Raw genomic sequence first — 230,686 nt, 5'->3', positions numbered from 1 at the left:
ACGGCGCCGGTAACTTCGAAGCCGAGTTGTTCGGCTAACGCGGATTCCAACGCATGCTTGACCTCGTCCGCATAACTGCAGACGACGATCACTTTACGATTCCTCAGCATGTCGTAGAATTTTCGCTGCTGGGACAACATGATCACCCGTCGGGTGTAGGCTTCGAATATCAAGGTCGGTTTATAACCATAGGCTTCGAATACTTGCCTGGTTAATTCCCCCGGAACGGGTAACCCTGATGGAGATCCCTACGATATCCGCCTTCCGTACAGCCTCCATGGCGGCATCGCGAGCTTCAATGTTAGGGAAACGAATCCCGCGATGCGTATGCCCCCTGGTGACCGTGGACCGATTCTCCACGTCGGCCTCCGGATGATTCATGAATAGCGCCTCGGAATAGACGGTATACTGGGCCAACACATGAGCTTCCGTCACCCCAACGGATATGACGGACAGCGGCAAGCGATGCGCTAACGCATGCAGGATTTTATCCATTAATTGTCCGGTATTCAATTCGATATATGTCAATCAAATCCCCTCTTTTCGACCAAGTCCGTCTCCTTTACCCTATGAAAAATGAACGGATGAGGAAACGGCAAATGCCATTCCCCAATTCTGGACGAATTCACCGATTCGGTTACGATGCGTAACCGTTCGATTCGACATGAATACAATGCGCTAAACGATGGATGTAAAGGAGCGTTCGGTTCATGTCCATTTTACTTACCGGAGGAGCGGGCTTTATCGGGAGCCATACGTGCCTGGAGCTGCTTCAAGAAGGTTACGACATCGTCGTGGCCGATAACTTATCGAACAGCAAGCCGGAAGCCTTGAAGCGCGTTCAGGAGTTATCAGGGAAAAGCCTTCGGTTCTATCAAGCGGATCTGTTGGACCGCGAAGCCATGGACCGTATTTTCACGGCGCATAAGATCGAGGCCGTCATTCATTTCGCCGGGTTGAAGTCCGTGGAACAATCGGTCAAACACCCGCTCGAGTATTACCGTACCAATATTACCGGGACGCTGATCCTATGCGAACTGATGCAAAAGCATAACGTTAAAAATATGGTTTTCAGCTCTTCCGCGACCATCTACGGGAATGCGAAGCGGGTTCCGATTCGGGAGAATGAGCCGCTTCAGGCGACCAACCCTTACGGCCGGACGAAGCTGATCGTTGAAGAGATTTTGCGGGATCTATCCGCTGCCGATCCGGAATGGAGCATCTCTTTATTACGCTATTTCAATCCCACCGGCGCCCATCCGAGCGGCCGGATCGGAGAAGACCCGACGGGTCTGAGAACCAATATCATGCCTTACCTAACGCAAGTTGCTGCGGGCCACATTGACATTCTGAACGTCTTCGGCGACGACTATCCGACGGCTGACGGCACCGGCGTCCGAGATTACATTCATGTGGTCGATCTCGCACGAGGCCATGTCAAGGCATTGCAGAAAGTTATACGCACCACAGGAGCAGACGCGTATAATCTGGGGACCGGAAGAGGATACAGCGTGCTCGAGCTTATCGATACGTTCGAGCGCATGTCGGGCAGGTCCGTGCCTTATCAAGTGGTGAACCGGCGCCCTGGCGACGTTGCCGTGAGCTATGCAGATCCGCAGAAAGCGTCGGCGGAACTTGACTGGCGCGCAGAAAAGACGCTGGAGGACATGTGCGCAGACGCATGGCGTTGGCAATCCGGGAACCCTCAAGGCTATTCGGATTAATGCTTCTTCCGCATCATGGCTATTGAAACGCTGGCGCCTGGCGCCGAGCGTTTTTTTCATTGCCGTGAAATGATCGATCCCTGCCGTCAAGCATTGTAAATAAGCAGGAAGCATCAAGCGCGGCGCTCCTGCTTATTCACGGCGAACGTATTTATTTGCGAATGACATCTACGATTTTAATCCATCCGTTTTGATCGACCGTAAAGACCGGATCGAACTCGTCGCCCCACCGTTTAAGCGCGTCGCGAATGTTCCATTCGGTAATTTGCCGGTAGATGTCGACCAAGTTCGTTTGGTTGCGCTCATGACGCCGATGGATGTACAGCGGCACGTCGATCCAATGGAAATGAGCGACCTCGATAAGACGCATAAGAACACGCTTATCCTCCATGTATCTGCCTTCGAACGGATCGTCCGTCGGCCAGCCGCCGATGGCCTTCAGCGTGGAGGTCCGGTAAAACCGAGGCCATTGCGACATGTTGGAGAGAAGAAAATCGTATTTATCCTGAAAGGAGCGATTCTTAGTCAAAATATTGAAATAAAAGTTCCCGTTCGCATCGAATGAAACCGAATTGATATTGCCGCTGATAAGCCCCACGTGCTCCGGCTGCTTCCGGGCTTCGGCCACCAGCACTTCAAGCGTATAAGGAAACAGCAAATCGTCCGCATCCAGCTGGATCACGTAAGGCGTCGTCGTTACCGCCAATCCGAGATTCATGCTTTTGGATTGGCCTAGATTTTGTCCATTGCGAATATAGGTAACGCGGTTGTCCGACAACAAAGGGCGGAGCTGCGAAATACTCGTATCCGTGGAGGCATCGTCGACGATAATGAGCTTCCAATTGGCGTAGGTTTGACTATATACGCTGTTTAGCGCTTCTTGGAGGAAGCTTCCGCTGTTATAGGTCGGGATCAGAACGGTTACTTCGGCATTCATCCCATGCCTCCCAGCTTTTTGACCAACGCTTCGAAATCGAACCGTTCGCCGTCCAGGATCAAATCGAGCGCATGGCCAAAGTCGATCGCGACTTTGCCCGTCGTGGCTGCCAGTCGAGGGGCGAGGATCGTAGCGGGAACGCCCGCGGATATAATCGCAATCTGCCAGTCATCGTTGCCGGCGATCTGCTCGTAAGCGGACTCCAGCTGCGCATATCCTTCCAGATCGACCGCGCCCGCGACATGCACGCCGTTCCTGCCGAATACCGGCGCCGCTTCCTCCGCTCTCCTGCCTACAAGCATGACCCGATACTGCTTCATCCAATTCCAGAAGTTCGGCAGCTCGGCGATTCGGTGCGTAATCCAAGCGGAACAAATCGTATGAAAGCCGAGGCCTAGCTTGACGAAAGTTTGTCTGGATTGCGCTGCGCCCGACATGTCCGCAAAGGTGGGCAGAACGCCTACCGTCGTCGCGGACAGGAACGCCTTGATCAGTTCGACGCGAACGTCCTGGTTTTCTAATCCGTTATAGTGGCGGTAATAGGTCATGTTCTGATACAAATCGGGAATTTCCCGCAGCTCGGCAATCTCCGCGTGGCCGAATCTCGCGAGCGAATAAGGCTTGCGCTGCTGGACAGCCGTATCGATGCATTCAATGACCTCATCGATCGTCAGCATATACTTTTCATAGGAGAAATCTTTCGTAAAATACCGATAATCGATATATTCCATATAACCCTCTCCCTTAATCTACGATATCAAACGGTATGTTCGGAAAGCTTTTGGCGAGATATGGTCTCAAATAATGCCCTTGCCGGGAACTTAGCAGGAAAACGCGTTCGATGCCGCGAGAGACGATCAGTTTTGAAATCATCCTCTCCATCATGTCGAGCTTAAGCTCGATTTTAGGCACATATAACGATAGGTGAAAAATATCGTCGGTCAGCCAGTCGAATTCCTCCATGTTCGAACCGGTTAAAAATTGAGTCGCGACCATCGTGACCGCATGGTGGTCCGCATGTAAGCCGTCAATGAAATTCAGGCTCGCCGGTTGGAGCTGCGCTCTGCGAATAAGAGGCATGATCAGCAGCCAACGCTTTCGGTTGTGGTGCATCGGTTTGATCGGGTAGCTGTGCCAAGGGCTGTTTTTCGCTAGCAGCGGCGTCAATTGCAGCACCGGCGAATCGTTCCACGTTTGTCTCAGCTTTTCTAAATTATTCAGGTGGTAAAGCGCCGGGTGACGGCCTTGGATTTGTTTGACCAGCTCGTCATGGTGCTCGATCGCTTGATGAATCATCGATCGGCCATGCCTTCGATAGTAAAAGAGCCTTTCGAAGATTTGAAAGCCATACCAACCCTTCTCGCCAAGCGAAATCCAAAAATCCCAATCCTCGTAGCCCATGACCACAAAACCGCTTTTGTACCCTCCGGCTTGAATAAAGGCCTCTTTCCGGAAAACCGACGTTCCGCAAACGTGATTATGGAACAGCTGGTTATAAAAGTTATATTGCGGCGAGTCGTTCGTCCACTTCTCGGTGCCGAAGGCTTGGACCCAACTGGAGACAAAACCGACTTGGGGATAAAATTCCATGATCCAGAACGCCTTCTCGATGAAGGTGGGATGAATCAAATCTTCTGCGTCGAGCGGTAAAATGTATTTTCCTTTCGCGGCTGCGATGCCGTTATTCCTGGCCGCAGCCACCCCTTTATTAGATTGCCTAATGATGCGCGTCTTCGGTTTATCCTTTAGCGACTTGATGACTTCGACGGTCGCCGAATCGTTCGAGCCATCGTCCACGACAATAATCTCAAAGTCCTGAAAGGTCGAATACAATACACTATCGATCGTCGCATTCAAGTACTTGCCGTAGTTGTAGCATGGAATAACGACACTAACCAGCGGACTACTTGTCATGCTTCAGCCGAGCCTCCCTTCGGACAGGCGGTTTACGTCTTATGCTTCCTGGACCAGGCGATCGTCCTGGCCAATCCTTCCTCCAAAGCGACCTGCGGGTCGAAGCCAAGGATACCGTTCGATCGCGTTAAGTCCGGAATTCGCGCTCTCATGTCCTCGTAGCCTTTGCCGTATGCTTTTTCATAGGGGACCAACTGAACGGAAGAGGTCGACCCGGTCATGGCGATGATCATGCGAGCGAGCGCCAGCACCTGAATCGGGCGATTCGAACCGATATTGAACGCAAGTCCGTTCGCTTCGGGCTTCAGCGCGCTGACGGTGCCTCTGATCATGTCGTCAATATAAGTAAAGCAGCGGGATTGCGTGCCGTCGCCATATACCTGGAGTTCTTCGCCCGCCAGCGCCGCTTGAATAAACCGGGGGAACGACCATGCCGTAACGCGAATTCGTCTGGCCGGGACCGTAGGCATTGAAATAACGAAGGACGGTAACCGGCAGCCCCGTCTCCGCATAGGCGAAGCAAAGATGTTCGTCGATGGATTTGGCCGTGGCATAACACCAGCGATGTATCGAAGGCGCGCCGTATACGCGATCCGAAGTTTCCGAGAATGGCAGCTCCGTATTTTTGCCATAGATTTCAGAAGTCGAGGCGAAGACGACCTTGATCCCCCCGTTCATAGGCAAGCTCAAGGACGTTCCTCGTTCCGTCCAGATTTCCTTCGATCACTTTTTTGGGCGATTCCACCGTGTTCTTCACGCCTAGAATGGCGGCAAGGTGAAACACGGCGTCGACTTGATCGATGCACAGCTTCAATACGTCCCGATCCAAGATCGAGCCTTTAATGAAGATATGATTTTTGTTGTGCTCCCAACCCGGCGGCAGCTCTCTCCTCCCAGCCGAGAGGTCATCCAACGTCCAGACCGTATGGCCCTGCTGCAGCAGCGCGCTTACCAGATGGGATCCGATGAACCCCGCTCCTCCGGTTACAAGCAGCTTCATGATGAACGATGCCCTCCTCCTGTCCGATATTAGAGCAGGACGATATTCTTTTTGTCCCGTACGCCTGCCGTGGCGTTCCGCGTGTCGAAGATCAGCTTGGCGTGCTTGGCGAGAACCTCGTACTGAATGGAAGAATGATCCGTAAGAATGAGCAGGCAGTCTTTCTGCTTGATCGTTCTCAGCGTTAACGGGCTTCGCTTCAGCGTCGTGCCCGCGACAGTAATCTCGTTAATATAGGGGTCGTAGAAGCTGACTTTCGCCCCTTGCGCCAGCAACGATTCAACCACCTTCAAGGCCATGGACTCCCTTAGATCGTTCACGTCCCGCTTGTACGTGACCCCGATGGCAAAAATATTCGATTCATCCAGCTTCAACGGGGATAAGCTCTTGGCCATTCGGCCTGCGATATACCCGGGCATCTCCACGTTAACGCGATGACTTAACGAGATAAAAGGCAATTCGATGTCATGCTGCTTGGCCTTCCAGAGGAGATACATCGGATCGACGGGGATGCAGTGTCCGCCGATTCCCGGACCGGGATAATATTTCATGAAGCCGTAGGGTTTCGTTCCGGCCGCTTCGATGACCTCCCAGAGGTTGATGCCCAGCGCTTCGCTTATTTTGAGCAGTTCGTTCATTAGCGAAATGTTTACGAATCGTTGGCAATTCTCGACCAGTTTCGTCATTTCCGCCGTTTTGGCGTTCGAGACGGTGACGACTTGATCGAATAGGGTCCCATAGATCCGTTCCGCGTATCGCGTGCAGGCTGCGGTAACCCCGCCGATCACTTTAGGGATTGATTGCAATGTCAGTTGGCTGCGTCCGGGATCGATCCGCTCCGGAGAATAAGCCAGGAATATATCTTCGCCTACCCGAAATCCCCGTTGTTCGATGATCGGCTTAAGCTCCCCATCCGTCGTGCCTGGATAGGTCGAACTCTCCAACACGATCAATTGGCCTAGCCGCAAAAACGGCAATGCCTGTCTCATGGCGCTAAAAACAAAACGCAGGTCGGGCTGGTAGTCCTCGTTCGTCGGCGTCGGGACGCAAAGAACGATGCAGTCGGCCTCGGAAATGGTGTCGTACGCGGTGCCGACATGAAACCGGTGACTTGCGAACATCGTTTTCAGGTCATTACGAGACATATCCGACAAGTAAGGCTGCATCGTCTGAAGCTTGCGGATTTTAGATTCATCTTTGTCGATTCCGAAGACGGTGTGACCCTTCTCGATAAATAGCCGTGCTAGCGGGAGCCCGACATATCCGAGTCCGATGACGGCGACTTTGTAGGATTCATTCAGCTTCATCCCTTGACCTCCCCCCCTTAAATCTCCTAACACATCGTACTCACCTCGCAAGAACAAAGCGCTGGTTAGCAGCCTGACTTTAGGGAAAATAGGATATTGTCCTCCGGCGCGCGGCTTCCAAATGAGGCATCTATCCCTTTCGAAACAGAGCATTTGAACATACACATAGAAAGACGATAGACCAGAAAGGAAAATCACGATGCGCATTTTGCTTGCGACCTATTGGGGGCTTCCTTCCGTAGGCGGATTGGAAAAGTATATGCATCAATTGAAACGCGGGTTGGAAGCGCTGGGGCATGAGGTCGATTTATTCGCGAAAGCGCCTGACGATTCGGGTTTTCATATGCCGAATAAGGGCTGGTATCTAAGCAAAAGCAGCCTGCTGCCGTTCATTTCAGCAAAAACGAATGCTTATTTTGCGAGACATCTCCCTGGCATAGATGCAACGATAAGGAATATGGAAATCGATCGATATGGCTATGAGGCTGCCGCCGCTTTTTTCGGTGCCGCGACCTATGACATCGTTCACGCGCAAGACGTAATCGCCGCTAGGGCATTCGCCCGCGTGGCGCATCCCCGCACGAAACGAATTGCTACCATTCACGGCTGTCTCTCCACCGAGAATCTCGCCCGGCTTCAAGCGGATGGTCTGCTGGACGGGAATTACGTGCGTACGCCTCTCTGGCAGTACTATTTATTCATTGAACACCTCGGCATAATGGGGAGCCAGGAGACGATCATGCCGACGGAATGGCTGAAGCAAATCATGATTAGGGATTTCTACGTTCCAGGCAACCGAATGACCGTTGTGCCGAACGCGATGGACATGGAGGAGTTCTTGGGCAAATTGAATGCGTCCGCCGATCTGTCCCGCCCGGAAGGAAAGCTGATTATTTTATGCTGCGCTCGATTTGACCCGGTAAAAGGACATGAGGTCTTATTAAAGGCGCTTGCCCGTTTAAAGAACGTCAGAAAAGATTGGGTTTGCTGGTTGGCCGGGGACGGACAGCTGGATGCTCATTTAAGGACAAAGACGGCAGAATACGGCCTTCAGAACGATGTCCTTTTCTTGGGTCATCGAGAAGACGTTCCTGCATTACTGAAAAAGGCCGACATTTTCGTGCTTCCGAGCCTCCAGGACAATTTTCCTTATTCCATCATGGAAGCCCATGCCGCAGGCAAGCCGGTCATCGTATCGAATGCGGGCGGCATTCCGGAAATGGTCAAAGACGGAGAAACCGGATTGATCTTCGCTTCCGGAGACGACGGGCAGTTATGCGACAAATTGGCCGACGTGCTGAGTAACGAAGCGCTTCGGACGCGGCTGGGAGAGCAGGCTCAGGCAAGCGGATTACGTCATTGGTCGCTTCATGCGATGACGGATCGGGTCGTCGCCGTATACGATCGCGCACTTAACCAATAGACGGAGGTATGGGATATGGCCAAACAAAAACGAAGAAGAGCAAACCCGCTCAAAGGGAAAAGGATCAGACGAATCGGTAAAAAGGTTTCCGTCAGGCGGAAAAATCGGGTTGTGCCGAGGCGAAAATCCCGCAGAACGTCAAGGAAGAGATCGAGAACGCCTCGAAATTCGCGAACGAAGTCTGTCGGCAAAAAACGAACGCGAAGAGTACGGCTGACGCCTGACCATCTTGTCTCCGGTAACCAGTATAACGGAATATTTCTTCATCCCGGGCAAACCGAACACTTGCAGGTAGACAGCGCGGTATGGGATCGCATCGTTGCAGGGCTGCCTCCTGGCTATAAGGCCCCCGATATTGACGTTATCAACCATATGAGACAATTCCATTAACGAAGTTCCGCCCCCCTTTGGCGACAAAGGGGGGGCTTTTCAAACGGCATATGCCTTTTATTTTTTCGTTTTTTGCCTTAGGCGATGCTGGGACTTTCGACGCCGTTTTTGTCTCGGTAATCCCTTTAAGGGTAATTTTTTTCTTTTTCGCGATTTGTAAGCTTTAGCCCTGCTTTTCGCGCTTTTTCTTTTCGCTCGGCGCTTGGATACCGAACGCGCGGATTCGTACTGAATGTCTTCGCCCGAAGGGTACGCGTATAACCGGGATTCCGGAACGACGAGCACGCGGCGTTGGCGAACGCCGTTCGACTGCGAGGCGACCCGCAGCTTCATCCCTCTTCGCAGCACGTATCTCACCTGCGTCCGATCTCCCATGTAGACTCGGTGCTGCTTTAAAGGCCGAAAGGCAGCCTTTCTGCGTTCGTTCGCCTCGAGATCGAGCATGCGCAACGTATTGTGAAAGGCTGCCAATCTGGATTTGTAGGCATCGATCCCGAACGCTTGGGTGACGCGTCGGATGTCGACGGCGTCGGATGGCTGCTCAAGTACGGATTTTACCTTGCCGTACAAGCCGTCGATGTCTCCCTTTTCTACGAGCCAATGCTCTTGGCCCGCTGCCGTCAAAATCTCGCTAAGCCCTCCGGAACGATAGGCGATTGTACGCGTGCCATGCAGCAGCGCCTCCAGCGCGACCATCCCGAATCCTTCGTCGACTAAGCTTGGGATCACGACCGCGCTTAGGCTCGGATAGAGGCTGCTTAAGTCAGACTGAAAGCCCGCAAATCGGAAACGATCGTGAAAGGCCGACTGCTCTACCATCGACTGGCATTGACGTTCGTATTCGTAATCGCCAACCGATCCGGCGACGCAAAGGAAGCACAGATCCTTGCGCACTTCGCATAACCTAAGTGCCATAGCTAGAAAGTGGTGCAGCCCCTTCGAACGTTGAATGCCCGCCGAAATATAGCCGATCAGAAAACGATGAGGAGGCATCCCTTCTGTCCATGCCCTATATTCATGCAGCTGCGGACTCGAAGCCCGACCCGGCTCGCTCTCCGGCGAAGCGGGCGGCAGCAGCAACAGTTTATCGTCGGGGACGATCGGTCTGAAGCAAGATCGCGAATGGTCGGATACATGTACGATGAGATCGGAATACCGATGGATCAATTGAACGGACTGCATCGTATATTCATTCCGATCAATGTTCTCCATCACCATCCAAACGACCGGAATGCCAAGCTCCTTGGCGGCGATCGCGGGGAGCGCGTTCACGCAGGTATTCACAATGACCGCATCGGGCCGATACTGTTGAAGCAGCAGGATGAGCCCGGCGTGCTTGTTTTCGGCCAGAATCGCAGCCTCTTCAAGGGCGATTCGTTCGTCTGGAACGTAGAGATTCCACATCAGCGGGATGGATTCGATCCGGGTCGGGATGCCTGCCCGGTCCGCGTTCGCCTTCAAGATGCCTTCTTGGGGAACGAACAACGTGCATTCCGCTGCCGAAGAAAGCTCCTGCGCGAAGAGAAATAAATATTTTTCGGCGCCGGTAATATAGCTTGCCCCGCTGAGATGGGAGAACAGCAAGATTTTCACACACGAACTCCCCCTCTATTCCGGGACAGCGCCGTTTCGTAAATACCTCGCATTCGCTCCATCATCAGATCTAACGACCAGTGTGCGTGGCCGAACGATTTGGCTTCTTCCGCTACATAATGGCGGAACGGCTCGTCGCTCATGTAGGTCCGCAAATGTTGGTATAGCTGTTCGTCATTGCCTTTCTCGAATACCAGACCCGTCACGCCGTGATTAACCATTTCAGGCATCCCGCCGGCATCGGACACGATGACCGCGTTCCCTGCGACTTGCGCCTCCATGACGGCATACGGATGATTGTCTTGCAGGCTGGGAAGTACAAAAATATGCGAATGGCCCAGCAGCGCGGGCACGTCTCCCCCTCAACCCCATAAACATCACGTTCTCCTCGATGCCGTGGACCTTCACCAACTCGCGAAGATTAAATTCCAATCCTCCGTTTCCGACCAGCAAGCATACCCAATCGTCCCGGTCTTGCTTTAACCGGGCCAGCGCGCGAATGAGGTACTTATGGCCTTTGATCGTATCAAGTCTCGCCGAACAGATAATCGCTTTTTTTATCGTGCGGGCACCGGAAAGTCGTTCCGGCATTCATCCGCTTCATAAAATCTCCAATATCGATGCCGTTTGGCACGACGGTTAGCTTCTCGAGCGGTACCGCAAAATCATTGCTCATAATATCTCTCATCCAGTTCGTGGGCAGCGTAGCGGCATCGGCAGGAATCAGGCCGCTTTGCTCGCGAAAGCCGGCATACTGCCAAAGCCTTTCTCTTCGAGCGGGGTCATCCAGCATCCGCTGTTCGCGGAGGGTAAGAAACCACTCGCCGGCCCAATAGCCATGGATGGTCGTGACCAGCGCGGTATCCGGCTTCTTGATGCGGGATAATGCCTTGGCCGAGATAATATCCTGCGCATGAATGAGATCATAGGAGCCGACGTCAAAGTAAGCCGCTCCTAATTCATAAGCGTACCGCTCGATTTCCAATTCTTGAATAAGGGGATCCAAATCGGGAATATGATCTTCAAAATAGCCCTTCGCATTCGCTTCGACGAGCGGGTGAATCGCGCTTCTGAGCACCGCTGCGCCCTTATTCAGAAGGGAATAACCACTTCCATCCGGAAGACGGCTCAATATATCGACCTTGTGCCCTCTTCGCTCAAGTCCGTTTTTTAGCTGCCGAACGTAGAGATCCACGCCCCCGATATGCGGCAACCCCCCAGTAAGTAGCCAGGAGTATTTTCATGGATTTCGTTCCCTCCTTCTATAAAAAAGGATCATCTTCGGCATTCGCGGTCTATAAGCCCATTTGCTTGCAAACCGCGATCAACTCGGAAGTGGATACCGTAATATCGTCCAGGCCGTACCAATACCAAGGGATTCCTTCATACTTCGGCGGCCGGCTTCCGACGCCCATGAGCGAATGATGCTCCAATCCGCCGTATCCGCATATGCGCTTAATATCGTGCACGATAAAGTTAGGCGAAAATAGCTCCAGCACCTTGGTTTGGTGGCTGCTGAACGTCAAGTTGGTCAATGCGCTGCCGGTCGGAGCGATGACGTAGGCGGCTTCCGAGAAGAGCTTAGCTTGTTCGCTTACGGAATGCTGCTCCGGATAGACGGTTTCGAATCCGAGCGATTGCAATATCGCCACGACCTCGGCTTCGTTCGTCAATGTTCGTCCGATGGATTGCGTACGGCTAACGTATAATTTTCGCGTAGGCCGAGGCTCGACGGATAGAAATTCGCTTCTTAAAAAATGGTAAACCCACTTCTGGCCGAATCCGATCGAAGGCACGATCAGACGCTCGGCTTCCATATGAAAATCGTTGCCGCTGTGAATCAGTTGGTCCTCGCTAATCCCCATCGCCCTTAACGTCTCGAACTGAAAGGGTTGCAGGTCTTTGCTAACGACGTACTTATCGACGGGCAGCCTGCTGCAGGCGAGCAAATAAATACGCGGCAGCACATCGTACATCCAGTGATAAAAATTGGAGGCGCCCACTTTGGTAAGAACGACGATATTGCCCGGCACATAGGCGGGGGGCGGCAGGTTATTCTGGAGAAAAATCGGATGTTTCTTCGGATCGTTGCCCCAGTCGTAGGAAACTTCCCAAATGAGACAATTATCAGGCGAAATGACGGTTCCGTCGTCTCCGTAGACCCTGCCGCCAGGTATGGCAGCTACAAAAGCGTTAAACTGAGCATCCAGCGCAATCGGGCAATATACATCCGAGAGGGCATATCCGGAGTTTGCCGCCCAATCTTTCATCCAGAAGTAGTAGTCCAATGGCCTTGAGACGCCAGCTCCGATCAATATGAGTCCTCCTAGCCGTTTTTTGATGAAGTCATCATATGCACAGGGGATAAATTCCTAGTGGACGTCTATCATCCCTCGTCTAAAATTGGCTGATGTCCATTCGGAGAGAACGCTCCGTTGCGGCAAATCGTGTATGGATGAACTCAGCTTTTTGAAAGAAATTGTTCTTACGCGCAAAAAAGGTTGCAAAACCCGCTAGGAATTGTTGTGAACACGGGTTTATAATAGAGCCTATGTCTGCTTGATACGGACTGGAATTCAACGAGAACAACAACACGCAGGAGGCATAAAGAAGTGCAATTGGCAAAACGAATTTTGAATCTGGCTTTACCGTCCATCGCAACGTTCTCGTCCATGACCTTTACGGGCTTGCTCATTTTGATGATTGTCGGAAAACTGAGCGCGGCCGCGATCGCGGTCGTCGGCGTGACGAACATTCTCATCTACAACATGTGGGCGTTGTGCGCCGGCATACAGAACGCGATCAACTATCTGGTCGCTCAAAATTACGGCTCAGGCGAAATGCGCCTCGCCAATCAGCGGATGCAAATCGCGCTGGCGCTTACCGGCGCGCTCGCCGTCATTCTGCTGGCGGGCAGTCTGCTCGCGCCCGAGCTCATCCTCCGTGCGATGGGGCTGAACGACGAGATCGTCTCGCTGGGTACCGATTATGTCTTGCTCCGGATGATCGCGCTGGCGTTCGGCATCTTCAGCGGCGCGTTCTTCGCTTATCTTCGCGCCATAGGCGACACCAAGACGCCGATGACGCTCGCGCTCATCAACAGCGGCCTGGTGGTCGTGCTGACTTACGTACTGGCTTACGGGAAATACGGATTCCCGGACATGGGGCTGCAAGGCGCCGCATGGAGCGTATTGATCGCGGAGATCGTCACGTTCGGCTTGTGTCTGTGGGTCCATTATGGCTACTTAAACGCTACGCTGCTGACGCGCAACTTCGAACGAATCGAACGGAAGCAGGTTAAGCTGATGGTCTTCGAAAGCGCGAAGCTCAGCATGATGGAATTGTCCTATAGTCTCGGCATGCTCGTATTCACTATGTGCATTTCGCGCCTGGGGACGGTCGCCATCGCGGCGAACGAGATCGCCTTGAACATCCTGTCGTTCGGGTTCATGCCGTCGAACGGCTTCGGGGCGGCAGCGACGATCGGCACGGGACAAGAGATCGGAAAAGGACGGCACGCGGAGGCGAAACGCTTCGGATTCATGACGGTCGTACTGGGCGTCCTGCTCATGGTGATTATCTCGATCCTGATGTTCATCTTCGCGCTTCCGATCGCGAAGCTGTATACGCCGGAGCGAGCCGTATACATGGCCGTCATTCCGCTCATTCATCTGGCGGCGTTCATCCAGTTGTTCAATACGACGGGCATTATTTTCGGGGGGAGGGCTGCGCGGCATCGGCGACACGAACTATCTGTCCCGCATCGCGTTCGTCCTGAACTGGATCATCTTCATTCCGGGCACGCTGTTGCTCACGGTCGTGTTCGATTACGGCCAAGTCGGCGCCTGGATCGCGCTGTGCAGCAACATGGTGCTGTCCGCGCTGGCCAACGGCTGGCGGTACGTCAAGCTGGATTGGAGCAAAGCCCGCGTCAAGTCTGGGAAAGCGCCGGCAGCGACCATCGTTTCGCACTGAATGAATAGAAAGAGGACGGCGCCCTAAGGCTAAGGCGCCGTCCTCTTTCGTTTATTCCTCGGGCTTTCCGAGCGTGAACCCGCTCAGCTTGCTCAGGTTGGCTTTGGAGCTGCCCATTTTAACTGGCGTGGCAGCCGGCGCTCTTAAGACAGCTCTACGTAGCTCGTGATCGTGATCTCCTTCGGCGTCTTCGGCACCTCCTCTCTCCCATTTGTCACCGTCAGCACTTCCTTCAGCTTGATCGCCGGCCGCTTGGTTCCCTTGGGCAGCTTGCTCTTGGCTAGCAAATCCAGCATCGTCTGCAGGCAGGCGAGCGGCTCCAGCTTCTTGATCAACTTCAAGTACATGTATAGTCCCTGCAGATACCCGTCGTGATGGCCGCCGATCAGGCCATGCGTATAAATGCCGCGCTGCCGGATATCGACGGCATAGTGGAACAACTTTTCCTTCTCGTTCCCCTCGTACCCGTGCTGGAAAACGAACACCTTTTTCTTGTCGCTCGTCACGACGGACCGGTGCTGCTCCGCGGCATCGATGTCGAGCCCGGGGAATCCGCCCTTGTTCTGCAATAGCCGCATCAGGCTCGCCAGATGCTCGAACTTGTCGGACTTGACGAATCGCAGCGTCACGACCCCGTCCTTCTCCGTCGCCGCCTTCGTCTTGGCCGCGCCGACCTCGATCGACTTCAGCGCGTCCCAGTTAAGCAGATCCGTCTTGTTCACGGTCAACGTCCGGTCGGTCATCGATTCGTCGAACTCCAGCGGGATGTGAAGCTTCGGATATTTGTCCAAGACGGTATTCAGGAAAATCCCTCGCTTGCTGTTCTTCAGATCCGCATGGTCCTTTTCCTGAATCGGCTCGTTGACGAATTCGATGCCGACGGCTCGATCGTTCAGCAGCTCCCCCGTGATACGTCTTCTCGGCGATATCGACGAACTGCAGCACGTGCCCGCTGCCGCTCTTGTCGATCTCGTTGACGCAGAAATGAGGGATCGGATAATAAGTTTTCTCCTTGCGCACGCCCGAAATATTCAGGTTGCCGAACGTTGCCGTTTCATGAAGCAGAATCTGCGTCGGCATGCCAGACTCCCGAATGAACCGGCTCGTCTTGTAATGCGAAGTCTTCTCGCCCTTCCAGTTCTTGTAGACGAGCGTCGACGGGAATCCGGGATCGAATTCCCTCGTACAGGAGACGAAGGCCTTCTCGTCGAGCGGTGCGTAATCGGCGTAGTTGCGCGTCGTCACGCCGTTTGACGCCTGCGTCCATAGCAGCGCGTACCGGCTGAACGCCGACAAGCTGTCCTGCGCTGTCGCGCTCACGATGGCCGTATCCTGAATCGGAAAATCTTCGATGGCGTCGCGCCTCGGCACCTGGTTCATATAGGTCCATGCGATCGTGCCGTGCACCTCGAATACCCCGCCGGATTTCTTGTTCGTGAAGTAGAGGTAATATTGCCGATCCGCCGTATTGCCCTGATTGTCGAACTTCACGACGCGGAAATACCCGTAAGGCGACAGCAGCACGACCGTTGCGTCCTTCGCCGGATTGACGATACCGGGAACGGAGGCTTCGATCGCAGCCTCCCGCTCCTTTAACGCCTCGAGCGATTCCGCGGGCATGTCGTCCATGCTGCGTTTGGCAACGGGGGCGATCGGCGCCGCCTTCGGTTTGGCCGGCTTCTTGGGCTTGGCGCCTTTGGCTGGTTTCGCCGTCTTGGGCTTCGGCGGACCGCTCGGCTTGCCCATTAGATTTGTCTCCCCGTCTTCGGGTCGTATTTCACTTCGACCGCGACCACTTGATCCGTCGGCAGCACCTCGATCCATTGATCGAACACTTCAAAGTCGTCGCCCATCTGGGCCCGGAAGCCGCCCTGCAGCGGGTAGAAGCCATGCTCGTAAACCTTGTCGACCGGCGTCGCGCTGACCGTGCTGGCGGCATCTCCAGGCTGATCGGGATCGGGATAATCCGTCGTCCGGATCGACTTGTCGTGCTTCGCCTTGACCTTCTCGGACAGCAGGTCCAGCACCTCCAGCATCGTCTTGCCCTGCAGATCCTGCTCATTTCCGCCGTACATATCGGTCGGGCCGATGCCGTTCATGCCTTCCACCTGCTTCAGCCAGTTCATCGCCGCCTTCTCCTTGCCGGGGCGGATCGGTATGACCGCCTTGACCCATGGCGCGTTCAGGAACGCGTTGCGGAGGTTATCGCCGTCCAGCTGCAGCAGCCAGCCGAGCGAGCTCCCGAGCTTCGCGGGATCCGACTCGTCCGTGATGTAGTAATTATCGTCGCGATACTCATTCATCCCGCCCCAACCTGTCAGGCTGTCTGCCGGAATGCTCGATGCGACGTCCGGCACCATGACCGGCTGTCCGTCGGGGCCGATCTGACCGTTCGGCACCAGCGTCCCGAAGGTCTGGCCGGAATGGTCGCGCGGCTTCCACCACTCGGGCGCGACGAAGTAGAGCATTTTGTCCACGTCGAAAATGGAATTGAGCAATTCGGCCGCGGCATGGCGGGAGCGGTTGTCCGGGAACCGAATGCCCTTCGTAAGCAGCTCCTGGATCAGCACGCGGTAAACGACGATGCGCTCTTCCTCGCGAAGATCCTCAAAGGGGCGGGGGCGAATCCGGCTCGCCTGCTTGATCCGCTCCCTTGCCGCCTCGACGAAATCCTTGCGATACTCCTGCTCCAGTCTCGCCGTGAATGCGCTGACGTTGGCCTCGTTCTGGTCTTCGATCTGCTTGGCGATCGTCTCGTCCGGCATCCAGGTCAGCTTCGCCATGACGCGGATCGGCGAGCTCCCCCCGGAAATTCACGTGGTTGACGTGCACGGTGAATTTGGCCTCCGTACTGTTCGGCGCCTGCGCCAGATCCTTGACCGATAGCTGGATATCCGAGCCGGACGTATCGAAGCTCACCTTCTGCAGCCGGTAGCCGGCCTGCTGGGCCAAGACCGTCTGCGGGAAGTCCGCCTGTATCGTCTCGATGTCGCCTTCGTTGAAGTCCGTGTCCTCTTCCTTGCCGTCCGTGTATCCTTCATCCTTGTCGCCTTCGTCCTCGGAAGTCTGCACGAACGAGATGTCGATCGGATAATCCGTCACGACCATGCCCGGCGGCACGATCGCTTCGGGATGCGGGATATTGGCGACGTCCGGCGACGCCGCGATATGCATCAGCTCCGCCACGCCTAGCTGCTTGCCGGGTTCGTCCACGTACGTCTGCCAGCACAGGTACGTACCGATATCCTGCACCTGCACGGCGACCTGGCGCATTTTGCGGCGGAATTCGTAATTGATGAGCTGATCCGTTTCATTCGCGAGCACGTATCGCTTGCTGGACGTCTCGGTCGTCTCGGTCACCGTCTTGAAGGCGGACTTAAAGTTTTTGCGTATTTCCGTCGACAGCTTTTCCGTTTGTTGGCGCATATGCTTGTGCGACTGCTCGCGCGCCTTCTGCTGCGTCGTGCCCATATCGAAGCTCGCCGACTGTTCGGCGCTGCCCCAGATCCAGCTTTCCTTCGCGTTGGCGTTCGCCCCGAACTTCGTGTCCGTCCGGTTGTCCTCCTTCACGCTGTCGGACAACTCGTCCTGATCCGTGGTGGACAGCTCGCTGCGGTAGACGCCCTCCGTCGACTGCTCGATCGACCGCTCTACCGTCGTCTTGCGCGTGCTGACCTCGATCAGCTCGGCGGAGGCGCCGGGACTGAGCCAGACATGACCGACCGGCGCGCCAAGGAACGTATCGAATTCAAAGAAATATTGCCGGAACAAATGCACGATGCCGATCGGGGACAATCCGACGCGGTCCAGATCCTTTTTTAGGGTCCAGCGTTTCGAACGGATCGCTGGCGTAAAGCGCCTGCAGGAGCGATTCCAAGTCGGCTTCGGTTTTGTAGAACAGCTGTCGGAGTTGGTCGTAAAGCTTGTGTTCGGCCAAGTAGAGCAGCATGCCCGCGATGACGGATTCCTCGTTTACCTTTTTCTCGAGCGCTTCCGAAGCCGCGGCAGCCGAGAGACGAACGAGCCTCTGCACGCTGGCGCCCTGCTGCAGCAGCTGGGCGTACCAGTTCATGCAAGCCTCGCGGACGACGGTATTGAGCAGTTTGTCGAGTCTATCCCGGTCGATGAATTCCTGCCACACGTCGGGCTTGTAGCGCTCAAGCGGCGGCAGCTCGGCCGCGATCGCCTGGAGCAGAAAGCTGCCGAAGCCCTTGACCGCGCCGGGCTGCTCCCCGGGATGAATATATTCGATCTCGCGAATATGCCCTTCGACGCCGCTCAGCTTATAAATGCCGCGGTAACGGCTTTGCAGCAGCGAGATCAGCTTGCGCCGGTCGAGCGCGTGGCCTCTGCGGAACCGCTTCAGCGTGCGCTCCGACTTCCATCCGAGCAGCGGCTGGTATACGCCGAAGAGCTCGCTGTCGAACGGCAGGACGTTTTTGAAGTCGATCAGATTGACTGACTTTTTGAGCATGGACAACAATCACCTCTTCAATTGGATGATGTAGAACGGGAACGGATGCCGCTATTCTTCGCCGATATAACGATGAACCTCCTTTCCCGCTAAAAGTTGCTAATATATTCCATGTAATATTGTATGTTGGCCGCTGTTCATCTACATGAGCAGTCGGGATCATGTTTAGGCGATGCGTGAAGTCCTAATGATGTCGAGCAGTGTCGGGGAATCTTGGAAAAGCGAAACAAAAAAAGAACCCGACGTCCGGTCGGATTCTTAATTCCATTCCTATTAAAATTTTCGAGCTAGCGCGCTTGCCTCATCTCGTACAGCTTGACGGCCAGCTGCAGCTGCAGCCGGTCGTTTACCTTTTCCGGGTCGAGCCCGAGCAGATCGTACACGCGCTCGATCCGGTAAGCGACCGTGTTGTAGTGCGAGAATAGTGACTCTGCCGTCAGCTTGCCGTTCTCGTTGTGCTGCAGGTAGCACTGGAACGTTTTGAGCAGCTGCGTGTTGTGCTTGCCGTCGTATTCCACGATGGGCTTAACGATGCGGTCGAGGAACTCCTTGACCTGCTCGGACTCGGGCAGCAAATAAAGCAGCTGGTAAACGCCGAGCTGGTTGTATCGGATAAAGGCGTCGCGAACGCCGCATATCGAGCTGATCAAATGGATTTTGCGCGCTTGCTCGCAGCTGCGCCTAACCTCGTCGGCTGCGTCGACGGGGTCGCCGACGCAAAACGAAACGTCCGCTTTGGATTCCAATCCCAGTAGTTGCGACAGTCTGTAAAGACATTTCGCCAGCTGTTGGTTCAGATGATCGGCCGTCTCGTGCGAGACGAGAAGCACCATATGTCCGTCGAGCTGCGTTCCCCAGATGCCTTCGCGCTCCGTAGTGAACCGCCTGAATTGCTTGGTCGCCTTGGACAGCAGCTTCGGGTTCGCGTGCTTGTCGGACAGTCTGAGGTAAATCGCGCTGTACGCGCCGTCGCGGGCGATATGGCATCCACAGGCATCCGCTCTCGCTTGAATGTCCTGCCGGGTGACGATGCGTCCGGTCAGCCAGTCCTGCAAAAACTGGTCGACGTACTTGGATTCGACCTCGCGTCTTGCGTGAAGATTGGCCAATTCCAGGCTGACCAGCACGCCGATGCGGTCCAGCGTCAGCTTGTCCGCGTCATCCAGCTCCCGGTTCCACTCGAGCAGCAGCATGCTGCATTCGTTGTCCTTGCCGTCCTCGTTCGATATGTACACCCGGATCCGCCGATCGCGGACCGTCATAAAGCTGACGCCAAGCTCGATGTCGTGGCAAAGCCGAGACCACGCTTGCGAATCCTCGGCGCCCGGGAACAGCGCCTTGGCCATCGGCGAAAAGTAAAGCTGGTTGGAGCCGTCCATCAGGACGACGGGGTTCAGCAGCGTCTCGTCCAGCTCGCCCAGAAAGTCGTCGATCCCCCCCGCCGTGCAGCAGCTTTTTCGATAGCTTCTGATATCTGAACTGAAGCAGCGACAGCTGCCTCGCTTCCTGGACCAGCACCCGCTCCATGACCTCGCGAACGACGTCGGAGAAGGAAGTCGGAAGCGGCAGCTCGATGAGCGGAATGTCGTATTGGTTCGCCATCTCCAGCACGGCCGGCGGGATTTCCTCGATATATCTTTTCGTTTTAATACCGAGCGCCGCCACGCCCCGTTCCGCGAGCTGGGGGGATCATCCCGGCGATCCGATCCGGATCGTCGCGAAAAGGAAAGCCGCTGGTCACGAGAAACTCGCCGGGCCGTACCCAATCGATCACGTCCGGCACTTCCATGACGTTGACCCGATTGACCGCCCGATCCATTCCCTTTTGACCCGCGAGTACGATAGCGCCTTGCAGATTCGGAATCAGCAGCAGATCGCGGCAGGTAAAGGCCAACGTGTCGTTAATCATCGGCCAAGCTTGTCGGTGTAGACATCTTCGACGAGATGCGTATTAAAGTATGAATTGCTAGGCACATCGGTTTCTACGGGCAGGAAAATGCTGATTTGCTCGCTCGGGCAATCTCCGACGCAAGCGACGGAATGCACGACCCCGGCCGGTACATGGAAGGTATCTCCGGCTTGGTACAGCGTCCAAGTCCCGTCTCGCAGCAGCTTGACCTGGCCGGCCGTGATATGAATAATTTCCGCAACGTCGTGATAGTGCGGGAGAACGGCGCCGCCAACCCCGATTTTCTCCCATAGCACCGAACTTACGCGTACGCCGAGTTCGTCCGCTTGCGAGGCGTTCACGATTTCCCGGTGATACAAATGCCAGTGGTCGGGCATGAGGCCCCATTCCATTTCGGCTCCGACGACGACTTTGGTTTCCTCCGCTTTGATCATATAGACGCGCTCCTTCACGGTTTCTTATTATTCTTCGGTCAAACATTCCGCCAGCTTCCGGCAACCGTAACGTCCTCAGCGCTAGCGGATGCGTATCCTTCGCACACGAACCCGGACACCTCGGTGCCGTCGGCCAGCTCGATCTTGCCGATCCCGAGCGGCGCCGGAATGAGCGCGGCGAACCGGCCGAACTTGTCCAGCGGCATCTCCCAAATTTCCAGTTCGATCGCGGAGCCGCCTATCTCCTGCTTGATGAGTCCCGGCTTCGCGGGGGTTGTCGGCAGCTTGAACAGCTTGTATCTGGAAGCTGTCTTTTCTTCCCGGACGAACGCGGCGCCATGGTCTTTCATTTGCCGCTCAAGCGAGAAGCCTCTCATGTGAAGCCCGCATACGGCCACGGGTATGGTGACAGCCTGATTTTCAGGGCGACCGGACAAACGTTGCTCCGCTTCCTCCGTTGGGTTGGCCCAACGATCGGCGAACTTGGCCAGCATCTCTTCTCCGCCAGACACCGCGAACAGCGTAATGCCGAACGGCACGTCACGAGCGGCTTCTCCCGCGGGAACCGCGACCGCGCACAGGTCGAGCAGATTGCAGTGATTCGTCCACCGCCCCATATCGCTATTCGTTCGAATCGGGTCGTTCCTAACCTCGTCGCGTGACCAAGTTCCGCCGGCCGTCGGCAACAGGAGCACGGCGTGCTCGAGCAGCTTGGCCGCTTCGAGTTTCAATGCCCCGATCCGATGGATGGCCGTAAAAACCGAAGCTGCTTCGTGCCGATCGCCCGAACCGGAGCGCAGCACCTGCTCCGTTACGGGGAACGTAACGCCGGGATGCGTCTCGACGAACGCGCCCAATGCCGCCCAACGTTCGGCGACCCAAGGCCCGTCATAAAGCACGGCTGCGGCTTCCGCGAACAAAGCGTAATCGATCGTCCGCACCTCGATGCCGAGCCGTGCCGCCTTCTTTTCCGCTTGCCGCCAGGCTGCTTCGTACTGCGAAGCATAAGGTCCGAAAAACGGCCAGTCTCCGCCGGGCAGCAAAATGCGCCGCGGCAGCTCGGGCGACCGCCGAACGATCGTGCGGGACCATGGATCCGAAGCGTCCGGTCCTCGCGCAACGCGATCCACCAGCATCGCGTCATCCAGCTCGTGCGCGAATGCCGTGACGCAATCCAGGCTCCGGCATGCCGGCACGACGCCTCTCGTCGGCCAAGCTCCGAGGCTCGGCTTTAAGCCGATCAAGCCGTTAAGCGCGGCGGGCACGCGCCCCGATCCCGCGGTATCGGTGCCGAGCGCGAACGCGGCATGTCCGCGCGCAACGGCGACGGCCGATCCGGAGCTGGAGCCGCCGCTGATGAGCTCGGGCTTCAACGCGTTATGCGTCTCGCCGTAAGGGCTTCTCGTCCCAACGAGTCCGGTCGCGAATTGATCCAGGTTAGTCTTGCCGAGCGGGATCGCTCCCGCTTCGACCAGCCTTTCTACGACGGTAGCGTGCGCGCCCGGCGTATAGGCATACTCGGGACATCCCGCCGTCGTAGGGACGTTCGCGAGGTCGATATTATCCTTAATGGCAAAAGGGATGCCCCACAGGGGCGCCGATTTGTCCAACGTATCCAGTCTTTTCAAATAAGGCTCGAGCGCCTCCGGCTCCGGGGGGAACGATCCAAATGTTCATGTCCCGGTCGGCGCGAGCGCGGCGGACGATCTCTGCCGCGACGTCTCTCGGCGTAAGCCTCGACGCCGCGTATTGTTCACGCAGCCAGGCTGCGGTCATTCGCAGGGGAAATTGTGCGGCAGTCATCGTCGGCTTCTCCTCCTCGTCTCTAGTCTTGCTTCTATGCGCTTCTGGTCTTAGCGCTATGCATTCGTACGCCGGAAAATGACGGCGACCGGTCCTCCGCCTGCCGGTCCCTGATGTTCGGCTCCGCCGGAGACATAGATCATCGGATCGCCGACGATCGATGCCAGCACGGCGCCGACGGCAGCCCGCGCATGACGCGTATGGTTAATGTCCGAATCGTTGAGCATGGTATGCCTTCGGCCGCGGACGAGTCCCGTCGGATCTGCCTCGGCTTTCGCGAGTACTTGCACGACCTCAGCGCCGTGATTGTCCGCCAGCATCGCGAGCAGCGGCTTCCCGTCGATGGCGTCGGCCATGACGCCGTGGCTCATGTACAGCTCGCCGCTTGCCTGCGCCGAGTTGCCGAAGACGATCACTTCGCAATAGGCGAGCTCGCTTCCCGCCGACGTGGACGCAACTTCGCTGAACTTGTCCCAAGACTGGCAAACGTCTTCGTCGCCGATGTCCTCGCGACGAATCTCGCCGAGCGCGACGGCCGCGCCAAGCGCGGAAGCTCCGCGGGAATAGCCCATCGACTTATATGTATCGTCGACCGCGACATCGGCTCCGCGAGCCCGCGCGTCCGCCATATCCGCGTCCGCCAGCAGCGGGCACTTGATCTGGACGAAGTGCACGTCGGAAGCCGCTTCGATACGCGCCTCCGCCATGGCGCGGGCGACGGCCGCCGATACTTCGGCGATTTGTGCGGAACGCCCGAGCTCCTCCGGGAGGAAGCGACGGGTATGCGCGACGCCGACCGCAAGCGCCTTCGATCCGGCGGCGGCCGGCACGCCCACGGCTTCGGAACGGCTAATGACCGTGAAGTGCGGAGCGAGCACGCCCTCGGTGCCGCCCGACATGATAAAAGAAATGCGATCCGCGGCCTCTACTCCGATCAGCCCGGCGAAAAAGCCGCGAAGCGTCTGCACCGCGTAGCCTCTCGTGAAATCGTTGACGCAGCCGTTGCCTTCCGTTTTCCCCAATACCGCGATCACCTGAGACGGATGAATCGTTCCTTCTTCGATATGCGCCCGCAGCGATGCCGTATCGCTCGGAGACGCTGCCGGAACGCGGACGACCGAGATCTTCATGCCTCATCCACCTTTTGCCAGAATATGACTCTTTTTTCGACCGAAGCGATAATCCCGAACAAGATGAGGCCCGCGACCGCAGCCGCGGCGATCGCCGAGAACATGACCGGCGTGTCTAAATGATAGGAAGACAACAGTACCAAATACCCTAGACCTTTGTTCGAACCGACGAATTCGCCGACGATGGCGCCTACGATGGCGAGCGAGCTGGAGATTTTCAGGGCGGACAGCACATAGGGAAGGCTAGTCGGCAGCCGCAGCTTCCAGAAGATCTCCGCCTTCGTTCCTTTATAGGCCGAAAACAGCTCCCATGCCTCATGCTCGACGGCTTTCAAACCTTTAACGCTGTTAACGAGTATGGGGAAAAAGCAAATGATCATGGAGGCGGCCACTTTGGACCAATAACCGGTTCCCAGCCAGATGACGAGCAAAGGAGCAAGCGCCACGACCGGCGTCGTCTTGAGCGCGATGGCCAGCGGGAAAATCCCTTTCTCCGCCGGCCGGGAATGGACGAACAGAACGGCCGTCAGGAATCCCAGCACGTTCGCGAGCAGGAAGCCGAGCACCGCTTCGTACAAGGTCACGCCCATGTTGCGAAGCAGCTCGCCGTCGATCACTTGGGCGATGTCCGTGGGCGCCGGAAGCAGATAAAGCGGAATTTCGAACAGACGGACGACGGCCTCCCAGATCAAAATCAGGCCGACGGCGAAAGCGATGGGGTACAGCATATCCTTGAATTTGGTCGTCATAGCGCCTTCACCTGCTTTCGAATTTCCCTGACCGTGCTTAAAAATTCCGGATGCTCTTGCATCTCCGCCTGCCGCGGGTGGGACAGCGGCACGCTCACGATGTCTTGGACCTTGGCCGGACGCGGCGACATCATCACGATCCGGTCCGACATGAGCACGGATTCTTGAATCGAGTGCGTGACCATGACGACCGTGTTCAACCCCGTGTCCGGGTTGGCCCATAGGCGGAGAAGTTCGATGTTGAGCTTCTCCCGCGTGAATTCGTCCAGCGCGCCGAAAGGTTCGTCCATCAGTAGAATCGACGGGTTCGCCGCGAGCGCTCTGGCGATCGCGATCCGCTGCTGCATCCCCCCCGCTCAGCTGCTGCGGGAAGTGGTTGCGGAAGTCCGTCAGTCCTACAAGCTCCAGCGACCACTCGGCTTTCTCGCGGCGCTCGGCTTTCGATTGTTTGGCGCGCTGGGGTCCGATGCTAAGCGGCAGCTCGATGTTTTGGATCGCGGTTTGCCAGGGCATGAGCACCGGTTTTTGAAAGACGATGCCGATCTCTTCCCGAGGCACGTGATGGACGATAGCGCCGCCCCGATCCGGCGAGAGCAGGCCGAGGATGAGCCGGAGAAGCGTCGACTTCCCGCAGCCGCTCGGTCCGAGAATGGACATGAACTCTCCGCTCCGGATATCGAGAGATACTTGATTCAATACGCGCACGCTGCCGAACGTCAGGGAGCAATCCTGAAGCGTAATGGCGTTCGAATGGAGGTTGGGATTGGCGTTGGATCTGGAGCTGGAGTCGGAGCCTGCGGCGCGATCTCTGGCAGGCTCGGCTAGGCTACGTATGGCCGCCATCGGCTATCTCTCCTTTATGGTTGAATGAATTCGTTCGTAAAGGCCGCGGTCAGGTCCTGCTTCTTCTTCAGGAAGCCGACGTCGATCAGGCTGTCCTGCAGCGTGCGCCATTCCGATTCTTCCATCGTGCCAAGCGGGCCTTTATCCGCTTCGAGCAGCGGAATGCTGGCGTTCATCATTTTCGTCTCGTGACCGATATCGAGCTGATCGCCGTACTGGACCGTCACTTGCGCCGCTACGTCCGGGTGGTTGATCGCGTAATCCCACCCTTTCATCGTCGCTTGGACGAAGCTTTTGACTGTCTCGGGGTCCTTCTGGATCATTTTTTCAGTCGTGAACAGCGTATCCGCGTAAAAATTAATGCCATAGTCGCTGGGATAAATGACGTTCACTTCCTGTCCTTGCTCCTGAGCCGCGATGACTTCGTTAATCACGTAGCCCGGCCAAGCTTTGACTTGCCCCGTCAACAGCGGGCTGAGATCGAATTTGACGGGCATCTCGCTGATCGATTTGGCCTTAACGCCAGCTTTGTTGACCATCGCCCGATACGTGAGCTCCTCGTTGCCGCCGAGCTTGACGCCAACCTTTTGGCCTTCGAGATCCTTCATCGAGGTAATTCCGGAACTCTTAAGCGTAAAAAGCACGAACGGCGTCGAGCGGTAAATGACGGACAAGGCGACGACCGGCGCCCCCCTTCTCGCGTGACATCAGGATTTGGTCGGCACCCGTGACACCGAAGTCCTCGCTTCCCGAGGACACCATCTGCACCGACGGGAAGTCAGAGCCGCCCGGACGAATATCCACGTCGAGACCGGCGTCTTTGTAGTAGCCTTTCTCCTTGGCTATGTAGAACCCGGCAAACTGCGCCTGATTAATCCATTTCAGACGAACGACGACCTTTTTCAGTTTTTGCGTGCCCAAGTCCGAGCTTGCCGCAGTCGAAGCGGCCGCCGTCGTTGCGGACGGAGAGGCATCGTTGGCCGGCGACGGATTGACGTTGCCGCTTTTAGTATTCGTATTGCTGCCGCAGCCGGCAATGGCAACGATAGAAGATAACAGAACCACTGACATCCATTTTCCGTTCATTTTGCGCATTTGCGATTCCCCCCATTTTCCTTTTTATAAAGATTCCAAAGCTTTAAGCAATTTGCCCGAATCGGATACGCTGCCGAATACGCCGCCTTGCATTTGCACCATGAGAAGCGCCGCTTCGTGGTTGGAAGGATCGGTCGCTCCCGTGCAATCCTCTAAGATTAGGCATTCATAGCCGCGATCGTTCGCTTCCCGCATCGTCGTATGGACGCAAACATCCGTCGTTATCCCTGTTAGAATCAGGTGCGTGATTCCGAGCGTCTTCAGGATCAAATCCAGGTCGGTGGCATAAAAGCTGCCTTTGCCCGGCTTGTCGACGATCGGTTCTCCCGACAGCGGCGCAAGCTCGGGGATGATCTCCCAGCCCGGCTCTCCCCGTACCAGAATCCGTCCCATGGGTCCTGCGGAGCCGATCTCCGCTCCCGCCCGTCGGCTTCTCCAGCGCTTGTTCGCCGGCAGATCGGAAAGATCGGGCCGGTGGCCCTCTCTCGTATGGATGACCGTAAAGCCCGGTATTTCCCTAACTCGCTTAAGCAGCCGCGTGATGGGGCCGATCGCCCTTGCAGTTAAAGACAGATCGTAGCCCATTTGCTCGACGTAGCCGCCTTTGCCGCAAAAATCGGTTTGCATATCGATAATCAATAGCGCCGTTTTGTTTGGCTCGATCTTTTCGTCGTAAGGCCAATCATAAGGTTTGGCTTCAACGCTCATGTCAGGTCCTCCTATTCAAAAAGCTGTTTTCTTTGTAATGTGTCACATTATATCACGCTTAAATTTCGAATGGCTTGTAATTATTCCAAGATTATTTGCATTATGCTTGTTAAATTTCCGATTTAAAGTTCTAATATTACATTATATGATATGTATGTGGAATGTTATTGTTCAAGTAGCCGCCGACCAATAAAAAAAAGCCCGCGATTTACGCGGGCTTTAATGGCACCTCGGTCGTTATTCCAATAAACCTAATTTTTCGTACACCGTCGGCGTGACGACGCCATTCGGGACGAGACCGTTTTGGCGCTGGAATTTTTTTTAGCGCGATTGTCGTGGAATACCTGAACCTGCCGTCACAGGGTCCGTTGAAATATCCTGCGCTTTGCAACCGGTTTTGAACGAGCTGAACGACAGCGCCGGCATCCCCCTCGCTTATCGATCTCAGCTCTTGATTCGCTTCGCCGAGCACATGGCCGAATATGGTTACTTTTGTCCCGACAGGAATGATCTCGTATAACTCTTCGACATCCCGATTTCGCATTCGAATACAGCCGTGGCTGGCATGTTGGCCGATGGAGAACGGCTTGTTGGTGCCGTGTATTCCGTATGCCCCCCAGGGCACGTTCAAGCCGATCCAACGCGACCCGAACGAAGGACCCCAATTTTTCCCCTTATAGGCGACGACGTACTCTCCTACCGGCGTTGGCGTAGAAGGATTGCCAACCGCAACCGGGAAGCTTTTGTATGGAATATGATCCATGAAAACCATTAACCGATGCCGCTGAGGGAACACCTCGATCGTAATAAGGCCGGTATCTTTGACGATCGGAATCGCCGGGTTCGCATGCGTATGTATCGGCGCTAAAGTCGGGAACAAAAAACAGAGGATCATGGTGCCCCAAAGCTTAAATCGATATCGGCTCATTTTCCATACCCCGTTTAATTTTCCCTTATCATGACCAGATGCGCGGATTTCATTCGAACAATTGAAGTATATAGCGAGCTGTCGATTGGTCCGCCGCGCAAACTGCGGAAAATCGGCTGGCCGCCAGGCACTTCGCATTCATGCGCATGCAGCACCCTCTAATCCGGTCCAGCCGATCCGCGAGCTCTTCATGAATCATGTCCCTACCCTGCATCAGGGGGGAATTTCGTTCATGACCTTTTAAAACGTGTTGTAAACATTTTCGCATTCTTCTACGGTCGGTTGATAAAAACAATGCTTCTTCCATCGTCCTACGAGCGGCTGATCATACCAAGTTGACGGACAGGGCCCGGGATTTTCGAACGAACCTGGGCGGAAATACCATAGCGAGAATTCGGCCGGCCAATTCCGCTCCCCGTTCACCGCACGTTGCGCCAGACGGCGTTCCCGATCTCTAGCGCTTTGATAGTACAAACCATGCTGCAACGCTTCGAACGCATGCGGTTGGTTGATCATTTGGGGAATGGTACGGATTCCTTTAAAGTCGGAACAGTTCGCTCGAATCCGGTTGATGCCCACGTTTCCAACGAGGAGCATGCCCATCTCGCCTTCGGTCTCGGCTTCTGCGCGAAGCAGCCTTGCCAACATGTCGATATCCTGTTGCCTGGCTTTTACGACTGCCATGAGCTCACCTCTTTAGCTTTCTAGGCTCATCATATTGGAGGCGGAGCGGATATGTGACTGTGCCGGCAGCGATATTCGATTGGCGCGCTTCGTCACGCGTCCAAGCATACGCCCATATACTGAGCATTACCGGGACGGCTTATCGCTCAAGTGCTTCGCGTACTGCAGCGGACGCTCGTTTAATTAATTAATGCAATTAAATAAACGGCCTTCAGGAATCGGCCGCTAATGCATTGAAATAGTCGATTACGCCTCCCATCTGGAATGAAGCACATGATGACAAAAGTACGGACGCTTATATCCTGGACTGCGATAAACAGGCGTCAGCCCGAGATCCCCTGCTCCGTTTCTTCCCGCAGCCTTTTAATATCGCTGATCGGCGGCAGGCCGAACAGTCTTGCGTATTCGCGGCTGAATTGCGACGGGCTCTCGTAGCCGACGCGGTAGGCGGCATCGGCGGCATCCACGGATTCGGACAAGAGCATCCGGCGCGCTTCTTGAAGTCGTATCCGTTTCTGGTACTGCAGCGGGCTGAGCGCCGTCAATTCCTTAAAGTAGCGGTGCAGAGACGACGGCCCCATGTGGGCCATCCTCGCCAGCTCGCCGATATGAAGCGGCTGGGCATAGTCCTGCTTGATGCGGGCGATGACGCCTGCGATGCGGCTCGTGCCGCTTCCTGCCAAGGCAATCTGCCTAAACGCGCCCCCTTGGCTTCCGTTTAATAATCGGAAGTACATTTCGCGGATGACGAGCGGCGCCAAATAAGAAATTTCGCGCGGCGAATCCAGCAATCGAACGAGCCGGACCGCAGCGTCCAGCAGCGCGGGACTTGTCCGTTCGACGAACGCGCCCCGCTTCGATTCCCTTGCGTCCTCTCCCTCCAGCTCCGCGCCTTTCATCACTTCGAGCACTTGGGCCGGATCCAGTCCAAGCCGCAGACAGAGGTATGGCGACTCTGGGGAAGCCTGCAGCAGCCGCGAGGTGACCGGCAGGTCGACCGATACGACAAAGTGCGCAGAAGGTCCGTAAGTGTAGCTGTCGCCGCCAAGCATGACGACCTTCGTGCCTCTGGCGACGATTACGACGGCAGGCTCGTAAATCGTGTGGACCGGCATCGTCGCCTTCGAGCTTCGAATCAAATGAAGCGAGGGGACGGCCGTTTGGAAAACGCCGTCTTTGCCCGTATGTTTTTCGATCAGACCGGCCAATTCGGCAAGCGTGTCGACGATCGGTCGATCGTATACCGGCGAAGGCGCGTCATGGTCGCCTTGAGACAGCGGAGCTGCGACCTGCGAATGCGGCATCCTTTTCCCTCCATGGCTTATCTTTGGTTAAGGATAGTATATCACCGAACGATGGCGCCATCCGCCCGGTTGGAGGATTAGGCAACAAGTTGGTACGATCCGGCTACCCGATCCGGAGCCTATCGTCGCATAATAAGGGTGTAGCTGAACGAGCTTTAACAGGAGAGGCGGTATGGCGGATGAAAAGAAGAAGATTGGGAAAGAGCGGCCTTGAAGTATCGTCGCTCGGACTTGGATGCATGGGCATGTCCGACTTCTACGGCGGCAGGGACGATGCGGAGTCCCTGCGCACGATCGACCGCGCGCTGGAGCTCGGCATCGACCTGCTGGATACGGCGGATATGTACGGCGTAGGCAAAAATGAAGAACTCGTCGGCAGAGCGCTCAAAGGACGCCGCGACAAAGTCGTGGTAGCGACCAAGTTCGGCAATATGCGAAGCGAAGACGGCAAGTACCTCGGCATCAATGGTCGCCCGGAATACGTCAGAGCCGCCTGCGAATCGAGTCTGCGCCGTCTCGGCGTCGACTATATCGATCTGTACTACCAGCATCGCGTCGATCCGAATACGCCGATCGAAGAGACGATCGGCGCGATGGCCGAGCTGGTGCGCGAAGGCAAGGTTCGTTATCTCGGCATGTCCGAGGCGGCGCCGGCCACGCTACGCCGTGCGGCCGCCGTGCATCCGATCGCTGCGCTTCAGACGGAGTATTCGCTATGGAGCCGCGACGTCGAGGACGGCATCCTGGCCGCGTGCCGGGAGCTCGGCATCGGCTTCGTGCCCTACAGCCCGCTTGGCCGCGGCTTTCTGACCGGACAAATTCGCAAATTCGAGGATCTGGCGGAGGACGATTACCGCCGCTTCTCTCCTCGCTTTCAGGGCGACAACTTCCAGCGCAATCTGGATCTCGTCGATCGGGTCGCCGAGCTCGCCGCGGAAAAAGGCTGCGAGCCGTCCCAGCTGGCGCTGGCCTGGCTGCTTGCGCAAGGCGACGACATCGTGCCGATTCCCGGCACGAAGCGGATCGAATATCTGGAAGAGAACGCGGGCGCGCTTGAGGTCGAGCTGACCTACGCGGATCTTGCGCGGATCGACGATGCCGCGCCGCGCGGCGCGACCTTCGGCATGCGATATCCGGAAGCTTCGATGAGCAGCGTCAACCTATAGAATGCGACGCAGGCCAATGAAAAACGCTTTGTTCGGCATTTGCCCGAACAAAGCGTTTTTTGCATAAAGCCCTTCTTTACGATAAGGAAGACTTCCGTTCAACGAATTCTATGAGCCCCCCAGAATACGCAGATGCTTAATCCCGCGACGATGGCCGAGCCTCCTGCATGAATGAACGCGGCTGCGCCAAAAGCGGTTGCCAGGCCAAAATGGATTTTGCGCGTATATTTGCTCTTCAGCCGTCTGATCAAGTAGCCGTAAACCGCTAAGGACAGCAACAAAACAAATGCCGCTAATCCTGTATACGTATCGTCCTTAAGGACTGATTGCGTCAGAAAATATATGCCGTGAGCGGCAATGAGGATCAGTGCCGCATAAGCGGCCGGTTGGTGAAGCCGGTTGAACAGAGGCACGAGCTTCTTCACCAACGACGATGGCGATTTGCGTTTCTTTTTCAGTCGCAGCCATGCATAGCTGACGGCCGCGCACCATACGGCGATCGTACCCAGCGTCTTGAAAATGCCCTCGCTTCCGTGCTCTCCGCCACTCGCGCGGGAAGGAAGCTTGCCTGGGACCGGTCCGCCGTGCCCGATTCCTTGATGGGCAACTCCGAAAAAGGCGTATAAAATCAATGCTAGACCGGCTAGAAGCGCGATGGCCGCAGGTATGAATAGCTTTCGGTTATGCTTCATGCCGCAGCCTTCTTTCGGGATCGAATTTTATTGCAGACTCCAGCATACGCGTTCATTCTTAAAATTCGTCATGAATTTTATTAATAAATGATTAACTTAACCAAGTCGTACCAGACGCCGCCGCCATGCTGCGATTCGGATCTGCCGCGATTCACGAACCCCTGCTTCTCGTAAAAGGCTGCCAACTCTTCTTTGCACGTAAGCGTGATGCCTTCCCTTTCATTTTGTTGCGCCAGCTCCTCCCACTTCTTCATTAAAAGCTTCGCGATTCCCCGGCCTCTGACTTTCTTGGACACGGCCAGACCGAGTATGCTTTGGTAGCCGCCGTTCTTCGGGTTTGTCTTGATTTCTTTGAATAGATCGTCCGTTATGTACGGCGTCCCAATGACCGGACCGTTGATATAGCCGAGTATTTCTCCTTCTCGTTCCGCCACGATAAACGTATCGGGGATCAGCCGGATTCTCTCCGCAAAGGCTTCTTTTGAGGCCGCCTCCGCTTGCGAAAATCCTTCATTTTCAATCCGCGCGAGTTGTTCTAAATCTGTGGCGGTTGCGTTTCGCAACGTGATCATTCGAATCGTCCTCGTTTCCTGAATCATTTCGATCGGTTGATGAATCTCGATCCCATCCGCGGCCTTTACGCCTTGAACGTCCGGCCCGGCGACCTTTAGCGGATCGCCGGGCTGAACCGCAACGATGTCATCGTCCAGTTCAAACGCCCCGATGAACCTCAATCATCCGCCATGCTTCTGCCTTAGTTCGGTTGGGAAAGCGGGTTGCTCGGATTGTCGACGATGACGCCGATCTCGCAAAAGTCGATGCTGCCGCCCGAGGCTTCAAGCTCTACCCGCAAATGATAAAAGCCGTTGTGGAAAGAAAGCGTATCGAGATAGAGCGGCTTGGGTATTTTATCGCCTTCGTAAAGGATCTTGCTGCCGAATCGGAAGGTGAACCGCTTGATCGATTCCCCGGCCGGCACGCCGGCTTCCACGTCGATCTTGAGCACATGATTCACCTTCTGACGGTCCCTAATCCCCCGCATATTCACGGCAGCCTTGGGAGCCGGCGCCACATAGACGCCGTCGATCCACAGCTGTCCGTTTTTGCGTTCCTGGCGTCCTCCCGCGGGAACGACGACCAGGATGACCGCGTCCTCGGCCGGCACGGAGAACGTCGCCGTGCTAGTCGCCGCCTTCGCCAGGAATCGTCCGCTCACCGTGTCGTAGAGGTCGACCGAATTCTGGCCGAGCCCATTGATCTCGACCTTCTGTTCCGAGCCGAACGGATTGTAGTACAAGTAAGTCGGATATGCCTTTTTTATGATAATAGTCCGTTTTCAGGCAATCGATCTTCAAAATCCCTTCGACGTTCGTCTTCTCGATCAGCGCGCCCATGAACCCGACATGGCTGCCGCTGTAGATCGAAAAGTCGAGCGGCCCCCACCCGATGACGGTAGCGTCGCCGCTGGCATAAGGCGTCTTTCCCTCATATTCTTTGCGCATGCCTTCGTAGGGAAGCACATGCTCCGGATCGCCGTCCCAGTCCGCACCGGACTGCTTGTCCGCCGGGAGGCCGTCCCCATAGAACAAGCGGGACTGGTTGGCGACGTTCAGCATCCACTTGCCGATCGTGCGCGCATAGCGCGAATCGTATCGCAGGAAGGGCGCCAGCGTGCCGAACAGGAAAAATCCGTTCATGACGAAAATATAGCCGCCGAAATCCTTCAGATTGCCGACCAGGCCGTGCATGTCGTAATTTCCCCAGCGTTCCGTGCACATGCCCCACTCCGGACGCGTCTCCACGCCGCCGTCGAAAATCCAATTGATGTATTTGGTGACGTCGTGGCTTGTCCCGTGTTCGACTTCCATGCGGGCGGCGAGATAAGGCGAATAGTACATGAGAAGCTCGTAGTAAGGACTGTCCTCTTGATCGTCGAGGAAGTCCAAACATGCGTCTGCCGTATCCAGATACACTTGGTCGCTGAAACGGAGATAAGCAAGAAACATCAGCATGGCTACCCCGGAAGCGGCATCCGGCTCCTTCCATTTGCCGTTGTCGACGGGCTCCATGTTTTTGAAGTCGAACGAGGTGTAGTTGAAATTGAGCCGCTCGTCTTTGTCCGTCATGATCTTCACCGCTTCGACCCAACGGTCTGCCGACGATCGCACCAGCGCCTCCATCTCCGGTTCGTTCGGATAAAAGTAGGACAGGATGGCGTACAAAATATTGGCCTGGATCTCATACCAGAACGAATCGCCGCTCGGGATGGACGGGTACCAGACGAATACGCCTTCCTCTTTACGGAAAAAGGTTTGCAGCATCTTCACGTAGTTGGTGCCTTCCTGATCGCTCTTGTCGATGCCGACCAGCGTGGCGCCGAGCACGGCCGCCATGACCGTGATCGCTTCCTGCGATCCGTTGCTGCCTTGCTCCGATTTGCCGACGTAGGACATGAGGCCGAATGTATCTTCGTCCATATTATAATGCGTTTTGTCCCTCCAGATGACGGGGAGATATTCGCCTTTGCGGTTGAAGTCGAACACGAACCGGTCGAACGCTTTCGCCCGTTCCCTCCAGTCCCGGATTTCAAACGGATTGGGAACCGTCGGCATGGATTGAACCAGATGGAGATTTTTCTGAGGTGCAGGCGTAGCGGTTTCAATTTGCGCTTTTTTTTGGCGCTGGCAGTTGGGTAGCCATCCTAGTTCGCCTCCTGAGGAAAGTGGTTTCCGCAAGAAACTATTACCCCGAAGATTCGATAGGTACAACGAAAAAGGCAGCCTAAGATTGGGAAGCTGCCGTCGCATGTTTTTTGAAAGGCCCAAGTCATTCCCCCTACTTATGCTTCAAATGCTCTAACGTCACCTGAATGATCTCTTCGATATGCGAATCGTCTAAGGCGTAATAAACGGTTTTTCCGACCTTTCGTCGTTTGACCATTCGCATATTCCTTAGATATCTCAGCTGATGCGACACGGCGGACTGTCCCATCTCCAGCAGCTTCGACAAATCGTGCACGCATAGCTCGCGTCTCATCAGCGCGCTTATGATTTTAACCCGGGTCGGATCGCTGAGCACTTTGAACCATTCCGCAATATCATGAATGAGCGGCTCGTCGATCATTTCCGCTTTGATTCGGACCAGGTCGGCTTCCGAACCGCCGCAGGTCACTTCGCAGTCTTCCGCGATCGGCTGCTGCATCCAAGGCACCTCTTTTCATCCTTAAGCGATGATTTATTATAACAGACAGCGATTTAATTAGAAAAGATTACGGTTAACGTGCCAGGCCGCCGCGCATTGACATCTCAAACCCTTAGAAATATCATATGAGCATATACTCATTTGTAACATTTAGGAATGGAGCGGGATGACGATGACATTGGAGCTTCGGGTGGATGGATTGTCCTGTCCGAACTGCGCGAATGAGCTCGAGCTGGAGATCAGACGCCTCGAACACGGGCAGTCGGCGAAATTGAGCTATAATACCGGCAAATTGACCGTCGATGAGAAGGTCGATCTGGATAAGGTCAAACGGATCTTGCGTTCGGACGGAGCGACACCCCGCCAACTATATCGTCTATAGACGGAAATCGCTGTCATGATGGACAATAGATTTGATGCGAATAAGCGATGCAATGGTTGCAGCATGAATCAGGTTGGAGGAGGAATGACGGCAAGTGAACACGGATGAATTCGCGTCGTCGAAGGATTCGAAGTCGAAACGGCGGGCGCTGCGCGAAGTTCTCGTCGTATCGACGAAGCTCGGACTTACTTCATTTGGAGGGCCGGTCGCCCACCTCGGTTATTTTCACAACGAATATGTACGCAAGCGCCGATGGCTGGACGAGAGAAGCTACGCGGACCTGGTCGCGCTCTGTCAGTTTTTGCCCGGTCCCGCCAGCAGCCAGGTCGGCATCGGCATCGGCGTCATTCGCGCAGGTCTGTTAGGAGGGTTCGCGGCTTGGTGCGGTTTTACGCTTCCTTCCGTGGTCGCTTTGATCGCATTCGCGCTCGTATTGAAAGGCATGGATATCAGCCAAGCGGGATGGATTCATGGTCTCAAGATCGTCGCAGTCGCCATCGTCGCGCAAGCCGTCCTTGGCATGGGCCAGAAATTGACGCCGGACAAAAAAAAGGGCCACCCTTGCCGTTCTCGCGGCATCGGCAGCGTTATTATGGCAGTCCGTCGCGAGCCAAGTGCTCATCATTGCGGCCGCCGCGCTTGCAGGTTTATGGATGTACAGAAAAAAAGGCCGCCGCGGAAGCGCCGGTACTTGACATCCCGATTCGCCGCGGCGTCGCTTATTTTTGTTTGATTTTATTTTTCGCTCTTTTGATCGTTTTGCCGCTGCTGCAAAGGCTCTATCCTTCGGGCGGGCTTGCCTTATTCGATAGCTTTTATCGGTCAGGCTCCCTTGTGTTCGGCGGCGGACACGTCGTCTTGCCTTTGTTGGAGCACGAGGTCGTTCCCTCCGGCTGGGTGGGCAAAGAAGACTTTCTGGCAGGCTATGGCGCCGCGCAAGCCGTTCCGGGCCCGCTGTTTACGTTCGCTTCGTACCTGGGCGCGATGGCGAAGGGCGCATGGGGAGCGATGATCGCTACCTTCGCCATCTTTTTGCCGGCCTTCCTGCTCGTCGTCGGCACGCTGCCCTTCTGGACTTCGCTTCGAAAAAGCGCATGGGTTCAAGGGGCGCTGGTCGGTATTAACGCGGCGGTCGTCGGCATTTTGCTGGCCGCGCTTTATAACCCGCTTTGGACGACTGCGATTATGGGTCCGCGCGATTTCGCGCTCGCAACCCTCTTGTTCGTGCTGCTCGTTTTCTGGAAGGCGCCGCCCTGGATGGTAGTCGCGATCGGCGCCGCCGGCGGGATTCTGATTCATTGAAGTTCGTTAATAAGCCGACTGATACCGACGAATCTTTTTGAAGATCGACCGATCCGGATGTTTACGGAAAATATGAGGGTCAGGCTTTGTATTAACCTCGAGGATCCACGGCTTCAGCGTTTTGTCCATCGCGATATCAAGCCCGATCTCCGCTATGCCGGGAAATGATTTTCTGAGCGAGCGACCGGTCTGAACGCCAAGCCGAGCCAGCGCCCCCAGTTTGGCGTTCAAATTCGCTACGTGCGGCCGCAGCAGCGTTTCCGCTGTATATATAGTGCCGCCGTTGTGATAGTTGGTGACGATTTTGCCCTTGGCGGCCGCCCTGCCGATGATCCCGGTCGTTTCCCACCGCTTGCTCGGCGAATACTGGGACATGACGCGCAGATCGAAGCGGTTGCCCCGGTATCGTAGCAGATGTATCCCTCTTTGAACCAGATACGTCTTTCCTCGCGTTAACCGGCGCAATGCTCCGTACAAGGCTTCATACCGGCGATATTGGACGATTTTGCGGCCTGATTGGTAGCGGTAGCCTTCTCCGGTCTTTTCAACGCGCATTACGCCATTGCCGAAGGAGCCGCGATCGGGTTTCACATAAACCATCCCGTAGCGATCAAGCAGCCGCTTCAAGCTTTCGGCCGTCATTTTCGAGGTGGCCGGCAAAAATCGCGCTACTTTCGGATTGCGCCTCAGCGCCATCGTTTTCGCCCACTTGCTGGTTATGCGTCTTACCATCGCTAGCATCCCCTCCGTTTAAACTGGTGTCCTCTCTATCCTATTCGGCTGCCGGTTAGCCGTGTTGGCCTGATATACCGGTAAGCTGTGGATCTTCGGGCGCCTAGCGGCGGCGAAGCTTCGATACCGTCCAGGACATCGCGATACCTAGCGAGTACGTCAGCAGCGCCAGGAAGAGGCAGCCGCCGACGAAAGGAACGTTCATCGCGGAGACGATCATAATCGCGCCGGCCCCCGCGCGCATCCACTCCGGCTTGTCTGCCGTCCCGCGTATCTGATCCCCGAGCGTTTGGCTGACAATCGTCAGTCCGATCGATAACGCCGCCAAGGCAAGCAGGACGACGAGCAGGATAAAGGGAATGCCGACGATCGACAGCAGCAGCAAGACGCTGACGGCAGCGAGCATGAGGCCCGTGAAAAAACCGGCGGCGAACAATTTGCCCCGCGGCGTATGGCGGTACCGGTCGAGAAAAGCGTCGGCTTTCCGTTTCCCGATCAGAACGATCAGCACTGGCAGGATAAGCATGAGCAGGCTCGCCGCAAGTTTAACCGCGCCGTACCCGATCATCAGCCCGGAGCCTAAGACAAGGCTATTCACCGTCGCGCTGTCGAACGAGACGTTCACCACGTCGTTCGTGACATCCGCCCCGTCCTCTAGGATCAAGTCACCGCCGATGATGACGACCGCACCCTTGATATGGGCGGATGAGCGTACGCGTACGTCGCCGCCCACGATCACGACGGTATTGGTCACGGTGCCGGCGATGGAAGCGTCTCCGCCGATGACGACGACATCCTCCACCGTCTGCGTGGCGGAGACCGTCGTATTCTGATGCTCGTACAAGCTGGCCGCTTCCGTCGCCTTGGGGAACGACGCGAAGCACAGCAACATGAGAATCGCAAGCGTTCGTATGAGCTTCAGCATGGTTCTCCCCTTCATGGCGCGGTGCTTCGAAGAATGCGCCGCAGCGATAGGCCCGACAAGACGAAGATCGCTGCGCACAGCGGCAGGACGGCTCCCCATACCGCCGGTATCGAGGAAGCGACGTTGGATAAGACATAAGCGGCCGTCAACGAAAATTGCAGGGCGATCGAGAACAGTTTGAAAAAAGTAGCTCCATACATGACGATCAACACGATTAAAGCTGCCAGCGCGACGAGCGATACGGCGGTCAATCCGGTTGACGTACCGGCCGACTTCGCTAGCCGGCCGTCCAAAGCCGACAGCACCTTGAACTCCAAATCAGGCGGAGCTGTCAGCTGGCTATAAAAACCTGCGATCTCGCTTCGCATATCAATGAGTTCGTCGACCAGGCTTGCGCAAGACGCGCAATGAAGCAAATGCGCTTCGATCCGACGCCGCTCCTCCGCTTCCAGCTCTTGATCTACATAAGCCGACAACGACTCGGTCGGATGCTCGTTCATCAGGGCTCACCTCTTTTCATCACTTGGCGGAGCGCGAGTCTCGCTGCGTTCAGACGGGACTTCACGGTCCCGATGGGGATATCCAGCATTTGCGCGATCTCTTCATAACGGTAACCTTGCGCATCATGGAGCAAGACGATCTGCCGATGATCGGGCGACAATTGCGCCATCGCTTCTTCGATCGACCATTTCAGCTGTTGGGCCCGATACTGCTCCCGAGCCTCCTTCTGCTCCATGCCTGCCAACGCCGAAGCCGACGCCGCGGACGTTTTTTCCCGGTTCCTTTTTTTTAAGACGATCCGCGCACAGATTGAATACGATCCGATTGAGCCAAGACGCGAAGGCGAATTCGCTCTCTAAGCGGGATAGCGATGCGTAGCATTTGACAAAGGCTTCCTGCGTAACGTCTTCTGCCTCCATTGTATCCCCTAGCATACCGTACGCATAGCGATAAACTTGATTTTTGAAGCGTCGCACGAGCGCGGCGAAAACGTCCGGGTCGCCTCGCTTGGCGTCCCGAATCAGACGGTGAAGTTCCTCATCCACACGAGATCAACGCCTCCCGAACTCGAATACGCTCGCAAACAGGGGTATCGCGGATTTCACGCGGTTTCTAAGCCGATCCCGGAAATCCTCCCCCGGTACAAGCATATACAACGAACTGTCGAAAGGGCAAGCATGCGGTTCCGTCGGAGTCGATATCGAACATGCCTGTCCCTGCCTTTCTATGAGCGTGGACGCAGCCTCGCCGAATGCGTAGAGGGGGGAATCGTTTTTTTTTAGATCTTAATCAGTGGCCGCTTCCGCTTGAATAAGCGTATTCGCTTTTTTTGCCCTGCATCCATTCGTACAAGATCGGAATGACCAGAAGACTGTTCAAGGTGGAGGTGATCATCCCCCCCGATCACGACGATGCCGAGCGTCTGGGAGACGACGGCGTCTCCGCTCTGCGTGACCGCCAGCGGGATCAAGGTCAGGACGGTCGTGCCGGCCGTCATCAAGATCGGACGAATCCGCGACAAGCTGCCATTCAAGACCGCATCCCGAACTGCCATGCCTTCTTTGCGGTTGCGCTCGATCTTGTCGATCAGCACGATGCCGTTGGTCACGACGATGCCGGTCAGCATGAGCACGCCGACGAGCGCGGGCAGATTCCATTCGCCGTGAATCAGATACAGCGCCAGTACGACGCCGCTAAGAGCGAGCGGGATGCTGACGAGGACGGCAAGCGGCGCTTTAAGGCCTTTGAATACGAAGCTGACGATGAGGAGAACAAGCAGGATCGATACGGATACGGCGATAATCATCTCTTCGATCATCTGGTTGACCTGCGTAGAAATGCCATTCATAGAGTAGATTACCCCCTGCGGCAGATCGGTATGCGCCAGCGTCTTGTTCACTTCCTTCGCGATCTTGCTCATAGGACTGCCTACGATCTCGGTCGTGACGACCGCGAAGGGCTTGCCGTCGAGCGCTTGAATCGTGGAAGGCCCGGTATCGGTCTTGATCGTGGCCAGCTGATCCAGCCGTACCGGATTCCCGTCCTTGCCCGCGAACGTCTCCGCAGCGAGCGCTTTAAGCACGTCGGCCGTGCTTTCGGAGCCTTTGGATGCGCCGGTCGCGATCGGATCGAGATAGACGTCGACCGGGATGGCGCCTTTGGACGAGGGAACGGTAAAGTCCTTGCCTTTGCTCCTATAGCGCCCCACGACCTGATTGATGTCGTCTGCGTTCACGCCGTATTTCTCGATTTGAGCAGCGTTCAAGGCGATCGCGTACTTGACGGCGCCATTGGACAGATCGGCCTTGCCGTCTACGCTCAGGCCGTCGATGGCGGCGAGCTTTTCCCGAATCGTCTGCGCGGCCTGATCGAGCGTCCGCTGATCGCCGCCGGTTAACGTAATTTTCATTTGCGCGTCGTCGCCTGCGATGTTTTGGTTCGAAACGGTGATGACCGCGCTGCCGGCGACCGGATCGAGCGTATGTTGAAGCGATTGGATATAGGCGTTCAGATGGCGTTTGTCATGCAGCGCAAGCGATAGATTGGCGACGTTCGGCTGCTGAATGAAGCCGCCGCCTTGGTCGAAGACGTCGTCCGCTTCCGGCGTGCCCGTGGACCCCAATTTGGCGGCGTAGGAAGCGACATTCGAATCTTGGCTCAGGACGGACTCCACCTTTTGTACCTCCGCGTCGACTTGCGGCAAGGTGCTGCCCTTCGGCAATTCCACCTTCACGGCGACCTGCCCGGTCGTCGCGCTCGGCAGCAGGCTGAACGGAAGCTGCGATCCACCAGCGGCTGCGAGGACCAGCAGCGCCAGCGTGATGCCTACCACCGTCTTTTTGCGTTTCATGGCACCCAAAATGACGGGCTTCATCAAGGGCTCTAGCGAGACGGACTTCGCTTCGATGCCTTTCCCGCCCATGAAGGCCAGCGCGGGAAGGACAAGCATCGCGACGAAGAAGGAGACCGCGATCGCAATGACGACCGACCAGGCGAAGCCCGAATACGAGGCGCCCACGATGCCGCCGACGAACGCGATCGGGATATAAACCGCGACCGTCGTAGCCGTTGAAGCAAAGATGGCGGGCAGCATCTCGACGACAGCGGAAGCGAGCGATTGAAGCGCCGGCCTTCCTTTGTGCTCCTGCGTTTTACGGTACATGTTGTCCAAAATAACGATGGCGTCGTCTACGATGCGTCCCATGGCCACGATAAGGCCGGAGACGGTCAAAATGTTGAGCGTGATGCCCATCGACCTCAGGATCGCCGTCGTCGCGAGCAACGAGATCGGCAAGGAAACCGCGATGACGAGCGTCGAACGGACGTTGCGGAAAAAGAAGAGCACGCACAGCATCGAAAACAAGCAGCCTAGCAGTCCTTCCCCGCAGCAGGCCCTTCAGCGAATCGTTCAAGTCATGGGCGCGGTCCAGCGTCAATTCGAGCGAAGCGTCGCCGCTCTTCAGGACCGGCAGGCTGACAACGCGTGCCTTCACCTGCTTGGCTACGTCGATGATGTTGGAGGACGGCGTCTTGATAACGTCGATCAGCACGCTTGCTTGACCGTTCGTCCGGGAGACGGTCTTCACGTCGGTGAGCGAATGGGAAATATCCGCGACAGCGGATAGCGGAACGGAAACCCCGTTCTTATTGTGAATGCGGAGGCTCGCGAACGCTTGATCGCTCAGGTCCCAGCTTTCGATCCTGACCGGGATCGCAGCCCGAACGTTGGCGATATTGCCTTCCGACCAATTCGGCAGTCCCTTCGATACCGAATCGTTGAAGTCGTCGATCGTCAGCCCGTTTTTGGCGAGGTCCTTCATGCGGACGTAGATGACATAACCCTCGTTCGCGGCGCCGGTCGTATTCACGGCCGCTACGCCAGGCACGGATTTTAAAGAATTGACGATGTCGGACTGAACGCTTGAACGCAGCGCGTTGTCGTCGATCTTGCCGCTTGCTGCCGTCAGGCTGTAGCTCAGGATCGGGAACGTGCTCGTCGTCAATCGGGATACCGTCGGCGCTTTGACGCCGTCCGGCAATACCGCCGAGGACAGCGCCTGTTTGGTGTCCGTCTCGGCTTTCTTCATATTGTAGTCCATCGGAAAATACAAGTTCATCAGCAAGCCGCCGTCGTAGGACGTCGTCTCGATATTCGATAAACCGTCGACGCCCTTTAACGCATCGTCGATCTTGGAGGTCATATCGGACTGAATTTGATTCGCTTGGTAGGAAGAGGCCCGCAAGGAGACCATCAACGTCGTATTGTTGATGCCCGGCATATAGTCCCGCTGCATATGGAACGCGGCCACGCCTCCCCAAGCGATGATCAGTACGACGATAACGAGGATGATGACCGACCTTTGCATGGCGGTTTGGAGGATTCGGTTCATGATAAAGCCCCTTTCGGTTGGATATCTCAAAGGACTTTATGTCGAACCGAATTGTTCGGGAGGTCGAAAAAAATTTAGAAATGGGGCTCCGCCACGGAATATCGCTCGTCGAGGTAAGATTATTGCGCCGTATATCCCCCGTCGATCAGCAGCGCTTGCCCCGTAATGCCTCTCGCGGCTTCGCCCGTCAGATACAGCGCGAGCTCCGCAATCTCGTTCACGTCGATCAGCCTCCGCTGCGGAACCAGCGGCAGAATCACCTTCTCCAACGCTTCCTCGTCCGTGACGCCGTGCAGCGCGGCGAGGTCCGCGAGCTGATTGCGAACCAGCGCCGTGTCCACGTATCCCGGGCACAGCGCGTTGACGGTGATGCCGTCCGTCGCCGTCTCGAGCGCCACCGCTTTGGTCAAGCCGATGACGCCGTGCTTGGCGCTATTATAGGCGGATTTGCCGGCAAATCCGACAACGCCGTTAATCGAAGCGATATTGACGATTCTGCCGAAGCTTCTTGCCCGCATGCCGGGGACGACATGTTTGATGAGCATAAAAGGCGCGGTAAGCATGATTCGGATCATCCGTTCGAACGTCTCCGTCGGGAAGGACTCGACCGGGGAGACGAACTGCATGCCCGCATTGTTGATCAGCACGTCGATGCCTCCCCACCGGTCTTCGGCGATTCGCACCGCTCCCGCGATCTCGTCCTCGCTGGTGACGTCCAAACGTGTGCCGTGAACGTCGAGCCCCGACTGCCTTAGCTCCTCTGCGGACCGAATCGCGGACGCCTCGTTCACGTCCGTCAGCAAGACGGTCGCGCCGGCTACCGCGAATCGCCGTCCGATCTCGAAGCCGATGCCCTGCGCCGCGCCCGTAATGAATACCACTCGGTTATTGGCCATCGCGCTTTCCTCCTCTTAATACGTATGGATAAGCAATCGCTCCGATATGCGAAGCCGAGCCCCGGTCGATGCCGCGATCTCTTCGGGCGAGAAGCCGTTCGCTGTCTCTGCCAGCAATAGTCCTTCGGGTGTGACGTCGATGACGGCCCGGTCGGTGATGATTCGGTGGACGACCGATTTGCCCGTCAGCGGCAGCGAGCATTTCTCGACGATTTTCGGATTGCCGTCCTTGCTCACGTGCTCCATAACGACCACGATCCGCTTGGCGCCGTGGACCAGGTCCATCGCGCCGCCCATGCCTTTGATCATCTTGCCCGGTATCGTCCAGTTGGCCAAGTCGCCCAAAGCAGATACCTCCATGCCCCCAAGAATGGCCAGGTCGATATGGCCGCCGCGGATCATCGCGAAGGAAGCGGCGCTGTCGAAATAAGCGGCGCCTGTCACGGCCGTAACGGTTTCTTTGCCTGCGTTGATCAAGTCGGGATCGACTTGCGAAGAGGCGGGATAAGGGCCGATGCCGAGCAAACCGTTTTCGGATTGCAGCCATACCCGCTTATCTTGCGGAATATAATTGGCCACCAACGTCGGCATGCCGATGCCCAAATTGACATAATAGCCGTCCGCGATCTCTTTCTCGGCTCTCAAGGCGATTCTCTCGCGCGCTGTCGCTGCTGTCATCGTATCGCACCTCCGATTTCGGCTGGACTCGCGACCGTCAGTTTCTCGATGCGTTTTTGCTGCTCGCCGACAACCAGCGAATGAACGAAAATACCAGGCGTATGGATCCGATCCGCATCGATCCTGCCGGCCTCGACCAGCCTTTCGGTCTCCGCGATCGTGATACTTCCCGCGGTCGCCATGATCGGATTAAAGTTTCTGGCTGTTTTGTTATAGACGAGATTCCCGTAGACGTCCGCTTCGCAAGCGCGTATCAGCGCGAAGTCCGCCGTCAGCGAAGTTTCGAGCACATACGTTTTGCCGCCGAACGCGCGGGACTCCTTCCCTTCCTCTAACGGCGTTCCTACGCCGGCCGGCGTATAAAAGGCGGGGATGCCGGCGCCGCCTGCCCTGATTTTCTCCGCCAGCGTGCCTTGCGGCAGCAGTTCGACTTCAATCTCGCCGGACAGCGCCTGACGTTCGAATTCCTTGTTTTCGCCTACATAGGAAGCGACGATCTTTTTTGATCTGTTTGTTGCGAAGCAGCAGTCCGAGTCCCCAGTCGTCGACGCCGCAGTTGTTGGAGATGACCGTCAGATCCTTTACGCAGGTCTTGGACAGCGCGACGATCAGGTTTTCCGGAATGCCCACGAGCCCGAAGCCGCCGACCATGATTGAAGCGCCGTCTTGAATGCTCGCAACCGCTTCAGCGAACGATGAATGAATGATTTTCAATGCAACTCGCCTCCTCTGTCCGATCTAGCCGCAGCGTTCCACGATCGCCGCAATTCCTTGCCCGCCGCCGATGCAGAGCGCGGCCAAGCCGAAGCGGGATCGTCTGCGATTCATCTCGTGCAGCAAGGTGACCAGCACTCTCGCCCCGCTCGCCCCGATCGGGTGGCCGAGCGCGATCGCGCCTCCGTTGACGTTGACTTTCCCTTCGTCCAATCCGAAGTGCCGGATGAACGGAATGACCTGCGCGGCGAAGGCTTCGTTCACTTCGATCAGGTCGATGTCGGATATAGGCAGTTGCGCCTTCCGAAGCGCCTTCTCGACGGCCGGAATCGGACCCATGCCCATATACGCCGGATCCACGCCCGCGACCGCAAAGGAACGAATGACGCCGAGCGGCCGGAGGCCTTTTTCCGAAGCGGTCTTCCCGCTCATGAGGACCAAGGCGGCTGCGCCGTCATTGATGCCGGAGGCGTTGCCGGCCGTAACGATGCCGTCCGGCTTGAACGCTGGCCGCAGCTTGGCGAGCGTATCCGGCGTCGTATCCGGACGGGGATGTTCGTCTTGTTCCGCGATCGGGAACGGCTGCTTTTTGCCGGGCAACGAGACGCCGACGAGCTCATCGGCAAAGACGCCTTGATCGGCGGCCGCCGCGGCTTTTCGCTGGCTGGCGAACGCGATCTCGTCCAGCTGATCGCGCGTAAGCGCGAATTTCGCGCATAAATTTTCCGCGGTGATGCCCATGTGATAATCGTTGGCCGCGCACCAAAGTCCGTCCTTGATCATGCTGTCGGTCAGCGTTCGATCGCCCATGGCATAGCCGGTGCGCGCGCCCTGAAGCAAATATGGCGCCTGGCTCATGCTTTCCATTCCGCCTGCGACCGCGGCATCGCAATCGCCCGCCTGTATGGCTCTGCTCGCCAAGTAGACGGACATCAAGCCGGACCCGCACACCTGATTGACGGTCGTCGCCGGCGCTTCCACAGGAACGCCTGCCTCCAGCGCCGCTTGCCTGGCGGGATTTTGCCCGAGACCGGCTTGAAGCACGTTGCCCATATACACTTCTTCGATGATCGATGCGGGGATCCCCGCCCGGTCGATGGCCGATCGAATCGCGGCAGCGCCCAGACTTACGGCAGGCAAATCCTTGAACATGCCGTTCAATCGCCCGATCGGCGTTCGGACAGCGCTTACAATGACAACGTCATGGTCGCTCATGCGAGGTCGACTCCTTTATCCCGTTTAGTTTGAGCTTCTTATCCATTATTGTAGGCCGCTCTTATTTATGTGTAAAATATAGATTACGGATATGATTTATTCATTAATAGAATAAATTCGGGAGGAATTCGGTTGGAGTATATACAGCTGCGTTATTTCGCCGAGGTGGCCAGATTGCAAAGCTTCTCAAAAGCGGCGGAGACGCTGCATATCTCCCAGCCTTCGCTGAGCAGAGCGATCAAGGGTATGGAAGACGAACTTGGCGTCGTGCTGTTCGATCGTACGACCCGATATCTGCGGCTCACCGACGATGGCGAGATCGTGCTGCGGCACGCGGCGGCGGCGCTGTCCATGTCTCGGGATCTGCTGTCAACGCTGAACGAGGGGAGAGAGCTTCAGCGCGGAGAATTGTTGCTGGGCTTGCCGCCAGTCATCGGCGCCAGCTTTTTTTGCGGGGATTATCGCAGGCTTTCGGTCCGAATACCCCGGAATCCGGCTGCGGCTGGTCGAGGAAGGCGGCAAGATCGTGGAACGGCTGCTGAGCGAATCCAAGCTTGACCTTGGCTTCGTCGTACTGCCCGTGGACGAACAGGCATTCGAGACGCTGACGCTCGCCGAACGGCGGCTTTTTTTTGGTGGTGAAGGCGGATCATCCGCTCGCAGCGAGCGAATCCGTGCGGCTGTCGGATTTAAAAGAGGAGCCGTTTATTATGTTCAAAAAAAGGCTTCTCCCTCTACGATCGCGTGAGAGAAGCCTGCATTTTGGAAGGATTCGAGCCCAAGATCGCTTACGAGAGCTCCCAATGGGACTTTATGACCGAGATGGTTGGCGCAGGGCTCGGCATTGCCTTGCTCCCGGATACTGCCGCGCGCAAGATCCAGTCCCGAGCGGTCTCGGTTATACCGGTCACCGTGCCGGCGATCCGCTGGGATATCGCCGCCATCTGGCCGCGCGGCCGTTATATGTCCCATGCGGCCAGAGGATGGATTGAATTCTTGAAGCATTGGAAAAAGGATGCGGACTTGTACCGCGATTCGCTGTCGGGCAAAGGCTAGAATGTCTTCGACTGCGCTTCTTTGCGCTTGGCGGCGAGCGCTTTCCTGCCTTCCTTGATTTGCGCGATCGCACTCGGATTGTCCGCGAACATTTTCGCCAATTGATTCAGACGCTTCGAGAGATTGCCTAGCGTACCGTTGGGTTCGTTAATGAACTCGTTCATGGCGAATGCATGATCCGGCAACTTTGTATTTCGTATGGTTCGGACCAGCTTTCGCACCGTGTCCGTCTGCTGCGCCTGTTTCTCCTTTTTCAGCCGTTCCTTCTCTTTGTCGTCCATCGCTTTCAGCTCGGGCGCCGAACCGGAGCTCACGGCGTTCAGCAGCGTTTTAAACGCTTTTTTGTTGTCCGGCGTATGGCGCATCTGACGTTCAAGGTTATCCCCGTAGGCTAGCGGATCGCGAAGTACGGTAGCGCCGCCGAGCTGGTTGCCGCTGTGCTCGGCGCTCGGCGCGCCTAGGAACAGGCTGTCCATACCGCCTTTGCCTTCGTAGAAGACCGCCTGCAAGGATGCCACCTTGCCGTCCATCACGAGCCTCAGCATCATCTTCACGAGCGTTTCCGCCGAATAGCCGCCGGAGACGCTCTCCTTCTCGTTCTTTTCCGATTTTTTCTCGGAGGTCTCGCCTTTGCCGCCGCCGGCCTCGAAGCTGCGCGACAGCTCGGAGATGCCGACGACGCTGACGAATTTTTGCAGATGCTCGGTCAGGTTGCTTCTGACGGAATGCGAATTCGATACGTTGTGATTGAGACTGTACAGCATGATCGCCGCCAGCTCGCGGTCCTCGAATGCCTCTTTGTCGTCCAGATCGGCGCCCGTTGCCAGCTTGTACAGGGATGCCGCGCTTGGATCTTTGGCCATTTTCAGCATGGCTTCGATCATTTTATTGTATTCGGCGGGCGGTTCCTTGATCGTCTTGCCTCGCTCTGCATTGCCGCCCGCTTGAATGAAATGGCCTCTGCCCTTGCCCAGCCTCAGCTTCTGTTCGCCGATCGAATAGTAATCCTGCGTCGTCAAATCGGCGATTTTCGGTTCCGGGAGACTGCGGTCGGCCGCATAAATTTTGCGGTGGAGCGGCTCGTCGAAGCGGTGCTCGGCTTTTTTCGTATCGAGCCCGGACGAGCGAAGAATCCCCATATTGGAGGCCGTGAGATTGATCAGGATATTGAGCTTCTGCTTGGCATCCAGCTCCGTCGTTTCGTCGTCGCTGCTGTCCTCGACCTCAGAAGAGTACTTGGTCTTTGCTTTCGTTTCAAGCTTACGTTTTTTCTTGTTCTGCCGTTGTTCGCTTTGTTCGGGTTTGCGCTTCTGAGGCGCGTCTTTGGCGTCGTCTTCAATCTCCATGCCGACCTGGAGGCTGTCCGCGCTTCGCATGCGGAGCATTTCTTCCGCAGCCGTGAGCGCTCCGCTATGATTGGCCGTCCAACCGGCCAGCGAGACTGGATCGTCGCTCGTTTGATTGGCTTCGAAGTCCTTGAGGACCGGTTCGTACAGCGCCATCATATCCGTATCGTCGCGCTTCCACGCCATGAACGTTCGGAGCAGTTGCCCGATCCGCTCTTCTTCTTTCTTGTCTTCGCCGCCGGTCTCCGTCACGAATTTCCCCTGCACGACCGGTTCCGTCCCGACTTGCCCGCTTGACTCGGATGAAGCCATGGCGCCGGCGTCCCGCAGCATGCCGAGCAATCCGCGGTTCCCGACCGCCTGCTGCAGCAAGGGACGGGCGGACTTCATGCCGGCGGATTCGCTTCGGACGGACCGGGATTGGGCTTCGCGCTGCGGCGGCGTCTGCGTGGACGATTTGCTCAGACGATCGAAATTCATCGATTACCTCCAATAACGGATCAGCGCCCTTCCGCTTGCCGGAGACCCGTAATGTCGCGTCCGATGCAGATCGTCTGGACGATCTCCCCGGATTCGTCGCGAACGTATTCGGACGTCGTCTCGTACAAGCGGTACTCGCCGTTCTTGTGACGGACGCGCCCGATAAACCGGACCGAATCGCGCTCGATATACGAGAGGCCGCGGAATTCAACCAGCTGCATGATTTCGTCCGGATGATTAAAGGCCGCGCTAGGCTTCCCTATGACCTCTTCGGGAAGATAACCGAGCAAGGGCGTGACCGTCGGCGATATGTACGTGAACACGCCGTCCGTCGAAAAGACGGAAATGATGTGCATCGGTCGTTCGAGTCTCTCTAAGGTGACCAGCCCGCCGATCGTCTGTTCGCCGCTTCGAAGCGGTACGCAGGTAAGCTTGATGTCGACCAAGTGACCTTGCCGGTGGCGAGCGCCGCATTCGAGCTTCGCTGCAAAAAAAGCCGCCGACGCCAGTCAGGTCGAAGTCCGCCGCTTCTAAGAATTGATTCAGCGGGGCTTGAATCAGCGCTTCAGGCGAATACCCGAGCATGGACGATGCGGCTGCGTTGACGCGCTGAATGCGCCCGCGAAGATCGACCATCGCCAGTCCGTCCGGATGATCGTCGAAATAGTGTTGAAACCAGCCTTGCGTAGAAAACATATCGTTATGCAGCATGAATGTCCGCCTTCTGATCATTTACGTAGGCTAATTATATACTGTCTATTTCCGGTTCTCAAAAGACAAATGTACCAAGTTTCTCTTTTTGTATTCCTCATAGGCCGGCGCTTCCCGGAATATAGCTGTGGAGATGAGTCATACGACTGGGAGGTGTCGCGGAAAACGTGGCTAATGTATTCGTAGCGCGTTCGCTTGACGAGATTCGATTTTGGTCTCGTATTATGAAGGAGCATTCCCTGTTCTTGAGGCTGGGGTTCAGAGCGGAAGATACGACATTAATCAATGAAGCGAATCAATTTTACGCGTTGTTCGAAGCGATCGAAAACCGGGCCCATCAGCTGCCCGTCGATTCGGATCCCCAGGTGATTCTGAGATTCAATACAGAGGTTCATACCGCGGTATCTCTCATCTGGGCGTTCAAAAGAAAAGTGCTTGGGCTGATCTTAACCTGCCAGCTTCCGGGGGCCAATAATTATCCGCTATTGGTGGACCATACGAGCCGGGAAGCCAACTATTTCAGAAACCGGCTGGAAGAACTAAATGCCGGCAAGCTCGAGCCTTTGCCGGACGCCATCATCGACGAAAACGTATTTTTCCTGCGCACTATGGCCGACCACGCCAAATTCATCAGCCATCTGCTCGACCCGTCCGAACGAAAACTGATCGATATGGCGAATGATTTCAGCCATGACTTCGATACTTTGCTTTTCCAGGCGCGGGATATCGATTCGATGCGCCCGCAATCCCAAACCGCGCCGATCCTCGGGCAATTATTGGACCAGAACCGGGTTTCCGTCGCCTCCCTCCGCGATTTCAAGCGGACTGCCCGCGACCTGATCAACGCATGCAAGATCAAAAGCATCATTCATCCCCTGCTTGCGGATCACGTCTTCCGGGAAGCGGAAAGATTTTTGCACATCATCGACATGTTCGAGCAGCATCTGACCGGCACGCCGGTATCGGTGCGCGACTTGGAGGCGCATTAGAAAAAGCGAAAGGGTCCCGGGAGTCGACCCCCCGGGCTTCCGAACCCAGGATGCCTGATATCACGATGGGTTACGAACGATCGGCTTATAAAAAAAACCAAGCCAAGCTATTCGCTCTGGATTGGTTTTTTGCGTATGCTCGTTAGCTCGAAGGCTTCCTTCGGTTTGCCGATCGCTTCGGCTCTCTTCTTCTTAATGACCATTGCCTGCCGCAGGCTCGTCGCTTGAAATTCCATCGTCGTGCCGAAGGGATCCTCGAATGCATAATACATTTTTTTATCCGCCATTAAGCGACAGCGCCTCCCGATGCTTCTCGAATGCATTGCGTCGACCATACGGGCCCGGAGTATGATGTCCTTACAGCCTGTTCGTTATTTTGGCATCCGATGCGTTTCGGTATTCAAAAAAGGTAATGCCCGCCTCCCGCCTCGATCGTTTCCTTTAGGTTTCTTCGCCGACGCGCAGCTGCTTCGTAAACGCAAAATGATCGTTCGGGTACATCAAATGAATCGTGATCGTATAATCCCCTGCGGATGGAAACGTATAGTCGGAAGTATAGCCGTTTCCTTCTTTGACGGCGTCGATCAGGCCGGGCAGATCGTTTTTGGAGTTGATTTGAAACTGAACCTTGGCTTCCTCTGCGGCAAATTTATCGTTAGCGATGGCGACGATCAGCTTGGACGCCTGGCCTGCCGCCGGCGGCGACGGTTCGCTGTTCAACGATACCTCCGAAAACTTCAGCGATTGCTGTTTCCCCGACGCCCCGCATCCGGCCAGCATAAGCATAAAAGCAATTGCAGCCATAACGCTCAGCGTGCGCATTGTACAGACATAAAATTTCATTTTGCCATTCCCCTTTGCATGGGTCCTAAGAACCTCCATCATACGCCGTTCATCCGGCATAAACAAATAACCTTGCGTCATAAGACGCAAGGTTGGTCAATCATGTTTATGCAACCGTGTCGCTGATGATCGTTAGAAACCCGTTCATTGAAGCCGTATTGATGAGCTGCTCGATGGATTCCTGCGCCGAACGGTTAAATTCGTACCATTGATTTTCATCATATTCGTGGACCACGATTTGCGGATATTCGGACAACGTTCCTTCGGGTGCGGCGCTTTGTAAGGAATAAATGTCAAATCGCTTGAGGCTAGTTCCCTTTTCGTCCAAAAATTCAAATTGTCCGTTTTTATAATAGGCGCCCGGATCATCCAAATTAAGGCGCCAAGCGTAATTCGCCGGCTCGTCGATTTTTTTCCCTTTGTTTTGTTCGAATACGCGATAGAGCGCTTCATGATACGCATTCCCTTTGATTTGCTGCACGACGCCGCCCATGATCATATGGTATTCCTGCTGAAAGGCTTTAACGGCTATGCCGTCGATCAAAAGCGGCGCGGTATCAATACGAACAGTCGCGTTGCTATAACTGACTTTGCATTCGAACGTTTCTGCAATAAAGCGGAGCGGAACGTAAATCCGATTGTTTTTGATATATGGTTTGACGTCGATCTGTACCTTTTTTGCCATTCTTCCACGCAGTACTGCTGTTTGTGTTTAAAATGACTTCCATCCTGTTTTTCGTTATATTTACCTCCGTTTTTTTCCATTCGACCTTAGCCCCCCAAGTTCTCGCTAATCATGCGCAATGGAACCATCGTTCGATTGTTCTTTACTTCGGATTTGACGTCGGAAACGATCGCTACGCCGTCAATCATGACTGATTGGTTCGAGGCATATACCGGCGACGATAACAAAAGGAAACCGAGTGCGAAGATCAAATTTGAGCAAAGTTTTTTCATGACGACCAACTCCTATTTCGGTTAATATCTTCCAAATATAGACGCATTAGATTTGATTTAGTTTCTCGATCCTTCCATACCTGAAAATAAACAAAAGAAAAAGCATCAGCCCTTTATGCTGATGCTCTTTAAAGACGCCTGTTGTTCGATCCTAATCGTCCAATCCCTTGCCCTCAAGAATTTTTGGCTTGTACTTCTCGACTCGGGCCTCTCTCGTTTTCGCCTGTTTGGGCTGAGAAAAGTGAAGCAAGTATCCTCTTTGCCGTCCCGGCGTCAATGCTTCGAAAGCCGCCTTCAAAGCAGGGTTCGCGTCGAATTCGCGTTGAAGCTCCTCCGCGACGGCGAATTCGGCGTTCTTTTTAAAAGTAACTTCCAGACCCGACTTTTCTACGTTGATCGCATCGTGGATGTACGCTTTTAAAATGGCTTCCTGATCGATGATTTCTTGGACGTTCGTGAACCGGATCTGACGACCGGCTTGCACGTTCTCCGTCTGTTGGATAAGTATCCCGTTCGGATCCTTCAGCAAGGCGCCTTTGTGGAACAACAGCGCGCAGTATTCTTTGAAGCCATGGATCAGCACGACATTTTTAGTTTGATACGTATAACATGGATGCATCCACTTGAAATCCTCGGTCAACCCGCAGTCCATGACGATTTCTCGTAAATGCTCGTATTCGACCTTCCATCGTCTGGACTTGTTGAAAAATTCGTCGGCCTTCGGATGCGTTTGGCGATTGATCATGAACCAAGCCTCTTTTCTGCGTTAAGTCAAATATTTCCCCGTAATCGACCGCGCCTCACGGACGATCTGCTCCGGCGTGCCCTCGAAGACGACCTGTCCGCCCCGGCTGCCGCCGTCCGGTCCCATGTCGATGATCCAATCCGCCTGACTGATCACGTCGAGATTGTGCTCGATGACGATGACGGTGTTGCCGGCGTCGACGAGCCGGTTCATGATCTCGAGCAGATGGCCGATGTCCGACATATGCAGGCCCGTCGTCGGCTCGTCCATCACGTAAATGCTGCCCTGCTTATGCAACTCGCTGGCCAGCTTGATGCGCTGGCATTCCCCGCCCGACAGCGTGCTGAGCGGCTGCCCGAGCGTAATGTAGTTCAGTCCTACGTCGCTCATCGCTTGGAGCTTGCGCACGACCTCTTTGAGCTGGAAAAAGGCCAGCGCCTGCTCCACCGTCATCTCCAGCACTTCCGCGATCGACTTGCCGTCCAGCTTGTAAGCGAGCACTTCTTCCTTGAACCGTTTGCCGCCGCAAACCTCGCAGGGCAGTTTTACGCTGTCGAGGAAGGCAAGGTCCGTGTATACGACGCCCAGCCCCTGGCAGTTTTCGCAAGCGCCTTTGGAGTTGAAGCTGAACAAGCCTTGGTTGACCTTGTTCGCGGAAGCGAACGCCTTGCGCACGTCGTCCATGATACCCGTATACGTCGCGGGATTCGAACGGGTCGACACGCCGATCGCCGACTGGTCGATGACGATCGCATCCGGATGCTGCCCGAGGAATACTTCGTTGATGAGCGTGCTCTTGCCCGAGCCCGCTACGCCCGTCACGACGGTCAGCACGCCGGTCGGAATGTCGACGCTTACGTCCTGCAGGTTGTGCAGCGACGCGTTTTGAACGGATAGCTTGCCTGTCGCCTGTCTGCAGTCTCGCTTGAGCTGCAGCGGCCGCTTCATGAAGTTACCCGTCAGGGTGCCTGCGTCCAAAAGGCCGTCGAAGCTTCCTTCGAATACGATATTCCCGCCTCGTCTGCCGGCATGCGGACCGACGTCGACGATATGATCGGCCACCTTGATCACGTCCGGATCGTGCTCGACGACGATCACGGTGTTGCCTTTGTCTCTTAGCTTTTGCAGCAGTTCGTTCAACCGGTGCACGTCGCGCGGATGCAAGCCGACGCTCGGCTCGTCGAAGATGTAGGTGACGTCCACCAGGCTGCCGCTCAGGTGCTTCACCATCTTGACGCGCTGCGACTCGCCGCCGGACAACGTGTCCGTCTCGCGGTCGAGCGTCAGGTAGTCGAGTCCGATGTCCACCAGATGCTGCAGCCGCTCCGTCAACGACTGGACGATCGGCGCGGCTGCGGGGTCTTCGATCTCCCGGATCACGCGGACGAGCTGTCCGACCTCCATCGCGGACAGCTCCGCAATATTGTGTCCTTGGACCTTACAGCTCAACGCGGCTTGACTGAGTCTCGCGCCGCGGCAGCTGGGACAAGTGCCTTCGGTGATGAATGGCGCGACCGTCTTCTGCGTTCGCTCGGACTTCGCCTTCAGATCCTGTCTGATATATTTATTGGTAAATTTCTCGAGCGCGCCTTCGACCGTAATATTCATCGCCTTGCCTGCGAAGTCCATCTTCACCTTCCTCGCCTTGCCGTACAGCAGCTGATCCAGCTCATCCGCCGCATAGTCGGACAGCTTCTTGTCGGGATCGAAGTCTCCGGATTGCAGGATCATGTTCAACTCCCAGCCGCCCGCGCCATAATCCGGCAGCATGATCGCTCCTTCGTTCAGCGACTTGGACATGTCCACCGCTTTGTTCATGTCGACGCCGAGACTGCGCCCGATGCCGTTGCACGCGGGACACATGCCTTGCGGATCATTGAAGGAGAATAAGTTGACGGATCCGACGCGAGGCTTGCCGATGCGGGAGAAAAGCAGGCGCACGATGGGCGAAATATCCGTGATCGTCCCCATTGTAGAATGAGAGCCGCCGCCGAGGCGTTTCTGGTCCACGATGACGGCCATGCTCAGATTTTCGATCGCATCCGCTTCCGGCTGCGGATATTTGGGCAGAAACGTCCGCACGAACATGCTGAAATTCTCGTTGAGCAGCCTCGTAGACTCCGCGGCGATCGTATCGAAGACGATCGAGGACTTGCCGGATCCGGATACGCCGGTGAAAATCGTAATCTTCCGCTTGGGAATGCGAAGCGATACGTTATTTAGATTGTTCTCCCTCGCTCCGGTGATAACGATATACTCCTGGTTCGGTGCGCTCATGATCTACGTCCTTCCGTATGTATTCGTTGCGGCGAGGATCAAGGCAGAGCCCGTCCCCGGCAGACGCAAACCGGCTGCAAGCGACATGCAGCCGGTCCATGAAGATTCGGGTCTCATGCTTTAATTCGTCTCCTCTTCTTCTTCCTTTAACAGTTGGTCCAGACGCATGAGGTTCATGGTCCAGAACTTGTCGTAGAACGATACCCAATCCTGAACTTCTCTTAGCGGAGCCGCGTGAAGCCTGAACCGCGTCTCCCTGCCGACTTTGCGGTCCCGTATGAGTCCGGCTTCTTTGAGAATCGTCAAATGCTTGGATACCGCCGTACGCCCCATATCGAATCGCGGCGTCAATTCATGAAGCGGCAGCTCCGGCGTGTCCGCGAGCAGACGGATCAACTCGCGCCTGGTAGGATCGGCGATCGCGTCGAATACGTCCCGCACCGCAAGGTTTTGGCTCACAACACCCTCTCCTATATATTCCGGCCTCGCCTCAGGCCCCGTTGATAGGGAACCCGTTGGTGTCGGAGTCATTGTATGACACCGTTCGGTGTCGTGTCAATCCCGGTGCAGGCAACCGAAAAACGGGACGAAGCGAAGGTGAAACTCGCTTCGTCCCGTGCGGCAATTAAAGTCGGCGGATCCCGCCGATGCGTCATAGTGGGTTAATATTATAATTAACAATTAACATCGAACATGCTTCCTTTTAAAGCCAATCTGGTTTTTCTCGATCGCCTTGCGAAGGGTCTCGGCTGCATTCAAAAACTTGCTCTTGCCCTTGGGGCCGCTCACCTCGACCGGGCCGACGGATAGCGCCTTTTCCATCGCTTTGGCGTGTAGCGGATAATAGGATATGCCAACCGTATAAATAAATTGATTCATCGCGTATTTCGTCCGTTCCGGCGCGCAGTGAATCGATGCTGCCGCTTGATCGAGCATGCTCGCCAGCTTATCCTCCGAAAAAGCGCTGTCCGGCCGATTCCCGATTTGCCAGCAATAGCAGTTCCAGCCGGCCGACATCTTGAGCTCGTCGCCGCTAGCGATCCAAGCGTCGGAGACGTCTTGCGCGATCGGCGCCTCCGCCAAGGTGACGGCGACGACGAAGTCGGACAGCATGTAGAAATAAGCGGAATCGATCCAGCGGTCAAAGTCGGCAGCCGTCATCGCGTTCGGATCGGCGATGATGCCGGCGAAGTACATGGCGTCGTAGTTGCCCGTCGCATAGAGTTGCTCGGCCAGCGGCTGGTTGATTTTGATTTTCCGGAAAAGAGGCTTCATCTCCCCTGTCGCGACGCCGAAAACCGGCTCGTGCGCCCCGTTTGAGATATACCTTTTTTTCAGCCTTTCCTTGCCTAGCGCTTCCAGCTCCTGCATGACCGTATCCAGGTCCATTCGCCGGCTCCTCTCCTTCGCGAGACGCGTATAATGGGTTATCTCCTATTATACAAGCTTCGCGCGAATGGCTAAACCAGCTCACACCTGCTTGAGATACGGCCTGTAAGCCGGCAGCGTCACGTTTGCGGCGGACAATGGAATCTCCAGCGTCTTGCCGGCTTGAACGGCATGATCGGCGGACAAGCGGTTCGCCTTGATTAAGTCTTCCAGACGGATGCGGTAATGATCGGCGACCGTCTGCAGCGTATCCTCCATCGTCAACGTATGGGAATGCCTGATCTTCTCGACGCTGCAGGCCGACTGCTTGAACGTCGGCTGCTTGGACAGCGGATCGACGAAGTCCGTCGTCAGCTCGTTCGCCGCCTGATGACCGTCCCAGCTGCCGTAGTGGAACGGCACGAAGATCAGCCCTTTTTGCACGGTTTTGCCGATATTCGCCGGTACCTCGATCCACCCGCGGGGCGATACGATCCGCACCAGCTCGCCGGGGACCAGAGACAGCGCTTCGGCGTCTTCTTCATGGATCTCGACGTAGGCGTTCGGCGCGATCGCTTGAAGATAAGGCGACCTTGCCGTTTTGGTTCGCGTGTGCCAATGCCACACGAGCCGGCCGGTCGTCAGCCAGAACGGATAGGAAGCCGTAGGCATCTCGGGCGGCGGCGAATACCGCGTCGGATGAAGGATGGCCCGTCCGTCCGGCTTCAGCTCGGCATACTCGGACTCGGTCAGCGGTCTCCCCGTGAACTGATCTTTCGTATAGCTTTGCGCGTCTTCCGATTTCGTATGAAATTTGAGATCCGCGTACAGCCTCGGCGTGCCGAGAGGCGTCTCCTCCGTCACCGGCCAACGAAGGCCGTTATGCCGCTCCAATTTGTCGTAGGTGATGCCGCTCATATCGCAGGGCCTGCCGCGGGACACCGTCTTCCACTCCTCGAAGCATTGCTCCGGCGTGCCGTAGCCGACCAGCGGCCGGCCGTCCTTGTCCCGGAAGTCCATGCGGCGCGCGAAGTCCAGCAAAATATCAAAATCCGGCTTCACGCCCTCAGGCGGATCGACGGCCTTCCGCAGCAGGTTGATGGTCCGGTCGGCGTTTTCCATCGTGCCTTCCTTCTCACCCCATAGCGCGGCCGGCAGAATCACGTCCGCTACCGCCGCCGTCTCCGTCAGGAACGGATCCTGGACCACGACGAAGACGCTTTCCAGTGCTTTCTTAACCCTGGGCCGGTTCGGCAGCGACACGAGCGGATTCGTTCCGATATTCCAGAATAGGCCGACCTTTCCCTGCTCGATCAACGAGATTTGATCCTCGATGCCCTTTTCCGGACCTGCCGGCAGCCCCCGTTCTTCCACGTTCCATAGCTTCGCCATTTCCTGCAGATGCCGCGGGTTTTGCGGATTCCGCTGCGCGGGATAAGTGCCGACGCCGCCGACGGTCCGGTTCGCCGACGAACTCGGTTGACCGGCCATATGAAGCGGCCCGCAGCCCGGCTTCCCGATCAATCCCGAATCAGATGCAAATTGTTGATGGCCACGCAGGCCGTCGTCGCATCCGCGCTCTGGAACGTGCCTTGCAGCGTCGTCGTCACGAGCCGCGATGTCTGCCCCAAGGCAGCGGCCGCCGATTCCAGCCGCTCCAGCGGAATACCCGTGGCCTCGGCACATTTTTCCGGCGTCCATTCCTCTACGGAGGCCAGCATTTTGCCGAAGCCGATCGTATAGTTCGCTATAAATCGATCATCGATCCGCCCCGCCTTCACGATCAGGCGAATGAGCCCGTTCAACAAGGGGACGTTCGTGCCCGGATACAGCTGCAGATGAAGGTCGGCTTCTTTTGCGGTAGGCGTTAGCCGCGGATCGACAACGATGAGATAAGGCTTGCCCGTTCTCTTCTTGCGCTGCATGACTCGTTCGAACAGCACTGTGCCCGTCTCCGCCAGATTGTGGCCGAACAGCATGAGCACGTCCGTTTCGTCCACGTCGTCATAGGAGGCCGGCGTCCCGTCCGCTCCGAACGATTGCAGCAGGCAAAATTCCGTCGTGGCCGTGCACAGCCGCGTATTTGCGTCGAGCAGGTGCGTATGGAGGCCCGCGCGTCCGATTTTGCCGATCGTATAATAGTCCTCCAGGTGGCCCTGACCGGTCGAATAGATAGCGACGCTGTTCGGCCCCTTTTCCTGGATCGTCTCCTTCGTTTTCCGCACGATCAGCGACATGGCCTCGTCCCAGGTGGCCGGCTCGAGTCCGCCCGACGCATTTCGGATCAGCGGCGTCAGCAGCCGGTCCGTGCTGTTGTTCGCGTACCATTGGTTCTCGCCCTTCGGCCCTAACCTGCCGCGATTGATCGGATGATTGGCGTTTCCGCGAATGCCGACGATCTTGTTGTCCTTCACGGCGATTTGGCAGCCGCATCCGACGGAGCAGATGTTGCAGGTGCTGTACACCCAGCGTTCGACTTCACCCTGCGTATAAACTTTCATGTCTACCCGTTCGTCTATCCAAGACAAGTCGATCCCTCCTTAACGAAGTATGGGCAAGTAAAAGGACGGGATGACGTATTTGACCGCGTCATACCCGTTGAGTTCTTCGAGCAAACCGGCGGCCTGCTTCAGCCGGCTCTTCATGTCCGCCAGTACGGCCAGCAGCCGCTCCGCTTCGGCTTGGAACGGGTCGTCCGACCACTTCAAGTGGCGCAGCCACGAACGGAAATAGCTGTCGATCAGCTCGTCGTCGTGATAGACGATCGAGATCTCCTGTTTGAATTCGCTCAGGGCGGCCTTCTCGTCCGCAAGCTTCGGCAGCATCCGTTCGATCTGCTGCTTCTGCTCGCGCAACACGGTCAAACACAGCTGGGCCAGCGGATTTTCGGCCTCGCCCACCGCGCGCTCGATCTTGATCCCGCTTGCCCACACGGCTTCGAAAATGATCGTCAGCTCGGTCATAAATAATCTCCTTCTCGAATCGGATTGACCTTAAATGCGTGCGCTTTCGTACTATTAACGCTTTCCCGAATATACGAACCAGGCCTCGGCAAAGTCCTGACGAATGTCAGAATTTGCCGAGGCCTGGCATTGGGATGCCGTCTACGATTTATCGGAAATCGCGTCAAAACCAGCACGCCTAGCAGAAAAGTCAGAGAAGCGAGATGCGTAAGTTGCTGTGCGACAAAATGGCGGCAACGGAAAAGAGAACCGCTCTCTCCATTGACGTCCGGATGGCGGATATCATAGCTGCGCGCCCGCTTTCCTTACTCAATCTCTTCTCTGAAAGAGATCGCGATCCCCCGGTTCCCCAGCGCTTGCACGAAAGGATCGAAGTGCCGGCCGATGATGACGTCCTCGATTGCCTTCACGCCGCGAATGTCCAGTTTGTCCTCCGCCATCCACTCCGCGAGCAAAATGGCCGGGAACCCCGTCGTTTTCGCCATCGAGGTGATCCGCCGGTCCGCGTCGTAGGCGTCGACCATTTCCCATTCGAGTTTCGTGCGTTTTCCGCCGCGGGTTCCCGTCACGGTGACGCGGAGCACGGTTATGTCCTCGTTCGACCCGCCCTTCATCTTCCGCTCCAGCAAGGGTATCGCTACCCGCTGCGGCGAGACGAGCGTGCCGTCGACCTCGATCGGGGTCTCGTCCAGGAAGCCGAGCTCGGCGAGCACGCTCATTTTTTCCCAATGGCCTTTGTAGCGCACGGTTTTTTCGTACAGCCGCTTCACCTTAGCGCGAAGCGTATAGGCCGTGCTGTGGGCATCCGTGACGACGGCCTCGCATTCGCCCACCGGCTCGGGGAACGTCAGTCGCTCCAATCGCGTCAGCGGCGGCAGCTTGACCAGCTCTCCATCCTCAACGGCCAATGCCGGCTTCGTGCAAAGTCCAAGCAAGCTTTCCAGCCGGAAGACGACCTGGTACCAGAGCGGCGGCAGCGGATGCCGCGGCAGTCCGCCGCACAGCATGACCGCTTCGTCCGCTTCGTCGAGCAGCTCGATGCCGCGCGCCGCCAGGAAGTTCGCGATGCCGGGCGCTACGCCGGCGCCGGGCACGATGAGCACGCCGGCTTCGAGCGCCTGCTCATTTAATTCCGCTTTTTCTTCGTATTTCGAACCTACGAGATCGATCAAGTGACATCGCGCGGCGATCGCCGCCTTGATCGCGAGCAGGCTGAGGCCGTGCGGCAAACATGAGACCGCGATGTCCGCTTCGCTCAGAAGCGCGGCCACGCGATCGTAATCGTCCAGCGCGGCCGTCCTGCCGGTTACCTTGGACGAATTCGCCCCCGCCACGCATCGCTCCACGCTCGCGGATACGGCATCCACGGCGATGACTTCATCGATCGAAGCGACGCCGCCCAGCTCGTGGACGATGACGCTGCCGATCATTCCCGTTCCCAATACGACGACTCGCACCGTTTTTCCTCCTTCAGGTCTTGCGCCTTATATCGTGCGCCAAGCCTATCTGCTCCCCAACACTTCCGGATTGGCAATGAATTCGGGCGTCTCTCCCCGCAGCACGCGAATGACATTGCGGGCGACGGTCGTCGACGTGATCCAATTGCATTCGACGGTCGTCCCCCCCGACATGCGGCGTGACGATCACGTTCGGCAGCGACAGCAGCGGCAGGTCCGGACTTGGCGGCTCCGGCTCGAACACGTCGAGCCCCGCGCCCGCCAGTCTTCCTTCCTGCAAAGCCGCACGCAAATCCGTTTGGTTGACGACCGCGCCGCGGGCCGTATTAATGAAATAAGCGGTCGGCTTCATGCTCGCCAACAGCCGATAATCGATGAAATGCCTGGTTTGCTCGGTGAGCGGCACATGCACGGATACATAGTCGCCCGATTCGAAAATGTCCTCGATCCGCGTCGTAAGCGAGACGCCAAGCTCGCGGGCGATACGGGCTTTCTCTTGATCCTCTTGTCTGACCCACGCGATAACGTCCATCTCGAAGCCGAACCGCAGTCTCTTGGCCGCTTCCCTCGCGATTTGGCCGAAGCCGATCAAGCCCGCCCTTTTCCCTTTCATTTCAAAGGTCGGGATGACGCTGCGCGACGCGAAGTTGCCCCTGCTCATCTCCCCATGCAGCCGAACGACGGATTTGCCGAGCGCCAGCATGAGCGCGATGGCATGCTCGGCGGTCGAGACGCGGTTGACGGACGGCGCGTGAAGGACGGGAATGCCATGCGCAGTCGCGTAGCCGACGTCGATATTGTCCAGGCCGACGCCGGCGCCGGATATGACGCGCAAGTTCGGATTCGCGTCGATCACCTCCCGGGTGATCCGAGCCGGCGCGCGCAGCACGATGCCGTCCACGCCTTTGACCACCTCGCATAGATGCGGAATGTCGTACCGGTCCGTCCGAACGACTTCCGCCCCTTCGCGGAGGACGATTTGTCCCTGCTCGTGATACATCGATAAAATTTGCAACACTTTCGGTTTTTCCATTCCTTGGCTCCCTTCCCGCCCTGCACCTGCCTCAATCATGCTATAATGGGCTCCAAACAAGCCTTCCGCCAGGAGCGAGTTCAAGCATGATCCTAGACCAAATCGCGCAGACGATCGTCGATCACACGAGCGAGATCATCGACTATCCCATCATCATCACGGACGAAAAAGGCACCATCATCGGCTCGACCGACCGCGGCCGCTTAGGCAGCCTGCACATCGCCTCCATCGACGTCCTGCGCAAAAACCGAACGATCTCGTACGAGACCGGCGACGTCAAAGCGCTCGATAACGTGCTGCCGGGCATCGCTATGCCGATTTTGCTGAACGATGCGGTCATCGGCGTGCTCGGCATCGCCGGCGAGCCGGATTCGATCAAGAAATACGTCCAGCTGGTCAAGAGCCATGTCGAGCTGATGTTTCACGAATCGTTCAAAAAGGAGACGTCGGCGCTGGAAACGAAGGCGCTCGATACGCTGGTCCAATATCTGCTGTTCTCGAGCCCCGCCGACGAGTCCGGTACGATGATCGAATACGGCAGGTTGCTTGGCTACCGCTTCGATCTCGATCGCGTATGTATCGTGATTGAGCTGGATTTGCTCTCGCTGCGACTGCCGGTAAGGGACGGAAGCTCGGACAAGACCGCTTTTCCCTATTTTCAAAAAGATCTGATCGAGCAGGTCAAGCGTCTGTTCGTCGACCACCGGCAGGACATCTTTTCTCTGCTTAACCTCGAACAGCTGATCGTGCTGAAAACCGTTCTGCCGCGCGAGCGGGACTCCCTCGCCGAGAAGACAGAGCAGCGGATGCGAAAACTCAATCAATATTTACGGGACAAGAATCATGCTGGCGCTTCCGTCGCGTTAGGCAACGTCTCTTCCGGAGCCGCAGGTATGAAGCAATCCTACGAGAACGCCATCCGGACCTTAAAAATCGGGAAACGAATCCCGTCATCCTATCCATTCTATCATTACAACGATTGGGAGATCACCTTGGAGCTGTTAACGCAGGAATTGACGCCGGCAGTCTCTGATAAGTTCGCAGGCATGCTGCTCGCGCTGCGCGATTATCCCAATTACGAGACGTTATCGGCGACGTTCCTAGCCTATTGCAGATGCAATATGAATCTCAGCGAGACCGCGCGGACGTTGTTCATCCACCGGAATTCGCTGAACTACCGCTTGGACAAGCTATCGGAGCTGACGGGTCTCGACCTTTCCGCGTTCGAGCATTGTCTTCTGCTGTATGTGGCGCTCCGCCACGCGCGGGATTAATAGTTGTCGATCTGTGCGCGCTGCAGCTTCCCGCTGTAGTCGACATAGATGGACTTCCACTCCGTGTACACGTCGAGCGAGGCGACGCCGGAGTCGCGATGTCCGTTGCCCGTCCCTTTGGTGCCGCCGAAGGGCAGGTGAATCTCGGCGCCGGACGTGCCTGCGTTCACGTAGACGATCCCCGTGTCCAGATCGCGCATCGCTTGATAGGCGAGGTTGATGTCGCGGGTGAAAATCGAGCTGGAAAGTCCGAATTCGACGCGGTTGTTCACTTCGATCGCCTCTTCGAGCTTCCGACAGGAATGATCGATACGACGGGCCCGAAGATCTCCTCCATGGCGATTCGCATGTCCGGCCTCACGTCCGTAAATAGCGTCGGCTCGTAAAAGCTGCCTTCCGCCACGCCGCCCGCCGTAGCCGGCTTGCCTCCGCCGAGCAGCCTTGCGCCTTCATCCTGGCCGATTCGCACGTACGAATCGATGCGATCCAGCGAAGCGCGGTTGATGACCGGCCCGACCTGCACCGCTGGGTCAAGACCGTTGCCTAGCTTCAATTGCCCCATGCGCGACAGCAGCTTGGTCTCCAGCTCGGCTTTGACCGATTCGTGCGCGATGACCCGGCTGCAAGCCGTGCACCGCTGTCCGCTCGTCCCGAAGGCGCTCCACAAGATGCCGTCCACAGCCAGATCTAAATCCGCATCATCCATTACGATGACCGCGTTTTTACCGCCCATCTCCAGCGACGTTCTTTTTAGCAGCGCGCCGGCTTGCGCATTGATCCGCTTGCCGACTTCATTGGACCCCGTGAAGGAGATCAGATCGATGCCCGGATGCAGGACCATGGCATCGCCCACGACGCTGCCGGACCCGTTGACGAGATTCACCAAGCCTGCCGGCAGACCGGCCGCTTCATATACCTTGACGAATTCGGCGGCGATCATCGGCGTCTCGGAAGCCGGCTTCCAGACAACGGCATTGCCCGCGACGAGCGCGGGCAGCGACTTCCAGGACGCGATCGCGATCGGGAAGTTCCAGGGCGTGATCAGCCCCGCAACGCCGAGGGGCACGCGGACGCTCATCGCGAACTTGTTGCGAAGCTCGGACGGCACCGTATCGCCGAACAGGCGGCGGCCCTCGCCGGCCATATAATAGGCCATATCGATCGCTTCCTGAACCTCGCCTCTTCCTTCGTCGATGACTTTGCCCATTTCGCTCGTCAGGATCTGCGCCAGCTCTTCCTTGCGCGCCTTCAACAGATGCGCGACCTTGTACAACACTTCAGCTCGCTCCGGCCCCGGTACGAGCCGCCAGGATTTTTGCGCCAAGACGGCCGCCTTTACGGCCAGATCGACTTCTTCCGCCGTGGATTGCGTCACTTCGGCGAGCGTTTCCCCCGTCGCGGGATTGAGGACCGCCAGAAATTTTCCCGTCGCCGATTCCGTACATTTGCCGTTTATATAGTTCAGCACTTTTTTTCATGGTTGACCTCCATCGCATTTGAATTGGTGCCGGTTCCGGCTCATCGCCTCCTCCAGCCGCTCGCCCGGCACGGAGACCGATGCCATGTTCCCGTTCATAGAAATCCGCCAACGCCTTGCGGAATTCCGCGCATCCGATGAAGCTTGGATATTTCAGATTAGCCGGGTCCTGCATCTCCGCGATCAGCTCGCCGACGATCGGCCGGGGCGTCGGAAGAACGGTATCGCCGATGCCAAGATCAATGACATCGACGCCCGCCTTGATCATCCAGGCCTTTTTCTTGTTCATTTCCGCGAACACGTACGGCGGGATTTGCGCGACCCGCCGGGATGAATACTGCATGCCCTACCTTCGCCTCTTTTCAGCGCTGCTTCGTTTCGCGATGCCGTTCTCAATTAAACCATAGCTTTTTTTCCGGCTTTGCGGCTATGGCCGATTTGCACGAAAATCATAGACTGATCAAGGAGAAGTTCCGTGCAATTCGCACAAATGTGGCCGGCACGATGTTATGGATGCGCCGGATGTGATAAAAATAAAGGAATCGGATTCATTTCGTCGGGGAGTTATCGGACATGGATAAGGAAATGGACAAGGAAGTAGACAAAGAAGTAGAAAAAGAGCCGTTCGAGCGAAGCTTCGACAGCTTGGAAGCATTGGCCGACGCGATCAGCGAGCATCTGCAATGCTCGGTCACGATCGAGGACGCCAGCCACAAATTGATCGCCTACAGCTCGCACGACGGAGAGACCGATCCGGCGCGCATCTCGACCATTATTGGTAAAAGAGTGCCCGAGAAGGTCGTCCAAGCTTTGTGGAGGGAAGGCGCGATTCCGAAATTGATGAAAAGCGAAGCGCCGCTCAAAATCGCGTCGATCGACGAGATCGGTCTTGGAGACCGCGTCGCGGTCGCGATTCGGAAGGAAAGCCAAGTGCTGGGCTATATCTGGTTGGTCGCTGCCGAGAACGGCTTGCAGCCTGATTATGTTAGCGAAGAACTGGCCAAGGCGGCCAAAGCCGCCAAAACCAAGCTGCTGCAGCTTCATCTGTCGCATCGAAAAGCGGAAATCGGCCAGCAGGAATTTTTTCGGCAGCTGTTGTCCGGGGATTTGAAGACGGATTCGGAGGTCAGGCGGCGGGCGGAGGCGCAAGGTCTCACTCTTCCTCCTGTTTTCTGCGTGGGGATCCTTCCTTTTTTTGTCGAGATCGCCGACAGACAGCAGCAGCAGATCCAATATTTGATCACGACGGCGCTTCAAAAGCGTATCGTTCTTCATGCGATCGACCGCGACCGGCTCATCGTGCTCGAAGCCGTCCCTGCGCGATTGACGCCGGCTGATACGCCTTCGGCGCTGACGCTGCTGGCCGACCAATTGACGCAGCGTTTCGATTGCGCTACGCTGCCGGGGGGCTGCGGCGCGGTCTACGACGATTATGCGCGCGTGACCGCCAGCTGCGAAGAAGCCTTGTCCGTCATCAGGCTTCGCGAATCCTTTCCGGATGCGCTGAAGACCGTCCAGCGTTATGCCGAGCTTGGCTTTTACCGCTTGCTGCCCGACTTACGGCGGCACCGGCAGGAACATTTTTACGAAAACGAATGCTTGCAGCGCTTGGGCGCCTACGATGCCGAGCACAACGGCGATCTGCTGCGGACGCTGGAGGTTTATCTGGACCATGACAGCAATATGAAAGAGTCGGCGGAGGCGCTTCACGTTCACGAAAATACGCTTAGCTACCGGTTGAAACGGATCGCGCAAATCGGCGGCATCGATCTGTCCCGCATGGACCAAAAAGGTCACCTGTTACTTGGAATTCAAGTCCAGGCGGCTTCGTTAAAAACCACAAATCCCCTCTCTCCGATTCTCTTTTTCAGACAAACCGTCCCAGGCCGCGCTCCCTTATACTGTTCATAAAAAGAGCGATAAGGGAGCAGTCGACATGATCATCGGCGTACCGAAAGAAATCAAAAACAACGAAAATCGCATCGCCCTCACGCCCGGGGGCGTCTCCTCGTTCAAGCTGGCCGGTCACGTGGTCGTCGTCGAACAAGACGCGGGCGCCGGAAGCGGCTTCAGCGACGACGATTATGCGGCTGCGGGCGCGCGCATCGCGTCGCAAGCATCCGAGGTCTGGCAAGGGTCGGATATGATCTTGAAAGTAAAAGAGCCGATTCCGGAAGAGTACGCTTATTTTCGCAAAGGACTCATCCTGTTCACGTACCTCCATCTCGCAGCGAATCCCGAATTGGTCCAAGCCCTCACGCAAGCCGGGGTGACGGCCGTCGCCTACGAGACGGTATCGCTGAACCGGACGCTGCCCCTGCTCACGCCCATGAGCGAGATCGCGGGACGAATGTCCGTGCAGGTCGGCGCGCATCACCTGGAGAAAGCGCACGGCGGCAAAGGCATTCTGTTAGGCGGCGTGCCCGGCGTCAGGCGCGGCAAGGTCACGATCATCGGCGGCGGCGTCGTCGGCACGAACGCGGCCAAGATCGCGGCGGGGCTCGGCGGCCAAGTAACCATATTGGATAAAGACGCCGAACGGCTGCGCCAGCTAGACGATCTGTTCGGCGCGAGCGTCACGACGCTGATGTCCAATCCAACCAATCTTGCGGAAGCGGTCGCCGAGTCGGATCTGTGCATCGGCGCCGTATTGATTCCGGGGTCGAAGGCGCCGAAGCTGGTGAGCGAGGATATGATCCGGGCGATGCAAGCCGGCTCGGTCGTCGTCGATGTCGCGGTCGACCAGGGCGGCGTCTTCGCGACGATCGACCGCGTCACCACCCACGACCGTCCGACGTTCGAAAAGAACGGCGTCGTTCATTATGCCGTAGCGAATATGCCCGGCGCGGTTCCGCGGACGTCGACGATCGCGCTGACGAACGTCACCGTTCCTTATGCGCTGCAAATCGCCAACCAGGGGATCGCAACGGCAGTCGAACAAAATCCTGCGTTGAAGCTCGGTATGAATACGGCAGGCGGATACGTCACGTACGAGGCCGTCGCCCTAGATCTCGGCTTCGAATACGTTCCCGTGGAGCTAGCGATGCGCGACGGGAATCCCGTATGACGGCAACCGGCTGCAGGGATACGCGGGCGGAGGTGTCGCTCGATGCCATCGCCCGCAACGTGGGCCTGTTCAGGGCGAATCTGAAGGAAAAAGTGCGGCTCATGGCCGTCGTCAAGGCGGATGCTTACGGCCATGGCGCGGAGGAGACGGCCAGAGCGGCTATACGGGCCGGCGCCGATCATTTGGGGGTCGCGTTCGCGGATGAAGCCGTCGCGCTTAGGTACGCCGGCATCGAGGCGCCGATCCTGATCCTGGGGCATTCGACGCCGCGGGCGATCGAAGCCGCCCTCCGTCATCGGGTCGCGATTACGGTGTCATCCCGCGAAATGTGGGATGACGTTGTCTCCGTCGCGGCCAGGCTTGGCAAGCAGGCTATCGTTCATCTGAAGGTCGATACCGGCATGGCCCGCTTGGGCTTTCAGCCGGAGGAGGTGCTGCCTTTTTGCGCGGGGCGTACGCATCCGCTCATGACGATCGAGGGCGTTTTTACGCATTTTGCCGATGCGGACAACCCTGATCCGTCGTTTACCCGAGGGCAATTCGAACGGTTCGTCTCCTTGACCGACCGGTTGACGGATCACGGCATCCATATACCGATCAAGCACTGCTGCAACAGCGCCGCCGCCATGCGATTTCCGGAGATGCACATGGACATGGCGAGGATCGGCATCGCGATGTACGGCTTGTCTCCGCTGGCGGGGATCTCGCTCCCATCCTTTCCGTTGCTGGAAGCGATGCAGCTGAAAACGAAAATCTCTTACATCAAGCAAGTGGATGCAAATCGGCCTGTCGGCTATGGGTTATCCTATACGACCCCAAGAGAGATCCGGATCGCGACGCTCCCCCCTCGGTTATGCCGATGGTTTGTCGCGCCAGCTATCGAACAACGGCTTTGCGCTCGTTCGTGGCGCGCGCGTCCCGATCGTCGGTCGCGTATGCATGGACCAGACGATGATCGACGTGACCTCGCTGCCGGACGTCAAGACCGGAGACGAGGTCGCCTTTTTCGGCCGTTCGGGAGACGAACGGATTTCCCTCCATGAGGTCGCTTCCCGCATGGGCAGCATTTCCTATGAAGTCGTCTGCCTGATCGGCAAAAGAGTGCCGCGATTTTACACGTCGAGCGATACGATCGTTACAAGTCCGACGCATAGAGATCCGTCGATAAATACTTCAGCCCCGAATCGTTGATCGTGATCAAAATTCGGCTGCCCCTTTCCCTCCCCTTGAGCAGTTGAAGCGCGGCAGCCGCGTTCGCACCCGAAGAGAAGCCCGCGAATATCCCTTCCTTGGACGCTAAATCCCGCGCGGCTGCAATGGCTTGCTCGTCCGAAACCTGTATGTAATCGTCAACAAGCGTCTCCTCTACAAAATCTAATGCCATGCCGTAGCCCCCCGCCTTGAATGCGATGGTTGGGGTTCGTCACCTCAAGTCCCGCCAGGAACGGCGCCGTCCGAGGCTCTACGACATAGCAGCGTATATCCGTATTCAGCGCCTTGAATGCGCGGGCGCACCCGCCGAAGGTGCCGCCGCTTCCGACGAAATCGACGAACGCATCGATTTGCCCGTCCGTTTGTTCCCATGCTTCCTGCGCCGTGCTGTATTGATGCGCGTGCACGCTGCCCTGCCGGTTGAATTGATCGGCGCGAAAAGCCTGGCGCTCGATCGTGATCCGCTCGGTCACCAACTCGACCAGACGAAGATCCTCGCCCGACACCTGGCCTTCCTGCGAGCCCGGCGCTTGATCAACCAGCACCACTTCCGCGCCCAGCGCCTTCATCATGCGCGCGCGTTCGACCGAATTGCCCTTGGACATGACGGCCACGAACGGGTAGCCTTTGGCTGCGCATACGATGGCCAGGCCCGTTCCCATGTTGCCGCTGGTCAGTTCAACGACGGTCTGACCCGGCGAGAGCTGGCCGTCCGCCTCCGCTTCTTCGATGATTGCGCGCGCCGCCCGGTCTTTTTTGCTGAAGCCCGGATTGAGATATTCCAGCTTCGCGTAGATCTCTCCCTCCAACGCTTGCGTCAGATGGCTCAGCCGTACGATCGGCGTGTCCCCGATCGCTTCATAGACATGATCCAAGACTTTTCCTTTCATATCCGCTTTCGCTCCCATCCACAAAATTGTGCAATATATTGTCCTTTTGGTCCATTATAATACATCAAAGCAATCGCTTAAACCTTATTCCTTATAGGAGGTGATGCGTACTCGCCGGCGGAACGGAGCTGATCAAGTGCGGCGTCATCGCGACGGCCGTTGGCGCGCGGCGTTCACCGGACTGCGTCGGGCAGCCACGGCGACGCTTAAAGTTTTGAATAAAGCAAAAAGGGGGCGACGAGGTCGCTCCCCTTTTTGCTTTATTTCATCACGCAGCACTGAGCCTAAAATAATCGATATTGCCGATTTCATCGCCGGCCGCGTTTTCGAACGTCAGGTACAAGTTTTGAACGCCTGCTGTCGGCGTAATGGCGATCTGCGACGTTTTCCACGTCTGCAGCCCGCCCGTCGAGGCGACATTCAGCGTGCCGATGACGGTGCCGGACGGACCGCCAAGCCGTAGACGAACCGTACCCGTCTTGTCCGAAGCGTATTTAAACTCCGCTTTGGTCATCCCCGTCAGGTTCACGTTGGCGTAGGCTGTCCAATCGCCGGGCTTCAAAGATCCGACGTACTGTCCGCCGGTCGAAATAGAAGCGATCGCGGCTCCCATCTGCTGGCTGTATTTCTCGGCTTCGATCACGACCGGCGCGGGCGCCGATGCGGCCGGCGCGGGGGCACCGGCATGGAGACTGTCCAGTCCTGCGTGCGCTTCCTTCATGATGCTTACCATTTCTGCATAAGGTTGATCCTGTTGATTCACAAGACCCGTGTTGTAGCTCTCGCCATCGGGCCGTCCCGTCACCGGTTGATCGTAATAAGAGTACCAGCCCGAGCCGACGAAAAGCGGGTTGGAGGCTTGGCTTTCGACGAAAGTTTTAAAGGCGTTGCCCCTCCCTGCGATACTGTCGGTTTTCGTCGGCGCGCTAATATAGGTCAGTCCCCTGGTCGCGGTGCCGAACGAATACTCTTGGTTCAAGAGCGGTTTGTCGTAGGCCGCGTATTTGGCGATCCAATCGGCGTTTTGCGTATAGCTGTCCACGGAGAAGGCGTCGACGTAAGCCATGGCTCCTTGATCCCAATCGAGGCTCGTTCGCCAGGTCGGGACGATGGAGCTCCCAAGGAACAAATGGTTACCGTCGTATTTCTTGATAATGTTGCGAATCGTGGAAAAGTAGGTTTTGGACGCCAGCCGGATATATTCGGATACGTCGACGGCAGGTACCTTGGCGATGTCGATCGGCATGTCCTTCAACGCGGCGAATGACGCGGCGCTCGTCCCAAACTGCCGATTGATCGTCCCCAGATCGTTGTTGTATCGGGCCGCCATAAAATCGACGAACGCGCTTTTTGCGGGGAAGCTCGCGTTGTAAAGCAAGATTTGCTTCACGATCTCGCTGTCCCAGCCGGCTTCGTTGTCGTACGTATAGCCGATCAGCCACGGGCTGCTCTTCGCGGATTGCAGCTGCGATTTGAGCGCGTTATCGATGATCGCTTCGCTCTCAGGATCGAAGACGTCGTACGTCCACGAAATTCTTCTCAGATTCGCCGGATCCTGAAGCACTTGAACGTAAGGAAACGCGATGCTCTTCGGCTTCGTCCATTTGGCGAAAGCGTTGAAGCCCCAGTCGATCAACCGCTTCTTGGTGATGTCCTCCCATTTCGCCTCAAAGTCGGTTCCGTATTTTTTCATGACGTTGGCGACGACGAAGCTGACATACTGTCCGTTCGCATCGTTGGTATAGGCCGGCGAATAAACCGTCTTGTCCGGCAGCTCGTCGAAGATCGCTCTCGGGCTTCCGTCAGGTTTGTTAACGGGCGTCTTATAGCCGGCCTCCCACAAGCTTGTCGCATCGACGCCCTTCATGATAAAGGGGTATCCTTCAGGCGTGATGAACCACCATTTGCCGTTTATTTTTTGTAGCCGGAAAAATCCGGTTGCGGCTTGCTTCCCTTCGCTTTTAATCCCGCCGTACGTATCGTACTTCAAGAGATTCAACGAAGTCGTCGCCAGCTGCGCAGCCTCATTGGTATATTCGAGCTGCATCTGAACGTCGTAGGCGACTTTGCCCGGCCAAGTCTCGCTCATCCATTGACCGTATTTATCGACCATCAATGCGTCCTTGGAGAACTCCGCTTTGAGATCCGTCGCGGTAAGCGCTGCAGCCGGATCCAGACCTGCGTCGCCCGTCCCTTTGTAAAATTCGACTTCCGTGAGCGGGATATGCTGATAAAGTTGCGTTCGCCGAATTTCCAAGATGACATATCTGGCCGTTGCATTGGCCATAGGCACGTTTACGGTATAGTTTAAATTCGTGCCGGACCGAACGTGCCTCGCCGCGATGTAATAGCCGAGCTTCGCTTCCGGACGGTATTTGACGGTAATATCTTTGAAGCCCCAATAGACGTTTTGAGAATTCATCACGATATTAATCTGATCCAACGGGTAATCCTTCAACAGGTCGAACACGACCCTTACGGTCGTCAAGGCGGTCGCGCTTCCCATCCAACCGGCATAATTGCTCAAACTGTCGAAAAGCACGCCGTTGGTGGATGAAACCAAGCTGCTTGTCACGCGATCGGGCGAGCTGCCGGCGTCGGGCTGCGGGCTGTACAAATAATTGCCCGCTTTGATCAGCGTACCTTCGGCATGAGCGCTTTTGTTCGAGAGAGCGGGTACTGAGAGGATGAAGGCCAACATCGCTGAAATAATAATCTTTAATTTCCTATTATATGAAGATTTCATCATAAACCCCCTTTATACCCTTATATATCGGATGTCAAACAGCGAATATTAATTTATATATATTATTTTATTTTCCTTTTTTGTGGTTTTTCAGAATATTCTCGTATGAAAATTGCGTCCGATGACCTGGTAAACGATATACTTTTGCAGGATGGCATATGATCCATTTTCGCTTCGATAGGCCGAACCGCACAAAAAAAAGGAGCCGGAAGGCTCCTTTCGAGTAAGCGATAGGCCATTTTTAACTTAGTCGTGGAAATTGGTGCCGTCGGTCGTCGCCGCGATGACGCCGGCGCGGATGACGAAGTCGCCGAAGTGCTCTCCGCTCTCTCTTTCCTTCGCATAACGCGGGAGCAGCGTGCCTAGCTCGCGCAAGATCTCTTCCTCGCCGATATTTTCCCTGTACATCTTGCTCAATCGGCTGCCGTCGAACGCGGCGCCCAAGTACATGTTGTACTTGCCCGGCGCCTTGCCGATGAATCCGATCTCGGAGAGCGCGTGGCGCGCGCAGCCGTTCGGACAGCCGGTCATGCGGATCGTGATCTCTTCGTTTCGCAGCCCGTTTTCGTCGAGGATGCCTTCGATCTTGTCGATCAGCACCGGCAGGTAGCGCTCTGCTTCGGCCATGGCCAGTCCGCAGGTCGGCAGCGCTACGCAGGCCATCGAGCTGCGGCGCAGGCCGGAGTATTGCTGCACGTCGATCAGCCCGTAGCGACCGAGCAGCTCGGTGATCTCTTCTTTTTTCTGAGGCGTGACGTCGGCGACGATCAGGTTCTGGTTGGCGGTCAGTCGGAAGTCGCCGGTGTGAACCTTGGCGATCTCGCGCAAGCCCGTCATCAGTTGGAATCCGTCATAATCCGCGATGCGGCCGCCCTGGATGAACATCGTGAAATGCCATTTGTCCCCTACGCCCTGTACCCAACCGTAGCGATCGCCGTTGTCGTTGAAATGATACGGCTTGGCTGTCTCGAGGGACCAGCCGAGACGGCTCTCCAGCTCCGCTTTGACGTTGTCCAGGCCGAGTCGGTCAACGGTATATTTGAAACGCGCGTTTTTGCGCTGCGAACGGTTGCCGTAGTCGCGCTGGATCGTGATGATCTTCTCCGCGACATCGTAGATTTGGTCCGGCTTGCAGTAGCCGATGACCTTCGCCACTTGCGGATAGGTCTCCTTGTCGCCGTGCGACATGCCCATGCCGCCGCCGATCGCGACGTTGAAGCCGGCGAGCTTGCCGTCCTCCACGATCGCGATGAAGCCCAGGTCCTGGGAGAAAACGTCGATATCGTTCGAAGGCGGGACCGCGATCCCGATCTTGAACTTGCGCGGCAAGTAAAGCGGTCCGTACATCGGCTCGTATGCATCCTGCTCCGGCGTCGAGGCGACCATCTCCTCGTCCAGCCACAGCTCGTGATACGCTCTCGTCCGCGGCAGCAGGTCGTTGCTGAGCCGCTTGGACCATTCGTATACTTCGGCGTGAATGTCCGATTGGTACGGGTTCGGGTTGCACATGACGTTCCGGTTGACGTCGCCGCAGGCGGCGATCGTGTCGAGCAGCGACTGGTGGATCGACTGGATCGTCTTTTTCATGTTCCACTTCAGGATGCCGTGCATCTGGAACGTCTGACGGGTCGTGAGCTTGAGCGTGCCGTTCCCGTACTTCTGGGCCAGCTCGTCCATGACGAGCCACTGTCCCGGCTGGGCGACGCCGCCCGGCATGCGGACGCGCAGCATGAACTGATAAGCGGGCTCCAGCTTCTGCTTTTGCCGCTCGTTGCGAAGATCCCGGTCGTCCTGCAGGTAGCTGCCGTGGAACTTCATCAGCCGGTTGTCGTCGTCCGAAATGCCTGCGCTGATCGGCTCCAGCATCGAAGCGGCCAGCGTACCGCGCAAATAGTTGCTCTCGCGTTTAATGCGCTCGACGTCGCTGGGATTGCCTCCCGGCGCGCTTAGTTTCGTGTTTGCCATGCTGAACGGTACTCCTCTCTATCTGCGATCAATATACGTCCCGTTGGTAACGGTGGCTCTTCTTCATCTCGGCGAGGTAAGCTTCCGCTTCCTCGAGGCTCTTGCCGCCCTCCGCGGAAATAATCTCCGCCAGCGTCTGGTGGACGTCCTTCGCCATGTTTTTCATGTCGCCGCACACGTAGAAGACCGCGCCCTGGTCCAGCCACTCGTACAGCTCTTTGGCATGCTGGCGCATGCGGTGCTGCACGTACACTTTCTCGTCCGTGTCGCGCGAGAACGCGACGTCCATGCGCGTCAGCACGCCGTCCTTGATCCAGCGCTGCCATTCGGTCTGGTACAGGAAGTCGGTCACGAAGTGCTGGTCGCCGAAGAACAGCCACGACGGTCCGGAAGCGCCGGTCTCCTCGCGCTCCTGCATGAAGGAGCGGAACGGCGCGATGCCCGTGCCGGGTCCTACCATGATGATCGGCGTGTTCGAGTCTTCGGGCAGCTTGAAGTGATTATTAGGCTGCACGTAAACCGAGACCTTGTCGCCGACTTCCAGACGCTCGGCGGTCTGCGTGGAGCATACGCCTTTGCGAGCCCGCCCGAATGCGTCGTAGCGTACCGCGCCGATCGTCAGGTGCACCTCGTCGGGATTCGCCGTCTGGGAGCTCGCGATCGAGTACAGCCGTACCGGAATTTTGCGAAGATGCGAGACGACGTCCTGCGCGCTTCCTTCCAGCGGGCCGTAGTCGCGGACGAAGTCGAGCAGGTCCCGGCCTTTGACGTAAGCCTTAAGCGCAGCCTCGTTCCCCGCTGCGGTCAGCTGGGCCAGATCCGGATTCGTCGCCAGCGGCGCCAGCTTCTCGAGCAGCGCCTTCGTCAGGACCGTGATCTCCAGATGTTCGATGAGCGCTTCGCGCAGCGGGCGCTTGTCGCCTTGTTTGCCTACGGCCACTTCGGCCTGCGGATCCCACTTCGTCTCCGCGAGCAGGAGGTCGACGAGCTCCGGATCGTTGTGCGGGTAGATCCCCAGCGCGTCTCCGGCCTTGTACGTAAGGCCGGAGCCCTCGAGCGAAAGCTCGAGATGGCGCGTCTCTTTGTTCGAGCCGCGACCATTCAGGTTGATGTTCGCGAGCACTTCGGCCTCGAACGGATTGGTGCGGGAATAAGCGGACTCCGCTGCCGGCGCGCTCGGAGCGCTCGGAGATTCGACCGCCGGCGCGGCAGCCGTGCCGGCGCCTTCCTGCTCTTCCGTTAGGCGCTTCAACACGCCCTCGAGCCAAGCCTTCGTCGGCTCCTCGAAGTCGACGTCGCAGTCGACGCGATCGTGGAAGCGCGTCGCGCCGAGCGCTTCGAGACGCGCGTCGAATTCCTTGCCCGTCTGGCAATATTGCTCGTACGAGCTGTCGCCTAGCGACAGCACCGAGAACTTCATGCCTTCGAGGCGAGGCGCGCGCTTGCTATGCATGAATTCGTGGAACGAAATCGCATTGTCCGGCGGCTCGCCTTCCCCGTGCGTGCTCACTACGACGAGCAGCTGCTGCACTTTTTTGAGCTGATTCGTCTTGAAGTCGTTCATCGAGGATAAGGTGACCTGAAATCCTTTTTCCTCGAACATTTTAGCCGCTTTTTTTGGAGATGCCGTGACCGTTGCCGCTTTGCGAGCCGTACAAAATCGTAATTTCCTTGCTCGCGGGAGCCGCGGCCGGCGATGCGGCCGGAACGGCGGCGGCAGGCGCCGACGCTTGCGCCGAAACGGATGCGGATGCGACCAGATAGCCGCTGAGCCAAATTTTTTGCGAATCGGTCAGCCCGGGCAGCAGCTTATTCAGAAGATCGGCCTGCTCCTGGCTGAACGGACTGTTGGTTGCCTGCAATTGCAACGTTCTCCACCTCACGATAGTTCGAATAACGTTGACGGCTTCGGCCTCGCCGAATCCGCGCCGCGCGATTCATGATCCTTTTGAAAACTATACCACATGTGCAGCGCCAAGAGGATAGATCCGAATATAAGGATTTTTGATAGTCGTTATAAAATTCGAACGAGCGCCTTCGGATTTCGGTTGTCCGTGGTTGATCTCAGCGTTACCGACTATAATATAATCATTTACTTATATAATTGATCCCATATATAATGATTACGAATGCGCGGCGCATGAACGATCGTCGGAAAGGAGGAATCGCCATGCCGTCTATCGAGGAAATATCCGATACGCTGAAGCTCCTCTCGGATAAAAGCCGGCTTACCATTCTCGCCTTGCTCAAGCATAAAGAGATGTGCGTCTGCGATATCGTCGGGATTCTCGCCACCACGCAGCCTAACGTGAGCCAGCATTTGAGAAAATTGAAAAGCGGCGGCCTGGTCCGCGAGACGCGCAAAAGCCAATGGATTTATTATGCGCTTGACGTTGAAGACAAGCCTTATTTAAAGCCGGTAATCGAGCAATTGCCTTCCATGCAAATGCAAATCGACGCCGCTAAACCGCAAGTTTGTACATAATCGAGGAGGATCTATGCTGGCGCTCGCTTCTATCGTTTTTTTTAATTACGCTCGTGTTCGTAATTTGGCAGCCAAGGGGGGCTCGGCATCGGCTGGTCCGCCTGCGGCGGCGCGCTGATCGCCTTGGCTTGCGGCGTCGTCGACTTCGCCGACGTAGGCGACGTCACTCGAATCGTATGGAACGCGACGCTGACCTTTGTCGCGATCATCCTCATCTCGCTCGTTCTCGACGAGATCGGCTTCTTCGAATGGGCCGCGCTTCACGTAGCCAGGGCGGCCAGAGGCAACGGCAACCTGATGTTCGTTTATGTCGTTCTGTTGGGCGCCGCGGTCTCCTTTTTTTTCGCGAACGACGGAGCCGCGCTTATCCTGACCCCGATCGTCCTTGCCATGGTCAGGGCGCTCAAGTTCGACGAACGCATGATATTGCCTTTCGTGATGGCGAGCGGCTTTATATCCGATACGGCCTCCCTGCCGCTTGTCATCAGCAATCTGGTGAACATCGTATCCTCCGATTTTTTCGGCATCGGGTTCGCGGAGTACGCAGGACGAATGCTCGTGCCTACCCTGTTCTCCGTCTGCGCCAGTTTGCTCGTTCTCTATCTGTACTATAGAAGAGGAATTCCGAAGACGTACGATTGGACACAGGCGAGACCGCCTGCGGAAGCCATCAAGGATCTGCGTATGTTCAAGGTTTCTTGGGTCGTCCTGGCCGTTCTCCTCGTCGTTTACTTGCTCAGCGAGTATATCGCCATGCCCGTCTCGGTTGTCGCGGGAGCCGCGGCCGTCATCTTCCTGCTTATGGCCAGGCGAAGCCGGGCGGTTCATACCGGCAAGCTCGTCAAGGAAGCGCCATGGGCCATCGTCTTCTTCTCCGTCGGCATGTATGTCGTCGTATACGGCCTACGCAACGTCGGCTTGACCGACGAATTGGGCAACGTATTCACGTGGGTTAGCGAGCAAGGCTTGTTCATGTCCGCGGTCGGCGCCGGCTTCATCTCCGCCCTCCTGTCCTCCGTCATGAATAACTTGCCGACGGTCATGATCAATGCGCTTGCCATTCAAGAAGCGCATGCGGAGGGCATCGTCCGCGAAGCACTCATTTACGCCAATGTCATCGGCTCGGACCTCGGCCCTAAGATTACGCCGATCGGATCTCTCGCTACGCTCCTCTGGCTTCACGTGCTGTCAGGCAAAGGCGTAAAAATCACCTGGGGCGCCTACTTCAAGACCGGCATCGTACTTACCGTCCCCGTCTTGTTCATCACGCTCGCAGGGCTTTATCTCTGGCTCCGCATCATCGGATAGCATACCCGAATATATCGTAAAAGGAGTTTTTGAAAATGACCGACAAACCGCTTGTCTACTTCCTTTGCACCGGCAATTCCTGCCGAAGCCAGATTGCCGACGGCTATCTGAAGGCGCTGGGCGGCGACCGCTACGAAGTCAAAAGCGCCGGCCTTGAAGCGCATGGCCTGAATCCGCGCGCCGTCCGGATCATGAAGGAAGACGGCATCGACATCAGCGGCAACCAGTCCGACGTCATCGATCCGGAACTGCTTAACCGTTCGACCTACGTCATCACGTTGTGCGGTCATGCGGACGAGCACTGCCCCGTTATCGGTAACAAGGACGTCGTCAAATGGCACTGGGGCTTCGAAGATCCGGCCAAGGCGACCGGCACGGAAGAACAAATCATGGCGCAATTCCGCGCCGTGCGGGATGCGATCAAGGCCCGAATCGAGACGTTCGTCCGGACAGGGTCATGAAACGGAGACCGATATTCAAGCACGCATGATCGCGAATGCCGGGATTCGCTCTTTTGAGCGCTTCCCGGCATTTTCCAGCTGATCGCAAGCGGCCGCCTATGGCGGCTTTTTTCCGTTTGCCGGGTGATGATTAGATCATTCGATCCGTAGGTTGAATATTCCGGATTTAATCCGTTTATGGCGCAATTTCCAACTCATAAACGAGAGGCGGCCGGCCGTATTTGTTGACCAGTACATAAGCGCGGGCATTCCCGCTTGCAAGCGGAATGCGGTAAATCCCCCGATCCTTGCGCGGTGGCGTTCACCCATTCCCAGCCGCCGTTTTTCACCAAGTACACGCCGCCGATATACGTGTCGGAAAGATCGGCGACCGGCGTCAGCAAGACCTCGGTCGATCCGGCAGGCGCCTGGCCATGCAACAGCGTAGTTCGGGAGGCATCCGGCGCAAACGCGATCGCCGTGTCGCTCGGGATCGCCGTCCCCGACAAGCCGAGCGAGTAGCCGTCCGCCACGTCGTCTCCCTGATAGACGTCGATCGTATAGACATCGATGACTGCGCCGAGATCCAAGCGGTTCAGGCGAACGGTAATGCGGTTCCAGCCGTCGGACAGGCCGACGAGGTAGCCGCTGCCGTCATCGACGATCGGCGCGCCGTTCGATTCGACCTCGCGCGTGCTGTACGGATCGGCGGCTTGGAGCTGCAGCCGGATCTGGTCGGTAGCTGCCGGTACGGACGCCGTGTATGCCTTTATCCCTGCCGTGAACATCGGAACCGTCGCTCCGTTGGCGACTCCGTTCGGCGTATACAGGGACAAGGTATTGATATACAACATGAATTGAAGCGTATAGCTCGTCGTCGTTCCATCGCCATTATCCCGAACGTAAACGATACGAATCTGATTTTCGCCATACTTGAGATTCGTCAAAGCGGCAGTGCCCGCGGCGGCAAGCATGTCGACGTCGTGGGCGCTCCCCTGCCTGTCGCTATAAGTCAAGCTCGCCGCATTCACGGAATGATCGAAGCGATACGTGAGCGTGATATCGTTCGGCATGACGTCAAGATATTTCGCATAGATGAACGTATTGGACGCCTGCGCCGTTTCTCCTAAGAAATAAGGGTCGACGGACGTACCGTTCGTCGCCAGGTTCCATTGCTCCAATCCGGCCAGCGTCGGCGCCGGAAGCTTGACGAATATCGTCACGGTGGCGGGCGCCGAAATATCCATGCCGTTGGAGACGGTATAGTCGAAGGTGACGGCGCCCAGCGCGTCGGCTGCAGCTTCATACTGGAACGATCCGTCTGGGTTCAGCGTCAGCGAACCGAACGCGGGACCGCTTCCCGGGACAAGCGAGTAGATGAGCGGCAAGCTCGCAGGATCGCTCCCTTCAAGCTGTCCGTTCAATGCCTGACCCGCTATCGCGTCGAAATGAGCGGCCTCGGCCATAATCGTCTTCCTTACGATCCACGTATACGTATTCGTGACGCTCTTATCCGCGGATTGGATAACGATCTCGATGGCCGTGTCCCCGGTCGCATGTAACGGAATCGTATAATTGCTCGTCTGCAGGTCGGGATAAAAATCTTGAACCGTGCCTGCTAGCCGCACCTTGATATACCGCCAATACCGTTCGCCTTCCGGGAACGTCGGCTGAAACTCGACATGGGTCCGCGTAACCGGAACGTCCAAAGACAAACGCAGATCGGAATCCGGCATCACCTGACCCGTCTGCTGGCTGCCGTTCATCAATCTGACGCTGCCTAGCGTCGCGTCCACGCCGCTTCCGACCGGAAAGCGGTCCAGCGCGAGAATGTAATCGGCAGCCGTGCCGCTCTCCGACCGGACCGTCAGCGCGATCTCGACGATATCGGATGCCAGCGAGATCGGCGCGGACTGACCGAAGCCAGACGAGATTCCGTTGAATTCTACCTTGGATCGGCTGTCTGCTGGCCAGAAGACGAGCAGCCCCTCCGTCATCGCGGCGGGAATGGTCGTTCTGAATTTACCGTCCTGCCCGGGAAATGCGCTGAAGTCGCGCTGGCCGTCGGCGCTTTTAACGGTCACGCTTGAAAGGCCGTTATTTTGAGACTGACGGTTGGCGTACAGCGTGTACGTTTTGCTCTTGCCGCCCGCCTTGGCCGTAATGGCAATCGCGTTAGAGCCCGTCTGCATCGGCAAACTGAAGCGCCAGGAGATATCCGCCGAACCCGTCGTCGCAGACACTGCGGGGACGGCGGCGCCGTTGACCAGGATAACGGGAGCCTCCGCCGCGTTTAGCGTCAGGTCCACCGAAGCGGTATCGCCGGGCACGCTGATCGGCGCGGACAGGCTGGCGCTTCCGAAGTCGACCTGCAGATGAGCCGGGCCTACGGCAAGGTCAGCAACGTCCAGGAGCTCCCTCGTGATCGTGACGCTATAATGGCGCGCCAGCGACCGGTCCGGGGACAACACCTGAACGTCGACGGCATTCTCCCCATAGTCCAGCGCTACCGATCTGCCTCCGCCTGACGGCGTTTCCCCATTCACCGTGATCGCGGCCGCCGAATCCATCGCGAAGGGCCGAATCTCGACGCTGGCTGCGCTGGCGTTTACGACAGCCGCGTAGCTTAATCGATTTGGCGAAAAGGCCGGGCTTAACGCCGCGCCGGATATTTCCAATGAAGCAAGCCTCGACTCGGAAGACAGCACCGGTACCGGCGTTGCCGTAGGGGCGGCGTACGACGCCTGATTCGCCGTCTTGTCCGTCTGGTATTGCCGCTTCTCTGCATCCGTCATTTTCGACAGCAGCGCGGCCTCGGCCTTCGCTTGGGCCTCCGCCGCCGCTGCCTTGTTCGCGGACAGCTGCGCCTGCTTCGCTTGCTCGATCGCCGGCAGTCGATTCGCGAGTCGATCCCGAAGCGTCTTCAGCTTGGCAGCAGCCTCGTCGGCCAGCTTCTTGACGGCTTCGGCTTCTCGCTGCTTGACGCTTTCCTGTTTCCGTATGTCCGCTTCCGTCAGCTGAAGGTCAGCCTTTTCCAGGTTGAAAGCCGTCCCCTTTTCCCGCTCGATCTGCCTGATCTGCGAGAGATCGAGCTTCTTTTGCTCGATCGCTTGCACGGCGAAGACGCCCGTCAGATCGAGCGCGTTCTGCATGAACCGGGCCAGATCCTCAGCGGTATCGCCAAGCGACGACGGAAGCTTGTCCTGCGCGAAACGGGCCGACATCTCCCGATTTTCATCGTCGATCTTGGACTTGCTGCGGAGCAGCGAAGCGACGACTGCGGGCGGCATCCCTTGTACAAGATCGGGGATGTTCATGAGCGTCACCTGGTCTCCGTCGGATGGACCGCCGTAAGGGAGCGCCAGAATCTCTTGCGTCGGATACAGGTTCAGCGTCTTGTCTCTCGCGGCGGCGCCTCCATTCTTCGCGAATTGAACGACGCCCGACAGCACGGCCGTCGTCGTCGCGCCCGAATCGGGATGGACCGCAGCGTAAAAAGCCGTCCCGCGCACGCCCATCACTGCCGTCGGCGTCTCCAGACGGAAGTCGTCGTCTTTGCTCTTGATCGACTTCACGTCCACCCATGCCGTCCCCTTCAGCATGCTCACCCGGGTGACCGTTCCCTTTTTGTCCGACAGCTTCGAAAAGGAGAGCGTCGTATTGTCGCCCACGCTGAGCAGGTCGTCCTGCGACGTACCGTTGGCGAATTGAAGCTCGGCGGCCCCGTCGCTCCCGGTCATCAGCTTGTCCCCCCTGGTTCAGGCTCAGCTTCGCGAACGCCTTGAACGTCTTGGTCCCTCCCGCCTTCTGCATTTGCACGTCTCCGCTCAATGTCCTGATCACCGCGATTCGCGACGCCCCGGCCGCGTTCGCTTCCTTGCCGATCGTCAACGATACGGGTACGCCGACCAACAAAAATACGAGCACGAAAATCCCCCCAGCTGCGAATCATGGTTCCACTCCCTCTATGTACGCACAACGAAGCTCAATATCCATGCCTCAGCGCTTGAAAAACTTGTCATAATTACTCGATTATAATCGAATAACTGGAAATTCAGCTACCCTCATTTATCGTCTTCATTGTTCATAGCCGCAAGTAAAGTCGCGCCAAAAAAAGCACGCCGCGTTCGCGGCGTGCTTCCTTTCTGTTAAGCGCCTTGCCTTATTGCTGGCCGCCGATCCATTGGAAATGGAAGCTGCCTTCGCGGTCGAGCCGCTCGAACGTGTGCGCGCCGAAGTAATCGCGCTGCGCTTGGAGCAGGTTAGCCGGCAGGCGCTCGGTACGGTAGCTGTCGTAGTATGCCAGCGCCGAGGCGAAGGCAGGCACCGGAATGCCTCTTGTCACGGCCGCGGCGACGACTTTTCGCCAAGCGCCTTGGTAGTCGCGCACGACGCCGCCGAAGTACTCGTCGAGCAGCAGGTTTTGCAGCGCCGGATTGCGGTCGTACGCATCCTTGATGTTCTGCAGGAAGCCGGCGCGAATAATGCAGCCGCCCCTGAAGATCATCGCGATGCCGCCGTAGTTCAGGTCCCAGCCGTAGGCGTCCGAAGCGGCGCGCATTTGCGCGAAGCCCTGGGCGTACGAAGCGATCTTGCTGGCGAACAGCGCCTGGCGTACGGCTTCGATGAATTCCTTAGGGTCGCCGTCGTAGCTCGAAGCTTCCGGTCCTGTCAGCTTGCGGCTGGCAATGGCGCGCTCGTCCTTCATCGCCGACAGAAAGCGAGCAAAGACGGATTCGGTGATAATGGACAGCGGCACGCCCAGATCGAGCGCGCTTTGGCTCGTCCATTTGCCCGTTCCCTTTTTGACCCGCCGAATCGAGGATGACGTCCACCATCGGCTTGCCCGTTTCCGGATCGGTCTTGGAGAAAATATCGGCCGTAATCTCGATCAGGTAGCTGTCCAGCTCGCCTTGGTTCCACTCGGTGAAAATCTCGTGCAGCTCGCTGGCGCCCAGTCCGAGCACGTTCTTCAGCAGGTGGTACGCTTCGCCGATCAGCTGCATGTCGCCGTACTCGATGCCGTTGTGGACCATCTTGACGTAGTGACCGGCGCCGTCGGCGCCGATATACGTCGAGCAAGGATCCCCGTTAACTTTGGCGGAGATTGCCGTCAAGATCGGCTCGACGAGCGCGTAAGCGTCCTTTTGACCGCCTGGCATGATCGCGGGACCGTGCAGCGCGCCTTCTTCCCCGCCGGATACGCCAGCGCCGATGAAACGAAAGCCTTTTTCTTGCAAGGCTTTATTTCTGCGCTGCGTGTCCGGGAAGTAAGCATTGCCGCCGTCGATCAGAATATCGCCTTGATCAAGATACGGTACCAGCTGCTCGATCGTATCGTCCGTCGGCTTGCCGGCTTTTACCATGATCAAAATCTTGCGCGGCGTCTCCAGCGATTGAACGAATTCTTCGACGGTGTAAGCGCCGACGAAGTTTTTCCCCTTCGCCTCTTCCAGCAGTTCCTTCGTCTTCTCCGGCGAACGGTTGTATACCGCGACCGAGAATCCTTTGCTTTCAATATTCAAGGCCAGGTTTTTGCCCATGACCGCAAGACCGACGACGCCGATTTGCTGCTTGCTCATTTTTCTCCATCCTCCCGTGCTTCATGCTCTCTCTATTTAAGGAACCTGTTTATATTGAAATTACGTTGAAGGCCATGCGCGAAACAAAATGCGATTATTGAACCGCCTTTTTCCAGTCCGCGGCGAACTTCTCCATGCCCTGCTCGGTAAGCGGGTGCTTGGTGAGCTGTTCGATGACCGAGAACGGAATCGTGGCGATATGCGCGCCGGCCATGGCGACCCGGGTGACGTGATCCGGATGGCGGACGGAAGCCGCGATGATCTGCGCGTCCAGGTTATGGATGCGGAACAGCTCCGCGATCTTCGCGACGAGCAGGACGCCGTCTTCGGAGATGTCGTCCAGGCGGCCGAGGAACGGCGACACGTAGGTGGCGCCAGCGCGGGCGGCGAGCAGCGCCTGGTTGACCGTGAAGATCAGCGTAACGTTCGTCTTGACGCCCTTCTTGGTCAGGTAGCGGCAAGCTTCGAGGCCGGCCAGCGTCATCGGCAGCTTGATCGTGATGTTTTTGTCATTGTCGTTGATCTTGATCAGCTCGTTCGCTTGTGCGATCATCTCTTCCGCCGTGAGGGCGTCCGGCGTGACTTCGGCGGATACCGATTCGACCTCCGGCACTTCCTTCAGGATCTCTTCGATGCGGTCCTCGAACTTGACGCCTTCCTTGGCGACCAGGGAAGGGTTCGTCGTGACGCCGGACAGGACGCCGATCTTGTACGCTTTTTTTGATGTCGGCCAGGTTCGCGGTATCGATGAAAAACTTCATGGTTCAAAAACCTCCGTTTATTTTCATTTTGGTTTGAAGTCGTTCCGAATACAAATTATAGCAGTTCTTTAGCGATGCTGACGACATTAGGGACGGAAAAGCCGAAGTATTCCAGCACCGCGCCGCCGGCGCCGGATGCGCCGAACGTATCGATGGACATTACTTTGCCATCCTTGCCGACATAGCGATCCCATCCGAGCGAAATGCCCGCTTCGATCGACACGCGCTTCGAGACCGCGTCGGGAAGCACGGCTTGCTTGTAGGCTTCCGGCTGCCGGTCGAACAGCTCGCGGCTCGGCATCGCCACGACGCGGACGGAGACGTTTTCCTTCTCGAGCTCTGCCTTCGCGTTAACCGCAAGGGAAACCTCGGAGCCGGTCGCGATCAGAACGAGGTCCGGCTGCGCGTTCGTCTCGGTCAGCACATAAGCGCCCTTGGCCACTTGCTCGCGGTTCGCCTTCGTCTGCTCGTACGTCGGCAGATTTTGGCGGCTAAGAATCAGCGCGACAGGTCCTTCCTGCTGGGTCAGCGCATAAGCCCAGGCGTTCGCCGTCTCGTTGGCATCCGACGGGCGGATGACCGTCAGGCCGGGAATCGTGCGCAGCGCGGCCAGATGCTCGACCGGCTCGTGCGTAGGTCCGTCTTCTCCGACCGCGATCGAGTCGTGCGTGAAGACGTAGACGACCGGCAGCTTCTGCAGCGCGGCAAGCCGGATCGACGGGCGCAGATAGTCGCTGAAGACGAAGAACGTGCTGACGAAGGCGTTGATGCCGCCGTGCAGCGCCATGCCGTTGCCCGCCGCGCCCATCGCATGCTCGCGGACGCCGAAGTACACGTTCCGGCCGGCATACGAGTCGACCGCGAACTTCTGCTCGCCTTTGATGTCGGTCATCGTCGAATGCGACAGGTCGGCGCTGCCGCCGAAGATCGACGGCACTTTTTTCACGTAGTGGTTGATGGCTTCGCCGCTCGCTACGCGCGTCGAGATCGACTTCGCCGCGTCGAACGTCAGGATATCGCCGACTTCGAGCGTAACCTTACCGCTAATCGCGCCGGCAAGCTCTTGACCGAGCGCCGGATGCGCTTCGCCATACGCCGAGAGCAGCTTCTGCCAAGCTTCTTCTTTGGCCGCGCCTTGGCGCTTCAACAGCTCGAAGTGCGCGCGCACTTCGTCAGGCACCGTGAATTCTTCTTCGTATGCCCAGCCGTACGTTTGCTTGGTCGCCTTCGCTTCTTCGAGACCGAGCGGGTTGCCGTGCACCTTGTGCGTGCCGGCCCCCTTGCTCCCGTATCCGATAATCGTGCGGATCTCGATGATCGTCGGCTGATCGCCGTGCGCCTTCGCCGCAGCGATAGCTGCCGAGATCGCCGCCAGATCGTTGCCGTCTTCGACGCGCAAATATTGCCAGTTCGCGGATTCTGCGCGTTTTTGCATATTTTCGCCGAAGCTGAGGTTCAGATCGCCGTCGAGCGAGATGTCGTTGGAATCGTACAGCACGATTAGCTTGCCCAGCTTCATGTGTCCGGCCATCGACATCGCTTCGTACGAGATGCCTTCCATGAGACAGCCGTCGCCGACGAGCGCGTACGTATGGTGGTCGACGACCGGGAAGCCGGTCTGATTGAACTTCGCGGCCAAGTGCGCTTCGGCCATCGCCATGCCGACCGCCATCGCGATTCCCTGCCCGAGCGGCCCCGTCGTCGCGTCGACGCCGTCCGTGTGACCGAACTCGGGGTGGCCCGGCGTTTTGCTGTTGAGCTTGCGGAACTGCTTCAGGTCCTCGATCGTTACCCCGTAGCCGAACAGATGAAGCAAGCTGTAAAGCAAGGCGGAGCCGTGTCCGGCCGACAGCACGAAGCGGTCGCGGTTGAACCACTTGGCGTTCGAGGGGTTATGCTTCAGATGTTCGGACCAGAGGGCGTAAGCCATCGGGGCCGCCCCCATCGGCAGGCCGGGATGGCCGGAGTTGGCCGCGTTGATGGCGTCGATCGACAGCGTGCGGATCGTATCGACGGACAATTGTTCAATGGTTTGCGTGATAGGCATAGTTTGCTCCCTCTTTGCTTTCGTTTTTCGGCAAGGCTTCGGATTCTTCGTCAAACCACCAGTGATAACCGTCCTCGGCGAGCAGGGCGTCCGATTCCGCCGGTCCGCGGCTGCCCGCGGCGTAGCTGCGCAGCGGCACCGCGTTTTCGGCGAACGCGTCCAGCATCGGCTGTACGTACTGCCAGGACAGCTCGACTTCGTCCCAATGCGCGAAGAACGTCGGATCGCCCTTCAAGGCGTCGCCGATCAGGTTTTCGTAAGCTTCGGGAGAATCGGCCGGCGTCGAGTGCAGGTCGATATGGATCGGCTTGAAGCCGCCCTGCGCGCCCGCTTCCTTCGTGTTCAGCCGAAGCGCGATGCTCTCTCCGGGTCCGATCTCGATGACGAGCAGGTTCGGCGCGACGCCGTCTTCGGATTGCGACCAAGCCTGCTTCAACGGTTCCTTGAACTCGACGACGATGCGCGTCGATTTCTTGTTCATGCGCTTGCCGGTGCGAATGTAGAAAGGCACGCCGCGCCAATCGTTATTATCGATTAGCAATCGAGCCGCGATGAAGGTGTCGTTCATGGAGTCCGCCGCGATGCCCGGCTCGGACTTGTAGCCTTCGACCGGTTGTCCGCCGATGCTGCCCGCCGTGTATTGACCGCGCACCACCTGCTGGCCGACATCCTCCTGCGCGACGGGAACCAACGCTTCCATGATCTTCTTTTTCTTAAATCTAACCTTCTCGGAACTGCTGTCGTACGGCAGGTGGATAGCCGCCATCATCAGCAGCTGAAGCAGATGGTTCTGGAACATGTCGCGGATCGCGCCGACGTGATCGTAGTAGCCCGCCCGCTCCTCGACGCCGACCGACTCGCTGGCCGTGATTTGCACGTTGGCGATATACCGGTTGGTCCACAGCGCCTGAATGACCGGATTGGCCTGCTGCAGCGATTCGAGGCGCTGAACGACCGGCTTGCCGAGATAGTGGTCGATGCGGAAGATTTCTTCTTCGGCGAACGATTCCGACAGCTTCGCGTTCAGCGCGCGAGCCGATGCGAGGTCGTGGCCGAACGGCTTCTCGATGACGAGACGCTTCCAGCCGTCGGCGGAGCCGAGCCCGCTTGCGCGGATGTTGTCCGCGATCGGCTCGAAGTGCTCGGGACCGACCGACAGGTAGAACAGCCGGTTTGGCGGCATCTTGAGCGCTTGTTCCCGCGCTTCGACGAGCGCGAGCAGCTTGCGGTAGTCCTCTTCGCGGCCGATATCGAGCACGCTGTAGCGGAAGGCTTCCAAGAAGGCATTCAGCTTCTCCTTGTCGGCCGGCTCCGTTCTGGAAAATTGATATAGCGACCGCTCCACGGCGGCTTGGAATACTTCGTCGGTCCATTCTCTTCTTCCGAGTCCGACGACGGAGAAGGCTTGCGGCAGTTTGCCGCGGACGAACAAGTTAAAGAGGGCGGGATAAATTTTGCGTTTGGCTAAATCTCCGGTCGCCCCGAACAGAATAAAAGTGGTCGGTTCCATCTTCCTTCTCCTTCCCCGAGCGAGGAGCCGCTCTGGTTTCTTTTTTTGTATTTTCACTATAATACGAATCGAAGCCATACAAGTAATTAATATATTTCACAGGAGATATAGACCATGTCTATGGGTAACAATTACGAGCTGTACAAGGTGTTCTATTGGGCGGCGAAAACGGGGAGTTTGACGCAGGCGGCAAAGGCGCTATATTTGACGCAGCCTAGCGTGAGCCATGCGATCAAGCAGCTGGAGGAAAGCTTCGGCGTCTCGCTGTTTTACCGCAACTCCAAGGGCGTCGAGCTGACACAGGAAGGCATGGTGCTCTACTCGTACATCGAGCAGTCGCAGATTTTGATCACTTTGGCGGAAGAAAAAATGGCCGCGCTCAAAAATCTGGACAGCGGCGAGCTTCGAATCGGCGGCAGCGACTCGTTGTTCAAGCATTACGTGCTGCCGTATTTGGAGCAATTCCACAAGCTTCATCCGGGCGTAAAGCTTCATCTAAACCATGGTACGACGCCCGAAGTCATCACGTTTCTGAAGGAAGGCCGAATCGATCTCGGCGTCGTGCGCATGCCGATCGTCGATCCGCAGCTCCAGGTGACGGAGAGCTTCCAGCTGCAGGACTGCTTCGTCGCAGGCGCGAGATACGCGGAATTGAAAAACGAAGTACTGACGCTCGATGCGCTCCTGCAGTATCCGATCATTCTGTTCTCCCGTAACAGCCGCGCCCGGATGACGATTACCGAGCTGTTCCACAACTACGGCTATTCCATCAAGCCCGAGATCGAAGTCGGCAGCGTCGACCTGCTCATCGAATTCGCGCGGCGGGGCCTCGGCATTTCCTACGTGACCAGAGAGTTCGTATCCAAGGAGCTTGAGGAGGGCTCGCTGTTTGAGGTATCGCTCGACATTCCGCTGCCGCCGTCCCACGTCGGATTGTTAACGATGCGAAATATGCCGCTATCCAGCGCGGCGAAGACGTTTATCGGGTTAGTGAAATAGCTTGCGAGGTGAGATTGGGGCGACTTTGTCGGCGGCAGCGATGGCGCAGGTTGGAAGAATTCGCGAATGAGGGAATGAGTGGACCGATAGGCGAGGCATAGGGTACCGCTTTTATTTGAAACAACGGCCCTCCTGTCCGCCGAGCTTCGAAATTTGCTTAATAATCGTATATAGCGGCTCCAAAGTGCATTTCAATCCATCCATAAAAAAAAGCAAGCAGAAAAAATATCCGCATGCTCGTTTGATTAATAGGATTAAATACCTTGATTCAACTCGATCACATTGCCCGCAGGATCTCGGAGATAAGCGACGCGGTGCCCCCATTCCGGCGTATCGCGAGGCGGCTGCACGAACGGAACGCCTTTCGCTCTCAACGCCTCGTAAACCGAATCGACGTTTTCTACGCGGAATACGAGCGCCACTTGATCTCGACCGCTGAACGGCTGCGTCCTCGGTCTGGCTTCTGCGGAATCTTCGGCCATCGGCGGTTCAAGCGCGAAGCTGACGTCCCCCCGTCGCGAATTCGGCGAAAGGCGTCGTCTCGTCGCCATAACGGACTTCAAGTCCGATCGCATCGCGGTAAAACAAAAAGCATTCATGAATATTCGGCGCCAGTAGTCGAACATGCGCTAGCTTCATGCGAAATCCTCCGCCCTTCTTTTCGGATGGAATCAGTGTACCATGCGGCGGAGGACGGCGTTTCTTTTTCGATTGCTGAATTTGAACCCAATCCGGCCAGGTGTATTAAAATGTATCGCGGCCCGGTCTAGGACGCATGCCCCAACTATCTCCGCCAAAAGACGGTCGACGCTGGCGTCCGCCAACCGGATCAAAGCCATGACCTCCATGATCCGGATGACCGCCGCGCCCCCTGCCGCGGGAATCGAATCCGCGAGGCCCGAAACCGTGACCTTTATGGTGTCCCCGTCCGCCATGCTGATCGCCGTCAAAGCTATCCACACCTTCCTCCGCCCCGACCAATTGCCGCTCTAGCTCCCCGATCAACCGGTCCAAGTATTCTCCCATCGTCCGCTGCTCCTCATCGCTGAGACATTCGAACAGCTTATTGTGATTCTCCTGCTGCTTTTCCATCTCTTCCGCTGCCTGGGAGCCGGCTTCCGTCAGCTTTACGTTCATTACCCGACGATCTTGCTCGGACGGCATACGCGTAATGTAGCCGCTCCGCTCCAGCTTTCCAAGTAGTTCGCCGAGCGACTGATTACGCATATCGAGTAAGTACGACAGCTCCTTTTGCGTAATTTCAGGCTTCAGTTTGAGCAGCGACAGCACGCGTCCTTGTCCGCGAAGCGGGTCGCCGCGCCCTGCTCTTTCTCTTAGCAGATGATGCTGATAACGACGCAGCAAGATGACGATACGGAACAGTTGCTCCATTAAGTTCGATTGATTATTTTCCATGGGGATAACCTCCGATCGGTTATTCAGGTGCCTGTATATCAGGTACCTTGTTATTATCATACAGGTACCTTTCTATTTAGTCAAATCTTTTCCATGAAAAAAAAAGCCTTTCGCCATTTACGGTAAGGCTTTGGTTATCATGCATCTACTACGAATAAGTTACCCCTAACCAAACCGCTATCTCCGGCACAACGACGAAGAAGTCTCAGCTAGAAACAAATCAAGCCGCTCGCTCCGTGGCACCGACGAAGAAGTCTCAGTTAGAAACAAATCAAGCCGCTCGCTCCGTCGCACCGACGAAGAAGTCTCAGTTAGAAACAAACCAAGCCGCTTGCTCCACCACAACGACGAAAAAGTCTCAGTTAGAAACAAACCAAGCTGCTCGATCCACCGCACCGGTCATAAAGTCTCAGCTAGAAACAAATGAAGCCGCTCGCACCGTGGCACCCACCATAAAGTCTCAGCTAGAAACAAATCAAGACGCTCCATCTACCGCACCATCGATACAGTCTCAGCCAAGAGCCATTAAGCGTCTGCGCCTCATACGATCCGATTGGCGGTCTTCCCCGCCAAATACGCCTCCAGGTTGCCGACCGCGGTCGCCATCAGCCGCTCCCTGGCTTCCCGCGTCGCCCACGCCTGATGCGGCGTGACGATGCAGTTGGCGGCCGACAGCAGCGGATGTCCGGCCGGCGGCGGTTCCGCGGACAAAACGTCCAGCCCGGCGCCGGCGATGCCCCCGGCGTTCAGGCAGTCCGCGAGATCCTGCTCCGCGATCAAGCGGCCGCGGGCCGTGTTGATCAGAAAGGCGGATCGCTTCATCCGAGCGAGGCTGTCGCGGTTGATCATTTCTTCCGTCTCCGTCGTGAGCGGGCAATGCAAGCTGACCGCGTCCGAGCTTTCCAACAGCTCGGGCAAGGACGCCCATTCGAAGCCTTCGAACGGCGGAGGCCCGCCGGGATGGCGTTTGTACGCCAACACCTTCATGCCGAATGCATGCGCGATGCGCGCGACCGCTTCGCCGATGCGACCGTAGCCGACGATTCCCATCGTCTTGCCGCTTAGCTCGGTGAGCGGCGTTTTCCAATAGCTGAAGTCCGGACTGCTTGCCCATTCCCCCGCCTTCACGGAGCGATCGTGCAGCCCCGCTTGCCGGCATAGCTCGAGGAGCAGCGCGAACACGGATTGAGCCACGGAATCGGTTCCGTAACCCGGCACGTTCGTCACGGCGATGCCACGCTCGCCGGCCGCCCGGACGTCCACGATATCGTACCCGGTCGCCAGCACGCCGATATATTCGAGCGATGGCAGCTTCGCGAGCAGCTCTGCGCGGATAGGCGTTTTATTGGTCAGCACGATTCGCGCTTCGCGCGCCCGTTCCTCCGCCAATTCAGGAGCAGTCCGTTCGTAGACCTCCACTTGGCCCAGACGTTCGAATCCGCTCCAAGACTGGTCGCCCGGATTCAGCGTGTAGCCGTCAAGCACGACGATTTTCATAGCGTTTGCCTCCTCTAATAGCGTTTCGCACGATCTTAGTCCATTCGGCGCTACCTGGCAATCGTAACTTGTCGCCCGCATCGCACGTCTTATTTACGACGCAATATCCGAATATGAAGCTCAACAGAACCGAGGTGCTGCCAAATGAACCCTATTCCTTGTCTCGTCGTCGTTCGCGGATATCCCTACGACGAGGGCGCCGTGCTCACGCTGAAGCAGCCGAACGCCATTCTGGGCCGCAGAGATGCCGAATGGAACCCGGATATCGGCTTTGACAATGCCTATGTATCGAGAAAGCATGCCGAGATCGCATGCGAAAACGGCATCTGCAAACTGACGGACTTCGGCAGCAAGCACGGCACCGAGGTGAACGGACTCCGACTGACGCCGTTTCAGCCCGCCGTCCTCCGCGCCTCGGACATCGTCACTTTTTCCAAAGGCACGGTATGCCTGGCCTTTTCCGACCGCGGCTGGGAAGAAACGATGGAACTCGAACTCGAACTCGGGCTCGAAGCCTCGATATCGTCCGCCGACCTCGCCGACGTCGCGCTGGATCCGATCAGGCAGGTGCTCACCGTCCGCGATTCGACGTTTCCCTTCACGGACAAGGAGTTCAAATGCGTCGAGCTGCTCCTGCGGAGAGAACGGAGATTCGTCGCCAAAGAGGAAATCGCCCGGTACGTATGGCCCGAACGAACCGGCGAGGACGGGAGCCCTGCGGCCGGCGCCGAAGAGATCAACTCTCTTCTGTACCGCATCCGCAAAAAAACGGGTCCCGTCCTCGCCATCGAAAACATCCGCGGTAAAGGCTTCGTGCTCAGCCTTTCATCGCTTGCTGAAAAATTCGTTTAACCTTCGGCGTCACATAAGTGCTGCCTCCGCGTCCGCTGACGTCTTCAACCATGACGGCCAGCAGCAGCTTGGGATCGTTCGCGTCAAACCCGACGAACCAGCCGTTCTCTTCGCCCTGCGTGCCTTTGCTTGCCTTGAGCTCGGCGGTGCCCGTCTTGCCTGCGATCGACGACCCTTGAATATAAGCGCCGTGACCGACGCCTTCCGGACTTGCCACCGCCTGGACGAGATCCTTCTTCAAGATGTCCGCCGATTCGGGCGTCATCGCGGCCGCTTTCCACACCTGCGGCGAATCCGGATCGTCCGCCAGCGTCAGCCGCGGATAAGCGATATTGCCTCCGTTCACGATCGCCGAGAAAGCCAGCGCCACGTGCAGCGAAGTCATCGTCACCTCGCCTTGCCCATAGCCAGAGTCCGCTAGTTGAATCTCGCTTTTGAGGCCTTTGTTCGACAGCTGCGACTTGGCAAGCGGATAGACGATCGGGATCGCTTCGCCGATGCCGAACTTGGCCGCGTCTTCCGCGAATTTGTCCTTGCCCAGCGCGAGCGCCGCCTGCGCGAAGTAGATATTGTCCGAATAGGTGAGCGCCTTGGACAAGTCGACCGGATTGACGGCGTGAACCCGCTTCACGTAATAGCTGCCCCACGAGCCGTCCTTCGTCCACTTCAAGCCCGATATCTCGACCGCTTTGTCCGGATCGAGCGTACCCGCGTCCAGCCCCAGCGCGGCGGTAACGATCTTGAACGATGAGCCTGGCGCGTATCCTTTGGAAAACCGGTTCAGGAACGGATGGCGCGGATCGTCGTTCCACGCTGCGTACTGCTTGGCGGACAAGCCGCGCGCGAAGGCGTTCGGATCGTAGGACGGACTGCTGAGCAGCGCCAGCACTTCGCCGGTCCGGGGCTCAATCGCCGCAGCCGACGAGGCATCCGCCTTAATCTCCTCGTAAATGGTTTTTTGCAAGCCCGCGTCCACGGTCAGTTGAAACGACGTTCCCGGCACGGCCGCTTTTTCGGCGAGTACCGATTTACGCTGGCCGCTCGCGTCTTCAATCGCCACGACGACGCCGTCCGTTCCCCTTAACTGGTCCTCCAGCACCTGCTCCAGCCCCGCTTTGCCGATGACGTCCCCGGCCTTGTAGCCCTTGTCCTTAAGACGTTCGAGCTGCTCGGCGTTGATCTCACCGACATACCCGGTCAAATGGGCCGCGGCTTCGCCGAGCGGATAGACGCGAAGCTTCTTCTGCTGAAAAAGAACGCCGGGGACGTTGTCGAACGCGTCCATATCGGCCTCGTCCACGATGCCGATCGGCACGAACAGCTCCGGCTTGACCCAAGAAGCGCCGAGCTTGCGATCGATATCCGCTGCGGTAATGCCGAGTTTGGCGGCGACCTTGGCTTTGACGGCCGCCGGATCTTCTCCGAGCTTCCCCGGGACGATGCCAAGCTGCGGCGCCGTTCCGTTCACGGCGAGCCCTTCGCCCGTTCGGTCGACGATCTCGCCACGCTCGGAGGCGAGCGTCTGCACGCGAACCTTGTCCCCGTCCTTCATCTCGGGGAATATCATCGACGAATCCCAGTCGATCCGCCATTTCTGTTCCTCGCCGTCCGGCGTTTTCCTCGCCGTGCCCTCGTGCTTGAACTTCACGGGACCTGCGATCGTATCCATGCTGACGGAAAATTGGAATTTTTGAACGACCGGTCCGGCCGAAGCGGTCGATGCCGGCGACGCCGAAGACGGGCTCGCCGGCGGCGGGGAGACGTCCTCGACCGCCAGCTTATCCGCCTTGATGCCCTCGTATATTTTGCCGTAGCGCTCGGCGAATTGCTCCGCGGTCAGCTTGGCTCTGGCATCGGGCGTCAGCATAGCGTACATGCCCGCATAATCGAGCCGCTGCCAATCCTTCAGATAGGCGCCGATCGCGTCTTCGGCCGTCGGCTCCGGCGTCGGTTCAGGCGTCAGGTCGTTTCCGCCGCTTTTGCATCCGCTTAGCACCGTCAATAACAGCAGGGCTGGAATCGCCCATTTGCGTAATTTCATTTTTCCGCCTCCCGGCTCGAGTTGTCCGCTATCGAAGCAGCTTCGACCGATTCGAACGAGACCGGTTCGAATGCGATCGTATCTACTGCTATCATAGAGCGGCGACTCTTTCCATTCAATAGAAGAAAAATGATAGACGGCTCATAAGCGAAAAGGAGCGGCGGAGAAAACGAGTCCGCGCGATTATCGGACGGCGTCCCGGATCGCTTGGTTTTAAAATCCTTTGCCACCGAGCGGCTTGACCTTGATGCCGCCCGCCTCCGCGATCAGCGGCCTGCAGCGGCCGATCAGCTCGCGCACTTGTTCGTTTTGCAGGCTGGCGGCATGCGCTTCCTTGCTCTCCCACAGCTCCGTGACCCACAGCACGTCGGGCTCTTCCTCAGCCTCGTGAATGATGTAGTAAATGCACCCTTCCATGCCGCTCAGCGTATCGCTAGACGCCAGCATCATGCCGCCGAGCTCCTCCCGCTTACCGGGTACGGCCGTCAATTTACCGAACATCGCGAATTTGCTCATCGTCCAAAACTCCCTCTCCTGTATCGTTCGAATGCTGCATATCATCATAGTGCGCGAGCAACCGCGCGCTGGCCTCGCGCATTCGCCGGACCAGCAGCGCCGATTCGATCCGCAAGGACGTGCCGTACGGCATCAGAAAATAAGGCACGTAAGTCGTCAGCGTCGATCGTTCAAGTTGAAAAGTCGCCGTTTCCGGCTGGCGCTCGACCAGTGCATGTCCGAACAGCCAATGCCGGGATAGTTCGTTCAGCACCTGCTCCCGGCTATGGATCCGGACCGTCTCCCATTCCGCCCGGTCTTTCGAATCCCGCAGCAGACGACCGAGCAAGTAGTCCTTGGCTGAAAAAGATGCCGGTCGCTCAAAACGTCTGTCCGTCTGCCGCAGTCCGCGTATTCGGTCCACCCGGAAGCTCCTGATTTCCTCCCGGTATCCGCAATGTCCGACCGCGTACCAACTGCCTTTCCAATAAACGATGCCGTACGGATCGAATAGTCGCGCGGGCGAAGCTTCTCCTCTGCCCTTGTCGTAATTCAGTTCGAGCGTGCGTCCTTGGCCGGCAGCCTCCTCCAATGTTTGCAGGTGCGACTGATAGGCGCCGTCCAGCGGCGGCTCGATTACCGATAGCCCGAGACCGTGTCGTTCCAGCGCATCCAATTGTTCGTCGTTTGCATATCGCTTCAGCTTGTCCGTCGCTCTGTCCAGCGCGTCCGAATGCGGATAACCCGCTTCCTTGGCGAATATCGAGGCGTGGATCAGCCCCTTCTGCTCCTCGGCATCGAAGACGAGCGGCGAATCCGCGAATCGGCTCAAGATCGTATAACCGCCGTTCGGTCCCGAATCCGCGACGATCGGCACGCCGCTGGCGCATAGCGAATCGATGCACCGGTAAACGGTCCTCACGTGAATATCCAGCGCTTCCGCCAATTGCTTCGCGGTCTTGCGCTTGCCCGATCGCAGCATCCATAAAATCGATAGCATGTTATCCGCTTTGGTCATGGCCTACCCGCTTCCGATCGTCTTCGTCGTTAACCCTTCCGTCTTATTGTAAGTCAATCATGCCCGAGGCGCCATTCCCTGCTCGATCCAAGTCTCGTACGTCGGTCCGTACAAGCCGGGCGGCCGTAATCCGGCTTGCCTCATCAGCACGGTCATTTGTCCGCGGTGGTGCGCTTGATGCATGAGAGCAAAACGGAGCGAATCTCCGTTTTTCCACGCCTCGCCTGCGATCTCTACCCGGTCCGACAGATTCGCCTCGTTCCACTGTCTTTGGATCGCGTCGATAAAGCGGTCGCTGACCGTCCTGTAATCCCGCGCGAGCGCCGAGGCCGGGCGATTCGCGCCGTCCCTCTCATCGGCGCCTTCGAACGCCAGGCCAAGCGCGTTCATGTACTGGATCGACGTGATCAAATGCCATGCCAAATCGCCCAACGTACGCCTGTCTTCGGCGATTCGGCGCTTCAAGGATTCATCCGTCAACGAATCCAGCAAGCCTGCCGTCATTTCAGCTTCGCGTTTCCATTCTTCCACGAAATTTGAGATCGATGCGATCATCCCTATACCTCCATGAACGTAGTCTTTACGATCAGAAGTATAAGCCTATATCGCTGACAGAAACGGTCAGTAATTTTAAAAATCGAGTAGGAGGAGGCGGCTAGCCTCCGTCCTCTCACACCACCGTACATGCGGGTCCGCATACGGCGGTTCCAAAAGGTTAACAAGGCTCCTTGTAACGAGTAAGCAGACTTTTCAGCCCTTTTGCCTCCCAGTAGGAGGTCGAAAGGGCGTTGTTTATGTTCCGGGACATTTCCCAAGGGCCGCGCCGGGAGTTGGCCATGACATAACAGGCCCACTCCCGTACATTCAGCGCTCTTAGTTCGCGGATGCGCGTTCGCACTCGCTTCCATTGCTTCCACAGGCACATGCGTAGCCGTCTACGAATCCAGCCATCGAATTGCTCGAGGTGTTTCTTCGCAGCAGCCATCCGGAAGTAGCCCAGCCACCCCATCGTATAGCGGTTTAGCCGGTTTATCCGTTCCTCCATTGGCATAGACTTCGTACGGTTCGTCAGTTCCCGGACCTTGTCCTTGAACCGAGAAATCGTCTTTGGTGCCAATCGAATCGTCGCTTGCCGGTTGTTCATGAAGCTAAATCCTAGAAACTTTCGCTCCCGCGGTCTGGCTACCGCACTCTTTTCCCGGTTCACTTTCAGTCTTAGCTTTCCTTCTACAAAGCGAACCACCGACCCCATGACGCGTTCTCCGGCGCGTTTGCTGGCTACGAAGATGTTGCAATCGTCCGCATAGCGGACGAAGTGCAGTCCTCTGCGCGTTAACTCCTTGTCCAGGTCGTCCAACAGGATGTTTGCCAGTAGTGGACTAAGCGGTCCGCCTTGCGGCGTCCCTTCCTCCGTTCGCTGGCAAACCCCGTTCTCCATGACGCCGGCATTCAGATAGGCGCGAACCAGCTTCAGGACGCGTTGGTCCGTCACCTTACGTGCCACTCTGGCCATGAGCATGTCGTGGTTCACCCGGTCAAAGAACTTCTCCAGGTCCATGTCTACGACCCAGCGCAGTCCGCTCTGGATGTAGGATTGAGCCTGCCGCACCGCATCGTGCGCACGCTTGCCCGGCCGAAAGCCGTAGCTGCTTGGAGAGAATTCAGCATCGAAAATCGGATTCATCACTTGCAGAAGCGCTTGCTGTAGCAGTCGGTCCATCACGGTCGGGATGCCAAGCAGCCGTACGCCGCCTCCGGGTTTGGGGATTTCCACCCGTCTGACGGGCGCAGGTCTGTAGGTTCCCGCGAGGAGTTCGGTCTTCACCGACTCCCAGTGCGTTTTCAGGTAAGCTTGTAGCTGCGCTACCGTTACACCGTCCACACCGGGCGCTCCTCCGTTTTGGACCACTCGCTTGTACGCGTCCCTCAGGTTTGCGCCCTCGAGCATCCGCTCCAGCAAGTCGTTACTGGCTTTGCGAGAGGAAGGGGCGACTTGTGCCGGCGATGAACTCGGCGCTCCTGCATACCCTTGCGGCTTCACCGCTTCTCTTTGCAGCAAGCTCCCTTGCGGGATATTCGGCTGTCGTTGCTCATCGCGCGAACGCATCGGTTTCCTCTCTCCTTTCGGTTCGGCCCTTCCGCAGCTGTTGCAACAGTCTGCGTACTATGGCCTCTGCTGACTCCTGCGGGTTCAGCGCAACCTCCCGGTTGCGGTTACGAAATGACTTCGCATTTTTTTTTTCATCCCGCAGGCCTCCCCAGATAAGAACGCCATCTGTCTGCCCGCGACCACTGGAGTTTACAGGGTTAGCCCTTGGCGGCTTTGGATTTCGTTGTGTGTTGACAACTCATCCGGCTAACCCTGCCTCGAATCCAGTTCGTATACCTTGGCCCGTGCATTTGCCTCCGGCTTCCTTCAGATTCCGCCTCGCGACGGACACCCTTGCCCTTGGCTACGGTAGGCGCTCGCCAGCCCCCGTTCGGGACTTTCACCCTAAAGATGACGCCCATGCTGGGCGTACAACAAATAACCCCGCGTCGAGGCGCGGGGTTTTAGGCAATGAGCGGTCAGGACGGCTTGCGTTCAGAAGCATCCGTTTAAGCGCGTTGGCGTTGGTAAGACGTTCGGGTCTGGAACACATACCGGTGAATGAAAAATTCGGCGATGGCGGTAATCAGCGCGATGATGAGCATTTCCCCCGGGCTGATCGTCCAATTCATCGCGGATGCCGCGATCCAAAGCACCAGATATGCCAGGATGCCGTCGGATACGGTCGCGATTCCGTTGTTGGTGGAACGCAAAATAATCTGGTCGCCCAAAATGTACGCGACTATGGTAAGAATCGTCGCTGTCGTCGCGGCGCCAAGGAACGAGGCGTTGGAATAATACATGAGCATAGTCGTCACGATGACGCCGTTCACGAACCATTTCAGTACGAACTTCATGGATGGGCCTCCATCGTCAGGCATGAACCGCTTCAGGGCGCTGAATTTGAAGCGGCGGCGGCATGAGCCATCCTTTTTCTTTGTTCATTCGAAGCAGGCTCAGTCCGATCGCGGCCTTGGCGACATGATATTTGCCGAAAAGCGCGGCGACGTCCTCGCGGATCGCCTTGCCCATTACCTGGCTGCAGGCCACCAATCCAACCGCCGTGTCCGCCGTGACGGTCGCGGCGATCTCCATGTCCGAAAATCGCGCGCCGGGCGGAATTTCTTCGAGCTTCGCTTCCGGGCGCTGCGGAAGCTCCGGCGGTGGCACGAGTCCGTTGCTTTTCAGCAGCTTGTCGCATTCGCTGGCTTCGAGTTCCGCCTGGTCGATGAGCTGATCGATGATCTTTTTTAAGATCGCGATCTCCGGCATGCTGCTTCAGCGTCCGATAGCCGGAAATGAAGCCCTTGGCTGCCGCCGACGCCGTCCAAATGTCGAATACTTCGCCATAGTGCAATGGCTCATCCTTCGGATTGCCGCTTAAGATTCCCATTTCGACGCTCCCTCCCGGAGTATGATTGAGTTCTGGCCTCGCTTAATTTGCCCCGACCGAACACCGGGCATCCGAAAAAATCCCCCATCGTTCGCCGGATGGCGAAGAACGGGGGATTGCGCTAGCGATGGGACGGCAATGCCGCGCCGTTACAGTCTGATCTCATGACCGCGTTCGGCGGATTCATAAATGGCGGACAAAATTTTGATCATGTCCACGCCATGTTCCGGGAGGAAGATCGGCGACTCGTGCCCGAGCACGCATTCGACGAAATGGCGAATGTTGGCCGTATGCTGCGGGACGGCGGCTTCGGGAAAACGCGGCTGTTCGTCGATCAATACGCCTTCTTTTTCCGTATAGAGCTTCAGCTTGTCGTTGATGAGGCTGAAGCCGCCTTCCGTGCCGCGCCACTCGAGAAACTTCTGTTCGTCTTCGATATTCGAAGCCCAGCTGAATTCGATCTGAAGCGAGGCGCCGCTATCGAAGCGGATGAAGCCCGCGGCCAGGTCCTCGACGTCGAACGTTCCTTCGGGAACATTGCCGGAGGCGTCCGGACGGTCCGCGAACTTGCGGTAGGTCGAACCGGATACGGTGACCGGCTTCGGATTGCCCGCGGTCCACATCGCCATGTCGATCATGTGGACGCCCAGGTCGATGAGCGGTCCGCCGCCAGACAGCCCCTTCGTCGTGAACCAGCCGCCGCGCCCCGGAATGCCTCGGCGGCGGATCCAGCCGCACCGGCCCATATACATCTCTCCGAGTTTGCCTTGCGAGATTAGCCGTTTGATGAACTTGGCCTCTTCGCTGAAGCGGTTGTTGCGCATCGTCATCAGCAACCTTCCCGACTCGCGCGCGGCGTCCGCCATCTTTTGCGCTTCATCGGCGTTTACGGCATCCGGCTTTTCGCAAAATACGTGCTTGCCCTTGCGCAGCGCCGCGATCGCGATCTCGGAATGGTACAGGTTCGGCGTGCTGATGCCGACGATATCGATCGACGGATCCGCGATCAGCTCGCGGTAATCTTCATACACCTTCGCTCCCGGAAAAGCGAGCGCGGCGGACTCGGCGGAAGCGCGAAAAGCGTCGCAAAAAGCAACGAGCTCCACTTCCTTGTGGGACAGCCAGCCCGGCAAATGCGCGAATTTAAAAATACCGCCCGTACCGATAACGCCTACCTTCAACATGATTAAAGATTCCCCTTTATGTATCGAATGCGATGCGCATGCTTGACAACTTCCTCTATATTTTAGTTTGCGAAGTCAATGTTTTCGATTGCAAATTCGGTTCATTTTATACGGTATTCTATCATTCGGGTCCTGTTTGACTTTGAAACGAGCGAGATGTTATTGAACGCATTGATTCTCGATAGCGAAGGCGGTCTGTTGCCGCGGCGGGTGAGATCAAGGCGATGCGAAGTCGCGCTTGGCGAGCTGGCGGAAGTCAATCCGTCTTAAAAACCGGAGAGGCCGCTTGCCGTCACTTCAACCCTTGGGGTTTGAATGGACGGACATGCGGCCTCGCTTATTTTTATACGATTTCTTTTAAGCCTCTCCCAAGCGCTTCAGCAGCTCGGCTTTTTTTCGCTTCGAACCCAGGTTTGCCCAGCAGCGCGAACATATTGACCTTGTAGGCTTCGACGCCCGGCTGGTCGAACGGGTTGACGCCGAGCAGTAAGCCGCTGATGCCGCACGCTTTTTCGAAGAAGTAAACCATTTCCCCGTACGTATATTCGTTCAGCTCGTCCAGCTCGACGATCAGGTTGGGAACGCCGCCGTCCACGTGCGCCAGGCGCGTGCCTTCCGCAGCCTTGCGGTTGACTTCGTCCATCGTCATGCCCGCGAGGAAGTTCAAGCCGTCCAGATTGCCCTCGTCCGTCTCGATCGTCCATTCCACGCGCGCCTTCTTCACGGCCAGTACGGTCTCGAACAGATCCCTGCGCCCCTCTTGCACGTATTGCCCCATCGAGTGAAGGTCGGTCGAGAAGTCGACCGATGCCGGATACAAGCCCTTCTGATCCTTCCCTTCGCTCTCGCCGAACAGCTGCTTCCACCATTCGGAAACGTAGTGCAAGGACGGCTCGAAATTCGCCAGCAGTTCGATCGTTTTTCCCTTGCGATAGAGCGCGTTGCGGACAGCCGCGTATTGGTAGCTTTCGTTTGCGGCAAGGTTCGGTTCGGCATACTTCTTCGCCGCCGCGGCGGCGCCTTCCATGATCCGGTCGATATCCAGGCCCGCGGTCGCGATCGGCAGCAAGCCGACGGATGTCAATGCGGAATAGCGGCCGCCGACATCGTCCGGGATTACGAACGTTTCGTAACCTTCCTCGTCCGCCAGCTTCTTAAGCGCCCCTTTTTCGGCGTCCGTCGTCGCATAGATGCGTTTGCGGGCTTCTTCTTTGCCGTATTTTTTCTCCATGTAGTCGCGCAGCACGCGGAAGGCGATCGCCGGCTCGGTCGTCGTGCCCGATTTGGAAATGACGTTCAGCGACAGATCCTTGCCCTCCAGCAGTTCAAGCAGGTGGGACAAGTACGTGGAGCTGATGTTTTGACCGGCAAAATAAACCTGTGTATGGCCCGCCATCTGGTTGTGGAACGTATGGGAGAGCGCTTCGATCGCGGATCTGGCGCCCAGGTAGGAGCCGCCGATGCCGATGACGATCAAAGCGTCCGAATCGCCGCGGATTGTGGCGGCCGCTTCCTTGATGCGGGCGAACTCTTCCCGGTCGTATTGGAGCGGCAGCTCCACCCAGCCCAGATAGTCCGAGCCAGGGCCTCGCTTTTCGTGAAGCATGCCGTGCGCGGCGGCTACGAAATCTGCCGCATAGTCGACTTCGTGCTGCTGCATAAATGATAGGGCATGGCTGTAATCGAAACGGATGGTCAAAGGTTTCTCCTCCTCTTGTCGCTTGCTCTGGATTCAATATAAATCAAAAATTCTCTATAAAGGTAATTCATAGTTCCGACAAGTGACATAGACTGTATCTATGGCTAGAGTGAAGGACTGAATAAATTCAGCCCCTCCTCATCAAACCGTACGTGAGGTTTTCCCTCATACGGCTTTCCGATGTTCGTCATTCATGCGCGTGCGACTTTCAAGAGTGTTTTGAGTCCATGTACTTGGCTTAGAATCTTAATTTCGTTTCCGGAACCGCGCCAGCGCCTTCGTTGGCGCTTCTTTGCGTACCACTTCGTCAGCCTTTGCCGGATGTACCAATCGAGCTTAGCCATCCACTTCGTGCTGTAAGGCGTTGTGTAGTAATTCTTCCAGCCTTGGATTTTCGGATTGAGCCATTTCACGTGTTCTTCAAACGATGCGCTCCGCATACTTGGCGGTGCCAGTCGCTCTTTCACCACTTCCCGGATGTGCATCTCTGCTTTCTTGCAGAGCCATTGCCGGGTCGTGTAGTACACTTGGCTTCGTCCCGTTTCGGCTTTCGTTTTCCGGTGGTGCATGCCGAGGAAGTCAAATCCTTCTTCTCCCGTCCATAGCCCCACAATCCGCGTCTTCTCCGGGTGCAACGTTAATTCCAGACGCGCCATAATCGCCTGAATAAGCTTATGCGCATGAAGGGCATCCTTCCTTGTCTTGCACACCACGACGAAGTCGTCGGCATACCGCGTTAACGCTCCAACCGCTTTCCCATGCTTTTCCCATAGCCCGTCGAAGTAATTCAGATAGATGTTGGCGAGCAGAGGCGAGATCACGCCGCCTTGCGGCGTTCCCAGATCGCTTCTTCTCACCTTGCCTTCCTCCATGACTCCGGCTCCGAGCCATTGCCGGATCAGCTTGAGTACGCGTCTGTCGCTGATTCGCATTTCCACCAGCTTCATCAACTTCTCCTGGCCCAGGTTGTCGAAGAACCCTTGAATGTCGACGTCGACCACCCAATTGCCCTTGCGGTTGCACGCTTTGCGGATTCGCTCCAGCGCCTGTTTCGCGCTGCGCTTCGGCCGAAAGCCGAAGGAACAATCCTGAAAATCCGCTTCGAAGATCGGTTCCATCACCAGTTTTAACGCCATCTGTACGACCCGGTCCTGAATCGTCGGAATGCCGAGCGGGCGCTTACGCCCGTCTTTCTTCGGGATATAGTGGCGTCGTACGGGCTGAGGACGGTATCGTTTCTGGAGTAGACGTTCTCGGCATTCCTCGACGAAAAGGGACTCGCCCTTTTTCTCGATATCCGCCAGCGTTTCACCATTCACGCCTGCTGCCCCCTTATTGGCTCGTACGCTTCTCCACGCTTCCCACAGCACGTCCAGCCGACATACCTTGTCGTACAGCGCATGGAATCTTCTCCTCTTGTTTGTCTCGGCCGCATGACCTAGCTTTTCTCGGAGTTGTTGAACTTTTTCTTTGGGTGTCGTTAGCCGGTTGGCATTCACTCACTCGTACCTCCTCCAAAAACTTGAACAAAGCAGGGCTCCTTCCCTCCCGCAGGTTGTGTTGTCCTGCGTTCTCAGGTACTATGAACCCCTCGGACTCCCTTCCTGCAGATGGCTCGCTTCGCCTTTTGACTTATAGAGCATCTCGCTACGAAAAAAAAACTTCGTGCAGGGGAGGGTCTCCCCAGTTCACTGCATCTTCTTTCAGACCATGCCGCTCCCTCTACGCCGGAGGATTCTTCGCTGCCGCTCCAAGTTCTAAGCAGCTTCCTTGGCCTTCGTCCAGCTATGCAAGACTCGGCTTCCTCTTTTCCCTCTTGCGAGGCCTTTTTTGACGACGCGGCAGGATTCACTTCATGTTACGGCCTGGCCTGTTGCTCGCACCGTCTCTGACGGTTACTTTCGTCGATGCGCTTCTGCGCACAGATTTCGCCGTACGCAGGCATCCTAGCTACGCGGGGGGCTTGGCCCCTCCCGCGACCGGACTTTCACCGGCAAGAAAATACGTGCTTACCTGGGCACGCCAAAGCAAAATAGCCCCTCCCGATATCGGGAGGGACCTAAGCGATTAGGCGCTAATGTTGTTGTCGTCAAGTACCGCAAAACGTCCTGTACCTGCCGCACGACGCGTCCGGCGGCGAGGCATACGCGGCTTGCACTGGCGCGTAGGCGAACGGATCGCGAAGCGCTTCGACCAATCGATTCAGAACCTCATAATCGCCTCGCTCGACGGCCGCCTCCAGCGCTTCCTCTACGCGGTGGTTGCGCGCGATCGCAGCGGGGTTGCTCCGCCGCATCAGCCGCTGCGAGGCGGCGACCGCATCGTCCGTATCGCCGATTCTGGCCTTCCATCTGCCGCGCCAGCTCGCGAACGCTTCCGATTCGAACAAAAGGCCTTCGCCGGTCCCGCCTGAAGACAAGCTCGCGAACGTATTCGTAAAGTCGGCACTGTGCGTTTCCATCAGCGCAAGCAAGTCCTGGGCGAGGGATTCGTCGTCCGGCGCTTCGTCCGCCAATCCAAGCTTGGCTCGCATGCCGGTTAGCCATTCGGCTTCGAACAGACCGGGAAACGCCGATATCGCTTGCTCCGCCAAGGCGACGGCACGTTCCTCGTCCCCGTCGAGGAGCGGCAGCAGCGTCTCGGCGAATCGCGCCAGATTCCAGGCGGCGATTCGCGGCTGCTGATTATAGGCGTAGCGGCCGTTGGCGTCGATCGAGCTGAATACCGTAGACGGATCGTAGACGTCGAGGAACGCGCAGGGGCCGTAATCGATCGTCTCGCCGCTGATCGCCATATTGTCGGTGTTCATGACGCCGTGCACGAAGCCGACCAGCTGCCATTTGGCGATCACCGAAGCTTGCCGGCGGACGACCGCTTTGAGGAACGATAAGTAATCGCCGGCCTCGACATCGGGATCGTGTCTTCGCATCGCGTAATCGGCGAGCTCGCGAACTTGATCTGCGCCGCCGGCGCCGGCAGCGTACTGAAACGTTCCTACGCGAATATGGCTCGCGGCCACGCGGGTCAGCACGGCGCCCGGCAGCTCGTCCTCGCGAAATACGGGCTCGCCTGTCGCCGCGACGGCCAAGCTACGCGTCGTCGGAATGCCCAGTCCGTGCATCGCCTCGCTGACGATATACTCCCGCAGCATCGGTCCGAGCGCCGCCCGGCCGTCTCCGCCGCGCGAATACGGCGTACGCCCCGAGCCTTTCAGCTGGATGTCGCGGCGGCTTCCGTCCGGGGAGATCTGTTCGCCCAGCAGCAGCGCGCGACCGTCCCCGAGCATCGTCAAGTGACCGAACTGATGCCCCGCGTACGCTTGCGCGAGCGGCTCGGCGCCCTCAGGCGCCGCGCTGCCGGCCAGGACGGCCAAGCCGGCTTCGCTGCGCAGCGCTTCTTCGTTCAGGCCGAGCGACTCGGCCAAACGAGCGTTCAACACGGCCAGCTTTGGCGCGCCGACCGGATGCAGCGGTATTTTCGAATAAAAAAAAGGACGGGAGACGCGCATAGCTGTTGTCGAAGCGCCAGCCTGCCGCCGTCGTGTGAGAAGAATGGGTCATAACGTCTCCTTTCGCGAGCGATTATAGTCGGGGCTTAGCCTTTGTCCGGGTAAAAGACATGTCTTGCGCTTAGCTTGCCGTCGACGGCTTCCATGATGCCGAACGAAAATTGCGCTTGCCTCCGTTTGTCGGTCGGCGAGCCCGGGTTAAAAATCAGCATGCCGCTCTTGGCGTCTCGCCGCAGCACGGGGATATGCGAATGTCCGTAGACGATCGCATCCGGCCGTTCCTCCTTGAAGGCCGCTACCGCGTGCGCTTCCGTCTTGGTTCGGAGCGCGGCCCCGTGCCCGTGAACGATGCCGATCCGGCAGCCGCCCAGCGTCAACAGCTTGCGCATGCCGAACTTGGCCGCGATCTCCGGTCCGTCGTTGTTCCCGATGACGCCGTAAACCGGGGCATACGCGGCCAACGCTTCGTATACGGCAAGGCGAGTCCAGTCGCCGGCATGAATGATCGCCTCTGCGTCCGCCAGCTCATGCCGCAGCACCGTCGGCAGCCGCTTGCTCATTCTGGGCATATGGGTATCCGACACGACCACGATCTTCATGCGCGATTCCTCGCTTTGCCTAATAGTCGGTTCAATTAATCTTACCCTAGCCGGCGCCGTTCATGAAAGATGATTTAGATTTCGGATGCGGCCTTCAGTTCCCGCTCCAACTCTTCCGCGTATTCGGCCCGCTGCGCTTCGGTATATTGAAGGGCGTCCGCCATGCAGGCGATGACCGCCGCATGATTCCGCCTGACCCAGCCGATGTCGAAAAACAGCGCGCCCGTCCGCCTGATCAGAAAATCGGCGGGCTTCGCCGCCATCTCCTCTTCGATCGCATACATGAGCATGCCGTAGTCCTCGTCGGATAGATCGGCGCCGCCGCCTGCGGCCGGCCGCTTGGCGATGCGCTCGAACACGGCTTTCGCGTTCGATCCGTACCGGCTCGCGATCCGCTGCGCCGCCGCGGTCGTCAGACCGGCCGCTTCGCCGGCTGCCGCAGCTCTTTTCGCGTACTGCGCGAAACTTTCGGAGCCGCCGACGTCGCCGCCGGAGATCGGCAGCTCTCTTGTCGCGCAAGGACCGAAAGTTCCGCGGCCGTCGGCGCGAAGCAATGCCGCCAAGCGGTCGACGACCGTCTCGGCCATTTTGCGGTAGCCGGTGAGCTTCCCTCCGGCGATCGTGATCAAGCCGGACGGCGACACGAAGATCTCGTCGCGGCGCGATACTTCCGAGGGCGACTTCCCCTCCTCGTAGATGAGCGGCCGCAGGCCGGCCCAGCTCGATTCGATGTCCCGTTCGCCGAGGCGCAAGTACGGGAACATGCCGTTGCAAGCGTTTAGCAGGTAATCCCGATCTTCCCGCGTCGCTCTCGGCTGCGCCGTATCCCCGGAATAATCGGTATCCGTCGTTCCGACGTACGTCTTGCCGTCGCGCGGGATCGCGAACACCATCCGTCCGTCCGGCGTGTCGAAGTAGATCGCCTGACGAAGCGGGAAGCGGCTGCCGTCGAAGACGAGATGGACCCCTTTGGTCAGCCGAAGGGTCTTGCCTTTCTTGGACCGGTCCAGCTCACGCAGCGTGTCGACCCATGGGCCTGTCGCATTGACGATCTGGCGTGCCCGGATTCGATACTCGCCTCCGCCGATCAGGTCGCGGGCAGCCACCCCTGTCGCCTTGCCTTTTTCGTCGTAAAGAAACTGTTCGGCTTTCGCGTAGTTGACGGCAATCGCCCCGGATTCGACCGCCCTCTTCAGCACCTCGATCGTAAGTCGCGCATCGTCCGTCCGGTATTCTACGTATGAACCGCCGCCGCGCATGCCTTCCTTTTTCAACAGCGGCTCGAGCGCCAGCGTGTCCGCCGGGCTCAGCATCCGGCGCCGTTCGTCTCGCTTTACGCCGGCCAGGAAATCGTAGAGGCGCAGTCCAAACGACGTGCTCAGCCTGCCGAACGTACCGCCCTTATAGAAAGGCAGCAGCATCCGTTCCGGCGTCGTGACGTGCGGGCCGTTCTCGTAGACGATGGCCCGTTCTTTGCCTACCTCTGCGACCATTTTGACCTCGAACTGCTTGAGGTATCGCAGGCCGCCGTGCACCAATTTCGTCGAACGGCTCGAAGTCCCTGCCGCGAAATCCTGCATTTCGATGAGCGCGGCCTTCATCCCTCTCCGCTGCGCGTCCAACGCGATGCCGGCCCCCCGTAATTCCGCCGCCGACGACCAACACGTCGAACACGTCTTTTTCCATCTCCTCCAGCTTGGCCAGCCGGCTCGTCGCCGCAAATTCGTTTGTCATGTGTATGCCCTTCTTTCGTTTGTCTCGAATGCAATAAAACCACGATGATGCAGACCGCGCCTGGTGGCGCGACCGATATCGTGGTTTCTCCTGATCTCCGACCGGATATGAACTTGTCGTTTTATTTGAAAGCCATGGCGGCCCGAACCGCCTTCTGCCAGCCCGCGTACAGCCGCTCCCGCTCCTCGTCCCGCATGACGGGCTTGAACGAACGGTCGAGCCTCCAGCTGTCCGCGATGTCCTGTTTGCTCTGCCAGTAGCCGACCGCAAGCCCCGCCAGATAAGCCGCCCCGAGCGCCGTCGTCTCGCCGACGGACGGGCGCTCGACCTCCGCGCCGAGCAGGTCGCTTTGGAACTGCATGAGCAGGCCGTTGGCGACCGCCCCGCCGTCGACCCGCAGCCGCCGCAGCGGGAGGCCCGAATCCTCGATCATCGCGTCCAGCACGTCCTTGCTCTGATAGGCGAGCGACTCGAGCGTCGCGCGGATAAAGTGTTCCTTGGTCGTCCCCCGCGTCAAGCCGAAGATCGCGCCCCGGACGTCGCTGTCCCAATACGGCGTCCCCATGCCGACGAACGCCGGGACGACGTAGACGCCCTCGGACGAATCGATCCGCGCGGCATAAGTCTCGCTGTCCGCCGAAGACTTCAGCATGCGAAGGCCGTCCCGCAGCCATTGAAGCGCCGAGCCCGCGACGAAAACGCTGCCTTCGAGCGCGTATTCCACCTTGCCCTCAAGTCCCCAAGCGATCGTGGTCAGCAGCCCGTGCTTGGACGCGACCGCATCCGCGCCCGTATTCATGAGCATGAAGCACCCGGTGCCGTACGTATTTTTGACCATGCCCTTTTCGAAGCAAGCTTGCCCGAACAAAGCGGCCTGCTGGTCGCCCGCGATCCCCGCGATCGGAATGTTGCGGCCGAAGAAGTGATGGTCCACCGTATGCGCGTATACTTCGGAGGACGATCGCACCTCGGGCAGCATCGATCGCGGCACCTCCAGAATCTCCAGCAGCTCGTCGTCCCATTCGAGCGAATGGATATTGAAGAGCAGCGTGCGTGAAGCGTTGGAGTAATCGGTGACGTGCGTCTTGCCGCCGCTCATTTTCCAGACGAGCCACGTGTCGATCGTGCCGAACAGCAGGTCGCCGCGCGCCGCCATCTCCCTTGCGCCCTCCACGTGATCGAGCAACCACTTCGCCTTCGTTCCGGAAAAGTACGCATCGACGAGCAGGCCCGTCTTTTGCCGGAACAGGCCATCAAGCCCTCGTTGTCTCAGCGCCTCGCAAATATCGTTGGTCTGTCTGGACTGCCACACGATCGCGCGATGAATCGGACGCCCCGAATGGCGGTCCCATATGACCGTCGTCTCGCGCTGATTGGTGATGCCGATCGCATCGATCTGCTCCGGCCGGATGTCCGCGTCAGTCAGCACGCGCGCGATGACGCCCAGCACGGACAGCCAGATCTCGTTGGCGTCGTGCTCGACCCAACCGGGCTTGGGGAAGTACTGCTTGATCTCCTGCTGCGCCGCGGCGACGGCATGGCCCGCTTTGTCGAAAATAATCGCGCGGGAGCTCGTCGTCCCTTGATCAAGCGCTAAAATATAGCGATTTTCCATATACGCGCCCCCCTATCGTAATCCGTTTTCGTAATGCTTCCATAGTTCGATGTTAGACGTCGTGACCGCGGATGCGCCCGCCGCTAGCGCCTGCTCCACATCGTTCACGGTGCGGATGAGGCCGCCGGCAAAAACGGGAATGCCCGTGCGTTCGTGCACCTCGGCGATCATATGCGGGATCACGCCGGGCAGCACCTCGATATAGTCGGGCTTCGTCCGTTCGAACATCGCATAGCTCTTCTCGAGCGCGTTGGTGTCGAGCAGGAACAGCCGCTGGATCGCCAGAAGCTTGTTCTGCTTGGTCTTGGCGATGACGCTCGCCCGGGTCGAGACGATGCCGGCGGGCCTAGCGATCTGGCAGATGAATTCGGCCGCGTATTCGTCGTTTTTGAGCCCTTCGATCAGATCCGCGTGCACGATCGGCTTCTTGCCGTTCGACTTCGCGAGCTGAACGATCGGCTGCAGCTGCGCGACGTGCATGTCGAGCAGCACGATGTACTCGTACGGCAGCCGGATCAGCTTCTCCAGATCCTTCACCTTGCGCGCAGCGGGAAGTATGCGCTGACGGCTGAATGGCATGGACTGCCCCTCCGTTCTGTATTTGTATGCAAAGAAAAAGGAGATCGCGAACTCGTCCCGTGAGGGACCTGAGTCGCGTGCTCTCCTTTTCTCCGCCGCGCTTATGAACTTGACACGATTATATTACAGGATGCATGCGGCGTCTACCCCGATGTTTGAAGTGGCGGACGGCGCTGCGCGCGCGTTCGGCGATCGCGCTGCGTTCATGCTTGCGACTGCGGCCCGAGCCGCGTCGCGCGCACGAGCCGGCGGCCGAGCGACGGCATGCAGCGCGCCGCGGTCAGCGCGATACGCCCGAGAAGCGGCCTGCCGGCCGCGCGCTGAAGCAGGTTCCCCCAGCGCAGCGGGCCGCTGAACGCGCCGCGAATCGCCCGGGCATAGTCTTCCTCCCATTCGGAGAGGGACAGCTCTCCGCAAAGGTAGCGCTCGGCGGACGTCGCGCACAGCTGCGCGGCGCGAAGCGCCATCGACATGCCGTCCCCGCACAGCGGCGGGATCGTCGCGCACGCGTCGCCGACGAGCGGGATGCCGTCCCAAGGGACCGGCCTCGCATAAAGCCGTACGGGCGCGACTGCGGCTTGCGTGCCCGGTACGGGCGTCGCGCCGGCCAACCGCCTGTCGAGCGCAGGGCTGCGAGCCCGCGCAAGCTCGAGCCAACCCGGCACGGCGGTCGGCGCAGCCCGGACCGCGCGCCTGTCGAGCAGCGCGGCGGCGTTCATGATGCCGTTGCCTGCGGGCGATAAGCCCAGATAGCCCCCTTCGAAAAAGTAGAGCTCCACTTCGTCAGCGGCTTCGATGCCGGCATAGTGCATTTTGACGCCTAAGTAAGGCGAGATTGCAGGCTTAGACGTCCGCTTCGCGCCGATCATGCCGGGCGCGCGGCCGCCGCCGCCCCATGCGCCGACGACGGCGCGCGCTTGCACGGTATGCGCGCAGCCGCCGCGCACGATGTCCAGCGCGTAACCGTCCGATTCGCGCCTTATCGATGCGACGGTCGTCCCCGTCGCGATCTCGGCGCCGGCAAGGCGGGCTTCGCGGTGAAGCGCCTCGTCGAGGACATCGCGGCCGATCCCCCAGGCCAAACCGGGCAGCGGGATGCGCAGCGGACCGCTGCCGAAGGCATGGATCCGCGTCGCGCGGATTTCAGCCGGTCCGAGCGTCCGGATCGCCGGCGCGAAGCCGAGATCGGTCAACATGCCGATCGACTCCGGCGACAGAAATTCCCCCGCACGCCTTGTGCCGGGGAAAACGCTTCCTGTCGATCAGCAGCACCTTCCGCCCGCGGTCCGCGAGCGACTTGGCGAGTCCGCTTCCGGCAATGCCCGCGCCGATAATCGCCACGTCCGTCGCTTCGTAAGATAAGGAGGCGCTATCTTTGATCTCGCTCAAACGAACCCGCCTCCTTTCCGTCCGGGCCCGTCCATAAACCGTCCGCCTTCGGCACCGTAACGACGTACCGGAACAAAGGCCGCCAGCTATAGGAGAACCCGCTCTCGTCCAACTGTACGCGCAGCCGTTCCCAGTCCGCGGCCCGAAAGCCCTTCGCGACCGACAGCGGCCCGTCGTTCACGACGTACCGGTTGCCCGATACGAGTCTCGCCGCCAGCCATACTGCGGTCCAAGCGAGCCAGTGGCGGTGGATATCCTGAATGACGATGCCCCATTTGGATGCCCGCAGCATAGCTCTCGCGACGCCGGGCAGCTCCTCTTCTCCAAAATGATGAACGAACTGGGACGCCGTCACGATGTCCGCAGCCGCTTCCTCCAGCGCGAACAAGTCGCGGCGCATGACGGTTATGCGAGGCTCGCCGGCGTAGAAAGCCCGCGCTTCGGCGCACGCTTCTTCGGTCCGGTCGACGAGCGTGATGCCGATCGCGACGCCTCGCGCGTCGGCCCACCGAAGCAGCGCCGCGTTGACGTCTCCGGCGCCGGCGCCGACGTCGAGTACCGTCAGGCGCTTCGGCCGCCCCGCCTGCTCCCAGAGCCGCGCGACGCCGTACAGCGTCCGGCCGGATGCGGCGAACAGGCGGTTCAGCCTGCGCAAATGCCGGAGCGCTTCGCGCAAATCGGCCCCGCCCTGCGCGAGGTCGTCCATCAGCTCTGGCGCCTTCGCGCGAGCTTCGAACGGCCTAAACATGCGAGGCCAGTCGCGCTTCATCCCTCGGCTCGGATTCGCGCCCGGCGGCGTCGCGCTCCGCCTTCCAATGCATGGCGCTCCGCTCGTCCGGCCGATAGGCGATCGGCAGCAATTCGCAGGACAAGCCCGGCCCGAACGCAAGGCAGACGCCTTCCGTACGCGGGGCGCCTTCCTCGCGTTTGGCTTTCCGGATCGCGTCGAGCACGAACAACAGCGTCGCGGAAGATATGTTGCCGAAGTCGCGCAGCACGCCTCTGCTGTAACGGGTATGCTCGTCCGCCAATCCCAGCTCCGCTTCGAGCGCGTCGATGATGCCTTTTCCGCCAGGATGAATCGCCCAAATGCCCGGCAATGACTCTCGCTCGCCAAGCAAAGCGGCCAGGCGGTTCGGCAAGTAGCGGCCGATCAACGCGGGGATGCGCGAGGACAGATAGAGGTCGAAGCCGTGATCGCCGACCTCCCAGACCATCTCTCCTTCGCCTTCCGGCAGCAGCGCGCTGACCGGCCTTCCAAGTTCGAATGCTTCGCGGCCGCCGACTGTCGAGGCGCCGATCACGCAGGCGGACGCCCCGTCTCCGAAAAAAGACGCGCCGAAGAGCGCCTCCTTCTCGGCGGAAGGCTGAATGTGAAGCGTGCACAGCTCGACGCAGACGACAAGCACGGATGCTTCCGGCTGCCCGCTCACGATATCGCGCGCCATGCCGATCGCTTTGAGTCCGGCAGCGCAGCCGAGGAAGGTCAGCGGAATCCGATTGACCGTATCCCTTAATCCGAGCTGCTTCGCGATCACGGTATCAAGCCCCGGCAGAAACTGACCGGTGCAGCTGACCGTCACCAGATGCGTCAGCTCCGAAGGCGATACGCGCGCGTCGGCGAGCGCCGCCGATGCCGCGCGGAGCGCGATCGGTACGGACGCCTCCTTATAGGTCGCCATGCGATGCGAGGTCGCTGGCACAGGGAGTCCCGACAGCTGGGCGAAATATCGGTTGCTTGCCGCCGACTCCAGCAGCGCAGGCTCGCAGGTATAGCGGGTTTGCACGCCGCATTGCTTGAACAGGCGTCTGGCCCACCGGGCCGCGTCGGGCGTCTCTTGCAGGGCTTCGGCCAAGCGTTGAGCCGTGTCCAACTGGTCCAGCTTGTGCGGCGGCACTGCGGTTCCGATGCCGAGCATCGCGATCGTCGGCGCTATAGTTTCCATCTTACGTTCCAACCCCTTTGCGTTCGGATTTCGCGAGACAAGCCGCTATCCTTCACTTTATTCCGGGAGGCATCCGAATATGTGAACGCGCCGCCGCAGCGCAAAAAAAAAGCCGCGCAACGCGCGGCCCGCTAAACAAAGGCTATCGGTTCAACGCATAAATCAGCACGGCGACGATCACGACCGTACAGACGACGTAAATCCAGCTCAGGTTCGCCCATTTCTTGCCCGTCTGGCGGAAATAGTCCGGGTTGCCTTCTTTGTTCGTCCTCGATTGCCCGATCGCGATCGTCGCCGCGAAGCCGGCGACCATCACGACGACGACTAAAATAATCGGTAGTGTCATACTCGCTCTCCATTAATCGCAGGTTGCCCATATTATAGCAAATCCATCCTTAAGCCGCGATCATAACGGCGCTAATCGGCTTTACAGCAAGCGTTCGCGCAGCGCATCGGCGGCATGAGGAGACAGGTGGCCGAGCGGAATGTCGAATACGGTCTTCGCACCGCAGGCGCCTTCGCGAGACAACCGAGCGGCCGCGCGCGCATAAGCGACCAGTACGCTGGCGGTAAACTCGGGATTGCTGCCCAGCTTGAGGCCGAATTCGATCAGTTGCTGCGTTCCTTCGCCCGTCACGCCGCTGCGGAGGACGAATCCGCCGTGCGGCATGCCGCTATGCTCCGCCTTCAGCTGCTCATCGGTAATAAATTCGACCGTCGTGTCGTAGTCCGCAAAGTAATTGGGCATCTCTTTGATCTCGCGCGCGATGGCGGCCGTGTCCGCTCCCGGCTCAGCGACGACGTAACACAGCCGTTCATGCTTGTCCCGCGTCGCGAATTCCGGATTTTCCCCGCCGCGTACGCTTGCGATCGCGCTGCCGACGGGAATCGTATATTGAACGCCCGCTTTGACGCCCGGCACCCGTCTGATTGCGTCCGAGTGCCCTTGGCTGACGCCTTTCCCCCAGAACGTATATTCCTTGCCCTGCGGCAAAATCGCTTCAGCCAGCAAGCGATTCATCGAAAACAATCCAGGGTCCCAGCCCGTCGAAATGACGCTGACGTTCCCGCCCTGACGCGCCGCCTCGTCGACCGCGCGATAAAACTCGGGAATCTTCGCATGCGTATCGAAGCTGTCGACCGTATTGAACCGGGCGGCAACCATCGGGGTCTGCTCAGGCAAATCCGTCGCCGAGCCCCCGCAAAGGATCATCACGTCGATCTCTCCTTTAAAGCGTTCAATATCGGAGATCGATTCGAATCTCGTATTTACGTTCGTTTCCGCGCTCATCCGGGCGGCATCGCGCCGCGTGAAAATCGCGATGAGCTCCATATCCTCGTTTTGACCGATGGCCTTATGTACGCCGCGGCCCAGGTTGCCGTAGCCGACGATTCCGATCCTGATTTTGGACGACATGATCGTTTCCCCCTTAGCGAATATCCACAAAAGTATAACTCACATGGGATGTAACTTGCAAAGCCCGAATTTTCAACGCCGATCGCTGACATGATTCTTTCATGATAACCAAAACGCCAAATCCTGAGCGAGGGTGGACACGGAGATTTTTTGTGCTATGATGAGACGAAGATCCCTCAACACACCTTGAATAGGAGAGGTCAAGCTTGATCCAAGTGAAGGAATTCCTAGATACCGAATACTCGCTCGCAGAAAAAAGAGCCAACGAATTTTTGGCCGGCTTGGAAGAAGAACAGGTGGTCAACGTTCTTTACGGCTCCTATGCCAAGTCGCAGACGCAGGGCCTCGTTCATCAGCGCGCTTCGATTTTAATCGTGTACAAAACGAAATAAACGCGGACATGGATCCTTCGGCGTCTTCCGAAGAGCGCTGGGTGAACATGAAAAACAGCCTTGGGCGCACTTCCGCTCAAGGCTGTTTTTTCATGCGCCTTCCTACTACGGCTGCCGGCGTACTGCACCGCCATGTTCGTCTTCGGCACCGTGTATGTATGCCCGATAACAACTTTCCAAAGGAGTATGCCATTGAAGCCGGAAAAAAGAAAAATCGTCGCGGCAGCCGCCGTGCTGTACGCATTGTTCGTTTTGTATTTTATGTTCCTCGCGTTCAACAGGACGGGCCGCGCGGGGGGCGACATCGGTTATACGTTCATGTTCGTGCCGGAGACCGTTCCTCTGCGGTTCCCGAAGCCCACTTTTATGTGGTTGTTCGGCTTCGGGAACGTCGCGGCCTATATCCCCTTCGGCATCGTGATTCCTTATTTATACCGCTGGTCCTTCGCAAGATTCGCCGCTAGCTTTTTGCTGGCCATTACGCTTCTGGAGACGCTGCAGGGGCTGACGCGCCTCGGCTCCTTCGACGTGGACGACATTATTTCCAACACTTTGGGCGCCAGCATCGGTTATGCCGCCTGGCGGATCGGTTCCGCGTCCGGTCGCCCCGCCCGCAAATGCGCGGTGATCGTCTTGAGCGCGATGGCGCTGCTTGTCGGCGCTACGTTCGCATCGGAAGGATTGAAAGCGGCCCTTCAGACGAAAGAAGGCGCCTTCCAACCAATCAACCTTTCGGAAGGAGCGAACGTTTCCGCTGCAGGGCGCGTCCCCGCCTTCGCCGTCGGCGGACAACCCGTCACGCCTCTGTACAATGCTTACGTCGCCGGTACAAGCTCGTCTTACACGTTTCGGTTGGGTCATCTGAAGAACGTACGCTTTTACGCGAATTACGGAATTCCGGATCGCTTGGCTCATGAGGGGCGCGTATCGCTCTTCGCCGACGGTGCGCCGTTCGCCGAATTCAGCGGCGAGTACGTGTCCGGCATGGAAACGATCATCGTCCCTTTCGATCGGATCGACGAGCTCCGGATCGTCATCGAAGGAAACGCGGCGATCTGGGATGTCGGTTATCGCAAAATGGTACATTGGTGGGAATAAAACGTGTCCCCGCAGAGAGCCGACAAGGATCCTTCCGCGCTTCTCTGCGCACTAACTCCATCCCTAGCCTAAGGCTTCAAGGAGCTTGATCGCCTCCTCATGGTCGGGCTCAAGCTCCAGCGCCCGGTGCAGGTACGCTTTTGCCTCTTCCTCCTGCTCCATTTCCAGGCTGCAAATCGCCAGGCAGAAGTACACCGTCGAGACGGGATCGTCGTCGGCCTGCGCCGAAGCGTCGAGCAGCGGTTTAGCGTCCGCGTACATGTCCATCTCGAACAGGATCAGCCCGGCGTCGAGCGCGAGATCGTAGCGCTGCGGCATGATATAAAAGGACGTCCACATCCGAAGAATGCCGCCGCGCAGATCCAGCTTCTCTTCGTCGTTGGCGCCCTCGAGAAGGCTGGATATCCGCTTGGCGGTCTGAATGAACCATTCCGCGTCGTAGCCCCCGAGCCGCCAGAACGCGAGGATTTGCTGAAGCCGCATCTTGTCGATCTCGCGGTCGGCCCACAGCTTTAAGCTGAAGAAATCGTCCGGGCCGAACCGCGCGACGCTCTTGCGGTAGGCGAGCCTCGTATTCGCGTAGCGCTGCGGCGAATCCAGCATGAGGATGCACGCCACGTTGATGTTGTTGTAATGGTGGTCGGTGAAAAGCGCTTCCGCGCCCCTGCTCTCGAAAACGTGCCGGACCGCGTGGTAATTGGCCGTCAACGAGATGCTGCCATGGTGAACGAGCTGCGGCGGCTCCGCGAAGCGCCAGTTGTCCAGCCGATGATCGCCCTTATCCGCCGTGATCATCGCGAAGCCGGCGCGAGACAGCCGACCGAGCCGCTCCAGGCATCGCAAGCCGATCTCGGGAAATAGCACGTGCGAATCCTCAAGCTCGCGCTGATACAGCGAGATGACTTCGCGGTACGGGTATTGCGCGTCCTCGAACCGCGGCGCCCGCCGGTGCTCGTAGGACAGCGTCAATCGCTTGAGCTGCTCCGACAGCGTCAAGCCCGGTTCGGGATCGGCCTGGCCGACGACGACATCGCAATCGTAGACGAGACCCTCGCCGATGTAGATGAGCTCTTGCGGAATCGCGTCAAAAAAAGTAGTTCGCCACGACAAGCAAAGGCTGGCGAAGCTGTCCCGGCACGATCGTCTCGCCGGAGACGATCAGCTTCAGCTCCGTGTCGCGCTCGGCGTCGAACGTCGCGAGATCGAGCGCCCCCCTCCTCGATGAACGCCGCCAACGCCGGATGCCCGCGCCAGCCTTCCACGTTTTTAAGCGCGAGATCGGTCATGACATAACGCAAGGGCGGCAATGAGATGCCGGCGTACGACTTCAGAAGGGCAAGCTCATGAAGCACATGGTACGCCAGGCGACCCGCGCCGGCGCCCAGTTCGACGAGCGTTACCGTCTCCTCAGTCTCTCCTTGCGCAGCGCGGTCCTGCAAAAAGCCGAAGATCATCTCCGCGTAGGCCGCCCCGATCATCGGATTGCTCGTAATGTATTGCGGGACCTGGTCGTTGTTCCAGGCCTTTAATCCCAATTGCTCGTAATAGGCGCGCTGCAGCTCCCAAAGGGGCGCTTCGCTAAAGCGGTATTTCTGACTTTCGATCGCTGTCATGCCGAGGTAACCTGCTTCCGTCTATTTTATGATTCGGCTTCCCCGCATTTAAATCCGCCGAAGCGCCGAAGGTATTTCCAACAACTCGACCGGCAGCGCGGGAAAAGCGTCGCGCAGCAGCTTGACGACCGTGCGCATGCCTGCTTCTTCGCTCTTCTGATGGCCCAGAATTATCATGGCCTTGCTCAAGCCCATATCCATCGCGTCCCGGACATATTCGTTGGTCTCCCACTCGTTGGTCTCGCCCGCGATCAGAAGATCGATGTCTTTTTCTCTTAAATAAGCCATCTGCGCCCGTCCGCCCGGCGCCCCGACCGCGAGGCCGAATCGGGCGACGGGAAGCTCCGGATTTCCCGCGACCTGCACGCTCGCGATACCGAGCTTGCGCTTCGCTTCTTCGGCGATAGAACGCACGGTGCGACCCGCGTCTTGGGGCAGCGTCAACAGCGTGGGCTCGTCGGGATCGGCATAGGCCTCCCAGCCAAGCGCGCTCAGCATGCCTTCGACGATGCCGTCGGGCTTGTATTCATGGATATAATCGTGAAGCCGGAATATCGATACCCCGGACGACGCGATCAAGGATTGCTTGCGCTCATAGACCGGGTCGCCGCTCAACCAGTCCGTTTCGTCCAAATGATTGAAATAAGTCGGTTCGTGCACGATGATCAGATTGGAACCGGACGCGACCGCGCGTCGAATGACGTCGTACGTGGCCGTGAATGCGACTGAAATGCCACGAACCGCTTCGTCCCGACTGCCGCTCTTGAGCGTATCTACCGTGCCGTCAAGCTCGCCGACCGGCGCCGTCAAAAAATCGAGCACCTGTCCTACGGAAATCGTCATAAAAACCGTCCCCTCTTCGCATCCTATCCGCCATGATTCCGTATTTGTTCTTTGGCATCGTACCACACGCCGGCCGCATGCGCCAAACCGAGTTATACGGCGGACTATAGCTCACGTCATGGTTGGACTTTCGTAGTTAACGTATGCGCGGCCGATCGAGTCCGCGGACCGAGGATGTCGTGATGATCAACATCTGCTTCGCAATTTCTTCCTCCGTTTGACGCAGCCCGTTTTGAAGCCAATTTTTGTAAATGCCGATTGCGCCGCCGATGATCCAATCGATGTAAAGATCGTATTCGATGGATGAAGATAGCATCGTGGCTTTGCGGAACGTTTTGTGAAGCGAAGCGCTCATTTGCTCGTGAAGCCGGTTGGACAGATCGGGCACGCCGTTGGTCAGCAGCATGATGCGGTAAAAATCCGCGTGTTTTTTAATATGCCTCACCGTGCTGGTAATCGTCTGGTATAGCTCGTCCTTGGATGCCAATCCCTTCGCGTCCGCGGGACTTCCTTCGATAATTTCTCCGTATTCGGAAAGCACGTCGTCGACGATCTCGTCGAGCAGCTCTTCTTTCGTCGAGTAATGATCGTAGAAGGTCACCCGGTTAATGCCGGCCGACTTCGCGATTTCATTGGTTTTGATCAGGCTGAACGGCTTTTCCGCCAGCAGCCGGAGCAGCGCGGACTTTAACGCTTTGCGGGACCGGACGACTCTCGTATCGGATTCGTGCGTTCGCGTCATCCGTATCGAATTCCCCTTTCGCGCGATTGCGACGTTGCCGAGATTTTTCCGATTAGACGACACATTCGGGCAAAGTGTACGCCCGGAGCACGTCTCGTTCGTTATTATTATAGGCGACACGATGTCGCCAAACAACAAAGCCTACATAATACTTTCCGGAGGATGATTCGAATGAAGCTGCAGGACAAATCCGTCGTCATTACGGGCGCCGCCTCGGGCATGGGCAAAGCGATGGCCCTGCTGTTCGTACAAGAAGGCGCGAAGGTCGTCGTCGCCGATATTAACGGCGCGGCCGTCGAAGCGGTCGTCGCCGAGATCGCATCGGCAGGCGGTCAGGCCAAGGGCGTCGTCGCCAACGTCTCTAAGGAAGAAGACGTGTCCCTCATGATCGATACGGCCGTGGATACCTTCGGACGCCTTGATGTCCTCGTCAACAATGCCGGCATCATGGACGCCATGATGTCCGCCGAAGCCGTCACCGACGACATGTGGACGCGGGTGATGGATATCAACGTGACGGGACCGATGCGGGCGATTCGCAAAGCGCTTCCCATCATGAAGGCGCAAGGCAAAGGCGTCATCGTCAACACGGCTTCGATCGGCGGGCTTTTCGGCTCCCGCGCAGGCGCGGCCTACACGGCTTCCAAGCATGCCGTGATCGGCTTGACTAAAAACGTCGGCTTCCAATACGGCAAGCTCGGCATCCGCTGCAACGCGATCGCGCCTGGCGCCGTCGCGACCAATATCGGCATCGGCGGCTCGCAGCCGGATCCGTTCGGCCTCGAGCAAGCGATGGCGGGCATGGCGCTGCAGCGCACGGACGTCGGCGATCCGTCCGCGATCGCCTCGGTCGCGTTGTTCCTGGCCTCGGACGATTCGGCTTTCGTCAACGGCACCGTCGTGACGGCTGACGGCGGTTGGTCGGCTTATTGATCTGATCGGACGCGCAGCTCGCAGTTGAATTTAGCCTAAAAAAAGACGCTTCCTTTCCGCGATTGCGGGAAGGAAGCGTCTTTTCGATCCGTTTAATGCGCCAGCGCGTTGCGCGTAATCGACTCGATCGCGCGCTTCACTTCGGCGTAAGCCGAATCGATCGAATCCGCCGTCACCGTCATGATTCGAATGCCGGAATCGAGCGCGGCAGCGGTCGAGTGCGCATAAAGCGGATCGTAGTAATGCTTCAGAAGCAGTTCGACCGCCGGTTGGAAGCGCCCGGTTCTGAGGCAGCCTTCGATCTCGGCGGCGATCGGCGTATGGATGCGCTCGCGTATGCGCGAAAAAGAGGCGATGCAGGCCTGCTCGTGTTTCCAAGGCTCATAGTCCCGCAAAATTTGAACGGCGCGAACCTCCACGGGGAGCTCGACCGTGATCTGATAGCCGCGCGACCGCGAGCCGTACAGCACGTCGGGCACGACGATTTTGCCGACGCGCTTGCTCTCGGCCTCGAAGAGGACGAAGGGCTCGTCCCGGTAAGCGATTAAAGCGTCAAGCAGCAGTGAATCGAACGTCTTCTGATTGTTCGGACGAAGGCCGATCCCGCCGAAGATCGATCCGCGGTGCCCGGCCATGCCCTCCAGATCGATGACGGGCAGGCCCTCTTGCTTGAGCCGAAGCAGCATTTCCGTTTTTCCCGAGCCCGTCGAGCCTTGCAGCACGATCGGCGTCGGGGAAAAAGCGAGCGTGTCGAGCTGCTCGGTCACCCATTGGCGGTACGCGCGGTATCCGCCTGCGAGGCGTTGGCTGTAGATCCCCATGAGCGACAGCACGGTCGCGGTCGTCTTGCTTCGCATACCGCCTCGCCAGCAGAATACGACCTTATCGCCGGGGATGGCGGAAAATTGTTTGATAAAGGCAGGCAGCTTGGCCGATACGAGCTCCAACCCTCGCTCCTTGGCGGCCTCCGTGCCGACCTGCGTGTAGATCGTGCCGACCTCCGCCCTTTCCTCGTCATTGAACAAAGGAATGTTGACGCTGCCCGGAATCGTGGCGTTCCCGAACTCGCCGGGCGAACGAACGTCGATGAGCGTGACGGGCTTATGCAGCCGTTTTTCGGACAGCTCGGTCCATGGGATGTCAGTGAACATGTGCGTACGCTCCTCCGTCAAACGACGACAATCTGTCCCGGATGCTCGGCGACCGTCTCGCCGACGATGCTCGCTTCAACGCCGGCCGCGATCAGCGCATGAAGCAGCGCTTCCGCCTGCTCGCCCGCGACGGCAATGAGCAGGCCGCCCGAAGTGACCGCGTCGCAAAGCACCCAGCGATCGGTCTGATCCATCGCTTCGGGGAACGTCACGTGCGGCGATACGTGTTCGTAATTTTTTTTCGTGCCGCCCGGCACGAGACCGCTCTCCGCGAGCTCTCTCGCGCGCGGCAGAACGGGCACGTCGGCTTGGCGAATTCGGATGCCTACGCCGCTGCCTTTGGCCATCTCGAGCGTATGTCCGAGCAGCCCGAAGCCGGTGACGTCCGTACAAGCGTCCACCGCATAGCCGGCCATCGTCTCGGCGGCAGTCTTGTTCAACGTAGCCATCACTTGCGTCACGCGGGCGATCTCGCTCTCGCTCAGCCGGTCGTTTTTGATCGAAGTCGTGAGAATACCTACGCCGATCGGCTTCGTCAGTATAAGCTTGTTGCCCGGTTTGGCGCCCGCGTTCGTCTTAACGCGATCCGGATGAATGACGCCGGTGACGGCAAGTCCGAACTTGGGCTCCTTGTCGTCAATGGAGTGGCCGCCGACGAGCGTCGCCCCCGCCTCGCGCACCTTGTCCCCGGCACCGCGCAAAATGTCGGCGAGAATCTGCTTGTCCAGCGTGTTAATCGGGAATGCGACGATATTTAACGCCGTCAAAGGCTTGCCGCCCATCGCATAAATATCGCTGATGGCGTTGGCTGCCGCGATCTGTCCGAACGCATACGGGTCGTCCACGATCGGCGTAAAAAAGTCGACGGTCTGCACGATGGCCAGCTCGTCGCTTAGCTTGTACACGCCTGCGTCGTCGCTCGTATCGATGCCTACGAGCAGGTTAGGATCGGAAGGCCCGGCCTGCAAGCTTCGGATCACTTCGGACAGATCCCCCGGGACCGATCTTGCAGCCGCAGCCGCCCTTGCTCGACAACGAAGTCAATTTGATTTTTTCAGAAGCGCTCATCGTTCGAATCTCCTCCTACGTTCTGCGACTCTAAATGCACACTTCCTTGAAGTCGTATGCGGCCTCGATATTCGGGAACACCGCGCCGGCATGGCCGATCAGCGCTTCGACGTCCTCGTCGGCGTATCTCGCGCTGATATGGCTGACGACAAGCCGCTTGGCACCGGCGGACGCTGCAATCTCCGCAGCCTGCAGGAACGTCGAATGCCCGTACAATGCCGCCTTCTCCTCCAGTCCGATGCCGAATGTCGCTTCATGGACGAGCAGATCGGCATCTTTGGCCAATCGGGCTGCGCGTTCGCACTTGACGGTATCGCCCAAAATCGTGACGATACGCCCTTTCGCGCTGGGACCGACGGCATCGGCCGCCCGGATAACGGAGCCGTCCGGCAGCACGATATCCTCGCCGCGCTTGAGCTTGCCGTAGAGCGGGCCGGGCGCCGCGCCGCGGCTGGCCAGATAAGCCAGATCGAGCCGCCCCGAGCGGGGATGCTCCTCGATCCGGTAGCCGAAGCTACGGACGCGATGCGCCAGCTCGCCGGTCTCGATCCTGAAGCGCCCGTCGTCGAACGCTTGACCGTCCCCTTCAAACTCGTGAATGTCGAGCTCATAATTCAAATGCGCTTCGCTGTACCGGAGCACGCTTTCCACGTATGCGCGCAATCCCGGCGGTCCGTACAGCTCCAGCTTCCCTGCTCCCTCATAATAAGTACGGCTGCTTAAAATGCCGGGCAATCCATATACATGGTCTCCGTGCATATGCGTGATAAAAATCCGGTTCAACTTGCCCAGCTTCAGCTTGGACCTCAGCAGCTGATGCTGCGTGCCCTCGCCGGCGTCGAATAGCCAAAACCGGTTTTGATCCTCGGGGAAGACGAGCGCGATCGACGTTACGTTGCGATGCGCGGTCGGCCGGCCCGCGCTCGTGCCCAAAAATAACAGTTTCATGAACCGCACCTCGCTTGGTTTCGCCGGCGATCGGCAAGAATACGCCTTATGATGCCAAATGACCAGGGCATAAATCCAATCCGAACCATTAAGAAGCCGGGTGCGGACTTTAATCGCTCTTGGGGATCTCCCTCAGATTGGATATCCCTGCTTCCTTTAAGTAGGATTCAATGACGGCTCGTCGAGTCCGTCGTACATCTTCTGGAGCAGCGCATGCAAAGCATCGATCTCTTCTACGGTTAAATGGGCCGTCAACAACCGATTGTAATCGTCTAAAATCGCTTGCAGCTTCGGCTCGAAGGCGATGGCGATTTCCGTCGGATAAAGTCTGTACGACCGCCGGTCTTGCTCGTCGACCGTTCGCTTTACGTACCCTGCTTCCTCTAATTGACGGATGCAGCGTGTGGTCGTGGCTTTGTCGAATTTGACTACGCTCGTCAGCTTGTCCTGATTCATGCCGGGCGTCGCCAGGATCGCTTTAAGGTAACTGTGCTGCCCGCCGCTTCCGATACCGTGGGGCTTCAGCCTTTCAGCCAATTCCCGCTGGGCGATTCGGTTGATGAAAGACATGAGTTTGCCTACCGAATACGGTCTCATGTCGGGCCTCCCTCCGGCTTGCGGTCGAATAGTCATAGCTTAGCGCAAATAAGTTGCTGTCGCAACCAAGTTGAGTTACACTTACCTTGCCCAAATTAGTTGCGTTCGCAACCATGTATCCAAAAGGAAGGTTGGCATTCGATGACTTACCAGGACGATCCGATCATCCAGAAAAATCGTTGGCTCATTCTCGTCATTCTTAATCTGTTCACGTTCATGGCTACGTTGGACGGCAGCATCGTCAACATCGCCCTTCCCGTCGTCTCGCGGGAACTGCGGCTTCCCGTCGCGCAGACCGAATGGATCGTCACGGCCTATCTGATGACGATCTGCGCAGCCATTTTGTTTTTCGGGAAGCTCGGCGATATCGTCGGCAAAATAAAAATCTTTCGGCTAGGCATGATGATTTTTACGGTCGGATCTTTATTGTGCGGACTCAGCTCCAGCCTGACGGCGATCATAGCCTCGCGCCTCGTCCAAGCGCTAGGCGCATCGATGACGATGGCGAACAGCCAGGGCATCGTCACGGACATCTTCCCCGGCAGCGAACGAGGAAAAGCGTTGGGCCTGACCGGCACCTTTGTTTCTCTTGGCATTATCGCCGGTCCTAGTCTTGGCGGACTTATTTTGTCCGGCCTTGGCTGGGAGTATATATTTTGGGTCAACGTTCCCGTCGGACTCGCAGCGCTCGCGATCGGCTGGCGGAAGCTTCCTGCGGACCTGACCAAGCTCAAGGTCAAGATCGACGCGGCCGGCAGCGCCTTGTTCACCGCCTTTATATTACTGCTGTTCGCCGGGCTGCTGCTCGGGCAGCAGTTCGGGTACGGCCAGCCTTGGATCGTCGCATCGCTTGTGGCGTCGGCGCTCGTGTTCGTTTATTTTATCCGCTTCGAGAAAAGAACCGTTTCGCCGCTTTTGCAGCTGTCGATGTTTCGCAATCCGCTCTTTTCGCTCAGCATTTTATGCGGTTTTCTCGTGTTCGTATCCAATTCCTGCTTTAACATCATCGCGCCCTTTTACGTTCAGGACATTCTCGGCTTGACGCCTTCCCATGCCGGATTGCTCATGATGCTTTTCCCGATCGTCATGGTTGTCGTCGCGCCGCTAAGCGGCGCTCTCTCCGACAAGATCGGCTCCGAACTGTTGACGTTCATCGGCCTCATCGTACTGGTCATCGCGCAGTCGGGCATGGCCATACTCGACGATGATAGCTCCATTGCGCTCGCGGGCGCCTGGATGGCGCTCCTGAGGTCTCGGCAGCGGCTTGTTCCAGTCGCCGAACAATTCGCTCGTCATGTCCAAAGTGCCCAAAACGCAGCTGGGCATCGCCGGCAGCATCAATGCGCTCATTCGCAACGTGGGCATGGTGGCCGGCATTACGCTCGCGACGACGACCCTCTTTGGCGTTATGAGCGCGAGAGCCGGGAGCCGGATCAAGGACTTCGGTTCCGCAAGCCCCGATCTGTTTCTCTCCGGCATGCATGTCGTTTTTCTTACCGCATCGGCCATTTGCATGGCCGGCGCGCTGTTGACCGGCTGGCGGCTCTGGTCCGCCAGGCGCAACGCGCGCACGAAGCCGCAGAACGCGTAGTTCGGCGGTTTTTAATGCAGTCAGGAAGAGTTCGTCCTGCACGAGCATAGCGCCTTTTCGCCATGCTCTATTCGTTCAAGCCCCAAATCCGTCAGCTGTATCTTTAGAAGTCTCGCCGAACGAGGCTGCTGCCTTTCGAATCGAGCCATATGTCTGCCAGATGCCATAACTCACGAGCAGCATGACCGCCGGGAGCAAATCGAGCCGATAGCGCGTCTGAATCTCGATCGCCAAGTGCGCGCCGGCATAGATTAACAGCAGCAGAATATACAACAGCGGCCCTCTGTACATGCCGGCTCTCCATAGCGCAAGTAACGCAAAAAGCGCAAAGCCGCAAAACACGACGTATTGCGGTCGCTCGGCCATGCTGAGCGAACGCTCAAGCTGACGATGCCCCGTCCCATCGAGGCTCCAATAGGCTGACGAGTCCCCGCTGCCCCACATCAGCGCCAGCTTCCTGCCCATCAGAGCCGCCACTTGCGTTTTGTTTTCAAGCCTCTCCTTGATTCGCCGAATCTCCGCATCATGCCTTTCGTCGCCGAACGCAAAGCCGTTGGCATATTGGGCGTCTTCTTTGTTCCAACCGCCATTGGCTTCAGCATTCAGGCCTACCATGAACTTCCAATACTTGTCTCCGTCGGACAATGCGCGCTGCGTAATACCCGCGTTCTGAAGCGATGCATTCGCGGTCCATTGAATTGCAGCATAAATCCCGATCATGGCGAGCAGCATGCCCGCTTGCCGCCAAGCTTTTCTCCTTCTTCCCTCGCGCAGCTTTTTCCACACCTCTAGCATTGCGAACAGGACGATGCCAGCCAGATAGACCACGCCGATCGGCCGGATCAATTGACCGATTCCGATCGCGAGACCCGCCCACAACCACGACAGCAGCGATCCTCTACGTTTCAATAAGAGCGAGCATCCCAGGAAAAACAAGAAAACGGACAGGTGCTGATTCGTAAGCACGGAACACATCAATATATTAGGCAAATAAAAAGCGTAAAAACATGCCGCAATTCTCCCGCATGTCTCGTTGAACAAACGAGCGCCCGTAAAATAAAGGATAATAGCGGTTCCCATACTAAAAAAGAGCGCCAATAACCTTTAAAGCGAATAACGAATCGCCGAACAGTCGAATAATCGCGGCTTCATACATCGTAAAACCAAGTTGATAGGGAAAACTCATAAAATAAGCCGAATCGGCAAATCCGAAATTGCCCGCCGCAGCCTCGCGCGCCGCTTGATACAAAAACAAAAAATCAGAGCGGGGCGCCGCATTGTTGAACCAAATCCATCCGACCCGAACGCCCAGGCCGACCACGGCGAGCAAAACGAGAAAGGTCTTTCGCCCCGGCCAACGGTTCAGCACATGCGCGATCAGCAGCGCGACAAGCGTGCAACAAACGGTCGACGCCAGCGTCTGCGCAAACGAACCGTAGGCATCTACCGTAAACACGAACGACGATATAAAAACAACCGCCATAAACAAGCTTCCGATCGTCAGAAACAACCGCGCTCCATACATGCATGACACTCCCAATGGCGAAAACGAAATTTTATTTCGACTGCGCCCATCTTCTATTGGAGTCTATCACACTAACCACGCTATTAGAAATCGTTGTGCGTTCGTTTAGCTCGCTAAGTTCGTTTAAACACTGGACAAGTAAGCCCTTCTCGCGCATTTTAACGATATCCCCTTCGCTCAGGTTGAAGGATAAGGCCATCGTTCGCCTATCTGCTATCTACTTTCTTCATTCTACTTTCTTCTTTCTACTTTCTTCTTTCTACTTTCTTCTTTCTACTTTCTTCTTTCTACATTCTACTTTCAAATTTCCACATTCTACTTTTCACTTTTGCTAGTAGCGACTTGCTACGGTCTTCAAATCCTAAATCGATCTGAAGAGCAAAATGATCGAGAAATCCGCTCCTCGGGCTAAATCAAGAGACGGAGAGCGAGCGAGACAGCTGCGCTGAATGCTTTAGACCGGTCAAACGGACGGAGCGGACGCCGAATCTCTTGCGTACGAGCTCGGGTTGGGTAATGGTGCCGATCCGGCCGCAGAGGGATAGCAACGTATTGAAGCAGTCCGTCTGTTCGTTCAAGCGAAAACAGTATTCGTCCAAATATGCCTGTAAATGCTTGGGCCCGATGCCTCCGAACGTCCGCGCCAGCCAACGGATGGCGCCACGCCATACGGCTCCCAGCTCTGTCACCCCTGTGCGTCCCGACGCTTGGACAATCTCGATGCGCCGAAGTCCTGCACGTTCCTCGGCAGCATGCCGCCACAAAAACGCGCCGAACGAATCGACTTCGAACGTACGGCGATTGAATGCCCTAGCAGACAATCTCTTCATTTTAACTTCCGTAATTTTCCCGCTCTCGGCATCGACCGAAGCGCCTGCGACGGCCGGTTCGTCCCTGTAGCTTAAAGGATCTGACGGTCTGTTCGTCGCCGGCCGCGCGTAAAAATCCCCCCAACAGTTGAAGATCCCCCCGTAAGGGGCCGGCTTTCGTCGTTCACTTGGATCGCATAACGAAGCTTGTGATTGATGAGCCAAGCCGTCTTGTAAGTAACCTCAATAAGCGCTGCCAACAGCTTAGCCGAGATACCGGTCTGCATCAGATATAACGCCTGAAACCATTTGACGAGCGGCGTACGGGTGCCCTCTAAAATCGTACCCGCCGTAAGAGAAGTTTGACGGGCGCATGAGCTGCATTCGAACAGCCGGCGGCCGCGGGACGCAATCCGATAAAAGTCGAGTCCCCCCGCAGCGCGGACAACGAAAGCCGTCAGGCCACTTCGCACGAAAAAGCGCGATCTCGCAATCTTCTTCGCAAAAAAGTCGGCACCTGCTCGTACAAACGGTTCGAAACGCTCATCCCATTCCCCTCGCAAATACAAGATCATATGTTCGCATTATACCTTTTTTATTCCACCTAATGCAAATCTCTTTTTTTCCTGCGCGAAGGGGATATCGTTGTAATGTGTAAAATTAGGAGTTGCGTACCGCAGCGAGGAACGAGAAAACGCGCAGGAACGGCGTTCCAAATCGCGGAGCGAGCAAACGCAGGCTGCAAGCCGCGGAAAAAACAAAAAACCCGCTTGCGCGGGTTTTAGTGTTAACGATGTTTACTCTTCGGTATCGACATTGTGATAAACTTGCTGAACGTCTTCGAGATCTTCGATCGCATCAAGCATTTTCTCGAATTGAGCTTGCGCGTCTTCGGTCAGTGTCACGTAGTTCTGGGGGATCATCGAGAGCTCGGCGACGGCGAATTCGGAGATGCCGGCTTGCTTGAACGCTTCTTGTATGGCATGGAATTGTTCGGGATCGGCATACACGATGACGGTATCGTCTTCTTCGACGACGTCTCGGACGTCGACGTCCGCTTCGAGCATCAGGTCGATCACTTCGTCAGCGGTCTTGCCGGTGACGCCGATAACCGCGGATGCGTCGAACATATAGGCGACGGAGCCGTTCACGCCCATGTTGCCCCCGTTCTTGCTGAACGCCGCGCGGACGGTTGAAGCCGTACGGTTGACGTTGTTCGTGAGGGCGTCGACGATCACCATCGATCCGTTCGGCCCGAAACCTTCGTATCTCAGCTCGGAATAGCTCTCCTCCGACGATCCCTTCGCTTTGTCGAGGGCCCTGTCGATGATCGCTTTGGGCACGTTGTATGTCTTCGCCCGTTCAAGCACGACCTTGAGCGCGCGATTCGCTTCCGGATCCGGTTCGCCTTTTTTTGGCCGCTACGTAAATCTCGACGCCGAACTTGGCATATACGCGGCTTGTATTCGCGTCTTTGGAGGCTTTCTTTTCTTTAATGTTGTTCCATTTGCGTCCCATGCTTCTACCTGCCTTATATCGATATAAAAAAGCCACTTAGGCAATATTCTGATAGGACGGTTTGCGAATGTCAAGCTTGGACGCACGGCTCGGCGCGCATCATGCGCCAATCGGCCCAGATGACGGAATCCAAATTGCGGATTTTGGTTATCGTTCGCAAACTTCCGCCGATTATGCACGGATTCCCAGCTTAAGAATACAAGAGCAGTTCGGCGAGAACGCGCATGGACGCTATCAGCTGATCGAGAGGCGCTCTCCCCGCCGATAGTCGAAGCGCATTTTCCTCGGGCGTATCTCCGTGAACCGCGTTCAGCCTGATCGAATCGAAGCCGAAGCTGCCGCCGGAGATCAGGTGCATGCCGGACGGAGCCGCACGGGCGCACGCATCGATGCGCTCCTGATAAGCCTGTTCGGATAGCTCGCCATGCAGCCTGATGTAGAACACGGAGCCGATCCAATGCCGACCCTCGAGCAAATACTCGTCCGAAGCGTTGACGGACACATCATAATCCCTGATCCGGCCTTGGCTTTGAAGGTATCGTAAAAAAGGCGTTCATCCAGTGCGCGTTTCGATTGAGTCGGCCGAGTCTCGCCGCGACCGTAGCCAAGTCCGGAGCCGGCAGCTGACGGACGTCAAGCGGGCTGGCGCCGGCATCGATAATCGAGAGCAGGTCGATCCAGCGGGACCGATGCGTTGCCTCTGCCATCGGTTGACCGCTGGCGACCAGATATCCGACATTCGCTAGGTCGAAGCCATACTGTAAATACTTGATCCCGCTCTCCACGCTCACAAGAACGACATGAGCGGGCAAGCTGTCTGCATAGCGCTCGAACATCGGGTTGGCGATACTGGTGAGCGTCCTGTCGACGATGACGAACAGAAGCTCTTGCCCGTATGGCCGGTGACGACGTAAACAATCGAATAGCCTGCGCAAGTCGACCGGCGGCTTAATCGGCCAGCACTGTCCGGGATCGACGATTATACAGCCGACGGGCCGAGACGCTTCAAGCATATCGTAAATCTCGTCCGGCCCTGCCTGCCTGACGTCGTCCAGCAGCGTACGCGCGAGCTCGACGCCTTCGCCGTAGAAGCCGGACTGAACGATGCAAGGCAGACGCTCGGCCGAAAACAATCGATAGGCTGCGATGGCGAGCTCCAACGCTTTCATGCCGGATGTCGTCAAAAAAAGCGAGCTTTGGTTCTTCAATCGTTCGGGAATACCGTAAAACGCGCGCATCGCTGCGTCCTCATAATCTTTTACCGCCGCGCTGCCGTAGCAGCGCTGGTAGGTTCCCTCTTCCTCCTGCGCGAAGCCCGCTTCGTCTGTGATCGTCTGCCGCCCCGCGTGCGATTGCTTGCCGGGCGTCTGCCAGTCGCTGCCCGATACGATGCCGCCGAGCTGCTTGTATAGCTTGCGGATCTCATACTTTAACGTCAAATAAGCGTCCCAAGTACAGGCAGCCGGTTGTTCGATAAACGCCGCCGCTCGGCGGTCGAGCGTATCCACCTGGCGTGCGAAGGCAGCCGCCAACTCGCGCTCGAAGGGCGCGTCGGGATAAATGGCATCGTAAAATCCGAGTTCGCGCCGGACGCCTTCAAGCAGCCAGCGAAGCTCCTCGGCGTCCTGCCGCCGGTCGACATGGCCGATCCTCGCGAACTTGGCGGCTTTCGAATATTCGAAAGGCCCATTTAATAAGGAGCTCCAATCTATAGTCTTTGGATCGAGATCAGATGAAGAGAGAGGCTCGTCGCTCATCATGCTTACCTTCCTCCTTGCGAAAGATACGATAGGAATGGACTCTTTTACCCCGGCGTAAACCGCAGCAAACGCTAATCGGAGGTCCTGTCGGACCTCCATGGGAAAAACGTTGGGAAGCGGCATTGCCGATCAAGCCTTCGCGGGCTGTGCATCTTCTTTTGGGCGAATCAGGAACAATGTCAGAAGCGTGGCCGCAAAGGCGCAAGCCACCATGACCCAAAAAAAACAACGACACGGACTGCTGCATTAGAACGGATGCCGCGGGCGGTCCGCCAGCTACGCCGACGAAGCGCATGCTGCTGTAAAACGAGCTGATCGAGCCGCGCTGCTCTTTTTCGATACCTTCCGTAACAAAAGCGTCCAAACAAGGCAAAGCGGCTCCGATCCCGAGTCCCGCCGCGCTGAGGAGGGAAATACGCCACACCGTAACGTCCCACACCAGACATCCCGCTACAGCCAAAGCCGTGATGAAAAAACCGACCGTAACGGTCCACTTCATTATTTTTTTACGTCTGCCGATCCATTTGCCGGCGGCGAACGAAGCCGCGCAGAGAACGGCAAGGGGAATAGCCAGCACGAGCCCTTTAAGGATCCCCTTCATATGATGCTCCTTTTCGAGCGTCTCGGACAAATAAAACAAAAGACCGAAAAGGATAAACATGGTAAAGCAAATGACGATAAACAAAGCCGTCAGCCAGCGGGCCTTTTCTTTGTACAGCTTCCACACGGTGCGGAGAAACGATTGGGGGCTCGGCGGCTTCTCCTTCTTCTCCGTCTTCGGCGAACGGACGAGCCATACCACCAGGACGATGGAAACCGCGCATAGCACGGGAATCGACCAGAACGGCGTCCGCCAAGCGATGAGGGCAAGCGCCGAACCGAGAATCGGACTAAGTACTTTTCCGAACGTATTGAACGTCTCGATGAGTCCAAGACCCGTGCTAATCTGCTCTTCGTCCTTGAACATGTCTCCGACGAGCGGCAGCACGATCGGCATGGCGCCCGCCGCGCCGATTCCCTGGAGCGCGCGCCCGGCGAGTAGCAGGCCGTAGCTGTTCATTCCGGCCGCCCAGATGCAGACGCCGCCGCCTGCAGCCGCCAGGATCAGGCTCGGAATAATGATTCGCTTGCGTCCGACCCGATCGGATAAATATCCGGCTACGGGAATCAAAATGATCGCCATGATCGAATAAACCGTAATCACCAAGCTCGATTGAAGCGCGGAAATGCCGAGCGCCCGCTCGATCGCAGGGAGAACGGGGATCAGCATGGAATTTCCCAAAGTCATGATTAGCGGGATGGAGGATAGCGCAAGGAGTGCCGCAGTTTGTTTACGGTCATGGGCCTGCTTCATTTTCGGCAACCTTCTCCTCATCGTCGTTAGTCGTCGAGCCGAGATCAAGGAATTTGTCCTCGAATACTGTTTGCAACTAACGCACGATCCATGCATGACGCTATTCTGCCACGGTATAAACGCGCAAAAAAAAGCCGGCTGAGCCGGCATATTCAAAGCAATTGCCACCTGCATATCAAGCACAACGTACTTCCGCGCATCTCTGCGTTCAAGGAGCCCCCCCCATCTTGTTCATCAGGCCGCGCGCGATCGACAGCCCCAGACCGGACGCGATCCCCGAACGGGACGCATCGGCCATGTAAAAGCGGTTGAACAGCAGCTCCGTATCCGTGCCGCGCAGCTGCGGAGCTTCGTTCGACAGCGTGAAGACCGCCGTGTCCGAACGGACCTCCAACCGGACGTCGAGCTTGCCGCGAGCATGCTTGATCGCATTGACGACGAGATTTTCAACCACTCTTCGCAGCGCCGATTCGTCGGCTCGGACCACGATGCTCCGTGGGTCCAATTCGAACGACGGCGTCAGCCCCTTATCCGCCATCTGATCGTGAAACCCCATCAAAATCTCGGGCAATAGCTTGTCGAGCCTAAGCTTCGACGGCTTCAAGGCGTAGTCCGTCGAGTCGATCATCGCCAATTCGTAAAAATCGTTCAGCAAAGCCTGGAGTCGCAACGTCCGCTTCCGGATGACGCCAAGCGCTTCGTCACGCGCCGCGGCCGACAACTCCCGGGAATCGAGCAACTGGACGTATCCGAAGATGGACGTCAGCGGCGTACGCAGGTCGTGCGAAATGTTGGCGACCGCTTGCCTGAGCTCTTCTTCCGTGCGTCTGCGTTCCGCATTCGCCCGAACGATCAGATCCGTGTGCCGGTTGACCTCGGCCGCCAGCGCCTCCACGTCGCGATCCGGCATCCCGATCGTGAGCTTGCCGGCGAACTCACCTTCGTTATATTGCCGCAGCTGCTTGGTCAGTGCGCGTATCTCTCTTTTGAACATGAGCAAGCGCAGCAGACAGAGCGCTGCCGCCAACCCTGCGACAATGACGACGGCGAGCGGCATGCGCCTGCCTCCTTCCTTAGGTGCGCCTTTATATCGAATGCGTTACTTGATCTCCTTGCGTATGAAAACCGCGACAGCGACGGCTGCGAATGCGATGGCGACCAACGCTGGGACGTAAAGACTCTCGGCAAATCTTGCTGCGCTCATCTTAGGATCCGCATAATGGTTAATAAGATTAAATATAGAATGCTCGTATAGCGTCTTGATAAAAGGAAGATGCCGCCCCGCCATGACGTACAGTCCGTCCGCGAAAAAATAGAATACGAATGCGAAGCCGATCGTCTTGCCGCTGTCCGTCAGCAGCGTCGCGATGGCGCCGGTCACGGCTCCGAAGGCGGCTGCGAACGCAAGCGTCAGCGCAAAGGATTTAAGGATAAATCCCGTCTCCGACACGCCCTGTATCTCTCCGAGACCGAAAAGCATGGCGCCAAGCGCAAGATTCACGACCGGAAATACGAGCGCGGCCAGCATGGAACCGAATATAAAAACGATCATTTTGGCCGTAATGTACATTGCGCGGCTGTAGCCGGAAGCGACCGCCCGCTTGATCGTCCCCGTCGCGTATTCGCCCGAAATATAAAAGCCCGCCAAGACGCTAAGTCCGATCTTGATGATGTAATTGTTGCCGCCCAGCGCCGCGGTCAGCATATCGAGGCCGGTCGTCCCGGAGAGCGCGCCCCCGTCGTTCGGGTCGTCGAAATAATTGAGCAGCACGTAAGACGCCGCGGATACGAACAAAAGGGATAGCAGCAGCCAAAACGAACGGTTGCGCAGCAGTTTGTACCATTCCGAACGCAGCAGATTAAGCATGTTCGCCGCCTCCGATCCGCGAGGTGAAGTAGCTCTCCAGGTCCTCGCCCATCGGCATGAACTGCTCGAGCGCGAGTCCCTCGCCGACGAGCGCCGCGGAGACCGTCGCCGGACGATCCAAGTACGCGAACAAACGGATCGAGCCGTCGTTCGTCACCTCGAACGCCGTCGTCGACAGCTCCCGCTCGATAACGGCCGCGGCACGTTCAGGGCGATCGACCTTGATGTGGATGAACTGCCTGCACTTTTCCTGCAGCTCCCTGCTCGTCAACTGCTCAAGCAGCTTACCTTTGTGGATGATGCCATAATGCGTGGCCAGCAGATGGAGCTCGCTAAGGATATGGCTGGAGATCAGGATCGTGATGCCCATCTCCCGGTTAAGCTTTGTCAGCAAATCGCGCATCTCGACGACGCCCATCGGATCGAGCCCGTTCGTCGGCTCGTCAAGAATGAGAAATTCGGGCGACCCGAGCAGCGCGACGCCGAGCGCCAGACGCTGCTTCATGCCGAGCGAGAAGTTTCTTGCTTTTTTCCTCCCCGTTCCCGACAGGCCGACCAGTTCGAGCGTACGCTTCACCGTCTCCCGGCCCGGTATGCCCTGCTGGAGCCGGTGCGCCTCCAGATTTTCGGACGCCGTCAGCAGCGGGTATAGCGCCGGATTTTCGATGGAAACGCCCATCCGCTTGCGCGCCTTGACAAGTTCGGCGCTCCCCGTGGATCCGAATAGCTCCACCGTACCTGACGTCGGAAATGCCAGCCCCGTCACCAGCTTCATCAGCGTCGACTTGCCCGCCCCGTTCTGCCCGATGAAGCCGTAAATCGTCCCTTGGCGAATCGAGAGATCCACGCGGTCGAGCGCGGTCTGGCTTTTGTACTGTTTGGTCAATTGGTGCGTTCGAAGCACGAACTCGTTCATTCATTTCAGCCTCCCCTTCTTGTCTTCAAGTGTAGAGGCCGATTCATAAGACTTGGTAAAGCCGATTCATAAGAAAAGCTTAAGATTTAAGACGATAGCCCATTCCCCAGATCGTCTCGATATATTCTTCCTCGGGATTCGCTCTCGCGAGCTTGTTGCGCAGGTTGCTGATATGTACGTTGACGACGTTTTCCCCGCCGCCGAGATAATCCTCGCCCCATACGCTCTCGAACAGGTTCGCTTTGGCGAACAGCTTCTTCGGATTAGATAAGAGCAGAGCCAGGATGTCATATTCCCGGGCCGTCAGCGACAGCTGCACGCCTCCGGCGCGCGCGGTCTTCGCTTCGGGATCGAGCGCGAGATCCTTGTGCTGCAGCAGGGCCGGACTGTTCGCTAGCGTCTGCGGAAGTCTCCGGTACCGGCGCAGCACCGAATCGATGCGCGCTGCGACCTCCTCGAGGTCGAACGGCTTGGTGATATAATCGTCGGCGCCTGTTTTAAGCGCCGAAATTTTCGAATGCTGCTCGCTTTTGGCGGAGATGACGATGACCGGATAGCCGTATCGTTCGCCGATCTCCTCCAGGAGCGCTTCCCCCCCGCTTGCCGGGCAGCATCAGATCGAGCAGCACCATCGCCCACTCGCGGGTTCCCAGATAAAGCTCCGCTTCCGTCCCGGAATAAGCCGGCTGGGGCTCGTGCCCGCTCGACCGAAGCACGCTGCAGAGCAGCCGATTGATATCGTCGTCGTCTTCCGCGACCAATATATGCAGGCGCTCCGCCATCCTCCGACACTCCTGTTCCGCTAGCAAGACTATCGCCATTATAGCATGACGCTCTATGCCGCGGTTGGACGCGAGCCAAGGACCGCGCGGACAAAATGTCCTGCGCATGGACAAGCCGCCCCTTCGCAATCGCCTAAATCGACGCAAAAAAAGCTTCGCGCGTATGCGAAGCTTCGCTCTTCAGCTTGAACGATCATTTGCCCATTCTGCTTAAAAATTGATTCATGAGTACTGGCAGCGATATGAGGATCGGCGGATCGTCGGGTTGAGGCGGATACAGCTTGACCTGCTGCGGATGCAGCTCGCCGAGCGGTCCGACGAACAGCGGCGCTCTGGACCTTGTGCGCAGCGTCCGCTGCGGCAGCAGAAAGTCCTTGGCCTGCATCTCCCAAGCGACAGAAGTCGCCATGAGATAATAGACGCCGGGCCTCACGCCCCTGAAGGAGAACCTGCCGAGCCCGGGCAGCAGCGTGCCGTAGATCGGCATCCCCTCGGGAATCGGCTTGGCGAACAAGCCGATCAGCACGAAGCCGTCGAACGGCTCGTCGGCGACGACGGTGCCGGTCACCTGCATGCCTCCCGGCTCGGAGGCCGCGGCGTGCTCCTGCCAATCGGACAGCTCGCGAAGCGCGCGCATGTATCTGGCGGCCTCCGGTTCGGATTGGCGGAACTCCCCCCGGCGTCATGCCGACCCGCTCGGTGAAGCGGGTCGTAAATGTGCCGAGGCTCTGCTGTCCGATCTCGAGCCCGATCTGCCGGACGGACAGGTTCGAGTTGAGCAGCAGATCCTTGGCGCGCTCCAGGCGCAGCGACGATACGTAATACAGCGGCGGAAGGCCGATTCGTTCCTTGAAAATCCTCGCGAAGTGATAAGAGCTGAAAGCGACGTGACGGGCGAGGCGCGACAACGGCAGAGGCTCGTCCAAATTCTGATGAATGTAGGCGATCGCCTCGTCGATCTCTGCATATCGGACGTTCATGTCTTCGGCCCTTTCCATCTCTTGGAATCGTATTCTTTTCCATTTTAATGTGGCGCGCCGGGATTTACAACCTTTTATCGAACATTTGTTCGTTCAATTTGAAATGATCGCCATTCAGCGCTGCCGCGTTCGCTTGCCCGCTCGCCGGCACGAAGCGGAGCGAGGCCGAATTGACGAGGTAATGGAGCTTGTCAGGCCCCGGACCGTCGTAATGCAAATAACCGAGTCTCGTACGTCCGAGCCGGCTCGCGATCGCCGTGCGCACCGTACCTCCCCGATAGTCGGCCTCCCTTCCCACCAAGCCTTCGTGCAGCGGCTTCGTAAAGCTGGGCCAGCCCGTCCCCGAGTCGAACTTGTCCTCGGAACCGAACAACGGATCGTCGGTGACGATGTCCACGTATATGCCGGGTTCATAGAAGTTCCAGTACGCGTTGTCGAATGCCGGTTCGGTCGCGCCGTGTTGGGTCACTTCGTATTGCAAAGGCGTCAGCCTGCGCCGGAGGCTCGCTTCGTCCTGTTTGGTCCGCCATGCGCGGCGGAGATAGTCCTCGCGGCCGGACCCTTCGACATACAGCTTGTAGTGCCGCACGTGCGTCTTGTAATAATGCTGATGCTCTTCCTCCGCCGGATAAAAAGGACCGGCGGGCAGGATCTCCGTCACGATCCGCGACTTGAACCGTCCGCTAGATTCAAGCGCCTGCTTCGACGCCAAGGCGAGCTCGCGCTGCCCTTGGTCGTGATAGAAGATCGCCGTCCGGTACGAGCTGCCGCGATCGCCAAACTGACCGCCGCGGTCCGTCGGGTCGATCTGCTGCCAAAAAATGTCGAGCAGCCGCTCGTACGGAAACAGGTTCGGGAAAAAGGCGATCTGCACCGCTTCCGCATGGCCCGTCGTCTCGCTGCCGACCGATTCGTAGGTCGGACGATCGGTGTGGCCGCCCGTATACCCGGACGTGACGCTGATGATGCCAGGCAGCTCGTCGAAAGGCTTGACCATGCACCAGAAGCATCCGCCTGCGAAAGTCGCGAGCGCCGGAAGGCCTGTCTCGACTTCTGTCATCGGCAATCCCCTTTCTTCCTGCCGTTACTGTCGGCAGGGATGGATAGATGCACAAACTATCCCGTTTGTCGCGCATAAAATGGAGGGAGTAAGGTAAAACGTCGTCGCCGTCTTTAGTTACCGGCGATGCGTCAACCGGAGACGGATCGAAAGCCGTATAACGCTATCCTATACGATTCGAGCCGTCGAATAAAGGAGGTGATCGGCTATGGCTGTTCGTCCGAACGCGCGGACGCGCAAAAACTTGCAGTCTTACCAAGGGCAGCCCGTGTGCATTCTGATGAAGGACGGGTCGTACTACGTGGGGCTGATCGGAGACATCAAAGGCGGCGAGCTCACGCTCTCGGGCGTACGCGGATCGGAAAAGTGGAATCCGCAGGCGGCGAAGCGTTCATGGCAAAAAGCGAGGATCAGCGCTTTGGGCGCTGCTGCGGCGGCAGCGCCTGCTGCTCCGGCAGCCCCGGGCGCGGCAGCCGGAACAGGCGCCGGCAGCGCCGCGGGCGTCAGTCTCGGCAGCGGATTGGGCGGACTCGGCGGTCTCGACGATCTGATGGGCTTCATGCAGAAGGCGCTGCCGCTCATGAAGATGGGCATGGACATGATCAAGACGATCATGCCGCTCATGAGCGGATTGAAGATGTAAGACGGCGCCGCGCCGAGATGACTTCGATAAAAGACAAGGGAGCGAACCGTCCATCGCGGACGTTCGCTCCCTTGTTTGTCAGTGCCCTTTTTTTGCGAATCTGTTTGTCGTGATCCTCGCCCCACTCCTTGGCTTTCGCGGTGGCGATCGAGATCGCCCGTTGCTCGGAGTAGCCGTCCTTCAGCAGCTCGTTGGCGATGTCGATCGCCTTGTTGCGTACGGGCGCCATGAAGTTTTTAAGCGAATCCGGATAGTCGTCTTTATCCCAAGGCATAGCCATCCCTCCTGTCGGTTCGTCTATTCATAACTTGGACGATCGCGAGCAGGATGAATCAGTTCGGGCGCATCGCGCGGCGTGACAGGCGGCTGGCAGAACGCGTCAGGCCAGGATCGTCTCGATGCGATCGATCGTCTCCTGCGACAGCGAAACGCCGGACGCCTTGACGTTTTCTTCGAGCTGGGACGTCTTCGTGGCGCCGACGAGCGCGCTGGCCACGCTCTCGTGACGCAAAATCCAGGCGATCGCAAGCGTCGACAGCGACAGATCCAACTCCTTGGCGACGGCATCCAGCTGTTCGACCTTTTTGCAGGTGCGCTTCGGTCAGGAAGCCTTTGATCCACATGTTCGTCTTCGGATCCGCCGCTCGGCTGTCCGAAGGCAGATTTTGTCCAAGCCGATACTTGCCCGTCAGTACGCCTTGCGCGAGGGGGAGAGAATACGACCTGGGACAGACCGTTTTTCTCGCTGACCGGCAGGACGTCGCTTTCGATATTCCTGTAGAACATGTTATATTGCGGCTGGTTGACGACGATCCGGTCCAGCAAGTATTTATCCGCGACTTGTAGCGCCTCCTGGATCTGGGCGCCCGTCCACTCGCTCACGCCGACGTACAGCACCTTGCTCTGACGCACGAAATCCTCGATCGTCCGCAGCGTCTCTTCGAGTCTCGTGTCCGGATCGTAGCGATGGCAGTAGAAAATGTCTACGTAATCCTGCTTCAGCCGCTTGAGGCTGGCGTTCAACTGCTCGTACACATGCTTGCGGGACAATCCGCGTTCATTCGGTCCTTGGCCCATCGGCCAAAAAGCCTTCGTCGCCAGCACGTACGATTCCCGCGGATAACGGGGCAGCACTTCGCCGAGCATGCGCTCGGCCTCGCCTTGCTCGTACACGTTCGCCGTATCGATGAAATTGATGCCGAGCTCGAACGCGCGATCGATCAGCTTCGCGCCCGTGTCTTGACCGACCGTGTGCCCATAAGTCATCCAGCTGCCGAAGCTGATCTCGCTGACTTTAAGGCCGGATTGGCCTAGTTTTCTGTACTTCAAGTGCAGCACCTCTTTCGATTTTGTGTTGTAAACGCGCGTTTATAATTGTACCACGCCTGACACGACGTATCAAACCGCCGGAGGCAAGTAAACATGGTGCGCAGGCGGCAGGGGGCTTAGTCAAGGCCCCCTCTTCAAACGCCTCTTATTCGGAAGCAGCAGCCGTTTGTCTGGCCGATACGGATGCCTCGAGCGCCTGTACGATCGGCAGACGCAGCGAAAATTCGCTCCCTTCTCCCTTTTCGCTTTTCAGCGAAAGCGACCCGCCGAGCAAAGTCGCGAGCTGCAGGCTGATCGACAGTCCGAGCCCCGTCCCGCCGAAGCGGCGGTTGATGGAACCGTCCTCCTGCCTGAACGCTTCGAATATCAGTTCCTGCTTGCTCTTCTCGATGCCGACGCCCGTATCCTTCACCGTGAAGACGACTTGGCTATCCCCCCGCTCCGTTCACCGGACGCTCGGTCGAGACGAGCAGCGCGACATAACCGTTGTCCGTGAATTTAACGGCATTAATGAGCAAATTTCGCAAAATCTGGCCCAACCGCAACCCGTCCGACAGCAGCGTCTGCGGCACGTCTTCATTCACCTGCAGGCGCAACTCGAGATTTTTCACTTCGGCTAGCGGCTTCATCTGACGATGAAGCAGTTCGACCGTATCGCTAAGCGACAAAAAGTCCAACACGATATCCATCTTGCCGGCTTCGACCTTGGACAAGTCCAAAATATCGTTGATCATATGAAGCAGCTGCTCGCCGGACGCCTGGATGATGTTCGCATATCGGCGGTTGTCCTCGAAGCTGACGCCGTCCTCGGATTCGCCGATCATCTGCGACAGCAGAATGATGCTGTTGAGCGGCGTTTTCAACTCGTGCGACATGTTCGCCATGAACTCCGATTTGTACTTGGAGGCCTGAAGGATCAGTTCGGCCTTTTCCTCTAGCAACTTCTGGCTATCAAGCAGTTCCGACGTCCGTTTCTCCAGCGCCTCGTTGGTCGCCTTAAGCTGAACCGCACGCTGCTGGTCCAGGAAAAAGTCGCGGATGATAAACAGAAAAAACGTGCCGAGCAAAAGCGTGGCCGGCAGCGAGTAAGGCAAAATATGGGTAGCATAATTGACGCGATCGAGCGCTCCATAGGCAAGGATGCCTCCGACCTGAAGAGCGTTGATCGTCAGCAGCGAGATCGCCGCCTTGACTGGATAGCCCCAATTCGGTCTTCGTCTGTACAAGCCGACAAGTATCGAACCCGCGATGCCGAGCGTCGAGATGTTGCAAAAAGCGGTGAACGCGGACGCCGACATCCCGTTGATGCCGAATCGCGCCAGCGCAATGCCGAAGCCGATCGCCAGAATCGTTCTCGGATCGCGAAAGACGAGCGTCGCGAAGATGATCGGCACGTTGCGAAGATCGAAGATGGCCGATCCGTTGTACCGGACGCCGAACTTCATCGCAAGCCATCCTAACGCGATAAAGCCGACGATCATCGCGATCTGCTTCAAGTAGTCGGACGTATGCTGAAACACGTATTTGTAAATGAGGTTAAATAAAAACGTAAACGTGATCAGGATGGTGATGCTCGTAAAAAAATGCCGCGCCTATATCCATGTCACACCTCCCGATTCTTATAGTGTACATCATAAGAATCGGGGCCGTATAGCCATAATTTGTTACAGTTTGCAGTCGCTGCACTTATTTCAGAAAACGTAAAATTGCCTCCAGGGACTGCTTCGGCGCCGCCGCGATCAGGTCGCCTTTCTCTGCGAGCCTCGCTTCGATCGTATGCAGCGTAAAGTCGCGCGGATCGGCGCCGTTCCGCACTTCTTCCCAGGTCAACGGCGTTGACACGGTCGCTTCCGGCCGCCCGCGGGGCGTATAAGGCGCGGAAAGGCTTTTGCCCGCCGCATGCTGGACATAATCGACGTAGATCAGGTTTTTTCTATTTTTGATCAGCCGTTCGACGGTGAACAGCTTCGGATATTTTTCGGATAAGTACTTGCCGACGAAACCTCCCGCCTTTCGCAATTCATCGAAGGTGTAGCCAGGTCGAACAGGGATGACAATTTGCACGCCCGTGGCGCCGCTCGTCTTGGGTACGGAGGCTATGCCCATGTCTTCCAGCGCTTCTCCGATCAAAGAGACCGCCTCCATCAGCCGTCCGCGGAGCGCCTCGCTCGGATCGATGTCGAGCACCCATTCGGCCGGCTCCTCTCCGCCTACGTATTCGAACGATGGATGGAATTCGAGCGCGGCGAGATTGCCCATCCACAGCAAGGTCGGCAGCGTATCCGCGACGATATAGCGAACTTGGTCCCGCACCGCCGTCCGCACGAAAGGCGGCAGCGGCTCCGGCGCGTTTTTTTTGATAAAAAAGCCTTCCCGCCCGCTCCGTCCGGATAACGGATGGCCGTCATGTACCGGTTTTTGCAATAGGGCAGCAAGTAAGGGGACAAGGCGACGAGCTTTTGCAAATACATCGCCTTATGAATGCCGGCTTCGGGCCACATCAGCTTATCCGGGTTTGTCACCTTGATCTCGAAGCCTTCGACTTCGATCGAATCGTTATCCGCGGCGCTCATAGCGGAATCCCCTCCAGGTCGATCAGTTTGGGATGCCGCAGCAAGCCCGCATCCGTCATCTCCCTGCCGCTGACCCTGCCTGCGAGCGGCGCCTCTAGCCACCTGACGTCCGCGCCTCGCAAGCCTTCGGGCGAGCTTTCCCAATAGTCGGCGCGGGAGCGTCCGGCGGGCAGCCGGCGAAGCGCAGCCTTCGCTCTCTCGTTTAATCCGGACGAGACGCGCCCCATATACCGATCGTCTTTTGCCATGACGAGACTTGACACGCGTCCCTCCTTCCAGATGATGCCGACGATGTCGACGTCCATGTGGTGGACGGTCTTCCGCTTGATCCAGTCGCGATGCACCTTGCCTTCTTTGTAAGCCGACGCCTTCTTTTTGCTGACGACGCCTTCCCAGCCGTTCGCCTCGACCCACCGCCAGAGCGATTCGCCGTCCTCGAATTCGTCCGCCACGTAAAATGGCGATGTCCAGCCCTGCGTCAATCGGAGCAGCTTCTCCCTGCGTTCCGCGTACGGCAGCCGCCGAAGGTCCTCGCCGTTCGCTTCCAGCAGGTCGAACAAGATAAATTGAACCGGATTCCGCCTGGCCGAAGCTTCGATCAAGCGATCGCCGAGCAGCTTGCCCCGCTGCTGCATGAGCTGGAAGCTGGGTTTGCCTGTATGCGGGTCCAGGATGACCGCCTCGCCATCGAGTATGTAGTCCCCGGGACGGCCGGCGAGCGCCGCCGCCAGCTCGGGGTAAGAATCGTTTTGCAGCAGCATGCGCTTGGAATACAACCGGACGCGATCGCCCCGCACCTCGGCGATGAGTCGATAACCGTCCCATTTAAGCTGGTGTATCCAAGCGCTACCCGCCGGCGTGCGTTCCTCCGCCACGGGAGACATCGGGGTGAATGGCTCCATCGGTCAGCTCCCTGTTTTCTTCGTCCTCGTCTTGGAGGCGGACGCCTCCTGTTTCCTCGCTTTCGTCTTCGGCTCGTCCTTTTCTGCTTTGGTCGCGCTGCGCTTACGCGCGGGCTTTTTCGTTTCTTTCTGGTCTGTTTCTTTGCCGACTTCCGCGTCTCCCGCTTGGCCCTTATCCGGTCCTGCCTGCTTCAAGCTTGCTTTCAACGCCTCCATCAGATCGATAACGTTGGTCTTCTTCTCTTCCGGCGCGAACTTGACTTCCTTGCCCTTGACCTTGTCTTCGATCGCGTCCATCAGCCGTTCCTTATAAACGTCCTCGTACTTCCCGGGCTCGAAGGGCGCGCTGAGCTGGTCGATCAGCATGCGGGCCATCTGAAGCTCCCGCTCGTCCGCCTTCGTCTCCTCCGGCAGGTTCGGTATCTCTTTTTTTGCTGCGGATCTCCTCGGCGTAGAACATCGTCGACATCGACAGGACGCCGTCCACGATGCGGATCGCAGCCAGGCTGCTCCGCGTGCGGATGCTGACGTTGGCGATGCCGATCTTGCGCGTATCGAGCAGCGCCTGCACGAGCAGATTGTAGGCATGCGTGCCGTTGCTTTCCGGCGCGAGATAATAAGTTTTCTGATAATAGATCGGGTCGATCTCATCCAGGTCCACGAAGTCGAGAATGCGGATCTCGCGCGAAGTCTCCGACGCGATCTCCTCGAGCTCGCCCTTGTCGAACGTAACGAAGTGACCGGGTTCGTATTCGTAGCCTTTGACGATATCGGTCCACTTCACTTCTTCCTCGCACTTCGGACACGTTCTGTGGTATTGAATCGGCACGTTAAGCTTCTTGTGCAGCATGCGCATCGGCAGGTCGTTGTCCTGCGTGGCCGTGAACATCTTGACCGGCACGTTGACCAGCCCGAAGCTGACCGCTCCCTTCCATATCGTTTGCATCGCGCGCTCCTCCTTTGCATTGTTGCCGTTATCGATCCGGTATCATTCATTAACCGAAGCCTTCGGGACGTGAATCTTCCAACTCTTGTCCGTGTCGGGCGGCGGCGGGCAAGCATACAGTATGGCGATCGGAGGGGAGCCGCTGTGATAAACCGCAAGGGCGTGCATATCGCGAATAAATGGGTCAAAACGGTCGCGACGCTGCGAGATCCCGCAGTCGCTCCGCACGTGCCCGAGACGCGGAGGATGAATCGGGCGACGCTCGCGAATATGCTGAACCGGTACGGCATGATCTACGTCAAGCCCGTCGCCGGCACGTACGGCCGCGGCGTGATGCGCATCGAACGGACGCCCGGGCAACGGCTGCCTTATAGCTGTCATGCCGGACTAAGCAAAAAGCGCTTTTCGTCCATCGACACGCTATATGGCCACGTCTTGCGAATGAAGCGGCGCCGTCCGTATCTCGCGCAGCGCGGCGTGCACCTGCTCAAGACGAACGGCAGACGCTTCGACATTCGCGTCATGGTGCAAAAAAATCCGGCCGGCGCCTGGGAGCCGACCGGCGTCATTGCGAGAGTCGCCCAGAAAGGCAAGGCCGTCACGAATTATCATGACGGCGGCACGCCTGTCCCGCTAAGCAGGTTGCTTCTGCCAAAATTAGGTTCTAACGGCGCGAGGCAAGCCGAAAGCAAGCTGAAGGCGCTCGGTCTTCGTTCCGCGAGGGCGCTGGCGAGAGCCCACCCCAAGATCAATATGGTCGGTGCCGACATCGGCCTCGATACCAAGCTGCGTCCGTGGATCATCGAGCTGAATACGTCGCCGGATCCGTATCTGTTCAGGCATCTGAAGGATAAGTCCACGCACCGCAAAGTCATGCGGTACGCCCGCTTGCTCGGCCGCATCCCCGCCGCGCGAACAGCAAGCAGGACGCGGACCGCCATAAGAGCTCGCCGCAAACGTTAAAAAGGACGTGTCCGGGTCCGGACACGTCCTTTTTTGCGCTTGTACGTATGCTAGTTCGCTCTCGCCGTCGCTTGGCAGAAGCCCGAGACCGCTTCGCGCATGACGAATCGCTTCAGAAGCCTGCGTCGCTCCTCTTGCGTCGCCTTCGCAAACTCGCGCGCGCCGCAGAGCGCCAGCAGCGCCCGCTTGGCCGCCTCGCAGGCCGGCTCCTCCGCCTCGAGAAGATAATACGCCATCCGGTAGGCTTCGAGTTCTAGGCTGCGAAGCATCTCGATGCGGCGATTCACGATCGGAGCTGCATGTTGAGCAGCACGGTTTGGCTCAGCTCGGCGGATGCTTGGCTGCTTGGACCGTCGTACGAGACTTGGCCTTCGTACACCGTTTTTCCGCTGCTCGCTTCAACGACGATCACCTTCGTTGAGGCTCTTCCAATGGATTCTTTCGCCTGCTCGCCGGGAACGATAAAGTAAAACTTGCCGTCCTTGAATCTCGGTGCAAGAATCTCTTCACCGCCCAGGTCCGAGGCATGTAGCGTATACGCAGCGGTCTGGGCTTGCGTCAAGAGATCGGTCTCCACGATATTGAAGCTTTTCCCCGCCAACGTTCCGTATTGCCGGCTACAGTCACGCCGTACAATTTGTCGCCGTCTACGATGTAGTTCGTACGCGTTATACTTTCCGGAATAGCCAAAGCGAGCGATTTTACGCGTCCATCCCTATAATTATAAATAAACGGTTTATATTCAATAATCGGCTTCTCCGCGGAAGCGGCTGGCAGCGCACTGGCGCCTCCGGCTGCCGTATTCGTTCCCTTTTACTCTGGATGTGAAAATAACGGCATGAACCGAATCCGTGTTCGTCCCCCGGTTAGCCACCGATACGTCGTATCCGGCTTGAACAGGCAATCGAATCTCTCGGGTATCGACCAGCTTGCCAGCTGACAGTTCGAACACGTAGTCGAATAGCTGCGGGGCGATCTCTTCATTAGAGCGCGTTGAAGTAGAGCGTATGATCAGAAAATGCGCAAGTTCGCCTTCGATCTGCATATCGGCAACATAAACCTGCTCCCGCTGCTTCCAAGACCCTACCTGCAGGGAATAGCTTTCCGATTTCTCGGTTTTTTTTGTTTAGCGCAGACAGCTTCAAGGTTGCCTGACCTTCTTTACGGACAAGCTCGGCATAGATCAGCTTGTCGTCGTTCTGCTCCAACGTTCCGTATTCCTTGCCCCGCATAAATTCGCGATGCGCCTGTATGAGCGCTTCCATTGACGCGTTGTAAGTTTTGGAGAAAGGCCATATGAACAATCGGCCTACCCGGTTCGCGTCTGAATAGCGAGTACCTTCGGCATCTACTTTCATCGACCGGTTGCCCCTTCGTCCGATATAGCTGCCGTCAAGTTGAATCTCCCAGCCGAACGAAGGATCCCCCTCCACCGTCTCCAGATGAAAGCTCGGCAGCCGTTCGTCGGACGCATAGCCGTAATAAACGCCAAGCGCGACGATTGAAAATAAGGCGAGCGCGCCCGCCCATACGTACCTGAACCGTCCCCTTCGCTTTACGCGGATATTTTGCGGGTGATCAGCTTTAAGCTCAGCCATATCGCTCCTGCGACCTCCAATCCGAAAATCGTCAAACAGACGGCTATCGTTTCCGACGGGTACAATGAAAGTTCGTTGGACATTGAAGCCAGGACGAGCAACGTAATATTGAGCGCCAGGTAAAGCGCCGCCAATACAATGCCCCGAATCCGGTAGCTGCGCTCGAGCAAAATGCCGGCAAACACGAGCAGCACGCCGAGGAAGCCCATGCCGTAGTTGGTCAGAAACTGACTGAAATGCAGCGGCAGCAGCAGCTTAAAAATCTCGCTCGCATACATGGCGTCGGTGAACCGGCTCGGCTCCTTTAACAGCTCGGGCGTCACCATCGCATATTCGAGCTTCAAAATCGCCATCGCGACCAGCTGCAAGGCCAGCATCGAAAAGACGAACAAAAAAATGGCGGTCAGCTTGGCAAAGTAAAGCGGGATGCGTCCGCCCGGTAACATGAGTTGGCGGAAAGCGAACGGATGGCGCCCGAACCAGTCTCTATACCAAATAACGAGCACATAGGCGACCAATACAGCTACCGGAATAAATATCCCAAGCGCGAATCCGCCCTGCGTATTGCCGATGACATCGGCAAACGAGTAGGATTGAGGCACGACGCCCGGCTCCCGGGTTCCTTCCTTTATGCCGTAGCGATTGGCGAAGTTATGGATGTCGATTGCGACGGCTGCGCATTCCACGACAAGCGTGTACAGCATCATGCCGACCATTATCCATCTGAACCTGCGTACCTCAAGCGCCAGCAGCTTGAAATAATGCCTCATCCCCGGTACACCTCCCGCATCACGTCGAGCACGGACTTCCCCTGTTCGTCCCGTACCTGCTCGCAATCGATGTCGCGGACGACCTTGCCGTCCTTCAGCAGCACGGCCCGATCGAGCAAATGCTCGATCTCGTCGATCTCGTGCGTCGTCACCAGCACGCCCCGGTCCTCGATCAACCGGCTCGAGAAGACGTCGCCGATCATCTCCCGGCTGAATACGTCTATCCCGGAAAACGGCTCGTCCATGAGCACGAACTCCGTGTCCAAGGCCAGACCGAGCACAAGTCCGAACTTGGCCGCCGTCCCTTTGGACAGGTTGCCGACGCGATCGCGCGGATTCAGCCGGAAAAACGTCATCAGCTCCTGCGCACGCGATTCGTTCCAGCTCTTGTAGTAGTCCGCCATAAACTGAAGCCCCTCTTCGAGCCTGAGGCCGCCCGGCATCGCCGCATGGTCCGGAATAAACGAGACTTTCTCGTACAGCTCCCGCTTCGAGCCGACGCCGTCGACGCGGATGCTTCCTTTGGACAACGGCGTAAGGCCCATGATCGCCTTCAGCAGCGTCGACTTGCCCGCGCCGTTCATGCCGACGAGGCAGGTGATCTGTCCCTTTTCCGCGGAAAAGGTCACGCCGTCCAGCACCTTTCGCCAGCGGTAGCGCTTGTGGGCGTTTTCGATGCGAATCATGCGCCTTCACCTCCCGGCTTCCGAGCCCGGCGCTGCGCATCCGACTCGTACTCCTCTTGGACCAGCGCCACGATCTCCTGGAGCGGCACCTGCATGTTGCGGATCGAGCCCATGAAAGTCCGGACCGCTTCGCCCAGCAGCTCCGACCGGATATTGCGGAGCACGTCTTCGTCCCTTGTGATTCGGCTTGGCGAATTACCTTCCGTGACGATCAAGCCTTGTTCCTCCATTTCTTTGTAAGCTCGCTGCGCGGTATTCGGATTCATCTTGAGCAGCGAAGCGATCTCGCGCCTCGACGGGATCGCCTCTCCCGCCGCCAGCAGGCCCGTGACGATCCGTTCTTTGAACAGCCGGACGACCTGCAGGTATACCGGATCTCGCGTGTTGAACGCCGTCTCCATCCAGCCGCCGTGATTATCCATCGCTCTGCCTCGCCTTGTCGTGGAGTGTGTGTACTAAGTGGTTCATACACCATGAGTGTATTATGCCCTTCATACACCCCGATTGTCAATTCAAGGAAACCGATTTAGGAAAAATTTAGGTCGAAGCGAAGGACATTTTTCACAAAAAAAAAGCCGGAACGCATTCGCACCCTTTGGGATGCGTGCATCCAGCTTCATTTCCTTGATGCTCCCCATTCGCTAAGCCGCTTGCGACAGCATTCCCGTCGAAAACAATGCTTCGGGCCGCCCCTCTCGACGGCTCCGTGGAACGGCGTGCGACACCGTGCCCTGCACGGGCAGTTGTCTCGCCTGCATGCGCGCCTCCCCCGTTGGCAAGCGCCACGAGCGTGCCGATGTCTCCCCCTCGCGTAAGCATCGGCCATCAGGTGCGCTTCGACCCGCTCGTTCTCGTCCGCGGGCAGCCCCGGCCCCTCTTCCCGCGAGAGCGCGCCCTGCACGAGCGCGAGCGACCTGCGCGCACGAACATGCGCGGCCTTGACGGCGCCTTCGGACGTGCCGAGCCGGGCCGCGGTCTCCTTGATCGAATAGCCGAGAACGTCGCGCAGCAAAAACACCGTTCGCTGCAGCTTCGGCAGAAACGCGTTCAGAGCGGCGAACACGGGCGCCAGCTCTATCGACAGCAGCGGACGATCGATCGTCGCCTCCTCCGGCAGCGTCTCTTGCAGCATTTTCGCCTTCCGCGCGTCGCGGCGCAAGCCGTCGATCCATGCATTCCTCGCGACGCGCAGGAGGAGCGCCTCCGGATTGGCATGGCCGCCGCCATCCCGCAACGCGGGCAGCGCGCGGCTCCAGCTCTCCTGCGCCAAGTCTTCAGCCGCTGGCTTGGAGCGAACGAGCGACAGGCTGTACCTTCCGACGCTGGCGGACAACCGTTCTACGTCTAAATCAGAATCGATCATGCGAACTTCCTCCTCTCGCGAAGTCAACGTTGGGCTTCCGATACAGACTCGCCCTTTTATACAAGTAAACGAACGCCTTTGCGAAAAAGATACGCGGTCAAAAATAATTTTCCTGCCGTATCCTTTCGCCGCCGACGGACGATTACCGATTCGAACGTCCACACCAACCGACGGGAGGAACCTCCAATGAACGGCTATATCCCCTACGTGATCGACCAGACGGCGCGCGGAGAGCGCTCTTACGACATTTACTCCAGGCTGCTAAAAGACCGAATCGTCTTCCTCGGCGCGGCGATCGACGACATGATGGCCAACTCCATCGTCGCGCAAATGCTGTTCCTGGCTGCGGAAGACCCGGAAAAGCCGATCAGCATGTACATCAACAGCCCCGGCGGATCGACGACGGCCGGCATGGCGATTTACGACACGATGCAGTTCATCCGGCCCGAGGTGCACACGATCTGTACCGGCATGGCCGCGTCGTTTGCCGCGATCCTGCTGCTGTCCGGCGAGAAAGGCAAGCGCTTCGCGCTGCCGAACAGCGAGATCATGATTCACCAGCCCCACGGCGGCGTGCAGGGCCAGGCGAGCGATATCGCCATCAGCGCGAAGCGAATCCTGCTCATCCGGGAAAGGCTGAACCGGATCACCGCCGATCGAACGGGGCAACCGCTCGAACGGGTGGAAAAGGACATGGACCGCGACACGTTCATGAGCGCCGAGGAAGCGGTCGCGTACGGCATCGTGGACCGCGTCATCGAGACGCAGCCCTGAGTCTGCGCGCTATATTTCCGTTTGCGCCGCCAGTTCGCCCAGCTTGTTCATCGTGTTCCAATTGCGGGAGGTGAGCGTGAGCTTCATCTTTTTGAAACAAGACCGCGAAGGCGGAATCCAAGATGCTCGGCGTGAGGAGCAAATAAATCGCGCGTTCCCCGATGACGCACTGTTCGCCCTCCGCGGACAGCTCGCCGATACGGGCCAGCTGCTCGTCATCCAGCGGCTTGTCCAGCAGATTCACGTACAGCTGAGTGGCGGCCGCGATTTGCGCTTCGGAGAACGGGCAGTCGCGCAGCAATCGCTGCAGCTCTTCATTCGTTCGCAGCAGAACCTTTGCCTTTTTTGACGCCGAATTCGTTTTGCAGCGTCGCCTCGATCATTTCGCGCAGCGCTTCTTCGGAGCGATCGGAGCGGAAGACGATATTGCCGCTCTGAATGTAAGTGCGCACGGCCTCGAGCCCAAGCCGCTCGCAAGCCGCCTTGAGCTCGGCCATTTTTATTTTATTGTTGCCGCCGACATTGATGCCGCGCAGAAGCGCGATATGGACCGTCATCTTCATTCCTCCAAGGCGCGAATTGCGACGCGGGACTAGTCATCCAGCGAGCGTGAGTATTCAGGACGCCCGATCTTGTCACGAATTCGTCGGTACCCTTAACGGGTAAGATTAAGTTACGATAAGGGTAACCAAATCCGGAGGTGTTGGCAATGGCCTATGTCATTATTCTGATCGTCTGCATGTTCGTAGGCGGCGGCGTCATCGTGTTCGGCGGCAAGAGCGCCATCGACGCAGGGGATTAAGCGCAGCCCCGTTTCCCGTCCTTTCATACGCAAAACGCCCGCGCCAATTCGGCAGCGGGCGTTTTTCATCGCTCAATCTCGAACCTTGATCGAATAGCGGGCGCGCTCCGTCACGAGCAAAGCCGCGCCTTCGGCCGTTTCAGTCAGGCTTAGTCCTTCGAGCGGAATCTCGAACGCATCGGACGGCAAGGGCTCTTCCCTGCCTTCCGTGACGACCGTCCCGCTGCCCATGAGCATCAGCGAGGCGCCGTTCGTATAGTCGTCAAGCGCCTCGCTCCGCTCTCCTCTGCGCTCGACGCGCTCGAGCCGGATTCTGACCTCGTCGAGGTCCCGATCCTCATGCTTGATTACGACCAGTTCCTTGTCCGTTTGCGATTCGAGCCATTGCGTGACATCTGCGATCGATGCGGGCATTCCAGCTCCTCCCTTCTTTCGCGGCGATTTGTGAGCGCCTATGCTGTCCCTTACCCTTAAGACGTCGCCTGCTACCCTGCCGCAGACGCCCATTTTTTAACCGGGCGGGTGTCCTTGGCGGCATTCGCGGAATAGGCTAACCCATCATGAAAACCAATGGAGGCTAGCGCCATGCACATCAATCCGCGAGGCTCGTTCGGTCAAGGCTTCGGTTATGGTTACGTTCAATCTTACAACGGCTTCGCTCCCGATTATTATGGATATCCGGGCCTCTCTTATTCCGAGAGCTATCCTTCCCGTCCTTATTACGCCGATTCGTATCAGCCAGGCACCCCTTACCCGGGCCTCGAACAGATGCCGATGCCCGTGCTCCCTCCTTCGCAGACCGGCCCAGACAGTTCGGCTCATCATGCGGGATTTCAGGCGCAGAGCCATCTCGGTCCGCTTGAAGCGGGCATGCACGCGCAAGGCTATTATGGCGGCGGATACGGAACCGGCGTTCATACGGGAGCCTACTTAGGCGGAGAGTACGGCCTTGGCCTTCAAGCGGGGGGCGGGATCGGCGGGGGGACATGGCATTCACGCGAACATCGGCGGCCAATTCGCCGGCGCGAACGGCGCGGGCATTCAGGCTGGCGCCCAAGTCGGCGGCGGCCAGGTCGCTTCGTTCCATGGCGGCGCCCAGCTCGGAGGCCCCTACGGCGCAGGCCTTCAGGCGAAAGCGCAATTGAACCCCCCATGCAGGCCTGGAAGCGAAGGCTGGCGGCCAAGTGGGAGGAAAATACGGCGTCGGACTGGAAGCCGGCGCGCATATGGGCCCGCAAGGCGCCGGCGTCCAGCTCGGCGGGCAGGCCGCGGGTCACGGCGCGGGCTTTAAGACCGGTATCAAGTGGGGGTAAAGCAAATCGGCGCGTGTGCGCCGGAAGCAGCAGCCCATGCGCGCAGGCGACCCGCGGTCGCCTGCGCGCTTAGACCGCGTTAGAAGCTTGGCGGTTCTGCTGGGTACGAAGCGGAACGGTGAGCGTGAAGCAAGACCCGCCCGGACCGGTGTTCGTCAACTCGATTGTCCCGCCCATCAGCTCGGCGTACTGGCGGCAGATCGACAATCCGAGGCCGATGCCTCCATAATTGCATCTAATCGATTTGTCGTGGACCTGGGAAAACGAGCGGAACAGCTGGTCCTTGCGCTCCGGCGAGATGCCCATCCCCGTGTCGCATACGCTGAAGGATAACCAGACCCTCCCGTCCTTGACAGGCCGGTCTTCCCGCTCGATCGACAACGACACTTCTCCGCGCTCGGTGAACTTTACCGCGTTGCTGACGAGATTAATGAGGACTTGCCTGATTTTCAGACCGTCCCCCTCATAATTGCCGAGCGCGTCGTCGTCGATGGACAGGCGGAGCCCGATACGCTTATTTCCGGCTTCGAACGCATGGATCTGCAGCGCCTGTTCCGCGCATTCAACGACGTTGAACGGTTCGGACTCCACGCTCATCCTTCCCGCCGCGATCTTGGAATGCTCCAATATCTGGTTCAGCATCGCCATTAGCCCTTCTCCGCAATCTTCGATGACGGTAACGTAATTCCGTTGCTCCTCGGTCAAATCCGTCGAACGCAGCAGATTGGCCATCCCTAATACTCCGTTCATCGGCGTGCGAATCTCGTGGCTCAGCACGGCGAGCAGGTTGTCCTTTTCTTCGAGCGCGCGCATCGCCTTCGCCTGGGCCTCCTTCAGCTGCTCGACGGAATCATCCAAGGCCAGCACGTCGGTGAAAAATTTGGACAAAGACAGCATGAGCTCGACATCGCGTTGTTCGAATAAATAAAAACGGTCGTCGAAAGCGCATAACGATCCGTATATCTGACCGTCGGGCGTCAATATGGGCACTCCTAAAAAGGAACAGCCGCCCACAAATTGCGTCGCGGGCATATCCTTGGTCAGCGGATGCGTCAGGTTGTTTTCGATGACGAGCGGTCCGCGGGCTTTCTCCGTGACCAACGCGCAATACGATTCCTCGTTGGCTACGACAAGCCCCTCCGTGAGAATGGTCTTGTCCCGGTTGAAAGCATTGAGGACGACGGTGGATACGCGATCCAAATTCGCGATGCAGAACGTATTGGCGGGAATAAATCGGCTGGCTGTTTGCATCACGTCCATGCCGGACTTGTATAGTTTATCCGAGATTTTATCGAGAACGTCGACATAATCGATTTTCATTCGTCCACCCCTTTCGATTGAGAAGCAGCATTCGGGCGGCGCATGGAATCCTTTACTTGCAATCTCGCGTCACGTTTTTAACCAAAGCACGAGCGATCGCATTTGCTTCTCCGCGCCATGGGATATCAGCGCGCGTCCCGCTTCCGTTTCGGCGGCGGCTTTGCCGTTCCATTCGTCCATTTTGAGCTTGACGAGCTTCTGCCGGCGAATGATCGTCTGGAACGCGGCTTGCAGCCGGTCCGCTTCTCCCCGCGCCTTCAGATCGCCGGCATCCGCTTCCAGGCTATAGACGCGCTTGCCGTTGTTTTCGACCCAATAGCGCCACTTTTCCCCGTCCAGCAGCAGAAAATTGCCGGGCTTGCGAGCGAAGGAAATGCCTTGGCCGCCGGATGGCCATTCCGCGATCAGCCCGAAGGGATTGGCCGGATCGGCGGCGGACAACACGGCCAGCTGGCCGTCGCCGCTGCCTGCCGGACGCTTGACCGCATCGCGGAAAGCCGGCGTAGCGAACTGCAAAGCTTCGAGACCGCGGATGAAGGCGCCTCGCGTCACCAGCCCCCAGTCCTCCAGCTGCCTCAGTACGCCTTGAAGGACGTCCCAAGGATAGGGCGACACCTTGGAGACGAGCTCCCGGTTCACCATCCCGTAAGTGTCGAGCAGGTGCTTGGTCCAGGCGAGCACCGGCGACTGTTGCGATTCGGAAGCGCTGCGGCCAGACGGAAGATCGTCGTCGATATCTTCGTCTTCGCTCGCGGATTCAAGCAAGCCGGACACGGCGTACCAGCGTCCAAGCCCCGAACCCGTCCGTCCTTGGAACTGACGCTTGGCCCCCCGCCTGGTCGGCGTGAAGCCGGAGCGGCGCGAATTGGTCGTTGGAGACGAGACCTTCCCAGGCCAGGTCGATGAGCGCGGGCAGCAGCTCCGACGGCCGCGTATCCGTCTCCCTGGAGAGCTTCGTAAGGAAGCTCGCCCCGCTCTCACGTATGAGCTTCGCCAGCTGCGGATGACGCGTCGTCGCTTCCCGCCGGCGCGCGGCTTCCGCATACGGTTCGTACAGCGCCTTGTCGTCAGCCAGGAAGAAGGCGATCTTGCCCTCTCGCTCCTCCTCCTCGCGACGGCCGATCCAGAGTACCTCGCCCGTCGCGCAGAGCAGGTCCAGGTCCTCCTTGCGATAGCCTTGCACGCGCGCGGGCAGAATCAGCGTCTCCCAGTGCGACAGCGGGAGGAAAAGGCCCTGGAGCTTGCCGATGGCCGCCAGCAAGCCTTCGCCGCCCTGCATTTGCGAACCGGGCAAAGCATGCTGGAGCAGCGCGATCTGGCTGCACCAGCGGATCGCGTCCGCCGGCTCGGCCTGGGATCGGGCGTGCCGAACCGACCAGCGGACGAGCTTGGAGGCGACCTGCACGCTCGTCCACAGCCGTTCGTCCTCGCCGGAGGCGTGCGGCGCGCGCTGGATCAGTTCGCGTTCGAGCAGCAGCCGCACGGCATCGGCGGCTCCGGGCAGGTCCAGCAGCGGATACCGCTCGACGAGATCCGCTTCGGTGAAGGACATCCGCTGGTCCGCGTAGCGCCCCAGGATAAAAAGGACCGAAGCCGGATCCTGCGGGAATCGCGCGTACAGCTCCGCTTCATCGGATACGAAGTAGCGCGGCTCCTCGTCGCCAGGCATGCGGATCGCGACGGCGGCACCGCTCTCTTCCAGCCCGCTCAGCCAGGACAGGCTGCGTTCGCCGGCGGCTTTGACGATCTCGCCGGCCGTGAGATCGCCTCTGTTCTTGAGCAGCGAGACGAGGTCGGCCGGGCCTTCGGGCTCGCGCGACGGCGACGACAGGCTCGCTTGCATTTGCGCCATCGCTTCTTCGGATACGGCCGGGCCGGCATCTGCCCCGCCGAACAGTTCGCGGGCCAGCTCGTGGTTGATCTGCAAGATTTGGCGCCGCGTCGATTCGTCCAGGCCGTCCCCTTCGTAGATCCGCATGTTCACGTAATCGGCCATGAACTGGGAGGCGAGCGGCGAAGGATACGGCGTTTCGCGGACGACGATCTCGATACGCCCTTCTTCAACGGCCTCCAGCATGCGGCGCAGATCGCCGAAGCTGAGGTACTCGTGAAGCGCCTCGCGCATCGCTTCGCCGAGATAAGGGAATTGCGCGCCGTAGGGAAGCGCCTTGCGCAGCAGCTCCTCGCTGCGCAGCCGCTTTTGCCACATCGGCGTACGCGTGAAGCTGCGGGCAAGGAGAAGCGACGTTTCCGCGATTTTGCGGAAGGCGACCGCGAGCAGCGGCGAGCCGGTCACCGCCTCCGACAGCAGCGTCTCGACGTTCGCCGTCGATACCTGGCTCAAGATTCGCATCCAGGAGGCATCCCACTCCGGCAGCACGATCTCGATGCCGTTATCCTTGGCGTTGCCGTAAAGCCGGTAGGGCATGAGCAGCTCGAATTGCCGCTGAAGCGCGAGCAGCCAGGCGCGGTTCACGCTGGTCCCGAAAAAATTGTGGATGACCATATGCGTTTGGTTCATGACGTCGCGGTAGTGTTCGACGACGATACGTGCATCGGTCGGCACGGCGCTTGCGCGGCGTTGGGCGCGCACATGGCCGATCAGCGATTCGGAAGCAGCCGCGTCCATGCCGAACTCGCCGCGCAGCCATGTCGCGACCTCGTCATCGTACGCTCGCTCCCGCGCCGCATTCGCGCCGTTCGCGCCATCTGCGCCGTCCGCTTCTTCGTCGAGGCCGAGACGCCCGGCGATTTCCCGCCAGAACGCGCCGATTTTCTGTCCGAGTTCATAAGATCGCCCGCCCGCTTCATTGCGCCAGAAAGGCACCTCGCTGAACCGGTTGGCCGCTTCGGCGACATAGACGCGGTCGTTTTTGATCTCGCGGATCATCCACGAGCCCGCGCCGAGCTGGAAGACGTCGCCCACGCGGCTCTCTTGGATGAACTCCTCGTCGAGCTCGCCCAGATGCGCCCTGCTATCCATATGATGCACCGGATACCCGCCGCTTTGCGGAATCGTGCCCGCTCCGCGCACGGCGGCCGCACGACCGACTGCCCTGGCCGTCAAAAGGTCCGAGCGCGCGTCCCAATCGAGCAGCGGCTTGAAAAAAGGATAAAATCCGGACAGCACCTTCAGCATTTCCCTGAAGCGCCGCTCGTCGTATCCCCGGTAGCTGTCGCTTCGCCGAACGAGGCGAAGCAAGTCGTCCGCGCGCCAATCGTCCATCGACACGATGGCCACCGCCTGCTGCGACAGCACGTCCATCGGTCCGTACGGAATCTCGATATCTTCGATCTCGCGCCGAGAGACGAGCCGGCTTAGCACGGCCGCCTCGGGCAGCAGCGCCTTGGCGCGGACGATCATCAGCCCCCGGCTCTCTTCGCCCACGGCATGCCCCGCGCGGCCGATCCGCTGAATGCCGCGGTCTGCGGCGAGCGGCGTATCGATCTGGATGACGAGATCGATGTGGCCGATATCGATGCCCAGCTCGAGCGAAGACGTCGCGACGATGCATCTTAGCTCCCCCGCTCTTGAGCAGCCGCTCGGCTTCGAGCCTTCGCTCCCGTGCCAGGCTGCCATGATGAGAGCGCGCCATCTCGTAGCCGACATGGTCGTTCAGCCGGAGCGTCAGCCGCTCCGAGAGCCGTCTGCTGTTCACGAATAAGAGGACGGAACGGCTGTCCGCCATGGCCTCCATGATCCGGTCGAGCAGCGGCTTCCAGACGGCCTCCCTTCCAGCCGAAGGAGCCGTCGGCTCGGGCATGGTCACCTTGACGCTTAGGCGCTTCGTCATGCCGCTCTCTACGATCGCCACAGGCCGAGGCTGCATCGCCTCCGCAGCTTCCTCCCGTGCCGGCTCCTCCCATCCGCCCAGAAACCTTGCGACGCGGGACAGCGGCTTTTGCGTCGCGGATACGCCGATCCGCTGGACGGGATGCGCGCATAGCGCCGACAGCCGTTCCAGCGAGAGCGACAGATGCGAGCCGCGCTTGTCCGCGGCAAGGTCGTGGATCTCGTCAACGATGACTTGCTCGACGGTCGCCAGCATGTCCCTGCCTTTGAGGGAAGTCAGCAGCAAATAGAACGATTCCGGCGTCGTTACCAGCAAATCCGGCGGCCGGCGAAGCATGGCAGCCCGCTTCGCCGGCGTCGTATCCCCGGTCCGCACCTCGCTCCGGATGCCCGGCCAATGCTCGCCCCGCTCCGAAGCCCATGCGTCGAGCTGCCGGGCGAAGTCCGTCACGTGATGATGAATATCGTTATTCAGCGCCTTCAACGGCGTAATGTACAACGTGCGAACGGCAGGCTGCCGCTTGCCTGCGGTATCGCTTCTCGCGATGCGGTCGAGGCAGGGCAGCAGCGCCGCCAGCGTCTTGCCGGACCCGGTCGGCGCGGCGATCAACGTATGCTGTCCTTCGGCGATCGAAGACCAGGCTTTTACCTGCACGTCGGTCGGCTCCCCGAACGTCGAAGCGAACCAGGCGGACAGTACGGGGTGGAAAGGCAGCTTGCTGTCCTCAGTCAACGCAATCGCTTCTTTCTTGTTTCATGATCATCTTCCGAAAAATCTGCCGATCATTTCCTTGACCAGGCTCGTATAAATCGGCTTGCTCATATACTCGTCCATGCCCGCGGCCATGAACCGCTCCCGGTCCCCCCTTAAGCGCGTTCGCCGTCACCGCCACGATGACCGGGCACGTCTCCGCGGGCAGGCGTTCCCGGATCATCCGCGTCGCTTCGATGCCGTCGACCCCGGGCATTTGCACGTCCATGAAGATCAGGTCGAACGCATCGCGCGTCGCCGCTTCGACCGCTTCGATGCCATGCGCGGCGATGAGGACGCGATGACCCAGCTTCTCCAAAATTTTAAGCATGACGAGCTGATTGATCTTGTTATCCTCCGCGACGAGGATCCGCAGCGGACGCGCAACGTCAGCTTCCTGTGCCGCGCTCGCCGGCTGGACCGCCGAATCGTCGGACGCATCGGCGGGATCGAGCGCGACCGTGAACGAAAACGCCGCGCCCTGCGCCACGCTCTGCTCGAGCCAAATGTCGCCGCCCATCAGAACGGCCAGCTTTTTGCAGATCGCGAGGCCCAGGCCCGTCCCTTCCGTTTCCTTCGTGAACTGGTTGGCGATCTGATAGAACGGCTGAAAAAGCTTGAACGACTTTTCCTTCGGAATGCCGATCCCCGTATCCTTCACCGTGAATTTGAGCCCGATCTTGCCTCGCTCGGCTTCGCACCGGACGACTGTCACGTACACGCCGCCGGCCGTCGTAAATTTGACCGCGTTGCTGAGGAGATTCATTAATACTTGCTTCAATCGGCTCGCGTCGCCGACGGCAAGCTTCGGTACGCCGGGATCGACCGATACTTCGGTCTGGAGGCCCTTGTCTCTCGCCTTGGCCGAGACGACGTCGAGCGATTCAAAGACGCAGGCGCGTATATCGAACGTTTCCATCGTGAGCTCCGTTTTCCCCGAGTCGATCTTGGAAAAGTCCAGGATCTCGCCGATGATGGCCAGCAGCGTCTCTCCGCTCTTGCGGACGACGTTCAGATAGCTCCGCTGCGTCTCCGACAAGTTGTCGCCGTCGAGCAGCAGGTCCGTCATGCCGATAATGCCGTTCATCGGCGTACGGATCTCGTGGCTCATCATCGCGAGAAACTCGCTTTTCGCTTTGTTCGTCGACTCGGCGCTTTCCTTTTCGATGAGCAGCTTTTTCTGTTCGGTGATATCCTTAATGATCAAATAATAGCCGACGTTTTCGCCGCGAATAATGATGGGCGCCAGCGTCGTCAGCACCTCGCGCGTGCTGCCGTCCTTATGCGTGATTTTGTCGTTATGGCGAATCTCCGCCTCCGAGGCGTCGACGTTGCCGCGATGCGGAACGAATCGCTTCCAGCCCGTGAACGTGGCGATCGGATAACCGATCATCTCGCTCACCGTATAGCCGGTCAGCTCCTGGGCGACCTGGTTGGCATTGATGACGCGTCCCTCCAAGTCGATGGACACGACGGCATCGTGATTGTACTTCTTAAGCGACGTATAGCGTTCGACGCTTTCCTGCAGCTTAAGCTCGACGAGCTTGCGGTCGGTGATGTCCTGCACGGTGCCGACCAGACCAACCGCCTCGCCTTGATCGGAATAGACGGCCGTCCCGCGGATATAGACGTATTTGACCGAAGCGTCTTTCATGGTCAAGCGCGTTTCGAAGCTGAGTTCTCCCCCGTTCGCGGCTTCGTTCGCAAGCTCCGCAAAGGCTTGGCGATCCTCGGCGGCGACCAGACTCGGCAAGGTCAGCTCATCGCCCGCCGCGCGCTCGGCGGCATTTTCGTAAATACGGGTTAAATTCGATGAGTGGCAGAAACGTCCGCTCTCCGCCCCCCATTCCCAGCTGCCGATCGCCGCGATTCGTTCGGCTTCCGCGGACATGCTTTCGTGCTTTTTGCGTGCGGTGACCTCGCGTCCGACGAACAGCTTGAACGCCTTTCCGGCTTTATCCTGAATCCGTTTGACGCCGGCTTCGAACCAAAGCGTTTTGCCGTCCTTGCGCTTGAGCCGATATTCCTTCAGCGCGTAATCCTGTGGGCATTGGAGCTCGTAGCGCTTCAGATCCTGCTCGTCGAAAAGCATGCGCTCGTGCAATCCGACGAGTTCGCCCTGCCGATAGCCGAGCAGCACGTATGCATTGGGCGCCGCTTCGACGATTCGGCCTTCAAGGTCGCATATGTAATAGAGATCGATGATATTTTCTCCGATGATACGCTGTCGTTCCCGAAGCGTCTCCAGCTCTTCTTCGGTGCGCCTTCTATCCTCCGTCTCGTAAAATTGCCATAGCGTAAACGGTCCCTCCCCTTCGTCCGCTATGATTCTCGATGCCGACGCGTCGAACCTCACCAGCTTGCCGCCGCTGTCTATAAGCGTTACGCTGCTCACGGCGCCCGCATGCAAATCGTCCGCATCCGATCGGTCTTCACCCTCCCGTTCGGCCGAATCGAAGAGCGCTTCCAACGGGATGCCGACCAAAGCGGATTCGGCGTATCCCAGCATGCTGGCCAGCGCTTCGTTTACCGCGACCCACCTGCCGGTCGCATCCGCGATTCCGATGCCGTGAAGCGATAATTGAAACCATTGTTCCCCCCGTGCCGAGCAAGGACTGCGGCAAGCCTGACATCGCGTTTACCCCTTTCGCATGTCCGCCGATCTGTTTCAAGTCTACACGGACTGTCTATACCCCTAACGGGCCATGTTAAAACAACATGAAGAAAAGGAAAAAGACTGTCGAATATTCGACAGTCTCCATGCTAATGCAAGTATAACCCAAGTTTACAGTTTACGGTAATCGCTTTTCATGATTCCCTTGACTTTCCCGGCCCAGCTTGAACTCGCCGGACAGTATTTGGACGCGACCTTGTCGATGGTCGTGAACCCTTTGTCCACGTATTTATCCGCCAGCAACTGCCCGAATTTGCGCACCGAATCCGCCTTTGTCTTGAAACTGAACGCTTTATTGTTCGCGTCTCCCGATGTCGCGTTCAACCCGAACAAATTATTTTTGGTGCGGGACAGCTTGCTCTTGCCGTTGCCGCTCTCGAGCTTCATGACCGCAATCGTGAACAAGGCGTTGATGCCATACTCGTCTTCGATCTCCAGGACGACATCCTCGATGCCGTGGCCTGCGAGGGCCGTTCCACTGAACAGCTTGGCGATATGCTCCTCCGTCAAGCCGGAATCCGATCGCACCCGATTCGTTGGACTTGACGGATCAGAAGGGGCTTGTTTAACGCCGTCCGGTTCTGCCGCGACAGCTCCCTTCGGCTCAACCTGCCGCTCTTTCGCGGAGGTCGCAGTTTCCGTCTGCGGAACCGGAAGGCCGTCACCGGGGGTACGACCGACCGCTTCGTCGGGATCGATCAACGATGCGTACCCGCCGTGTACATACCCGCCATCGTTCAGGCGAAGCCAGCCTTTCTCCGTGACCGCCGCTACTTCAAGGCGCGTGCCGCGCTCAACGACGCGCAGTACTTTGGAGCCGTTGTAGGGATTGGCCCGCACGTTTAAATAATAAGCCGTAACTTCGTATATCGAAACGGACGGCGCGCGCGGGGTCTTTTTCTGCGCATCCGTGCCTTCTTTTTCGTCGTTGTCGGCGAGCGTCCCGGCTTTGTTCGTCCCGAGCTCTTCGTCGAGCGTGAATTTAAGCGGCTTTTTTCGGTTGTCTTCGGGAATTTCATTGGGATTGACGGAGGAAGGGCCGTTCAGGTAGGACAAATTTATCGCGGCCGGAAGCGGTACGATAGGCGAAGTTTCCGGTTGAAGCGGAGCTGCCGGCTCGCGCTGCGTCTCGGACGCGAGCGAGGACGGCTGCGAGATCGGGGCGGCGACGGCGAGCGGAGCGCGATCCTGCATGGCTGCGAGCGAGGTCAGGCCAAGCGTTGCAAACAACGTCGCGACGATCAGTACGACAAGGGGGGAACCGCTTCTTATCTCCACGCATAACTGCACCTCTCTTCTTTTGATGAAGGACGAGCGAATCGTGAATATAGGATAGATTGTACAGACGGCCCCCCTGAAAAACATGTCAATTCGTCAACGAATATTTAGATTTCCTTTGTCGACGGAGCGTGCGAAAACGCGTCTTCTCCCTTTCCATGCGTTGCCATTCAACGGATTGTTGCACGTATCCGGTCCCGGTGGCGGGTCGTGTCGTCTGCTGCTGCGCCTTCGCCGGCTTCAGAACGCAAAAAAAACAGGAACGCCTCCCTTCATCGGTCCGATGATTCGGGATGCGTTCCTGCTTCTATCGAGCGAGAAATACATTCAATAAAAATCCGTCATGCGCAGCCTAGCTGTCGTCTCCGCGGTCCAGCCAGCTCCGCATCATCGCCAGCAGCTGCGCGCTGTTGACGGGCTTGGTGATATAGTCGGAGGCGCCCGCTTCTATGCACAGCTCCCTGTCGCCCTTCATGGCCTTGGCCGTGAGCGCGATGATCGGAAGCTCCGCGAACGCCGGGTTCGCGCGGATCGCTCGGGTCGTCTCGTAGCCGTCCATGACCGGCATCATGATGTCCATAAGCACGATACTGACGTCCGGCGTCCGCTCGAGGATATCGATCGCCGCCTGTCCGTTCTCCGCCGGGAGCACGGTCATCTGGTGTCGTTCAAGAATCGTCGTCAAGGCGAAAATGTTGCGCACGTCGTCGTCCACGACGAGCACCTTGCGCGACTGAATCGCCTCGTCGGACTGGTAGATCCGCTCGAGCGCTTCCCCTTGAACCCGCCGGCAGCTCGTCCGATCTCCGATGGAGGAACAGCGTCGTCTCGTCCATCAACTGAACGGCCGAGCGCGCCTCCTTTACGACGGAGGTCTTCAAAATTTCTTCCCATTCCTCGTGTTCTTCGCCGCTCAGCTTGATGCCGCCTTCCACGACGATCGGTATGCGTCTGCCAGCCGACTTCTTCTGGATCTCCCGCAGGAACTTGGGCATCGGCATATCGGTCAGGTCGCCTTCCGTGACGACGCAGTCGAACGGCTTCACGCCGATCTGGTTCAGCGCTTTGCGCGTCGTGTCGACCGCCGTGATCTTGAGCGTGCCGCCCGCGAGCGAATCGACGATCTGCTTCCGCCGTTCGGGCGACTTCACGACGGCGAGCAGTTGCCGGTCCCCGCGGGAGGCGAACGCGTTCAGGCTCTCGAGCGCCAGATCGAGCTCGTCGTTGGTGACGGGCTTGCACAGGTAATCGTACACGCCTTTGCGCAGCAGCTCGGTCTTGTCCTCGTCGACGGTAATGACGCAGACCGGAATGTGGCGGACCGACATATCGTTTTTCAAATGCTCCAGCACGAGCCAGCCGTCCGTATCCCCGAGGTGAAGGTCGAGCGTGATCGCCATCGGGTTGTACTTTTTTGGCCAACTCTAGCGCTTGAAGGCCTTTGGACGTGACCACCGTCTTGATGCCCTTGCGGCTGAGCGCGTCCTGTACGATCTCGCAGAACTTCAAGTCGTCCTCGACGATCAGAAAGACCGGATCGCCCGGCTCGATGTCGTCGCGGTCGTCCTGCAGCTCCTCACCCTGCGACGGCGGCGTCAGCCGGATGCGCTTCGGCGGGGAAACGTCGATGACCTCGGGCATGTGACGTGCCTTCGGCTCCGACGGAACGTCCCATGCGTCGATCGGCAGGTACAGGTTAAACACGCTGCCGCTGCCCGGCTCGCTGAAGAGGGTGATCTCCCCTCCGAGCATCTCCGCGATCTCGGTCGAGATCGTGAGGCCAAGCCCGGTGCCGCCGTATACCCGGTTCGTACTGCCGTCCGCCTGTTGGAACGCCTCGAATATGATCTGCTGCTTGTCCTTCGGGATGCCGATGCCCGTGTCGCTCACCGTAAAGCAAAGCACGGACGCCGCGCGGTTCAGGCGCTCCGCGCTCGGGCTCCAGCCTTCCGTCGCCTTGCGGATACGGAGCATGATCTCTCCTTTCTCGGTAAATTTGAATGCGTTGGAGAGCAAGTTTTTCAAAATCTGCTGCAGCCGCTTCGGATCGCTGACGATGCTCGTCGGCACCTCGGGTTCGACCTTGATGCGGAATGCGAGCAGGCGCTCGTCCACCATATGGCGGAAGGACCGGTCGAGCCCGTCCGTCAGCTCCCTGACGTTCAGCTCGCTGTACTCCGCCGACACGGTGCCCGACTCGATCTTCGACAAATCCAAGATATCGTTGATCAGATTAAGCAGCTCATGGCCGGAATCCTGAATCGTCTTGGCGAACTTGACCTGATGATCGGCGAGATTGCCGTCCAGATTGTCCGCGAGCTGTTCGGCGAGCAGCAACAGCGAATTGAGCGGCGTGCGGAGCTCGTGCGACATGTTGGCTAGAAACTCGGACTTGTAACGCGACGTGAGCGCCAACTGCTCGGCTTTTTCCTCGAGGAATCGTCTCGCGACCTCGACCTCGTTGTTCTTGCTCTCGACCTCTGCCTTTTGGATGACGAGCAGCTTGGCTTTGTCCTCCAGCTCTTCGTTCGTGTTCTGCAGTTCAAGCTGCTGCTTCTGCAGCTCCTCGGTGAGCGACTGGGACTGGATGAGCAGCTCCTCGGTACGCCGGTTCGCCTGCATCGTGTTGATGACGATCCCGATCGAATCCGTCAGCTGGTCGAGCAGCGCCATATCGATCTCGCTGAACGATCTGAACGAAGCGAGCTCCAGGACGGCGAGCACTTGGTCTTCGAAAATAATCGGCAGCAGCACGATGTTGAGCGGCGACGCTTCCCCGAGCGCGGAGGTGATCACCACGTAATCGCCGGGCACATTGGTCAACAGGATGCGCTGCTTCTCGATCAGGCATTGACCGACCAGCCCCTCGCCCGCGCGGAATTCGTTCGACAAATGCTTGCGGTTGTGAAACGCATAGCTTGCGAACAGCTTGAGCACGGATTGTCCGTTCACGACGTCGTTCATATAGAAGACGCCATGCTGCATCGAGACGAGCGGCGCGAGCTCCGAGAGGATCATGCGGCAGACGGCGTACAAATCCCTCTGTCCCTGCATGAGACGGGAGATCTTCGCAAGATTCGTCTTCAGCCAGTCCTGCTCGGTGTTGATCCGGGTCGTCTCCTTCAGATTCCGGATCATCTCGTTAATGTTGTCCTTCAGTGTCTCGACTTCGCCGGCGGCGGCCACGTCGATCGTACGCGACAGGTCTCCGTTCGTCACCGCGGTTGCGACGTTCGTGATCGCGCGTACTTGCGTCGTGAGCGTGCTCGCCATGTAATTGACGTTGTCGGTCAGGTCGCGCCAAGTGCCTGCGGCGCCCGGCACGCTCGCCTGTCCGCCGAGCTTCCCTTCCGCGCCGACCTCCCTGGACACGGTCGTGACCTGGTCGGCGAAGATCGCCAGCGTATCGGTCATGTTGTTGATCGTCTCGGTCAGCTCCGCGATCTCGCCCTTGGCGTCGACGGTCAGCTTCAGCCTCAGGTTGCCGTTCGCGACCGCCGTCACGACCTTGGCGATCCCGCGCACCTGGTCGGTCAGGTTGGCGGCCATGATATTAACGTTGTCGGTCAGGTCCTTCCAGATGCCTCCGACGCCGCGAACCTGCGCCTGGCCGCCGAGCTTGCCGTCCGTGCCGACCTCGCGCGCCACCCGCGTAACTTCGGACGCGAACGAATTGAGCTGGTCCACCATCGTATTGATCGTGTTTTTCAGCTCGAGCAGCTCGCCTTTGACGTCTACGGTGATCTTCTTGGACAGGTCGCCGTTCGCGACCGCCGTCGTGACGCCCGCGATATTGCGCATCTGGATCGTAAGGTTGCTCGCCATGTAGTTAACCGTATCGGTCAGGTCCTTCCACATGCCGGAGACGTCCTTGACGTCCGCCTGTACGCCCAGCTTGCCCTCGGTGCCGACTTCGCGGGCGACGCGGGTGACTTCGGAGGCGAAGTTGCCGAGCTGGTCCACCATCGTATTCATCGTGTTTTTCAGCTCGAGGATCTCGCCCTTGACGTCGACCGTGATCTTCTTGGACAGGTCGCCCCGCGCGACGGCGGTCGTGACGTCCGCGATGTTGCGCACTTGGTCGGTCAGATTGCGGGCCATGTTGTTGACGCTCTCGGTCAAGTCCTTCCAGGTGCCGCCGACGCCCTTAACCTGCGCCTGGCCGCCGAGCTTGCCGTCCGTGCCGACCTCGCGCGCCACGCGCGTAACCTCGGATGCGAACGTTGACAGCTGATCCACCATCGTATTGATCGTGTTTTTCAGCTCGAGGATCTCGCCTTGAACGTCGGCCGTGATTTTTTTGGATAGGTCGCCGTTCGCGACCGCCGTCGTGACGACGGCGATATTGCGCACCTGGTCGGTCAGGTTGGAAGCCATGTCGTTAACCGATTCGGTCAGGTCGCGCCAAGTGCCGGCCACGCCTTTAACCTGGGCTTGACCGCCGAGCATCCCTTCGGTGCCGACCTCGCGCGCCACGCGCGTAACTTCGGACGCGAACGTCGACAGCTGATCGACCATCGTGTTGATCGTATTTTTGAGTTCCAGGATTTCGCCTTTCGCATTGACGGTGATCTGTTTGGTCAGGTCGCCCTTGGCGACCGCCGTCGTCACTTCCGCGATGTTGCGCACCTGGTCGGTGAGCGTGCCGGCCATGAAGTTAACGCTGTCGGTCAAGTCCTTCCAGGTGCCGGAGACGTCCTTGACGTCCGCCTGACCGCCGAGGATGCCGTCGTTCGATACTTCGCGCGCGACGCGCGTGACTTCGGACGCGAAGTTGCCGAGCTGATCCACCATCGTGTTGATCGTGCTCTTCAGCTCCAGAATCTCGCCCTTCGCGTCGACGGTAATCTTCTTCGACAGGTCGCCCTTGGCGACCGCCGTCGTGACCTCGGCGATGTTGCGCACCTGATTGGTCAAGTTCGAAGCCATGTAGTTAACGCTCTCGGTCAGGTCGCGCCAGGTGCCGGCGACGCCGCTGACCTCCGCTTGTCCGCCGAGGATGCCCTCCGTGCCGACCTCGCGCGCCATCCGCGTGACTTCCGACGCGAACGTCGACAGCTGGCCGACCATCGTGTTGATCGTGACCTTCAGCTCCAGAATCTCGCCTTGAACGTCCATCGTGATTTGCTTGGACAAGTCGCCGTTCGCGACCGCGGTCGTGACGACCGCGATGTTGCGCACCTGGTTGGTCAAATTCGAAGCCATGTAGTTAACGCTCTCCGTCAGGTCGCGCCAGGTGCCCGATACGCCCTTGACGTCGGCCTGCCCGCCGAGCTTGCCTTCAGTGCCGACCTCGCGCGCCACGCGCGTAACCTCGGACGAGAACATCGACAGCTGATCGACCATCGTGTTGATCGTGTTTTTCAGCTCCAGAATCTCGCCCTTGGCGTTAACCGTAATCTGCTTGGACAGGTCGCCTTTGGCGACCGCGGTCGTCACGGCTGCGATGTTGCGCACCTGGTCGGTCAGATTGCTCGCCATGTTGTTGACGCTCTCGGTCAGGTCCTTCCAGGTACCGGAGACGCCCTTGACGTCCGCTTGCCCGCCGAGTTTGCCCTCCGTGCCGACCTCGCGGGCCACGCGCGTGACCTCGGACGAGAACATCGACAGCTGATCGACCATCGTATTGATATTGGCTGCGGTGCGCTGGAATTCCCCCGTCAGCGGTCTCCCTTCCAATTCGAGTTCGACCTTTTGCGATAGATCCCCCCTGCGCGACCGCGTTGATCACCCGAACCATGGCGCTGGTCGGTTGCGTAAGATCGTCGATCAGGCCGTTTAACGATTCGACCGTCTGGTCCCAAGCTCCCCCCTTTGTGCTGCAGCGCGAATCTCCGCGACAGATTGCCGTCCTTGCCGACGACGCGCGCGAGCTGTTGAATCTCGTGGACCATGGACTCTTGGATATCCATGATCTCGTTGAACGTATCGGCGACCTTGCCCGCCACGCCAGTATAGTGATAAGGCATGCGATACGCGAAATTTCCTTTTTTCCAAGCCATCAGCGCATTCAACAGTTCTCCGGTGTCCGGCAGATTGTCCCCGGACAGCTGTTCCATATCCCGATCCGTCATGTATCCTCATCCCCCATGAAGCTTAAGTAATAACTTTTCTAATTTGAAAGGTTGCCGATCAAACGTTTTAGCCGCTCTAGGGAAATCGGTTTTTGTATATAGTCATCGATATTGGCGGCTACCGGCGCCTTGCTTGCGCGATCCACCGCTTCTTCTTGCCTGGAGCACAAGGCGACGACATAGGGAGGCTCTCTCGGTTCGCGTTTCGTTCGCCCTTTCCGATCCGCGCCTCCCGGCGGTACGGCCGTCGCCAGCAGCTCTTCGTCGACGAACACGAGATCGAAGACATCGCCCTGCAGCGCCTGCTGTATTGCTTCCGCATCCGTGACGACCGACGCGCCGATGCCGAGCATGTCCAACATATGTACGAGCAAAGCACGGTAGATCGGACACGGCTCGCCGATGAGAATGCGCAAGTTTGCAGGCAAGCGCTTGGCGTCCCCGTCCTGCCGCTCGGGCAGCACGGCCAGCGCTTCGGGTCTCATCGGTTCCGCCGCATCCCCAGGCACCCGGCCCGCCTTCACTGTGAACACGAACATCGCGCCCGGCTCTCGCGTATCCTCGATTCGGATCGCGCCGCCCATCAGCTCGACGAGCGATTTGCTGATCGAGAGCCCGAGGCCGGTGCCGTCGAACTTGCGGTTCATCGACGTATCGAGCTGGGCGAAAGGATGAAAAAGCTGGCCGATCTTGTCCGCGGGAATGCCGATGCCCGTATCCAGCACGGTGAATTCGACGACCAGTCGGCCGTCTTCCTCCGACAATTGCTTGACGAATATGTAAACGCCGCCTCTTTTGGTGAATTTAACGGCATTCCCTACGATGTTGATCAACACTTGGCGCAGCCTGTTTTTGTCGCCGGTCAAAATCGACGGCAGCTCGGGATCGAGCACGACGATCAGCTCCAGCCGGCGCTCGCGCGAAGCCGCCGTGAACAAATCGATCGTCTCGAGGAGGCAAAGCCTGAGGTCGAACGGCTCTTCCTCCAGCTCCATCTTGCCCGACTCGATCTTCGAAAAATCGAGTATATGATTGATGACCGACAACAGCACGTTGCCGCTCGTATGTATAATGCCGACCATGCTGGCGAACTCCTCGGGCAGATCCGACGAGAGCAGCAGGTCCGACATCCCGATGATGCCGTTCAGCGGCGTCCGAATCTCATGGCTCATAACCGCGAGAAATTCGGATTTGACCCGAAGGGCGATCTCGGCCGTCTCCTTCGCCTGCACGAGCGCATGGTTCGTTCGCTCGAGCTGCTTCGTTTGCTGCTGCAGCAGCTCGCTCTGCCTTTGCAAGGCTTTTGTCGTCTCGTACATGCTGACGTAACCGGCGATCTTCGATTTGAAAATATGAGGTGCTAGCGGCCTCGTCAAGTAATCGATGGCGCCTCCGGCATGGCCGTCGAAATCGTATTGGCCTTCGTGGGCGTCCTGCGAAACGAAAATAATCGGCACGACGCGCGATTTTTCCCGGGCTCTGATCATGGCAGCCGTCTCCAGCCCGTCCATGTCGGGCATATGTATATCCATGACGATGACGGCGAATTCCTTTTCAAGCAAGCTGCGAAGCGCCTCGATCCCCGAATACGCCCTCACGCAAACGTAAGGCTCTCCGGCTAATATTGCTTCGATGGCCATCAGGTTTTCCGGACGATCGTCGACTAGCAAGATATGGGCGGCGTCTTCCATTCCGCTCCTCCTTGGATTTCGATAGAATATCGAGCAAAAACATACGTCGGATTCATCGCACACCTATCACGCTTATATACCCACGACACTTCGATCTGAAACACGCTTTCTTCGGCTCTTTTAAACTTTTTTTTTAAGGCTGCGTTTGCGCGCGTGCGGCGAGATCGAATCACACTTAGTTTACATAACTTTATTGACGTTTCCCTATACAAAGAGCCGTTAAACAAGCAAAAAGCAGCCTAATTAAAGGCCGCTTTTGATAGCTTCTTAGCGTATCCTGCTTGCCGATCCGTTATTCGAGCGTGAGGTCGACGCCCTTCGGAAGCGCTGCGCGAAGCTCCGTGGCGAGCGGTTCGTCGATGGCGAGCGCGGGTTCCAGCACGACGATCTCTCCGCTGTCCTCGCGCGTTCGGATGAGACGGCCAATTCCTTGCCTAAACCTGAGAAGCATATACGGCAAGTCCACTTCCCTGTAGGGATCGCCCGCTTCCCGGCGCTTGGCGTCGAATACCGGATCGTTCGGCGGATAAGGCAGCGCCCACATGATCACGATCGATAGCGACGGTCCGGGAACATCGAGCCCTTCCCAAAGCGTGACTGCGCACAGCACGCTGGTCGGATCGCGCTGGAACTCGGAGATCAGTACCGTAATCTCCCGATCTCCCTCGAACAGGAACCGGCGATCGGCCTTTTCCGGCGTCCGTTCGTATGCTGACTTAAACGCGGCCAGCGCTTCTCTGGACGGAAACAGCATCAAAGCGCCGCCCTCGGAACGATTAATGGCCGCGAGCGCCGATGCGGTCTTCCAAGCCGTCAACGACAAGTTGTCTTCTATAATAAAAGCGGGGTGCGCTTGCGGGACCTTCACCTTCATCCGTTCAGCATAATCGTATGGCGAAGCGACGCTGAACGACAAGTATTGCGATACGCCCAAACTGTGGGCGAGGTAGTCGAACGATTCGCCCGAGGATAGCGTCGCCGAAGAAAAGACGATCGGCATCGGCTTCGCGAACACGCGTTCCCCGAGCACCTCGCGAACGGTTCGCGGCATGATGACCAACGTCAGTCCGGTCAAGGCGTCTACCGTCCAGCAGATCGGCGGCGTCGGAGCTGCAAAAAGGCCAAGCGCGGTCCGCATCATTTCCAAATGCTCTTCGACGATCCGCAGCTGGTAACCGTCCAGATTGAACAGCTCGCTCTCGAACACGAGATTTTCCTCGATCTGTTCCAAGACGGCATCGAGCTGCGATACCGACCGGAGCAACGCGGCATCCGCCTTGATCTCCATCCGGTCGGAGCCCGCGATTTTGACGCTTCGCGCCGCCAGCGCGTCGAACAACAGCTCGCTGCGTTCGATCGCCAGGTCGATCTGCACGGCGAGAGACTCGCGAATATCGTTTTTAAGCAGGCGCGTGACGAGCTCCTCGAACGCCGCATGCTTGAGCCTGTAAGTGAGCGCCTTCTGCGCGGCGGATTCCAGCAGGTGGCCTTCGTCGAAGACGATCGAACTATGCTCGGGCAGAAGCGGCAGCTGGCCCTCCCGCTTGCGGCTCTCGTACGTCCATACATGCTCCATATAAAAATCGTGCGAGCAAATCACGATGTCCGCCGCCTTGCGGTAATGCTCTCTCGACAGCGTCATCCCGCAGCGGTGGCGCTTGTCGCAGACGAAGCAGTCGCGAAAGCTGTCCCAGCCGATGCGGCCCCACTGCGCATCGTCCAGATCCGGATATTCCTTGCGATCGCCGTACGCATGGAAAGTCTGAAGCGCCTCCGTCTTGCTCACGAACGGCGGCAAGCTCTCGTAAATATCCTTGTACAGCTCCGTATCCGCATAGCCAAGCCGCGCGTCGTCCAGCTTTTGCAGGCACAAATAACGGTCCTGCGACTTGCCTAGCCTGGCGTCGACCGTCAGATCCAGGTGTTTCGCCAGCTTCGCGAGGTCCCCCTCGGGCTTGGCCAACTGCTCGATCAGGGACTCGTCCGCGCACGCGACGACCGCCGGCTTGCCCGTATAGCGCGCATAACATATCGCATATAACAAATAGACGAGCGTTTTGCCCGTGCCGACGCCCGCCTCGGCAAAAATCGTTTTTTTTATCCGCATAAGCCCGTTCTACCTGGTAGGCCATAAAGATTTGCTCGTCCCGGACCTCGAATCCCGCCTCGGGCAAAATATCGTAAAAAACGTCGCCGACCCATTCCCCGACTTGCATGGCGAAAGGTTTGCCGCTCACGACTTCGAATGGATATCGCTTGCTCAAGCTTCATTGCCTCCAACCTTGTCTCGTATAGGGCTGCCCAAAAATGCCGAAGCACCAATTATACCACAATCGGCGCTTCAATAAATCCGCTTCTCCTATATCGTAAAATAACCGAAACGATAAACCGCTCCGGCCGGGGAACCTATGAAATTCGTCAGCTTGATGCGGCCGGCCGCATCATCGATCAAATCGCGATAATGCGCTTGATTCCGGTAACGTCGTAGCCCGGCGGATTAATTTCAACTTTAACTCCGCCAGCTGAAGCGACATTAACAAGCTCGAGCGTCCCGCCGTCGGTTCGGATACAGATGCCGAGGATCCCCTGCCCGCCGTCGTTCATTACCAGGAAATCGGCGCCGAGTATGAAACGACCGACATAGGGAGCCAGCTCGCATCGATCCGTCCGCCATTCGAAGGGAAGACGGCGAACGCCCGCCGCCGCGAGCCAGCCGCCCGCAATCGAGGCGCTCATTTGAATTTGGTTCATCGTCAGACGGATGAGACAACCGCTTGCGAACCCGATCTCCAGCCGAAAGTCCTCCAGCTCGAAAACGACCGGCGAAGAAGCGCACCAGCGCTCGGCCTCGATATCCCATGCCGAATAGACGTTGCAAATTCGAGCCCCGTGCAGTCCCTCAAGGTCATAGCCCATCGTATCTAAAAGAGACTGCGCGTCTCCGTACCCCGGCGGATCGTATTCCGGCCATTCGAAGGCCATGCGACTCCCCCCATTTCTAGCCGAACCAATGCGCGATATAGATCATGACGATAAGGCCGACGATAAATGAATAAGTCGAGGGACGCTCGTAGCCGTGCCCGTGGCTTTCCGGAATGAGCTCCTTATACGCGATGAACAGCATGGCGCCGGCCGCGAAGGCGAGACCGATCCCGATCAACGAATCGACGTAGCTGGCCGTGAAGTAGCCGACGACCGCCGAGACGACCTCCATCAATCCCGTGAGCGTCACGAGCGCCAGAAGCTTGAGCTTGCCGACGTTGGACCTGAGCAGAAAAACCGCCAGAACGAGCCCCTCCGGCATATTTTGCGCGCCGATCGCGACCGCCACCATCGTGCCTAGTCCCTCGCTGGCGCTGGCGTAGCTGAAGCCCGTGCTCAAACCTTCCGGTATGTTGTGTATAAAGAGCGCTACCAATACTAACAAAGCCTTGCTATCGAAGCCCCCTATGCGCGAACCGTTCTCCACGTCGACGTGCGGGATGTTTTTCTCGATCAGATCGAGCGAGACGATGCCGATGAGCAGACCCAAAGTCAGCAAGGGTAGCCCCGATTCATTGAGCGATTGCGGAATCAGTCCGAACATCGAAGCCGATACCATGATGCCTGCGGTAAACGCCACCAGCATGTCCTTCCACTTTTCCGACAGTTGCTTGATGAACAAGATCGGCACGGCGCCGAGCACCGTCGCCATCGCGGATATGAAGCTGCCGAGCAGCGCCGTTTCCAATCGTCAGTTCTCCTTTCCAAAACGAAGCGAACGCCTCGCAGTTTCCTTATCGTATGCGCATGCAAGCCGTTTTTGACATGGCCGCCCCTCAAACCGCGATACGTTGGATGAGTTTAACAATATACGATGAAAGCTCTACGTTCAAACCCATAATTGCTAAAAAAGGACGGAGCGCTTTGCCCCGTCCTTCGATTGAAGTTTGCACTTATGTCTTTTGAACTTCGTTCAGGGCGCTCGTAACTCTCCACACTTTACGCTTTTTCTCCCCCTGTTCTGCCTCGATCGTAAAATAGGCAGCCGTATGGCCGTTGCTGCGCAGCCAGAAAACGATCGCTTTACCAGCCTTCTCGTTCCACAAAATCGCTGGATAAGCGTCGCCCTTTTGCAAGCCCTTTTTTACGTACGTCGCTCATCATCGCATCGTTAAAAGAGAAAGCTTCCTCCATCGGCATTTGATTCGTGATTCCGATCGCCGTATCGCCGCTGCTGACCAATTTCCAATCCTTTTTGTCGTCAATCACCTTATTTTGTAAAAGCAATTCCTCTGCGATAAACCAATTATTTTTTATTTTCAACACGATCTCCGGCGGCATGCCATCAAACAGGGGAGATGCGTATCGAATATGCGCAGTACCTTTATCGCTTAGTTCAAGCGGCGTGAAGGGGTGGGAGGCACTCGTGTCGCGATCGTACGCGAGAAATAAAATGCCGCAAATACATCCGAATACAGCCGATCCTATAAGCGATTTATTTTTCACGTCAATCACTCCTTTCTTTTCATTTTCCATATTCTAATATAATTTACAATAAAAAAAGACTGCCCCCGCTAGGGCAGTCCCTTCCTTTAACCTTCAACCAGCGTCAGTCTAGCCTGTCCTTCCTGCTTCCGCGCGATCTCCAGCTTGCGAATCCGGTTGCGGTCCTTGTCGCGGATGATGAAAGCCAGGTTTTCTTCCTCGTAAATCCAAGGCACGTTCTTCGGCAGGTCCGGCTGCATCGCGAACAGCCAGCCGCCGATCGTGTTGACTTCGTCGCTAGGCAGTTGCACCTCGAACAGGCGGCCGACTTCGTCGACGAGCGTCTTGCCGTCCACGACATACTTGTCTTCGCCGATCTCCACGATCGGCTGAATCTCGTCCTCGTCGAATTCGTCGCGGATCTCGCCGACGATCTCCTCGAGAATATCCTCGATCGTCACGAGGCCGGCGGTGCCGCCGTACTCGTCATGCAGCAGCGCGATATGCTTGCGCTCGGCCTGCATGCGGATAAGCAGATCCTTGACCGGCATCGCGTCGGGCACGGACAGCACCGGCTGCAGCAGGGCGCCGAAGTCGAAGTCCGGATTGTTGTCGTAGTTCAAGAAAAACTGCTTCGTGTTGACGAAGCCGATGATATCGTCTTTGCTCTCGCCGGCGACCATAAAACGCGTGTACTGCTCGCGCTTGATCGTCCCGAGATTTTCGGCGAGCGATTTGTTGCGGTACAGGCAGACCATGTCTGTGCGCGGAATCATAATATCGCGCGCCAGCAGCCTGTCGAACTGGAAGATCCGGTTCACGTAGCCGAACTCTTCTTCGTTGATCTTGCCGCTCTCGTAGCTCTCGGACAGGATCAGCCGGATCTCCTCTTCGGAGTGGGCCTCTTCGTGCTCGCTGGCAGGCTTCATGCCGAACATGCGGATGAGGCCGTTGGCCGAGCCGTTAAGCGCCCAGATGAACGGGTACATGACCTTGTAAAACCAGACGATAACGGGCGCGACGAGCAGCGAGATCGCTTCGGCCTTCTGGATGGCCAGCGTCTTCGGCGCCAGCTCGCCAAGCACGACGTGCAAGTAAGTGATGAGCGCGAACGCGATGACGAACGACAATACGTGCGACACGCTCTCCCCGATATGCAGGGAATGGAACAAGGGTTCGAGCAGTTTCTCTACCGTCGGCTCGCCCAGCCAACCTAGACCCAGCGCGGTGATCGTGATCCCGAGCTGACAGGCCGACAGGTAACCGTCGAGATTCGCGATGACCCGTTGAACGGCGACCGCGTTTTTCTTTTTTTCAATCACCAATTGGTCGACGCGGCTTGACCGGATACGAATAATCGCGAATTCGGTAGCGACGAAGAAGGCAGTAAGCAGAATGAGCAACGCAACCCACACCAGATTCAGCCCTAGCACGCGCAGTCACCCCCTTCGATCGCCTTCCGGGCGATGGCTGCCGTGCGATTGACTTGCGGTCTTAAGCTGCGTAAATCAGATTCTGTGTCCACGTACGATTGTCTCCTCCTGCTCCAAATGGATTGTCCTAAATTGATCTAGTTCATACATACGCAAAAAGAGCCGATTTAGATTCAAAAAAAATCCGATTTTTATCCCATACCCTCTTCCTTGAAGCTTAAAACAAGGAATGAAACGCCAATATTACATTGACAACGTAGGCAAGACTTGCTAACATGTGAAGCAAATTATTCCTACATATTTTATCAGAATTATGTCGAGAAGGAGACTACATTCATGAAAACAATCACGATCGATTCTCGCAAGCTGCTCGTATCCGCGCTAATCGCCGCGACGCTCGCCGGCGGATCGCAAGCATGGGCCGCGGCTCCCGCCGCTTCGCAAGTCCAGGCGCACGAAGTACAAGCCAACGAATACGCTTCTTTTTTTAAAGGACAAATATTCGATCTCGCTTTCCGCAGGCTTGACCAAAGGCGAGTTTTTGTCCGCGCTGGCCGAAGCCTTGAAGGCGCAGCCCGCCGAGAAGCCCCATACATTCGCCGACCTCGGCCCCTCCGACCCGCTCTACGCGGATGCAGCGGCTTTGTACGCGCTCGGTGTCATCACTTCCGATAAGGTAGCCGCAGGACAACGCCTCTCCGCGATCAACGCCGCCCAAATCGCGGTCAAAGCGGCCGGCCTCAAGGAGCTGGCTTATACCTATCCGGCTTCCAAGACGGCGGCCGCGCTGGCCAAGGTCAAGCTGAAGCCCGAATGGCTCGGCACGACGGCCGCGCAAGAGCTGGCGGCCGCGATCGACTCCGGCCTCCTGCCTTCCTCCTATTACAAAGAGATTAAGCTTAAGGGCATCGCATCGCGCGAGCTCGCGGAGGTGCTCATCGGCCAGACGATTACCGTTCAAGGTCTCTACAAGCACTTCCTCGGCTACGCCTCCGACGCCGACATCTACGCGAAACTCCAGGATGCATTCTCGCAATCGGACATCATTCAGTCACCGGAGCTGCAGGCGGTCGTAGACGCCGCGCTGGAGCGCAATATCGTCACCGGTTACAATCTCAAGGACAGCCGGTACGAAGCGAACTTCGTCGACAGCCTGTCCCTCGTATACGGCCACTCCGACCTGAAGCACGCTCTTCAGCTGATCGGACTGCTCCGCAGCGAAGGCATCGACGCCAAAGTACAGTTCGAGCCTAAAACGTCCGCCTTTATTTATCTGAAGGAATGGGGCGAACCCGGCGAGTCCGATCTATACACGGTCAAGCAGATCGCCAACGGCAACTACATTGAATATGCCAAGGAGTACGACCTTGCGCTCGAATTCGCGAATACGGCCGACAAGCAGCGGTTCGACGGCATCGTCGCGGCTTATGCCAAGAAAAACGAAGACGACCAACAGGGCTTGCTGTACGGCTCGTGGTGGCAGCCGCTTTATTATTCGCTGACCGAACTTCCGGGCTACCGTAAGATTACGAACAACAAAATCGAGCACGGCCATTATTATGCGCAATCGTTCTCGCTTCAAAGCGACTCGCAAGCCGTCGCTGCCGGCTTCCGTCAGATCGATCCAAGCGTATCCGTGGAGAGCTACGACTTTTGGACGGATGTGCCCTTCTTCAATTATTTGAACGGCGAATCCAAATAACGCGTCGCTTCATGACGCAGCGTTCGTGAAGGACCGCCCCGGGCGGTCCTTTTTTCGATGCATGAAATTGATCTGAATTTCCGTTTGCGGGTAGTATATGTAGGAAATCATTTTTCCGATATCGCGCGCGGAGGTTTAGTTCATGGAAGTGTTCGAAATTATTTTATTCATGCTCGCGATTATCGCTTTATCCAACATCGTCAATCGGCTCCTGCCCGCCGTTCCCCTGCCGCTCGTGCAGATCGCGCTGGGCATGGCGCTCGCGATGCTGCCGCTCGAACATCATTTTACGCTGAATCCGGAATTGTTTTTCGTGCTGTTCATCGCTCCGCTGTTGTTCAACGACGGACAAAGAACGCCGCGGGACGAGCTATGGGCGCTTCGCGTTCCCATTTTGCTGATGGCGCTCGGCCTCGTTTTTGCCACGACCGTTGGCGTCGGCTATATCGTTCATGCGATGATTCCATCGATCCCGCTTCCCGCCGCCTTCGGGCTTGCCGCGATATTATCGCCGACGGACGCGGTCGCAGTGACGTCGATGGCAGGGCGCGTGTCGCTGCCGAAGCGGATTTTGCGCCTGCTCGAGGGCGAAGCGCTCATGAACGACGCATCGGGTCTCGTCGCGTTCAAGTTCGCGATCGCCGCCGCCGTCACCGGCTCCTTCTCGCTTATTAACGCTACGGGCAGCTTCCTGCTGATCTCGCTGGGCGGCCTGCTTTGCGGCACGCTGATTGCCGCGCTGCTCATCCGGCTGCGGCTGTTTTTGAGGCGTTGGGGCATGGAGGACGTCACCGTACATATGCTCATTCTGATCCTAACGCCCTTCCTCATCTTCCTCGCGGCGGAGGAGCTTGGATTGTCCGGCATTCTCGCCGTCGTCGCCGGCGGCGTCGTCCATGCCGTCGAGAAGGATCGCATGGAGTCCCGTATGGTCAAGCTTCAGATCGTATCGAAAAGCACCTGGTCCGTCATTTTATACGTGTTAAACGGACTCGTTTTTCTACTGCTCGGCCTGCAGGTGCCCGACGTCGTCAATGTCATCTTTTTCGAGAGTCCGATCAACAACGGCATCGTCATCGGCTACATCGCCGTCATTTTCGTATCGCTCATCGTCATTCGCTTTTTGTGGGTGTACTTGTTTTGGGAAAACCGATTTTCGCGGAAAAACGGACGTTCGATGCGCGAAGGCCTCGGCATGTCGGTACTAACGTCGCTGTCCGGCGTGAGAGGCGCCGTCACCCTGGCCGGCGCTTTCTCGATTCCGCTCGTGCTGGACAACGGCGACGCGTTTCCCGAGCGCGACCTTATCTTGTTTTTGGCTGCCGGCGTCATCTTGATCAGCCTTCTCGTCGCCAGCATCTCCCTGCCGCTGCTCACCCGCAATGCGGGCGAAGGCCCGACCGACGAAGAGGAAAAGCTCAACGCGGCGCGTATCGCCACGATCAAGGCGGCGCTGCGTTTCGTTGCCGAATCGATGAACGAAGACAATCGCCATGCCTCTCATGCCGTCATCGCCCAATACGAAGCGAGAATGCGACGCTTGTCCCTTCACGAAGAAGAACAAGCGGAAGGCATCGAGCTCGCCGTCGCCGAAAACCAGGCTCGCCTGATCGGACTCCAGGCGGAACGCAAAGAAATCGCGCGGATGTTCAAAGCCGGCGAAATTCCCGACTATGTGGCGAACCGGTTCAACGATTCGTTCGCCGCGCTCGAGGAGGCGCTCTCGCGGCGATCCAGAATGCGTATCCTCCTCCTGACCCGGGGACTTAGAAAGCTGGGGTCGGCGATTATTAAGCCGAAGGAAGTCGAGCCCAGGCTGGACAAGAGCATCATCCGTAAAACGAAGCTGAGAACGTGCCAGGCCGCCATGGGCTCGATCCGCGCGCAGATGACGAAGGACAATCGAAAAGCTTCGCTCAACGTCATCGGCCAATACAGGGAGATCATACGGGCGATATCCCGCAAAAACGAAGATCCGGAAGACGAGCTGCTTCAGCGCAAGCTCCGTCAGGAGATCCAACTGCGGGCTTACCAGGTCGAACGGGACGAGATTCAAGCTTTGTACGAGCGGGGAGAGATCAAGCGGGACATGGCCATTTCGCTTCGGAAAACGATTAGCTACGCGGAGGCTTCCGTATTAGAAGGAGAGCTGGCTTAAGCCGGCTCTCCTTATATATGCATCGATTAGTCGCGATCGTAAGGGGGCATAGCCGGATACCGGACGCGCCTGGCGCGCCGGCGCGCCAGGGCGGCTGCGCCCGCGGCCAGCAACAAGCCGGCGCCGAGCGCATAGACGGGCATCGAAGACTTCGACTTCGCGGCGGCGATATGGTCAGCCTGACTTCCGTTCGATTCGCCTTGACCCGAAAAAGCCGAAATCGCGACTTCTTTTTTAACCGGCGACAGCTCGCCGGCGAAAAACGTTCCTCGCTCGCTCTCTAAAACGACCTGTCCGTAGGCGTCGACTTTCAAGACGGGCGACGCGTTTTTCGGATATACGCCCCAAATCGCTTGTTCAGCGACCCACTCCCTTTCGTTCCCCGCCTCGTCCTGCAGCTTGTAGCGCTCGCCCTCGGCGAACAGCATCCGAACGCCGAAGTTCGCGAATCCGTAATCGAGCATCGCGGCCATGTCCGCATAGGCGATATTTTTAGAACCGGCCTTCAGCACGACGCCGATCAGCGACATGCCGTCCCGCTCGGCCGATCCGACAAGCGTGTTGCCGGCCGCGATCGTGTAGCCGTTTTTGATGCCGGTGGCGCCCGGATAGTCGGTCAGCATTTTATTGTGATTTTCGAGCGTCGATGTCCATTCGAGTCCCGACCAAGGCAGCTTGCGCGTGGACACGATTTTCCGAAACGTTTCGTTGTCCATCGCGTATCTGGCCAGCATGGCCATATCGGATGCCGTCGTGTACTGGTTCGGATCGGGCAGCCCGGACGGGTTGACGAAGTTGGAGCCGTACGCCCCGATCGTGTCCCGCATGAACGCGTTCATCCGCTCGGCGAACTTCTCCTTCGTGCCGTCGATCTGCTCGGCGATCGCGGTCGCCGCGTCGTTGCCCGAATTGAGCATCATGCCGTAGAGCAGCTTCTCCATCGAGACCCGTTCGCCTTCGGCAAGATAGACGCGGGTGCCTTCCTCGCCGCGCGCGGTCTTGGAGACGGTCGCGATATCGCTCATCGAAGATCGCTCCAAGGCGATGATGGCCGTCAAGATCTTCGTGATGCTGGCCGGATACAGCCGTTCGTCGCCGTTTTTAACGTAGAGTACGTTGCCCGTATGCTGCTCGACGAGAATCGCGGCTTCGCTCTGCGCCGCCGGCGGCGCCGAAGCGTCTGCCGGATCGGCAGCCGCGGCATAGCTCCCCCCATGACAAAAACATTATCGTCGCGGCGATCCCTGCTCGCCCTGTCCGTCTGCTAAGCTGCCTCATCCTGCGTACCTCCGTCGAGATGGTCGCCTGCCGATTCATACGGATGCGCTTGCCCTACCAATTTACAGCGGTAACGCTTCGATTATACCTTGCCTATGTAGCGTTTCGTCTCTTTTTATTTCCTGCGTCTCTTATAGATCGAGACGACGATCAGCACGGTGACGATCAATCCGATGCCGAATACGATAGTGGCCGACAGGGAAAATCCGGCGGCAGCGCCGGCCTCGCCCGCCCCCTCCTCGACGATCTGCTTCGCGCCCGAAGGCCATTCGATCGTTCCGTTCATGCATAATCCCCTTTCCCCAGACAAATGCAACGATGGATCGGCAAAAAGAAGGCGCCCTCTTCGCTAGTCGAAGGGGACGCCGGCTTGGCATGCCGTCGAATCAATCGAGCCCGTGCTCTTCGCGGATGCGGTACAAACCTTGAATCAACAAATCGGCCGGGTCGCGGTTAAGCAAATAATGCGCCATCAAAAAATGCAGCGGCATCGCGCAAACGTTGTTCCCTTCCGTGATCGAGGGGAAGCCCGCCTCGACGACCGGACCGTGCTCCTCGTGAAGCTCGAGATCCGCATGCACCGGCTCCGGCGCGAACTCCTCGCGCACCGACTTGACGCAGTGCGGGACGATGATCTTGTCGATCAGCGCCTTCGCCTCGTCCTCCGACTGCGGTGGCATCGGCAGCAGCCTGCCCTCCGGCGACTTCATCAAATCGACGAAAAAGGATGACAGCCATTGCGAAGGATCCTGCTTCGTCTGGAAGCCCGCGATCATCTCGCGCAGGAAAAATCCGCTGACGTAAGGCTTGCCCTCGGGCGACTTCACCATATAAGTAAAAATCGGACCGTAAGCCTCGTGGTTCATCACCTGGCCTTCGACCTGCTGATCGCCGAATTCCATCTTCAAGGCCGTCATGCCGTTATAATGGACAGCCGCGATGAGCTCCTGCGCCTTATCGGCTTCGGTCTTGTCCGATCCGGCCGCCTGCGCGTCCGGGTTCTGTTGCTCTTCTTTAAGATCGTTGTCGGTTGTCATCTTCTTCATCTCCTTGCCTTGCTACCATGATAGCATCCCGCGCCGAGAAGTGAAAGCGCTCTTCGTCAGAAATTCCGATAGACGTACGGATCGTCGGGCTTGTCGATCGGCTCCCATTCGTTGACCTTGAGCACCGGAATCATCTGCTTGAACGGCTGGTAGTACTCGCGCGTCAGCTTGCCGGTAACGCGGACCCAATCGTCGTCCGACAGCTTCGTGCCGGCCGGCATCTGGACGAGCATGCCGAACACGCCGGAATCGGCGACGCAGTGAATGAAGCCGAAGCGGAAAACGAAGTAGGACGTAGCCCCGACCTCTTCTCCTTTGTAGGCGAAGCCGTCGAACGTTATCTTTTTTGTCCGCGAATTCGTCCGCGTAATTGTACAGGACCTCCATGCCCTTCAAATAGTTATGATCGTTCAATTCGACGTTAGGCTGGTCCGCAAAGTCGGCCATGTCCTTCCGTTTGACCTTGTCGTAATTTTCGGCGCTGTAAAACACGCTTGTATCCGGACGCAAAAACTGGTGATAGCCGGCATCCTTGCGGCGCTGATCGAGCTCGGGAAAGGAGAATCCCTTCGCCTTGACGAAGCTGGAATCCAGCGTCGCGACGGGTAGAAAAATGCCGGTAAAGATCGGCACTGCGAGCACGAGATAGGTAAAGCCGCGCCGCCATTTGGTGCGTCCGATATGCGAGTGGCCCGCATGCGCATTAAGATCGTGGCCGTGATCGTGCCCATGATCGTGCCCATGATCGTGCCCATGATCGTGCCCATGATCGTGGACGTGGTCGAGACTGTGTCGATCAAGATGGCGATGGGGATGGTCTTGACGATCTTGGACCGCATGCTTATGTTCGTTCGCGAGAACGCCCTCCGATTCCGCTATCGCCGCTTGCGCCGCTGCTTCCTCGGATCTTCTTTCCGCACGGTATACTTTGACGAATTGATACAAGCTGAGCAGCGCCAGCAGCACGATCGCGCTGACCGACAGGTAGGCGTATCTCATGTTAATGTACTTGTCCAGATCGCCGGTCCGGTGCAGCAGCAGAAACATGAACGCCAGGCCGAACAGAATCGCGAATCGGATCATCCGAACAACCTCCCTACGATCAAAGAGCCGGCAATCGTAAACGCCGCCACGAGCGCGATCAGCGATACGACGAACCGCGTGCGGAAGGCGCTGAGCAGCATGAGCGTGTTTTTAATGTCGATCATCGGACCGAACACCATGAAGGCGGACAGCGATCCGACCGTAAAGCTGCTGCGGAACGACGACGCGATAAACGCATCCGCCTCCGAGCAGACCGACATGACGAAAGCGAGCACGATCATGACGAGCGACGCCTTCAGCGGATCGCTGCCCAGCTCAAGCAGGTACGAAGTCGGAATGTACGTCTGCATCGCCGCGGCCAGAAAAGCGCCGATGACCAGGTACTTGCCGACATCGAAAAATTCGTCGATGCCGTGGGATACGACCGAGGACAGCCTGGCGCCGACCGTCGGCTTGGCGGCCGCCGCGATCGACGGCTCGAGCGCGGCCGCGACCGGCGCGGCGAATGCGTCTGCGGTCGCCGTCGCCTGGCGCAGCTGCGGGCCGCGGAAGATCAGCGCGACGGAGAGCGATACGCAGAAGGCGACCGCGATCGCCAGTCCCGCGCGAATGCCGACCATCCGCCAGTCGTTGCCGAAGGCGATAAACGTCGCGAACAGGACGATCGGATTGACGATCGGCCCCGAGAGCATGAAGGCAACGCCGGCGTTCAGCGGCATGCCCTTCATGACGAGCCTGCGGGTGATCGGGACGATCCCGCATTCGCAGGAAGGGAACAACAGGCCGATGCCGCAGCCGAAGCAGGTCCGCAGCAGGACGTTGCGCGGCATGATTCTGGCGATCCAAGCTTCCGTCACGAACGTCTGGATGACGCCGGACACCAGCACGCCGATCAGCACGAACGGAATGGCCTCCATGATCATGCTGATAAAAATCGTATTCAGCTGCAAAAACGAAGTCACGTATGGATCACTTCCGTTAAAAAATGTGTATGAAGCCGATCCTTTTATTATGGATAATCTGCGCAAAATAGCAAACGGCTCGGCCCCCCCCGGCGGCAGCGCGGCGCAGCCGGCGCGCTGGCTTCAGCTTCCAGTTGCGGACGGCCCTTTTCGCATTTAAAATAATTAATTTATGCTTGCCTGCCGAAAGGAACGTGCCTTCTTTGAACCCGATCTCTCCAAAGCCTCCCGTCGCCCCCGCCATCCCGCTGCTCGTCGGCATGATCGCCATCTCGTTCGCGCCGATCCTCGTCCGCTATTCGGACGCCCCCGTATCCGTGCAGGGCATGTGGCGCATGTTGTTCACGCTTGTCCTCATGCTGCCGTTTACGGGCGGCAAGCAGCTTCGCGCGCTTCGGGCGATCAAGCTTGCCGACTGGTGGCTGCTGCTCGCGGCCGGCTTCTTTCTTGCCCTGCACTTTTTGCTTTGGATGGCTTCCCTCGGCTACACGTCGATCGCCAGCTCGACGCTGATCCTGTCGCTCGAGCCCGTATTCGTCATGATCGGCGCCTACTTCCTGTTCAGGGACCGCCTCTCGCGCAAGGCGCTCGCAGGGCTTGCCGCCGCGCTCATCGGCATCGCGATCGTCGGAGCCGGCGATTCGGGCCTGTCCAAAGACGCGCTTACGGGAGACCTGCTGTCCTTGCTCGGCACGGTCGCCGTCGCGGTCAACATGCTGCTCGCCAAACGAATTTTGGAGCGCGTGCCTTCCTTCTTATACAGCCTGGTCGTATTCGCCGTTACGGCCCTCTGCTTTTATTTGTATAACGTCGGGACAGGCGAGGACATGACCGGGTATCCCCCGCGCGAATGGCTGAGTTTTCGCGGGACTCGCGATCGTCCCTACCGTATTCGGCCATTTGATCTTCAACTGGCTCCTTCGCTACGTCAAGCCGGCGACGATCTCCATGAGCGTGCTGGCGGAGCCGGTCGGCGCGAGCATATTGGGCTTGTTCCTGTTCGGCGAAGCGCTCGGCGTCTGGCAGCTGACCGGCGGCGCGTTCGTCATCGCGGGCCTGACGCTTTATATGCGCTCCGAGTCGGAGGCATACGATCGCCCGGCAGCGCATGTCGCCTAAGCGGACGTAAAAAAAGGGCCACCTGCAAGGCGGCCCGCGTTTATTTTGAAAATCGTTCGCGCACGCAATCGGTCATCCACTGGTTGACTTCCCAAAGATCGGCGACCGGCGCGTTCGTAAACGGCAGCGTGTGCATGTAGCCCGGGGGTCCGAATTCTGCCGTAAACGTAGCTTGCGCCGCGCCGCTTTTACGCCTCGCGTTCAGTATCCGTTCCCACCATCCGAGATAGATCGCCAGCTCCGTTCGATACTCCGGAGCCGCCGGATGAGGCACCTGCGGCCCTTCGGGATAGCCGATCCGCCCGTGAATATGGACGGCGCGTTCGATCGCCAGCGCCAGATGCTCTTCTTGATCTCCGAGATGCGAGTCGCACACGTTCATCCAATGGCTGAAATCGGCCGTAATGCGCAGCTCCGGAAACTTGCGCAGCAGCCTGGACGTCGTCCATGGCGTGAACATCGCTCTCTGCCGATGGGTCTCGTGCCCGATCGGAACGCCAATACGCGACTCCGTCTCCAGCGCGGCCCCGAAGAAGCGGTCCTGCTCCGCTTCGGTCATGCTGTCGCGCGCGCTGTGCGAGACGATCAGCGCGGGCTTGAAGCCGGCGGCGTAGGCCGCTTGCTCCGCGAAGCTCGCCGCGTGATCCCCGCTCGTAAAGATTTGCGCAATGTATCCGAGCCCGCGCTCCTCGAGCAAGCCGCCGAACGCCTCTGCCTGCCCCGGTTCGGGCGCCGGCGCCTCGATGCCGTCATATCCCGCTTCGGCCGCGCGATTCACCTGTTCGGCCAAATCGCCTTCCATTCCCCACAGCGTTTTGAAAAATCGAAGCCGCATCCCGATTCATCCTCTCTTGTTGGATCGCTATTCATCCTTGCTTTCCGCGACCGGCATCATCATCCCGTTAGGCATCCCCATCATGCGCACGCCGCCGCTTTCCTCTCCCTTTTCCGCCAAATAAACCTCCGTCCCGAACGACGGCGAGGCATACGGCAGATGCGTGGCGCCGCGTGCGAGTATCTGCTTGGCATTGCCCGAGTCTCCTTCAAACCCGTCATGATCCCAAGGCACCCACGATCTTGCGTTGCAGTAATGGCACACGTAGGATCGGCGGAACCGGTCAGCCGTCTTGTTCGGATACGAGCGATGGAACAGATGGGAATCGAAAAACAGCACGTCTCCCGGCTCAAGCACGACCGGTATCGGCGAAGGATACCGGGCAACGACGCGGGATAAAGTGTTCACTTCGTCGTCCAGATGGCTGACGTTGCGCACCGCGTGCAAATCCTGAAAGGCATCGACCGCGTGCACGTTTCCGCCGCCAATCTCCTCCGGCGGATAAACGGGCTCATGATTCGAACCCGGAACGACCCACAGACAGCCGTTTTCCTCGTCCGCCCGCTCGAGCGCGATCCACGCGCCGATCAGCGTGTCCGGATGGGTCTTGATGTAGCAAGCATCCTGGTGCCAGCCTTGTCCGCCTTTGCCGGGCGGATTCAGGAACATCATCGATTGCAGCGCGTAAACGTCGGGGCCGACCAGCGCTTCGACGACGTCCAGCAAGCGCGCGTTCAGCATGCCCTGCTCGGCGGCGGCATCGATCCGGGAGAGCATATGCACGCGCGTCGCTTGCGCAAACGCTTCTTTCAACGGATCCCGGCTGTTTTCCTGCACGGCAGCCTGTTGTTTTTTCTGCATCCGCGTCCGTTCGGCTAAAGCGTACAACTCCCCCGATGACTTCATTGGAGAGCAACCCCCCGGACGATGAGAAAGCCTTCGCGATGATAATGCTTGTATTCCTCGACGGTTACGAGATGACGATCGTGGGCTCTCGATTTTGGCGTATAGAAGACAGGCATGCCGGACACGCTCCCTTTACTGGTTGGAATAGTACCAATGTAAAGGTTCTCCGCGAAGATCTCCATGCATCGGATTAGCATTTTTGTATCTGTCCTTGACAATGTTCTGAAGAAAACCTCAATTATTTGTATCTCTCGTTGATTCACAGCGCCAACCTCATTAAGATAGGCGTAGAGGTGATTAGTCATGACGTCCGGAATGCCCGATTTTTCGTTCGACCGGTTGACCCATGCCGTAGCCGGTTCGATCGTTTACCCGCCCGGCAGCCGGTTCGGACCGCGCATTCAGCAGGACATCCAGCTCGTCATGCTGTATGCCGGAGAGATGACCGTGACCTTGCCCGGCCGCCAGCTGCGGGTAACGCCCGGGCACGTCATCTTGCTGAAGCCTGGCTTGGAGGAGACGTTCGTCTTTTCGAAAAGCGAAGACACCTGGCATCGCTGGATCGCCGTTCATTTCGAGGACTTGCCGGCAGCGTCCGTCGAAGCGCTGGACGGCCTGCCCGAATGCTTGCCGCTATCGGAAGAGATGAACCTCCTTACCGATCTCATGATCCGCTTGAATCGTCAAGGCGCCCAGACGGATGCGGACGTGCGGAGCCTCGGCCTCGCCGCCATGCATCTTTATCCGCGCGAATCCGCGAAGGCGATGCTGATGCGCGAGAAGCACCCTGCCGTATACGCGGCGCTCGCCATGATCCACGATAACTACGCCGAGGAAATGTCTTTATCGCAGCTCGCGAGCGCCGCCGGATCGTCGCCCGAGCATCTCGTCCGCTTGTTCAAGAAGCATGAGCGAACGTCCCCGATTCACTATTTATGGCAATATCGCGTGAACCGTGCCGTCGAATTGATGACTTATACGGGCCTGACCGTATCGGAGATCTCGCTGAGATGCGGCTTTAAAACCTCGCATCATCTGGCCCGCCTGGTCAAGGAGACGACGGGACGCACCGCTACCGAGATCCGCCGAACGTCCTGGAGCGGATCTCGCGGCGCTACGCAATCTTAATGTCCCGCCATCATGGCGGGATCCGGTTTGTCCCCGCCAGCCGCCCCTTCATCCTGCTGCTTCGGCTTGCGGAGCAGCAGCGTGAGCGCGACGCCCGCGGTCACGATGCACGCGGACAAGAAGAACGTATCGCCGTAACCCGCGACGACGGCGCCGAGAGGATTAGCGTCCGCTCGCGCGCTGGCGGCATGCGATGCGATCTGCGACGTCAAATAGCCGGTCAATCCCGCGACCGCGAACGAGACGACGACTTGCTGGGCGGCCGTCGTCAGCGGCGTGACGCGGCTCACGAGGCGCCGAGGCGCAGCATTCAACACATGCGTATTGAGCGGCATCATGGAGAAGCCCATGCCGAGACCGATGAAGCAGATGCACAGGATGATCTTCCACAGCGGGGTGCCCACCGTGATGCCGGACAATACGAACAGCGACACGGATATGACGGTCAATCCGGCAAAAGCGAGCGGTCGCGCGCCGATCTTGTCGAACAGCCGCCCGCTGATCGGCATGCCGAGACCCGCGCACAGCGCCTGCGGCATCAGGATCCAGCCCGTCTCAAGCGCGGAATAGTGCATGACGAGTTGCAGATACAACGGCACGATGAGCATCGCGCCGAACAGCGCGAGCTGAACGATCCACGTCAAGACGATGCTGCGCGTAAAGTCTGACGATTTGAACACTTTCAGCTCCAACAGCGGCTGCTTCTGCCTCAGCTCCACGAAAATAAAAGCGATGAGCGCGATGCCGCCGACCGTCAGGCCCGTAATCGTAGAAGTCTGCGACCAGCTGGTCCCGCCTTCACTGACGCCGTATGCCAGCATGGAAAAGGCGATCGGGGCGAGGCACATGCCGACGACGTCCAGATGCGGCGCCGCATGGCGATCGGACCGCGGCAAATATTTAGATGCGAGCACCAAGGCGAGAATGCCGATCGGCAGGTTGATGATAAAAATCCAGTGCCAGCTGACCGAATCGACCAGCCATCCGGACAGCACCGGACCGAACGCCGGCGCCATCAGCATCGGAATGCCGAGGACGCCCATGATGGAACCGCGGCGCTCCGGCGGCGCGATCTTGAACACCATGGCCATCCCGATCGGAGCGACCATGCCGCCGCCCAAGCCCTGAACGACGCGGAAAACGATGAGCTGCTCCGGCGTTTGCGCGATGCCGCAAAGCAGCGAGCCGACGGTAAAGAGGGCTATCGTAATCATGAAAATCTGCTTGGAGCCGAATTTATCGGTCATCCAGCCCGCCAGCGGGATAACGGCGGACAAGGCAAGCGTATAACCGGTAACGGTCCATTGAATGGTCTTCAAGTCTGTATGAAAATAGTCGACGAGCTTCGGTATCGCATTGTTTACGACGGTACTGTCCAGAATAACCATGATCATGCCGACGATAATCGCCATTAGCGGCGGCAGAATGGCTTTTAGCGAAAATGGTTTCTCTACGGATGCGACCGGTTTAGAAGACGTTGAAGCTGACATAGATCCCTGCTTTCTGCTCAATGAGCGAGAGATGGTGAAAATAAGAGGCCAAAATCGCTACTTGACAAATCAAAGCTCCAATTATACAATTAAAGTGGAAGTATAATTGGATCGATCATATTTTGTTTTTCCCGGTAGCGCTCATGATTGTATCATGGCGTTATTTTTCGTTCAATGGATTTTTAAACTTTGTTGATTAAAGGATGCATGAAGGTGGCCCTCGTATCATTCAGGGTCATCTTTTTTTTATGTCTATCCGTTTTCTTTGCCAAAAAAGGACTATCGATTTCCCCAACACGGGCTTCCCCTCTCCGATCTCTCTTGATAAGATGATGTTAATAATGAGTAAATACTCACTCACATGGAGATGATGAGATGGCAGCCCGGCCCAAGGAAGCACGCCACGACGGTACGTCTACCCAACTCGATCTGCAGGACGCGATCATGCTCGAAGGCGTATCCCGCAGCTTCGGCAACCGACCGATATTAAAAGAGATCTCGCTGCGAATCCGCCGCGGAGAGCTGTTCGGCCTGCTCGGTCCCTCGGGCTCCGGCAAGACGACGCTGATCAAGCTCATAACCGGCATCGACGCCGCGGACGGCGGACGGATCACGGTGCTTGGCAACCTTGTGCCCTCGCTGCCGCTGCTTGGCAAGATCGGTTATATGGCGCAGTCCGACGCCTTGTACGGCGAGCTCACCGCGAAGGAAAACCTGATGTTTTTCGGCGCGATGTTCGAGCTGCGCGGCGCCCGCCTCGCCGAACGAATCGGCGACGCGCTCGCGACCGTCGGCTTGACGCAGGACGCAGGCAAGCTCGTCTCGCGGTTCTCCGGCGGCATGAAGCGCCGCCTGTCGCTCGCCGTCGCGCTGCTCCACGAGCCCGAGCTGCTCATTCTCGACGAGCCGACCGTGGGCATCGATCCGGCGCTGCGCGTGTCCATATGGGCTTCTCTGCTCGCGCTGCGCGAGCGCGGCACGACGATCCTGCTGACGACGCACGTCATGGACGAAGCCGAGCGCTGCGACCGGATCGGCCTGATCCGGGACGGCTCGCTGACCGCCGTCGGCAGTCCGGCCGCCCTCAAGGCGAACACCGGGGCGGCGACGATCGAAGAAGCCTTTATCCGCCTGGGAGGTGACCGCTCATGAGGGCACGCGCTTTGTCCGTACGCATTTTCAGGCAGTTCATGCGCGATAAACGTACGCTGGCGCTGCTGTTCGTCGCGCCGCTCTTCATCCTCACGCTGGTCTATTGCATCTTCGGCGGCACCGGCAGCGTGCCCAAGATCGGAACGGCCGGCTTGCCCGACGCGATGTCCGCTGCCTTAAAAGCATCGACCGTCGACATCGTCTCCTACCGTTCAGAAGCCGACGCGCGATCCGACCTGGACGGCCGCAAGCTTGACGCCGTCTTGACGGTATCGGACGGCAAGCCGACCCTGCTGCTCGAGGGCAGCGATCCGTCGCGCAGCCGCGCCGTGCTGCTTGCCGTATCCGCCATGCAGCGTACGGCCGCCGCAGCCGCTTTTCAGCCCGAGATCGCTTATCTCCACGGCAAGCCGGGGATGTCCTCCTTCGACGCCTTCGGGCCGGTCATGATCGGCTTTTTCTCCTTCTTCTTCGTCTTTTTGCTCGCGGGCGTCGCTTTTCTGCGAGAGCGCACGACGGGCACGATGGAACGGCTCATGGCGACGCCGATCCGCCGGCACGAGGTCGTGCTCGGATACTTGGGCGGCTTCAGCTTGTTCGCGATCTTGCAGTCGGCGCTCGTCGCTTGCTTCGCGATCTATGCGCTCGGCATGTTCATGACCGGCTCCATCTGGTTCATCCTGCTCGTCAACCTGCTGCTGACGCTCGCGGCGCTCACGCTGGGCACGCTGCTCTCCGCGTACGCGGGCTCCGAATTTCAGATCATCCAGTTCGTGCCGATCGTCATCGTGCCGCAGGCTTTCTTTTCCGGACTGTTCCCGCTCGACGGCATGTCGCCCTGGCTGCACAAGCTGACGTATTTGATGCCGCTCTATTACGGCGGGGAAGCGCTTAGAGGCATTATGATCAGAGGCGAAGGCTTCCGCGGCATCGCGGTCGACGTCGCCGTTCTTCTCGGCTTCTCCCTGCTGTTCGCGGCGCTGAACGTCGTCGCGCTCAAGAAGCAGCGGGCCGTTTAGCGCATCGGCTGGCCGTATGGTACGATATGGGGACTAGGCGTTGCCTGGCGCAGCGCGCCACGGCTTCAAGGCGAATGAAGGAGAGACAGCTTGATGGACGCGAACGACGGCCAGACAGAGCCATGGATGGAAGAGCTGCTGCGCGAGGGATCGCTCGGCGATGGCCAGCCGGTGAAGACGGAGAAGCAGGCGCGCATCTTGGCAGCCGCGATCGAGGTGTTCGCCGAGAAGGGGTACGCCGGGTCCTCCACAAGCGAGATCGCGCAGCTTGCAGGTGTCGCGGAAGGGACGATTTTCAGGCATTACCGGACCAAAAAAGACTTGCTCGTGTCCATCGTCACCCCGGCCATGATGCGGATGATCGCCCCGTTCGTCATCCGCGGATTCGGCGACGTGCTGGATGCCGAGCACGACAGCTTCGAGCAGTTCGTCCGCCGCATGATCGACAATCGCCTCGCGTTCGTGAACCGCAACAAGCGTCTGTTCCGCATAGTCGCACAAGAGCTTCCCTTCCACCCCGAGATGCGCGAACGGTTCAAATCGATCATCCTGACGCAGGTGCTCGAACGCGTGACGGCCGCGATCGAGAAGTTCCAGCAGGCGGGCAAGATCGCCCCCTTGCCCCCGCATACGGTCGCGCGTCTGACGGCATCGACGCTGATCGGCTACGTGCTGTCGAGGATGCTCATGTCCGGCGAGCCCGGATGGGACGACGAGGCGGAGCGCGAAGCGACCGTTTCCTTTTTGGTCAAGGGCCTGTCTCCGTAGTTTAGGCTACGGCAGGCCCGGGTATATTTAAAGATTGCGGACCTATCCTACTTTGACGGAAAGAAGGGAATCAGCTTGATCGTCACTTTTCTCGGACATGCATGCGTAAAGCTCGAACAAGGCGGCCGCTCGCTTATCATCGATCCTTACCTCACCGGCAACCCGCTTGCGGCCGCATCGGCGGACGATATTCAGGCGGACCACATCCTGCTCACCCACGGCCACGGCGACCACGTCGGCGACACGGTCGCGATCGCGAAGCGAACGGGCGCCCAGGTCGTCGGCACGCCGGAGCTGGCGACCTTTCTGGGCTGGCAGGGCGTCGCCGACGCGGTCGGCATGAACATCGGCGGTACCTACGATCTCGGATACGCGAAGGTTAAAATGGTTCAGGCGTTCCATAGCTCCGGATATACGCTGACGGACGAGCGGCGCATCGTCTACCTGGGGATGCCGACTGGACTGATCGTCACGTGGGGCGAGCTGACGATATTGCATGCGGGCGATACGGGTCTGTTCGGCGATATGAAAATGATCGGCGAGCGCCACGAGATCGATCTGGCGTTCATCCCGATCGGCGATCACTTCACGATGGGTCCGGAGGACGCGCTGACGGCGGCCGAATGGCTGAAGCCCAAGCAGGTCGTCCCCGTTCACTACGACACCTTCCCGCCGCTTCGGCAGGACGCGGCCGCCTATGCGCGCGCGCTTGAACAAAAAAGGCATTAAAGGTACCGTGCTCAAGCCGGGAGACCGTATGGAGCTGTAAACGCCGCCGCTCATACGAAAAGAGACCCGTCCGCCTGGCGCATCGCGCCGGGGGGACGGGCTCTTTCTTTGTTTGCGGGCAAACGATCAGGCATAGAACAAATAGTAGACGGCAACGCCGATGCCGATGCCCCAGATCGCGCCGGCGAACACCTCGATCGGCCGGTGGCCGAGCAGCTCCTTCAGCTCCTTGACCGGATGCAGCTCGCCGTGCAAATCGGGCATTTTGCGCAGAAACCGGTTCAGCACGGACGCTTGCAGTCCCGCATGCCGCCTGACGCCGGCCGCGTCGAACATAATGATCATGCCGACGACGGCCGCGACGGCGAACGCCGGCGAATCGAGCCCGTCCTCGATGCCGAGCGCGGTCGCGAGGCCTGCCATGGCCGCGGAATGCGAGCTTGGCATGCCGCCGGTGCTGAAAGCCATGCCGCCCTGCCACGAGCGCCTGCCGACGAATTGGATCGGCACCTTGACGGCCTGCGCGGACAGAATGGAGACGATCGCGGCGATGAGCGGAAAATTGGCGAGTATGGACATAACGGCGGTCTCCCTTCTCTCGAGTGAGCGCTACCCGATCCTGCGGAGGCAGCCAATAGAGCTATTATAGCTTATTACACCCGAGAGGGGTCATTCGATTCGCCGCCTGTCAGCGGGATTTCGACTTCACCTTTTTCACGAGCGCGGGCAAATGCTTCATCGTGCGAAGCATATCTCCCTTGCACATCGGGCACTTCTGTTCCTCGGTCGCGAATTCCTCGCGCACCCACGCTTTGCAGTCGGGACTTTTGCATTTCCAGATCTTCGTCAAAAACAGCTTGCCGCCTTCATCTTGCGATGTCAATCTCGGGTGCCTTCCTTTCAAAACCGGTTTAAAGTCAACTGACCTAATATAGGCCGTTATGCCGCTAGAGTCAAGTTTCCGACACCGACGCCTCGCCGGACAGTCCAGGGGCGGCGCCGGCGCCGAATTGGCTTTCGAACATGCGGTAATAGGCGCCGCGGCGCGCCAGCAGCTCCTCGTGCGTCCCGCGTTCGGCGATGCCGCCGTCCGCGACGACGAGGATCTGGTCGGCGCCCCGGATCGTATTGAGACGGTGGGCGATCACGAAGCTGGTACGTCCCTTCATAACCGTAAGCAGCGCCTCCTGGATCTGCAGTTCGGTCCGGGTGTCTACGCTGCTGGTCGCTTCATCCAGAATCAGGATCGACGGACGAGCCAGCATCACGCGGGCGATCGCGAGCAGCTGCTTCTGCCCTTGGCTCAAGCTGCCGCCGTTTTCGGCGAGCGGCGTGTCGTACCGCTTGGGCAGCCGCCTGACGAAGGCATCCGCGCCGACGAGCCGCGCCGCTTCGATCATCTCCTCGTCGCTCGCGCCGGGATTGCCGTATTTGACGTTGTCGCGGATCGTCCCGGAGAACAGGTACGTATCCTGCAGCACGACGCCGAAGGCGCTGCGCAGGCTGCTCCGCGTATAGTCGCGAATATCCCGTCCGCCGATGGTAATCCGGCCTCCGGTGACGTCGTAAAATCGGTTCAGCAGCTGAACGATCGTCGTCTTGCCGGCACCTGTCGGGCCGACGAGCGCGATGCATTTGCCCGCCTCCGCCTCGAAGCTCACGCCGCTTAGAATCGGACGCGCCGGATCGTACCCGAACGATACGTTGTCGAAGACGACGTTCAGCGCCCCGGGCCTGAGCACCGTCGCGCCGGGACGGTCATGGGTCTCTTCCGCCTCGTCGAGCACTTCGAATACGCGTTCCGCGCCGGCTACGCCGGATTGAAGCACGTTGTACACGTTCGCGATATCGTTCAGGGGCCTTGCAAACTGCCGCGAATAGCTTAAAAAAGCTGGCGATGACGCCGACCGAAATGTGGCCTTTGACGGCCAGCACGCTCCCGACGACGGCCACCATCGCGAAGCCGATGTTGTTGATCACGCTGAGCAGCGGCATGAGCAGCCCCGACCAAATCTGCGCCCGGATGCCGATCTCGCTCAAGCTGCGGTTGACCTCGTCGAACTCGGCCACCGAACGGCGCTCCCTGCCGAACGCTTTGACGAGAGAAAGGCCGGTGACGCTCTCCTCGATCTGCCCGTTAAGCCTTCCGAGGTAGGCCTGCTGCTCTTTGAAAAGTTTGCCCGTCCTGCGCGTAACGATGCGCGCCAGCAGGTAGACGAGCGGCACGGTCACGAGCCCGGCCAGCGTGAGCAGCGGGCTGAGGACAAGCATCATGACCAGCGAGCCGACGATCGCGACGACGCCCGACATCAGCTGCACGACCGTCTGCGAAAGGCTCGTGCTCACGTTGTCGATGTCGTTGGACAGCCGGCTCATGATCTCTCCGTGCCTGCGCGCGTCGAAGTAAGACAGCGGCAGTCCGTGCAGCTTGGCGAACAGGCCGCTCCGCAGCTTGCTCACGGCACGTTGGGAGACGCCGGCCATGAGCCAGCTTTGAACGAACGTGAAGGAAGCGTCCATCGCGTAAGCGGCGGCCATTAACGCGATCAGCGCATGAAGCGCGCCGAAATCGACGCTGCCCTGTCCGTGCATCGCGTCGATGGCGCGGCCGATCAAGTACGGGCCGAGGAGAGCGGCCCCTGCGCTCGCGAGCGTGAAGAGGAAGACGATCGCGAGCAGCCTTCGCTCCGTCCTAAGATAGGACAACAGGCGGCGGACGGTCGCGCGGAACGCCTTCGGCTTCTGCACGGGCCCTCTCCCGCGCGGCCCGGCACCCGAACCGCCCGGGCTTCCAGGTCCGCCGGGTCCGCGCATCGGTACGGTTGGCGCCGAAGGCCGTTCTTTGGATCCATTAGATGCCTGAGGCATGCGGAATCGCCTCCTCTCCGAATTGGGAGCGGCAAATATCCCGATACACGGCGCATCCTCGCAGCAGCTCTTCATGCGTGCCGAGTCCGACCAGCTCGCCGTCGTCGAGCACGGCGATCCGGTCGGCGTCGATGACGGAAGAAATACGCTGCGCGATCAGCAGGCAGGTCGGCTTCGACCCGTCCGCTTTGAGCGCCGCTTTGACTTTGCTCTCCGTGACGGCGTCGAGCGCGCTCGTGCAGTCGTCGAGGATCAGAATCCGCGGGCGCCGGATCAAGGCGCGCGCGATGGACAGCCGCTGCTTCTGGCCGCCTGATAAATTAACGCCGCCCTGGCCAAGCATCGCATCGTAGCCTTCAGGAAGCGCCATGATGAAGTCGTGCGCGCTGGCGGACTTGGCTGCCGCCTCCAGATCCGACTGCGTAGCCGACTCGTCTCCCCAGCGCAAATTGTCTGCGATCGTTCCCGTGAACAACACGGTTCGCTGCGGGACGATGGCCACCATGTCGCGGAGATCCGATACGTCCAGCTGCCGGTGATCGATGCCGCCGATGCGCACGATGCCTTCCGTCTGATCGTACAGGCGCGACACCAGATTCACCAGCGTGGTCTTGCCGGCGCCGGTCGAACCGACGATGGCGAGCGTCTCTCCGGGATTGCAGTCGAGCGTCACGCCGCGAAGCGCGCGCTCCCCGCCCGCGCCCTCGTACGAGAATCCGACGTCCTCGAAAGAGACGCTTGCCGCAGCAGCGGAAGCTTCGGATGCAAAGGGCATTCGAGTTCCGGCTACCGAAGCGCCGACAGTCGTTCCGGCTTCCGGATCGTCGCGCTTGGAAGCGGATTCCCCTTCCGGAAACGCCAGTACCTCCGAGATTCGTCCCGACGAAGCCCGCGCGCGGATGAACATGTTGAACACCCAAGAGATCGTCATCAGCGAGAATAAAATCTGCGTCATATAGTTGACGAAGGCGATGATGTTGCCGACCTGCATGCCGCCTGCGTCCACCCGGATGCCGCCGAGCCAGACGATGGCGACGACGCCCAGGTTGACGACGAGCGCGATCGCCGGCCCGAAGCCGGACATGGCGCGGAGCGTCGTCGTCGAACGCGCCTGGTATTCGCCGTTAATCGCCTCGAATTTGTCCGCTTCGTAGCCGAAGCGGTTGAACGCCTTGACCGAACGCACGCCCGACAAATATTCGCGCATCGCGCCGTTCAGCCGGTCGAGCGCCGCTTGGACCTTGAGAAACAGCGGGAATCCGACGCGCATGTTCAAAACGATCAGCAAAACGACGATCGGCACGACGACGACGAGCACGAGCGACAGCCGCGGATTAAGCCGAACGGCCATGAAAAGTCCCCCCGATGCAAAGAAGCGGCGCTTTGGCGAATATCCGCATCATGCCGTTGGCGAAGTTTTGCACCTGGGTGACGTCGTTCGTCAGCCGGGTCACGAGCGACGCCCGGTCGAAGCGGTCCGCGTCGCGGAGGGACAAATATTGGACGCGTCGGAACAGTTCGCCGCGCAGATCCGCCCCGAAGCGCTGGGACACCCGGCTCGAGACGACGTTGCGGCCGAGCGCGGAGAGCGCGCCGGCGGCGGTGATCGCCAGCATCCAGATGCCGTAATGCGCCACAACGTTCAATTCTCCCGTCAGCACGCCCCGGTCGATCATATGAGACATCAAAGTCGGCAGCAGCAGGTCGCAGACGCCTTCAAGCGCGACAAGCGCGAGCGACAGCGTAAAAAGCAGGCCGTATTTCGACAGGTATTTGCGCAAATAGTGCAACTCGCTTGCCTCCCCGCCCGTCTACTTGCCCGCCGAGCGCCAAATCAAGAGCTTCGGCTCGGTGAGCGCCTCGATCGCATAGCGAACGCCTTCGCGCCCCAATCCGCTCTGCTTGACGCCGCCGTACGGCATATGGTCGAGACGGAAGGTCGGGATGTCGTTCACGAGCACCGTCCCGGCGACGAGGTCCTCCATCGCCTGCATCGCCGCATCGATCCGGTTCGTGTAGATGCCGACCTGCAGCCCGAAGTCCGAATCGTTGGCTCGGCTGACGGCCTCCGCGATCGAATGAACCTTGTTCACCAGCACGACGGGGGCGAACGCTTCGCGGCGCGACAGCACGGCATCGTCGGGTACGCCGGTCAGCACCGCGGGCGGCAGCATGCCGCCTTGCGGCGGGCCGCCGGCCAGCAGCATGGCGCCTCGGCTCACGGCGTCGTCGATCCAGTCCGCGGCGCGCTTCGCCTCCCGAGGCGAGATCATCGCCGATAAATCCGTCTTCGGATCAAGCGGATCGCCCCAGACGAGCTTCGAGGCCGCTTCCGCGATACGCGCGGCCAGCTCGTCGGCCACCGACGCCATCGCGTATATCCTTTGCAGGGAGATGCAAACCTGGCCTTGGTAGCCGAACGCGCCTTCCGCGCAGCGGCGAGCCACGGCATCGAGATCCGCGCCGTCGTCGACGATGACGGCGCTGTTCGAGCCGAGCTCCAGCGTCACCCGCTTCAGGCCGGCCCGGGCCCGTATGAATTCGCCTACGGCAGCGCTGCCCGTAAACGACACGGCGCCGACGCGCCGGTCCGCTACGATCTGCTCGCCGACGCGCTTGCCGTCGCCCGTCACGACGTTTAACGCCCCGCCCGGCAGTCCCGCTTCATGGAGCAGCCTGGCGACAAAAAAAGCCGACAGCGGCGTCTGCGGCGCGGGCTTCAGCACGACCGCATTGCCCGCGGCCAGCGCGGGTCCGACCTTGTGGGCGACCAGATTCATCGGGAAATTAAACGGCGTAATCGCGCCGACGACGCCGATCGGTTCGCGTCGCGTATATGCGATGCGACCTTCGCCTCCCGGCGCAGCGTCCATCGGGACGGTCTCGCCATGGAGCCGCTTGGCCTCCTCTGCCGCGAACTTGTAGGTCGCCGCCGTCCGGTCGATTTCCGCATAGGCGGCCTTGAGCGGCTTTGCCGCCTCGCGGGCGACGATGCGCGCGGCTTCGTCCCTGCGCTCGTTCAACAAGTCCGAGAGCCTCTCCAATATCGCCGAACGCCGGTGCGCCGGCATCGCCCGCATCGCCTTCGCGGCTTCTGCAGCGGACGCGATCGCGCGATCTACGTCTTCCGGAGCAGCCTCGGCGATCTCCGCCAGCTCTTCGCCATCGTAAGGAGCCGTTAATTTGACGTACGACTCCGTCTCGTGCTCGGCCCCGCCGATCCACAGGTGCTTGCGCACGCTCATCTTGCATCGCTCCTTCATAAAAAGCATGTTAAACAACCATACTTCCAAGAATAGCACTTGCCGCGATGCGGTTCAAAAGCAAAAAACGGATGATCGAAGCGAAGCCATCTTCATCTGACCTTCATGCTTAGGCGATGGCGTCTATGGTAAGATGCGTTTATGATTTAGACTAAGTCTAATTATAATAATGGAGGGATTCCGAATGACTGCAACCCGACAAGCCGAAAAGCTGAGCGCCGTCCTGAACCGGCAAGTCGCCAACTGGACCGTGCTGTACACGAAGCTCCATCATTTCCATTGGTACGTGAAAGGCAGCGAATTTTTTACCCTGCATGCGAAATTCGAGGAATTGTATACCGAAGCGGCGGAGCGCTTGGACGCGATCGCCGAGCGCCTCCTCGCGATTGGCGGCAGCCCGGTCTCTACGTTGAAGGAAAGCCTCTCGCTCGCAACGGTCGACGAGGCTGCAGGCGGCGAATCCGCCGCGCAGATGATCGGCGCGATCATCGCCGATTATGCCAAACTCGTAGAAGAGCTTGGCGCCGGCATCGAATCGGCGCAAGCGGCCGGCGACGAAGCGACGGCCGACCTGTTCATCGGCCAGACGGCCGACCTGCAGAAGACGATCTGGATGCTGAACGCGTTTCTGGGCAAATAAACGCGCAAAACGGCCGCTCCTCGAGAAAAGCGGCCGTTTTTTGCATGGAATGCGGCTTGGTGCCGATGCTGAAGCATCGCGCATACCGGTTATCGCTTGTTGTCTTAGAGAAGGTCCGCGACCAACTTCGCGTAAGCCTGCGAGCCGGTTTTCCCCAGATGGACGCCGTCCTTCCCGAAGTATTCGTCGTGTCCGCCGCTGGCGCCGTACCAATCGCCGATCGAGACGTTCGGATAATCGGGTGCGATATCGTCCAGCATGCCGTTGACCGTATCCTGCCACTTGCGGGGGACGCGCGTATTCATCAAGATCACTTCGTCCGCGCCGGCAAGCGCGTCGAGCAGCTTCGTCAGCTGTTTCTTCGTAAACGAGCCGTTCGTGCCCAGCTCTACGACGACGCGGCTGCCGAGCTGCCCGTTGCGCTTGAGCGCATCGATCTCGTCCGGCGCCTCCCGCATCTGCCGGCCGACCTCGCCGTCGACGACGATGCCCGGCAGCCGCGCTTCGAGATACGGCTTCACGTTCAGCATGACCGAGTCGCCGATGACGGTAATGCCTTCTCCGCTGCGCGGCGCCTCCGAACCAACGCTTCCCGCTCCGGCCCCAGCGCCTTGCTGCGGCGCCGGAGATGCGGACGGCTTCGGCGAAGGCGACTGCGCGGGCTTAGCCGGCGGATTGACGTCTGCCGAAGGCTTAGGCGTAGGCTCGGACGTTGGGGTCGCCACAGCACCGGACGTCGGACCGGAAGCCGGCTTGGACGTCGGCTTCGGTGTCGGCTTCGACGTGCCGACATGATCTTTGACGGGCACTACAGCCGCGCCTCCGTCTCCTCCGCCGGCTGTCGGACCGCCCGAGGCATCGCCAGCGTCCAGGCCCGGGCCTGCGATGACGCCGGTCCCGTCCGAAGCGACAGCCTTAGCGCCCTCACTCAGCGGCTGGGCGCCGCCCGTGCAGGATACGCACAGCAAGATGAGCGCCGCGACGGACAAGCACGCCGCCGGACGGCTCGGAGCGGACCGGCGGCCGGATCGCATGCCGCTCGCGAGACTTGCCGTTGCGGCGAGCAAGCCGTCCCTGACGGCGGCCAGGCCGCGGCGTCGAACCGGGTTTTCCACGTAGCGGTAGGACAGCGCGGCAAGCGCGACGCTGACGGCGAGCTGAAGCGCAATGCGAAGCGGCTCCGGACCGTCCGTATTTACTTGCTTTTCGCTCAAGGCAATGACCGGATAATGCCACAAATAGATGCCATAGGACCGCTTGCCGATCCAGCGCATCGGCCCGCAGCCCAGCCAATCGCCAAGCCGGCTATCCGGATGTGCGAGCGCGGCGACGAGCGCCGCCGCGAGGAGCGAGAGCGCGACCAAACCGCCCCGGTACAGAAAAGAATCGTATTCGCTCGTGTCGCGCATCATCAGCAAGATGCCCGTAAGCGCGGCGATGCCGGCACCGTCTAGACCGAGCCGGTAGCGCCTCGGCAAACCCGCGGACAGTCTGCCGCTCGGCCAGACAAGCGCAAGCGCCGCGCCGATCAGCAGCCCGAACGCCCGCGTGTCGGTGCCGTAGTAAATTCGGCTCGGATCGGCTCCGGGCACGTATAGCGCGGCCATCAGGACGGCCGACGCGGCGGCTGCCGCTGCGACGGCCAGAGCCGTCTTGCCCCGGCGTCCGAGCAGGGCCGCCGCCGCCGGCAGGAGCAGCGGCCACAGCAGGTAGAACTGCTCTTCGACCGCGAGCGACCATAGATGTCCGAACGGCGAAGGCGGCCCGAAGCTCTCGAAGTAAGACACGTGATGAAAGATTAAGTACCAGTTGCTTGTATAAGTGACGGCCGACCACACGTCGCCTGCCAGCGACGGCAGCCGATCACGGTCGAATAACAGTAAATAAAGCGATACGGCGGCCATGACAAGCAGCATGGCGGGCAGCAATCTGCGCGCGCGGCGCAGCCAGAACCTTTTCAGGTTCAGACAGCCCTCCCGGTGAAGCTCGGAGACGATCTGATCCGTAATGAGGTAACCGGACAGCACAAAAAACACGCCGACGCCCAATAGGCCTCCCGAGGCCCAGTCGAAGTCCAGATGATAGGCGATGACCGCGATGACCGCGATCGCCCTCAGACCGTCCAGACCCGGCATGTAGCGGGATGTTGCGGATTTAGTTGTATGCATGCTTAGCGGACTCCTTTGGCAGCTCTTGACACTTGCTCGGATCATCTGATTGGTTCTTCGTTAAAACATCATTCGTCGTTCGATAGCCCCGTTGGCTGGGATGGTGCCTTTGCCGGTTCGAATATCCGGGCGATGCCTGATCATGCGGCGTTCTAGCGGTCACTTGCGTGTCAAGGACTAGCGCTGCGTTCGGTCTAACATCCGACTATGCGACTGCTCCGGCATCCCTCCTCTTGTCCTGTGAATCGGACAAATTTCCAATGATTTTGACATTCAATCATTAGACGGCGAACCACTGTCCAATGTTCAAGAAAAAAAGATATTTTTAATGATTTTTGTATACCGAAAAGAGACTGACCCTAATGGGACGAAACCGCGATAGGCACATGGGGAACAGCCGAGTTTTAGCCAATCTGGAACGGGCCGCCCGCAAACCGCGATCGAGCTGTGGGATCGGGGCGGAAGGATACGCGCCTGGCTCCGTTGAATGTTAGAAAGACGATTAGAAGGAGGTATGGCCATGGAGATTGAACGCCGCATTAGCGAAATGGGCTTGTATCTGCCTGAGCCGGCCAAGGTGCCGGCGGACGTCATATTGGATTTTGCGTGGGCGCGCGCGCACGGGGATCGGGTTTACGTGTCCGGACACGGTCCGCAGGCGGCCGATGGCAGCGTCATCGGTCCGTTCGGCCGCGTGGGGGCAGAAGTGACGGCGGAGCAGGCGGCAGAGGCTGCCCGGCTCGCGACGCTCGCGGCGCTGGGCAGCGTCAGACGAGCCATCGGAGATTTGGATCGCATTACCGCTTGGTTGCGGGTCGACGGCTACGTATTGGCAGCGCCGGACTTTAACCGAACGACGAACGTCGTGAACGGATGTTCCGCGCTCCTTCATCGTCTATTCGGCCGCGAGATCGCCCAGCATGCCCGCACGGCGATGGGCGTCGCCGCCACGCCGCTGAGCTGCCCGGTCGTCATTGCAGCGGAGCTTGCGTTCAAGGCGTAGCTGCGTTTAAAGCAGTTGAGCCTTCGAGGCCCTTCCAACCGAGACGATACATGATTTTGTCTTTAACACTGGACAAGAAAGTGTATCGTCACAGAACAAAAAGCCGAACAGCTTCGCGCGCCAGCATAAGAAAAGCCGCCTGCGGCCTTTGTTTTCGCAATGGCGCGCAGCGTACGGACTAGGAGCCCTTATTTTTGTTCCTATCGGGCTTTTCGGCCCACTTGGGGACCCAGTAGCCTCTATTGCGGGATTAGAAACCTTTTTTTTAGCCTTGATCTGGGCGAATAACGATTCTCCAGTCCGAAATGATCGCAATTGCACCGTTTTTTACGAAATAGCGTCATCTGAGTCCAATATCTTCGCTCGGCTTGCCTTCGGTTACTCCCGCAATTCTCATTTGCCTCTCACGCTTACCTTGCCGCATAACGTCATCGTAAGGCTAGCAAGTACTTTCTAACCTATACAAAAAATCCGCGTTAGACGCGGACTTTATATAATATTATGTTCATGTGCCCCGACTTCATAGAAGAGCGCGATCTCAGTCCGATGCCCGGCTGCGCAGGCCGAAGCGCTGTCGGTAGCCGCATTTTCTGCACAGCTCCTCGACGACTTCGCGTCGGGAAAATCCGTCGTACATGCGCTGCGCCCGCTCGCCCTCGATAATGTCGGCGAACGGCCGCTCGTGAATGTTGCCCAGGTTAATGACGCCCTCGCCGTCCAGGCAGCACGGAATGACCGTCCCGTCTGATAGCACGCCGGCCTGATTGCGCAGCCCGTGGCAAAAGCCTCTGCCTTCGTCCTCCGGCTCGGCGAGGTCCGGCCATTTAAATTCATGGTCCTGGTTCAGATAGATGCGGTCGGCCAGCTTCAGGCCTTTCCCCCGTTCCCAGGTCTCCTCGATCGGACGCGCGAGACCGAACTCCCGTTCGAGGAGCGCGAGAATGTCGCGGTTGCGGCTTCTCGACGCGTTTTCCGCATTGTCCATCTCGAGGTTCCACAATCGCAGCGAGATCGTGACGCCGCCGGTCCGTACCGCTTCCTTCGCGAACGCGACAATACCGAGCACGTAATTCTCCTTGTTCGGCTCCTCCATATGCGGACCCTCGCTATGCAGCGAGAAATTGATTTGTCTCAGCGCAGGCTTGCCGAGCAGCTTGGGACCCGCCTTGTGCAGCAGCGTGCCGTTGGTCGTCAGGTTCACCTTGAAGCCTTTCTCGTGGCTCAAATCCATCAGCTGATCCAGTTTCGGATGAAGCATCGGCTCGCCCTTCACGTGCAGATAGATATGGTCCGTATACGGCTTGACCTGATCGAGCGTATGCGCGAAGTCTTCGATCCGTATGAATTTTGATTTTCGTTCGGTCGGCGGACAGAAAGAGCATGCCAGGTTGCACACGCTCGTGATTTCGATATAAAACTTTTTGAATCTTTTCAAACGAATGTCGCTCCTTTTGCGGTTCCGGTCGTCAGACGCCCCTTGCCCTTCTGCGCTCCCGCAGCAGCTGCGCCGCGAATATGCCCGTCAGCGCCGCGCAAAACAATAAATAGGAGCCGATCAACAAACCGATGTCGGTCTCCGGGAATAAAATCGACGAGCTGACGATGCCGAACAGCCATATGTGGGACATGACGCCGACGAACGACGAGACCATGTACGACCGATGCGAGATTTTGGACAACGAAGCCATGAACGAGATGACGTTGTTCGGCATGATCGGCAGCGTGCGCAGGAAGATGATCGACCATACGCCGTATTTCATGAAGTAACCCTGCCACTTTTCATAGCGGCCGGCCTTCGCCTTCATCTTGCGGTCGAACCAGTCCGCGAACAAATACTTGCAAGCGTAATAGACGACCAGCGAAGCGATGATGCCGACGAGCCAGCTCGTGATTAGTCCGTTGACCAGGCCCAGCGCGGAGATCTGCAGAAAAATCAGCGTGGAAAAAGGAAAAATGCCGAAAAATCCTTGTACGATCGCCAGAGGCACGGTGAGCAACAGCACATAGAAACCCTGGAGGTTGGTCGTCTCCAGCAGCCAGTCTATGGCGTTATTAAACAAATCGCTCAAGCTCCGGTCCCCCCTTTTGATTTCTTTCTTGCGTTCCCTTGACCGCTTCCGGTATCAGACTCTGATTGTACCTTACCATGTCGGCGGGCATACAAGCAAAAGGATTATACGCGGGACAGGACCGAACGATGCATCCAAACTATATCGTACCCGCCGGGCGGCCGGTTTCACTAAAATTTTCCTTAATTCTTCGTTTTTGCGTTTGCGATCCGGCGGAGCGGTGTACATTCAACAAGGCACCGTTTGATTCGATATGAATAGACGAACGAACTAAGGGAGAGAGAGAAACGATGAAAAGCAAGGCAAAGCAAACGATTTCCTACCTCAAATGGACGGCACCGGTCGGTCTGGCGCTGATGCTAGCCGCGTGCGGAAGCAACGGGGAAAACAATGAACCGGCCGCGACGGACAGCCCGGCCGCGACGGCGACCGCGAGCTTGCCGGCAAGTCCGAGCGCGAGCCCAAGTGCGAGCCCAAGTGCGAGTTCGGAAGCCGGCAACGCCTCCGAGGCAGCCGCTCATCCCGACGGAGAGCTAAAATCGGGCTTTCAGTTGTACGAAGACGCCGAGGACGGCTACAGCATTCAGTATCCGAAAGATTGGACCGTGCAGACCGACATTCAGGGCGTGAGCGCCGCGTTCCTGTCGCCGGCCGACAGCGATACGGATCCCTTCAAAGAAAACGTGACGCTGGTCGTCCAACAACTGGGCGGCGCCGCTACGGGCTCGCTAGAACAGTACGCGGACGAGACGCAAAAGGCGCTTGAAAAAATGATTACGGACTTCAAGCTGGTCAGCTCCGAAAAGTCCGAAGAAGATCACGCCTTTTTCCTCGAATATACCGGCACGCAAGGCCAATATGACCTGCATTGGCAGCAAGCGGCGATCATCGAAGGCGAAAAGGCGTATATCGTCACCTATACGGCGGAGCCGGGCAACGTGGAAAAATATCAGGATACGGTCGGCGAAATGATCGACACGCTTTCCTACGAATAAACGCGTAAACGCATGATTAAGGGACCGAAAGCCGCTTGCGAAGCGGCTTCGGTCCCTTTTTCGTCCGTCCTCTTTTACTTGAACGATTTCCAATCGAGACGGCTGTTGTCCAGCAAATGCCCGAAGTCGCCGGCAAGCCGCTTTTCCTCTGCCTGCTTGGCGGCCTCCTCGGCCGCCCGCTTTTCCTCCGCCCGCTTCCGGTCTTCTTCCTTGATCGAATCCGCGCGCGCCTTCAGCTTCTCCAGCGTTTCCGCGCTGAGCAGCTCCTTCAGCGTCGATCCCGTCGCCGCCGGTTCTTCTTTCCTGGCTGCCGGCCGACGCGGCGCGCCCGCTTTTTTCTTCGCCATCGCGATCACCTCTAATTCGATTATAGCGCGGTTGTGGAAACTTCGTCCTGCAGGTATAATGGTCAAACAAATGTTCGCATGCCTGTCCATGACATCGGCAATCCAGTAAGACGGAGGTTCTTTCATGAAAGGTTCCACCCATCTCGTCATCGGTCTCGTCGTCGGCGCCGCCGCGGCCTGCTATTATGCGCCCGGTCCCGTCCAGTCCTCCGCTTACATAGCGGCGGCGGCCTTTTCCGCGCTCGCGCCCGATCTGGACGGGACGAACATGCTGAGCGCCAAGCTCGGCGGCCTCTCCAGAGCGATCCATCGCGGCGCGCTCGGCGGCGGCGTGGCGGCCGCCGCGGCAGCGCTCTACTTGTACGCGACCGGCCAAGCCGTACCTGCGGTGCTCGGCTGGATCGGCATCCCGCTCATGCTGGTGCTCATGTCGGTCTCCTCGGGCACGATCCGCAACGGCCTCGTCTCTCTTATCGGCATCGGTCTGGCCGTCGCCGGCGCCAGAAGCGGCGAGACGTGGCTGATCGGACTCGGCGCCTATACCGCATGGGCGCCCTGGCTCAAGCACCGGGGCATGACCCATACCGTGTGGGCGCTGGCGGTCTGGTACTGGCTCGGCCGGGAGCTCGAAGCCGAGCGGGACATTCCGGGCATCGCCGTCGTCGCGGCGGCCGGCTACGCGTCTCATTTGATCGCGGATACGCTGACCTCGCTCGGCGTCAAGTGGCTGTATCCGCTCTACCGCAAGTCGATCAAGCTGCCCTTCTTTTAATGCTGAATGAATGCGCGGTACTTATGCCGCTCGTTTATCTTTTTGGAAGCAAGCGGACGTACCGGTCCGACAGTCCCATCAGCTTCATGATGTAGTCGTAGTCGCCGCGGTACGGCGACAGGTCTTTGACCTGCTCCATCGTGTCCAGCGATACCGCCGTACCGTCGTCGAAGCCTGTCCCGGGCACGTACAGCACCTCGTCGTTAAAAAACGAGCCGGTCGGCAAATAATAGCGGCTGCCGACCACGTTCCGGTCGATATTCAGCAGATCCTGACCGAATGCGACGATGCCCGCGTCGCGGGGCTTTTCCCCGAGTAGGTTGGCGATCGTCGGCATCATGTCAAGCTGGCCGCCGACCTGCTCGACCCGCCGCCCGCCCGGTTGACCGGGCGTATGCACGATAAACGGGATATTCAGGCGGGAGACGCGCGAATCGTACTTGATGCCAAGCTCCCGGCTGACCCACGCCGGATCGTTGTCGTCCGGCTGAAGTCCGTAGTGATCCCCGTAGACGGCTAGCGTCGTAAGATCCCACAATCCTTCCTTTTTTAAGCCCTTCGATCAATTGGCCGATCGCATAATCCGTATAGTTCGCCGCGATCAAATAATCGCCGAGCTGCGTGCCCTCCAGGGATTCCGGCACCTTCAGCCGCTGCCGATCCTTCGGCACCTTAAACGGAAAGTGGCTGGATGCCGTCACGAACTGCGCGTAAAACGGCGTTCCCGCCGCGCTCGTTTTCGCCAGCTCCTCGAGGCCGAAACGATACAGCTCTTCGTCCGAAGCCCCGAATTCGTTGAAGTGATCGTTTATATAGTTAGGCTTGTCGAAGTACCGATCGAAATGGAGCGCGGGATAGAGCCGGTTGCGATCCCAGAACTTGACGTCGTTGACATGGAACGTAAAAGCCTTGTAGCCGTCTTGCTGAAGCAGCCTCGGCAGGCTCGGCAGCGCTCTGTCGCCGTATCCCGTGGACATCGCGATCTTCGCGGTCGGATAGATCGACGTGTTCGCCATGAATTCGGCGTCAGACGTGTTCCCTTGTCCGATCTGCTGGTAGACGCGCGGGAAATAATACGATTCGTCCGCCAGCTTGTTCAGCACCGGCGTCACCTCTCGTCCGTCGACCTCCAGATGAAGCGGGAAGTTCTGAAACGCCTCCAGTTGCAAGACGATCAGATTGCTGCCGGCCGCTTCGCCGAAATGCGCCGGCGCCGCGCCCGCGCTTTTTCGATAGGGAAACGATGCTTGCAGCGCATCGATCTCGCTCACGGTCTGCGCCAGGTCGGCCGCCGACGCTTGGCGCGATTCGCGGTCCGCCTTGATCGCGGCGATGAGCTGGTAGCTCAAGAAGCCTTCGCGGTCGGCAGCCGCCAGCTCGTTGTCGATGCCGAGCCCTTCGCGGACGCCGGCTGCTACGATGCCCGCGCAAACGACGAGCGCGATCGCCGCCAACCATCTGCGATTGGCCACGGATGCGATGCGTGCCGCCGGCCGCCTCCGCAAGATGAACCACGCGCCCATCCAGACCGGCAAATCGGCGAAAAACAAATAATACAGCGGGTTCATCGTCGATTGCACGCTGGCCTGGACTTGCGGGACTTGATGCAGCTCGAGCAGCGCCGTATACGTCGGCATCGATCCGAAGTGGGCGAAGTAGAGCGTCGCCGCGAACAAGATCGTCGAGACGACCGCGTCGACAATCCAGCATGCGACGCCACGGCCTCGCCCCGGAAGGATCAGCGCCAAGAGACTCGCCAACGCGGCTATCGCGGCGGCATCGGCGCCGAGATGACGCCACGCGATCTCGCCGAACGTAAAATAACGGAGCAGACCCATCTTGATCCAGAGCAAGGCGGTCATGACAAGAAAAACAGCGGGAAACCGTAGTGTCCTTCGGATCGCCGCCCTTCCGCTCGGCAGCCCGGCCGAAGCTGAAACGCGGCTCGACTTCGGTCCAAAGCCGCCATCCGCGCGGTTACCGTTCATCGGTGACATATGCGATCAGCAGCGCGGCCGTTCCCAGAATGGCGTCCGCATGCGTGCGCTCCATGCCGTGCGAGGCATGCACGCCGGGACCGATGAGCGCGGCGCGGATATTGCTTCCGCCGCGTAGGGCGGCAGTGGCATCCGAGCCGTAATGCGGATAGATGTCGACCGCATGGGGGATGCCTTCCCGCTTCGCAAGCTCGACTAGACGCGTCGTCATCCCGTAGTCGTACGGCCCGGACGAATCTTTGGCGCAGATCGAGACGTCCCGCTCCGTTGCGGAAAGATCGTCGCCGAGCGCACCCATGTCGACCGCGATTAACTCCTCGATATCGGCGGGAATCCAGGCCGCGCCGTGACCGACCTCTTCGTACGTTGAGAAGACGAGCTTCAGGTTCCTGATCGGCGCTTGACCCGTTCGCTTCAGCCATTCGAGGAGCCCGAACAACGCGGCGACGCTCGCCTTGTCGTCCAGATGACGGGATTTGATCCAGCCGTTCGGATAGATCCGTGTCCGGGGATCCCACGACACGAAGTCGCCCGGCGCGATGCCTAGCGCGAGCGCGTCGTCCTTGGAACGAATGTCCTCGTCGATCCGGATCTCCATATTCTCTTCCTCGCGCTTCCATTCCCGCGCATCCGAATATACGTGAACCGACGGCTTCGTCGACAGCACCGTCCCCTCATATCGGCGACCGTCGCGCGCATGGACGGTGCAGTACTCGCCTTCGACCGTCTGCATCGCATAGCCGCCGATCGGCGTGAACCGCAGCGTGCCGGCAGCCTTGACCGCGCGCACCATCGCGCCGAGCGTGTCGACGTGGGCGGACAAGCCGACGGCCGGCCCCTTATCCCGCCCCGGCACGGTGACGATTACGTTGCCTTTGGGCGTCGTCTCGCAGGCGTAGCCAAGTCTTGCGGCCTCCTCCCTCAGCATCGCGGCGATCTCCATGCAGTAGCCGCTCGGGCTCGGACAGCCGAGCAGGCGAGCCAGCCATGCCAATATGTAATCCCGGTCCAGCGACCGGATCGCCGATTCCTTCATCTGAAAGACCTCCCGTGAAACTCGCTGATATATCGAAACAACTCGCGGCCGTCCGGCGCCGCGAAGCGGTCCGGCTCGAAATAACGGATCATCGCCCGGTAAGGCTCGGGCACCCAAATATATTGATGAACGTATTCCGTGCGCTCGAACCCGCATCTCTCCCAAAAACGGATTCGGGCATCGTTTTCCGGCGTGTCCTCCGCTTCCGCCTCGATTAGAAGACCGTCGAGTCTCTGCGTCATAGCCCAATCCGCGATCAAAGAGACGAATTCCGTGCCCGCGCCGCGCCTCCGATCCGTCTCGCGGACCGCCAAATAATCGATCAGCAGCAGTTTGGGCCCCGCCAAGACGCCGCAGATGGCCATCGCCTTCATGACGCCGTCCTCCATGCCGGTTGCGAGCACGCTAATCCGTTTTTTGAACATGCGTTCCAAGATCGCGTCGGGTTTTCGTCCCTCGGCGGCAAAGGCGTCGCGATAAAGCGCCAGCGCCTGTCGCCAAGTCGAATCGTCGGGCTTGTCCTGCAGCGTCAGCTCCATCCCGGCACCTCCCGCAAGTCCTTTTTTTATTTCATAATATTAGTCCACCGGATTTGAAAAGTCCAACCTGCAGCAAGCCTGCGGCCCCTTTTTCAGCCTAACGAGTTTAGGCGCTGGCATTTTGCCGTTAAATGTGCGATTATAAATCACAGATTAAAGTCGCATGCTAGATCGCACAAATTCGAACGCCGAGGTGAAGGCTTCATGAAATTAAGCATATTGGATCAGTCGCAGATCGCAGAAGGACGCACGGCGTCCGACGCGCTTCGCGAGACGACCGAGCTGGCCAAGTTAGCGGACCGGCTCGGCTATTACCGGTATTGGGTGGCGGAGCATCATGCCTCCCACGCGCTCGCATCCTCCAGCCCCGAAGTATTGATCGCCCACCTGGCCGCGAACACGCGGCACATCAAGGTCGGTTCCGGCGGGGTCATGCTGTCCCACTACAGCGCATACAAGGTTGCTGAAAATTTCAGAGTACTCGAGGCGCTCCATCCGGGCCGCATCGACGTCGGCCTTGGGCGCGCGCCGGGCGGGATGCCGATCTCTACGCGCGCGCTGCAGGAAGGCAAGATCTCTCATATCGACAACTACCCGCAGCAAGTGGCCGACCTGATCGGCTACTTGAACGACGCGCTTCCCGAAAAGCACAGGTTCAAGGGGCTGACGGCCTCTCCCTCCATCCCGACGACGCCGGAGCTATGGCTGCTCGGCTCGAGCTTCGGCAGCGCCGCGATCGCGGCGGAGATCGGGGCCGCCTACGGCTATGCCCAGTTTTTCGGCGTACCCGACAGCGAAGCGTCGGTTCAGCATTATAAAGATCGCTTCAAGCCGTCCGCGCTCAACGACGTTCCGAAGCTGCTCGCGGCCGTTTACGTCATTTGCGCGGATACCGAAGAAGAAGCGCGCCGCCTCGCTTCGAGCACCGAGCTGTTTTTCCTGTCGCTCGAGAACGGGCGACTGCTCGACCGTTTCCCGAGCGTCGAGACCGCGGAGGCTTATCCGTATACGGAGTACGATCGGATGCGGATCGCCTCCGGCGCGCACCGCCGAATCGTCGGTACGCCGGCGTCCATCAAGCGGCAGCTCGAGGACATGTCCGAACGGCTTGGCATCGACGAGCTGATGATCGTCACCGTGACGCATGACTTCGAGGCGCGGCTGCGCTCGTACCGCCTTGTCGCCGAATCATTCGGATTGACTGCTGACGGCGTTTAACCCGAGCGTCCCTGTCCGTCCCGTTTACTGGCTCAGGTCATCTTATATGCACGACGCAAAGAAGCCGCCTCTCGAGGCGGCTTCTACTGTTGGTCCGCGATTGGCGAATCGGGACCGGTCCGATTATTGCTTGTTGAACGTGTCCGTCAGTACCGGCACGATCTGCGATTTGCGGGAAACGACGCCCTTGAGGACCGCCTTGTTGCCGTCAAGCTTGACGCCGTAAGCCTGTTCGACGACCGCCGCGGACTTGCCCAGGGCGACGCCGACCGAGTCGTTGTTCAGGATGTCCGTCACGACGAACAGGAACAGGTCGAGGCCCTTGGCGGCGATGATGCCGTTCAGCTTGTCTTCGAGCTCGCCTTGGCGGGAGAGCACGTCGTTCACGTCGACCGCGTTCACTTGCGCGATCTCGACCTTAGCGGCGCCCATCGAAAACTCCTTCGCGTCGAGCGAGACGAGCTCGTCGATCGACTTGTCGAGCAGGTTCGCGCCCGCCTTCAGCATGTCAAGGCCGTACGTGTCGGCGTCGACGCCGGCGATCCGGGCCAGCTCGCGAGCGGCGTCGATGTCTTCCTGCGTGCAGGTCGGCGACTTGAACAGCAAGGAATCGGAGATGATGGCGGAAAGCATCAGGCCCGCGACGTTCTTTTCGATCTCGACGCCGTTTTCCTTATACAGCTTCTTGAGGATCGTAGCCGTGCAACCGACCGGCTCCGCGCGGTAATACAGCGGCGCGCTCGTCTCGAAGTTGGCGATCCGGTGGTGGTCGATGACTTCGATCACTTGCACTTGGTCGATATCGGAGACGCTTTGCTGGCGTTCGTTATGGTCGACGAGAATGACTTGCTTCGCTTCGGAAGCGACGGTCTCGACGAGACGCGGCGCGACCGCGCCGAAGGTGTCGAGCGCGAATTGGGTTTCGGCGCTGACATTGCCCAAACGTACGGCTTCCGCTTCGACGCCGAGCTTGTTCTTAAGCGCCGCGTAGGCGATCGCGGAGCAGATCGTATCCGTATCCGGATTTTTGTGACCGAAGATCAATACTTTTCCCATCTTCATACTCCTCTTTAATAGAATTGGCTTCAAAATTATAACGCACATGAAGCCGGCCAAGCAAGTCGGGCTTCCCGTTTTTGTCAGGATTTGAGCTGCACGTGCAGGCCCTCCCCCTTCGCTCCATTCGGCGTACAAAATCTTTTTTCACGTCCTCTACGTCTTGCTTCAATAGCTCTCGAACGAGCCATCCGCCGTCTTTGCCGAGGTCGCGCAGGCTTGCGGCGTCGATCCGTCCGTTCACCACGAGTGCCACCGGCAGCACGACTTCCGCGGTCGGCGGCTGCAGATCCTCGCGCTCCCCTTCCTCGACGTCGGACTTCAGCATCACGCTCAGGCTGCCGTTCGTCTCCAGCACCGCGTATTCCACCTGGCTGATCGCGAACACGCCGCTCTGCCTGAGCATCGCATGCAGCTGCTCGAAATCCAGATTGTTGCGTTTCATCGCTGGATAAATGATCTTGCGGTTATGTATGAGCAGCTCGGGTTTGCCGCTCGCAAGACGGCCCAGGCGCGGAAACAATATGCTGAGCTTCTCGAGACCGATGGACAGACAAGTCCAGAGCGCAAGCGCGAACAGCAAATGGAATATCTTCACGTCCTTGTCGTAGATCGTATTCCCGACCAGCTCGCTTAACATGAGCGAGGATACAAAATCGAAAGCGGTCAGTTGCGAGATCTCTTTTTTCCCAGCAAGCGCGTCATGAGCCAGAGGCCGAAAATCGCGATGACGAGCTTAAAGGCGATCATCTCAATCATGGACAAATTCTCCTTCTAACCGAATCCGGCGAATGTCCATCATTACCCGAAATAATCAGGCCATTAATCATAAAGAAATCCCCCCGGACGTCAATGCCAGGGGGACCGCGTAGGTTTATGAGTTCGCGTATTGATCGTAATAATTTTGGAGCGCCTGCACGATGCCGAGGGTATTTTTAAGCAGCGACGACGCGCTGTAGTAAACATCGCCCTGAACCATCGGGCGCGCGGCATTGTATTTAAGCTGATTAACGATCTCGCCCGCCGACTGCCACCCGGCCTCGGCCGTGCCAAGCTTATAGGTGGCATGGCCGATATACAGCTTCACGCTCGTGCCCGCGACCTCGCTAGACCACCAGTCGACGAGCTTGTCGTATCGCGCGGCGGCGTTGGACATGCTCCAGTAAATTTGCGGAGCGACATAATCGATCCAGCCCTGCCTGATCCACGTCCGCACGTCGGCGTACATATTGTCATAGGCCGTGACGCCCGCCTTCGTGTCGGAACCGGTCGGATCGTCCGCGACGTTCCGCCAGACGCCGAAGGGGCTGATCCCGAACGATACGCTCGGCTTGGCCGCATGGATCGATATGCCGAGATCGCGTACGAACGCGTTGATGTTGTCTCGACGCCAATCCGTCTTAAGCAAGATGCCCGAAGGATTGTGCAAGGCGAACGTCGCATCGTCGCTGAAGACGCCGCTCGACGGATAAAAATAATCGTCCAGGTGCACGCCGTCGATGTCGTATCCATTCACGACTTCCATGATCGTATCGATGATGTGCTGCCTGGCTTCCGGTATGCCCGGATTGATATACGACGTTGTGCCCGTCGTCACGATCCATTCGGGATGCTGCACCGCAACGTGGTTGCCGGCGAGCGAGGCGGTCTTCGTGTCCGTATTCGCGCGGAACGGATTGAACCAGGCATGGAACTGCATGCCCCGCCGATGCGTCTCCTCGACGAGATATGCCAGCGGATCATAGCCGGGATCGCGCCCCTGCGTGCCTGTCAGCACCTTGGACCAAGGCACGAGCGAAGAACGGTATAGGGCGTCCGAAGCGGGACGCACCTGCAGGAATACGGCATTGAGACCCATCCGCTGAAATTGGTCCAGCATCGCCGAAAATTGTTGCTTTTGCTTGTTTTCGTTGCCGGAAGCCGCGGCCGACGGCCAGTCCAGGTTGTAAACGGTCGAAATCCAGGCGCCGCGGAGGCTTTCGTTCGTCTCCCCGCCCCCCTGGCTGCCCTCCTGTTCTCCGCCTCCGTTTTCGCCTTCGTTTTCGCCGCCGGTCCTCGAGCGCATGACGACGGATCTGACCCCTGGATCCCACACGACGTCGAGGCCGAGATTTTCGCCGATGAAGCGAAGCGGCACCATAATTCGGCCGCCCATATTCTGTACCGACGCATCGAGCGGAACCGAGCTGCCGTTCACGGTCGCCGTCGTCTTTCCGCTCGTCAGGACAAGCGTATCCGCGCCTTTCGCGATCGTGGCCGTCTGCGTCTTCTGCGTCCAAAAAATCGAGGCGCCCAAGCCTTCGCTTACGGTGCGGATCGGCACCATCGTGGCTCCCGCCTTGGGGTCTATATACGGCGGCACGTCGGCAGGCAGCTTCACGCCGTCCAGATAGACGGCGATGTCGGCGAGCTTCGCGGCGCTCGCCTGCGGTACCGTAGGCAAGCAGAGCAGCAGAGCGAACAAGAGCGGCATCGCCATTTTAATAATCCGTTTCAATCGTACAGCCTCCAAGCACGCATAATGTGATCGATAGTCCGGCTATCGACTTTGACTATCGACTCTATGTTTTATAGACGACAAAGCCCGCCAATTGTTGCTAAAATAAAAAACACGGCGCGATGAGAATGCTCTCATCCGCCGTGTTCGCGCGTTTTCCGCGCAAGCCGGTCAACGGTCCTGATTGGTCTCGAGACCGGTCGCCTGCGTATCCGAGGCGTTGCCGTACTCTTCCAGGGTCTTCCAAGCATCGGCATCGTCGAAGCGTCCGGCCTGCCGCTGGCGATGCTCGCCCGCGCCAGAAGGCGGCTGCGTCATGACGTCTTCCTCCACAGGCCGGTAATCGCCCGTCGCCGTCTCCTCGTTCGGAACGTGCGCGATGCTGTACCGGGCGGCAGGCATCGCTTCCAATCGGTCGTACCCGATCGGTTCTCCGCTGATCTCGCACAGTCCGTACGTGCCGTCTTCCATTTTGGCAAGCGCGCGTTCGACGTCGTCCCTGCGTTCAAAATAACGCTGGTCGATCGCGGCGTCGCGCTCACGCTCGAACGTCTCCGTGCCAAGATCCGCAGGGTGGTTGTCGTAAGAGGATAGTTCGCCCGTATCATCGGCGATCGCGGTCGTCCCGTCTACCGCTTCCATGAGGAAATGACGGTCGATGTCGTGCTTTTCCGTCAGCAGAAGCTCCTTCAGCTTCGCAAGCTGCTTCTCGTCCAGTCCGTTCATCGCGCCACACCTCCCGGTACGCGGCCTTGGCGATGTTCAAGCGGCTTGTCGGCGACGATCAGCTCTGCAACCGCCCGCGCGGCGGCCCGGGAGGATGCGGGATTTTGCCCCGTCACGAGACCGCCGTCGACTTCGACGTGCTCGGCGTAGTCGGGTCCCGCCACGAACTTCGCCTCCAGCTGCCTCAGCTTCGTCTCGAGCAGGAAAGGGAGCCGGCCCTGAAGCGGTGTCTGCGCTTCCTCCGCATTCGTAAACCCCGTGACGGTCTTGTTCTCTACGAGCGGATTGCTCGTGTCGAGCTTCGCGCCGACAAGGCCGGCGACGCCGTGGCAGACGGCGCCGATCGGCTTGCCCGCCGTGACGAAGTCCGTCAGCAGGTTCTGCAGGTGGACGTCATGCGGGAAATCGAACATGGCCCCATGGCCGCCCGCGAGAAAAATCGCCTCGTAATCCTGCGTTTTCGCCTTCCGCAACGGCATCGTGTCCGACAGCCATTTTTTATATGAATGCTCCGCCTTATCGCCGGCATCCTTCATGCTTGCCGGATCGACCAGGGCTTCGCCTCCTTTGGGACTCGCGATCGACACTTCATAGCCCCGCGCGGCGAATTCCTCGATCGGCTCCGCGACTTCCGACCACCATACGCCGGCGAGCGGCCCGCCGTCCAGCTGTTTGCCGTTCGTCACGACGATCAGCACGCGATTCGTTTGATTCATATTTTATCACTCCCAGGTGGCAGAATGGATAGGTATGCTCCTTTCTTACCCCCTAGGAGAGTTGTATAATCCCGCGCGGGACGATCGCTTGCCGACTAGGCTTCCGCGACGACGGAGCCGGCCGCCGACAACCTGCGTTTCGCCTCTTCGTATACGTGCTCCGGCAACGTGCCGCGCGCTGCTTGCGCGACATTTTCGCGAAGATGACCCGGGTTTTTCGTCCCGATGATAATCGTCGAAATGTCCGGATGGCTAAGCGTGAAGCGCAGCATGAAGCCCGTTCGGCTCTCTCCCTCTTCCAGCAGCTCGTCCATCCGGGCGCGATTCCAGAACGCCCATTGGTCCTGCTGGCCCAGGCCCGCGCCGGGCTCCCCTCTGCCGACGCCGCCCCGCACGATGACGCCCGCGCCTTGGGCGGCCGCCTCGGAGATCAATGACTCGTGCGCGCGCTCGAGCGCAGAATAAGGCATCTGGATCGTATCGAATTCGCCGGCGCGGATAAAATGCGGCACGACGGGCAAAAAGCTGGAGATGCCGATCCATCGCACCTTGCCCGCCTGCTGAAGGCGGCGCAAAAACGCGACGAGCGACTCGCGCTCCGCGTCCTCCGGCATCGGTCCGTGAAGCTGCAGCAGGTCAACATAGTCCGTCTTCATCCGCCGTAAGCTCTCGTCGAAGCTCTCCGCCAGAAAACGCCGCTCCCAGCAATGGGGCGTGTCGGCATGATCTCCGCGGTCGATGACTTCACGTCCGCATTTGGTCGCGAGAAAAAATTCGTCCCGGCGGCGGGCGAGATGCTTGCCGATCAATTCCTCCGCAATCCCGTAGGAATAGGCCGTGTCGATAAAATTGATGCCCTGGTCCAGCACCTCGTTCAGTACGCGTCCCGCTTCCGCATCGTCCACCGGCCGGCCGCTCCATACGCGGTCGCCGCGCAGCTCCATCGATCCGTATCCGATCGGCGTTACCTTCAGTCCCGTGCGGCCCAGCGTTCTTTTTTCCAAATTCAATGCGATCCCCTCCCATGGGTTTCGTTATTAAACGGTACCTTCCTCGCAAGCTACAAATCCCCGTTTTTGCCGATCAGCCACTCTCCGGATATGCCCGGCGAAGTCATATGATACGGATCGAGGATGACGTCGATCTCTTCCGGCGTCAATAGCGCCCGCTCTAGAATAATGTCGCGGATCGGCTGCCCGCTCTTGAGCGCTTCCTTGACGAGCCCCGCCGCGACCTCGTAGCCAAGATGCGGATTAAGCGCGGTCACGATGCCGAAGCTGTCCCGCACGTAGGTCGCGCACCGCTCGAGGTTCGCCTCCATGCCATCCAGCGCGAACTGGATGAACACGTCGACCGCATTGCGCAAAATGCGCAGCGACTGAAGCAGGTTGAGCGCGATGACCGGCCCCATGACGTTGAGCTCGAATTGGCCCGCCTCAGAGGCCAGGCAAATCGTATGGTCGTTGCCGATCACCTGAAAGGCGGTCTGGTTCACGACCTCCGCCATGACCGGGTTGACCTTGCCGGGCATGATCGACGAGCCGGGCTGCCTTGGCGGCAGCGCGAGCTCCCCCAAGTCCCGCCCGCGGACCTGAAGCCATGAGGCGAATGTCGTTGCAGATTTTAGACAAATTGACCGCGCATACCTTGAGCGCTGCGGACAGCTCCGTATACGCGTCCGTATTCTGCGTCGCGTCGACGAGATTGTCCGCGGATTCCAGGGCGATGCCCAGATCCTCCGCCATGAGCAGCACGACTTCCTTTATGTACTCGGGCTTGGCGTTCAAGCCCGTACCGACGGCCGTCGCGCCCATGTTCACCGGCAGCAGGTGCCCGGTCGCGCTGGCTATGCGCTTGACGTCGCGTCCGAGGACGGCCGCGTAAGCGCCGAACTCCTGGCCGAGCCGGATCGGCACGGCATCCTGGAGGTGGGTGCGGCCCATTTTGATGATGCCGTCCCATTGCTCCGCCTTGCGCTCGAAGCCTTGCTGCAGCGCCTGCAACGTGTCGAGAAGGCGATGCGCCTGCAGGTAGGCCGCGATCTTGAGCGCCGTCGGGATCGCGTCGTTGGTCGATTGGGACATGTTGACGTGATTGTTCGGGCTGCAGTGAAAGTAATCGCCTTTCTCCTTGCCCATCAGCTCGAGCGCCCGGTTCGCGAGCACCTCGTTCATGTTCATATTAATGGAAGTGCCCGCGCCGCCCTGAATCGAGTCGACGATGAACTGATCGGCCAGTCCGCCGAGTATAATCTCGTCCGCCGCCTGCACGATCGCGTCCGCGATGGGCTGCGTCAGCATATGGGTGGAAGCGTTCGCGCGGGCCGCCGCTTTCTTCACATGCGCCAAAGCGATGATCAACTCATGATGCACGGGAATGCCGGTAATCGGAAAATTCTCGACAGCCCGCATCGTCTGAATGCCGTAGTACGCGTCGATCGGAACCTCTTTCTCTCCGAGAAAGTCCCGTTCGATCCGAAAGTTCATTTTGCTTCCCTCGCCTTCGCCGTAATGGGATGTCGCGGCCGTGCCGTTGGTGCCGATTGTAACATAAGGGCGGAGATTTCCATAATGAAGCGGTTCGAACGAAGCGGGGCGTCCGGCGCTCGCGCCTCCTGCGTTCGATATAAAAAACGGGATCCATCGGCTTCTCGTCCGCTGGATCCCGTTTTGCGCCGTTATTCGTCCGGCGCTATTCATTAATGCCCTTAAACAACCTGCTCGATCTTGATCAGATTGGTCGCGCCCGACTTGCCGATCGGCGTGCCCGCCGTGATGACGACATGGTCGCCGGAGGCGATCAAACCGCTCGCGCGGCCATGGCGCACGGCTGCCGCGATGACTTCGTCGGTCGACTGCTCCTTCGTTCCTTTGACGGGTACGACGCCCCACAACAGACACAGTCGCATCAACGTCTTGTCGTCGTACGCGATCGCGACGACCGGCGCCTTCGGACGGTACTTGGATACCATCCGCGCGGTAAACCCGCTCTCCGTCGGCGTCAGGATCGCCTTCGCGTTCAGCTCGAGCGCCGAGCTGACGACCGCTTGGCTGATAACCTCGGTCGTCGCCTGCGGCTGAACCTTGGCCCGCTGCAAAAACTCTTCCTTGTAATCGAGCATCGACTCGGCCTTGAGCGCGATGTTCGACATCGTCGCGACCGATTCGACCGGGTACTTGCCGGCGGCGGACTCTCCTGACAGCATGACCGAATCCGCGCCCTGAATGACGGCGTTGGCGACGTCGCTCACCTCGGCGCGCGTCGGACGCGGATTGACCTGCATCGAATCCAGCATATGCGTAGCCACGATGACGGGCTTGCCCGCGCGGTTGCACTTCTCGATCATCTGGCGCTGGATCATCGGCACCTCTTCGACGGGAATCTCGACGCCGAGATCGCCGCGGGCGACCATGATGCCGTCGGAAACTTCGATGATCGCGTCCAAGTTTTCGACGCCTTCTTCGTTTTCGATCTTGGAGATGATCTGGATATGCGTCGCGCCCAGCTCTTCAAGCAAGCCGCGAATTTGTAAAATGTCCTCGGCTCGGCGCACGAACGAAGGCGCGATAATGTCGACGTTTTCGCCGACGCCATACTTGATGTGCATAATATCGCGCTCGGTCACGCCGGGCAGCGTCGTCTTGATGCCGGGCAGGTTGACGCCCTTGTTGGACTTGATGATGCCGCCGTTTACGACGCGCGTAATCACCTCGGTAGCGGTCACTTCCATGACGGTCAGCTCGATCAGGCCGTCGTCGATGAGGATCCGGTTGCCCGGCTTAACGACGAGCGGAAGCTCGCTATAGTTGACAGAAATGCGCTTTAAATCGCCTAAGATGATTTCCGTCGTCAGCGCGAGCGTATCGCCGGCCTTCAGTTCCCCCGGTTCGGCCAGCTTGCCGATCCGGACTTCGGGACCTTTGATATCCATGAGCACGGGCACGAGCGCGTTCATCTCGGACGCAGCTTCGCGGATGCGCGCGATTCTGCCGCTGTGGTCGGCCAGCTCGCCGTGCGCCATGTTGAGACGCGCGACGTTCATGCCGGCTCCGATCATTCTTTTCAGCGTCTCCGTAGAGTCGCAGGCCGGTCCCATCGTACATACGATTTTCGTTTTTCTCAAGTTGCTCTTCCTCTCTTCATCGCCTGTTTCGACATTATCCTTCTATATTAGACGTTGAATTGCGGCTTGAATATGAATCATAGTATGATTAATAAATTATTGTACGATTAGAAAGGAAGCTTCAAATGACGAGCATCCGCTTGATCGATTTTCGGCTCGACCGGGGTCATGCGAGCGCGGCCGCGGCCGGCGCAGATCAGCCTTACGATTGGTTGGCTGTCGTCACGTACGGCAAACTGCATATTCGAATCGACGGCCTCCCTTACGTTGCTTCGAAGGGCGACATCGTGTATGTCCCCGCATGCGCGTCGCGCGAAGTGGACGCGTCCGGTAACGTTTTTCACGAAAAGTACGTTGCCCTGCTGGCTGCGCGCGAGTCGGCCGCCGGACTGCCGCTGCTCGACGAGGGCGTGCCCCGGGTCACGAAATACACGCCGTTCGAATGGATGGCCGACCGTCTTCGCACGATGCTCGGCGAGTGGCAGGAACAGGCGCCCTACGCCGTCGTTCGGTGCGAGGCGATCTTGCTCGAGCTGGCCGCCGTGTGGAGCCGCGAATTGCTCAAAGAACCTCCCAGTCCGTCCTCCCTGCTGCTGACCGAACGGATGAAAGCTTATATCGCTGGCCATTATCGGGAGAAAATCACGAAGGAAGAGCTCGGCGCGGCGATCGGCCGTACGCCCAATCACGCGGCGGCGCTGTTCAAGCGCGCGACGGGCCAGACGATCAGCGAATACGCGCATGCGGTAAGGATCAAGACGGCCGTTTACATGCTTAAAGAATCGCTGCTTACGGCCGGCGAGATATCCGAATATCTCGGCTACCGGGATCTGTCTTATTTCCACCGAATATTCAAAAAACTGACGGGTTTCCCGCCCGCCTCCTTCATGAACGAGCGTAATTCTAAATAACTAATGGCATTAATCGTCGTACGAAGTCGATTAATGGCATAAAATGTTGCTTCACGTGAAACAATTCGTATCCTTAAAAGCCGTTTAGCGTTGAATAGAAGGAACTGCCAATCGATATAACAACCTCCATCAACGGAGGTGATAGACATGGCCAGAAGCAACCAACTCGTCGTCCCCGAATGCCGCGCCGCGCTCGAACAACTCAAGTTCGAGATCGCTCGGGAGCTGGGCATCCAGATTCCGCAGGACGGCTATTACGGCAATATGCTCACGCGCGAAGCGGGCCAGATCGGCGGCAATATTACGAAACGGCTCGTGCAAATCGCCGAACAGCAATTGGGCGGCAGATTCTGAATCCCGGCATCCCCTTCCCCCTATGCCAAAAAAAGGAGCCATCGGCGGATGGCTCCTTCGTAGTTACTCCCAATCGTGATTTTCGTTAAACGATCTCGTAGCCTTGATCTTCGATCGCCGTCTTAATATCCGCGAGTCCCAGCATGCTCTCGTCAAAGCTCACGGCTACCGAGCCGGCCGCCAGATCGACCTTTGCCTCCGCTCCCAGCTTCTTAAGAGCGCCCTCAACGCTATTTACGCAGTGTCCGCAGGACATGCCTTCTACTTTTAAAGTCGTATTCACGAGTACAGCCTCCTTGGTAAGTTAATGCTTTAAATATAATATACCCCCCGTAGGGTATGTCAAGAAGAATGCTCATCGCTAGGACATTGAACGCCAGCAGCGCCCGTAGAGTCTATATTAGCTACGAAAACCGTCAAACGCCAAAAAGCCCCCAAGCCGATTGACTCGGCCTAGAAGGCTTCCCGCTCGTCGAACGGTTCAAACGTAGCGGTTCAGCACCGACCTGTAGGCATCGATCGGGCGCAGCCCGACGAGCTTTTCCACCGGCTCGCCGTCATTGAACACGATGACCGTCGGATTGGCCATCACGCCGAAGCTTGACGCCGTCTCGGGCGAATCGTCCGTGTCGACCTTCACGACGGACACCCGATCGCCGTATTCCCCGGCCAGCGTCTCGATGACCGGCAGCAGCGCCTTGCATGGCGGGCACCAGGTCGTCCCGAAGTCCACCAACGTCACGCCCGTGCGCCTCACCGCGTTTTCAAAATCCATATCGCTTGCTTCTCTCATCCCGCGTCGACTCTCCTTCGCCTAGCTCGGATTCGCCGCGGAAGGAAGAGATGCGGTCGACCAGATTGTCCCGGATGCGCGTCAGCTGCGCGATCTGCGCCTCGATGTCCGCCAGCTTGCTCTCGTACACCGGCAGCACCTCGGTGCAAAACGTCTCCGGCCGGCTGAGCACGCAGTTCAGAAAGCCCGCGATCTGCTCCGTCGTCAGCCCGAGCTGCAAATAAAAGCGGATCGTGCGCACTTGATCTTCGGCCATCGGCGAATACTCGCGATACCCGTTCGATTCGCGCAGCGGCGCGATCAGTCCCTGCGCTTCATAGTAGCGAAGCGAGCGGATGCTCGCTCCGGTCCTGCGCGACAGCTCGCCGATTTTCAAGACGGCCGCCTCCTTCCTTCCCGGCTAAATCCAGCATACACCCTGCCATTAATGTCAGGGTCAAGCGGTGCATGGATGCGCTAGTCGCGTTCGTAAATGGACCCCGAGCGGCTGGCAAAAAACTCGGCGTATACCTTTTCCGCATACGCGTCCGTCATGCCCGACAAATAGTCCGCCACGAGCCTCTCCCATTGCCAGCGTCCCTTGTGCTGCTCGAAGCTCTCGTGCCAGTCCGGCGGAATGATCAACTTGCCGGTCTCGTATTCCTTGAAGCTGCCCCACAGTCTGCGAATCATGACCTCGCTGCGCTTGTGCAGCCTTTGTACGCGAAAATCCTTGATCAGCGTCACCCAGGCCAGCTTCTTCAATATTTCCATCGTCCGCAGCAGCTCGATGTCCTGCGCGCCGTCGCGGATGAACGTCACCTTTTTCCAACCCTTCGCCGGGTCGTCAATGATGCCCACTTGATTGGCGAATTTGCGCACCCATCGCGCCTTCATCTCGCGCCTCGCCCGCGATGGCTCGCCCCCGCAATCCACGTAGATCTGCTCCCACTGTTCCAGATAGCCGCTCAACACCGTGCGCACCATGGACGGCAAATCGATCTGCTCCCAGTTCATGCTGTGGTTGCCCGGATCGTCCTTGATCTCCTGAATGAGCGCCGCCACGATGCGCTCGTCCTCGAACAAGGTCCGGCTCATCGGAATCTTGCCCGCGCGAATGCCGTCCTCCAGATCGTGCGTCGAATAGGCGATATCGTCGCACAAGTCCATGAGCTGGGCCTCGAGCGTCGCGCAGCCTTCGGGCATGCCCCACAGATCCCGCAGGTAGCGGATGCCTTCCCATTCCATATGATAGACGCCCTTGAGCCGTCCGGGTTCGTCGAGATTGTACGGGTACTTGTTGATGCCGAGCAGCACCGAGGCGCTCAGGTCGAGCCCGCTGTCGCTGCCGGCCCGTTTTTCAAGGAACATCAGGATCCGGTAATTTTGCGCATTGCCCTCATACTTCAGGCCGAACTCCTCCATCAGCAGGTCGTTCAGCACCTCTTCGCCCTTATGGCCGAACGGCGGATGTCCGAGATCGTGCGCGAGCGCCGCTACCTCTACCACCTCCGGATCGAGCATGAGGCCGGGATGCTCCCTCCTGCTAAGCAGCTCGTACTGCTTGCCCAGCCGGCGGGCCACCTCGCGGGCGATTTGCGATACTTCGATCGAATGCGTCAGTCGCGTCCGGTAGTAGTCCCCGCTGCCTGCGCCGAACACTTGGGATTTCCCCTGCAGCCGTCGGAACGACGGGGATTGGATGAGACGCGCGTAGTCCTTTTCGTACTCGTCGCGGTCTTCGCCGGAATGGATGTTTTCGGTATCGAACAATCTCATTTTGCGGAGATTCGTTTGTCCTTTATGGAGGGTCATCGGCCTCTTGCTCCTCTGCGGTCTGAACGGCTATGCTTGGTCCAAACGGCGTTGATATCTGGATTAGTATATGCGCCAACCGGAGATGAAGCAAGCCTGATGTAAGCTCGGCGGCAGCTTGTCTGCCCAAACGGAATTGGTTGCGGCCTGGCGTCCGCGTGCGGTAATCTGAACAGAGCGATTATCGGCGAAACAGAGCCGGCGAATGTCGCGAATGGGGAGATAAAACGGCGTTTCGGCGGCGAAAGGTGCAGCTATGAAAAAAATCATATGGGCAATCGTAGTATACAGCCTCATCGTCTGGGCATTTTGGCTATACAAGGACGAGCTGCTCGCCTTGATGCAGAGCGGATCCGGTTCGCTGTGGACGATGCTGCTGCTGGCGATAGCCCTCGCTTTATTTCCCGTGCTTCCTTATAAAATATTTATCGCGCTCGCCGCTTACGCTTACGGGGCGCCAGGCGGCGCGCTGATCAGTTGGTTCGGCGCGACGGGCGCGGCCTTGCTCATGTATTTTTACGCGCGCTTGTTCCTCGCCGACGCCGCCGAAGGCTGGTTGGACCGCAGCCCCAGGCTGAAGGCTTTTGCCGAGCGGCTGGGCCGGAGGCCGTTCTGGTTCGTCTTCGTCGCCAGGCTCGTTCCCTTCCTGCCGCAGCCGCTCGTGAACCTGTATGCAGCCGCAGCCGGCATCCGCCCGCTGCCGTATATCGCCGGCACCGCGCTCGGCAAGCTGCCGATGATGGCCGTCTACGCGTTCGCCGGGAAGAAGCTGCTGGGGTATCTGCTTGGATGACCTGCTTGGATGACTAAAAGGGTCCCTGGGCGACAGAAACGGCACTTTGTTTTGGAGTTGGCGATGGGATTTGTTCTCGGTTAGGAACAAATAGCGGCAGGCGGTAGTCGGGCAAGCGGATTTGTTCTCGGTGAGGAACAAGTTGCGGCGGGCGGACGTCTGGCGAACGGAATTGTTCTCGTTTAGGATCAAACTGCGGCGGGTGGAAGTCGGATGAGCGGAATTGTTCTTGGTTAGCAACAAGCTGCGGCGGGCGGACGTCTGGCGAGCGGATTTGTTCTCGGTTAGGAACAAACTGTGGCGGGTGGAAGTCGGATGAGCGGAATTGTTCTTGGATAGGATCAAAGAGCGGGCTGCGGCGGGGCGACGTGCAGTATTGTTTCTGGATCGATAGGTCCTCGCGGCAGATAAAAAAAGGACGAAGCACACGCGCTTCGTCCTTTTCTTGCGGGCAATGCCATTCACAAGTGGCGCAGCAGCATTCGCTCCACGTGCGCAAGATGCTCGTTCATGCGCAGCGAGGCCGCGAGCGGCTCCTGCTCCGCGACGGCGTCCAGGATCGCCGAGTGCTCATCGAACAGTCTGCGCGCGACCGAGCGGTTCGCGTACAGCTCGACGCGGCGGATATCGCGGATCGCCCGCTCCATCTGGCCCGTGATCGACGCGAACAGCGAGATCATGATGTCGTTGCGCGTCGACTTGGCGAGCAGCAGGTGAAACTTAAGGTCGGTCCGCTCCCCTTCGATGTCGTCGCCGATGGCTGCTTCCATCTCGATCTGCAGCGCGCGCAGCGCGGCAAGGTCCTCGGGCGTACGCTTGGCGGCGGCGATCGAAGCGATCGACACTTCGAGCGTTTGCCGCACCTCGAGCAGCTCGAGCAGCGTCTTGCGGCCGTCACGCAAAGACAAGAGCTCGGGCGGTTCGACGACCGACGCGCCCAACTGCGAAGCGCCGGCTTCCGGGGCAGCGGCGACCCGGCATCCGCCGCCCTGGCGGATGTCGATCAGCCCCATCGCCTTCAGGGCGCTGAGCGCTTCGCGCGTCGTCGACCGGCCGACGCCGAATTGCTCGGAGATCTCCCGCGTCGACGGGAGCTTGTCGCCGGGCTTCAGCCGCCCGTCCTCGATTTGGCGACGGATTTGCATCGCGATCTCTTCATAATGATTGCGCTTGGTCAGCCGCTTCGCTTCGATCGGTCTCGCCTCCTTGAACGGCTTCGCTTCAGCCGATGATGACCGCATAGACGACGCCGGGTCCGTGGACGCCGATCGTCAGATCGTTCTCGATGTCCGAAGACCGGCTCGGCCCCGTGATGAAATGGACGCCGGCCGGCAGCGCCTCGCGACCGCCCTCGTCCATCGGGATGAGCGCTTCGCCGAGCCGGGTGCCCAGTCGCTCGACGGGAATTAGAATGAACAGCACGGTCGGCAGCAATGATACCGATCGGCCCTTATTCGAGGCCGAACGGACGACGACCGTGCCCGTGTAGGCCAGCGCTTGGTCGGCCAGCACGACGCCGATATCGGCTTCGGCGGCCCTCGCTTTCCAAGAAACATCCTCGTCCGCGTTCCAGACCGACACCTCGGCCTCTGGAACGGACGACTCCAGGGCCAGCGACGCCAGTTCTTCCTGATCCTGCCGCACGATGATGCGCGCGCTAAGTTCCTGCGCACGCTCGGCGATAAAGCGTCCGGCGTCAGCCAAATCCTTGGCGCGGGCGGTATGTCCGCCGACGCTGCGCCAATTCGCCTCGAAGCGTTCGACGCGCTCCTCCGGCGTCCAGTCGAACGTCCGCCAGAAGTCCGGTGCGCCCCGCGCCGGCTGCGCAGGCTTCGACGTCATCCGCGGATGTCGCAGCCTCGCGGCGATGCCGTTCATGAATGTCTCCTGCTTCGCCCGGGAGGC

At 58.3% G+C, this 230,686-nt stretch carries 199 protein-coding genes and 40 pseudogenes (2 of these 239 only partly in view); 46 read left to right on the top strand and 193 right to left on the bottom strand.

Features of this window, described 5'->3' with window-relative positions:
* On the bottom strand, positions 1-173 hold the 5' end (the start) of the coding sequence (locus OMP38_RS25760; protein WP_277567570.1) for a GT-D fold domain-containing glycosyltransferase. The gene continues 241 nt to the left of window position 1, outside the view; only the first 173 of its 414 coding nucleotides appear in the window; the start codon lies at positions 171-173; the stop codon falls past the left edge of the window.
* Between the two features lie 7 nt (positions 174-180).
* Positions 181-528, bottom strand: a complete 348-nt coding sequence (locus tag OMP38_RS25755; protein WP_277567569.1) for a GT-D fold domain-containing glycosyltransferase — start codon at positions 526-528, stop codon at positions 181-183.
* A gap of 182 nt (positions 529-710) precedes the next feature.
* Here OMP38_RS25755 and galE point away from each other — a divergent pair, with 182 nt between their 5' ends.
* On the top strand, positions 711-1,724 hold the full coding sequence (gene galE / locus OMP38_RS25750) for a UDP-glucose 4-epimerase GalE (protein WP_277567568.1): 1,014 nt from the start codon (positions 711-713) through the stop codon (positions 1,722-1,724).
* 151 nt (positions 1,725-1,875) lie between these two features.
* Here the strand turns inward: galE and OMP38_RS25745 are convergent, their stop codons facing one another.
* From OMP38_RS25745 to OMP38_RS25725, 6 genes and pseudogenes are all read right to left on the bottom strand, one after another.
* A complete protein-coding gene (locus tag OMP38_RS25745; protein ID WP_277567567.1) occupies positions 1,876-2,661 on the bottom strand; it encodes a glycosyltransferase family 2 protein in 786 nt (261 codons plus the stop codon).
* Positions 2,658-3,392 carry a GT-D fold domain-containing protein gene (locus tag OMP38_RS25740; protein ID WP_277567566.1) on the bottom strand — a complete coding sequence of 245 codons (735 nt, stop codon included), beginning with the start codon at positions 3,390-3,392 and terminating at the stop codon, positions 2,658-2,660. Before OMP38_RS25740 ends, OMP38_RS25745 begins: the two co-directional genes overlap by 4 nt.
* 13 nt (positions 3,393-3,405) lie before the next feature.
* The gene (locus OMP38_RS25735) at positions 3,406-4,575 is read right to left on the bottom strand and encodes a glycosyltransferase family 2 protein (protein WP_277567565.1); all 1,170 of its coding nucleotides are present in this window, start codon (positions 4,573-4,575) and stop codon (positions 3,406-3,408) included.
* A 32-nt stretch (positions 4,576-4,607) separates the two neighbouring features.
* Entirely contained in the window at positions 4,608-5,045 is a 438-nt protein-coding gene (locus tag OMP38_RS35125) for an NAD-dependent epimerase/dehydratase family protein (RefSeq protein WP_338130637.1), read from the bottom strand.
* A gap of 16 nt (positions 5,046-5,061) precedes the next feature.
* Positions 5,062-5,575: pseudogene (locus OMP38_RS35120) on the bottom strand (NAD-dependent epimerase/dehydratase family protein); the annotation flags it as partial.
* A gap of 29 nt (positions 5,576-5,604) precedes the next feature.
* On the bottom strand, positions 5,605-6,882 hold the full coding sequence (locus OMP38_RS25725) for a nucleotide sugar dehydrogenase (RefSeq protein WP_277567564.1): 1,278 nt from the start codon (positions 6,880-6,882) through the stop codon (positions 5,605-5,607).
* Positions 6,883-7,081: 199 nt separating this feature from the next.
* Between OMP38_RS25725 and OMP38_RS25720 the strand changes: the two genes are divergently transcribed.
* Positions 7,082-8,305: a glycosyltransferase family 4 protein gene (locus OMP38_RS25720; protein WP_277567563.1), complete on the top strand. Its 1,224-nt coding sequence runs from the start codon at positions 7,082-7,084 to the stop codon at positions 8,303-8,305.
* 447 nt (positions 8,306-8,752) lie between these two features.
* Here OMP38_RS25720 and OMP38_RS25715 read toward each other — a convergent pair whose 3' ends face one another.
* The 5 genes and pseudogenes from OMP38_RS25715 to OMP38_RS25700 all read right to left on the bottom strand — a co-directional run bounded on the left by OMP38_RS25715 (position 8,753) and on the right by OMP38_RS25700 (position 12,603).
* Positions 8,753-10,288 (bottom strand): glycosyltransferase, encoded by a 1,536-nt coding sequence (locus OMP38_RS25715; RefSeq protein WP_277567562.1) that lies wholly within the window; start codon positions 10,286-10,288, stop codon positions 8,753-8,755.
* Positions 10,285-10,641, bottom strand: coding sequence for a glycosyltransferase (locus OMP38_RS25710; RefSeq protein ID WP_277567561.1), 357 nt, complete (start codon positions 10,639-10,641; stop codon positions 10,285-10,287). The genes OMP38_RS25715 and OMP38_RS25710 overlap by 4 nt, the downstream gene beginning before the upstream one ends.
* 67 nt (positions 10,642-10,708) lie before the next feature.
* Positions 10,709-10,879 (bottom strand): annotated as a pseudogene (locus tag OMP38_RS36225) (glycosyltransferase); the annotation flags it as partial.
* Positions 10,815-11,501 carry a glycosyltransferase family 4 protein gene (locus OMP38_RS25705; RefSeq protein ID WP_277567560.1) on the bottom strand — a complete coding sequence of 229 codons (687 nt, stop codon included), beginning with the start codon at positions 11,499-11,501 and terminating at the stop codon, positions 10,815-10,817. The pseudogene OMP38_RS36225 and the gene OMP38_RS25705, both read right to left, overlap by 65 nt.
* An 82-nt stretch (positions 11,502-11,583) precedes the next feature.
* Positions 11,584-12,603: a glycosyltransferase family 61 protein gene (locus tag OMP38_RS25700; protein ID WP_277567559.1), complete on the bottom strand. Its 1,020-nt coding sequence runs from the start codon at positions 12,601-12,603 to the stop codon at positions 11,584-11,586.
* Between the two features lie 297 nt (positions 12,604-12,900).
* Here OMP38_RS25700 and OMP38_RS25695 point away from each other — a divergent pair, with 297 nt between their 5' ends.
* On the top strand, positions 12,901-14,271 hold the full coding sequence (locus tag OMP38_RS25695) for an MATE family efflux transporter (RefSeq protein WP_277567558.1): 1,371 nt from the start codon (positions 12,901-12,903) through the stop codon (positions 14,269-14,271).
* A 135-nt stretch (positions 14,272-14,406) separates the two neighbouring features.
* Here the strand turns inward: OMP38_RS25695 and OMP38_RS25690 are convergent, their stop codons facing one another.
* The 19 genes and pseudogenes from OMP38_RS25690 to OMP38_RS25600 form a co-directional block, all read right to left on the bottom strand.
* Positions 14,407-15,006: a hypothetical protein gene (locus OMP38_RS25690; RefSeq protein WP_277567557.1), complete on the bottom strand. Its 600-nt coding sequence runs from the start codon at positions 15,004-15,006 to the stop codon at positions 14,407-14,409.
* Positions 14,963-16,009 (bottom strand): hypothetical protein, encoded by a 1,047-nt coding sequence (locus OMP38_RS25685; protein ID WP_277567556.1) that lies wholly within the window; start codon positions 16,007-16,009, stop codon positions 14,963-14,965. Before OMP38_RS25685 ends, OMP38_RS25690 begins: the two co-directional genes overlap by 44 nt.
* An 861-nt stretch (positions 16,010-16,870) precedes the next feature.
* Positions 16,871-18,058 carry a hypothetical protein gene (locus tag OMP38_RS25680; protein WP_277567555.1) on the bottom strand — a complete coding sequence of 396 codons (1,188 nt, stop codon included), beginning with the start codon at positions 18,056-18,058 and terminating at the stop codon, positions 16,871-16,873.
* A complete protein-coding gene (locus OMP38_RS25675) occupies positions 18,012-18,737 on the bottom strand; it encodes a hypothetical protein (RefSeq protein WP_277567554.1) in 726 nt (241 codons plus the stop codon). Before OMP38_RS25675 ends, OMP38_RS25680 begins: the two co-directional genes overlap by 47 nt.
* Before the next feature lie 287 nt (positions 18,738-19,024).
* Positions 19,025-20,116 (bottom strand): PucR family transcriptional regulator, encoded by a 1,092-nt coding sequence (locus tag OMP38_RS25670; protein ID WP_277567553.1) that lies wholly within the window; start codon positions 20,114-20,116, stop codon positions 19,025-19,027.
* 199 nt (positions 20,117-20,315) lie between these two features.
* Positions 20,316-20,402, bottom strand: a pseudogene (locus OMP38_RS25665) (hypothetical protein); the annotation flags it as partial.
* Positions 20,383-20,646 (bottom strand): PucR family transcriptional regulator ligand-binding domain-containing protein, encoded by a 264-nt coding sequence (locus OMP38_RS25660; protein WP_277567552.1) that lies wholly within the window; start codon positions 20,644-20,646, stop codon positions 20,383-20,385. The pseudogene OMP38_RS25665 and the gene OMP38_RS25660, both read right to left, overlap by 20 nt.
* Positions 20,643-21,080, bottom strand: a complete 438-nt coding sequence (locus OMP38_RS25655) for a cupin domain-containing protein (RefSeq protein WP_277567551.1) — start codon at positions 21,078-21,080, stop codon at positions 20,643-20,645. Before OMP38_RS25655 ends, OMP38_RS25660 begins: the two co-directional genes overlap by 4 nt.
* A 38-nt stretch (positions 21,081-21,118) precedes the next feature.
* Entirely contained in the window at positions 21,119-22,708 is a 1,590-nt protein-coding gene (atzF, locus tag OMP38_RS25650) for an allophanate hydrolase (protein WP_420869730.1), read from the bottom strand.
* A gap of 231 nt (positions 22,709-22,939) precedes the next feature.
* Complete coding sequence (gene atzD / locus OMP38_RS25645; RefSeq protein WP_277567550.1) at positions 22,940-24,013, bottom strand: cyanuric acid amidohydrolase; 1,074 nt, start codon at positions 24,011-24,013, stop codon at positions 22,940-22,942.
* Positions 24,010-24,762, bottom strand: coding sequence for an ABC transporter permease (locus OMP38_RS25640; protein ID WP_277567664.1), 753 nt, complete (start codon positions 24,760-24,762; stop codon positions 24,010-24,012). The genes atzD and OMP38_RS25640 overlap by 4 nt, the downstream gene beginning before the upstream one ends.
* Positions 24,759-25,109, bottom strand: coding sequence for a hypothetical protein (locus OMP38_RS25635; RefSeq protein WP_277567663.1), 351 nt, complete (start codon positions 25,107-25,109; stop codon positions 24,759-24,761). Before OMP38_RS25635 ends, OMP38_RS25640 begins: the two co-directional genes overlap by 4 nt.
* Positions 25,110-25,176: 67 nt before the next feature.
* Positions 25,177-25,419 (bottom strand): annotated as a pseudogene (locus OMP38_RS25630) (ATP-binding cassette domain-containing protein); the annotation flags it as partial.
* 200 nt (positions 25,420-25,619) lie between these two features.
* On the bottom strand, positions 25,620-26,249 hold the full coding sequence (locus OMP38_RS25625; protein ID WP_277567662.1) for an ABC transporter substrate-binding protein: 630 nt from the start codon (positions 26,247-26,249) through the stop codon (positions 25,620-25,622).
* On the bottom strand, positions 26,233-26,700 hold the full coding sequence (locus tag OMP38_RS25620; RefSeq protein ID WP_277567549.1) for an ABC transporter substrate-binding protein: 468 nt from the start codon (positions 26,698-26,700) through the stop codon (positions 26,233-26,235). The genes OMP38_RS25625 and OMP38_RS25620 overlap by 17 nt, the downstream gene beginning before the upstream one ends.
* Before the next feature lie 24 nt (positions 26,701-26,724).
* Complete coding sequence (gene biuH, locus OMP38_RS25615; protein WP_277567548.1) at positions 26,725-27,408, bottom strand: biuret amidohydrolase; 684 nt, start codon at positions 27,406-27,408, stop codon at positions 26,725-26,727.
* Between the two features lie 237 nt (positions 27,409-27,645).
* Positions 27,646-28,303: pseudogene (locus tag OMP38_RS25610) on the bottom strand (L,D-transpeptidase family protein).
* A gap of 273 nt (positions 28,304-28,576) precedes the next feature.
* Positions 28,577-29,020, bottom strand: a complete 444-nt coding sequence (locus tag OMP38_RS25605; RefSeq protein WP_277567547.1) for a cell wall hydrolase — start codon at positions 29,018-29,020, stop codon at positions 28,577-28,579.
* A gap of 323 nt (positions 29,021-29,343) precedes the next feature.
* A complete protein-coding gene (locus OMP38_RS25600; RefSeq protein WP_277567546.1) occupies positions 29,344-30,324 on the bottom strand; it encodes an AraC family transcriptional regulator in 981 nt (326 codons plus the stop codon).
* A gap of 179 nt (positions 30,325-30,503) precedes the next feature.
* Here OMP38_RS25600 and OMP38_RS25595 point away from each other — a divergent pair, with 179 nt between their 5' ends.
* Positions 30,504-31,490 carry an aldo/keto reductase gene (locus tag OMP38_RS25595; RefSeq protein ID WP_277567545.1) on the top strand — a complete coding sequence of 329 codons (987 nt, stop codon included), beginning with the start codon at positions 30,504-30,506 and terminating at the stop codon, positions 31,488-31,490.
* Positions 31,491-31,588: 98 nt separating this feature from the next.
* Here OMP38_RS25595 and OMP38_RS25590 read toward each other — a convergent pair whose 3' ends face one another.
* The 5 genes from OMP38_RS25590 to OMP38_RS25570 all read right to left on the bottom strand — a co-directional run bounded on the left by OMP38_RS25590 (position 31,589) and on the right by OMP38_RS25570 (position 35,383).
* On the bottom strand, positions 31,589-32,182 hold the full coding sequence (locus OMP38_RS25590; protein WP_277567544.1) for a hypothetical protein: 594 nt from the start codon (positions 32,180-32,182) through the stop codon (positions 31,589-31,591).
* A gap of 80 nt (positions 32,183-32,262) precedes the next feature.
* A complete protein-coding gene (locus tag OMP38_RS25585) occupies positions 32,263-32,754 on the bottom strand; it encodes a GNAT family N-acetyltransferase (protein WP_277567661.1) in 492 nt (163 codons plus the stop codon).
* 182 nt (positions 32,755-32,936) lie between these two features.
* Positions 32,937-33,398, bottom strand: a complete 462-nt coding sequence (locus tag OMP38_RS25580) for a hypothetical protein (RefSeq protein ID WP_277567543.1) — start codon at positions 33,396-33,398, stop codon at positions 32,937-32,939.
* Positions 33,364-34,794 (bottom strand): hypothetical protein, encoded by a 1,431-nt coding sequence (locus tag OMP38_RS25575; RefSeq protein WP_277567542.1) that lies wholly within the window; start codon positions 34,792-34,794, stop codon positions 33,364-33,366. The genes OMP38_RS25580 and OMP38_RS25575 overlap by 35 nt, the downstream gene beginning before the upstream one ends.
* A 223-nt stretch (positions 34,795-35,017) precedes the next feature.
* Positions 35,018-35,383 carry an ArsR/SmtB family transcription factor gene (locus OMP38_RS25570; protein ID WP_277567541.1) on the bottom strand — a complete coding sequence of 122 codons (366 nt, stop codon included), beginning with the start codon at positions 35,381-35,383 and terminating at the stop codon, positions 35,018-35,020.
* A 166-nt stretch (positions 35,384-35,549) separates the two neighbouring features.
* Here OMP38_RS25570 and OMP38_RS25565 point away from each other — a divergent pair, with 166 nt between their 5' ends.
* Complete coding sequence (locus tag OMP38_RS25565) at positions 35,550-35,765, top strand: heavy-metal-associated domain-containing protein (RefSeq protein ID WP_277567540.1); 216 nt, start codon at positions 35,550-35,552, stop codon at positions 35,763-35,765.
* 94 nt (positions 35,766-35,859) lie between these two features.
* Positions 35,860-37,067 (top strand): annotated as a pseudogene (gene chrA / locus OMP38_RS25560) (chromate efflux transporter).
* 6 nt (positions 37,068-37,073) lie between these two features.
* Here the strand turns inward: chrA and OMP38_RS25555 are convergent.
* The 10 genes and pseudogenes from OMP38_RS25555 to OMP38_RS25510 all read right to left on the bottom strand — a co-directional run bounded on the left by OMP38_RS25555 (position 37,074) and on the right by OMP38_RS25510 (position 46,618).
* The gene (locus OMP38_RS25555) at positions 37,074-37,799 is read right to left on the bottom strand and encodes a YheC/YheD family protein (protein ID WP_277567539.1); all 726 of its coding nucleotides are present in this window, start codon (positions 37,797-37,799) and stop codon (positions 37,074-37,076) included.
* Between the two features lie 103 nt (positions 37,800-37,902).
* On the bottom strand, positions 37,903-38,724 hold the full coding sequence (locus tag OMP38_RS25550; protein WP_277567538.1) for a hypothetical protein: 822 nt from the start codon (positions 38,722-38,724) through the stop codon (positions 37,903-37,905).
* Between the two features lie 11 nt (positions 38,725-38,735).
* Positions 38,736-39,224, bottom strand: a complete 489-nt coding sequence (locus OMP38_RS25545) for an anti-sigma factor family protein (RefSeq protein WP_277567537.1) — start codon at positions 39,222-39,224, stop codon at positions 38,736-38,738.
* Positions 39,224-39,659 (bottom strand): annotated as a pseudogene (locus OMP38_RS25540) (RNA polymerase sigma factor). Before OMP38_RS25540 ends, OMP38_RS25545 begins: the two are co-directional and overlap by 1 nt.
* Before the next feature lie 344 nt (positions 39,660-40,003).
* A complete protein-coding gene (locus tag OMP38_RS25535; protein ID WP_277567536.1) occupies positions 40,004-42,079 on the bottom strand; it encodes an efflux RND transporter permease subunit in 2,076 nt (691 codons plus the stop codon).
* A gap of 103 nt (positions 42,080-42,182) precedes the next feature.
* Positions 42,183-43,091: pseudogene (locus tag OMP38_RS25530) on the bottom strand (efflux RND transporter permease subunit); the annotation flags it as partial.
* A gap of 143 nt (positions 43,092-43,234) precedes the next feature.
* Entirely contained in the window at positions 43,235-44,011 is a 777-nt protein-coding gene (locus tag OMP38_RS25525; RefSeq protein ID WP_277567535.1) for a 3-hydroxybutyrate dehydrogenase, read from the bottom strand.
* 15 nt (positions 44,012-44,026) lie between these two features.
* The gene (locus tag OMP38_RS25520) at positions 44,027-44,689 is read right to left on the bottom strand and encodes a CoA transferase subunit B (protein WP_277567534.1); all 663 of its coding nucleotides are present in this window, start codon (positions 44,687-44,689) and stop codon (positions 44,027-44,029) included.
* Positions 44,686-45,403, bottom strand: a pseudogene (locus OMP38_RS25515) (CoA transferase subunit A). Before OMP38_RS25515 ends, OMP38_RS25520 begins: the two are co-directional and overlap by 4 nt.
* Positions 45,404-45,427: 24 nt before the next feature.
* On the bottom strand, positions 45,428-46,618 hold the full coding sequence (locus OMP38_RS25510) for an acetyl-CoA C-acetyltransferase (protein WP_277567533.1): 1,191 nt from the start codon (positions 46,616-46,618) through the stop codon (positions 45,428-45,430).
* Between the two features lie 132 nt (positions 46,619-46,750).
* Between OMP38_RS25510 and OMP38_RS25505 the strand changes: the two genes are divergently transcribed.
* Genes OMP38_RS25505 through OMP38_RS25495 form a run of 3 tightly spaced genes read left to right on the top strand, consistent with a single transcriptional unit; the run spans position 46,751 to position 47,674 of the window.
* Complete coding sequence (locus OMP38_RS25505; RefSeq protein ID WP_277567532.1) at positions 46,751-47,176, top strand: LysR family transcriptional regulator; 426 nt, start codon at positions 46,751-46,753, stop codon at positions 47,174-47,176.
* On the top strand, positions 47,076-47,366 hold the full coding sequence (locus OMP38_RS25500) for a LysR substrate-binding domain-containing protein (RefSeq protein WP_338130657.1): 291 nt from the start codon (positions 47,076-47,078) through the stop codon (positions 47,364-47,366). The genes OMP38_RS25505 and OMP38_RS25500 overlap by 101 nt, the downstream gene beginning before the upstream one ends.
* On the top strand, positions 47,363-47,674 hold the full coding sequence (locus OMP38_RS25495; protein ID WP_338130636.1) for a LysR substrate-binding domain-containing protein: 312 nt from the start codon (positions 47,363-47,365) through the stop codon (positions 47,672-47,674). The genes OMP38_RS25500 and OMP38_RS25495 overlap by 4 nt, the downstream gene beginning before the upstream one ends.
* On the opposite strand, the gene OMP38_RS25490 is transcribed toward OMP38_RS25495, so the two are convergent.
* From OMP38_RS25490 to OMP38_RS36220, 3 genes and pseudogenes are all read right to left on the bottom strand, one after another.
* Complete coding sequence (locus OMP38_RS25490; protein ID WP_277567530.1) at positions 47,671-49,500, bottom strand: hypothetical protein; 1,830 nt, start codon at positions 49,498-49,500, stop codon at positions 47,671-47,673. The two genes, OMP38_RS25495 and OMP38_RS25490, sit on opposite strands and share 4 nt — an antisense overlap.
* A gap of 20 nt (positions 49,501-49,520) precedes the next feature.
* A complete protein-coding gene (locus OMP38_RS25485) occupies positions 49,521-49,946 on the bottom strand; it encodes a PAS domain-containing protein (RefSeq protein ID WP_277567529.1) in 426 nt (141 codons plus the stop codon).
* 79 nt (positions 49,947-50,025) lie between these two features.
* Positions 50,026-50,196, bottom strand: a pseudogene (locus tag OMP38_RS36220) (PAS domain-containing protein); the annotation flags it as partial.
* 182 nt (positions 50,197-50,378) lie between these two features.
* Here OMP38_RS36220 and OMP38_RS25480 point away from each other — a divergent pair.
* Positions 50,379-51,200: a DUF2935 domain-containing protein gene (locus OMP38_RS25480; protein ID WP_277567528.1), complete on the top strand. Its 822-nt coding sequence runs from the start codon at positions 50,379-50,381 to the stop codon at positions 51,198-51,200.
* 107 nt (positions 51,201-51,307) lie between these two features.
* On the opposite strand, the gene OMP38_RS25475 is transcribed toward OMP38_RS25480, so the two are convergent.
* From OMP38_RS25475 to OMP38_RS25420, 13 genes and pseudogenes are all read right to left on the bottom strand, one after another.
* The gene (locus OMP38_RS25475) at positions 51,308-51,487 is read right to left on the bottom strand and encodes a hypothetical protein (protein ID WP_277567527.1); all 180 of its coding nucleotides are present in this window, start codon (positions 51,485-51,487) and stop codon (positions 51,308-51,310) included.
* A 154-nt stretch (positions 51,488-51,641) separates the two neighbouring features.
* On the bottom strand, positions 51,642-51,920 hold the full coding sequence (locus OMP38_RS25470) for a hypothetical protein (RefSeq protein ID WP_277567526.1): 279 nt from the start codon (positions 51,918-51,920) through the stop codon (positions 51,642-51,644).
* Between the two features lie 229 nt (positions 51,921-52,149).
* The gene (locus OMP38_RS35115) at positions 52,150-52,542 is read right to left on the bottom strand and encodes a hypothetical protein (protein ID WP_338130660.1); all 393 of its coding nucleotides are present in this window, start codon (positions 52,540-52,542) and stop codon (positions 52,150-52,152) included.
* A gap of 117 nt (positions 52,543-52,659) precedes the next feature.
* A pseudogene (locus OMP38_RS35110) lies at positions 52,660-52,728 on the bottom strand (stalk domain-containing protein); the annotation flags it as partial.
* 86 nt (positions 52,729-52,814) lie between these two features.
* Positions 52,815-52,916 (bottom strand): stalk domain-containing protein, encoded by a 102-nt coding sequence (locus tag OMP38_RS35105; RefSeq protein WP_338130656.1) that lies wholly within the window; start codon positions 52,914-52,916, stop codon positions 52,815-52,817.
* Between the two features lie 235 nt (positions 52,917-53,151).
* Positions 53,152-53,745 carry a YdeI/OmpD-associated family protein gene (locus OMP38_RS25460; RefSeq protein WP_277567525.1) on the bottom strand — a complete coding sequence of 198 codons (594 nt, stop codon included), beginning with the start codon at positions 53,743-53,745 and terminating at the stop codon, positions 53,152-53,154.
* A 21-nt stretch (positions 53,746-53,766) separates the two neighbouring features.
* Complete coding sequence (locus OMP38_RS25455; RefSeq protein WP_277567524.1) at positions 53,767-56,022, bottom strand: excinuclease ABC subunit UvrA; 2,256 nt, start codon at positions 56,020-56,022, stop codon at positions 53,767-53,769.
* 120 nt (positions 56,023-56,142) lie between these two features.
* On the bottom strand, positions 56,143-56,481 hold the full coding sequence (locus OMP38_RS25450) for an ArsR/SmtB family transcription factor (RefSeq protein WP_277567523.1): 339 nt from the start codon (positions 56,479-56,481) through the stop codon (positions 56,143-56,145).
* Between the two features lie 222 nt (positions 56,482-56,703).
* The gene (locus OMP38_RS25445; RefSeq protein ID WP_277567522.1) at positions 56,704-57,411 is read right to left on the bottom strand and encodes a DNA alkylation repair protein; all 708 of its coding nucleotides are present in this window, start codon (positions 57,409-57,411) and stop codon (positions 56,704-56,706) included.
* 81 nt (positions 57,412-57,492) lie between these two features.
* A pseudogene (locus tag OMP38_RS25435) lies at positions 57,493-59,823 on the bottom strand (molybdopterin-dependent oxidoreductase); the annotation flags it as partial.
* Positions 59,824-59,930: 107 nt separating this feature from the next.
* Positions 59,931-60,353: a hypothetical protein gene (locus OMP38_RS25430; RefSeq protein ID WP_277567521.1), complete on the bottom strand. Its 423-nt coding sequence runs from the start codon at positions 60,351-60,353 to the stop codon at positions 59,931-59,933.
* A 305-nt stretch (positions 60,354-60,658) separates the two neighbouring features.
* On the bottom strand, positions 60,659-61,810 hold the full coding sequence (locus tag OMP38_RS25425; protein WP_277567520.1) for a saccharopine dehydrogenase family protein: 1,152 nt from the start codon (positions 61,808-61,810) through the stop codon (positions 60,659-60,661).
* Between the two features lie 13 nt (positions 61,811-61,823).
* The gene (locus OMP38_RS25420) at positions 61,824-62,843 is read right to left on the bottom strand and encodes a hydroxyacid dehydrogenase (protein ID WP_277567519.1); all 1,020 of its coding nucleotides are present in this window, start codon (positions 62,841-62,843) and stop codon (positions 61,824-61,826) included.
* Between the two features lie 86 nt (positions 62,844-62,929).
* On the opposite strand from OMP38_RS25420, the gene OMP38_RS25415 reads away from it, so the two are divergent.
* Complete coding sequence (locus OMP38_RS25415) at positions 62,930-64,117, top strand: CdaR family transcriptional regulator (RefSeq protein WP_277567518.1); 1,188 nt, start codon at positions 62,930-62,932, stop codon at positions 64,115-64,117.
* Here OMP38_RS25415 and OMP38_RS25410 read toward each other — a convergent pair.
* Positions 64,114-65,585: pseudogene (locus OMP38_RS25410) on the bottom strand (aldehyde dehydrogenase family protein). The gene OMP38_RS25415 and the pseudogene OMP38_RS25410 sit on opposite strands and share 4 nt — an antisense overlap.
* 94 nt (positions 65,586-65,679) lie before the next feature.
* Here OMP38_RS25410 and OMP38_RS25405 point away from each other — a divergent pair.
* The 5 genes and pseudogenes from OMP38_RS25405 to OMP38_RS35100 all read left to right on the top strand — a co-directional run bounded on the left by OMP38_RS25405 (position 65,680) and on the right by OMP38_RS35100 (position 69,852).
* Positions 65,680-65,928 (top strand): hypothetical protein, encoded by a 249-nt coding sequence (locus OMP38_RS25405; RefSeq protein ID WP_277567517.1) that lies wholly within the window; start codon positions 65,680-65,682, stop codon positions 65,926-65,928.
* A 239-nt stretch (positions 65,929-66,167) separates the two neighbouring features.
* Positions 66,168-67,505, top strand: a complete 1,338-nt coding sequence (locus OMP38_RS25400; protein ID WP_277567516.1) for a PucR family transcriptional regulator — start codon at positions 66,168-66,170, stop codon at positions 67,503-67,505.
* Between the two features lie 25 nt (positions 67,506-67,530).
* Complete coding sequence (gene ald, locus OMP38_RS25395) at positions 67,531-68,661, top strand: alanine dehydrogenase (protein WP_277567515.1); 1,131 nt, start codon at positions 67,531-67,533, stop codon at positions 68,659-68,661.
* Positions 68,658-69,452 (top strand): annotated as a pseudogene (alr, locus tag OMP38_RS25390) (alanine racemase); the annotation flags it as partial. The gene ald and the pseudogene alr, both read left to right, overlap by 4 nt.
* Positions 69,436-69,852 (top strand): alanine racemase C-terminal domain-containing protein, encoded by a 417-nt coding sequence (locus OMP38_RS35100; RefSeq protein ID WP_338130635.1) that lies wholly within the window; start codon positions 69,436-69,438, stop codon positions 69,850-69,852. The pseudogene alr and the gene OMP38_RS35100, both read left to right, overlap by 17 nt.
* Here the strand turns inward: OMP38_RS35100 and OMP38_RS25385 are convergent.
* The 5 genes and pseudogenes from OMP38_RS25385 to OMP38_RS25365 form a co-directional block, all read right to left on the bottom strand.
* Positions 69,797-70,045 (bottom strand): pyridoxal-phosphate dependent enzyme, encoded by a 249-nt coding sequence (locus OMP38_RS25385; protein WP_277567514.1) that lies wholly within the window; start codon positions 70,043-70,045, stop codon positions 69,797-69,799. The two genes, OMP38_RS35100 and OMP38_RS25385, sit on opposite strands and share 56 nt — an antisense overlap.
* Positions 70,011-70,763 (bottom strand): PLP-dependent cysteine synthase family protein, encoded by a 753-nt coding sequence (locus tag OMP38_RS25380; RefSeq protein WP_277567513.1) that lies wholly within the window; start codon positions 70,761-70,763, stop codon positions 70,011-70,013. Before OMP38_RS25380 ends, OMP38_RS25385 begins: the two co-directional genes overlap by 35 nt.
* Positions 70,764-71,031: 268 nt before the next feature.
* Positions 71,032-73,464 carry a carbohydrate-binding protein gene (locus tag OMP38_RS25375; protein WP_277567512.1) on the bottom strand — a complete coding sequence of 811 codons (2,433 nt, stop codon included), beginning with the start codon at positions 73,462-73,464 and terminating at the stop codon, positions 71,032-71,034.
* A gap of 291 nt (positions 73,465-73,755) precedes the next feature.
* Positions 73,756-75,474, bottom strand: coding sequence for an assimilatory sulfite reductase (NADPH) hemoprotein subunit (gene cysI, locus OMP38_RS25370; RefSeq protein WP_277567511.1), 1,719 nt, complete (start codon positions 75,472-75,474; stop codon positions 73,756-73,758).
* Positions 75,475-75,502: 28 nt separating this feature from the next.
* Positions 75,503-77,342: pseudogene (locus OMP38_RS25365) on the bottom strand (assimilatory sulfite reductase (NADPH) flavoprotein subunit).
* Between the two features lie 302 nt (positions 77,343-77,644).
* Between OMP38_RS25365 and OMP38_RS25360 the strand changes: the two are divergent.
* The 3 genes and pseudogenes from OMP38_RS25360 (at position 77,645) to arsC (ending at position 79,728) form a co-directional block, all read left to right on the top strand.
* A complete protein-coding gene (locus OMP38_RS25360; protein ID WP_277567510.1) occupies positions 77,645-77,959 on the top strand; it encodes an ArsR/SmtB family transcription factor in 315 nt (104 codons plus the stop codon).
* Between the two features lie 13 nt (positions 77,960-77,972).
* Positions 77,973-79,267, top strand: a pseudogene (locus OMP38_RS25355) (arsenic transporter).
* Between the two features lie 35 nt (positions 79,268-79,302).
* The gene (gene arsC, locus OMP38_RS25350) at positions 79,303-79,728 is read left to right on the top strand and encodes an arsenate reductase (thioredoxin) (protein WP_277567509.1); all 426 of its coding nucleotides are present in this window, start codon (positions 79,303-79,305) and stop codon (positions 79,726-79,728) included.
* A 194-nt stretch (positions 79,729-79,922) separates the two neighbouring features.
* Here the strand turns inward: arsC and OMP38_RS25345 are convergent, their stop codons facing one another.
* From OMP38_RS25345 to zwf, 5 genes and pseudogenes are all read right to left on the bottom strand, one after another.
* Positions 79,923-83,447, bottom strand: a complete 3,525-nt coding sequence (locus OMP38_RS25345; protein WP_277567508.1) for a cadherin-like beta sandwich domain-containing protein — start codon at positions 83,445-83,447, stop codon at positions 79,923-79,925.
* A gap of 422 nt (positions 83,448-83,869) precedes the next feature.
* Positions 83,870-85,289, bottom strand: a pseudogene (gene gndA / locus OMP38_RS25340) (NADP-dependent phosphogluconate dehydrogenase).
* A 94-nt stretch (positions 85,290-85,383) separates the two neighbouring features.
* Positions 85,384-86,050 (bottom strand): annotated as a pseudogene (fsa, locus tag OMP38_RS25335) (fructose-6-phosphate aldolase).
* 55 nt (positions 86,051-86,105) lie between these two features.
* Positions 86,106-88,091, bottom strand: coding sequence for a transketolase (gene tkt, locus OMP38_RS25330; RefSeq protein WP_277567658.1), 1,986 nt, complete (start codon positions 88,089-88,091; stop codon positions 86,106-86,108).
* Positions 88,075-89,607, bottom strand: a complete 1,533-nt coding sequence (gene zwf / locus OMP38_RS25325; RefSeq protein WP_277567507.1) for a glucose-6-phosphate dehydrogenase — start codon at positions 89,605-89,607, stop codon at positions 88,075-88,077. Before zwf ends, tkt begins: the two co-directional genes overlap by 17 nt.
* 120 nt (positions 89,608-89,727) lie before the next feature.
* Here zwf and OMP38_RS25320 point away from each other — a divergent pair, with 120 nt between their 5' ends.
* Positions 89,728-90,606 (top strand): LysR family transcriptional regulator, encoded by an 879-nt coding sequence (locus tag OMP38_RS25320; protein ID WP_277567657.1) that lies wholly within the window; start codon positions 89,728-89,730, stop codon positions 90,604-90,606.
* A 254-nt stretch (positions 90,607-90,860) separates the two neighbouring features.
* On the opposite strand, the gene OMP38_RS25315 is transcribed toward OMP38_RS25320, so the two are convergent.
* From OMP38_RS25315 to OMP38_RS25300, 4 genes are all read right to left on the bottom strand, one after another.
* The gene (locus OMP38_RS25315) at positions 90,861-91,088 is read right to left on the bottom strand and encodes a VOC family protein (RefSeq protein ID WP_277567506.1); all 228 of its coding nucleotides are present in this window, start codon (positions 91,086-91,088) and stop codon (positions 90,861-90,863) included.
* Positions 91,089-91,095: 7 nt separating this feature from the next.
* Entirely contained in the window at positions 91,096-91,245 is a 150-nt protein-coding gene (locus OMP38_RS25310) for a VOC family protein (protein ID WP_277567505.1), read from the bottom strand.
* 105 nt (positions 91,246-91,350) lie between these two features.
* Positions 91,351-92,022, bottom strand: coding sequence for a MarR family winged helix-turn-helix transcriptional regulator (locus OMP38_RS25305; protein ID WP_277567504.1), 672 nt, complete (start codon positions 92,020-92,022; stop codon positions 91,351-91,353).
* 540 nt (positions 92,023-92,562) lie between these two features.
* Entirely contained in the window at positions 92,563-93,519 is a 957-nt protein-coding gene (locus OMP38_RS25300) for a D-2-hydroxyacid dehydrogenase (RefSeq protein WP_277567503.1), read from the bottom strand.
* Between the two features lie 144 nt (positions 93,520-93,663).
* Here OMP38_RS25300 and OMP38_RS25295 point away from each other — a divergent pair, with 144 nt between their 5' ends.
* Positions 93,664-94,371, top strand: a complete 708-nt coding sequence (locus tag OMP38_RS25295) for an FHA domain-containing protein (RefSeq protein WP_277567502.1) — start codon at positions 93,664-93,666, stop codon at positions 94,369-94,371.
* Here OMP38_RS25295 and OMP38_RS25290 read toward each other — a convergent pair.
* From OMP38_RS25290 to OMP38_RS25190, 21 genes and pseudogenes are all read right to left on the bottom strand, one after another.
* Entirely contained in the window at positions 94,337-96,412 is a 2,076-nt protein-coding gene (locus tag OMP38_RS25290; RefSeq protein WP_277567501.1) for a penicillin-binding transpeptidase domain-containing protein, read from the bottom strand. The genes OMP38_RS25295 and OMP38_RS25290 overlap by 35 nt on opposite strands.
* Positions 96,413-96,625: 213 nt before the next feature.
* Positions 96,626-96,928, bottom strand: a complete 303-nt coding sequence (locus tag OMP38_RS25285; RefSeq protein ID WP_277567500.1) for a putative quinol monooxygenase — start codon at positions 96,926-96,928, stop codon at positions 96,626-96,628.
* Positions 96,903-97,925 (bottom strand): helix-turn-helix transcriptional regulator, encoded by a 1,023-nt coding sequence (locus tag OMP38_RS25280; protein ID WP_277567499.1) that lies wholly within the window; start codon positions 97,923-97,925, stop codon positions 96,903-96,905. Before OMP38_RS25280 ends, OMP38_RS25285 begins: the two co-directional genes overlap by 26 nt.
* A 57-nt stretch (positions 97,926-97,982) precedes the next feature.
* Complete coding sequence (locus tag OMP38_RS25275) at positions 97,983-98,480, bottom strand: DinB family protein (protein WP_277567498.1); 498 nt, start codon at positions 98,478-98,480, stop codon at positions 97,983-97,985.
* Between the two features lie 160 nt (positions 98,481-98,640).
* Complete coding sequence (gene ltrA, locus OMP38_RS25270) at positions 98,641-100,032, bottom strand: group II intron reverse transcriptase/maturase (protein ID WP_277567497.1); 1,392 nt, start codon at positions 100,030-100,032, stop codon at positions 98,641-98,643.
* Positions 100,033-100,523: 491 nt separating this feature from the next.
* Positions 100,524-100,871 carry a DUF2512 family protein gene (locus tag OMP38_RS25265; RefSeq protein ID WP_277567496.1) on the bottom strand — a complete coding sequence of 116 codons (348 nt, stop codon included), beginning with the start codon at positions 100,869-100,871 and terminating at the stop codon, positions 100,524-100,526.
* Positions 100,872-100,887: 16 nt separating this feature from the next.
* Positions 100,888-101,407: pseudogene (locus tag OMP38_RS25260) on the bottom strand (DUF3231 family protein).
* A gap of 149 nt (positions 101,408-101,556) precedes the next feature.
* A complete protein-coding gene (locus OMP38_RS25255; RefSeq protein WP_277567495.1) occupies positions 101,557-102,591 on the bottom strand; it encodes a Gfo/Idh/MocA family protein in 1,035 nt (344 codons plus the stop codon).
* Between the two features lie 343 nt (positions 102,592-102,934).
* Positions 102,935-104,290: a glucose-6-phosphate isomerase gene (locus OMP38_RS25250; RefSeq protein ID WP_277567494.1), complete on the bottom strand. Its 1,356-nt coding sequence runs from the start codon at positions 104,288-104,290 to the stop codon at positions 102,935-102,937.
* Positions 104,291-104,481: 191 nt separating this feature from the next.
* A complete protein-coding gene (gene ltrA / locus OMP38_RS25245) occupies positions 104,482-105,789 on the bottom strand; it encodes a group II intron reverse transcriptase/maturase (RefSeq protein ID WP_277567493.1) in 1,308 nt (435 codons plus the stop codon).
* A 590-nt stretch (positions 105,790-106,379) separates the two neighbouring features.
* Entirely contained in the window at positions 106,380-107,798 is a 1,419-nt protein-coding gene (locus tag OMP38_RS25240) for a protein adenylyltransferase SelO (protein WP_338130634.1), read from the bottom strand.
* 86 nt (positions 107,799-107,884) lie between these two features.
* Positions 107,885-108,397 (bottom strand): metallophosphoesterase family protein, encoded by a 513-nt coding sequence (locus OMP38_RS25235; protein ID WP_277567492.1) that lies wholly within the window; start codon positions 108,395-108,397, stop codon positions 107,885-107,887.
* 74 nt (positions 108,398-108,471) lie between these two features.
* A pseudogene (locus OMP38_RS25230) lies at positions 108,472-110,131 on the bottom strand (glycerol-3-phosphate dehydrogenase/oxidase).
* Positions 110,132-110,252: 121 nt separating this feature from the next.
* Positions 110,253-111,746, bottom strand: coding sequence for a glycerol kinase GlpK (gene glpK / locus OMP38_RS25225; protein WP_277567491.1), 1,494 nt, complete (start codon positions 111,744-111,746; stop codon positions 110,253-110,255).
* A 12-nt stretch (positions 111,747-111,758) separates the two neighbouring features.
* A complete protein-coding gene (locus OMP38_RS25220; protein ID WP_277567490.1) occupies positions 111,759-112,325 on the bottom strand; it encodes a glycerol-3-phosphate responsive antiterminator in 567 nt (188 codons plus the stop codon).
* Positions 112,326-112,528: 203 nt separating this feature from the next.
* Positions 112,529-113,521 carry an NAD(P)/FAD-dependent oxidoreductase gene (locus OMP38_RS25215; protein WP_277567489.1) on the bottom strand — a complete coding sequence of 331 codons (993 nt, stop codon included), beginning with the start codon at positions 113,519-113,521 and terminating at the stop codon, positions 112,529-112,531.
* Positions 113,469-113,714 carry an FAD-dependent oxidoreductase gene (locus OMP38_RS25210; RefSeq protein ID WP_277567488.1) on the bottom strand — a complete coding sequence of 82 codons (246 nt, stop codon included), beginning with the start codon at positions 113,712-113,714 and terminating at the stop codon, positions 113,469-113,471. The genes OMP38_RS25215 and OMP38_RS25210 overlap by 53 nt, the downstream gene beginning before the upstream one ends.
* Positions 113,695-114,462, bottom strand: a complete 768-nt coding sequence (locus tag OMP38_RS25205) for a methyltransferase domain-containing protein (RefSeq protein WP_277567487.1) — start codon at positions 114,460-114,462, stop codon at positions 113,695-113,697. The genes OMP38_RS25210 and OMP38_RS25205 overlap by 20 nt, the downstream gene beginning before the upstream one ends.
* Positions 114,455-115,660 (bottom strand): type III polyketide synthase, encoded by a 1,206-nt coding sequence (locus OMP38_RS25200; protein ID WP_277567486.1) that lies wholly within the window; start codon positions 115,658-115,660, stop codon positions 114,455-114,457. Before OMP38_RS25200 ends, OMP38_RS25205 begins: the two co-directional genes overlap by 8 nt.
* Positions 115,661-115,802: 142 nt before the next feature.
* Positions 115,803-116,006, bottom strand: a complete 204-nt coding sequence (locus tag OMP38_RS25195; protein WP_090115925.1) for a hypothetical protein — start codon at positions 116,004-116,006, stop codon at positions 115,803-115,805.
* Positions 116,007-116,087: 81 nt separating this feature from the next.
* Positions 116,088-117,077 carry a diaminopimelate dehydrogenase gene (locus OMP38_RS25190; RefSeq protein ID WP_277567485.1) on the bottom strand — a complete coding sequence of 330 codons (990 nt, stop codon included), beginning with the start codon at positions 117,075-117,077 and terminating at the stop codon, positions 116,088-116,090.
* 215 nt (positions 117,078-117,292) lie between these two features.
* Between OMP38_RS25190 and OMP38_RS25185 the strand changes: the two genes are divergently transcribed.
* Together OMP38_RS25185 and OMP38_RS25180 are read left to right on the top strand one after the other, a co-directional pair.
* Complete coding sequence (locus tag OMP38_RS25185; protein ID WP_477100085.1) at positions 117,293-117,469, top strand: sporulation protein Cse60; 177 nt, start codon at positions 117,293-117,295, stop codon at positions 117,467-117,469.
* 192 nt (positions 117,470-117,661) lie between these two features.
* Entirely contained in the window at positions 117,662-118,567 is a 906-nt protein-coding gene (locus tag OMP38_RS25180) for a VanZ family protein (RefSeq protein ID WP_277567484.1), read from the top strand.
* A 63-nt stretch (positions 118,568-118,630) separates the two neighbouring features.
* Here OMP38_RS25180 and OMP38_RS25175 read toward each other — a convergent pair.
* The 3 genes and pseudogenes from OMP38_RS25175 to OMP38_RS25165 all read right to left on the bottom strand — a co-directional run bounded on the left by OMP38_RS25175 (position 118,631) and on the right by OMP38_RS25165 (position 121,765).
* Positions 118,631-120,180: pseudogene (locus OMP38_RS25175) on the bottom strand (tetratricopeptide repeat protein).
* A gap of 48 nt (positions 120,181-120,228) precedes the next feature.
* Entirely contained in the window at positions 120,229-121,023 is a 795-nt protein-coding gene (locus OMP38_RS25170; RefSeq protein WP_277567483.1) for a Nif3-like dinuclear metal center hexameric protein, read from the bottom strand.
* A 136-nt stretch (positions 121,024-121,159) separates the two neighbouring features.
* On the bottom strand, positions 121,160-121,765 hold the full coding sequence (locus OMP38_RS25165; RefSeq protein WP_277567482.1) for a TetR/AcrR family transcriptional regulator: 606 nt from the start codon (positions 121,763-121,765) through the stop codon (positions 121,160-121,162).
* Between the two features lie 171 nt (positions 121,766-121,936).
* Here OMP38_RS25165 and OMP38_RS25160 point away from each other — a divergent pair, with 171 nt between their 5' ends.
* The gene (locus OMP38_RS25160) at positions 121,937-122,698 is read left to right on the top strand and encodes a glucose 1-dehydrogenase (protein ID WP_277567481.1); all 762 of its coding nucleotides are present in this window, start codon (positions 121,937-121,939) and stop codon (positions 122,696-122,698) included.
* A gap of 92 nt (positions 122,699-122,790) precedes the next feature.
* Here the strand turns inward: OMP38_RS25160 and mnmH are convergent, their stop codons facing one another.
* The 4 genes and pseudogenes from mnmH to OMP38_RS25140 all read right to left on the bottom strand — a co-directional run bounded on the left by mnmH (position 122,791) and on the right by OMP38_RS25140 (position 126,462).
* Complete coding sequence (gene mnmH / locus OMP38_RS25155; RefSeq protein WP_277567480.1) at positions 122,791-123,849, bottom strand: tRNA 2-selenouridine(34) synthase MnmH; 1,059 nt, start codon at positions 123,847-123,849, stop codon at positions 122,791-122,793.
* A gap of 17 nt (positions 123,850-123,866) precedes the next feature.
* Positions 123,867-124,917, bottom strand: a pseudogene (selD, locus tag OMP38_RS25150) (selenide, water dikinase SelD).
* Positions 124,918-124,947: 30 nt separating this feature from the next.
* Positions 124,948-125,865 (bottom strand): ribonuclease Z, encoded by a 918-nt coding sequence (gene rnz / locus OMP38_RS25145; RefSeq protein WP_277567479.1) that lies wholly within the window; start codon positions 125,863-125,865, stop codon positions 124,948-124,950.
* A 156-nt stretch (positions 125,866-126,021) separates the two neighbouring features.
* Complete coding sequence (locus tag OMP38_RS25140) at positions 126,022-126,462, bottom strand: MarR family winged helix-turn-helix transcriptional regulator (RefSeq protein ID WP_277567478.1); 441 nt, start codon at positions 126,460-126,462, stop codon at positions 126,022-126,024.
* A 141-nt stretch (positions 126,463-126,603) separates the two neighbouring features.
* On the opposite strand from OMP38_RS25140, the pseudogene OMP38_RS25135 reads away from it, so the two are divergent.
* Positions 126,604-128,053: pseudogene (locus OMP38_RS25135) on the top strand (MFS transporter).
* Positions 128,054-128,128: 75 nt separating this feature from the next.
* Here OMP38_RS25135 and OMP38_RS25130 read toward each other — a convergent pair.
* The 15 genes and pseudogenes from OMP38_RS25130 to msrA form a co-directional block, all read right to left on the bottom strand.
* Positions 128,129-129,133, bottom strand: coding sequence for an ArnT family glycosyltransferase (locus OMP38_RS25130; protein ID WP_277567477.1), 1,005 nt, complete (start codon positions 129,131-129,133; stop codon positions 128,129-128,131).
* 1 nt (position 129,134) lies between these two features.
* The gene (locus OMP38_RS25125; RefSeq protein WP_277567476.1) at positions 129,135-129,422 is read right to left on the bottom strand and encodes a hypothetical protein; all 288 of its coding nucleotides are present in this window, start codon (positions 129,420-129,422) and stop codon (positions 129,135-129,137) included.
* Positions 129,423-129,991: 569 nt separating this feature from the next.
* Positions 129,992-130,408, bottom strand: coding sequence for a hypothetical protein (locus OMP38_RS25120; protein ID WP_277567475.1), 417 nt, complete (start codon positions 130,406-130,408; stop codon positions 129,992-129,994).
* A gap of 243 nt (positions 130,409-130,651) precedes the next feature.
* A pseudogene (locus OMP38_RS36215) lies at positions 130,652-130,876 on the bottom strand (transposase); the annotation flags it as partial.
* 308 nt (positions 130,877-131,184) lie between these two features.
* A pseudogene (locus OMP38_RS25115) lies at positions 131,185-131,905 on the bottom strand (YebC/PmpR family DNA-binding transcriptional regulator).
* Positions 131,906-132,095: 190 nt separating this feature from the next.
* Positions 132,096-132,407, bottom strand: a complete 312-nt coding sequence (locus tag OMP38_RS25110; protein WP_277567474.1) for a hypothetical protein — start codon at positions 132,405-132,407, stop codon at positions 132,096-132,098.
* 1 nt (position 132,408) lies between these two features.
* Positions 132,409-133,665 carry a hypothetical protein gene (locus OMP38_RS25105; RefSeq protein WP_277567473.1) on the bottom strand — a complete coding sequence of 419 codons (1,257 nt, stop codon included), beginning with the start codon at positions 133,663-133,665 and terminating at the stop codon, positions 132,409-132,411.
* Complete coding sequence (locus OMP38_RS25100) at positions 133,634-135,019, bottom strand: MFS transporter (protein ID WP_277567472.1); 1,386 nt, start codon at positions 135,017-135,019, stop codon at positions 133,634-133,636. The genes OMP38_RS25105 and OMP38_RS25100 overlap by 32 nt, the downstream gene beginning before the upstream one ends.
* 208 nt (positions 135,020-135,227) lie before the next feature.
* Positions 135,228-136,076: a sensor histidine kinase gene (locus OMP38_RS25095; RefSeq protein ID WP_277567471.1), complete on the bottom strand. Its 849-nt coding sequence runs from the start codon at positions 136,074-136,076 to the stop codon at positions 135,228-135,230.
* A 42-nt stretch (positions 136,077-136,118) separates the two neighbouring features.
* Positions 136,119-136,886 carry an ABC transporter permease gene (locus OMP38_RS25090; protein WP_277567470.1) on the bottom strand — a complete coding sequence of 256 codons (768 nt, stop codon included), beginning with the start codon at positions 136,884-136,886 and terminating at the stop codon, positions 136,119-136,121.
* Positions 136,879-137,802 (bottom strand): ATP-binding cassette domain-containing protein, encoded by a 924-nt coding sequence (locus OMP38_RS25085; RefSeq protein WP_277567469.1) that lies wholly within the window; start codon positions 137,800-137,802, stop codon positions 136,879-136,881. Before OMP38_RS25085 ends, OMP38_RS25090 begins: the two co-directional genes overlap by 8 nt.
* Positions 137,803-137,881: 79 nt before the next feature.
* Positions 137,882-138,343: a response regulator transcription factor gene (locus tag OMP38_RS25080; protein WP_338130655.1), complete on the bottom strand. Its 462-nt coding sequence runs from the start codon at positions 138,341-138,343 to the stop codon at positions 137,882-137,884.
* Positions 138,300-138,584, bottom strand: coding sequence for a response regulator transcription factor (locus tag OMP38_RS35095; RefSeq protein WP_338130633.1), 285 nt, complete (start codon positions 138,582-138,584; stop codon positions 138,300-138,302). The genes OMP38_RS25080 and OMP38_RS35095 overlap by 44 nt, the downstream gene beginning before the upstream one ends.
* A 193-nt stretch (positions 138,585-138,777) precedes the next feature.
* A pseudogene (locus tag OMP38_RS25075) lies at positions 138,778-139,564 on the bottom strand (helix-turn-helix domain-containing protein).
* A gap of 64 nt (positions 139,565-139,628) precedes the next feature.
* Positions 139,629-140,624: a peptide-methionine (S)-S-oxide reductase MsrA gene (gene msrA / locus OMP38_RS25070; protein ID WP_277567468.1), complete on the bottom strand. Its 996-nt coding sequence runs from the start codon at positions 140,622-140,624 to the stop codon at positions 139,629-139,631.
* A gap of 208 nt (positions 140,625-140,832) precedes the next feature.
* On the opposite strand from msrA, the gene OMP38_RS25065 reads away from it, so the two are divergent.
* Complete coding sequence (locus OMP38_RS25065; RefSeq protein WP_277567467.1) at positions 140,833-141,267, top strand: hypothetical protein; 435 nt, start codon at positions 140,833-140,835, stop codon at positions 141,265-141,267.
* On the opposite strand, the gene OMP38_RS25060 is transcribed toward OMP38_RS25065, so the two are convergent.
* The 7 genes and pseudogenes from OMP38_RS25060 to ku all read right to left on the bottom strand — a co-directional run bounded on the left by OMP38_RS25060 (position 141,245) and on the right by ku (position 147,017).
* Entirely contained in the window at positions 141,245-141,541 is a 297-nt protein-coding gene (locus OMP38_RS25060) for a DUF2188 domain-containing protein (protein ID WP_277567466.1), read from the bottom strand. The genes OMP38_RS25065 and OMP38_RS25060 overlap by 23 nt on opposite strands.
* Before the next feature lie 105 nt (positions 141,542-141,646).
* A pseudogene (locus OMP38_RS25055) lies at positions 141,647-142,596 on the bottom strand (aldo/keto reductase family protein).
* 145 nt (positions 142,597-142,741) lie between these two features.
* On the bottom strand, positions 142,742-143,008 hold the full coding sequence (locus OMP38_RS25050; RefSeq protein WP_338130632.1) for an ATP-binding protein: 267 nt from the start codon (positions 143,006-143,008) through the stop codon (positions 142,742-142,744).
* Between the two features lie 16 nt (positions 143,009-143,024).
* On the bottom strand, positions 143,025-144,116 hold the full coding sequence (locus OMP38_RS25045) for an ATP-binding protein (protein ID WP_277567465.1): 1,092 nt from the start codon (positions 144,114-144,116) through the stop codon (positions 143,025-143,027).
* Positions 144,117-144,282: 166 nt separating this feature from the next.
* Positions 144,283-145,169, bottom strand: a pseudogene (locus tag OMP38_RS25040) (DNA polymerase domain-containing protein).
* Positions 145,166-146,071, bottom strand: a complete 906-nt coding sequence (locus tag OMP38_RS25035; RefSeq protein ID WP_277567464.1) for an ATP-dependent DNA ligase — start codon at positions 146,069-146,071, stop codon at positions 145,166-145,168. Before OMP38_RS25035 ends, OMP38_RS25040 begins: the two are co-directional and overlap by 4 nt.
* 3 nt (positions 146,072-146,074) lie before the next feature.
* Positions 146,075-147,017, bottom strand: a pseudogene (ku, locus tag OMP38_RS25025) (non-homologous end joining protein Ku).
* A gap of 144 nt (positions 147,018-147,161) precedes the next feature.
* Here ku and OMP38_RS25020 point away from each other — a divergent pair.
* Positions 147,162-147,980 (top strand): YheC/YheD family protein, encoded by an 819-nt coding sequence (locus OMP38_RS25020; protein WP_277567461.1) that lies wholly within the window; start codon positions 147,162-147,164, stop codon positions 147,978-147,980.
* A 50-nt stretch (positions 147,981-148,030) separates the two neighbouring features.
* On the opposite strand, the gene OMP38_RS25015 is transcribed toward OMP38_RS25020, so the two are convergent.
* From OMP38_RS25015 to OMP38_RS24980, 8 genes are all read right to left on the bottom strand, one after another.
* Positions 148,031-148,267 carry a hypothetical protein gene (locus OMP38_RS25015; protein WP_277567460.1) on the bottom strand — a complete coding sequence of 79 codons (237 nt, stop codon included), beginning with the start codon at positions 148,265-148,267 and terminating at the stop codon, positions 148,031-148,033.
* On the bottom strand, positions 148,264-148,542 hold the full coding sequence (locus tag OMP38_RS25010; protein WP_277567459.1) for a hypothetical protein: 279 nt from the start codon (positions 148,540-148,542) through the stop codon (positions 148,264-148,266). Before OMP38_RS25010 ends, OMP38_RS25015 begins: the two co-directional genes overlap by 4 nt.
* Positions 148,543-148,722: 180 nt before the next feature.
* Positions 148,723-148,932: a hypothetical protein gene (locus tag OMP38_RS25005; RefSeq protein WP_277567458.1), complete on the bottom strand. Its 210-nt coding sequence runs from the start codon at positions 148,930-148,932 to the stop codon at positions 148,723-148,725.
* 31 nt (positions 148,933-148,963) lie between these two features.
* The gene (locus tag OMP38_RS25000; RefSeq protein WP_277567457.1) at positions 148,964-149,578 is read right to left on the bottom strand and encodes a hypothetical protein; all 615 of its coding nucleotides are present in this window, start codon (positions 149,576-149,578) and stop codon (positions 148,964-148,966) included.
* Positions 149,536-150,348, bottom strand: a complete 813-nt coding sequence (locus tag OMP38_RS24995) for a hypothetical protein (RefSeq protein ID WP_277567456.1) — start codon at positions 150,346-150,348, stop codon at positions 149,536-149,538. Before OMP38_RS24995 ends, OMP38_RS25000 begins: the two co-directional genes overlap by 43 nt.
* Complete coding sequence (locus OMP38_RS24990; protein WP_277567455.1) at positions 150,345-151,034, bottom strand: ABC transporter ATP-binding protein; 690 nt, start codon at positions 151,032-151,034, stop codon at positions 150,345-150,347. Before OMP38_RS24990 ends, OMP38_RS24995 begins: the two co-directional genes overlap by 4 nt.
* Positions 151,031-151,435, bottom strand: a complete 405-nt coding sequence (locus tag OMP38_RS24985; RefSeq protein WP_277567656.1) for a GntR family transcriptional regulator — start codon at positions 151,433-151,435, stop codon at positions 151,031-151,033. The genes OMP38_RS24990 and OMP38_RS24985 overlap by 4 nt, the downstream gene beginning before the upstream one ends.
* Positions 151,436-151,650: 215 nt before the next feature.
* Positions 151,651-152,397: an RNA polymerase sigma factor gene (locus OMP38_RS24980; protein ID WP_277567454.1), complete on the bottom strand. Its 747-nt coding sequence runs from the start codon at positions 152,395-152,397 to the stop codon at positions 151,651-151,653.
* A gap of 186 nt (positions 152,398-152,583) precedes the next feature.
* On the opposite strand from OMP38_RS24980, the gene clpP reads away from it, so the two are divergent.
* A complete protein-coding gene (gene clpP, locus OMP38_RS24975) occupies positions 152,584-153,171 on the top strand; it encodes an ATP-dependent Clp endopeptidase proteolytic subunit ClpP (RefSeq protein ID WP_277567453.1) in 588 nt (195 codons plus the stop codon).
* On the opposite strand, the gene OMP38_RS24970 is transcribed toward clpP, so the two are convergent.
* The 3 genes from OMP38_RS24970 to ymzB form a co-directional block, all read right to left on the bottom strand.
* Positions 153,152-153,472: a hypothetical protein gene (locus OMP38_RS24970; protein WP_277567452.1), complete on the bottom strand. Its 321-nt coding sequence runs from the start codon at positions 153,470-153,472 to the stop codon at positions 153,152-153,154. The two genes, clpP and OMP38_RS24970, sit on opposite strands and share 20 nt — an antisense overlap.
* A gap of 13 nt (positions 153,473-153,485) precedes the next feature.
* Complete coding sequence (locus OMP38_RS24965; protein ID WP_277567451.1) at positions 153,486-153,728, bottom strand: DUF1697 domain-containing protein; 243 nt, start codon at positions 153,726-153,728, stop codon at positions 153,486-153,488.
* A 317-nt stretch (positions 153,729-154,045) separates the two neighbouring features.
* Positions 154,046-154,387, bottom strand: a complete 342-nt coding sequence (gene ymzB / locus OMP38_RS24960; protein WP_277567450.1) for a protein YmzB — start codon at positions 154,385-154,387, stop codon at positions 154,046-154,048.
* A 770-nt stretch (positions 154,388-155,157) separates the two neighbouring features.
* Here ymzB and OMP38_RS24955 point away from each other — a divergent pair.
* Positions 155,158-155,286 carry a hypothetical protein gene (locus OMP38_RS24955; RefSeq protein WP_277567449.1) on the top strand — a complete coding sequence of 43 codons (129 nt, stop codon included), beginning with the start codon at positions 155,158-155,160 and terminating at the stop codon, positions 155,284-155,286.
* 69 nt (positions 155,287-155,355) lie between these two features.
* Here the strand turns inward: OMP38_RS24955 and OMP38_RS24950 are convergent, their stop codons facing one another.
* The 18 genes and pseudogenes from OMP38_RS24950 to OMP38_RS24870 form a co-directional block, all read right to left on the bottom strand.
* Positions 155,356-156,606 carry a GAF domain-containing sensor histidine kinase gene (locus OMP38_RS24950; protein WP_277567448.1) on the bottom strand — a complete coding sequence of 417 codons (1,251 nt, stop codon included), beginning with the start codon at positions 156,604-156,606 and terminating at the stop codon, positions 155,356-155,358.
* 69 nt (positions 156,607-156,675) lie between these two features.
* On the bottom strand, positions 156,676-157,380 hold the full coding sequence (locus tag OMP38_RS24945) for an Lhr family helicase (protein ID WP_277567447.1): 705 nt from the start codon (positions 157,378-157,380) through the stop codon (positions 156,676-156,678).
* Entirely contained in the window at positions 157,364-159,970 is a 2,607-nt protein-coding gene (locus tag OMP38_RS24940) for an Lhr family ATP-dependent helicase (protein ID WP_277567655.1), read from the bottom strand. Before OMP38_RS24940 ends, OMP38_RS24945 begins: the two co-directional genes overlap by 17 nt.
* Positions 159,971-160,057: 87 nt before the next feature.
* Positions 160,058-160,186 (bottom strand): annotated as a pseudogene (locus OMP38_RS24935) (hypothetical protein); the annotation flags it as partial.
* A gap of 379 nt (positions 160,187-160,565) precedes the next feature.
* Positions 160,566-161,054 (bottom strand): annotated as a pseudogene (locus tag OMP38_RS24930) (DEAD/DEAH box helicase); the annotation flags it as partial.
* A gap of 70 nt (positions 161,055-161,124) precedes the next feature.
* Positions 161,125-163,041 (bottom strand): ATP-binding protein, encoded by a 1,917-nt coding sequence (locus OMP38_RS35090; RefSeq protein WP_338130654.1) that lies wholly within the window; start codon positions 163,039-163,041, stop codon positions 161,125-161,127.
* 33 nt (positions 163,042-163,074) lie between these two features.
* Positions 163,075-163,731 (bottom strand): annotated as a pseudogene (locus OMP38_RS35085) (PAS domain S-box protein); the annotation flags it as partial.
* A 204-nt stretch (positions 163,732-163,935) separates the two neighbouring features.
* Positions 163,936-165,102 (bottom strand): glucosaminidase domain-containing protein, encoded by a 1,167-nt coding sequence (locus OMP38_RS24915; protein ID WP_277567446.1) that lies wholly within the window; start codon positions 165,100-165,102, stop codon positions 163,936-163,938.
* A 352-nt stretch (positions 165,103-165,454) separates the two neighbouring features.
* On the bottom strand, positions 165,455-165,817 hold the full coding sequence (locus tag OMP38_RS24910; RefSeq protein WP_277567445.1) for a response regulator: 363 nt from the start codon (positions 165,815-165,817) through the stop codon (positions 165,455-165,457).
* Complete coding sequence (locus OMP38_RS35080) at positions 165,771-166,502, bottom strand: hypothetical protein (protein WP_338130653.1); 732 nt, start codon at positions 166,500-166,502, stop codon at positions 165,771-165,773. The genes OMP38_RS24910 and OMP38_RS35080 overlap by 47 nt, the downstream gene beginning before the upstream one ends.
* A gap of 340 nt (positions 166,503-166,842) precedes the next feature.
* Positions 166,843-170,583, bottom strand: a pseudogene (locus OMP38_RS24905) (HAMP domain-containing protein); the annotation flags it as partial.
* A 179-nt stretch (positions 170,584-170,762) separates the two neighbouring features.
* The gene (locus tag OMP38_RS24900; RefSeq protein WP_277567443.1) at positions 170,763-171,176 is read right to left on the bottom strand and encodes a hypothetical protein; all 414 of its coding nucleotides are present in this window, start codon (positions 171,174-171,176) and stop codon (positions 170,763-170,765) included.
* Between the two features lie 38 nt (positions 171,177-171,214).
* Positions 171,215-172,867, bottom strand: coding sequence for an ATP-binding protein (locus tag OMP38_RS24895; protein WP_277567442.1), 1,653 nt, complete (start codon positions 172,865-172,867; stop codon positions 171,215-171,217).
* Between the two features lie 292 nt (positions 172,868-173,159).
* Positions 173,160-175,083, bottom strand: a pseudogene (locus tag OMP38_RS24890) (ATP-dependent DNA helicase).
* A gap of 232 nt (positions 175,084-175,315) precedes the next feature.
* Entirely contained in the window at positions 175,316-175,849 is a 534-nt protein-coding gene (locus tag OMP38_RS24885) for a hypothetical protein (RefSeq protein ID WP_277567441.1), read from the bottom strand.
* Between the two features lie 16 nt (positions 175,850-175,865).
* Positions 175,866-176,597 carry a ZIP family metal transporter gene (locus OMP38_RS24880; RefSeq protein ID WP_277567440.1) on the bottom strand — a complete coding sequence of 244 codons (732 nt, stop codon included), beginning with the start codon at positions 176,595-176,597 and terminating at the stop codon, positions 175,866-175,868.
* A gap of 335 nt (positions 176,598-176,932) precedes the next feature.
* A complete protein-coding gene (locus tag OMP38_RS24875; protein WP_277567439.1) occupies positions 176,933-177,355 on the bottom strand; it encodes a hypothetical protein in 423 nt (140 codons plus the stop codon).
* A gap of 86 nt (positions 177,356-177,441) precedes the next feature.
* The gene (locus OMP38_RS24870) at positions 177,442-178,767 is read right to left on the bottom strand and encodes a hemolysin family protein (RefSeq protein ID WP_277567438.1); all 1,326 of its coding nucleotides are present in this window, start codon (positions 178,765-178,767) and stop codon (positions 177,442-177,444) included.
* A 523-nt stretch (positions 178,768-179,290) separates the two neighbouring features.
* Here OMP38_RS24870 and OMP38_RS24865 point away from each other — a divergent pair.
* Together OMP38_RS24865 and OMP38_RS24860 are read left to right on the top strand one after the other, a co-directional pair.
* Positions 179,291-180,469, top strand: a complete 1,179-nt coding sequence (locus OMP38_RS24865) for a hypothetical protein (RefSeq protein WP_277567437.1) — start codon at positions 179,291-179,293, stop codon at positions 180,467-180,469.
* Positions 180,470-180,611: 142 nt separating this feature from the next.
* Positions 180,612-182,627 carry a Na+/H+ antiporter gene (locus OMP38_RS24860; protein WP_277567436.1) on the top strand — a complete coding sequence of 672 codons (2,016 nt, stop codon included), beginning with the start codon at positions 180,612-180,614 and terminating at the stop codon, positions 182,625-182,627.
* 26 nt (positions 182,628-182,653) lie between these two features.
* On the opposite strand, the pseudogene OMP38_RS24855 reads toward OMP38_RS24860, so the two are convergent.
* From OMP38_RS24855 to OMP38_RS24835, 5 genes and pseudogenes are all read right to left on the bottom strand, one after another.
* Positions 182,654-183,790, bottom strand: a pseudogene (locus tag OMP38_RS24855) (D-alanyl-D-alanine carboxypeptidase family protein); the annotation flags it as partial.
* Positions 183,791-184,020: 230 nt separating this feature from the next.
* Entirely contained in the window at positions 184,021-184,191 is a 171-nt protein-coding gene (locus OMP38_RS24850; RefSeq protein WP_277567435.1) for a hypothetical protein, read from the bottom strand.
* 100 nt (positions 184,192-184,291) lie between these two features.
* Positions 184,292-184,942 carry a hypothetical protein gene (locus tag OMP38_RS24845; protein ID WP_277567434.1) on the bottom strand — a complete coding sequence of 217 codons (651 nt, stop codon included), beginning with the start codon at positions 184,940-184,942 and terminating at the stop codon, positions 184,292-184,294.
* Positions 184,943-184,963: 21 nt separating this feature from the next.
* Positions 184,964-186,034, bottom strand: a complete 1,071-nt coding sequence (locus OMP38_RS24840) for a DUF1980 domain-containing protein (RefSeq protein WP_277567433.1) — start codon at positions 186,032-186,034, stop codon at positions 184,964-184,966.
* A complete protein-coding gene (locus tag OMP38_RS24835) occupies positions 186,031-186,918 on the bottom strand; it encodes a permease (protein WP_420869749.1) in 888 nt (295 codons plus the stop codon). The genes OMP38_RS24840 and OMP38_RS24835 overlap by 4 nt, the downstream gene beginning before the upstream one ends.
* A 242-nt stretch (positions 186,919-187,160) precedes the next feature.
* Between OMP38_RS24835 and OMP38_RS36675 the strand changes: the two genes are divergently transcribed.
* Positions 187,161-188,216 carry a DMT family transporter gene (locus OMP38_RS36675; RefSeq protein ID WP_477100083.1) on the top strand — a complete coding sequence of 352 codons (1,056 nt, stop codon included), beginning with the start codon at positions 187,161-187,163 and terminating at the stop codon, positions 188,214-188,216.
* Here the strand turns inward: OMP38_RS36675 and OMP38_RS24820 are convergent.
* Both OMP38_RS24820 and OMP38_RS24815 read right to left on the bottom strand, forming a co-directional pair.
* Entirely contained in the window at positions 188,117-188,911 is a 795-nt protein-coding gene (locus OMP38_RS24820) for a sugar phosphate isomerase/epimerase family protein (RefSeq protein ID WP_277567431.1), read from the bottom strand. The genes OMP38_RS36675 and OMP38_RS24820 overlap by 100 nt on opposite strands.
* Positions 188,912-188,938: 27 nt before the next feature.
* Positions 188,939-189,817, bottom strand: a complete 879-nt coding sequence (locus OMP38_RS24815) for a phytanoyl-CoA dioxygenase family protein (protein ID WP_277567430.1) — start codon at positions 189,815-189,817, stop codon at positions 188,939-188,941.
* A 303-nt stretch (positions 189,818-190,120) separates the two neighbouring features.
* Here OMP38_RS24815 and OMP38_RS24810 point away from each other — a divergent pair, with 303 nt between their 5' ends.
* A complete protein-coding gene (locus OMP38_RS24810) occupies positions 190,121-190,945 on the top strand; it encodes a helix-turn-helix domain-containing protein (protein WP_277567429.1) in 825 nt (274 codons plus the stop codon).
* Here OMP38_RS24810 and OMP38_RS24805 read toward each other — a convergent pair.
* A complete protein-coding gene (locus tag OMP38_RS24805) occupies positions 190,942-192,435 on the bottom strand; it encodes a DHA2 family efflux MFS transporter permease subunit (protein WP_277567428.1) in 1,494 nt (497 codons plus the stop codon). The genes OMP38_RS24810 and OMP38_RS24805 overlap by 4 nt on opposite strands.
* On the opposite strand from OMP38_RS24805, the gene OMP38_RS24800 reads away from it, so the two are divergent.
* From OMP38_RS24800 to OMP38_RS24780, 5 genes are all read left to right on the top strand, one after another.
* The gene (locus tag OMP38_RS24800) at positions 192,338-192,541 is read left to right on the top strand and encodes a hypothetical protein (RefSeq protein ID WP_277567673.1); all 204 of its coding nucleotides are present in this window, start codon (positions 192,338-192,340) and stop codon (positions 192,539-192,541) included. The two genes, OMP38_RS24805 and OMP38_RS24800, sit on opposite strands and share 98 nt — an antisense overlap.
* Positions 192,542-192,879: 338 nt before the next feature.
* The gene (locus OMP38_RS24795; protein WP_277567652.1) at positions 192,880-193,587 is read left to right on the top strand and encodes an ABC transporter ATP-binding protein; all 708 of its coding nucleotides are present in this window, start codon (positions 192,880-192,882) and stop codon (positions 193,585-193,587) included.
* Positions 193,584-194,606 carry an ABC transporter permease gene (locus OMP38_RS24790; protein WP_277567427.1) on the top strand — a complete coding sequence of 341 codons (1,023 nt, stop codon included), beginning with the start codon at positions 193,584-193,586 and terminating at the stop codon, positions 194,604-194,606. Before OMP38_RS24795 ends, OMP38_RS24790 begins: the two co-directional genes overlap by 4 nt.
* Before the next feature lie 93 nt (positions 194,607-194,699).
* On the top strand, positions 194,700-195,374 hold the full coding sequence (locus OMP38_RS24785) for a TetR/AcrR family transcriptional regulator (protein ID WP_277567426.1): 675 nt from the start codon (positions 194,700-194,702) through the stop codon (positions 195,372-195,374).
* 75 nt (positions 195,375-195,449) lie between these two features.
* A complete protein-coding gene (locus OMP38_RS24780; RefSeq protein ID WP_277567425.1) occupies positions 195,450-196,103 on the top strand; it encodes a metal-dependent hydrolase in 654 nt (217 codons plus the stop codon).
* A 126-nt stretch (positions 196,104-196,229) separates the two neighbouring features.
* Here OMP38_RS24780 and OMP38_RS24775 read toward each other — a convergent pair whose 3' ends face one another.
* From OMP38_RS24775 to OMP38_RS24755, 5 genes and pseudogenes are all read right to left on the bottom strand, one after another.
* The gene (locus tag OMP38_RS24775) at positions 196,230-196,682 is read right to left on the bottom strand and encodes a divergent PAP2 family protein (protein WP_277567424.1); all 453 of its coding nucleotides are present in this window, start codon (positions 196,680-196,682) and stop codon (positions 196,230-196,232) included.
* A gap of 109 nt (positions 196,683-196,791) precedes the next feature.
* A complete protein-coding gene (locus OMP38_RS24770; RefSeq protein ID WP_090115851.1) occupies positions 196,792-196,986 on the bottom strand; it encodes a cold-inducible protein YdjO-related protein in 195 nt (64 codons plus the stop codon).
* 70 nt (positions 196,987-197,056) lie between these two features.
* Positions 197,057-198,917 (bottom strand): annotated as a pseudogene (locus tag OMP38_RS24765) (ABC transporter ATP-binding protein).
* 37 nt (positions 198,918-198,954) lie between these two features.
* Positions 198,955-200,761: pseudogene (locus tag OMP38_RS24760) on the bottom strand (ABC transporter ATP-binding protein).
* A gap of 21 nt (positions 200,762-200,782) precedes the next feature.
* The gene (locus tag OMP38_RS24755) at positions 200,783-202,210 is read right to left on the bottom strand and encodes an aldehyde dehydrogenase family protein (protein ID WP_277567651.1); all 1,428 of its coding nucleotides are present in this window, start codon (positions 202,208-202,210) and stop codon (positions 200,783-200,785) included.
* A gap of 208 nt (positions 202,211-202,418) precedes the next feature.
* Between OMP38_RS24755 and OMP38_RS24750 the strand changes: the two genes are divergently transcribed.
* Positions 202,419-202,874, top strand: coding sequence for a Dps family protein (locus OMP38_RS24750; protein ID WP_277567423.1), 456 nt, complete (start codon positions 202,419-202,421; stop codon positions 202,872-202,874).
* A gap of 104 nt (positions 202,875-202,978) precedes the next feature.
* Here OMP38_RS24750 and OMP38_RS24745 read toward each other — a convergent pair whose 3' ends face one another.
* On the bottom strand, positions 202,979-205,042 hold the full coding sequence (locus tag OMP38_RS24745) for an acyltransferase family protein (protein WP_277567422.1): 2,064 nt from the start codon (positions 205,040-205,042) through the stop codon (positions 202,979-202,981).
* A gap of 520 nt (positions 205,043-205,562) precedes the next feature.
* Here OMP38_RS24745 and OMP38_RS24740 point away from each other — a divergent pair.
* Entirely contained in the window at positions 205,563-206,045 is a 483-nt protein-coding gene (locus OMP38_RS24740; protein ID WP_277567421.1) for a RidA family protein, read from the top strand.
* Positions 206,046-206,583: 538 nt separating this feature from the next.
* Here the strand turns inward: OMP38_RS24740 and OMP38_RS24735 are convergent.
* Both OMP38_RS24735 and OMP38_RS24730 read right to left on the bottom strand, forming a co-directional pair.
* Positions 206,584-207,480 (bottom strand): radical SAM/SPASM domain-containing protein, encoded by an 897-nt coding sequence (locus tag OMP38_RS24735; protein WP_277567420.1) that lies wholly within the window; start codon positions 207,478-207,480, stop codon positions 206,584-206,586.
* A 31-nt stretch (positions 207,481-207,511) separates the two neighbouring features.
* A complete protein-coding gene (locus OMP38_RS24730; RefSeq protein ID WP_277567419.1) occupies positions 207,512-208,114 on the bottom strand; it encodes a TVP38/TMEM64 family protein in 603 nt (200 codons plus the stop codon).
* A gap of 290 nt (positions 208,115-208,404) precedes the next feature.
* Between OMP38_RS24730 and OMP38_RS24725 the strand changes: the two genes are divergently transcribed.
* Positions 208,405-209,109: a PsbP-related protein gene (locus OMP38_RS24725; RefSeq protein ID WP_277567418.1), complete on the top strand. Its 705-nt coding sequence runs from the start codon at positions 208,405-208,407 to the stop codon at positions 209,107-209,109.
* A 74-nt stretch (positions 209,110-209,183) separates the two neighbouring features.
* Here the strand turns inward: OMP38_RS24725 and OMP38_RS24720 are convergent, their stop codons facing one another.
* On the bottom strand, positions 209,184-209,456 hold the full coding sequence (locus OMP38_RS24720) for a DUF3886 domain-containing protein (protein ID WP_277567417.1): 273 nt from the start codon (positions 209,454-209,456) through the stop codon (positions 209,184-209,186).
* A gap of 124 nt (positions 209,457-209,580) precedes the next feature.
* Between OMP38_RS24720 and OMP38_RS24715 the strand changes: the two genes are divergently transcribed.
* Positions 209,581-210,228: a metal-dependent hydrolase gene (locus OMP38_RS24715; protein WP_277567416.1), complete on the top strand. Its 648-nt coding sequence runs from the start codon at positions 209,581-209,583 to the stop codon at positions 210,226-210,228.
* A 34-nt stretch (positions 210,229-210,262) separates the two neighbouring features.
* Here OMP38_RS24715 and OMP38_RS35075 read toward each other — a convergent pair whose 3' ends face one another.
* From OMP38_RS35075 to OMP38_RS24700, 5 genes and pseudogenes are all read right to left on the bottom strand, one after another.
* A complete protein-coding gene (locus tag OMP38_RS35075; RefSeq protein ID WP_338130659.1) occupies positions 210,263-210,568 on the bottom strand; it encodes a hypothetical protein in 306 nt (101 codons plus the stop codon).
* A gap of 30 nt (positions 210,569-210,598) precedes the next feature.
* Positions 210,599-210,766, bottom strand: a pseudogene (locus tag OMP38_RS35070) (hypothetical protein); the annotation flags it as partial.
* A gap of 79 nt (positions 210,767-210,845) precedes the next feature.
* A pseudogene (locus OMP38_RS35065) lies at positions 210,846-211,751 on the bottom strand (LTA synthase family protein); the annotation flags it as partial.
* Between the two features lie 454 nt (positions 211,752-212,205).
* On the bottom strand, positions 212,206-213,261 hold the full coding sequence (locus OMP38_RS24705) for a M42 family metallopeptidase (protein ID WP_277567415.1): 1,056 nt from the start codon (positions 213,259-213,261) through the stop codon (positions 212,206-212,208).
* Entirely contained in the window at positions 213,258-213,800 is a 543-nt protein-coding gene (locus OMP38_RS24700; RefSeq protein WP_277567414.1) for a GNAT family N-acetyltransferase, read from the bottom strand. Before OMP38_RS24700 ends, OMP38_RS24705 begins: the two co-directional genes overlap by 4 nt.
* A 204-nt stretch (positions 213,801-214,004) precedes the next feature.
* Between OMP38_RS24700 and OMP38_RS24695 the strand changes: the two genes are divergently transcribed.
* Positions 214,005-215,018, top strand: coding sequence for an LLM class flavin-dependent oxidoreductase (locus OMP38_RS24695; protein WP_277567413.1), 1,014 nt, complete (start codon positions 214,005-214,007; stop codon positions 215,016-215,018).
* Between the two features lie 123 nt (positions 215,019-215,141).
* Here OMP38_RS24695 and OMP38_RS24690 read toward each other — a convergent pair whose 3' ends face one another.
* The 8 genes and pseudogenes from OMP38_RS24690 to pyk all read right to left on the bottom strand — a co-directional run bounded on the left by OMP38_RS24690 (position 215,142) and on the right by pyk (position 224,136).
* A complete protein-coding gene (locus OMP38_RS24690) occupies positions 215,142-216,074 on the bottom strand; it encodes a manganese-dependent inorganic pyrophosphatase (RefSeq protein WP_277567412.1) in 933 nt (310 codons plus the stop codon).
* A complete protein-coding gene (locus OMP38_RS24685; protein WP_277567411.1) occupies positions 215,995-216,714 on the bottom strand; it encodes a DUF421 domain-containing protein in 720 nt (239 codons plus the stop codon). The genes OMP38_RS24690 and OMP38_RS24685 overlap by 80 nt, the downstream gene beginning before the upstream one ends.
* Before the next feature lie 234 nt (positions 216,715-216,948).
* Positions 216,949-218,553 (bottom strand): family 10 glycosylhydrolase, encoded by a 1,605-nt coding sequence (locus OMP38_RS24680; RefSeq protein ID WP_277567650.1) that lies wholly within the window; start codon positions 218,551-218,553, stop codon positions 216,949-216,951.
* Between the two features lie 189 nt (positions 218,554-218,742).
* Positions 218,743-219,297 (bottom strand): TraR/DksA C4-type zinc finger protein, encoded by a 555-nt coding sequence (locus tag OMP38_RS24675; protein ID WP_277567410.1) that lies wholly within the window; start codon positions 219,295-219,297, stop codon positions 218,743-218,745.
* The gene (locus OMP38_RS24670) at positions 219,294-220,013 is read right to left on the bottom strand and encodes a type 1 glutamine amidotransferase domain-containing protein (protein WP_277567409.1); all 720 of its coding nucleotides are present in this window, start codon (positions 220,011-220,013) and stop codon (positions 219,294-219,296) included. The genes OMP38_RS24675 and OMP38_RS24670 overlap by 4 nt, the downstream gene beginning before the upstream one ends.
* 95 nt (positions 220,014-220,108) lie before the next feature.
* The gene (locus tag OMP38_RS24665) at positions 220,109-221,023 is read right to left on the bottom strand and encodes an aldo/keto reductase (protein WP_277567408.1); all 915 of its coding nucleotides are present in this window, start codon (positions 221,021-221,023) and stop codon (positions 220,109-220,111) included.
* 50 nt (positions 221,024-221,073) lie between these two features.
* A pseudogene (gene aspA, locus OMP38_RS24660) lies at positions 221,074-222,499 on the bottom strand (aspartate ammonia-lyase).
* A gap of 221 nt (positions 222,500-222,720) precedes the next feature.
* Positions 222,721-224,136, bottom strand: coding sequence for a pyruvate kinase (gene pyk / locus OMP38_RS24655; protein WP_277567407.1), 1,416 nt, complete (start codon positions 224,134-224,136; stop codon positions 222,721-222,723).
* A gap of 125 nt (positions 224,137-224,261) precedes the next feature.
* Between pyk and OMP38_RS24650 the strand changes: the two genes are divergently transcribed.
* Both OMP38_RS24650 and OMP38_RS24645 read left to right on the top strand, forming a co-directional pair.
* Positions 224,262-225,047: a helix-turn-helix domain-containing protein gene (locus OMP38_RS24650; RefSeq protein WP_277567406.1), complete on the top strand. Its 786-nt coding sequence runs from the start codon at positions 224,262-224,264 to the stop codon at positions 225,045-225,047.
* A 147-nt stretch (positions 225,048-225,194) separates the two neighbouring features.
* Positions 225,195-225,401 (top strand): alpha/beta-type small acid-soluble spore protein, encoded by a 207-nt coding sequence (locus OMP38_RS24645; RefSeq protein ID WP_277567405.1) that lies wholly within the window; start codon positions 225,195-225,197, stop codon positions 225,399-225,401.
* 85 nt (positions 225,402-225,486) lie between these two features.
* Here OMP38_RS24645 and OMP38_RS24640 read toward each other — a convergent pair whose 3' ends face one another.
* From OMP38_RS24640 to OMP38_RS24625, 4 genes are all read right to left on the bottom strand, one after another.
* Positions 225,487-225,684: a cation transporter gene (locus OMP38_RS24640; RefSeq protein ID WP_277567404.1), complete on the bottom strand. Its 198-nt coding sequence runs from the start codon at positions 225,682-225,684 to the stop codon at positions 225,487-225,489.
* Between the two features lie 198 nt (positions 225,685-225,882).
* On the bottom strand, positions 225,883-226,194 hold the full coding sequence (locus tag OMP38_RS24635) for a thioredoxin family protein (RefSeq protein ID WP_277567403.1): 312 nt from the start codon (positions 226,192-226,194) through the stop codon (positions 225,883-225,885).
* Positions 226,166-226,570 carry a MerR family transcriptional regulator gene (locus OMP38_RS24630; protein WP_277567402.1) on the bottom strand — a complete coding sequence of 135 codons (405 nt, stop codon included), beginning with the start codon at positions 226,568-226,570 and terminating at the stop codon, positions 226,166-226,168. The genes OMP38_RS24635 and OMP38_RS24630 overlap by 29 nt, the downstream gene beginning before the upstream one ends.
* 80 nt (positions 226,571-226,650) lie before the next feature.
* Positions 226,651-227,988 (bottom strand): deoxyguanosinetriphosphate triphosphohydrolase family protein, encoded by a 1,338-nt coding sequence (locus OMP38_RS24625; RefSeq protein ID WP_420869729.1) that lies wholly within the window; start codon positions 227,986-227,988, stop codon positions 226,651-226,653.
* Between the two features lie 256 nt (positions 227,989-228,244).
* On the opposite strand from OMP38_RS24625, the gene OMP38_RS24620 reads away from it, so the two are divergent.
* Entirely contained in the window at positions 228,245-228,781 is a 537-nt protein-coding gene (locus OMP38_RS24620) for a TVP38/TMEM64 family protein (protein ID WP_277567401.1), read from the top strand.
* A gap of 461 nt (positions 228,782-229,242) precedes the next feature.
* Here the strand turns inward: OMP38_RS24620 and OMP38_RS24615 are convergent, their stop codons facing one another.
* Entirely contained in the window at positions 229,243-230,022 is a 780-nt protein-coding gene (locus OMP38_RS24615; RefSeq protein WP_338130631.1) for a FadR/GntR family transcriptional regulator, read from the bottom strand.
* Positions 230,003-230,686, bottom strand: partial view of a LutC/YkgG family protein gene (locus OMP38_RS24610; RefSeq protein WP_277567400.1) — the 3' portion only. The gene runs 78 nt beyond the window's last position; only the last 684 of its 762 coding nucleotides appear in the window; its start codon lies beyond the right edge, outside the window; the stop codon is at positions 230,003-230,005. The genes OMP38_RS24615 and OMP38_RS24610 overlap by 20 nt, the downstream gene beginning before the upstream one ends.

Source organism: Cohnella ginsengisoli (genome assembly GCF_029525555.1).
Classification (GTDB): Bacteria; Bacillota; Bacilli; order Paenibacillales; family Paenibacillaceae; genus Cohnella; species Cohnella ginsengisoli.
The sequence above is the reverse complement of the archived record's forward strand: the minus strand, read 5'-3'. Positions and strand labels throughout refer to the sequence as shown.

Excerpts from the sequence above, each read along its gene's own strand:
- galE (WP_277567568.1), top strand. The coding sequence starts at position 711 with ATGTCCATTTTACTTACCGGAGGAGCGGGCTTTATCGGGAGCCATACG.
- OMP38_RS25745 (WP_277567567.1), bottom strand. The coding sequence starts at position 2,661 with ATGAATGCCGAAGTAACCGTTCTGATCCCGACCTATAACAGCGGAAGC.
- OMP38_RS25740 (WP_277567566.1), bottom strand. The coding sequence starts at position 3,392 with ATGGAATATATCGATTATCGGTATTTTACGAAAGATTTCTCCTATGAA.
- OMP38_RS25735 (WP_277567565.1), bottom strand. The coding sequence starts at position 4,575 with ATGACAAGTAGTCCGCTGGTTAGTGTCGTTATTCCATGCTACAACTAC.
- OMP38_RS35125 (WP_338130637.1), bottom strand. The coding sequence starts at position 5,045 with ATGCCTACGGTCCCGGCCAGACGAATTCGCGTTACGGCATGGTCGTTC.
- OMP38_RS25725 (WP_277567564.1), bottom strand. The coding sequence starts at position 6,882 with ATGAAGCTGAATGAATCCTACAAAGTCGCCGTCATCGGACTCGGATAT.
- OMP38_RS25720 (WP_277567563.1), top strand. The coding sequence starts at position 7,082 with ATGCGCATTTTGCTTGCGACCTATTGGGGGCTTCCTTCCGTAGGCGGA.
- OMP38_RS25690 (WP_277567557.1), bottom strand. The coding sequence starts at position 15,006 with ATGACCGACCGGACGTTGACCGTGAACAAGACGGATCTGCTTAACTGG.
- OMP38_RS25685 (WP_277567556.1), bottom strand. The coding sequence starts at position 16,009 with ATGGGCAAGCCGAGCGGTCCGCCGAAGCCCAAGACGGCGAAACCAGCC.
- OMP38_RS25675 (WP_277567554.1), bottom strand. The coding sequence starts at position 18,737 with ATGCTCAAAAAGTCAGTCAATCTGATCGACTTCAAAAACGTCCTGCCG.
- OMP38_RS25670 (WP_277567553.1), bottom strand. The coding sequence starts at position 20,116 with ATGGACGGCTCCAACCAGCTTTACTTTTCGCCGATGGCCAAGGCGCTG.
- OMP38_RS25660 (WP_277567552.1), bottom strand. The coding sequence starts at position 20,646 with ATGATTAACGACACGTTGGCCTTTACCTGCCGCGATCTGCTGCTGATT.
- OMP38_RS25655 (WP_277567551.1), bottom strand. The coding sequence starts at position 21,080 with ATGATCAAAGCGGAGGAAACCAAAGTCGTCGTCGGAGCCGAAATGGAA.
- atzD (WP_277567550.1), bottom strand. The coding sequence starts at position 24,013 with ATGAAGATCTCGGTCGTCCGCGTTCCGGCAGCGTCTCCGAGCGATACG.
- OMP38_RS25640 (WP_277567664.1), bottom strand. The coding sequence starts at position 24,762 with ATGACGACCAAATTCAAGGATATGCTGTACCCCATCGCTTTCGCCGTC.
- OMP38_RS25635 (WP_277567663.1), bottom strand. The coding sequence starts at position 25,109 with ATGCAGCAGCGGATCGCGATCGCCAGAGCGCTCGCGGCGAACCCGTCG.
- OMP38_RS25620 (WP_277567549.1), bottom strand. The coding sequence starts at position 26,700 with ATGCGCAAAATGAACGGAAAATGGATGTCAGTGGTTCTGTTATCTTCT.
- biuH (WP_277567548.1), bottom strand. The coding sequence starts at position 27,408 with ATGAGCGTTGAAGCCAAACCTTATGATTGGCCTTACGACGAAAAGATC.
- OMP38_RS25605 (WP_277567547.1), bottom strand. The coding sequence starts at position 29,020 with ATGGCAGTCGTAAAAGCCAGGCAACAGGATATCGACATGTTGGCAAGG.
- OMP38_RS25600 (WP_277567546.1), bottom strand. The coding sequence starts at position 30,324 with ATGCCGCATTCGCAGGTCGCAGCTCCGCTGTCTCAAGGCGACCATGAC.
- OMP38_RS25595 (WP_277567545.1), top strand. The coding sequence starts at position 30,504 with ATGAAAAGAAGAAGATTGGGAAAGAGCGGCCTTGAAGTATCGTCGCTC.
- OMP38_RS25590 (WP_277567544.1), bottom strand. The coding sequence starts at position 32,182 with ATGAAGCATAACCGAAAGCTATTCATACCTGCGGCCATCGCGCTTCTA.
- OMP38_RS25585 (WP_277567661.1), bottom strand. The coding sequence starts at position 32,754 with ATGATCACGTTGCGAAACGCAACCGCCACAGATTTAGAACAACTCGCG.
- OMP38_RS25575 (WP_277567542.1), bottom strand. The coding sequence starts at position 34,794 with ATGCCGACGGTTCCCAATCCGTTTGAAATCCGGGACTGGAGGGAACGG.
- OMP38_RS25570 (WP_277567541.1), bottom strand. The coding sequence starts at position 35,383 with ATGCAGCAGCCGATCGCGGAAGACTGCGAAGTGACCTGCGGCGGTTCG.
- OMP38_RS25565 (WP_277567540.1), top strand. The coding sequence starts at position 35,550 with ATGACGATGACATTGGAGCTTCGGGTGGATGGATTGTCCTGTCCGAAC.
- OMP38_RS25555 (WP_277567539.1), bottom strand. The coding sequence starts at position 37,799 with ATGGTAAGACGCATAACCAGCAAGTGGGCGAAAACGATGGCGCTGAGG.
- OMP38_RS25550 (WP_277567538.1), bottom strand. The coding sequence starts at position 38,724 with ATGCTGAAGCTCATACGAACGCTTGCGATTCTCATGTTGCTGTGCTTC.
- OMP38_RS25545 (WP_277567537.1), bottom strand. The coding sequence starts at position 39,224 with ATGAACGAGCATCCGACCGAGTCGTTGTCGGCTTATGTAGATCAAGAG.
- OMP38_RS25535 (WP_277567536.1), bottom strand. The coding sequence starts at position 42,079 with ATGCTGTGCGTGCTCTTCTTTTTCCGCAACGTCCGTTCGACGCTCGTC.
- OMP38_RS25525 (WP_277567535.1), bottom strand. The coding sequence starts at position 44,011 with ATGGCCAATAACCGAGTGGTATTCATTACGGGCGCGGCGCAGGGCATC.
- OMP38_RS25520 (WP_277567534.1), bottom strand. The coding sequence starts at position 44,689 with ATGACAGCAGCGACAGCGCGCGAGAGAATCGCCTTGAGAGCCGAGAAA.
- OMP38_RS25510 (WP_277567533.1), bottom strand. The coding sequence starts at position 46,618 with ATGAGCGACCATGACGTTGTCATTGTAAGCGCTGTCCGAACGCCGATC.
- OMP38_RS25490 (WP_277567530.1), bottom strand. The coding sequence starts at position 49,500 with ATGAATTTCGATCGTCTGAGCAAATCGTCCACGCAGACGCCGCCGCAG.
- OMP38_RS25475 (WP_277567527.1), bottom strand. The coding sequence starts at position 51,487 with ATGGCGGATAAAAAAATGTATTATGCATTCGAGGATCCCTTCGGCACG.
- OMP38_RS35115 (WP_338130660.1), bottom strand. The coding sequence starts at position 52,542 with ATGATCATGGGCGGCGTCGTGCAGCAAATCAAAGGGAATGCGTATCAT.
- OMP38_RS35105 (WP_338130656.1), bottom strand. The coding sequence starts at position 52,916 with ATGATTGACGGCGTAGCGATCGTTTCCGACGTCAAATCCGAAGTAAAG.
- OMP38_RS25460 (WP_277567525.1), bottom strand. The coding sequence starts at position 53,745 with ATGATCAATCGCCAAACGCATCCGAAGGCCGACGAATTTTTCAACAAG.
- OMP38_RS25455 (WP_277567524.1), bottom strand. The coding sequence starts at position 56,022 with ATGAGCGCACCGAACCAGGAGTATATCGTTATCACCGGAGCGAGGGAG.
- OMP38_RS25445 (WP_277567522.1), bottom strand. The coding sequence starts at position 57,411 with ATGGACCTGGATACGGTCATGCAGGAGCTGGAAGCGCTAGGCAAGGAA.
- OMP38_RS25430 (WP_277567521.1), bottom strand. The coding sequence starts at position 60,353 with ATGACCGAGCTGACGATCATTTTCGAAGCCGTGTGGGCAAGCGGGATC.
- OMP38_RS25420 (WP_277567519.1), bottom strand. The coding sequence starts at position 62,843 with ATGGAAAAACCGAAAGTGTTGCAAATTTTATCGATGTATCACGAGCAG.
- OMP38_RS25415 (WP_277567518.1), top strand. The coding sequence starts at position 62,930 with ATGATCCTAGACCAAATCGCGCAGACGATCGTCGATCACACGAGCGAG.
- OMP38_RS25405 (WP_277567517.1), top strand. The coding sequence starts at position 65,680 with ATGTTCCCGTTCATAGAAATCCGCCAACGCCTTGCGGAATTCCGCGCA.
- OMP38_RS25400 (WP_277567516.1), top strand. The coding sequence starts at position 66,168 with ATGGATAAGGAAATGGACAAGGAAGTAGACAAAGAAGTAGAAAAAGAG.
- ald (WP_277567515.1), top strand. The coding sequence starts at position 67,531 with ATGATCATCGGCGTACCGAAAGAAATCAAAAACAACGAAAATCGCATC.
- OMP38_RS35100 (WP_338130635.1), top strand. The coding sequence starts at position 69,436 with ATGCAAATCGGCCTGTCGGCTATGGGTTATCCTATACGACCCCAAGAG.
- OMP38_RS25385 (WP_277567514.1), bottom strand. The coding sequence starts at position 70,045 with ATGGCATTAGATTTTGTAGAGGAGACGCTTGTTGACGATTACATACAG.
- OMP38_RS25380 (WP_277567513.1), bottom strand. The coding sequence starts at position 70,763 with ATGAAAGGAAAAGTCTTGGATCATGTCTATGAAGCGATCGGGGACACG.
- OMP38_RS25375 (WP_277567512.1), bottom strand. The coding sequence starts at position 73,464 with ATGTTGGCCTTCATCCTCTCAGTACCCGCTCTCTCGAACAAAAGCGCT.
- cysI (WP_277567511.1), bottom strand. The coding sequence starts at position 75,474 with ATGGCAAACACGAAACTAAGCGCGCCGGGAGGCAATCCCAGCGACGTC.
- OMP38_RS25360 (WP_277567510.1), top strand. The coding sequence starts at position 77,645 with ATGCCGTCTATCGAGGAAATATCCGATACGCTGAAGCTCCTCTCGGAT.
- arsC (WP_277567509.1), top strand. The coding sequence starts at position 79,303 with ATGACCGACAAACCGCTTGTCTACTTCCTTTGCACCGGCAATTCCTGC.
- OMP38_RS25345 (WP_277567508.1), bottom strand. The coding sequence starts at position 83,447 with ATGACCGGGAGCGACGGGGCCGCCGAGCTTCAATTCGCCAACGGTACG.
- zwf (WP_277567507.1), bottom strand. The coding sequence starts at position 89,607 with ATGGAACCGACCACTTTTATTCTGTTCGGGGCGACCGGAGATTTAGCC.
- OMP38_RS25320 (WP_277567657.1), top strand. The coding sequence starts at position 89,728 with ATGGGTAACAATTACGAGCTGTACAAGGTGTTCTATTGGGCGGCGAAA.
- OMP38_RS25315 (WP_277567506.1), bottom strand. The coding sequence starts at position 91,088 with ATGGCCGAAGATTCCGCAGAAGCCAGACCGAGGACGCAGCCGTTCAGC.
- OMP38_RS25310 (WP_277567505.1), bottom strand. The coding sequence starts at position 91,245 with ATGAAGCTAGCGCATGTTCGACTACTGGCGCCGAATATTCATGAATGC.
- OMP38_RS25305 (WP_277567504.1), bottom strand. The coding sequence starts at position 92,022 with ATGGAAAATAATCAATCGAACTTAATGGAGCAACTGTTCCGTATCGTC.
- OMP38_RS25300 (WP_277567503.1), bottom strand. The coding sequence starts at position 93,519 with ATGAAAATCGTCGTGCTTGACGGCTACACGCTGAATCCGGGCGACCAG.
- OMP38_RS25295 (WP_277567502.1), top strand. The coding sequence starts at position 93,664 with ATGAACCCTATTCCTTGTCTCGTCGTCGTTCGCGGATATCCCTACGAC.
- OMP38_RS25290 (WP_277567501.1), bottom strand. The coding sequence starts at position 96,412 with ATGAAATTACGCAAATGGGCGATTCCAGCCCTGCTGTTATTGACGGTG.
- OMP38_RS25285 (WP_277567500.1), bottom strand. The coding sequence starts at position 96,928 with ATGAGCAAATTCGCGATGTTCGGTAAATTGACGGCCGTACCCGGTAAG.
- OMP38_RS25280 (WP_277567499.1), bottom strand. The coding sequence starts at position 97,925 with ATGACCAAAGCGGATAACATGCTATCGATTTTATGGATGCTGCGATCG.
- OMP38_RS25275 (WP_277567498.1), bottom strand. The coding sequence starts at position 98,480 with ATGATCGCATCGATCTCAAATTTCGTGGAAGAATGGAAACGCGAAGCT.
- ltrA (WP_277567497.1), bottom strand. The coding sequence starts at position 100,032 with ATGCGTTCGCGCGATGAGCAACGACAGCCGAATATCCCGCAAGGGAGC.
- OMP38_RS25265 (WP_277567496.1), bottom strand. The coding sequence starts at position 100,871 with ATGAAGTTCGTACTGAAATGGTTCGTGAACGGCGTCATCGTGACGACT.
- OMP38_RS25255 (WP_277567495.1), bottom strand. The coding sequence starts at position 102,591 with ATGTTGAAGGTAGGCGTTATCGGTACGGGCGGTATTTTTAAATTCGCG.
- OMP38_RS25240 (WP_338130634.1), bottom strand. The coding sequence starts at position 107,798 with ATGCGCGTCTCCCGTCCTTTTTTTTATTCGAAAATACCGCTGCATCCG.
- OMP38_RS25235 (WP_277567492.1), bottom strand. The coding sequence starts at position 108,397 with ATGAAGATCGTGGTCGTGTCGGATACCCATATGCCCAGAATGAGCAAG.
- glpK (WP_277567491.1), bottom strand. The coding sequence starts at position 111,746 with ATGGAAAATCGCTATATTTTAGCGCTTGATCAAGGGACGACGAGCTCC.
- OMP38_RS25220 (WP_277567490.1), bottom strand. The coding sequence starts at position 112,325 with ATGCCATTCAGCCGTCAGCGCATACTTCCCGCTGCGCGCAAGGTGAAG.
- OMP38_RS25215 (WP_277567489.1), bottom strand. The coding sequence starts at position 113,521 with ATGTTGACCGATCTCGGCTTCGCGCCGGCGATCCGGACGCTCGGACCG.
- OMP38_RS25205 (WP_277567487.1), bottom strand. The coding sequence starts at position 114,462 with ATGTTTAGGCCGTTCGAAGCTCGCGCGAAGGCGCCAGAGCTGATGGAC.
- OMP38_RS25200 (WP_277567486.1), bottom strand. The coding sequence starts at position 115,660 with ATGGAAACTATAGCGCCGACGATCGCGATGCTCGGCATCGGAACCGCA.
- OMP38_RS25195 (WP_090115925.1), bottom strand. The coding sequence starts at position 116,006 with ATGACACTACCGATTATTTTAGTCGTCGTCGTGATGGTCGCCGGCTTC.
- OMP38_RS25190 (WP_277567485.1), bottom strand. The coding sequence starts at position 117,077 with ATGTCGTCCAAAATCAGGATCGGAATCGTCGGCTACGGCAACCTGGGC.
- OMP38_RS25170 (WP_277567483.1), bottom strand. The coding sequence starts at position 121,023 with ATGACGATTTCCGTAGGACAGGTGCTCGATTTTTTGACGGCGCCGGTC.
- OMP38_RS25165 (WP_277567482.1), bottom strand. The coding sequence starts at position 121,765 with ATGACGCGAACGCACGAATCCGATACGAGAGTCGTCCGGTCCCGCAAA.
- OMP38_RS25160 (WP_277567481.1), top strand. The coding sequence starts at position 121,937 with ATGAAGCTGCAGGACAAATCCGTCGTCATTACGGGCGCCGCCTCGGGC.
- mnmH (WP_277567480.1), bottom strand. The coding sequence starts at position 123,849 with ATGTTCACTGACATCCCATGGACCGAGCTGTCCGAAAAACGGCTGCAT.
- rnz (WP_277567479.1), bottom strand. The coding sequence starts at position 125,865 with ATGAAACTGTTATTTTTGGGCACGAGCGCGGGCCGGCCGACCGCGCAT.
- OMP38_RS25140 (WP_277567478.1), bottom strand. The coding sequence starts at position 126,462 with ATGAGACCGTATTCGGTAGGCAAACTCATGTCTTTCATCAACCGAATC.
- OMP38_RS25130 (WP_277567477.1), bottom strand. The coding sequence starts at position 129,133 with ATGGGAACCGCTATTATCCTTTATTTTACGGGCGCTCGTTTGTTCAAC.
- OMP38_RS25120 (WP_277567475.1), bottom strand. The coding sequence starts at position 130,408 with ATGAAGAGATTGTCTGCTAGGGCATTCAATCGCCGTACGTTCGAAGTC.
- OMP38_RS25105 (WP_277567473.1), bottom strand. The coding sequence starts at position 133,665 with ATGATGAGCGACGAGCCTCTCTCTTCATCTGATCTCGATCCAAAGACT.
- OMP38_RS25100 (WP_277567472.1), bottom strand. The coding sequence starts at position 135,019 with ATGAAGCAGGCCCATGACCGTAAACAAACTGCGGCACTCCTTGCGCTA.
- OMP38_RS25095 (WP_277567471.1), bottom strand. The coding sequence starts at position 136,076 with ATGCCGCTCGCCGTCGTCATTGTCGCAGGGTTGGCGGCAGCGCTCTGT.
- OMP38_RS25090 (WP_277567470.1), bottom strand. The coding sequence starts at position 136,886 with ATGCTTAATCTGCTGCGTTCGGAATGGTACAAACTGCTGCGCAACCGT.
- OMP38_RS25085 (WP_277567469.1), bottom strand. The coding sequence starts at position 137,802 with ATGAACGAGTTCGTGCTTCGAACGCACCAATTGACCAAACAGTACAAA.
- OMP38_RS35095 (WP_338130633.1), bottom strand. The coding sequence starts at position 138,584 with ATGGCGGAGCGCCTGCATATATTGGTCGCGGAAGACGACGACGATATC.
- msrA (WP_277567468.1), bottom strand. The coding sequence starts at position 140,624 with ATGACAGAAGTCGAGACAGGCCTTCCGGCGCTCGCGACTTTCGCAGGC.
- OMP38_RS25065 (WP_277567467.1), top strand. The coding sequence starts at position 140,833 with ATGGCTGTTCGTCCGAACGCGCGGACGCGCAAAAACTTGCAGTCTTAC.
- OMP38_RS25060 (WP_277567466.1), bottom strand. The coding sequence starts at position 141,541 with ATGCCTTGGGATAAAGACGACTATCCGGATTCGCTTAAAAACTTCATG.
- OMP38_RS25035 (WP_277567464.1), bottom strand. The coding sequence starts at position 146,071 with ATGGAGCCATTCACCCCGATGTCTCCCGTGGCGGAGGAACGCACGCCG.
- OMP38_RS25000 (WP_277567457.1), bottom strand. The coding sequence starts at position 149,578 with ATGGCTGAGCTTAAAGCTGATCACCCGCAAAATATCCGCGTAAAGCGA.
- OMP38_RS24995 (WP_277567456.1), bottom strand. The coding sequence starts at position 150,348 with ATGAGGCATTATTTCAAGCTGCTGGCGCTTGAGGTACGCAGGTTCAGA.
- OMP38_RS24990 (WP_277567455.1), bottom strand. The coding sequence starts at position 151,034 with ATGATTCGCATCGAAAACGCCCACAAGCGCTACCGCTGGCGAAAGGTG.
- OMP38_RS24985 (WP_277567656.1), bottom strand. The coding sequence starts at position 151,435 with ATGGAGACGGCGTTCAACACGCGAGATCCGGTATACCTGCAGGTCGTC.
- OMP38_RS24980 (WP_277567454.1), bottom strand. The coding sequence starts at position 152,397 with ATGATCGATTCTGATTTAGACGTAGAACGGTTGTCCGCCAGCGTCGGA.
- clpP (WP_277567453.1), top strand. The coding sequence starts at position 152,584 with ATGAACGGCTATATCCCCTACGTGATCGACCAGACGGCGCGCGGAGAG.
- OMP38_RS24965 (WP_277567451.1), bottom strand. The coding sequence starts at position 153,728 with ATGACGGTCCATATCGCGCTTCTGCGCGGCATCAATGTCGGCGGCAAC.
- ymzB (WP_277567450.1), bottom strand. The coding sequence starts at position 154,387 with ATGCCCGCATCGATCGCAGATGTCACGCAATGGCTCGAATCGCAAACG.
- OMP38_RS24950 (WP_277567448.1), bottom strand. The coding sequence starts at position 156,606 with ATGAAAATCGATTATGTCGACGTTCTCGATAAAATCTCGGATAAACTA.
- OMP38_RS24940 (WP_277567655.1), bottom strand. The coding sequence starts at position 159,970 with ATGATCGTCCGCGCCAAGGCGCTGCTGCCCGAGGCGGCCGTGCTAAGC.
- OMP38_RS35090 (WP_338130654.1), bottom strand. The coding sequence starts at position 163,041 with ATGTCCGCGGAAGCCGAACGAATCGCGGCGATCGGCAGCTGGGAATGG.
- OMP38_RS35080 (WP_338130653.1), bottom strand. The coding sequence starts at position 166,502 with ATGGCGATCACGCTCGACCTTCACCTCGGGGATACGGACGGCTGGCTC.
- OMP38_RS24900 (WP_277567443.1), bottom strand. The coding sequence starts at position 171,176 with ATGACGGATCGGGATATGGAACAGCTGTCCGGGGACAATCTGCCGGAC.
- OMP38_RS24895 (WP_277567442.1), bottom strand. The coding sequence starts at position 172,867 with ATGGAAGACGCCGCCCATATCTTGCTAGTCGACGATCGTCCGGAAAAC.
- OMP38_RS24885 (WP_277567441.1), bottom strand. The coding sequence starts at position 175,849 with ATGGCCTTCGAATGGCCGGAATACGATCCGCCGGGGTACGGAGACGCG.
- OMP38_RS24860 (WP_277567436.1), top strand. The coding sequence starts at position 180,612 with ATGGAAGTGTTCGAAATTATTTTATTCATGCTCGCGATTATCGCTTTA.
- OMP38_RS24850 (WP_277567435.1), bottom strand. The coding sequence starts at position 184,191 with ATGAACGGAACGATCGAATGGCCTTCGGGCGCGAAGCAGATCGTCGAG.
- OMP38_RS24845 (WP_277567434.1), bottom strand. The coding sequence starts at position 184,942 with ATGACAACCGACAACGATCTTAAAGAAGAGCAACAGAACCCGGACGCG.
- OMP38_RS24840 (WP_277567433.1), bottom strand. The coding sequence starts at position 186,034 with ATGATCCGATTCGCGATTCTGTTCGGCCTGGCGTTCATGTTTCTGCTG.
- OMP38_RS24835 (WP_420869749.1), bottom strand. The coding sequence starts at position 186,918 with ATGATCATGGAGGCCATTCCGTTCGTGCTGATCGGCGTGCTGGTGTCC.
- OMP38_RS24820 (WP_277567431.1), bottom strand. The coding sequence starts at position 188,911 with ATGCGGCTTCGATTTTTCAAAACGCTGTGGGGAATGGAAGGCGATTTG.
- OMP38_RS24815 (WP_277567430.1), bottom strand. The coding sequence starts at position 189,817 with ATGAAGTCATCGGGGGAGTTGTACGCTTTAGCCGAACGGACGCGGATG.
- OMP38_RS24810 (WP_277567429.1), top strand. The coding sequence starts at position 190,121 with ATGACGTCCGGAATGCCCGATTTTTCGTTCGACCGGTTGACCCATGCC.
- OMP38_RS24800 (WP_277567673.1), top strand. The coding sequence starts at position 192,338 with ATGCCGACGATAATCGCCATTAGCGGCGGCAGAATGGCTTTTAGCGAA.
- OMP38_RS24805 (WP_277567428.1), bottom strand. The coding sequence starts at position 192,435 with ATGTCAGCTTCAACGTCTTCTAAACCGGTCGCATCCGTAGAGAAACCA.
- OMP38_RS24795 (WP_277567652.1), top strand. The coding sequence starts at position 192,880 with ATGCTCGAAGGCGTATCCCGCAGCTTCGGCAACCGACCGATATTAAAA.
- OMP38_RS24790 (WP_277567427.1), top strand. The coding sequence starts at position 193,584 with ATGAGGGCACGCGCTTTGTCCGTACGCATTTTCAGGCAGTTCATGCGC.
- OMP38_RS24785 (WP_277567426.1), top strand. The coding sequence starts at position 194,700 with ATGGACGCGAACGACGGCCAGACAGAGCCATGGATGGAAGAGCTGCTG.
- OMP38_RS24775 (WP_277567424.1), bottom strand. The coding sequence starts at position 196,682 with ATGTCCATACTCGCCAATTTTCCGCTCATCGCCGCGATCGTCTCCATT.
- OMP38_RS24750 (WP_277567423.1), top strand. The coding sequence starts at position 202,419 with ATGACTGCAACCCGACAAGCCGAAAAGCTGAGCGCCGTCCTGAACCGG.
- OMP38_RS24745 (WP_277567422.1), bottom strand. The coding sequence starts at position 205,042 with ATGCATACAACTAAATCCGCAACATCCCGCTACATGCCGGGTCTGGAC.
- OMP38_RS24740 (WP_277567421.1), top strand. The coding sequence starts at position 205,563 with ATGGAGATTGAACGCCGCATTAGCGAAATGGGCTTGTATCTGCCTGAG.
- OMP38_RS24725 (WP_277567418.1), top strand. The coding sequence starts at position 208,405 with ATGAAAAGCAAGGCAAAGCAAACGATTTCCTACCTCAAATGGACGGCA.
- OMP38_RS24720 (WP_277567417.1), bottom strand. The coding sequence starts at position 209,456 with ATGGCGAAGAAAAAAGCGGGCGCGCCGCGTCGGCCGGCAGCCAGGAAA.
- OMP38_RS24715 (WP_277567416.1), top strand. The coding sequence starts at position 209,581 with ATGAAAGGTTCCACCCATCTCGTCATCGGTCTCGTCGTCGGCGCCGCC.
- OMP38_RS35075 (WP_338130659.1), bottom strand. The coding sequence starts at position 210,568 with ATGATGCCGACGATCGCCAACCTACTCGGGGAAAAGCCCCGCGACGCG.
- OMP38_RS24705 (WP_277567415.1), bottom strand. The coding sequence starts at position 213,261 with ATGAAGGAATCGGCGATCCGGTCGCTGGACCGGGATTACATATTGGCA.
- OMP38_RS24700 (WP_277567414.1), bottom strand. The coding sequence starts at position 213,800 with ATGGAGCTGACGCTGCAGGACAAGCCCGACGATTCGACTTGGCGACAG.
- OMP38_RS24695 (WP_277567413.1), top strand. The coding sequence starts at position 214,005 with ATGAAATTAAGCATATTGGATCAGTCGCAGATCGCAGAAGGACGCACG.
- OMP38_RS24690 (WP_277567412.1), bottom strand. The coding sequence starts at position 216,074 with ATGGGAAAAGTATTGATCTTCGGTCACAAAAATCCGGATACGGATACG.
- OMP38_RS24685 (WP_277567411.1), bottom strand. The coding sequence starts at position 216,714 with ATGTTAAGCGAGCTGGTCGGGAATACGATCTACGACAAGGACGTGAAG.
- OMP38_RS24680 (WP_277567650.1), bottom strand. The coding sequence starts at position 218,553 with ATGGCGATGCCGCTCTTGTTCGCTCTGCTGCTCTGCTTGCCTACGGTA.
- OMP38_RS24675 (WP_277567410.1), bottom strand. The coding sequence starts at position 219,297 with ATGAACGGACTGGACGAGAAGCAGCTTGCGAAGCTGAAGGAGCTTCTG.
- OMP38_RS24670 (WP_277567409.1), bottom strand. The coding sequence starts at position 220,013 with ATGAATCAAACGAATCGCGTGCTGATCGTCGTGACGAACGGCAAACAG.
- OMP38_RS24650 (WP_277567406.1), top strand. The coding sequence starts at position 224,262 with ATGACGAGCATCCGCTTGATCGATTTTCGGCTCGACCGGGGTCATGCG.
- OMP38_RS24645 (WP_277567405.1), top strand. The coding sequence starts at position 225,195 with ATGGCCAGAAGCAACCAACTCGTCGTCCCCGAATGCCGCGCCGCGCTC.
- OMP38_RS24635 (WP_277567403.1), bottom strand. The coding sequence starts at position 226,194 with ATGAGAGAAGCAAGCGATATGGATTTTGAAAACGCGGTGAGGCGCACG.
- OMP38_RS24625 (WP_420869729.1), bottom strand. The coding sequence starts at position 227,988 with ATGACCCTCCATAAAGGACAAACGAATCTCCGCAAAATGAGATTGTTC.
- OMP38_RS24620 (WP_277567401.1), top strand. The coding sequence starts at position 228,245 with ATGAAAAAAATCATATGGGCAATCGTAGTATACAGCCTCATCGTCTGG.
- OMP38_RS24615 (WP_338130631.1), bottom strand. The coding sequence starts at position 230,022 with ATGCGGTCATCATCGGCTGAAGCGAAGCCGTTCAAGGAGGCGAGACCG.